Below are 226,292 nucleotides of genomic sequence, written 5' to 3'. Positions count from 1 at the left end.
GGGGCACGTCGAGAGCGTGCTCAACAAACTCAACTTCACGACGCGGACGCAGATCGCGGGCTGGGTGCTGCAGCAGTCGGGGACGGCCGCGAGCGACTCCCCCGGCCGGGGGTGATCGGTCGCTGCAGCGGACCTTGCCGGCTCGGGCACCCCGACGATGACCGGCATGACGGACACCCCGATTTCCAGCTCGCACGGCCTTCGCGTGCTCGTCACCGGCGGCGCCGGCGAGATGGGCGCCTATGCGTGCCGCGTCCTCGTGGCGGCCGACGACATCGCCCATGTCGTGGTCGCGGACCGCGACGCCGACAAGGCGCAGGAGCTCGTCGCGGAGCTCGGCGACAAAGCCTCGCCGGTGTCGTTCGACATCGCCGACGGCGACGCGCTCGCCGCAGCTCTCGGCGACGTCGACCTCGTGCTCAACTGCGCCGGACCCTTCTACCGGTTCGGGCGCGAGGTACTGAGCGCGGCGATCGCTGCCCGCACCACCTATCTCGACATCTGCGACGACTGGGAACCCACGCTCGAGATGTTGGATCTCGACGACGCCGCACGGGCCGCCGGCGTCACCGCTGTCATCGGGATGGGCGCGAGCCCCGGCGTGAGCAACCTGCTCGCCGCCGTCGCCATGGCCGAGTGCGACACGGTCGACCGCATCCTCACGTCCTGGCGCGCGTCGGCCGCGCACTTCCCGAGGCCGCGTCCCGGCCAGGAGTACCCCGAGCCGACGGCGGCGATCGAGCACTGGTTGCACAACTGCACCGAGGCCATCAAGTTCTGGCGCGACGGGGCACTCGTCGACGGCTACGGCCTGGAGGAGATGGAGCTGACCTACCCGGGCCACGGAGCGGACACCGTCTGGCTGTGCGGCCACCCCGAGCCGCTCACGCTGCCCAGGGTGCGGCCCGAAGTGCGCGAGTCGCTGAACGTGATGAGCGCGCGCCGTGGGCTCATGGACGCGGTGGGCGCGCTCGCGCAGCGGGTGCGCTCGGGAGAGATCGATGTCGACCAGGCGGGGCGCGAGCTGTTGCGGGCACCGGGCCTCAGCGGCAGGCAGGCGGGTGACCCGCCGCGGCTGCCCGCCAACATCTTCGCGATCGCCGAGGGCACGAAGGACGGCCACCGGGTCCGCGTCGGTGCCCAGGCGCTGGTGCAACCGCAGAAGAACATGGGCGAGATGACCGGCATCCCGTTGGCCGTGGCTGCGTTGATGGTCGCGCGCGGCCAGGTCGACGCACCCGGCGTCCACGGGCCCGAGGGCGCGATCGACCCCAAGATCTTCTTCCACGACCTCTCTGGTCACGCCGAGGAGCCACCGACCGACGGCCGGCCCGTGTACGAGGTCGTCGTCGAGCGCATCTGACGACGACCCGCACGATCACGAAGCGGCGGTCGGCCGCCGCTTCGTGACGTTCCTGCCTGGTGACCGTCAGAGCGCGACGAGGTCTCCGAGGCGGGCCCTGTGGGCGCCGGGCGTGCCGAGGGCGATCTGGTCGGCCTTGGCCCGCTTGAGGTAGAGGTGTGCCGGGTGTTCCCACGCCATGCCGATGCCGCCGTGCAGTTGCACGGTCTCCTCGGCGGCCAGGACGGCGAGGTCACCGGTGAACGCCGCGGCGACCGCACCCGCGATCTCACTGTCCGGATCCTGGACCGCGACCGTGGCGGCCGCGTGGGCGGCCGCGGCACCGGCGAGCTCCGCGTCCACCGACAGGTCCGCCAGCCGGTGTTTGAGCGCCTGGAAGCCGCCGACGACACGACCGAACTGACGGCGTTCCTTGAGGTAGGCGACCGTCGCGCCGATGCACCAGTCCGTGACGCCGGTCTGCTCCGATGCCAGCAGCGCGGACCCGATCGCGAGCGCCTCGTGCACAGCTGTGCCGGCGTCCCCGAGCAACAGTTCGGCCGGCGACCCGTCGAAGGTGACGTCGCCGAGCTGGCGTGTCATGTCGAGGGATGTGACCGGCCGGACGCCGCACCTGTCGGCCTCCACCGCGTACACCGCCCCGTCCCCCGCCGGCACGAGCAACACGTCCGCCTCGATCGCTCCGGCCACGCCGGTAATGCGTCCGGTGACCCGGCCGGCCGAGACGTCCACGGTCGGGACGTCGCCCCACGGGGCCGACGCGAAGGGCGTGACCAGGGCTACCGTCCGTCGTCCGGCGGCGACCTCGACGAGCAGGTCCCCCGGGCAGTGACCGAGCAACGTCGTCGCGATGACGGCACTCGTCAGGTACGGCACCGGCGCCATCGCGCGGCCCAGCTCGTGGACCACGACCGCCGCCTCACGCGCAGAGGCACCGACCCCGCCGAACTCCTCGGCGACGAGCAACGCCGCCAGACCCAGATCGTCGACCACGAGCCGCCAGAGCGGATCGACGCTGCCGCGATCGCCGTCGTAGACGCCGGCGACATTCGTCGGACGGCAGCGACGGGCCAACGCGTCACGCAGGGACCCGCGCAGCTCCGCTTCCACGTCGGTGTCGAGCAGACCGGTCTCGGTCACTTGATCAGCTCCTTCCACGGCACGTCCTTGTCGACGCGTGCCTCGGCGGGCAAGCCCAGGACCCGCTCGGCGACGATGTTGCGCAGGATCTCGGAGGTGCCGCCCTCGATGGAATTGCCCTTCGCCCGCAGGTACCTGAATCCGGCCTCGCGGCCGGTGAAGTCGACGTGTTCCGGGCGGGTGAACGTCCAGTCGTCGTACCGCAGGCCCGCTTCGCCGAGGAGTTCGAGCTCGAGGCCCGACAACTGCTGTGCGTTGCGCGCGAACACGATCTTCATGGCCGCGCCCTCGGCGCCGGGCTCCCCGCGGCGCAGTTTCTGTCGCAGGCGCACGCCGGCCAGCCGCATCGCCTCGGCCTCGACCCACAACCGCAGCAGGCGCTCCCGCAGTTCGGGGGTCCGCAGCTCGGGGCGCTCACGCCACGTCCGCGCGACCACGCCGATCATCCCCGCCTCGCGCGGCACGGCGCGGCCGCCGATCGCGACCCTCTCGTTGTCGAGAGTCGCGGTGGCGACCCGCCAACCCTGCCCCACCGCGCCGAGCCGGTGATCGTCCGGAATGGCGACGTCGGACAGGAACACCTCGTTGTACTCGGCCTCGCCGGTGATCTGACGCAGCGGGCGTACCTCGACGCCCGGATCGGTCATGTCGCACACGAAGTACGTGATGCCGCGATGCTTGGGCACTTCGGGATCGGTGCGCGCGACGAGGATGGCGTACCGCGCGAGATGCGCACCGGACGTCCACACCTTCTGGCCGTTGACCACCCAGCGGTCACCGTCGCGCACGGCTCTCGTCGCGAGAGCGGCGAGGTCGGACCCGGCGCCGGGTTCGCTGAACAGCTGACACCACACGTCCTCACCCGTCCACAGCGGCCGCAGGAACCGACGCTTCTGCTCCTCCGTCCCGAACGCCAGGATCGTCGGGGCCGCCATGCCGAGGCCGATGCCGTTGGCCTTGCTGTTGTTGTCCGGTGCGCCTACCGCCGCGAAGGCCGCCTCGACCATCGGTTGCGCCTCGCGAGGCAGGCCGAGTCCGCCGTGCCCCTCGGGGAAGTAGACCCACGCGAGCCCGGCGTCGTAGCGGGCACGCAGGAACTCGAGCGGGTCGCTCGTGACCGGGTCGTGCTCGGCGATGAACCGCTCGACCTCGCCGAGCAGGGGGCGCTTGTCATCCATGGCTCTCCTCCACGCTGTGCCCCTCTGACTACAGCGGCGTGCGCCGCGCCGACGTGTGTCGCCGCGAAGATCCCCCGACCGGGTGTGACGCCGGGCATTCCCGCTCGCGGAGCCGGGCGGCACCTACCGTCGCGGCATGTGGTCGAGCGACTACCAGCTGCGCCTGGTCGACATCGACGGACTGGGGCACCTCACGGCGACGTCGTACCTCGCGCTGTTCGAGGAGACACGCGCCGCCTGGATGCTGGACGCGCTCGACATGAGCTATCCGACGTACGCCCTGCGCACCCAGAAGATCGAATACCTGAACGAGGTCCGACGCATGGACGGCCTCGTCACGGTGTCGCTGCGGATCGCACACATCGGCACGTCGAGCATCGACCTGCGCGAGGAGTTGTCCGCCGGAGGTGTCGTGCGAGCGACCTCGACGGCGTTGCTCGTCATGTGGGACACGGAGCGTCGCTGTTCACGTCCGATCGAACCCACCGAGCGCGCCGTGTTGGAGCGATTCCGTGACGGCGCCGGTGCGAAGGTCTGGCCTCCCCCAGTCGGGTGCCCCCGGTTCGTGACACCCGGCTCGGCCCCCTCACCCGAGCGACGCTTACGGACATGACGATCGAGAAGCTGAAGCCCGACACCATGCCGCCCACCCACGGTTACCCGCAGGCCACGGTGGCGACGGGCAGCCGAATGGTCTTCACCTCCGGCCAGGTGGGCATGGGCCTCGACGAGAAGATGGTCGCCGGCGGGGACGACTACGCCGCGCTCATGAAGCAGGCCGTCCTCAACGGGTACGCCGCCGTGACCGCCGCGGGAGGAACGCCGTCGGACGTCGTCCGACTGATGATCTACGTCGTCGACCCGACGCCTGCGAAGCTCGAACAGGTGTACGCGGGTTACGGCGAGGCGATGCAGACGCTCGGAGCCCGGCCGAGCGCGATGACCCTGATCGGCGTGACGGCGTTGTCCGAACCCGAGTACTTCGTCGAGATCGACATCACCGCCGTCCTCGACTGACGACGGAGCGGTCAGCCGGCGGCGGTGAGGCTCACCCCGCCGTCGACGACCACGGTGTGGCCGGTCATCCAACCGGCCTCGTCCGACAGCAGGAACGCGACGACGTTCGCGACGTCGAGCGGCTCCCCGAGCCGCCGGAGCGGGTAGGCAGCACTGGCTTCGTCCTCCCGCCCCTCGTACAGCGCCGCGGCGAAGGACGTCTTCACGACCGCCGGCGCGACCCCGTTCACGCGGACCCGGGGACCGAGTTCCACCGCCAGCAGTTCGGTCAGTGCGTTGAGCATCGCTTTGCTGGCCCCGTAGAGCCCGATGCCGGGAGCCGCTCTGACGGCAGACAGCGACGACACGTTGACGATCGCCCCGCCGTGCTGCTGCATCCACCCGCGGTGGGCCTGCTGCACCCAGGACAGGGCTGCGATGCAGTTCGCGTCGACGACCTTGCGGGCGACGTCCAGGTCGAGCTCCATCACCGGGCCGAACACGGGGTTGATGGCCGCGTTGACGACCAGGAAGTCCACGCTGCCGAAGGTCTCGAGCGCCCGTGCCACAGCATCCTGCTGATGGGTGAGGTCGTTCGTCCTGCCCGGCACGCCGAGCGCACACGCCGGCCCGCCCAGGCGGGCGACGGCGTCCTCGAGCGGAGCGCGGTTGCGACCGGTCAGCACGACGCGCGCGCCGTCGGCCACCAGCCGTTCGGCCACGGCGTAGCCGATCCCGCGGCTGGCACCGGTGACCAGCGCCGTCCGCCCGGCAAGACCCGCGGTCACGACAGACGTTCCAGAACCATGGCCATCCCCTGCCCGCCACCCACGCACATCGTCTCGACCCCGAACTGCTTGTCGTGCCACTGCAGCGAGTTCAGAAGTGTGGTCGTGATGCGGGCACCGGTCATGCCGAACGGGTGGCCCACCGCGATCGCACCGCCGTTGACGTTGAGGCGGTCCGGGTCGATCCCGAGCTCGCGCTGCGACGCGATCACCTGGGCGGCGAAGGCCTCGTTGATCTCGAACAGGTCGATGTCCGACACCGCGAGGCCGGCGAGGGCGAGGGCGCGTCGCGTCGCCTCCACCGGCCCCAGACCCATGATCTCCGGGGACAGTCCTGACACCCCGGTGCTCACGACGCGCGCGAGCGGCTGCAGACCGAGCTGCGCGGCTTTGCGATCCGACATGACGACCAGCGCGGCGGCGCCGTCGTTGAGGGGGCAGCAGTTTCCTGCCGTGACGGTCCCGTCCGGCCGGAACACCGGTTCGAGCCGAGCTACCGCCTCGTAGTTGACGCCGGCACGAGGCCCGTCGTCCGTCTCGACGACCGACCCGTCCGCGAGCGCCACCGGAGCGATCTCGCGCTTCCAGAATCCCTCCGCGATGCGCTGCTCCGTGAGGTTCTGGCTGCGGACGGCGAAGGCGTCCTGGTCCGTCCGGGACACCCCGTGCAGCTGCGCGACGTTCTCGGCGGTCTGGCCCATCGCGATGTAGACGTCGGGAAGGGCGCCGGCCTCACGTGGGTCGGCCCAGGTCCGACCGCCCTCGGCGAACGTCCGGGTTCGGGCCTGGGCGTCGTCGGCCAACGGGTTGCGGGTGTTGACGGTGTCCGCCCATCCCCCGACGTTCGCTCGACTGATGCTCTCGACACCGGCGGAGACGAACACGTCACCTTCGCCGGCGCGGATCGCGTGGTGCGCCATGCGGGTGGTCTGCAGACTCGAGGAGCAGTACCTGTTGACCGTCACGCCGGGCACTGTGTCGAGGCCGGCGAAGACGGCGACCGCGCGGCCGAGGTTGTTGCCGGACTCCCCGGCAGGTTGGCCGCATCCGAGCAGCAGGTCGTCGATGTCGTTCGGGTCCAGCGCGGGGACGTCGGCGAGAGCCGTACGGACCATCTGGACCGCCAGGTCGTCCGGTCGGAGGTCCTTGAGCGAACCTTTGCCCGCCCGTCCGATGGGCGAGCGGCGGGCGGACACGATCACGGCGTCGGGCATGTCGATCTCCATCACGTCGGGGTGTGTGCGGGTGCCGCACAGCGCGGCACGACGCGGGCCCGCTCGTGGGAGCGGGCCCGCGGGACGGGGGTGGACTAGTTCTCGGCGCCGACCAGCGCGGCGAAGCCCTGCCGATGCCGGAACCGGGACACCAGCGTGGCCACGACGACGAGCACCGGGAAGATCAGCGTCCACAGGTAGCCGTGCGTGTAGACGTCGGCCGTCGGGAAGTGCGTCCCGTCGAGCAGGTAGTCGGACGTACGCAGGTCGATTCCTCGCACCGCGCCGGTGAACGCCTCGACCGCCTGTGGGTTGCCGGACTGCGCCTTCTCACCGAGCGCGGTCAGCTGCGCGACATCGGCCGAGTGGTAGGTGAAACCGGAGCCGTTCTGCAGCGCGGTGATGACGGCGGCTCCGACCGCGAACCCGATCGCCAGCAGCGTGCCGGGCATGCCCGCCGCCATGCCGGCGCGGCTCTCCGGGACGACGAGCTGCGGCACCGCGAAGGCTCCGCTGTAGCCGGCGCGGCTGCCGAGGCCGATGATCCCGGAGCCGACGGCGTACTGCCACGCCTCGTCGTGGGCGAAGGCGAGGAACAGCAGCCCCGCGACGCAGACGATCGCGCCGAAGAACAGGACGACGTCGGGACGCCCGCGAGCGACGAACTTCTCGGACAGCTTTCCGCTCAGGAACATCGTCAGCGCGAACGGGAGCAGGACGAGGCTGGTCCTGAGCGGGTCGTAACCGAGGCCGTAGACCTCGTAGTTCGCCGGCCAGCCGACGATCTGCCCGGCGGCGTTCTGGTACTTGGCGTCGCCCAGCGGGGTCTGCATGCCGGCGAAATTCGGTGTCTGCATGTAGTAGTTCACGAGGACGAGGAACGCCGCGTCGACGCAGCCGAACAGGCCCGCCGACAGGCACGCCGTCGTGACGAACGGCTTGCGCAGCACGGCCATGTCGAAGACCGGAGTGCTGGATCGCCGCTCGGCCCACACCCACCCGGCGGCCAGAACGACGCCGAGGGCGAGGAGCGCGCCCGCGTTCTGCCCGATGGTGCTGTCGGTGGGGGCGCTGAAGGCCAGCAGGACGACCGTCACCCAGCCGATGAGCCACAGCGTGTTCAGGACGCCGATGCGGCCGCGGGACTCGGGTGGTGAGTTCGGGACGATGACCAGCAGACCGATGGTCGTCAGCACGAACAGACCGGCGAGGATGTAGAAGAACGGTGCGATCGACAGGTGCGGGATGCTCGCGTCGGCGTTCAGCGAGTGCGAGATCGGCCAGAGCTTGACCGAGGCACCGCCGCCGACCTGCCCGAGTACGACGCCGGTGCCCGTCGCCATGATCAGCACGAGCACCGCGGTCGACACCGCGTTGTGGGTCAGGTGCTTGCGCAGGAAGCTCAGCGGGACGAGTTGGGCCGCCCCGCCGAAGCCCATCAACGCGGACCCGATCACCAACGCCACGTAGTTGTCGATCACCGCCGCGATGAGGGCGCCGCCGGCCAGGAAGGCACCGGACACCAGTGAGATGCGCCGGTCGCTGAACACGTCCGTCATCCGCGGGATCAGGACGAAGCCGGCTCCGCTGCCGAGCGTGAGCGCGGTGAAGATCCAGGTGGCGGCCGTGACCGAGTTGTCGGCGTAGCTGGTCGTCAGCACCGGCAGCAGCGGGGGCAGCATGAACGCCACCGCGTTCGTGACGGTGGCCAGGACGCCGGCGATACCGATGAGAGCCGCCCGGTTCGGCGCCCGGCCGACGGACGGCGGTGCCGCCGCCGTGCTCGCGGGGCGTTGCGTGTCTGTCATGTCCATCCCGACGTGTGAGAGCGAATGCTGACGGGCGAGAGGATGCGACCTGGGCCACACAGTGCTCACAGGATCGCTCCGAAAGGTAGCCGGGCGGGGGATGTCCGCGAGACAGGAGCGATCCCCCGGTCGGGCGTCGAAGCCGACGCGTGCGCCGCCGCGGACTCGATCCCGACGGACCCTCGTGCGATGACCGACGCAGCAACAGCCCGCGAACACCGGTGCGACGTCGTGGTGATCGGCGCCGGCGTGGCCGGGCTCGTCGCCGGCGTCACGCTGGCCCCGTCCACCGACGTGCTGGTACTCGAGGCATCGGCCCGCCCGGGCGGCCGGGTCGAGTCCGTGCAGCACGGCGAGCACTGGCTCAATCTCGGCGCCCAGTTCACCGAGGGCACGGGAGCGCTCTTCGACGTCATGGACCGCTACGGCATCGAACGCGGCTCGCTCGCCGGCAGCAGGGCAGCGCTCTATTTCCGCGGTCGCATGGTCCCCACGGACCGTCCCGTGCACCTCCTGCTCCGGTCACGCCTCTCACCGCGGGCCCGGGTCGAACTGGCGGCAGTGGGGTTGCGCATCAAATACCAGAACTGGCGGCTCGTCCACGACCGCAACCCGGCACGGGCACGGAAGTACCGCGACACGTTCGACTCCCGATCGGGTGACGTGACGTTGCGGGGCGTGCGGACGACGGAACTGCGCAGCATGATCACGACCTGGTCAGGCCAGTGGATCGGCTGCGACCCGCACGAGACGGCCGCGACCCAGCTCGCCGAGTCGATCGGTACCGCCCTGGAGAAGGCCGCGAACGTGCCCAACTTCGCGCTGCCCGTCGGCGGGAACCAGGCGTTCACCGACGCCCTCGCAGCCGACCTCGGCGAGCGGCTCCACCTCGGCGCGACGGTGCGGGCGATCTCGTGGGGGGACGACGAGGTCCGGGTGTCCTGCGTGGACGCCGGCGGTCCGGTGACCGTGGTCGCCCGCCGCGCCGTGGTGGCGGTACCGGCGGACGTCGCGCGGACGCTCATGCCCGACCTGCCGGACGACGTCGACGACGCGCTGGCCGACATCGACTACGGCCGTTACGTCCTGGCGGGCGTCTTCACCGACGAGCAGGGGGTTCAGCGGTGGGACGACCACTACGGCATCTCCACGCCGGAGCTGTCGTTCCAGATGGTCTTCAACCACTCCGCCTCACAACGCGGCGACGGCCCGCGCCGACCCGGCGGGGCGCTCGTGTGCCTGGCCGGCGGTTCGCGGGCGGACGAGCTGGACCGGTTGTCCGACGCCGAGATCGCGTCTGCGTTCCGGACGGACCTGCTTCAGATGTTCCCGGAGCTGCACGGTCACATCGAGCGGGTGGTCGTCAAACGTCAGCCCCGGGTCGTCGCCTACTGGAAGCCGGGCCGCCGGCACGACAGCCAGCACACGCTGCGCCGACGGCTCGGACCCATCTGGTTCGCGGGCGACTACCTCGGCGACCCCTCCTTGTCAGCCGCGGCGTCATCAGGCCAGCGCGCAGCGCGCAAGGTGCTTGACAGTCTCGATCCCGCTGGACAGCCCGCTGACGCCTGACCTCCCGCGGGTGGTCGATGACCACTCCCTGGCAAGCCCACGACGTGCCCTCGCCGACTAACCGTTGTGGACCGACTGCGGACCAGGCTCTGTGCGCAGCTTCGCGTGCAATGCCCGGGGAGGACGGCGGACGATCTCCTCGCCGGCGGACGACGATGCCTGCCCGTGCGAACCGGACACGACCAGCCCCAAAGCCTCGCCGGGTCGGATCGGCGGCGCCATCGGACGTGTACATGCCAAGCAGTACGGGCCTCATGGCAGCGGGAGCTCCGCGTGAACGGCCACCGGTTCGGTGAGAGTCACTGCACGACCCGGGCCCCCGATATGAACCTGACTGCGCCTCGCCGCGTTACGCTCCATTTCGAGAGCTGCAGGACCGGGTGAGTTACACCCGGAATTCGACGAGTAAGGGTGAGCGCCCTGGCCCGGAACCCCTGGGATCACGGGGATACGCACAAGGGTGAGGCCGTTAGACCTCATAATCCCTGGGTCGCGGGTTCGAGCCCCGCCCGCCCCACAACCCTTGATATGAAGGGCCGTCCTGCTCTGCGCCGACGCGCGCGGTCCGGAGCTGCGAATGCAGCCGTCGCACAAAGGTGTGACAGCCGGGGACTCCGGTCGCGGTGCTCGCCGGTTGAGGCGCTCCCCAGCCATCGCCGACCACTCATGTTTCGAACCTTGTCCGCTAAACCGAGGTCATGCATTGCCCCAGCGGCGTCGCTCGACCCCCAACGACCCTGCCGATGAGCGCCCGCGCGCGACCATCTCGATCACCGCTCGAGGTGCGTACGTGCCGAGATCCGGGCGACGCCGCCGACGATCGATTGCGCGGCAGCCGCGAGACCTCGTCCGTTGCCGCCGATCGGCGCAAATGGTTCTCCCGCGGCCAGGTGAAAGTTGCTCGCTCAGGGTGCACAGGCGTCCGGCGTCGTCGGGCTCAAGCTAGGCCGAGTTGGCATCGGCGGGGATGTTGTCCGGGGCCATGGAGCGCTCTTCGTCGTCGAGGACAGCCACGTCGCTGGTGAGGCAGCGGATCCCACCCGAGTCCTGCGCTATGGGACGGCACGGTGGAGCGACCGGGTCAATCGCGCGCATCCTGGCGCCATGAACGCGAGGCAACGGCGACGTCCGTCCACCACCCGTACCCCGCTGAGGTGACGCTGCGCGCCGCCGTGCTCGAGGGGTCCCGCCGGATCGTCGCCCGGTCGTTCGCCGAACCCGACCTCGGTCCCGACGAGGGTCTGGTGGACGTCGAGGTCTGCGGGGTCTGCGGTTCGGACTTCGAGACGTACGACCGCCCGCCCTCGTCACCGGTGGTCCTGGGCCACGAGATCGTCGGGCGCATCTCGGCGCTCGGGTCGGCAGCTACGCAACGGCTCGGCGTCGAGGTCGGACAGCGGGTCGTAGTGAACGAGGTCCTGCCGTGCGGCCGGTGCCCGCTGTGCGCCGGCGGACACCAGGAACTCTGCAACGGGTTCTTCGGCACGGCGGGTGCGCGCTACGGCAACATCGACGTCGCGATCGGCAGCGGGCTGTGGGGAGGTTTCGCCGACGCCGTCGTGCTCGATCCACGCACCCAGCTCGTGCCGATCGCCGAGTCCGTTCCCGCCGACCTGGCGAGTCTGTTCATGCCGCTCGCCAACGCGGTCGAGTGGCTGTTCGCCCTGGGACGCCTCGAACCGGGAGACACCGTGGTCGTCGTCGGACCCGGCCCGCAGGGGCTGGCGGTCACCGCCGTGGCCACGCAGGTACCCGGTGTCCGGGTCGTCACCGTGGGCCGGGAGGGCGATGCGGACCGGCTCGCCGTCGCCGCAGAACTGGGCGCCACCTGCGTCGTGTCGCCCGACGACGTGACCGCGGCCTGCCGCACGTCGTTTGGCCGCGACGGCGCCGACCTGGTGGTGGTGGCGACGCACGGAGCGGACGACGTCCTCCGCGCGGCCACGCGCTGGGTGCGGGTCGGGGGTCGGATCGTCGTGGCCGGCACCAACGGATGGGCCAGCGAGAACGCCTTCAAGTCGGACGCGTTCGTCTTCCGCGCCCTCACCCTCGTCGGTGCGCCCGGGCACTCATGGCAATCCGTACGCGCAGCGGTCGGCCTGCTCGAAACACGCGGTGACTCGTTCGTCCCGCTCGTCGGCGAGACCGTCGCCCTCGACGACCTGGACGACGTGCTCAGCCGACGCGGCGGGCCGTCCGTCCGAGGGCTGCACGTCGCCGTCGACCCCCGACGGGCGCCTCGATCGGCGAATGTCCGCTGACACAAGACGGCGCGGGTCTCACCTGGTGACACGTCCTGGTTGTCCCTCGCGGTCGACGCACCCACGCTGCGTCCAACTCCGGACGAAGGACCGTGCTCCATGGTTGGAGAGTCCAACTCACCTGCAGCCCGTGAGCCAGGCGTCGACGTCCGTCTGGTCGCGCACGGGCTCGGCGCGCACGCAGGTGCCACGGTGCGCCTCCGGGCCGGAGTGACGCCGCGGTGGCGCACGTGCAACTTCCTCATCCATCGTGACCATCTCGCGCTCGCGTACCTCCGCCAGACCGGCGAGCTGACCATCACCGCCGGCGACGACCGGGCACGGACGCTGAGCGGCGTTCTCGTCGACCTGCGTCCCGTCGGTCGGTACTTCGAAGCACGCGTGCTGCTCTCGTGCGACTCCTGACGGCAACGGCACCCATCGATCCCGCCATAGGACCCCACCCCGCCCGGACGTCTCACCTGATGGCACCAGCACGTTGTTCGCGCGGATCCCCGCACTGACCATCAGTGCTCCACCGGCCGTGACCCATGTAACAACCCGGCGAGAGGGCTCCCATGAAGTTCGGCGTGCTCACGATGAATACCGACGAGGGTCTGAACCCGCTCGAACTGGCACGCGAGGCCGAGGCCCTCGGCATCGAATCGGTCTTCCTCCCGGATCACTCGCACGTTCCGGTGCGGCGCAGCGCCGACTACGGCGGCCCTCGCGGCATCTTCCCGGACTCTCCTGGTGACATGCCGCGCGAGTACTACCGCAATCTCGATCAGCTGATCACGTTGGCGGCGATGGGTGCCGTGACCTCGACGCTGCGGCTCGGCACCGGCGTGTGCCTCGTCGTGCAGCGCGACCCCATCCAGCTCGCCAAGGAACTCGCATCGATCGATCATCTCAGCGGCGGGCGGCTCGTGTTCGGCGTCGGGGGCGGCGCCCCGTGGAACGAGGAGGAGATGCGGCATCACGGCACCGACCCCCGCACCCGGTTCTCGCTGATGCGCGAGCGGGTCCACGCCATCAAGACGATCTGGTCGGACGAGCAGGCCGAGTTCCACGGCGCGCGGGTCGACTTCGACCCGATCTTCTCCTGGCCTAAGCCGGTACAGAAGCCGGGGCCACCGATCCTGCTGGGCGGCCACGGCGAGAAGGTGTTCGACCGCGTCCTCGACTACGGCGACGGCTGGATGCCCGGTCACCTCGAATCGGGGGGCCATGACGACATCCACAACCTCGGCGACCGCATCGCCGAGCTGCGCGAGCGCGGCCGCGCCGTCGGCCGCGACCACGTGCACGTGACCGTCTACCTCGGACGCCTCGACTGGACCGACCGCTACCGCGAGATGAGCGCCGACCGCGTCGTGTACGTGCTGCCGTCGGGTCCCCCGGACCTCACCCGTCAGGCCCTGCGGGAGGTCGCCGCTGCGGCTGCCGACGACGAGTGATCAACCCCGGTCGCGGAGGACCGCGCCCACGAAGTACACGCACTTCCACACCGACGTAGGAGGAACCCGTAATGCCCATCCGTACCGCGCGACGACGCGCGCTCGGCGCCACGGCCGCCGTCGCCGCCGCCCTGATGTCCCTCGCCGCCTGCAGCAGTTCCGGATCGGGATCGGGCGGCGGATCCGGTGGCGGCTCCGGAGGCGGGAGCGGCAGCAGCAAGGGCGTCGACCTGGCGGCGGCCAAGGCCGTTGTCGCCGACTACGTCGGCAAGGCGAGCGCCTTCCCCGTCACCGAACCGCTGAAGACGCGGCCGAAGGCGGGCGCCAAGATCGTCTACCTGAACACCGGCACCCCCAGCGGCAACCTCTTCTACGCCCTGCTGAAGCCCGCGGCGACAGCGCTCGGCCTCGAGATCAGTCAGGTCACCACGGGCGTCACCGCCCAGAGCGTCAACACCGCCATGGACAGCGTCGTCGCGCAGAAGCCCGCGGGCGTCATCGACATCGGCGTCGACCCTGTCTTCTTCAAGAGCCAGCTGCAGCAGCTGCGCAGCGCCGGCACGACGGTCATCGGCGTCGGACTCGCGAACGGCGACAAGTTCGGCTTCAAGACGGTGCAGTTCGGTCCGGAGCAGCAGATTCTCGTCGGCCGCCTGATGGCCGCCTGGTCACTCGTGCGCACCGACGGCAAGGCGCGCTCCGTCGCGATGTACACCATCCCGGAACTGACCTTCCTCGCCCCGATGGTGAAGGCGGCGAAGGACGAGTTGAGCCGGCTCTGCTCGGCGTGCGAGCTGCGGGTCGTCGACATCAACATCGGGCAACTCGCGAACGCGTCGCAGACGATCGTCGCCGATCTGCAGGCACACCCGGACACCGACTTCGCGCTCTTCGCGTCCGACGAGATCGAGTCGGGCCTGCCCGCCGCCCTCAGAACCGCGGGCATTTCGATCAAGACCATCGGCAGCGGCCCGACCCCGGGTGAGCTGCAGGCGATCAAGGACGGCCAGCAGGACGCCGGCGTCGGCACCGACCTCGCCACCGTCTCCTGGACCGCGATCGACCAGTTCGCCCGCGAGTCGACGGGTCAGGCGCTCTCGGGTCCGCAGGCGAAGGGCCTCGGCCCGACACAGATCCTCACCAAGGACGACATCACGTTCGACCCGAACAAGGGTTGGATCAGCTACCCCGACTACCAGGACCGCTTCAAGAAGCTCTGGGGCCAGACGTGACGAGAGGGTCGACGCTGCTCGAGGTCGAGCACGTGAGCAAGACCTTCGCCCGGACGAAGGCACTCGACGACGTCTCGCTCTCGGTTTCCGCCGGCGAGGTCGTCGCGGTGGCCGGACAGAACGGCTCGGGCAAGTCGACCCTCGTCAAGGTGCTCGCCGGCGTCTACCAACCGGACGACGGCGCGCAGATCCGCCTGGCCACGCAGGCCGGCGGCGGGGCCGAATCAGGCCCCGCCGCCGGGGCGCGGCAGGGCGCGACCGAACTGCACTTCATCCACCAGGATCTCGGCCTCGTCGACATGCTGACGGCCGTCGAGAACCTGGACCTGTCCGGACCCCTCGGTCGCCGCGCGCTGCGCCCGAACCGGGGCCGCCGGGAACGGGACGAGGCCGAGGCGACCCTGCGGCGCTTCGGTGTCGAGTGCGACGTGACGGTGCCGGTGGGGCAACTGCCGGCCACCGAGCGCGCGATTGTGGCGATCGCCCGGGCACTCTCGCAGTGGACCCACGACCAGAACGTGCTCGTCCTGGACGAGCCGACGGCGTCGCTGCACGGCAAGGAGGCCGACCGGTTGTTCGCGGCGGTCCGCCGCGTCGCCGACCGGGGCGCCGGGGTCATCTTCATCTCGCACCGCCTCGACGAGATCTTCGAACTGGCCGAGCGGGTCGTGGTACTGCGCGACGGTCGCGTGGTGGCCGAGCAACCGTGCGCGCAGCTCGACCACGAGGCCCTGGTGCGACTGATCGCCGGCCGGGCGGACGCTGCTCAGAGCCTGGCCGACAGGCCGGCGCCGGCCGCGACGACGACCGCGCCGGCGCTGCGGGTACGCGGACTGCACACGGCCACGCTCGGCGGCTTCGACCTGGACCTGCGCCAGGGCGAGATCGTCGGCATCGGTGGGGTCCACGGCTCCGGACGCGAGGACGTGGCGCCAGCGCTGTTCGGAGCCTCACCGCTCGCGGCCGGGGAGGTCTCGGTCTCCGGGGTCGTCACCACCACACCCACCCCACGGTGGTCGATCGCGCACGGTCTCGCGCTGGTGCCCGCCGAACGGCCGCGCCAGGGCGCGGTGCTCACGATGAACGCCCGGGAGAACCTGACGCTGCCGCGGATGGCGCCATTCACCCGTCGCTTCGGCCGGCTCGACCGAGGTGCCGAAGGTCGCGAGGTCGACACCTTGATGAGCGGGCTCGACGTCCGCCCGCCTCTTCCCGAGCAGCCCCTGTCGCTGTTCAGCGGCGGCAACCAGCAGAAGGTGGTGCTCGCCAAGTGGCTGCGCAACAAGCCGAGCGTGCTGCTGCTCGACGAACCCACGCAGGGCGTCGACGTCGGTGCGAAGGCGGGCATCTACGAGGTCATCGCCCGGGCCGCCGACACCGGGACCGCGGTGCTCGTGTGTTCGTCCGACTCGCGCGAGCTTGCCCGCATCTGTGACCGCGTGATCGTGCTCCGCGACGGCGTCGTCGCCGCCGAGCTCTGCGGCCCGGCGCTCACCGAGGAAGCGCTCATCCACGAAGAACTCGGCAGCGCCTTCAGCGCCGCCGGTGCCTCACCCGCCCTGCACAAGGAGTCATGACGTGTCCGTCACCGCGACCGAGCCCGCCGGTACCACCGCGGCCGAACCCGCCGACCCGTCCGGAGCCCCGGCCTTGAACGTCCGACGCCGCCGGACGGCCGAGATGTTCTCGTTCCGGAACATGAGCGCGATCTACATCTTCGCCGTGCTGTTCCTGATCTACTCGCTGTGGATCCCGGACACCTTCCTGACCGTGTCGGTGTGGCGCACCCTGCTCGACAGCCAGTCGATCAACGCCATCGTCGCCATCGGTCTGCTGCTCCCCCTGGCTGCAGGGGTCTTCGACCTGGCCGTGGGCGCCGAGGTGGGCCTGGGCGCCATCTTCGTCGCCTGGCTGCTCGCCGAGAAAGGCATCCCCGTCCCGGCCGCCATCGTGCTCGCGATCGCCGCCGGCGGCGTGATCGGGCTCGTCAGCGGATTGCTCGTCATCAAGGTCGGCATCGACTCGTTCATCGCCACCCTGGGCATCAGCTCGGTGCTCGCGGCCGGCATCACCTGGATCTCGGGCGGCGAGCAGATCATCAACCTGCCGTCGGGTTTCCAGACCATCGCCACCCAGCAGATCTTCGGTGTGACCCTGCCGGTCTACATCATGATCGTGCTCGGGCTGATCATCTGGTACGTCCTCGAACGCACCCCGCTCGGCCGGCGCATCTACGCCACAGGCGGGAACCCGGATGCCGCCCGCCTCGCCGGTGTGCGCACGCCCGCCATCGTCCTGTGCTCGCTCGCGGCCTGTGGCGCCATCGCCGCCGGCGCCGGCGTGCTGCTGACCGCGCGCATCAACACCGGCGACCCGACCGTCGGTCCGTCCTTCCTGCTGCCCGCCTTCTCCGCCGTCTTCCTCGGCTCCACCCAGTTCCGCGGCGGCCGGTTCAACGTCGCGGGCACGCTCGCCGCGGTGTACGTCCTCGCGGTGGGCATCAAGGGCCTGCAGCTCGGCGGAGCGCCCACCTGGATCCCCGACCTGTTCAACGGCTTGGCCCTGCTGGTGGCCGTCGGCCTGGCCCGCTTCGCGCGCCCGGCCGGGCGCGCCAGTGCCGTCCGGCGCCTGCTGCGGATGCGCTCGCCCCGGAAGTCCACCGATGACGCGACCGATATCGACGGACCGACGACGCCCGCCACGAGCGTGCCGGGAGGAGACGGCCGATGACACGCGGCCTCGACGACCGGGTCGCCGTGATCACCGGCGCCGCCCGCGGCCAGGGACGCGCTCACGCCGTCCGCCTGGCGTCCGAGGGTGTCGACATCATCGCGATCGACAACTGCGCCGACATCGCCACGATGGCCTACGCGGGCGCCACGTCCGAGGATCTGGACGAGACGGTCCGGCTCGTCGAGGACCTCGACCGCCGCGCGCTCACCTACCTCGCCGACGTCCGCGATCTCGCCGCTCTGCAGCAGGCCGTCGACGACGGTGTACGGCAACTCGGGCGGCTCGACATCGTCGTGGCCAACGCCGGGGTGAGCAACGCCGTCCCGCTGGAGCAGATGTCCGAGCAGCAGTGGGACGAGACCGTCGACATCGACCTGGGCGGCGTCTGGAAGACCTGCAAGGTCTGCGTGCCGCACATCGAGGCCGGCGGACGGGGCGGGTCGGTGGTGCTGACCAGTTCGGGCGCAGGCGCCAAGGGCTTCCCCGGCATCGGGCACTACTCGGCGGCCAAGTCGGGCGTGCTCGGTCTGATGCGCTCGCTCGCGCACGAGCTGGGCTCGCGCAGCATCCGCGTCAACGCCGTCCTGCCCACCACCGTGAGCACACCGATGGTGCACAACGACGCCCTCTACAAGAAGTTCGCTCCTCACGTCGAGAACCCCACCGTGGACGACTTCGCCGCCGTCCTGACCTCGATGCACCTGCTCCCCGTGCCGTGGGTCGAGGTTGAGGACATCGCGAACGCGGTGGCCTTCCTCGCCTCGGACGAGGCGCGCTACATCACGGGCGTGGCGTTGCCCGTGGACGCAGGCATGTTGGTCGGCTGACAGCACCACCGCCGAGCACGACCTCCGCATCGGCGCCGTGCCGGTCGGAGCCGACCCGAAGGAGAGACGAGGACAGACATGGCACTGCTCGACGACAAGGTCGCACTGGTCACCGGAGCCGCCCGCGGTCAGGGCCGCAGCCACGCGCTGCGCATGGCCGCGGAGGGCGCCGACATCATCGCGATCGACATCTGCGCCGACATCGAGTCCATCCCCTACCCGCTGGGGACCTCGGCGGAGCTCGACGATCTCGCTCGTGAGATCAAGGGCCTGGGCCGACGCGTGGTCGCGCGCCAGGCCGACATCCGCGACGAGGACCGGCTGCGCGCCGCGATCGGCGACGGCATCGCCGAGTTGGGTGGTCCCGACATCGTCGTCGCGAACGCCGGCGTCGCGCCGATGGCGCGCACCGAGGCACCGAACGCCTGGCGTGACGTCGTCGACGTCAACCTCAGCGGGACGTTCCACACGGTGGAGGCGGCCCTGCCCGCGATGCTCGAGCACGGCCGCGGCGGCTCCATCGTGCTCACCAGCTCGACGGCGGGGCTGTCCGGCAGTTGCGGGCTCAGCCGCGGCGGGCTCGGCTACGTCGCGTCCAAGCACGGCGTCGTCGGACTGATGCGCTCGTACGCGAACTACCTCGCGCCGCACTCGATCCGCGTGAACACCGTCCACCCGACCGGTGTGCTGACCGGCATGGTCGACAATCCCGCGGTGCGGGACTTCGTGGCGTCGAACCCGTCACTCAGCGGCGACGGCAACGGCGGTGGACCCAACGCGATGCCGGTGCCGATCCTGCAGGCGTCCGACATCACCGACGCCGTCCTGTGGCTGGTCAGCGACCAAGCCCGCTACGTCACCGGCGTCGCCCTGCCCGTCGACGGGGGATTCCTCGCCAAGCGCTGAGCACCCCCAACCCTCCACGACGAAGGACGACCCCGGACATCGGCGATGTCCGGGGTCGTCCTCGTTGCGCGCGACGGTTCAGCCCAGCGCGGGGTCACCGTCCCAGAGCCGGCGGTAGCGGCTGCCGTGGAACACGAGCGGGTCGACCTGCGGGTCGAAGGCGAGGCGGTGGACCCGCATGACGGCGATGACGTGATCGCCCGCAGGCATTTCCTCCTCGAGGCTGCAGTCGAGCCACAAGGCCGCCGAGTCGATGAAGACGGCACCGTCGTCGGCCGACCAGGTGAGCTCGCCGAACCGGTCCCCCTCCCGCCGCGAGAGCGCACGGGACGCCGCTTCGTGACTGTCCGCAAGGACGCTGAGGCCGAGCCGCGGCAACGTCCGCAGCGTCGTCCAGGTCCGCGACGTGAGCGCCGCACAGAACGAGACGAGCGGCGGCTCCAGCGACACGGGGACGAACGAGCTGGCGGCCATGCCGACCGGCGTCGTGCCGTCGAGCGCACACACGGCCAGCACCCCGGAGGGGAAGCGCGCGAAGGCCGAGCGCAGGTGGGCCTGGTCGCCCACAGCCGCGAGCCGGTCTGCGGTGCGCGTCGTCGTGTCGGTCATTCCGACCGTCCCCTTCTCGCCGACCGGCTCAGCGACCGGCTGCCTTAGCGTCACGTTCGGCCGCGTAGTCGGCGGTCGCCTTCTCGATGGCCGGCGCGATCGCGTCCTTCACCCAGCTGTTGCCCGAGTCGGACCCGCTGGGCGAGGTGACCCAGTCGTAGGACTGCTGCAGCGGCGCGATGGAGTCCTGGAACGTCGGGAACACCCGCTCGGCAAAGGTCTCGTACATGCGGCGCATGTCCTCGGCGCCGGCCCAGTCGCCACCGAGGATCAGGAACGTGCCGAAGCCGCCGCTGTCCTCGTACAGCGCGCCGAGACGGTCGATCGCGCGCTCCGGCGTGCCGATCATGGCGATGCCGCCCTCATTCAGCTCGTCGATGATGTCGTCGGGGTCGGTGGCCTGCACCGGCGGGAACGGCGAGGACTTCGACAGGTAGTCGAAGACGCCGCCCAGGTTCTGGCGGCACTGCTCGCGCGCCTCGCGGTCGGTGCGCGCGACGAAGGCGATACCGACGATGCGCCACGTCCTGCGGTTGATCTCCGCGCCCGACTCCTCCGCCTCGGTGGTGCGGATCTGCCACGCGTTGCGCACGGCGTCGGCACCGGCCGGGCTCCACAAGCCCAGCGACAGCAGGCTGGTGTTGTAGCGGCCCGACAGCTTGGCGCCGGTAGGCGAGACCGTGGAGGCCACGGCGACCTCGAGGTGCGGACGGGTGTACGCAGGCAAATGCAGCTGGGCGTCGTTGAGCTCGAACCAGTCGGCCTTGCGCGACAACGGCGCGCGCTCCCGCAGCAGCGACACGATCGCCTCGAGGCCGGCCTCCAGGTTGCCGCGGCTGTTCATCGGGTCGAGCCCGATCATGTGCGCGTCCGAGGCGAGCGCACCGGCGCCGACACCCAGCATCACGCGTCCGCGGGTCAGGTGGTCGAGCAGTTGCATCCGCTCGGCCACGTGGAACGGGTGGTGGTAGGGGACGGTGACCACGCCCGCCCCGAGGCGGATGTTCTTCGTCCGCTGGGCGGCGGCGGCCATGAACACCTCCGGCGAGGAGATCGTCTCCCAGCCGCCCGAGTGGTGCTCGCCGACCCACGCCTCGGCGTAGCCGCACTCGTCCAGGTGCTCGATGAGCTTGAGGTCCCGGTGCAGGTCGAGGGTCGGGTTCTGCCCCAGCGGGTGGTAGGGCGGGTGGAAGATCCCGAAGTCCAGGGTTGCGCTCACCAAAGGCTCCAATCGTCGGCCGGTGGAGTCATGTACTCACGTGGTGACGACCGGCACAACGGCGCCGCCTCACCAGGCGAGACGTCCGGTGGGGACGGACGCGCCGCGGGCTGGCACCGTGCGTCCGAGGACGCGACGTGCGGACCATCGAGGAGGTCGGCCATGACGAATCAGGACGCGACGGCACGCATCGGCAGCGTGATGTACCCCGTCGCCGACGTGGACCGTGCCGTGACGCTCTACCGCGCCGCGCTCGGCCTCGACGTCGCCTTCGTCGACGGCGACCGGTACGCCTCGCTGCGGGGGGACGGCGGGTCGCCGCTCGCGCTCGCCGGTCCGCCGGAGCAGGTAGCCGGAGACGTCGCCGCCGCGTGTTTCAAGGTCGACTCGGTGGCCGCCGCCGTCGCGCGCGCGACGGACGCGGGCGCCACCGTGGCCCGCGCGGCCGAGACCGGGCCCCACGAGACGCGGGCGGTACTGCGCGACCTCGACGGCAACGCCTTCGTCGTCTACGGACCGGCCTGAGCGCGACTCGGCGCGTGCACGGCGAGGGCCAGGGCCTCACGCACCAGCTTCGCGTCGTGGCCCGGGTCCGCGGCCGCGATGGTGGTGAGGCCGGCGCGGGCGATGTGCCGGGCCAGCGCGCTGGCCAGACGGTCGGGAGCCCGCTGCACGACGCAGTCGAGGATCTCCTCGTGCGGTCGCAGCGCCGCCTGCCAGGCCACCGGGGCGAGCGTCGCGTACATCCGCCGGTACCGGTCGGCATGGTCGGTGAGGTCGGCCAGCACCTGGCTCAGACGTCCTTGCGATCCCGAGGTGAGCAGCGTGTGGAACTGCCGGTGCGACACCTGCCATTCGACGTAGTCGTCGGCGGCGGCATGCATCCGCATCTCGTCCATGTGCGCCGCGAGTCGGTCGGTCATCTGCGTGGTCCACGTGGCCACCCCGACCCGCGCGGCGAGCGGCTCGAGCGCGATGCGCGCCGCGTAGACCTCCTCGAGGTCGGTCACGGACAGGCCACTGATCCGCACCCGCCGGTTGTGCTCGGACTGGACCAGGCGCTCCTTCTCGAGCAGCCGGAGCACCTCCCGCAGCGGGGTTCGACTCACCCCGAACTGCTTGGCGAGCCTCACCTGGGAGACCACCGAGCCGGGCGCGAGTTCGCACTCGAGGATCGCCGTCCGCAGCGTGTGGTACAGCGCGTCGGTGATGGAGTCGGGGTTCGCGCCCTCGGACGGCGCATGGCTCCGGGGCACGACGGTGAGCAGTGCGTCCTGCGTGGAGCTGCTCACCCGGGTCCCTCCCTCGGATCGTCCGTTCTGCAAACCACCCTAACCGGGCATCGCGGATAGCGGCCCGAGTCGCGCCCACTTCCTTGCACCGTCATCGCGCGACCCATTCGCCGCGTCGCGACGACCAGCGCTGCTCGCTCTGCTCCCAGTAGATCTCGAGGCCGTCGCGCCCGAGCTCGCGACCCTCGGCACTGGCGATAAGCTCCGGGCGCACCATCGGCCGCGTCAGTTCCAGCGCCCAGTGGGCGTCGAAGGCGTCACGGTCGGCCCACAGTTCGAGCATGGCGAGGTTGTCGGGGTGGCGGGCGCTGCGGAACAGCTCGTACTGCAGGCAGCCCGGCTCCTCCTCCACCTCGTCGGCGTGCGCCTGCCACGCCTGCGCGTACTCCTCGGCCTTGCCCGGGTGGGTGTGCAGGTTGACGACCAGCCTGACCGCGGCCACGGGTTCTCCTCGCGTTCGGGGTGCCGGGCGACGGATCGCCGACACGATGGCCAGAGGGTGTCAAAACTCGGCGTCCGACCCAACACCCCGGGCTCACCCTGCGAGACCGTCACCCCGGTGTCGAAGGGTCATGACCGCCGCGGACCGGGTGTCGAGCCGGACGTCGCGCAGCATGTGCACCAGCTCGAGGTCGAACCCGACGACATCGAGGGCGTCGACGTAAGCGTACTGGACCGCGTCCTCCCAGCCGCGCGCGTCCGTCGCCAGGCCGTAGCCGTGGTCCGCGAGCCGCGTCACCAGCTCGTCCCAGTCGGACGCAGGGTCGAGGGGAGCAAAGAACAGGTGGTGAATGCCCTGGCCCCGCGTGTGCAGGAACTCCTCGCGATATCGGCTCGGCCCGCCGGTCGGCTCGATGACCTCGACCGCGAAGCGGCCGACCCCGGCGATGGACGACAGGTAGCTCTCGGTGCCGGGCCGCTCGTGGAAGCGTGCGTCGGTGAGCGACCCGTCCGCCGTGCTGAAGTTCAGGACCGGCCAGCGCTCGCGGCCGAAGGCGGCCGCCTGCGCCGCCGTGCCGTCCACCACGTCCTCGACGACGACGCCCACGTGGTTGAGCGGGCCGGCGGGAAGCAGCGCCGTGGCGGCGGGCCGCCAGGTCTCGTCCGCGCCCAGCGCGGTGTCGAACGCGGCGAGGTCCGGGCCGACGACCTCCACCCGGTAGCCGAGCGCACCGGCGGTGTCGTAGCTGTGCAGCACGGCGTCGCCACCCACACTCCAGGTGACGTCGCCGGGGGCGGACGGGTGGCGTGGTGGTTCCGCACCCTCGGCGACGACCGCACCCAGCACCGCCGGGCCGCGGGTCAGCAGCGAGAGCAGCGCTGGAGTGCGTCCCCGGCGGGGCTCGAGCAGTTCGATCCGCAGCCCGTCCGCGGTGCGGCCGACCGCGCGCACCAGGACGTAGTCCTGTGGGCGACCGTCGACGGTCAGCTCGGCCCTGGTCTCGTCGAGCAGGGCGACGTCCCATTGCTCGATGCCGAGCAGGGTCGAGAGCGCGTCCGCCGCCCGGGCGGCGTCGCGCACCGCGACGCTCACCTGGTGCAGGACGGCCGGGCGGCCGAGCCAGCCGTGGTCACCGCTCCGCCCGGAGTCGCGCGCCTCGTCGCCGGCCGGCGCGGCACGGCGCTGCGCCAGGTGCGCGCTGAGCACCTGGCTCGCGTCGTTCAGCGCCGGGTACCCGGCGTACGGGCCGAGGTGGACGAACAGCTCGCGCAGCTCGGCGTCGCCGATGCCCGAGGCGCTCGCCAGCTGGAGGTGTTCGGCCAGCGCCCGTCGGGTGCCGCGGGCGACGTCGACCGCCAGCATCGCGATGACGCGGTCGCGCTCGCTGAGCCCGGGCCGACCCATCAGCCAACCCCAGGTCGTCGCGAGCGGCACCTCGATCCGGGCGGCGTCGCCCTTGGTCCGGGCGCGCTCGGCCTCTCGACGGGCCGCATCGGCCACGTCGGGACCGAGTGCCCGGCTCATGCGTTCGAGACCGGCGGCGAAGGCCGCCTCCAGGTCGAAGGAACGGCCGTCGGGCTCGCTCTCGGACATTGTCATTCCTGCGTCGTCAGGCGGACGGGGAGCCGCCGGATCGCCCGCACCGCGCCCTGGTGGATCTCGATCCCGGCCTCGTCGGCGAGCCCGAAGTGCGGGTAGGCGGCCAGCAGCTCGTCGATGGCCGTGCGCAGTTCGAGTCGCGCAAGGTGTTGCCCGAGGCAGGCGTGGATGCCGCGGCCGAACACCATGTGCCGGTTGGGCGAGCGGTCCAGCTGCGCGAGGCCGCCGCCGTCGAACACGCCGTCGTCGCGGTTGGCCGCACCCCACAGCACGAGCACCTTCTCCCCCGCCGGGATCGGCACGCCGCCGAGGACGGTGTCGCGGGTGGTCGTCCGCCACAGCGCCTGCGCGGGTGTGTCCGTGCGCAGCAGCTCCTCGACCGCGGCCGGGGTCAGTGACGGGTCGGCGGCCAGCGCTGCCCGGTGTTCCGGGTGGGTGGCGAGGAAGTGAACGGCGGTGGCGATCGCCGAGCCCGTCGATTCCCACCCGGCGTGAATGAGGATGAGTCCGTAGCCGGTCTTCTCGGCCGCAGTGAGGGCGCGTCCGTCGATCTCCGCCCGGCCCAGGTCGGCGAAGACACCGGTTCCCGCCCTGTCGATCATGACCCGCAGGTAGGTATCCAGCTCGGCCATGTGGCCGTCGATGTCGGTGGCCCATTCCTGGAACAGCGGCCGGTCCTTCGCCGGCAGGCCGGCGACGCCGGCCAGCACCAGCCCGGCCATCGGGATCGCGAACTCCGTCGCCATGTCGACGACGTCACGCCCGCCGAACCCGTCGAGCAGCTCCCGGGCGGTCCGCCGGATCATGTCGCCCCAGTTGCTACGCACGGCCGGTGCGCTGAATGTCGGTCCGAGGATGCCGCGGTAGCCCGCGTGCACCGGCGGGTCGACCTCGATGGGGACGACCGGGAAGTCGGCGTACGTGTGCGCGATCTCGGTCCCCTCGAGTCGGCGCCGGACGGCGGCCGGGTTGGGCCCCTTGCCCTGGGTCGAGCTGTACGTCTCCCAGTCGCGCAGCACCTCGTCGGCGAGCGCGAAGCTGGTGACGACGTAACCCATCGCACGGCTGTAGACGACGGGCCCGATCGCCCGCAACTGCTCGTAGACCCGGTACGGATCGTGCGCGATCCGCTGGTCGTTGATGTCGAAGTCGAGCGCCACCGGGTGGTGCTCGGCAGGGACGGTCGAGGTCATGCTGTGCTCCGTTCGCGCGACGGGTGGTGCATCAGTGCAGAACCATGCCGCCGTCGATCACCAGCAGCTGTCCGGTGATCATGGCCGCCGCGTCACTCAGCAGGAACGCCACCGCGCCGACGACGTCGTCGGGGTACTCCTGCCGCTTGATCGCCTGGCCGGCGATGGCGGCGGCCCGGACCTGCCCGGGGTCGGGCGGCGTCGCCCCGTCACCTGCGAACAGGTGCTGCGCCGCCTCCGTCCAGGTGCCGCCGGGAGCGATGGCGTTGACGGTGATGCCGTCCGAGCCCCACTCCCTCGCCAGCGACCGGGTGAGTGCGGCGACGGCCCCCTTCGAGGCCACGTAGTCGGCCATCATGGGGACGCCGAGCAGGGCAGTCGTCGAGCCCACGTTGACGATGCGCCCGGACCCCTGCGCGGCCATCACCGGCGCCACGGCGCGGGCGCAGAGGAACGAACCCCACACGTTCACCCGCAACACCCGCTCCCACCGCCCGACGTCCAGGTCGGTCGAAGCCACGGGCACGAGACCGTCGTAGATCGCCGCGTTGTTGACCAGGCCGTCGACGCGCCCGAACTCGGCCACGGTGCGCTCGACCAGGGCAGCGACCGATTCGGCGTCGGTCACGTCGGTGTGGACCGCTAGGGCACGCGCCCCGGCGGCCGTGATGTCGGCGGCGGTCCGTTCGCCGCGCTCGGCGACCACCTCGGCCACCACGACGGCGGCGCCGCAGGCCGCGACGTGCTCGGCGTACGCGCGACCGAGGCCCTGACCCGCCCCGGTCACCACGACGACCTTGTCCTGAAGCTGCTGCACCGTCTGCGTCACCGTGTGTGTCATCCCGTCCTCGCTCCGACCCGACAGCCTGGCGTGACCCGCCCGCGTCGGCAATGCCGTGGTGCCATCTCGTGGACCTCCGGTCAACGGCCCACGAGCGCGCTGCCCGACCGGTTCAGGTCGCCGTGCACCACGACGTGCCCGCTCGAGTACGCCTCGAGACCCGCCCCGGCCAGCAGTCGTCCGATGCCGCTCTGGTTGCTGCCGCCGAACGGCGTGCGCAGGTCCTTGGTGTCGAACGCGGTGCCGTTGACGATGGCGATGCCGACGTCCAACCGGGCGGCGACATCGGCGGCGCGTTCCTCATCGATGCTCCAGACGCCGGCGCCGAGCCCGTAGTCGTCGTCGTTGACCATCGCGATTGCCGTGTCGTCGTCGTCGAAGGCGATGATCGGCAGCACCGGCGCGAACTGCTCCTCCTGCACGAGGGCGCAGTCCTGAACGGCGTCGGCGACGAGCGTCGGCCGCACGAAGTAGCCGTCCGCGAGGTCGGCGGCGTCGGGCATTCGGCCACCGGCGATCGCGCGCCCGCCTCTCTCGACGGCGTCGGCCACGAGATCGTGCGACCGTTCGACCGACGCGCGCGAGATCACCGGTCCGAGCGTGACCTGGGGGTCGAGACCGTCACCCACGACCACCTTGTCGAACGCGTCGGCGAGAGCGTCGGTGAGCTCGGCCAGGCGCGAGCGGTGCACGTAGACGCGCTTGACCGCCGAGCAGTACTGCCCGTTCAACGACAGCGCACCCGCCGTCAGACGCTCGGCGATCTCGGCGGTCACCGGGGCGTCCTCGAGCAGCACGGCGGCGTCGTTACCCCCGAGTTCGAAGGACAACTCCTTGACGTCACGCAGGGAGTTCAGGACGGCGACCGCGGTGCGGGCCCCGCCGGTGAGTCCGATCTTGCGGATTCGCCGGTCGCCCACCAGCGCCGCGCCGGCCAGGTCGTCGGTACAGGTGACGACTTCGACCACCCCGTCGGGCAGGGCCCGGGCGAGGCGCCCGAGCACCTCGGTGACGGCCAGCGGCGCCAGCAACGGCACCTTGACGACGACGGGATTGCCCGCGATCAGGGCAGGCATCACGTGCGCTGCCGCGAGCGCAACGGGGGCGTTGAACGGCACGAGGACGAGCACGACTCCGAGCGGTCGGCGCCGGTGGACCAGGCGGCGCGGAACGGCGTCGTCCGAACGTGGTTCCAGCACGTCGGCGAACATCGCGGTCGCCGTGAGCAGACCCCGAAGGCCCCCGAGGTCGATCGCCGCCTCGGCCCTGACCTTGCCGTTTTCGCGGACCAGCAGGTCGACGAGATCCTCCGACGCCGGGCCCACCGCGTCCATCGCCGCCGTCAGCGACGCGATGCGATCGGCGGGGTCGAGCCGTCTCCACCCTGCGCGCGCGGCGTGCGCCCGGCCGACGGCGGCTTCCACCCGGTCGCGGCTCAGCAACTCCACCGACCCCACCGTCTCGTGCGGGCGGGCTGGGTTGTGGATCGCGTGCGACACCGGGTTCCTCTCCTGCACCGACTCGGACGCCGGGGCGGTTCCATCCTGGAGGCCTCGGCGACCGTTGTCGTCACCGTCGTCCCATCCGCTGAGAGACGCCGATGGACCGGCAGGCGCCGCGGCCTGCTGAATGGGCACATGTCATCTGCCGACCGCGGGAAACCTCGTCACGTCGTCGTCCTCGGCGCCGGCCTCGCCGGACTGCGGGTCTGCGAACAGTTGCGACGACGCGGTTTCGACGGCCGCATAGCCCTCGTCGGCGACGAGCAGCACGAGCCATACGACCGACCGCCGCTGTCGAAGAAGCAGCTCTGGTCCGCGGACCCGCCCACGACGTTGGTCCGGCAGTCGCTCACCGGCGACCTGGGCGTCGACGTGCACCTCGGTTCACCGGTGGCGGGCGTGGACACGGCGCGGCGGCAGGTGCGTCTCGCCGACGGCACGGTCCTGCCCTATGACGATGTCGTCGTCACCACGGGCATGACGGCGCGGGTGCTGCCCGACGCCGATCCCGCGCGACATACGAACGTCCACGTGCTGCGCACGTACGACGACGCGGCCCGGCTGCGGACGGCCCTCGGCGCCACCGACCGGCTCGCCGTGGTGGGCGCCGGGTTCATCGGCAGCGAAGTGGCGTCGGGAGCCGTGGCCGCGGGCCTCTCGGTCACCGTGATCGACCCCATGCCCGTGCCCCTGCACCGCAGCCTCGGGCCGGTGCCCGGCACCGACCTCGCCGCTCGGCAGCGGGCGTCCGGGGTCGTCCTCCGCACGGGCGTGGGGGTGTCCGGGGTGCGCGCGAACGCGGACGGCGGACGGGTCGAGGCACTCGAGCTGTCCGACGGCAGCCGCCTCGAGGTCGATGAGGTGCTGCTCGGTCTCGGCGGCGTCCCGGCGACCGACGTGCTGACGAACACGCCGGTCACGGTCGCGCGCGGTGTCGTCACCGACGAGTACGGCCGCACGGACGTCGAGGGTGTGTGGGCCGCCGGCGACGTCGCCGAGTCGTTCCACCGGGGCTACGGACGCCATCTGCAGGTCGAGCACTGGTTCAATGCGCACGAGCAGGCCACCGTCGTGGCCGACAACCTGCTCGCCACGGACGACGACGCGCTGACCGCGCACGCACCGGTTCCGTACTTCTGGAGCCACCAGCACGGCGTCCACCTGCAGGTGCTCGGCACCACCGAGGCCGACGGCGAGCCGCGGCGGCTGGAGACCCCGAACGGCAAGGGCAGCGTCCTGCTCTACACGACCGGCTCGACGCTCGTCGGCGTCGTCACGCTGAACGCGGCGCCGGTGCTGATGAAACTGCGCCCGCTGGTGGCACGGCAGGCGCCGGTCGGCGAGGCCGTCGACCTGATCGGGTGAGATCGGTCGGGTGAAGCCGGTGGTCCCGGCCTCACCCGTCCCCCGTCAGTGGACCTCGCGCAGCGCCTGCGCGGGGCAGACGTGGACGCCCTCGCGAGCGGACTCGGCCAAGCTGTCCGGCACGTCGCCGTCGATCAGCGACACCACGTAACCGTCCTCGTCGACGTCGAACACCTCGGGGGCGCTGATGGCGCACAGCCCGTAGGCCTGGCAGGCGTCACGGTCGATGTCGATCTTCACGGGCGAACCTTTCACAGCGGGTCGTTGAGGGCGACGACGGCGTCGAGCATGCGGACGCCGTCCGGCAGCACGAGCAGCGGATTGATGTCGAGTTCGGCGACGTCGCCCGAGCGCGCGATCGTCTCGAGCGCCATGAGGGCGTCGACGACCGCGTCGCGATCCAGGGCGGGCCGGCCGCGCCAGGGTGCCAGCAACCGGGACACCCGCAGCGAGTCGACCATGTGCTCGGCCCGGGCCCGATCGAACGGCACGACCGACAGCGCGGTGTCGCGAAGCGCCTCGGCGTCGACGCCGCCGGCACCGACCACGACGGCCGGGCCCAGCAGCGGATCGGTCGAGATGCCGAGCAGCAGCTCGACGCCGCCCTGCAGGAACTCCTCGACGAGAACGCCGTCGAGACCGGGCGAACCGAAACGTCGGCCGAAGTCGTCGATGACGGCGCGCAGCGCGGCCTCGTCGCGGATGTCGACCACGACGCCGCCGGCGTCGCTCTTGTGGGCGAGACCCGGCACCACGGCCTTCGCGACCACGGGGTAGCCGATAGCGGCGGCGGCCTCGGCGGCCTCGTCCGCGTCCGCCGCGACGCGGTGCTCGACCGGGCGCAGCCCACGCTCGGCCAGCCACTGCAGGCTCGCGGCCTCGTCGAGCAGGCGTCCTTCGCCGCGGTCCCGGACCACGACATCGGTGAGGCCCGGCATCGGCCCGTCGGGGAACCGTCGGCCCGGATGATTCAGGATGGCCTTCGCTGCGCTGATGGCATTGCGCATGTTGCGCACCACCGGGACGCCGGCCGCGGCCAGGTCGCGGAACACCGGGTCGTCCGTCGAGGGCATCAGCGACAGCGCGATCACGGGCTTGTCACCCCGGCGGAACGCGTGCAGAGCGGTGTCCCGGATCGGCTGTGCCATCGCCGGCAACGGCGTGGACACCGGCAGCAGGACCACTCCGACCGCGGGATCGTCCATGATCGCGTCGATCATCTCCGGGCCCTTGCCGAGCAGCAGGCTGCGTCCGCCGTTGTCGACCGGGTTGACGACCGACAGGTTGGGTCCGAGCAGTTCGCGCAACCGGTCCTGCGTCTTCTCGCTCAGTTCTGGAGCGGTGAGGCCGGAGTCGGTGATCAGGTCGACGAGGTGCGCGTTGCACCCGCCGGACGCGCTGCACACCGCCACGCCGTCGGCCTCGGGCAGGACACCGACCCGCGCGACCGCGCTCGCGACCTCCTGCAGTTCGTCGAGGTCGACGACGCGGTGCACCGCGTTCTGTTCGAAGAAGGCGGTGAGGGTCTCGTCCGCCCCGGCCAGCTGCCCGGTGTGCGACAGCGCGGCCGCGGCGCCCTGCGCCGACCGGCCCACCTTCACCACGATCAGCGGGGTCTGCTCGGTGATGCACGCGGCCGCGGCCCGGCGCAGGCCCTCGCCGGAGCGGAAGCCCTCGATGTAGGCGGCGACCGCACCGGTCTCGGGCGTGCCCGCCATGAACTCGATGAAGTCGGCCGCCCGCAGGTCGGCCTCGTTTCCGGTGGTGATCCAGTACGAGACGCCCATGCCCAGCGCCTGCGCCGAGACGATGGGACGGCCCTGGTGCCCGCTCTGTGCGACGACACCGATGCGCGGCGCGTCGGACGGCGCCAGCACCTCGAACAGATTCATGTTGGTGTTCGGCCCCACCATCCGCGCGCCGAGGCCGTGCGCCAGCTGGACGATCTCGCGCTCGGCCGCCCGTCCCTCGTCGGTGCCGAGCTCGGACCACCCCGAGGCGTGCACGACGACGAAGGCCACCCGTTTGCCGGCGAGCGCCAGCAGGACGTCCTTGACCTGGGCGATGAGAACGACGACCACGTCGAGTTCGTCGGGCAGGGCGCTCGCGTCCGCGACTGTCGCGTAACCCATGACGGTCTCGCGCGTCGGGTTGACAGGGATGAACTCGCCGCCGACCGCGCGGGCGCGGGCCTCCAGCTGGGCGGTCATGAAGTCGAACGGGGGTTTCGCGTCGTGCGCCCCCACCACGGCCATCCGCCGCGGCGAATACAGGCGGGACAGGTCGACACCGTCAGACATGCGCACCCCCGCCGATGCGCACCGTTGCACGCGTGTCGGTCTCCGAGCCGTGCGAAGCGCTGTCGCGGCCGAAGAAGTCGAGAACCGCGGCATCGAACTCGCGCCGGTGCTCGACCTGAGCCCAGTGCCCGCAACGACCGAACACGTGCAGCTCGCAATGCGGCATGTAGCGCAGCGGGTAGAGCGCGCCGTCGACCGGGTTGAAGTGGTCGTCGCGGCCCCAGATCAGCAGTGTCGGAGCGGCGACGTCCTGGCAGGAGAGCCAGCTCTCGAAGTCGGCCGGGTTGAATTTCACGACCCGATCCTTGCTCTCCAGCCACATGGCGAAGATCGGCGAGCCGGGGTCGTCGCGTGCGGTGAGCTCACCGAGCGCCGCGAGCCGTTCGGTGATCACCTCGTCGGTGATGGCCGAGCGGTCGAAGACCATCTCCTCGAGGAAGGCGCGCATCGTCGTCGGGTTCGGGGACCGGAGCAGGTCACCGCTGCGCTCGCCCAGCGTCGCGTGGACCCGTCCTGACGGCGAGAAGATCGGGTAACACACGCCGGCCGGACCGAGCAGCGCCAGCCGGCGGACACGGTCCGGGTGGCGGCGTGCGACGTGGAAGGCGACGCCGCCACCGAGCGAGTTGCCGACGAGATGCGCCCGCTCGACGCCGAGCTCGTCGAGCACGGCGACGACCACGCCCGCGTAGTACGCGAAGGCGGAGTCGCGCGATGCCTCGCTCGCCGGCCCCGACCGCCCGTACCCCGGCAGGTCGACAAGAATCAGCCGGTAGCGCTCGCCGAGGGCCTCGAGGTTGTACTGGAAGTTGCTGCGGGTCGAGGCTCCTGGACCACCGCCGTGCAGTAGCACGACGTGCTCGTCACCCCGCCCCTCCACCTCGTAGAAGACGAGGGTGCCGTCGTGGTCGAGGTACGCGGTCCGCGCGTCCGAGGGCGTCGATGTCACGACGACATCGTCGGTAGGCCCGCCGCTCGGGGCAACGGACGGAGACCGCGTGATGAGACGGGCACGGTCACTTCTTCTTGATCAGCTCGTTGACCGACTTACCGTCGACGAACCGGTGGCCCCACACGTCGCCCTTGACCATCGTCGTCGCGGCGTCCGACGGCGTCATCTGCCGTCCCTGCCAGCCGTACTCGATCTGGAAGCCCGCCGGGGACTTGCAGTAGAAGGACACCATCGAGTCGTTCGTGTGCCGCCCCAGCGTCAGCGTCAGCGGTACCTCGTGGTCGAACACGCGGTCGTAGGCCATGCCCACGTCGTCCAGCTCACCAACCTCGAGCATGAAGTGGTGCAGCTTCGGCGCCCGCGCCGGATCGGTGTCGAAGAGGGCCAGTGTGTGCTCCCGGGCGCCGCACCGCAGGAAGATCGTGCGCGACTTGCCCTGAACCGCGAGATCGCTGATCGCGAAACCGAAGACGTCGAGGTAGAAGTCGACGGTCGCGTCGAGATCGCCCACTCCCAGGACCGCGTGGCCGAGGCCCTGGGGTCCGGTGACGAAACGCGAGACCCCGAGCGGCGACCGGAAACTGTAGTCGTTGTACTGGCCGTAGAAGATCTCGACGAGGTTGCTGGCGGGGTCGCGCAGCCGGACGAGCTCGGCCACCTTGCGCTCGGCGGCGCGATCGCCGTCGACCCATTCGCTGTCGACCCCGTGCGCCTTCAGGACCGCCTGGGCCCGACGCAGCTCCCGCGGGCCCTGCACCTCGAAGCCGAGGTACGCGACGTTGCCTCGCTCACCCTGGTGGAACGCGACACGCCAGACGCGTTCGTCGGTCTTCATGTAGCCGGTGGTGCCGTCCTCGGACGTCGACATCTCGGCACCGAGGACGTCGCGCCCGAATGTCATCCAGGCGTCGATGTCGGGCACCTGGACACCCAGGTAACCCAGGTTGAGAACCTGCACGGTGGGAAGCGTGTCGTGCTCGTCGGTCATGGCTCGTCCTTCGGCTGTGGTCGGGTGAGTGGGTCAGTGCGTCGTGCGCGCGGTGGCGCGTGCGTCCACGACGTCGAGGAAGTCGCCGACGTGCCGCACGAAGTCGGCCGTGCGCTCGATCTGGGTCCAGTGGCCGCAGTGCCCGAACACGACGAGGTCGCTCGCCGGCAGCAGGCGCACGAGGTCCAGGCTGGTGGACAACGGCACGACGAGGTCCTCGGCACCGTGGATCAGCAGCGTCGGGACGGTGATGCGCGCGAGCGCCTCGGGCGCCAGCGCCATCGCCTCGACGTGCTGCTGCAGTGGCTCGGTGAACGCCGCCTCGTACCGGGAACGGTTGTGCGGCTCCGCGCTCGTCTCGTGGCGCAGCCGCACCAGATCGTCGGAGACCAGGTTCGGGTCGTAGGCGAACAGCGTCATCAACTCGCGCATCGCCTCGAAGCTCGGCCGGTACCCCCACACCTTCGACAGGCCGTCGGTGATCGGGAACGTCACCCCCACCGACCCCATGAGCACGAGCGAGCGGACGAGGTCGGGGCGACGGTCGGCCACCGCGAGCGCGAGGCCGCCGCCCATCGAGTTGCCGATGACGTCCACGGGTCCGGCGCCCAGCGCGTCCAGGAAGCCGATCAGGTGCTCGACGCGGGTCTCGTGGCTGAGCGGACGTCCCTCAGGGACGTCCGTGGCGCCGAACCCGGCGATGTCGGGTGCCACCACCCGCCGGGTGGCGGCCAGTGCGGAGCCGTACACCGGACGCCAGTTCGCCGCTGCGGACACTCCGGGTCCCGAGCCGTGCACCGCGACCACAGGGACGCCGTCGTGCGGGCCGGTGTCGAGGTAGGCGGTGCGGTACCCGTCGTGCTCCAGCGGCTCCGACCGGTACTGCACGCTCGCTGTCACCGTCGCGCTCATCGTGATCTCCTCCGCGTTCGTCGGTGCGGCCTCAGACCGGGATCCCGCCGCGGTCCATGAGTTGTCGGACGATGACGTTGCGCTGGATCTCGTTCGTGCCCTCGCCGACGAGGAACAGCGGCGCCTCGCGGTAGAGCCGCTCGATCGGGTACTCGAGCGAGTAGCCCGCGCCGCCGTGCACGCGCATCGCGGACAGGGTCACCTCGGTGGCGATCTCGGTGGCGTAGAGCTTGGCCATTCCCGCTTCCATGTCGCTGCGTTTGCCGGCGTCGAAGGCGCGGGCGGCATCGAGCGTCAGCAGTCGCGCCGCCTGCAGCTTCGTGGCCATGTCGGCGAGGTGGTTGCCGACGGACTGGTGCTGCCAGATCGGCTTGCCGAACGCGCGACGGTCGGCGGCGTAGGTGATCGAGGCGTCCAGCGCGGCGCGGGCGATGCCCGTGGCGCGGGCGGCGACCTGGATGCGGCCGATCTCCAGCCCGGCCATCATCTGGTTGAAGCCGCGCCCCTCCTCGCCGCCCAGCACGGCGTCCGCGGGTTGACGGAAGTCCTGGAAGCTGAGCTCGCACGTCTCGATGCCCTTGTAGCCCAGCTTCTGCAGGTCGCGGGACACCTCGAAGCCGGGGCCGTGCTCGATGAGCAGCAGGCTCATGCCCCGGTGGGCGGGTGTGGCCGTGGGGTCGGTCTTGCACAGCAGGCCGATGACACCGGCGCGGCGCGCGTTCGTGATCCACATCTTCGAGCCGTTGATCACGTATTCGTCACCCTCGCGACGCGCGACGGTCTTCATGGCCTGCAGATCCGAGCCGCCGTCGGGCTCGGTCAGCGCCATCGCGGCTCGGATCTCGCCGTCGGCCATGCGCGGCAGGTAGCGCTGCTTCTGCTCGTCGGTGCCGAACTTCGCGATCAGCGACGCGATCACCGAGTGCCCGCCCATGGCACCGGCGAGGCTGACCCAGCCACGGGCGAGCTCCTCGGTGACCAGGGCGAAGCATTCCGTCGACACCCGCCCGGTGCCCCACGGTTCGGGGACGACGAGCCCGAAGATCCCGATCTCCTTCATGGTCTCGATCAGCTTCTCGGGGTACGTGTTCTCGTGCTCGAGTTCGGCCACTGCCGGTCGTACCTCGGTGTCGACGAATTCGCGCACCGTGCGGACGAGCTGGGTCTCTTCGGGTGACAGCTGGGTCATGAGTGCTTCTTCCGTGTGGGACGGGTCGGTCCGGTCACGCGTCGTCCTCGGCGTCCTCGGCGTCCTCGGCGTCATTGCCGTCGGACTCGGCGAGCCGGGCCTCCTTGTGCGCAGGTTTGAGCAAATCGTTGAGGGTGCTGTGACGGCTCCAGGCCAGCGCCTGCAGCTCCAGCGGGTCCAGCAGGATCTCCTGGCCGGCCGAGGGGTCGGCGACGGCCAGCCGGGGACCGTTTCCGGTGTGGTCGATCCGGACGTAGACGGTGGCGAACTCGTTACTGAGCACCAGCGTCGTGCCGTCGGCGGCCAGCGTCAGAGCAGGAACGTCAGCGGAGCGAGGTCCATGTCCGCCTGCAGGATGGTGAGCGTTCGGTGGCTGATCAGCCATGAGCCTGACTCCTGTCGCACCCGGTAGTCGCACCGCATCGGATAGACCCGCAGCGGGTCGGGACTGCGCTGGCCGCCGGGACGGACCTCGTAGAGAGTGGTGACGAAGCGAACAGCCGGACCACCCTCCTCGTCGGGGAAGACCTCGACGTTGCTGACCGCGCGGACGGTGCGCGACGGCGGGTCCTGGCTGTGGTTGACGCCCGACTCGAGGATGCGCCATACGCGGGCCTCGAGCGCGAAGCGGTCGTCGCGGCAGATCGACAGGTCGCGGCGGGGGTCGCTGCCCGGGACGAGCGGCACCCAGTACACGACGTCGTCGGTGAGGAGGTCCAGCCACTCGTGCAGGCGGTTCTCGTCCAGCAGCCTGGCCTCCAGGTGGACGAGCGCGGCGGCGGTGGCGTGGTCCAGCATCGCGGTCTGCACGATCAGCCCTCCGCCGACATCAGCTCGTGCCAGCCGCGGTAGACCGCCCGCTGGGTGATCTCGCTCGTCGAGTGCCCGACGAGCTCGCCGTTCTCGGAGCGGGTCTCGCTCGTCAGCATGCGACTGAACAACACCCACGGGTCGAGCACGTCGCAGTCGGCCGAGCCGACACCCTCATGGATCCGCTCGAACATCTCCGCGTCGTCGGCGCCGCCGTAACCCGCCGGCCCGTAGAAGCCCTGCTCCTGCGCCAGGCGGAACTGCCGGACCTGGTCCGGGGCGTCCGGGAGGTCGACGAAGTACTGGCGCACCGCGGTGCGGTCGGGTCCGAGTGGCTGGATCACGCGGACGTTCGAGCCGGCGAGCGAGAGGTTCGGGAAGATCATCAAGCGCCACGGGGGCCCGATGAGCCGGTCGACCCGGTCGCTGCCGTGCGCCGCGGCGAGCGAGTCGAGAAACTCCGCCGGGAACCGCCGGCGCATCAGGGTGGAGACCTGAGGGGTCTCCACCAGGTTGTGGCCGTGGCCGAGATCCTTCCCCTTGCCCTCCAACGCGGCGATCTTGACTCCGCGCACCTTGTTCTCCGGGCCGCGCACGCGGGCGCGGTTGTGTGCCTGTACGCGGACGGCGGCCTGGTGCAGGAAGTCGGGGTGGTACCCCTCGGTGCTGTTCTCGACCTGCAACTTCCAGTTGCCGTTGTAGGTGAACTTCCAGTCGCCGCCACGCAGCACGACCCGCCCGCTGGCGGTCTGGTCGGCCCAGTCGTCGATGTAGGGCAGGGCGAGGCCGAGGTGTTCCTGCAGCGGCACCACTGCGTGGTTGACCGAGCCGAAGATCAGGCCCCGGTAGGACTCGACCCGCGGCAACCGCTGGAGTCCCAGTCCCGAGGGCAACTCACCGTCGGCGAACCCGGAGCGCAGGCTGACGCCGGTGAGGGTGCCGGTGTTGCTGTACACCCAGCCGTGGTACTCGCACTTGAAGTAGTTGGCGTTGCCGGTGTCCCGCTGGCACACCGTCGCGCCGCGGTGCGCGCAGCGGTTGACCAGGGCGTTCACCTCGCCGTCCTCGCCCCTGGTGAGGATGATCGGCACCCGCCCGAGTTGCGTGGTCTTGTAGTCGCCCGGCTCCGCGATCTCGCTCTCGTGGCCGAGGTACACCCAGGTGGCGTAGAAGATGCGGCGCATCTCCAGGTCGTAGACATCGCGGTCGGAGTAGATCGCCATGTGCACACGGCCGCGATCCAGATCGACCAGATCGGTCGCCGACTTGTTGGAACCCACCGTGTCTCCGTTCGTGCGCTGGCCTGCTCTGCCGTCCTTGTCAGCCTTGCCGCCCGGTGATCGCACCACAAGCGCGACGAACCGCATCGTGGACCACCGGTTCGAACCGGGACGGGGTCAGCCCGTCCCGATCGGGGCGAGCTGCTCGGCCTCGTGCGAGACGCCGAGGAACGTCCGGACGACGCGCGCGAGGACGTCCGGGTCGTCGACCGCGACCAGGTGGGCCGAGGTGGCGATCATGCGCAACTGGACGTTGCGCAGGCGGCGTAGCAGGAAGAACGCGGAGTCGGGACCGGCCACCGCGTCGTCCCGTCCGACGACGAGCTGCACCGGCTGTCGCACGCCGCGCAGTTCCCGCTGTCGGTTCGGATCTCCAACGCAGTCGAAGGCACCGGACGACCACCACCGCGACACGAGGTCGAGAGCCGTGAGGTCGACACGGGCTTCGGGAAGAGTCGTGACCGCCAGCCGGGCGAGGGCGGCGTCGGCCGCCGGACTCCCCGACGTCAGCGCGTCGAACACGCCCGGCATGCCCGGGGTCCCGGGGCGGACGTCGATCCCGCCGGAGACCGGACGGGCGTACCCGCTCGGGCCGATGAGCACGAGACTGCGCACCACGTCCGGCAGCGCGACGGCGACGCGTACCGCGATCGGGGCCGTGTACCCCTCGGCCACGAGGTCGATCCGTTCCACCCCTGCGCCCAGGCCGGACGCGACGACCTCGGCCGCGCCCTCGATGCCGGCGTCCACGGAGATGCCGCCGAGCACGTCCCGGGGGCTCCAGTGCGTCACCGCGCTGCCGAGGCCCTCACTGTCGACGACACGCTCGAGCGTCCCGGGCGCCACGACGCCGGACAGTCCGGCCAACACGTGGACGGGCAGCGGCGGGACCCGGTCCGGCCCGCTCACGCCGCACCGTCCGCGGCGGTCGTCATGAAGGTCAGGTCGCGCGAGACCTGCTCGGCCGCACGCCGCAACCGGTTGTGCAACGCCGGCGTCGATTTGGTCCGCGGATCGCCGGACAGCGAGATCGCAGCGACCACACGACCCCGGGCATCGCGCACCGGGGCGGCGATGCAGCCGAGGCCCGGCCGGAACTCCTCCATCTCGATCGCGACGTCGGACTCCCGGGCCCGCTCGACGCTGCGCAGCAGCATGGCCGGCATGACGAGGGTGTTGCGGGTGCGCGGTCGCAGCCGGCTGCGCAGCACCTCGTCCGCCGTCCGCGCGGGGGCGTGCGCGAGCAGCAGCTTGCCGAGCGCGGTGCAGTAGAGGGGCTGCCGCTGGCCCACCGCCGTGGGCGCCCGGATCGCGAAGGTACCGGGCACCTTGTCGAGGTACTGGACCTCGTGACCGCGCCGGATCGCCAGGTGCGCGCTGTCCTTGGTCGCGAGCGCGAGATCCTCGAGGTACGGCGCCGCGGCCTCCCTCAGGTGGCGGTAGGCGGGCACGCGCGACCCGAGATCGAACAGTCGGCCGCCCAGCGCGTACCCGCCGGGCGCGTGGTCGACGAAGCCCGGCTCGACGAGATCGCCCAGCAGGCGGTAGAGCGTCGCCTTGGGTATGCCGGTCTCCCTCGTGAGCGTCGCCAGGCTCACCGCGTCGTCGTCGCCCTTGGCGATGCAGTCGACGATCTGGAAGAGCTTCTCCACTACTGCTGTCATGTCGGTCCGCCTCGATCGTGTCGGTGGAGTGGTGGGACGTCGGCCGGGTCAGGCCGGCAGCGGGGACGGCCAGGCGGCGCGAGGGCCGTGTCCGGTCTTATAGATCATCACGGCGCGGACGAAGCGCATGACGCGCTCGCCGGTGCCCTTGTAACCCACGGTGTCGACGCGGATGATCCCGACGTCGGGCCGGGAGTTCGACTCGCGTACGTCGAGGACCGTCGTCTGCGCATAGAGGGTGTCGCCCGCGAAGACCGGGTTCAGGATCTCGACCGACTCCCAGCCGAGGTTCGCCATCGCGTTCTCGCTGATGTCGCGGACCGTCAGCCCGCTGATCAGCGCGAGCGTGAACGTGCTGTTCATGAGCGGTTTGCCGAAGGCTGTGTGGCCGGCGAACTCGTCGTTCGTGTGCGTCATGTTGCTGTTGCACGTCATGAGCGTGAACGTGTGGTTGTCCTGCTCCGTGACCGTGCGCGCCCAGCCGTGGGTGATCACCTCCCCGGTACGGAAGTCCTCGAGGTACCGACCGATGAACCCGCCCAAGGGACTCGCCTTTCGCGCTGGAGGTGGTGGTCCGGGCCGCACGGCGACCTCGTGACCGCGACATGTGGTCGGAGCCACACGACGAAACTGTGCACAGGTTACACACCTGTATACAGAAAACAAGGCAGAACTTTGCCAGTTGTCATCCGCCGGAAACACCGGCAACGTAGGGCACAAGCACGAGCGTTCAGCATCTTTGCCGCACGACGCTTGGCCGACGCAGTGTCGTTCACCACGCGCATTCCTGAACAGATCAAACTTTCTGTATGCAGTTCGTACATCTTCGTGGAGGACGCCATGGCGACCGCAGTCCCGGCCGCGCCTCGCACGTCGCTCTTCCTGCCCGCCCTCGCCACGGAGCGCGCGCGGCGAGCGGCGCAGGCAGGGGCGGACGAGATCGTTCTCGACCTGGAGGACAGCATCGCGACGGCACGCAAGGCCGAGGCTCGTGAACGGCTGGCGGACACCGCGCGGGAACTACGGGCCCACGGTTTCGCCGGCACGGTCACCGTCCGCGTGAACCACCGGGCGGACAGCGGTCCCGACGCGGACGCGCTACCCGCCGACGTGCGGGCCTGCGTCGAGGCGGGACTGCGCTCCCTGCTGGTCCCGAAGGTCGAACGGGCCGACGACGTGCACGCGGTGCGCGAGGCACTTGTCGCCGCGGGCGGCGACGCGGAGCTAGGAGTGCTCATCGAGAGCAGCCGGGCCGTGCTGGACGTGGGCGACGTCCTACGCGACAGCGGGACCCTGCGCTCGGTGGCGCTGGGCAACGAGGACCTGCGCGCGGAACTGGAACTCGGCGCTCCCGGCCGACACTCCGAGCCGCCGGGCCTGGTGTGGGCGCACGGCGCGCTCGTGCTCGCCGCCCACGCCCATGGCATTCCCGCGCTCGGCATCGCCGGCTCCCTCGCCGAGCTCGACGACCTCGACCTGCTCGGTACGTGGGGCGTGGCGGCGCGGCGCATGGGCTACGCCGGCACGTACTGCGTGCACCCGCGGCAGGTGCCTGTCCTGAACCGTGCCTACTCCCCCGATGCGGTCGACCTCGACTGGGCGCGACGGGTCGTCGCGACCGCCGACGACCCGGACACCGACCCGCGCGGAGCGTTCCGTCTCGACGGGCGAATGGTCGACGCACCGCTCGTCGAACGGGCGCGGCGCATCATCGCCACTGCGTGCGTGGACCCGATCGACCCGATTTGACCGACGGCCTACTCCTCGGGCTTGCGCCACGACTCGAGCACGACCTGGGTCTTCGTCCCGGTCACGCCTCCTCCGGTCCTCAGCCGGTTGACGACGTGCTGCAGCTGCTCGATGCTGCGGACCCGGATGCGCACGAACGCGTCCGGATCCCCCGCCATCGTCAGCACCTCCTCGACCTCGGGGATGGCGGCCGCGAACGCCACGATGTGGGCCAGATCGAGATCTCCGGCGAAGCGGAGTTCCGTCACGGCCTCGAGACTGCCGCCGATGCGCGAGTAGTCGACGCGGGCGCCGTAGCCCGAGATCACACCCTGAGCCTCGAGCCGCGCGATCCGTCTCGACACCGGCGCCACGGTCAGGTTCACCCGTTCGGCGACATCGCGGACGGTGCGGCGACCGTCCTGCTGCAGCAGCTGCAGGATGCGCCGGTCGATCTCGTCGACCCGGACCGGCTCGTCGTGCCCGCTGCCACCGTCCGCCACGGTCGCGACCGTAGGTCCGGACGCAACAAACGATCACCCGATCGCTCTCACCTGTTGGACCTTCGTGCGTACGCGCGCACGTCAGGTGCGCGAGTGTTGCTCCGGCGGCCGAGCGCGCAGAGGCTGCTCGCACAGAGCGGGCGGCGCGCCCGACCCGCCGGACGACGCGAGGGCGAGATGACCGAACACACCATCACCGTTTCCGGGCAGGGCGGGCTGCGACTGCTGTCGGCGGTCTGCGGCGTGCTCCGGCACCGCGGCGCGGACCTGTCGAGCATGACCTGTTCGCACGGCGCCACGGGCGAGCTCCACCTCAGTCTGGTTGTCACGGCCGACGCCGAACGGGACATCGAGTTGTTGCTCAAGCAGCTCAATCGCGTCGTGGGGGTGGCCCGCACGGTGCACGTCACCGAGCGCCTCGCCCACCGCCGCCGACTGGTGCTCGTCAGGGTGAGGGCCGACGACGCGCACCGGGGGCAGGTGCTCGACGTGGCCCGGGCGTTCGGCGCCGAGATCCTCGAGGTCTGCCCCACGAGCATGAGCGTCGCGCTCACTGCCGACCCGCGCCGCGTCGCCGACTTCCTCGACGTCCTCGCGCCCTTCGGCGTCACGGAATGCATCGACGGCGGAACGACCGCCCTGCGCACCGGGTCGACGCGCGGTGTCGCGCGGCGCCCGCACCTGAGCCGGGTGGTCGCATGAGCGCGTCCGTGGCCATGCAGCCGACGCTCGCGGCCGTCCCCGACCCCGTTCCCGGGCCCGAGCCGGTGCAGTTGCTCCGCCCGGACGGGTCGCTCGACGCGAGCTCCCCGGTCGATCTCGACGTCACGCCCGAACTGTGCCGGCGGCTGTTCCGCGACATGGTCGTCGCCCGCGCCCTCGACCGGGAGGCGTTCCACCTCCAGCGCCAAGGCCAACTGGGCCTGTGGCTCTCGCTCGAGGGACAGGAGGCCTCGCAGATCGGCTCGGCACACGCCGTACGCACGTCCGACTGGATCTTCCCGTCGTACCGCGAACACGCGGTGGGCCTCGTGCGCGGTCTCACCCCCGCCCAGCTGCTGACCCAGTGGCGCGGCACCGCCCACGGCGGATGGGACCCCGCCGACACCAGGATGCACATCTACAGCCTGGTGCTCGGCACCCAGACGCTGCACGCCACTGGCTACGCGATGGGCGTCAAGGCCGACGGCGGCGACGAGGTGGTGTTGACCTACGTCGGTGACGGAGCCATGAGCCAGGGTGACGCGAGCGAGGCGCTCAACTGGTCAGCGGTGACCGGCGCGCCCGTCGTCTTCTTCTGTCAGAACAACCAGTGGGCCATCTCGACGCCGGTCTCGGCGCAGACGGCCACGCCGATCCACCGGCGTGCCGCCGGCTTCGGGCTCGACACGTCCTACGTCGACGGCAACGACGTGCTGGCGGTCTACGCCGTCACGCGCGCCGCCGTCGAGGCCGTCCGCGCCGGCGGCCGCCCCGCGTTCATCGAGGCGCTCACCTACCGCATGGCCGGACACAGCACGTCCGACGATCCGCGGCGCTACCGCGACGCGGACGAGCTGCGGACGTGGCAGGACCGCGACCCGATCGCCCGCCTGCGCACCCTGCTGCTCACCGAGCAGTGGGGGGACGACAGCTGGCTGTCGGAGGTCGACACCGAGGCCGCCGACCTCGGCAGTCAGACCCGCGCCGCGTGCCTCGCCCTCCCCGAACCCGAGTTGGAAGCCACGTTCGCGCACACCCTCGCCGAGGAGACCGCAGCCCTCCGCGTGGAACGCCAGGAATTCACCGCGTACCGGAGGTCACTGCTGTGAGCGTCGCGAGCCTGACCGAACCCGCCGGTGCGACCGCGGTCCAGCGCCTTCCCCTCGGCAAGGCGCTCAACGCCGGCCTGCGGCGGGCCATGACGGACGACCCCAAGGTCGTCCTGATCGGGGAGGACATCGGGGCGCTCGGCGGCGTCTTCAGGGTCACCGAGGGCCTGCTCGACGAGTTCGGCCCGGACCGGGTGTTCGACAGCCCGCTGGCCGAGTCGGCCATCGTCGGCACAGCGCTCGGACTGGCGCTGCGCGGGTACCGGCCCGTGTGCGAGATCCAGTTCGACGGCTTCGTCTATCCCGGGTTCGACCAGATCGTCAGCCAGTTGGCGAAGATGCGGGCGCGGTCCGGTGGCCGGCTCGCAGTCCCCGTCACGATCCGCATCCCCGTCGGCGGCGGCATCGGAGCCGTCGAGCACCACAGCGAGTCGAACGAGGCGTACTTCTGCCACACACCGGGGCTGCGGGTCGTCGCCTGCGCGAGCCCCGCCGACGCCCACGTCATGATCCAGCAGGCCGTCGCGTGCGACGACCCGGTGATCTTCTACGAACCCAAGCGGCGCTATTGGGACAGCGCCGACGTCGTCGTCGGGGCTCCGACCGCAGAGCATCTGTCGCTGGAGCAGGCCCGCGTCGTGCGTGAGGGCACCGACGTCACCGTCATCGCCTGGGGACCGGCCGTCGGTACGGCGCTCGACGCGGCCCGGGTCGCAGGCGAGGAGGGACGGTCGCTGGAAGTCATCGACGCGAGATCGCTCTCGCCCCTGGACAGCGACGCCTTCGCCCGCTCCGCCCGCCGCACCGGTCGGGTGGTGGTCGTGCACGAGGCACCGACGTTCGCCGGGCTCGGCGCCGAGGTGTGCGCCCAGGTCACCACCCGCTGCTTCGAGTTCCTGCACGCGCCGGTCGTAAGGGTCGGCGGCTACAACGTGCCCTACCCGCCGAGCCGGGTCGAGGACCTCTACCTACCCAGCATCGACCGCGTCCTCGACGCGGTCGAGCAGGTGCTCACCTACTGACGCCGTCACGCACCGGGAGCGAGCCGCAGTGACCCAGATCTTCAACATGCCGGACGTCGGAGAAGGCCTCACCGAGGCCGAGGTGGTGACCTGGCACGTGCAGGTCGGCGACGAGGTCTCGGTGAACCAGACTCTCATCGAGGTCGAGACCGCCAAGGCCGTCGTGGACCTGCCGAGCCCCTACGCCGGCGTGGTCACCACCCTGCACTGCGCAGCCGGCGACGTCGTCCCGGTCGGTTCGCCGATCATCACCATCGGCGGCGGGACGGACGGCGAGACCCCGTCCGACAGCCCGGCCGAAAGTCCGTCCGAAAGTCCAACCGAAGCACTATCGGAGACCCGGGACGCGACGGTGGCGACACCGGAGCCGATGGCCGTCGAGACCGAGGTGTCGGCGCCGCGTCGCGAGCCCGTCCTCGTTGGCTACGGCACCCGGCACGGGGAGGTCGCGCGACGGCGCCGCAGCCCCGGTTGGTCGCCACCCCGCATCGGGTCGGGGACCGACGAGCGCACTGGCCGTGCCGCGCCCATCACTCCCCCGGTCCGCAAGCTGGCCCGCAGCCTCGGTGTCGACCCGGCGCAGGTGGCCCCCACCGGACCGCGCGGCCAGGTCACGCGCGGCGACGTCCAGCAGGCGGCCGCGCACCTCACGCCGACGGCCCGCACGGGCTCGGCGGAGCCGACCGAGACGCGCATCCCGGTCAAGGGCGTCCGCAAGCACATCGCCGAGGCCATGGTGACGAGCGCGTTCACCGCTCCGCACGTGACCGAGTGGATCACCGTCGACATCACCCGGACTCTGCGGCTGCTCGCCGACCTGCGGGCCGACCGGGCGTTCGCGAACGTGCGGCTCACCCCGCTGGTGATGGTGGCGCGCGCCGTGGTGCTGTCACTCGGCCGGCACCCGGAGATCAACGCCCGTTGGGACGACGCCGCCCAGGAGATCGTGCAGCTGCACGACGTCGGCCTGGGCATCGCCGTCGCCAGCCCACGGGGACTCATCGTGCCCAACGTCGCGGCTGCGCAGCGCCTGTCGTTCCGCGAGCTCGCCGACGCGATCGCCGGCCTGGTCGAGGACGGTCGTGCGAACCGCACGACGCCCGAGCGGATGCGCGGAGGCACCTTCACGATCACCAACGTCGGCGTCTTCGGGGTCGAGGGTGCCACGCCGATCCTCAACCCCGGCGAGTCGGCGATCCTGTCGCTCGGGAGCACCGTCGAACGCCCGTGGGTGCACAAGGGCAGGATCCGCAAGCGTTCCGTGACCACGTTGTGCCTGTCGTTCGACCACCGGCTCGTCGACGGCGAACTCGGCTCGCAGTTCCTCGCCGACGTGGGCCGCGTCCTCGAGTCGCCAGCCCGCGCGCTGTCCTGGTGACCGCGCGGCGCGCTGCGAGGGCAGCCACACCGTTTCGCTGGACGGGACCGCCGGCTGGCGTCCCCGATGGCGCAGGCCGACCCTGACCATCGTGACTTCAGCTCCCGATACCGCCGCCGTCGACGAGGCCGTGGCCCGGCTGTCGCAGGCGAGCCTCACCGGCGTGCCGTGCGCCCCCGTGCGCGACCTCGTCGGACGCGACGACGTCGCCACCGCCTACGCCGTGCAGCGCGAGCTCGCCGACCGGCGTCGCGCGGGCGGGGCGCGCGTCGTCGGACGCAAGATCGGGTTGACCGCCCCGGCGGTGCAGGCCCAGCTCGGTGTCGACCAGCCCGACTTCGGTCTGCTGTTCGACGACATGCAGGTCACCGGGACGGCGCCGATGGCCCGGTTGCTGCAGCCGAAGGTCGAGGCCGAGATCGCCTTCGTGCTGGCGGCCGGCCTCGACGACCCCGACGCGACGCCCTCGTCGGTGCGGCCCGCGGTCGCCTACGCGCTCGCCGCGATCGAGATCGTCGACAGCCGCATCGCCGGCTGGGACATCAGCTTCGGCGACACGGTCGCCGACAACGCCTCGAGCGGACTGTTCGTCCTCGGGGAACGGCAGCTGCGCCTCGACGAGTTCGAGCCGCGCGAGGTGACGATGACGCTGCTGCTGGACGGCCGGCCGGTGTCCGAAGGGCGGGGGGACGCCTGCCTCGGCGACCCGCTCGCGGCGCTCGCCTGGCTCGCCGCGACCGCGGCCCGGGTGGGCGACCCGCTGCGCGCGGGCGACGTCGTGCTGTCCGGGGCGCTCGGGCCGATGGTGGCCGTCGGCGCCGGGTCCGACGTCCGCGCCGAGCTCGACCCGCTGGGCGGCGTCGGCGTCCGCTTCGTCGAAGGAGAACGGGAATGACGCGCGTCAAGGTGGCGATCATCGGGTCGGGCAACATCGGCACCGATCTCATGATCAAGGTGCTGCGACTGTCCGACACCCTCGAGATGGGTGCGATGGTCGGCATCGATCCGGAGTCGGACGGTCTGGCCCGCGCCCGGCGCATGGGTGTGCCGACGACCTCGGACGGCGTCGACGGGCTCATCGCGCTCGAGGGCTTCGACGCGATCGGCATCGTCTTCGACGCCACCTCGGCGAAGGCGCACGTCGCGAACGCGGCGAAACTCGCCCCTTTCGGCAAGCGCCTGGTCGACCTCACCCCGGCGGCGATCGGCCCGTACACGGTGCCGGTCGTGAACCTGGAGGCGAACCTCGACGCCGACGACGTCAACATGGTCACCTGCGGCGGGCAGGCCACCATCCCGATGGTCGCCGCGGTCGCGTCGGTGACGCCGGTGCACTACGGGGAGATCGTCGCCTCGATCGCGTCGCGGTCGGCGGGGCCGGGCACGAGAGCGAACATCGACGAGTTCACCGAGACCACGAAGGCGGCGATCGAGCAGGTGGGCGGCGCCGCCCGGGGCAAGGCGATCATCGTGCTGAACCCGGCCGAGCCGCCGCTCATCATGCGCGACACAGTCCTGACCCTGACCGACCGGCTGGACGAGGCCACCCGCGCACGCGTCGCCGACGCCGTGGACGCGATGGCCGCGCAGGTCGCCGCATACGTGCCCGGATACCGACTCAAGCAGCGCGTGCAGTTCCGCGACGTCGACGCCGCGGAGGGCACCCACCTGCTGGCTCCCGGCCTGCCGGCGGGCCTGCGCACACAGGTCAGCGTGTTCCTCGAGGTGGAGGGCGCCGCCCACTACCTGCCCGCCTACGCCGGCAATCTCGACATCATGACCTCGGCCGCGCTGCGGGTCGGCGAACGCATCGCCGAACGACTCGGAATGGAGGCCCTGGCATGAGCGGCCCCACCGTCTACGTCCAGGACGTGACCCTGCGCGACGGCATGCACGCCGTGCGGCACAAATACACGATCGACGACGTCACCGCCATCGCCGCCGCGCTCGACGCGGCCGGGGTCGACGCGATCGAGATCGCGCACGGCGACGGCCTCGCCGGCTCGTCGCTGACCTACGGGGTCGGCGCGCACACCGACGACGAGTGGATCGGCGCCGTCGCGGCCGTCGTGAAGAACGCGCGGCTGACCACGTTGCTGCTGCCCGGCATCGGCACCATCGAGAACCTCGAGCGGGCCCACGAGCTCGGCATCAACTCGGTGCGCGTGGCCACGCATGCCACCGAGGCCGACATCGCCGCGCAGCACATCGCGAAGGCCCGCGAGCTCGGCATGGACGTCTCCGGTTTCCTCATGATGAGCCACATGGCCGCGCCCAGCGCGCTCGCCGAGCAGGCGAAGCTGATGGAGTCCTACGGCGCGCACTGCATCTACGTCACCGACTCCGGTGGCCGCCTCACGATGAGCGGCGTCCGCGACCGTGTCCGCGCGTACCGCGACATCCTGCAGCCGGAAACCCAGTTGGGCATCCACGCCCACCAGAACCTCTCGCTGGCCGTGGCCAACACCGTCGTCGCCGTCGAGGAGGGCGTCACGCGCGTCGACGCCTCACTGGCCGGCATGGGCGCCGGGGCGGGCAACTGCCCCATCGAGCCGCTCGTCGCGGTCGCGAACATCTCCGGCTGGGACCACCGCTGCGACCTCTTCGCCCTGCAGGACGCCGCCGACGATCTCGTCCGGCCCCTGCAGGACCGTCCGGTGCAGGTCGACCGCGAGACCCTCACCCTCGGCTACGCCGGCGTCTACTCCAGCTTCCTGCGCCACGCCGAGCGCGCAGCGACCACCTACGGCCTCGATACCCGCGACATCCTCGTCGAGGTCGGCCGCCGCGGGCTGGTCGGCGGCCAGGAGGACATGATCGTCGACATCGCCCTGGACCTCGCGGGCTCGTCCCGGTAGCTCCACGAGAACGGCGCCGGCCCCCACCCGGGGTCCGGCGCCGTCGGCGGGTTGCCTGCGCGGGTCAGGTCTGCGGCAGCGGGTCGCCCTCGAGCGAGAACTCCGACACCCGCGAGGCCTGCGTGCCGATCTTCTGGTAGAGCTCGCCGCGGGCGGCGTTCTTGGCCCGCATCGTGTCCCGGCCCTCGCGGCCGAACATGCTGGTGTAGAGCGGGAGCAGCTCGGCCGGAGCGAACTCCACGTACTGCCGGTTCTCGATCCAGACGCCCTGGAACTTGAACGGGCCGTCGAAGAAGCGCGTGTGCCAGCCCTCGGCCTCGCAGATCTCGCGGATCCGTTCCACGGACACTGCGGACTTCCAGAGCGTGTGGTTGTACGTGTAGGTGGAGACGTCCTCGTCCATCACCTTCTCCACCGCGGTCGCGACGTCGTCGGGAACCCACGCCACGTTGCTCGGCGCGAGCTCGACGAGCGTGCCGATCTCGTCGAAGAGGCACACCCACACCGACTCCGGCCCGTACGGCGGCACCGGCGGTCGGACCACCTCACCGCCCAGGATCTCGGCCAGGATCGGCGCGACATGCGCAGGATCGTTCGCGTTGAAGGACCAGTGGACGAGCATCCGTCTCTCCCGTTACGTCGTCGATGTGGCGGTGGCGCGGCGCTGGGCCAGCACCGCGAGCAGGGGCTCGGGATCGAACCAGTACACCCGGATCGTCGCGATCTTCCCGTCGCGCACGGTGATCTCCTCGGCGATCCGGACGGGGGCGCCGGAGTCGAGCAGGCGCAGGGACATGATGCGCACCGCGCGCTCGCCGTCGGCGACGACGCTCTCGACCCGCACGGACGGCAGGTCGAGCAGAGCCGACGCCCCCTTCATCACCGCGAGGAAGCCGTCGCGGCCGTGATGGATCCCGCCGTAGGGCAGGAAGGGCGGCTCGTCGAGCACGAGATCGTCGTGCAGCGTCACGAGGACGGCCTCGAGGCCGCCGGCGGACGTGCGTGAGACGAGCTCTCTGGTCGCCTCGGTGTCCGGGCTGGTCACGGGGTGTGACGCTAGCGCGCAGCGCATCGCCGACGGCCGCTTCCGGTCCACATCGTGATTCGGCGCCCCGTCCCGCCCAGTGGGTCGCGACGTTTGGCACGGCAGCCGTCGCGTGGGTCCATGGCCCTCCCGGCCACGGCGGTGCGCCACCGCCCCGGCCGCCCGGCGACGAAGGGATGACAGCAGATGCCGATCAGCGACTGGGATCCGACCTCGATCGAGGTCCGTGACCATTCCGACGCCGTGCTCGCACGGATGCGGGCCGAGTGTCCCGTGGCCTGGAGCGACGCGTTCGGCGGGTTCTGGGCGCTCTCGAAGTACGAGGACATCAACTACGCCGGTCGGCACCCCGAGATCTTCAGCATCGAGGAACAGTTCGTCATCCCGCAGCAGGACTTCGGCGGCATCCGCTGGAAGCCGCAGCAGAGCGACCCGCCGGAGCACAAGAAGTACCGGGACGTGTTGCAGCCCGCCTTCACGCCGGCGCGGGTGCGCTCGTTCGAGAAGCGGTTCCGCGAATTCGCGATCGAGCTGATCGAGTCGGCCGGCCGGCCGTCCGAGATCGAGTTCTGCCGCGACTACGGACGGCCGTACACCGGCGGTCTGCTCTGCCTGTTCCTCGGCTTCCCCGACAGCGACAAGCATCAGCTGACCGAGTGGACGATGCGGACGCTCGCGGCCGCCCACGCCCAGGACCTGCCCGCGCTGTCGGCGGTGTTCCAGGAGATCTCGGCCTACATCACCGCGCTGCGCGAGGACCGCCGGGCGAACCCCCGGCCGCCGGGCGAGGACCTCATGAGCCAGGTGCTGGCAGGTCGTGTCGACGGTGAGCCGCTCAGCGATCCCGACATCGAGGGCATGTTCAAGCAGTTGATGAGCGCCGGTCACGAGACGAGCGGGACGACGCTGGCGTCGCTGGTGCATTACCTGGCCGAGAACCCGGACCTGCAGGACCGCTTGCGTCAGGACCCCGGGCTCGTCCCGGCGGCGGTCGAGGAGGCGATCCGGATGTGGGGCGCCGTGTTCGGTCTGGCGCGGACGACCAGGTGCCCCGTCACCCTGCGGGACACGACGATCCCGGAGGGCGAGCTCGTCGCTCTGCTCTGGTCGTCAGCCGGCAACGACGAGGAGATCCACCCGGACGCGGACGTGTTCCGGCTCGATCGCGAACGCAACGCCAAGCATCTCTCCTTCGGCACCGGCGTCCACCGGTGCATCGGCGCCGACCTCGCCCGGATGTCGCTGCGCGTCGCGGTCGAGGAACTGCTCGCACGCACGATCAGCATCACGCCCGCCGGCCCGACGAGCGGCGCGGCCTGGCCGGCCCGCGGCATCGGCCATCTCCCCCTCACCGTCGAATGGGCCGGCTGAGGGCGGCGTCCGCACACAGTCGTCCGCCCCTGGGACCGTGGTGGTCCCAGGGGCGGAGCTGTCGCCGGGTGCCGGAGGTAGTCGCTGTCAGTACGTGACCGGGAGTTCGGCGATCCCGTACACCATCTTGGTGTCGCGGAACGCCAGCTCCGACATCGGGACGGCGAGCCGCAGGCCGGGCAACCGATGGAACAGGGTCCAGAACGCGATCTGCATCTCCACCCGTGCCAGCGTGAGACCGAGGCAGAGGTGGACGCCGTGACCGAAGCCGAGGTGCTTGCGGACCGCGCTGCGCAGGTCGAGGCGGTCCGGGTCCTCGAACGCGCGGGGGTCGCGGTTGGCCGCCGGGACGTTGATGATGACGCCGTCGCCGGCACGGATGAGCGCACCGCCGACCTCTACGTCCTCGGTGGCCACACGGACCAACCCGTTCTCGATGACCGACAGGTAGCGCATGAGTTCCTCGACAGGCGCGGCGAGCGAGGCGGGGGTTTCAGCGTCCGTGATCGCCGCGCGCTGGTCGGGGTTCTCGAGGATCGCCAGCGTGCCCATCGCGATCATGTTGGCCGTCGTCTCGTGCCCCGCGACGATCAGCAACATGCACATGCCGACGAGATCCTCGACGCCGAGCGCTCCGGATGCCACCTGGTCGGCCAGCAGCCGGCTGATGATGTCGTCGCCTGGCTCGTGCTGCTTGCGGGCGACGAGCTCGCCGAGGTACCCGGCCAACCGGCCGGTCGCCGCGATCATCTCGTCCGCGCTCGACTTCATGTCCATCATGACGGCGGTCGACTGCTGGAACACGTCGTGGTCGTCGAAAGGCACCCCGAGCATGATCGACATGGCCAGTGACGGCATCGGCAGCGCGAACTGTTCGACCAGATCGGCCCTGGGTCCGGACGCGAGGATGTCGTCGACGAAACGATCTGCGATGTCCTGCAGCGGCGCCCGCATCGCCTCGATGCGGCGCGCGGTGAACTCCCGGGTGAGCATGCCGCGCATGCGGGCGTGCTCGGGGTCGTCCATGCGCAGGAACGTCCGGCGCATCGGCATCTTCGCGTCGCGTTCGGACGCGGCCGGCAGGCCACGACTGCCGTCGGCGCTGAAGCGCGGATCGGCCAGCACAGCACGCACGTCGGCGTGGCGGGTGACCAGCCATGGCTCGGTGCCGTTCCACAGCCGCACGCGCTCCGTGCCCGTGGACTCCCGGATGTCGACATAGTCCTCCGGCGGGTCGAAGGGACACGCGCCGCGCAGCACCGGGTAGATGTGGCCGGTTGTCTCGTGACTCAGCATGGGTCTCCTTGAGGTCGTCGCCGGGGTCACCGACGGTGCCGCGAACGGGTGGCGGGCCGAGCGAAGTACCGCGGCGCGGACCCGTCAACGGACCGGTTCCGCCCTGCGAGAACCCGGCAGCAACCACCCGGCCTCATCAGGTGAGACGTGTGACTCGTCCGGCGGCACGCGCGTGGTCAGACTGCGGACGCCGGCCACCACCGTCGCCCCGTCCCCGCAGACCCGTACCGAACGGAGAAGACGCCCATGGCATCCCCTCGCAGCGACCTCTACATCGGAGGCGCGTTCCGTCCGGCCCACTCCGGCGCGACGGTCACGTTGACGAACCCGGCGACCGAGCAGGTGATCACGACCGTCCCGGAGGCGGGCGCCGAGGACGTCGACGCCGCCGTGCGCGCGGCGCGCGGCGCGTTGGGTGAGTGGAGCGCATTGCAGCCGAAGGAGCGCGCCGATGTCCTCGACGCCGTCGCCGACGCCTACGACGCCCGCAGCGATGAGATCAAGTCGCTGATCACCGAGCAGAACGGCTCGCCGCAGTGGTGGACCGGATTCACCGACGGCGCCGGTACCTACCGTTTCGCGGCGATGCTCGCGCGCCAGTTCGAGGTCGAGGAGCTGAGCGAGATGCTCGGCTCGCGCGGCATCATCCGTCGTGAGGCCGTCGGCGTGGTCGCGGCGATCGTCCCCTGGAACGCGCCGCAGGCGCTGCTGGGCGGCAAGGTCGGGATGGCGCTGGCGGCGGGGTGCACCGTGGTCGCCAAGCCGTCGCCCGAGACGTCCCTCGACGCTCTCGTTCTGGGCGAGGTGTTCATGGCCGCGGGCATCCCGGCCGGTGTCATGAACATCGTCACCGGCGGGGCCCCCACCGGCGACGCACTCGTCCGTCACGACGGAGTCGACAAGGTCGCGTTCACCGGCTCGACGGCCACCGGACGCGCGATCGGCGCGATCTGCGGCGAGCGGTTGACACCGTTGACGGCCGAACTGGGCGGCAAGTCCGCCGCGCTGCTGCTCGACGACGCCGACCTGGACGTGTTCGCCGCGGCCATCAACCCGCAGTGCATCCCGTACAGCGGCCAGGTGTGCTTCGCCGCATCCCGGGTGCTCGCCCCACGCAGCCGCCTCGGCGAGGTGCTGGACGCGATCACCACCACTCTGGAGGCCACGCAGGTCGGTGACCCCAGCGATCCGGCGACCACCATCGGCCCGATCGTCACCGCCCGTCAGCGGGACCGCGTCGAGTCCTACATCCGCTACGGCCTCGACGAGGGCGCAAAGGCCGTGCTCGGCGGCGGACGACCGGCCGGACTGGACCGCGGCTACTACGTGAGCCCGACGGTGTTCAGCGACGTGACGCCGCGCATGCGGATCTTCCAGGAGGAGATCTTCGGCCCGGTTCTGACCGTGACGGCGTACGACGACGAGCAGGACGCGATCGCGCTGCACAACGATTCGCAGTACGGCCTGAACGGGCTCGTGTACAGCGGCGACGTCGGCCGCGCGACCGACGTCGCACGGCGGTTGGAGACCGGCCGGGTGTGCGTCAACGGCGACTGGGGTCCGCCGAACCCGTTCTCCGGCTACAAGAACAGCGGCGTGAACGGCGGTGGGTTCGAACGCATCGAGGAGTACGTGCAGGTGAAGACGATCTCGCAGCCGACCGCCTGACCCGCACGTTCACGACACTCACGAGGAGAACGCAATGGCACGAGTCGAGGGCAAGGTCGCCTTCATCACCGGGGCGGCGCGCGGTCAGGGACGCAGCCACGCGGTGCGGTTGGCCGAGGAGGGCGCCGACATCATCGCGATCGACATCTGCGCGCCGGTCAAGACCAACATCGCCAAGCCCGCGACGGAGGAGGACCTGGCCGAAACCGTCCGCCAGGTCGAGGCGCTCGACCGGCGCATCGTCGCGAGGACGGTCGACGTCCGCGACTTTGACGCCCTGTCCGCTGCAGTCACGGACGGGGTGGCGCAGCTCGGACGGCTCGACGTCGTCGTCGCCAACGCGGTCAGCTGGTCCCACGGCCTCACCCAGGACCTCAGCGAGGCCGAGTGGAGCGAGACGCTCGACGTGGCCGTCACCGGGGTGTGGAACACCTGCCGCGCGACCCTGCCGACGCTGCTGTCCCAGGGCCAGGGCGGGTCGATCGTCATCACGAGCTCCTCGGTGGCGATCAAGGCCGCCCCGAACATGGCGCACTACGTGTCGGCGAAGCACGCGCTGGTGGGCCTCATGAAGTCGCTGGCACTGGAGAACGCGGCGCACTCGATCCGGGTGAACACGATCCACCCGGGTCCGGTCAACACCGACCTGATCCACAACCAGACGAGTTACGACCTGTTCGCCCCCGACCTGCCGAGCGGCAACCGCGACGTGTTCACCGAACGGCTCGCCCCGTTGCTGGCGCTGCCCATCCCGTGGCTCGAGTCGATCGACATCTCCAACGCGGTCCTGTTCCTCGCCTCCGACGAGGCCCGCTACGTCACGGGCACCACCATGGTCGTCGACGGTGGCGCCACGATCATCTGAACGCGCCCCGGCCACGCTCGACGCTTGTCCGCCGTCGGGTTCCGGCGCACGTCACGCGGGCGGGACGCCGTCGCCACGGCCCCGTCCCCTTTCCCTGGAGGGATGCCATGCTCCAGACGGCTCTCCTGCCGGACGTCACACCGCTCTACGTGGGATACGACGACGTGGAACTGCGACACATCTCGCTGGTGCCGTACATGCCGGGCCTCGAGGCGGTGTGCGGAGAGCCCCTGCGCAGAACGGCGCACCCCGGCCCATGGCGCGCCGTCATCGGCGCCGTCACCTGTCCGGCGTGCCGGGGTATCGGGGTCGGCTTCGTGAGCACCGGCGCGCTCGCTCCGGCCGTCGGCCCCGGGCGAGTTCGTTGACGTGACGGGCACCTGCGGGACTGCTGTGGAAGCGCTCGCCCGTCCCAGGCGGGGCAATTACACCCTGCCCGCGTCCCGTCGCGTTACGCTGCAGTTCGACCAATAGAGGACCGGGACCGCTACACCCGGGTATTCGGCGAGTAACGGTGCGCGCACAGGCCCCGAATGCCTGCGTTGACGGGGAATCACACAAGGGTGAGGCCGTGAGACCTCATAATCCCTGGGTCGCGGGTTCGAGCCCCGCCCGCCCCACAACCCCCGAATGTCGGGGGCCGGTCGCGCGGTGAGTCGTGGCGTCGTTCCGCACAGCGGCGGGACGGTGTGATCGTCCTTCACCCCCAGCGCTGTCACCGCCAACCGAAGACTCAGTGCTCGTCCGGTGGCATCGAAGACGGAACGTCTCGTCATTGCACCGGGCGCTCGGGCCCCAGGTCGATGGGTCCGCCCTGCCAACCTGTTCTGGCGCCACGATGATCGCCGGTCGGAGGGCGCGTACCGACACGAAGGCGCGAGGGTGCCTGGTCATGCGCTGCAGGACGAACTCCTTTCGGTGGATCCCTGCGCTCAAGCCGGACGCCGCCCCGCCGATGAGTCATACGTGACCAGATGGCAGGTTCAGCAGCGACGACGTCCAGAAACCCGCGTGGTTCGCCGGCTGCTGACCAGGCTCGGGCTGGGTCATGCGGACACCTCGGTTGCGATGGGGTGCACGCTGCTGCTGCTGACGGGCACGTTGACAGCCGCAGCCGCCCCGATCTCGCATCTCGACAAGCGGGCGTGGATAGCCCTGGGCGCGGTGTCAGCCGTCATGGTCTGCCTGACCGCGCTCAGCGTAGTGATCGACTGGCGCCCGTTACCGACGCCGGCTTTGCTTCTCTTCCCCGTCATGGTGTTCGCAGCCTTTTTCGCGCTGGGGATGCACAGCCACGGGTCGTTCGCGCCCCTGTCCGGGTTCTTCACGTTGTGCTTCGGCTACGCCGGACTGACCCAACGGCCGCGACGCAGCCTCCTGCTCGTCCTGCCGTCGTCGCTGGCGTTGGTTTCCATCTACGGAAAGCTCGATTCCGAAGTCGGGATCCGCCTCGCCGTGGCGACCAGCGTATGGATCATTCTGGCCGAAGTGCTTAGCGGCTTCGTGGCCCGCCAGCACGTGATGGAGGCGTCGTTACGAGCCGCCGCTTTCAGCGACCCGCTGACCGGCTTGCCCAACCGCCGCGACCTCAACGTGCGCCTGGCCACGTGCCAGCCCGGCACGACGCTCATCGTCTGCGACCTCGACCACTTCAAACGTATCAACGACGAGCAGGGTCACAGCGTCGGCGACCAGGTCCTTGCCGACTTCGGCAGTGCCATGCGTGCGACCCTGCGCGAGGACGACTACTGCGCCCGCTTCGGCGGAGAGGAGTTCGTACTCGTCCTTCCGTCGACCACGCCCGAACAGGGCTTGACAGTGCTCGATCGGCTCCGCCAGCGGTGGCACCTGCTGCAGCCGACCGTCACGTTCTCCGCCGGTATCGCGTGCTGCCGCGACGGCCGCAACGCCACGCTGACCCTCGCCGCCGCCGACACCGCCCTGTACGACGCCAAGGACGCAGGACGCAACACCGACCGGCTCGACAACGGCACTTCGCGCCGCAGCGTCGGCAGCAGTCACGCCGACAACCGAATCGATCCCGCGCCCGAGCCGAACGCAACCCGACAGCGTCAAGTCAGCTGACTCCGGGCACACGTGCACCCAAGTCGGCAGGACCCCTCACGGTGGACGGATGGTCGAACGTGACGGCCCTCGCAATGGCGCCCGGGTGTAGCCGGCGATCTTCGCGTTCTGCGGAATCGTCGGATCGAGGACCGTCCCCGGATCGCCGGCCGAAGACCGGTCGTCGCGTCGGCCGCGCGCGTCGCCGATCTGTTGGGTGCCCGCCGCGAAACGCGACCTGGGCCGACACCGACTCCTGGGTCAGGTCGTGTCGGACGCCGCGGGCAGCCGCAGCGTGACCCGGTTCTGACCGTCGTCGGAGATGACGGTGACCGTGCCCCGTTGCTGGTAGTGGAACGCCCCGAGTTTGATGCGTCCGCCGGCCTCGACGGTCGAGGAACGTGGCAAGCCCGAGTTCCAATCGGCCGGGTTGAACATCACCCGTCTGACGGTGAAGCCGTCGTCGCCGTCGCCGTCGTCGCGCATCGCGCGGACGAGCTCGGGCAACTCGGCGACGAGGTCGCCGCTGCGAGGAGTCCACTCCTGGTGAGCGTGGACGGACTGCGAGAGGGAGGCCATGAGCCGGGCCTGTCCGGCCGCGCGCCGGCGGCCAGGTAGCTGGTTCGCCAGGAGCGCGTCCGACATCGAGTGGTCGGTCGCGGAGAACCGCTGACGTGGCGAGCCTACGCGCTGTCGGTGCCGGGCACGGCTGCTGCGCGCAGCAGGGCGAACTCCAGCGTCTGGTGCGCGGACAAGGCATTGCCCGGAGTGCTCGCCATCGCCATCGCGGCGGTGGCGGCGCGGCGGCTCGTGTCGGGCGGGACGAGAAGGAGCACGAGGCGGCGGCGGCCGGTGCACTGCAGGACCGCGAGGTGCGGTTCCGGCAGGCCGTACCAGCTCAACGTCGGACTGTGGGTGGCGAAGGCCCGGAACATCAGGGGCGCGCCGGGCCACTCGCTTCGGTTCAGGGACACGCCGATGACGGCGGGTACGGACGGCGCCGCGGTGACCAGCATGAGCGGAAGCTCGCTGACGAGATCGTCACTCGTCGGCCACCAGGCGCCGTGCAGGCGATCCAGCAGTGCCGGACGGGTCGACAACGCCAGGCGGGCAGGCGCAGGGCAGGTCATCGGCCACCGCGCCGCGGGTGGTCCTGCAGATGAGAGCGGCTGACTGCAGCCATGGTGAGCAGGGGCAACGACGTTTCCGTCCCGGACGGGCTGTCCTGCCGATGATCGCGGTCCGAGGGTTCGGGTCGATCGCGCGCGTCGCCGACGCCCGGACAACCCGCGGCAGGAGCCGGACGAGGTGACGACCTCACCCTACGTTCCGGGCACGCAGTGGCGGCCCGGCACGAGGGTCCGCACCGGTCCGCTCGCGCGACGGCGGGCGATCCTGCCGGCGAGGACCCGGCTCCGGCGCCGTAACGAGTTCGTCGCGGAAGGCGCGTCTGGGCAACAGCGACGACACCGTTTGCATCCCTTGTCGCTTTTGGGCGTGGACCGCGTGCCAATCGACCCGGAGGTGACCACATGCCCCAACAAAAGGGCAGACCCTGGCGGAGCGCACGTGGCGGACTCGATCCGGGGGGACGGGTCGTCGGCGGCGTTTCAGTACCCCGCTCCACGTCGCCGATCCGGGGGGAACCAGTGGCGTGGGGCGCGGGCACACGAGAGCTGACGCAATCGATGGAGCTCGGCTTCTCCTCGAGGAGCATGCTCGCGGGGCGGTTCGGTCAGCCCCGTCGGACTTCGGGCGGGCCGAGCAGTTCCGCCGCGAGCGTGTCGACGCGCGCCTTGATGTCCTCCCGCACCTGGCGAACGACCTCGATGGGTTGGCCGGCGGGGTCGACGAGGTCCCAGTCCTCGTAGCGCTTCCCGGGGAAGTAGGGGCAGGTGTCGCCGCAGCCCATCGTGATGACGACGTCGGCGCGGGACACCGCGTCGGTGGTGAGCAGCTTGGGCTGTTCGGCGGCGATGTCGATGCCGACCTCGCGCATGGCTTCGACGGCGGTGGGGTTGATCTGGTCGGCGGGTTCGGAGCCTGCGGAGCGGATGTCGACGCGGTCGCCAGCGAGTCGGGCCAGCCATCCGGCGGCCATCTGGGAGCGGCCGGCGTTGTGAACGCAGACGAACAGGACGGTGGGACGGTGGCTCATGACGTGGTCACTTCCGGATCGGTCTTCGCCGGGTAGTAGCGCCGGCGCAGCCAGAGGGCGACGTAGACGAGGGCGACGAGGACGGGCACTTCGACAAGGGGTCCGACGACGCCCGCGAGGGCTTGGCCGGAGGTGACGCCGAAGACGCCGATCGCGACCGCGATGGCGAGTTCGAAGTTGTTGCCTGCGGCGGTGAACGCGACGGTGGCGGTCTTGGCGTAGCCGAGCCGCAGCCGGTGGCCGAGGGCGAACCCACCGCCGAACATGAGCGCGAAGTACACGAGCAGTGGCAGGGCGATGCGCACGACGTCCCACGGCTTCGAGGTGATGGTGTGGCCCTGCAGAGCGAACAGCACCACGATCGTGAACAGCAGCCCGTAGAGGGCCACCGGCCCGATCTTGGGCAGAAAGCGGTCTTCGTACCAGCGCACGCCCCGCGCTCTCTCGCCGACGGTGCGGGTGAGGTAGCCGGCCACGAGCGGGATGCCGAGGAACACGAGCACGGAGACGACGATGGTGCCGATGGAGAAGCCGGCGCGGACCTGGTCGAGGCCGAGCCAGCCGGGCAGGACCTGCAGGTAGAACCAGCCCAGCAGTCCGAACGCCGCGATCTGGAAGACGGAGTTGATCGCGACGAGCACGGCGGCGCTCTCGCGGTCGCCGCAGGCGAGGTCGTTCCAGATGAGCACCATGGCGATGCAGCGGGCAAGTCCGACGATGATCAAACCGGTGCGGTACTCGGGCAGGTCGGGCAGCAGCAGCCAGGCGAGCGCGAACATCAACGCCGGCCCGAGCAGCCAGTTCAGGACGAGCGAGGCGACGAGCAGCCGACGGTCGCCGGTCACGCGGTCCAGGTGTCGGTAGCGGACCTTGGCCAGCACCGGATACATCATCAGCAGCAGCCCGATCGCGATCGGGAGACTGACCGAGCCGACCTTCATGCTGTTGAGCGCGTCGTCGAGCCCGTCGACGGTGCGGCCGAGGACCAGCCCGAGCGCCATCGCGGCGATGATCCACACCGCGAGGAACCGGTCGAGGGTGGAGAGCCGGCGCAGCACGGGGACGTCCAGGTCGGACGCCGACCCGGCGGTCGTCGTGTCCGTCGATCCGGCTGCGGACGGGCCCTGCCGGTCGAGGTGCGTCATGCCGGCTTGACGGCCCGGATCAGCGCGGAGTGCATGCCCTCGGCCGCCTCGTGGGTGAACGTGACGTCGACGTCGCTGAACCCGACCGAAGCCAGCCCGTCGAGGTATTCCGCACGGGACAGGGCGCCGGCGATGCAGCCGACGTAGGAGCCCCGCTCGGCCCGCTCGGCCGGGGTCAGGTGGTCCTCGGCGACGACGTCGGAGATGCCGATGCGGCCGCCGGGAGACAGGACGCGGAACATCTCGGCGAGCACGGCCGGCTTGTCGGTCGAGAGGTTGATGACACAGTTCGAGATGACCACGTCGACCGCGCCGTCGGGCAGCGGGACGTCCTCGATCGTGCCCTTGAGGAACGTGACGTTGTCAGCACCGGCCTTCGCCTTGTTCGCCTCGGCGAGAGCGAGCATCTCGTCGGTCATGTCGACGCCGTAGGCGTGGCCGGTCGGCCCGACCCTGCGCGCGGACAGCAGCACGTCGATGCCGCCGCCCGAACCGAGGTCGAGCACCTTCTCCCCCGGGTGGAGTTCGGCGACCATCATCGGGTTGCCGCACCCCAGGGAGGCGGCGACCGCCTCGGCGGGGAGTTCGCCCTGTTCGTCGGCGGAGTACAGCGCCGAGCCGAACGCGTCGTCGACCTCGCCGGTGCCGCTGCAGCAGTCCGTTTCGAGAACGTCGAGCGCGTCGCGGCCGTCGCCGACGGCGGTCGCTGCCGCGGCGTATCGGGCGCGGACCTCGTCACGCAGTTCGGTGTCCGACCGGGTCATGGTGCGCTCCTCTGATTGACATGCGTCGATGGATCGAGCGTCCTCGATGTATCGACGGATGTCAATGCAAGTGGCAGGCTGGTGGCATGCCCGCACGCACCGACCTACCGATCCGCCCGGCGGACGCCGTCGCATGCTGTTCGCCGTTGACCGCGGGCGCACTCGACGTCGACGCCGCCGAGCGACTCGCGCGCGTGTTCAAAGCACTGAGCGACCCCACCCGCATCAGGTTGCTCTCCCTCATCGCCGCCGCGGACTCGGGCGAGGCCTGCATCTGCGACCTCACCGAACCCGTCGGACTCTCGCAGCCCACCGTCTCCCACCACATGAAGTCACTCGTCGACGCAGGCCTCGTCACCCGCGAGCAGCGCGGCCGGTGGGCGTTCTACGCCGTCGTGCCCGAGGCGCTCCAAGGAGCGAGCGCGGCACTCACCTCGTGACCCCACGGGGTCCGCACATCGGCGTGGACCGCTCGAACAGGTTTGCGGGTACCCCCCGGGGTATGTAAAGTAGACGCCGTGAAGATCGAAGCCGAGGCGACGGACGCAGTCGTGAAGCGCCTGCGCAGGATCGAGGGCCAGGTCGGCGGCATCATCAAGATGCTGGAGGACGGTCGCGACTGCGAGGAGGTCGTGACCCAACTCGCCGCTGCCAGCCGCGCCCTGGACCGAGCCGGCTTCAGCCTGCTGTCGACCGGCATGCGTCAGTGCATGACCGCGGTCGCCAACGGCGAGTCGGAGCCGATGAGCCCGGAACGCATGGAGAAGCTCTTCCTCTCCCTCGCCTGACCCGCACGACAACGGAACCCGGCGTCGAGTTCCGCGGTCTCGATACCCTGCCCCGTACCGCATACTCGGAGTGACGACATGACCACGACCCGTCCCCGTCCGGTGCCGGTCGCGCCCCTGCCGTCCGACCCGGCTGCCACGCCGGGACTGCTCGGACGGCTCGGACGCTGGACCGCAACGCACCTGCGCGCCGTCCTGCTGATCTGGCTCCTGGTCGGGGCGGCCTTCGGAGCGTTCGCGCCGCAGGTGCAGTCGGCGCTGTCCGGTGCGGGGTGGGTCGACTCGGGCAGTCAGTCCGTCGCCGCCCGTGAGGTCATCCAGCGCGACTTCGGCGGCCAGGGCGCGACGTCCCTGCAGGTCGTGGTCCACATCGCCGATCGACCCCTCGCCGAGGACCCGGCCGCGCGACGCATCGTGCAGCGGGTCGAGCGCCTGCTGGACGCCGAGCCGCGGATCTCCACGGTGACGTCGCCGATGCCCGGCTCGACGCTCTCGAGAGACGGCCGGACCGCCGTCGTCCAGGGCGGCGCCGCGGCGGACGCGAACGGGATGGTCCGCGCGGCCGACCATCTGAAGGAACCGCTGGCCGCCCTGGCGACCAGCACGGTGTCGGTCAACCTCACCGGCGACAGCGCGCTCTGGTCCGACTTCAACGCCGTCAACCACGAGGCGATGATCCGCTCCGAGGTGCTGTCGTGGCCGGTCACGATGTTCGTGCTCGTCCTCGCGTTCGGAAGCCTCGTCGCCGCGGGACTGCCGCTGATGCTGACGCTGGTGGGGCTGCTCACCGCAGCGGGCGGGCTCGTGCTCGCCACCCACGTCGCGCCGGTCAGCATCTGGGCGCTGAACTTCGCGATGATGTTCGCGCTCGCGCTCGGCATCGACTACGCGCTGTTCCTCGTCGTCCGCTTCCGGGCCGCCCTGCAGCGCCGCGGCGCGCGGCCCGGAGACCGGCAGGCCGCCGTCGACGCGGTGGCCGAGACCATGGCCACGGCCGGCAAGGCGATCGCGTTCTCCGGCGTCACCGTGCTGATCTCGTTGTCGACCGTCCTGCTCGTCCCGTCACCGGCGTTCCGGTCCATGGCGCTGGGCATCATGCTGGCCGTCATCGCCGTCCTCGCGGCGACCCTCACCCTGCTGCCCGCCGTCCTGGGACGACTCGGCACCAAGGTCGACAAGGGCCGGCTGACGCGCATCCGGTCGAGGCGCGACCGCACCACCCGTCACCGTGGCGCGCACGCACGTCAGCCGATCGGGCAGCGACGCGGTCTGGAGAAGCTGCTGCACCGCTGGGGGGCGGTGCTGCACCGCCGCCCGTGGCTGACCGGCGGCCTGACGCTGGTCGTCCTCGCCGTCCTGGCGGCGCCGGCCCTGTCCTTGCGCACCGGGATGCCGTCGATCGCGATCGTCCCGGCCGACCAGCAGTCGCGCGCCGGGTACGAGCAGATCGTCGCCGCCTTCGGCCCCGGGGCCCCCGGCACCCTTCAGGTCGTCACCGGCACGGGCGACGCCGACACCACCCGACGCGTGCTGAGCGCCGATCGCGGCGTCGCGGCGGTGCTGCCCGCCGGTCGCAGCTCCGACCGCACGATGCTGATGGTCGTCCCCACGACGGACGCCTCCGCGCCGGCCACCGGGGCGACCATCGACCGGCTCCGCACCGAGGTCCCGTCCGGGACCCTCATCGGTGGCGCCGCCGCCGAGAACCACGACCTCGAGACCGCGCTGTCGCACCGCACGCCACTGGTGTTCGGCCTGCTCGTCGGCCTGGGATTCCTGCTGCTGCTCGTCGCTCTCGGCAGCCCGCTGGTCGCCTTCGTCGGCACCGTGACCAACCTGGCCTCCATCGCCGGCGCGTTCGGGGTGGCGAAGTTGATCTTCCAGGACGGCCACCTGTCCGGGGTGCTGAACTTCGAACCACAAGGCTTCGTCGACGCGTGGGGGCCGCTGTTCTTCGGTGCCATGCTCACCGGCGTCGCGATGGACTACACCCTGTTCCTGCTGTCGGCCGTCCGCGAGCACTACGACACGGAGGACGACCCCCACGAGGCCGTGCGCGAGGCGCTGCGCACGTCGGGCAGGGTCGTCGTCGCTGCAGCGGGCGTCATGGTTGCCGTGTTCCTGACCTTCGCCCTGTCCGGACCGCTGGCCCCCAAGGAGATGGGCGTCATCCTCGCCGTCGCCGTGTTCCTCGACGCCCTGCTCGTGCGCCTGGTACTGCTGCCCGTGATCCTGCGCGTCACCGGACGGGCGGCCTGGTACTCACCGCGCTGGCTCGGCCGGGCCCTGCCCACCGTCCGCTTCGGCCACTGACATCACCCGACCAGGAAGCAGGAAATCATGAGCAGTTACGGAATCCGTGTCGATCTCGCCACCGACCTCGCCACCGCCCGCCCCCTCGTCGAAGCAGCACTCGCCGACCAGGGCTTCGGCGTACTCACCGAGATCGACGTCGCCGCGACCATGAAGAAGAAGCTCGACCTCGACGTCCCGGGCCAGCTCATCCTCGGCGCCTGCAACCCCTCGCTCGCCCACCGCGCCCTCGGCAGCGAGGAGTCGATCGGCCTCCTGCTGCCCTGCAACGTCGTCCTGCGCGACATCGGCACCCCCGGCCACCCCCGCACCGCGGTCGAGGCCATCGACCCCGCCGTCATGGTCCGTTTCACCGGCAACACCGAGCTGCAACCCGTCGCCGACGAGGCCGGGGCGAAGCTGACCGCGGCGCTCCGAACACTGGACCACACCCCCTAACGCAGGTCTCCCCTCGCGCCGGCGCCGACCGTGGCGAGGACGGCGCTGGCGCGGGCGACCAGTTCGGCGCCGGAGCTGATCCGGCACGTCGCGAAGGCCGTCCGCCGGCCGATGCGGTCCACCGTCGTGACCGCCTGCACCCAGCGCCCTGGCGGAGCGGGCACGAGGAAGTCCATCGTCAACGACACCGTGCGGAAGGTTCGTCCGTCCGCAGCGACCAGATGCGCGCCTCGGGCGGCGGCGACATCGGCGAGCGTGGCGAGAAAACCGCCGTGCGCACTACCCATCGTGTTCGCGTGCTGCTCGGTCACCTCGAGCCAGAACGTGGGCTTCGCGGCGCCGTCGTCGACGTACAGCGGGCCGACGAGGTTCAGGAACGGGGTTGTCCGGAGTTCGCGCAACTGGTTCCGGTCCGAGTGCACGCTGTCACCTCTGGGTGGTCGGGTCCGGGCGCCAGGCTACGACCGTCTCCGGGACCATGGATCGGAGACACCACACTCCTGATGTTGTCATCAGCCCTGATCGAGCGTGGTCCTATGCTCGACCCGTGCCTCCCTCCGAACCCACCTCCCGGTTCGACCGCCGCAAGGCCCGCACCCGGGCTGCGCTGGTGACCGCCGCGCGGACGCTGATGTCGGGTCGCGACCCGTCGTCCGTCAGCATCCAGGAGATCACCGAGACCGCCGACGTCGGATTCGGCTCCTTCTACAACCACTTCGAGTCGAAGGACGAGGTGTTCGGCGAGGCCATCGCCGAGGTGCTCGACGAGCACGGCGCGATGCTCGACCGGATCACCGCCGGCCTGAGCGATCCGGCCGAGGTGTTCGCCGCCTCGGTGCGCATCACCGCACGCTTCCCCAAGACGCATCCCGACCTGGCCGCGGTGATCGCCCGCGCCGGCCTCGACCACCTCGCCGGACCGCGTGGCCTCGCCCCCCGGGCGCTGCGCGACATGGAACGGGCGAAGGAGTCCGGTCGCTTCACCTATGCCGATCCGCACATCGCCCTGGCGTGCGTGGGCGGGTCACTGCTGGCCGTCGTCCAGCTGCATCGCACGAACCGTCGCGGCATCGACCGCGCGTCCGACGAACTGGCCGCGAACCTGCTGCAGATGCTCGGCCTGCCCCGCACCGAGGCCATGGCGATCGCGCGGCGCGAACTCCCCCGGCCGCCGCGCCGCCGCACCGGGTGAGCCGAAGCATGTTGTAACGGATCACAGCACTGACGAAACCTTTGGCAGACCGCTACCGCAGAACTGATGCTGTCATCACTTCAGTCGAGGACAGCGAGGGTCATGTGATGACGGGCACGACGACACGTCGCGCCGGGGCGGTCACCGGGGTCCCCGACTCCGAGCCGTCGCGGCACGGTGAGTTGCACAGCGAACACGGCGCCGAACTCGGCGACCCCGCCGACCGCGCCGGCAACCCCGTGATCAAGGTCGTCGACCTCGCCTGGCTCGAGTTCACGAAGCCCGACCTCGACGCCGCGGAGCGGTTCGCCCACGACTTCGGCTTCGCCACCGCTGCTCGCACCGCGGACGCGTTGTACCTGCGAGGCACGCTCGCGGGCGGTGTCTGCGCCGTCGTCCGCAGGGGACCACGCTCGGCCTTTCTCGGACCGACCCTGCTGGCGGCCGACCGCGACGACGTGGCTCGTCTCGCCGCCGCGCACGCCGTGCCGACCACCCGCCTCGACGACCCGTGCGGCGGCGTCGCCGTCGAGTTGCACGACCCGTCCGGGATGCCGGTGCGCGTCGTCGCCGGCGTGACCTCGTACCCCGAACTCGAGCGACAGCGGCCGCTCGCGACGAACACGCCCGACGCGCTGGTGCGCATCAACGCGACCCAGCGGCCGCCGCGCGAACCGGCGCGCATCGAACGCCTCGGCCACGTCGTCGTCGAGTCGGCGTCCTTCGACCGCGACCTCGACTTCTACCTGCACAACTTCGGCCTCATCGTGTCCGACTTCCTGTTCTACGCCGGCCAACGCGACCGCGGCCCCACGATGGCCTTCATCCGGTGCGACCGCGGTGACACGCCGTCCGATCACCACACGCTCGCCATGAACCTCGGCCCCGGTCGCCGCTACATCCACTCCGCGTACCAGGTCGCGGGGCTGGACGCGATGGCCGCCGGACAGGCGTACCTCGCCGAACAGCGCTACACCCACGCCTGGGGCATCGGACGCCACATCGAGGGCAGCCAGCTCTTCGACTACTGGCGCGACCCCGACGGCTTCATGGTCGAGCACTTCGCCGACGGGGACATGTTCGACAGCAGCATCGAGGCCGGCTGGTCGCCCATGACCGCGTCCGGGCTGTCGCAGTGGGGGCCGAAGGTCACGGCGGAGTTCCTCGGCACCAAGCCGTCCCTCACGTCCGTCCGGCAAGTCGTCTCCGCGCTCAAGGACCGCAGCAACGAGTTCGACGCCCGCCGGCTCCTCGGCCTGCTGAAGGTGGCTGCCTCATGACGACGACGTTCGTGCGCTACCGCAGCGCCGCCGCAGACGAAGACCCGCGATGGGGTCTGCTGCAGGACGGCTCGGTCCTCCCGTTGCCGGCGGACGTCCGTGCGACGGCCGACGTCCTGGCCGACCCGTCGGCTGCCGCCGACGCCGCCCGCTCCGCGTCCGACCCGCCCGTCACGACCGACCGGGTGAGTCTGCTCAGCCCGACGCCGGGCGCGCGGGTCGTGTGCCAGGGGGCCAACTACCGCTCGCACATGGTCGAGTCGGGGATGGATCCCGACCGGGCCTTCAACATGTTGTTCACCAAGTCGACCGCCTCGCTGTCCGGGCCGTACGACGACATCGTCCGTCCCGCCCACGTCCGGTTGCTCGACTACGAGGTCGAGCTGGGCATCGTGCTGCGCGCTCCGATCACCGGCCCGACCCGGGTCACCGACGCGACGCTGCCCGACCACGTCGGCGCGTTCGTCGTCGCGAACGACGTCTCCGCGCGCGACGTCCAGCTGCCGCAGGGCCAGTGGTACAAGGGCAAGTCCTACCGCACCTTCTGCCCGGTGGGCCCCTACCTCGTCGTCCCGGACCGGGACGAGGTCGCCCGGTGGTCGCAGCTGCGGCTGCGCCTGACGGTCAACGGCGAGGAGCGGCAGAACGGCCTGGCCGGGGACATGGTCTTCGGCCCCGCGGCGACGCTGACGGAACTCAGCCACCTGGAGGACCTCGCCGCCGGCGACCTCCTGCTGACGGGGACGCCGGGGGGCGTCGCCCTCCAGCCGCCGCCCGCCGCGGTGCAGCGGATCGCCGGGCTGCTCCCCGAAGCACGCCGGTGGCAGTTGTTCGTCAAGGGTCAGTCGCGCAGCAACGCCTACCTGCGACCGGGCGACGTCGTCGAGGCGAGCATCCGCACCGACGACGGCGACATCGACCTGGGCACGCAGCGCACGACCGTCCGATGAGCACCCCGGTCGAGCCGGCGCGGCACGTGCCGGTCGTCGTCGTCGGCTGCGGGCCCACCGGGGCCACCGCCGCCATCGCCCTCGCGCAACGCGGTGTCGAGGTGCTGGTGCTGGACCGCTGGCCGCAGCCCTACCCGCTGCCCCGCGCGGTGCACTTCGACGACGAGGTCTACCGCGTCTTCGCCGACCTCGGCCTCGGCGACGAACTCGCCGGCATCTCCCGGCCCGCGCCCGGCATGCAACTTGTCGACCCCGCCCTGCGGACGCTGGCGACCTTCCGTCGCGACCCGGAGGGCGGACGGTACGGCTACCCGCAGTCGAACATGTTCGACCAGCCCGACCTCGAACACCTGCTGCGCCGGCGGATGGCCGACTTCGACACCATCACGGTTCGCGGCGACGTCGAGGTCGTCGGTCTCGACCATCCCCGGGACGCGACCGGACGCACGACCGTGCGCGCGAGAAGGCCGTCCGACGGTCGGCCGCTGGAGTTCCGCTGCGACGTTCTCCTCGGCTGCGACGGGGCCAACAGCACCGTCCGGACGCTGATCGGCGCCGGGCTCGACGACCTCGGTTTCGAGCAGCGCTGGGTCGTCGTCGACGTCACGAGCCCGGTCGCCCTCGACGTGTACGACGGGGTGCAGCAGGTCTGCGACGCCGATCGCGCCGCCACGTTCATGATGGTGACCCCCGGCCGATACCGGTGGGAGTTCCGGTTGCGCGACGGAGAGGTCGCCGACGACCTCACCGACGACACGGTCCTCGGGCTGATCGGTCCGTGGCTCGGCGCCGTCGACCCGGGCGAGCTCACGGTCGTCCGCCGCGCCTGGTACACCTTCCGCGGCGCCGTCGCCGACCACTGGCGTCACCAGAACGTGTTCCTGCTCGGCGACGCCGCGCACCTGACGCCGCCGTTCATCGGCCAGGGCATGTGCGCCGGCATCCGCGACGCCGCCAATCTGGCGTGGAAGATCGCCGCCGTCCTCGACGGGGCCGCGGACCACCGGCTGCTCGACACCTACGAGAGCGAACGCCGCCCGTTCGCCGTCCGCGTCGTCAGGCTCGCCATCGCCGTCGGCTGGGTGATGACCGGCGGGTCCCGACGCACCGGCGCGCTGCGACGCGCCGCGCTCGCCGCCGCGAGCCGGCTGCCCGGCGCCGAGGACAAGGTGATCAACACCGCGATGCCGACCCTGCCGGCGGGCCCGCTGACCACCGGGCACCGGGCCGCCGGGCGACTCGTGCCCCACCCCGTCCGCGACACGCCCGCGGGCAGGCAGACGCTCGACGAGGTCCTGGGCCGCGACTGGTCGGTGATCACGCGCGCACCTGCGCGTCCGGACGCCTTCGAGAGCGAGGTGCGGGACTTCTTCTCCCGACTGCGCACCCGGTTCGTCACCGTCGAGCACACGGACACCCACCTGTCCGCCTTCCTGGACGAGACCGGCGCCCGGGCACTGCTCGTGCGGCCCGACCGCACCGTGGCCGCCGCCGGTGATCGCGCCGACCTGCGCGCCTGGCGCGAGCAGCTGATCGCCGCCGGCTACTGCGAGGCGGTGGCGGCATGACGTCCGCATCCCGACCCTCGCTGCCGCTCGACCTGTACGGCACGGCCGAACTCGGCGACCCGGACGGCACCTACCGCCTCGTCCGCGACACCGGCCCGGCGGTCTGGCTCCCCCGCAACCGACTCTGGGCCATCGGCCGGTACCGCGACGTGAAGACGGCGCTGCGCGCGGCGGACGTCTTCACCAGCGGGTCCGGCGTGGCCGCCAACCCGTTCGCCAACCGGCTCGGCTCCCACACCGTGCTGGCCAGCGACGGGGACGTCCACGGCCGGCGACGCGGCGTGATGCTCGACTACCTCGCCGCCCGCAAGGTCGCGGCGCTCGAGGAGACCCTCGTCGAGCGCGCCGACCGCGTCGTCGACGACCTGCAGCGTCGGGGACGCTTCGACGCGGTCGCCGACTTCGGTGCCGCGCTGCCGGTGGGAGTCGTGGCGGACCTGGTCGGTCTGCGGCAGAGCGGCGAACGGATGTTGTCCTGGGCCGCGGGCACCTTCGACGCACTCGGTGGCGTCAACTCCCGCTCGCTGCGCGCGGGCGGACGGGGTCTGTCGCTCAAGGCGTTCGGGCTGCGGCTGCGCCCTCAGCACGTCGCACCGGACAGCTGGGCGGCGGGCATCTTCGCCGCCGCCGACCGCGGGGACATCAGCCGGGCCGAGGCGCGCGCCATGGTCATCGACTTCACCGCGCCGAGCCTCGACACCACGATCCTCGCCAGCGCCCACATGCTGAAGCTGCTCGCGGACCGTCCGGAGTTGTGGGAGGCCGTCCGCTCCGACGCCGGCCTCGTCGCGCCACTGGTCGCCGAGGCGGTCCGCATCTCCTCGCCCATCCGCGGTTTCACCCGCCGGGTCGCCGTCGACACCGAGGTCGACGGGCAACCGCTTCGCGCCGGCCGGCGCGTCGCGTTGCTGTTCGCCGCCGCCAACAGCGACGAGCGCCAATTCGTCGAGCCCGACGCGGTCGACCTGACCCGGCCGGTCAACCAGCAGCTCGGCTGGGGCCACGGGCCGCACGCCTGCGTGGGGATGCACCTGGCGAAGCTCGAGATGGCCGCTCTGGTCGAGGCCATGCGCAACCGCGTGCGCACCGTCCGCATCGACGGGCGCGGCACGCGCCTGGTCAACAACACGCTGCAGGGTTACGCCTCCCTGCCGGCCTCCTTCGGCTGAGGGCGCCGACCCGTGGACGCACGAGCCCGGTGGGACGCCGTCGCACAGCGCACCGCACGCGTGGCGCGCAGGATCGGCGTCGAGACCGTCCGCCGGTACAACCGCCTCGAGATCGACACGTCACGGACCGTGATCCCCGACGACCCCGTGCTGTTCGTCGCCAACCACGGCTTCGGCGGCGTCGTCGACCTCAACGTCTCCGCGACGCTCGCAGCACTCGACCGGCTGCAACTCGACCGGCCGGTCACGATCCTCGTGCACCAGATCGCCTGGACCCTGGGCGTCGGTCCCGTGCTCGAGGCGTTGGACGCGCGACCGGCGAGCGCCACCGCGGCGCACGACGCCTTCGCGGCGGGCCATCACGTCCTCGTGTTCCCCGGCGGCGACATCGAGGCCGGCAGATCCTTCGCCGACCGCAACAAGATCACCTTCGGCGACCGCACCGGCTTCGCCCGCCTCGCGAGGGACGAGGGCGTCCCGATCGTCCCCGTCGTCACGGCGGGTGCGGGCGAGTCCCTGCTCGTGCTCAACGACGGGCGCAGGCTGGCCCGGCTGCTGAGACTCGACAGGACGCTGCGGCTCAAGGCCATGCCGGTCACGCTGTCGGTGCCGTGGGGGCTGAACGTCGGGGTCGTGGGGCTCGTGCCCTACCTACCCCTTCCCACCAAGCTGCGCACCCGGGTCCTCGCCCCGATCGCCGCGCCGGCCGACGACTCCGAGGCGCAGATCGCCGGTCGTGTCACCGCCGCCATGCAACGAGCGCTGACCGAACTGACCAGCAACCGTCGCCCGGTGATCGGTTGACGTGCCCGTCCGATCGTCGGACGAGCCGAGCGTCGACAGACGCCGTGCCGCGTAACCTGCGAGCACGTGATGCACTTGCGGGCCGACCGGGTCGACATCGGCGAACTCGAGGGCGTGGACGCCTTCGTCCTCGCGCTGGCGCAGAACGCGGACGCGTCGGGCTGGAACCTGATCTTCATGCTCCCGCTCGATCCCGACGACGAGGACGGCTACAGCATCTCGACGCACGAGGGAGCGACCGCGCTCGGTGGTGTGACCGCGTGGCAGCGCGACGGTGTGGTCTTCCGCCTGTCGATCGAGCAGACCATCGCCGACGGACTCGGCATCGAGCCCGACGTCGCGGTCGAGATGGGCGACGGCCAGGGCGAACTCGCGGCGGACGCCGTCGAGGACGCCCTGCGCCACATCATCGGCTGAGGTCGCGCGTCCGGTCGAGACGTTCGGGCAGCCGTTCGAAGCCGGCCGACCGGTAGGTCGCCACCGCGCCGGTCAGGGCACTCGGAGTGCAGACGAGAACGGACGACGCGCCCGTCTCCTGCAGCACGGCCGCGCCCGCCCGGCACATCGCCGAGCCGAGCCCCCGGCCGCGATGGTCGACGTGCACGGCGAGCGGCTCGATCAGACCCGGACGGCCCGGGCCGGCCGACCACACCGTGATGGCGGCCGCCGCCGCGCCGTGCTCGTCGCGGGCCAGCAGGCTCCGCGCGGACCCGGCAAGCGGACCGTCGTGCAGCGCGCGGGCACTGTCGGGGAAGGGCGGAGTCCCGAACGCGGAGGCCAGCACCGCGGCGTAGTCGTCGACGGTCGCGTCGTCGACCACTTCGGTGCGGACGCCGGGGCCGCCGACCGGCCGGGAGAGATCGCGGCGCAGCGGCGTCCACGGTTCCCCGGTCGTCCAGCCGCTCTCGTCCAACGCCTCGCGCACCCGGCAGCCGTCCGGCGCCTCGATCGACACCGGCCCGGCCGTGAACACTCCCGCACCGGGATCGGACACGTCGCTGACGACGCGGGCCGCGAGCTCGTCGTCGTCCCAGGACGCCGGCGCGACGGTCAGGCGGAGGATGTCGGCGCCGTCGAGCAGTCCGATCGCCATCGGCTCGCCGTCGCGGACCCAGATGCGCACCGCGCGCGCGGTCGCGGCAGCGCCGAAGCGCGTGAACCACCCGACGTCGCCGGGGTGCAGCTGCAGCGGTGCGTCGTCGCGCTGCCAGCTGCCGAGCACGTCGACGATGCGGACGAGGTCGGTCCCGTCCGGCGTTCTCAGCTCCAACGGCATGGTCCGATCGAACCTCTCGAGCCCGGACGGCGCACGCGCGTTTCCGATCGGCCGGCGATCACCCACTCTGGACTTATTCGAACGCAAGTCGTACAATTGCGTGATGGACGGCGTTCTCGACACCGCGGCTCTGTCGGGTGCGCGGGGTTGCGCTGGGGTCGATGGCGCCGGTGGTCGACGCGGCAGACCGTGTCGAGCGGATCCGACGGTTGGAGGAGTTGCGGTCGGCGATCGATGCCGAGTTGATGACGCTGGGCGTGCAGCATCAGGACCATCGCCGGCTGGAGGATGCGGTGCGCGGAGTTCCGCCGCAGCGGCAGGGGGCCGGGGCTGCCGGTGAGGTGGCGTTGGCGCGGCGGGTCTCGCCGCACAAGGCAACCCGGTGGTTGCAGCTGGCGCGGGTGCTGATGACCGAGATGCCGGGCACGTTCGCTGCCTTGGCGGCGGGCCGCACCAGTGAGTGGCGGGCGCAGCTGATGGTGCGCGAGACGGCGTTCCTGTCACGGGCGGACCGTGAACTGGTCGACGCCGAACTCGCCTACCGCTTGGAGGGTCTGGGTGATCGGGCGGTCGAACGCGAGGCGCGGGCGTTGGCGCAGGCTCTCGACCCGGCCGGGGCGACCGAGCGGGCGCGCCGGGCGGCAAGGGAACGGCGGGTCAGCGTCCGCCCGGCGCCGGACGTCATGAGCTGGGTGACGATGCTTCTGCCCGTCACCCAGGGCGTCGCCGTGCTCGCTGCCCTGCGCAAAGCCGCCGACGACCTGATCGGGCGAGGTGCCCAGGGCAGCCTGATGGCCGACCTCGCTGTCGCCCGCCTCACCGGACAAGCGACCGCCGCCGCGGTACCGGTCGAGATCGAACTCGTCATGCCCGCCGACACGCTGCTGAACAACGGCGACCAACCCGGGCACGTACCCGGCTTCGGACCGATACCTGCGCCCATCGCCCGCGCCATAGCCTTCGCGGGCGGCAGCAAGGTCGCCCGCTGGCTCAGGCGCCTCTACACCAGCCCCGACGGCCGACGCCTCGTCGCCATGGATTCCACACGCCGGCTCTTCGACGGAGAACTCGCCCACTTCATCGAACTCCGCGACCGCGGCACGTGCCGCACCCCCTGGTGCGACGCCCCCATCAGACACCTCGACCACGTCGAACGCGCCGCCGACGGCGGACCCACCAGCGCCGCCAACGGCCAAGGGCTCTGCGAACGCTGCAACCACATCAAAGAGACGTTCGGGTGGGCCGCCCTCACCGCACCCCACGGCACCGTCACCACAGTCACCCCCACCGGCCACCACTACGACAGCCCCGAACCAGTAGCGGTCGTCGGCGACGCCACCCTCAGATGGATGCCCGTCGTCCACTACGACCTCGGCCGCCACCGGGCCGCCTGAACCCTCCGACCACGATGCAGCCCTACCCTCGACCCGTGGCACGCGACGAGGCGGACGACGAGGACGACACCGAGAGCGAGGTCGTCGCTGCCGCCGCCGACCGGCTCTACGCCGCGCCGCCCGACGACTTCACAGCGCTGCGCAACGAGCTGTCGAAAGCCGCGAAGTCCGACGGCGACGCCGACGCCGCGCGGAAAATCGCGAAACTGCGCAAACCCACGGCGGGAGCGGCCGTCGTGAACCGCTACTCACTGGACGAGCCCGGCGCCGTCGCACCCCTGACCGAGGTCGGTGATGCGTTGCGGCGCGCTCAGCAGGACCTCGCGGCCGACACGCTGCGCGAGTTGACGACGCGCCGCCGCGAGGTCGTCGCCGAGCTGACGAAGGCGGCGCTCGCGCACTCCGACAAGGCTGACGCGACCACCGCACTGCGCGACGAGGTCAGCCAGACCTTCGACGCAGCGCTCGCCGACCCTGACGTCGCCGCCCGGCTCGGCCGGCTCGTCCGCGGCGAGCAGTTCTCCGGCTTCGGGTTCGCGGCTGAAGGCCCGTCCCTCACCCTGGTCCAGGGCGGCCGAGGAAAGAAACCGACACCGGCCAAGAAGGCATCGAAGACCGCCGCCGCGAAGACACCCGCTCGGAAGACGGCTCCCGAGCCCGCTCCGCCACCCGCTCGCCTCACCCGCCGCGTCGAGCGTGCCCGGGCCGATTTCGAGGCCGCCGACCAGGCACACGCCGGTGCCGAGGCGGACGAGGAGCGCCTGGGCACCCGCGTCCGCGAACTCGCCGACGAGCTGGCCGAACTGCAGCGCGACCTCGACACCGCGAAACGCGAACTCGAGGCCGCGCGCAAGCGCACCCGCTCGGCCCGCACGTCACGGCGTGAGGCGCGCTCGGCCCTCGACCGCGCCGAACGGGCGCTCGACCGGGGCCAGTGACGGTCAGCCCGGCAGGTGCACCTGGCGGGCACCCGACTCGCGGTGCGCCGAGCGGTACGCGCGCGGGCTGAGCCCGAACTCCCGACGGAAGGCGCGCGAGAAGTACTCGGCCGACACGAACCCGCACTCGAGCGCGACCCGCTCCACCTGCCCCGGACCCGTCCTGGCGGCAAGGATCTCGGCTGCCCGCTCGAGTCGGCGACGGCGGATGCGCGAGGCCGGGCTCTCGGCGCCGGTGAACGCGCGGTACAGCTGGCGCAGCGAGATGTTCAGCTGCGCGGCGATGCCGGCGGGGGTGAGCTCGGGGTCGGCCGCCTGCTCGAAGATGATCGCGTCCGTCCGCATGCGGATGCTCTCGACCTGTCCGAGATCGGTGCCGGGCTTCGCGACGGCGGTGCGCAGCAGCAGCCCCGCGAACGCGGCGAGGTAGCGGTCGACGCCCACCAGGCTCGCGGCCGACTCGAACTCCTCGCCGTCGGCGACGAGCAACGCCGCCGCCGTCGCGAGCAGCCGCCGCTGGAACGGGGTCAGCGCGTACGTGCGGTCGCGCATCGCCCGCACCGCCTTGACGTCCAGACCGATGATCGCGTTCGGGACGTCGAGCGTGAACAGGTGCGTGGTGTCGGAGAACTGCTCGCTGATCTCGTCACCGGTCTCGAAGACGCGCAGCGTGGCCGGTCCCACGGACGTCGCGTCGAAGACGCTGCCCGCGCCCTCGGCCCGCACGAGCAGGTGCACGTTGCCCTCGAACGGCGCGGGCACGGCGTTGCGGGCCGGCCGGTACAGCTCGGCGCCGCTCACCGTCGCCGCCGACCACACGCAGCGGGTGCCGCGCAGCCGCGCGCCCTTGAAGAAGAACGGCGCCCGTCCGTTGCGCATCGGGGCGATCTGCAGCCCGAGCGGACCGGTGCGCGGCCGTCGGCCGGTCCAGGTGTCGGGGTTCTCGGCCGACAGGTCCAGCCACGCGATGGCGGCCGGCGGGGCGCCGGTCGGCGCCGCAGCGGCGGACAGCGTGGGCGCCCCGTCCGGGCGCACGGCTGTGGGCGGAATGAGCGCGCCCGTCAGTCCCGGGTGCGCGGTGGACAGCTCGACCATGGTCTCCTCGCGGCAAAGTGCCGGACCGCCACCCCGGTCGTGCCAGCACCGGGTCGGTCCCCCGACCCGATCATCTCGTGACGTGACGTTAGGGAGTTGCGGGCGCGAGCGCAACCGCTTCGCCCCCGAGCGACGTGGCCGTCCACGGTCCGACGCGCGCTCGGGCCCCTCTTGCGCCGACCCGTCCCGCGGTATACAACCAGTTCGTTGCTCAACGGATTGGTTGAACATGGCTGACGCCGACGACCTGCTCGATCGTGGATTCGCCGCCCTCGGCGACCCGGTGCGGCGCGGTCTCGTCGCCCGCCTGGCCCGCGGCCCGGCCACGGTGACCGAGCTCGCAGCTCCGTTTCCGATCTCGGTGCAGGCGGTCTCGCGGCACCTCGCCGTGCTCGAGGCGGCGGGTCTCATCACGCGCAGCCGCCGCGCCCAGGCACGCCCGTGCCATCTCGACGCCGGCGCGCTCGAGCGCCTTACGAGCTGGATCGACCGCTACCGCCTCGACGCCGAGCGGCACTACCGCCGTCTCGACGCCCTGCTCGCCGACACCACCCACCCCACCGACCAGGAGGACACGCCGTGACCGCCACCACGCCGAAGGCGCTGGGCATCACCGCCCCGGAGAACACGCCCTTCCTCGACATCACCCGGGAGTTCGACGCGCCCGTGAGCGCCGTCTTCCGGGCTCACACCGACCGTGACCTCGTCCGGCAGTGGCTCCGTCCGCCCGGGCGCTTCATGGACATCGAGCGGTTCGACGCCGTGAGCGGCGGCAGCTACCGCTACCTGCACCACGGCCACGAGGACGACCCGGACGACGATCTGCGGGCGTGGTTCCGCGGCACGTTCCACACCGTCCGGGCCGACGAGATCATCATCCAGACCTTCGAGTACGAAGGCGTTCCCGACGCCGTGGCCATCGAGACCCTGCGGTTCACCCCGCTCGACGGCGGCCGCTGCCGGCTCGACGTCCACTCGGTGTTCCCGTCCGTCGAGGCGCGCGACAGCATGCTCGAGTCGGGCATGGAGTACGGCCTGAGCCACGCGATGGCACGACTCGACGACCTGCTCGCCGGCCGGGGCTGACACGATCGGGGTGTGACCCCTGCCGACCGTCTCGCCGACGCCCGCCTCTACCTCTGCGTCGACTCGCGCCGACGACAGGGTGATCTGGAGGACTTCCTCGACGCCGTGCTCGCCAACGGGGTCGACATCGTGCAGCTGCGCGAGAAGGGACTCGAGGCGCGCGAGGAGATGCGGTTGCTCGAGACGTTCGCGGCCGCCGCCGAACGTCACGGCGCCCTCTGGGCCGTCAACGACCGCGCCGACGTCGCGCGCGCGGTCGCCGCCCCGGTGCTGCACCTCGGGCAGGACGACCTGCCCGTCCCCGTCGCCCGCGACGTCGTCGGTCCCGACGTGCTCATCGGTCGCTCGACCCACGACCCGGCCCAGGCCGACGCCGCGCTGACCGAGACCGACATCGCCTACTACTGCTGCGGCCCCACCTGGACCACCCCGACCAAGCCCGGCCGACCCGCGGCGGGACTCGAGCTGATCGACCACGCCGCGGTCACCGCCGACGTCCGACCGTGGTTCGCCATCGGCGGCATCGAGACCCTCGAACGGCTCGACGAGGTCGTCGCGCACGGCGCCCGCCGCGCCGTCGTCGTCCGTGCGATCACCGAGGCCGACGACCCCGGCGCGGCGGCGCGGGCCTTCGCCGAGCGACTGCGCGCCGCGGCGGGATGATCACCGGCGGCCGTTTCGACGGCGCCATCGCGGGCATCGGCACCACGTCGGGCACGCGGGTGGTCGTCGGCATGTGGGACGACACCCCGTTCGGGCCCGTCGCCGACGTCATGATCGAGCACGCCGACGGACGCCGCCTGCTCGTCGCCCCGACGGACGAGGTGGGTCGCTTCATCGCCGACACGTACGGCTTCGACGAGGTGGTGGTCGAGCCCACGCACCTCACCACCACACCCGGCGGCCGGCGGTTCGACAGCGAGTCGCTGCGCGTCGAGTTCACCACCGGACGGCGCACCGCCGTCGGCCTCGCCCTCGCGCTCGTCCCCCGCCGCATCGCACGCGCCCGGTGGTGGTGCCGGCTCGTCGACCCGCTCGCCCGCCGGCTCCGGCCGGGAGTGCGTGTCATCGGCACCGCCGGCCACGGCCGGGAGGAGCGCTACTGCGGTCTCGACGAGCACGCCATCACGTCCGCGCGCGTGGTGTGGCACGGCGCCGACCTGGGGACGCTCGCGCCCGTCGACCCACCGGTGCGTTTCGGGTTCGGCTCCACCCCGACGCGGCCGTCCGTCGTCCGCGTCACCACGTTCGTGGCGGATGCGCCGGGTCGGGCGAGCGGGTAGGACGGGCTCTGTGCCTCTGCAGCTGCTGCACCCGCGCCGTTGGTCCCCGCCGCCCGCGCCGGCCCGCGCCTGGGCCGCGACCGGCCTGGCACCGCTGCGCAACTTCCGGCTGCTGCCGCTGCCGGGGCCCGGTCCCGAGGACGTCGTCGTCGACCCCGACGGCATGCTGGTGACCGGTCTCGCCGACGGACGGGTTCTGCGGGTCGACCCGGGTTCCGGGCAGTGGGAGCAGCTGGCCGACACCGGCGGACGTCCGCTGGGCCTCGAACCCGGCCCGGACGGCACCGTGTTCGCCTGCGACCACGACCGCGGCCTGTTGCGCATCGACCCCGGCGGCGCCGTCGTGCCCCTCGTCGAGGCGGTCGACGGGCACCGGCTGAACTTCGCCAGCAACGTGGTCCGTTCCCCCGACGGCACGCTCTACTTCAGCGCGTCGACCCGCCGCTTCGACCTGGCGCACTACGAGGGCGACCTGCTCGAGCACTCCGGCACCGGGCGGCTGTTCCGGCTGCGACCCGGCGCCACCGAACCGGAGACCCTGCTCGACGGGCTGCACTTCGCCAACGGGGTGGTCCTCTCCCCCGACGGATCCCACCTGCTCGTGGCCGAGACGGCCGCCTATCGCATCACCCGCTACCGGCTGACCGGTGCCGCCGCGGGCAGCAGCGACCGACTGGTCGAGAACCTGCCGGGGTTCCCCGACAACATGGCGCTCGGCGGCGACGGGCTGGTGTGGGTGTCGATCCCCGCGCCGCGCGACCCGACCCTCGACCGACTGCTGCCGTTGCCGGGACCGCTGCGGCAGGCGGCCTGGGTGCTGCCCGACCGGTTGCGGCCGAAGCCGGCCGCCACCGTGTGGGCCCTGGCCTTCGACCTCGACGGCCGGCTCGTACACGACTTCCAGGGGCGCGCGACCGAGCTCGGGTACTCGATGGTCACCAGTGCCGTCGAGCACCGCGGGACGGTGTACCTCGGCAGCCTGCACGAGTCGGCGCTGGCCGCTTTCGAGATCTGAGGTTCAGTCCCGCTTGTGCGCGAGGGCCTCGGCCACGCGCCGATCGGTCTCGGCCTGGCGCCGCAGATCCTCTTCGCGTTCCTCGCGCTCGCGTTGCTGCGAGGCCGACAACGCCGCATCGATCCTGGCGGTCTCGTCGTCCGGTTCGACCATGCCCCGGACGATAGACGAGCAAGGTTAACGGGTGCGCTACGCGGCCGCCGCGAGCAAGCCGCCGAGAAGGAACGCCGTCAGGGTGACCGCGAGCCCCACGGTGTCGGGTACGGGAACGCGCCGGGGGCGCAGGCCCGACGTGTCGACCCCGTGCGAGATCGCGTGTCCACGACCGCGCCGCAGCAGCCACGCGTTGACGGGATACGCGACCGCGAAGGCGACGAGCAGCGCCAGCGTGAGCGAGGACCAGAACAGCGCGTCCCCGAGCCCGGCGTGCACGGCGCCCGGCACGAGGACCACGACGCCGTTGTCGACCAGTTCCATCACCGCGATCGACAGCGTGTCGGCGGCGAGCACCACCGTCAGGGCGCGCCGCAACGGCAACCCGGCGCGCAACAGCGGCAGCGACGAGAGGGCGTAGCCGAACGCGAAGGCCAGACCGACGGCCAGTGCCATGGTCGCGACGTTGCCGAGACCGAGTGCCGTGCCGAGCACGAGACCGCCGATCTCGCCGATCGCGCACCCGGTCAGGCAGTGCAGGGTGGCCGCCGCGGCCATACCTCGGGCGTTGTAGTCCATGACGTCTCCTTCCGATACCCTGGGGGGGTACCGTACAACGCATACCCCGAGGGGGTACAGTGGAAGACATGACCGAGCAGACGGCACCCGGCTACCACGACCGCAAGGACGACTACCGCAAGCGCCTGCGCCGCATCGAGGGCCAGGTCAAGGGCATCGGCCGGATGATCGACGAGGACAAGTACTGCATCGACGTCCTCACCCAGGTGTCCGCCGTCACCAAGGCGCTGCAGGCCGTCGCGCTCGGGCTGCTCGACGAACACATGGCGCACTGCGTCGCCGACGCCGCCCGATCCGGGGGGCCCGAAGCCGAGATCAAGCTGCGCGAGGCATCCGACGCCATCGCCCGGCTCGTCCGTTCCTGACCAGGAGGTTCACCAGATGTCCGACACCACCACCGTCACCGTCACCGGCATGACCTGCGAGCACTGCGTCGCGTCCGTCACCGAAGAGGTCTCGGAGATCGACGGCGTCACCGGCGTCGACGTCGATCTCGCGTCCGGCCTCGTCACCGTGACCAGCGACCGGCCCGTCTCCCGTGACGCCCTCGCCGCCGCGGTCGACGAGGCGGGGTACGCGCTCGCATGACCGCCGTGCACGACGTCGAGCTCACGATCACGGGGATGACCTGTGCCTCGTGCGCCAACCGGGTCGAGCGCAAGCTGAACAAGCTCGACGGCGTCACCGCGTCCGTGAACTACGCGACCGAGAAGGCGAGGGTCAGCTTCGCCGACGGCGTGACCACGGACGACCTCGTCGACACCGTCGCCGCTGCCGGCTACGGCGCCCTGCTGCCCGACGCCGAACCCGAGGCGGACGAGGCGTTCGACCTCTACGAGCGGCTCGTGGTCTCGCTGCTGATGGCCGTGCCCGTCGTGGCGCTCGCGATGGTGCCCGCGTTCCAGTTCGACTACTGGCAGTGGCTGTCGCTCGGCCTCGCGACACCGGTCGTGCTCTGGGGCGGCTGGCCCTTCCACCGCGCCGCCTGGGCGAACCTGCGCCACGGCGCCGCGACGATGGACACCCTCGTGTCGGTCGGCACGCTGGCCGCGTTCGGCTGGTCGCTGTACGCGCTGTTCCTGGGCACCGCGGGCATGGTCGGCATGACCCACCCGTTCGAGTTCACCGTCGGACGGACGGACGGCGCCGGCGCCATCTATCTCGAGGCCGCGGCGGGCGTGACCACGTTCATCCTCGCCGGACGGTACTTCGAGGCCCGCTCGAAGCGGCGCGCCGGCGCCGCGCTGCGTGCGCTCATGGACCTCGGCGCGAAGGACGTCGCCGTCCTGCGGGACGGCGTCGAGACGCGGGTGCCGGTGGCTCAGCTCGCGGTCGGTGACGAGTTCGTCGTCCGTCCCGGCGAGAAGATCGCCACCGACGGCGAGGTCGTCTCCGGGTCGTCCGCCGTCGACGCGTCCATGCTCACCGGCGAGTCGGTGCCGGTCGAGGTCGCCCCCGGCGACAGGGTCACCGGCGCCACCGTCAACGCGGGCGGACGCCTCGTCGTGCGCGCCACCCGAGTCGGTTCGGACACCCAACTCGCTCAGATGGCACGGCTCGTCGAGGAGGCGCAGAGCGGCAAGGCCGAGGTGCAGCGGCTGGCCGACCGCATCTCGGGCGTCTTCGTGCCGGTCGTGATCGCGCTTGCCGTCGCCACGCTCGGCGTGTGGCTCGTAATCGGCGAAGGACCCGCCGCCGCGTTCACCGCGGCCGTCGCCGTGCTGATCATCGCGTGCCCGTGCGCGCTCGGACTGGCCACGCCCACCGCACTGCTGGTGGGCACCGGCCGGGGCGCCCAGCTCGGCATCCTGATCAAAGGTCCCGAGGTGCTCGAACGCACCCGCACCGTCGACACCGTCGTGCTCGACAAGACCGGCACCGTCACCACCGGAGTCATGACGCTGCGCACCGTCGTGCCGACGGCCGGCGAGGACGTCGACACCGTGCTGCGTCTCGCCGCGTCGCTCGAGGACGGGTCCGAGCACCCGGTCGCCCGCGCCGTCGTGACCGGTGCCCGCGAGCGCGGCGCGACCCTCGCCCCCGTCGAGGGCTTCGCCAACGTCGAGGGCCTCGGCGTCCGAGGCACGGTCGGCGGCCGCGCCGTCGTGGTCGGGCGCCCGGCCCTGCTCGACGGCGACCTGCCGTCCGACCTCGCGTCCGCGCTCGACACCGCACGTGCGGACGGCGCCACCGCCGTCGTCGTCGGCTGGGACGGTCGCGCCCGCGGCGTGCTGTCGGTCGCCGACGCCGTGAAACCGACGTCCGCCGAGGCGGTGACGGCGCTGCGCGGTCTCGGCCTGCACCCGGTGCTGCTCACCGGCGACCACGAGACCGTGGCGAGGTCGGTGGCGCGCGAGGTCGGCATCGACGAGGTGGTGGCCGACGTGCTGCCGGCCGACAAGCTCGACGTCGTCAAGCGGCTGCAGCACGACGGCCGGGTCGTCGCGATGGTGGGCGACGGCGTGAACGACGCCGCCGCCCTCGCGCAGGCCGACCTGGGCATCGCGATGGGCACCGGCACGGACGCCGCCATCGAGGCCGGCGACCTCACCCTCGTGCGCGGCGACCTACGGGTCGCCGTCGACGCCATCCGCCTCGCGCGCACGACGCTCGGCACCATCAAGCAGAACCTGTTCTGGGCGTTCGGTTACAACGTCGCCGCCATCCCGCTCGCGGCGCTGGGGCTGCTGAACCCGATGATCGCGGGCGCGGCGATGGCGCTGTCGTCCGTCTTCGTGGTCGGCAACAGCTTGCGGCTGCGACGGTTCCGGGCGGTCGCGTCCTGACTCAGAAGGTCGACGCGTAGCCGAGCGCTGCCGCCCCGAGCGTCAGCGCGACGGTGCCGAGGACGTTGCCGAGCGCCGCGACGACCTCACCCCGCTGCGCCAGGCGGACGGTCTCCACGGTCGCCGTGCTGAAGGTCGTGAACCCGCCGCAGAACCCGGTGCCGAGCACGACCCGCAGGTCGCCGGAGGCGCCGCGGTGCACGACGAGGCCGGTCAGCACGCCCAGCGCGAGCGAACCGAGCGCATTGACGAGCAGCGTGCCCCACGGGAAGCGGTCGCCGAGGCGCGCCTTGACCTCGCCGTCGAGCATCAGCCGAGCAACCGCGCCGACGCCGCCGAGCAGGGTCGCGAGCAGCACGATCACGCCGACCGCCTCCGGTGCACGGCGGCGGCCGCGGCGATGCCGAGCACGGCCACGACGATGCCGGTGACCACGGTGGCGACGAGGTACGCGGCGGCGAGACCGCCGTGACCGTCGCGCACCAGCAGGTCGGACTCGACCGCGAACGTGCTGTAGGTCGTCAGGCCGCCGCAGAAACCGGTGCCCACGAGCAACCGTGCCCGCCTCCGCCGCCCGCTGTCGTCCCCGGACCGGGTGAGCGCCTCGAGCAGCGCGCCGAGCACCAACGCCCCGACGACGTTGGCGACGAAGGTGCCCACGGGCCACCGTCCGGACGTGGCGGGAGCCAGCGCCTCGAACCCCTGGCGGACGGCCGTGCCGACGGCACCGCCGGCGAACACCAGCCCGATCGCCGCCGGACGACGGTGCACGGGGCGGGTCACACGTCCACCCGGGCCGGGGCGCTGAGCCGCGCGGTGTAGATGGAGTACCCGTCGATCCACCGGGCGACCGCGGTCGCGAGCACGGTGGCGACGACGATCGGCACCATCAGCGCGAAACCGCTGTGGGTCAGCTCCAGCACCAGCGCGACCGCCGCCAGCGGCGCCTGCATGCCCGCCCCGATCATGGCGGCCGCGCCGAGCAACGCGTACGCGCCCACGGGCGAACCGGGCCAGAGGTCGCTCCACAGCACTCCGAACGCGCCCCCGAGCACGGCCCCGGTACTCATCACCGGCGTGAACAGCCCGCCGGACGCACCGGCACCCAGGCAGAGGGCGGTGACGAGCGGTTTGAGCACGGCCAGGGAGGCGAGGGTGCCGAGCGACCCGACGCCCACGAAGGCGTCGCGGGCCATGCCGCGCCCGTTGCCGTACAGCTGCGGGTAGGCGAGCGCGATCACCGCCAGCAGCGCGAAGGCCAGCAGCGGCGCCACGAGCAGCACGCGGCCGCGGGCCTGGTGGTGCGAGACCCATCCGACGAGGCGGACGTACGCGGCGGCGAGCACCCCGATCACGGGACCCGCGAGCAGCGCCCACACCAGCAGCCGGACGTCGAACGCGTACTCGGGCACCCGCACGTAGGTCGGCTCGCGCGGAAGGTAGACGTACGCGGTCACCGTCGCGACGCCGGAGCAGGCGAGCGCGGGGAGGATCACCGGCAGGTTCATCGAGCCGAGCAGCACCTCGGCCGTGAACAGCGCGCCGCCGAGCGGCACGTTGTAGACCGCGGCCAGGCCGGAGCCGCCGCCGCACGCGACGAGCAACCGCCGCTGCGCCGGGGACAGCCGGCACCATTCGGCGAGCAGGCTGCCCGACACCGCGCCGAGCAGCTTGGGTGCCGCCTCACGGCCCAGCGAGGCGCCCAGCCCGACGACGACCTCCGAGAGCACCGCGGAGCCCGCGCTGCGGCGGAACGACAGCCGACCCCTCCCCGTCCACAGGATCTCGTCCGGTTCGCTGGAGCCACCGGCGGTGAAGCGGCGCAGCAGGTACCACCCCACGCCCGCGATCACGCCACCGACGAGCAGGGGGAGCGCCCGGTGCCAACCGTTCGCAGCGGCCACGGCGGCGGAGAAGCCGGCGTTCTCGACCCCCACGCCGAACGCGGCCTGCTGCACGGTGAACAGCAGCAGCATCATGAGCACGCCCGCAAGGCCGGAGGCGACGCCGGTGACGACCACCAGTGCCCAGAGACGAGGCGTGAGCCGGGCCTCGCCGTCGCCGGTGGCGTTGGGTTGCAGCATCGCGCCCCGGCCGGACGGCAAACGCTTCTTCAGCAGCGGAGCGGGTATCCGTTCACGCGCGCCGCTCATTCGCGCAGTATCGCGCAGAGCAGTGAACGGTCAGCGACGGACGCGGCGGATCACCAGGACCGCCACCAGCACCGCGGCGACGCCCGCCGCGATCTGCGCGCGGTGCGGCCGGGTGGCCGTGTCGACCCGGTGCACGGTGTCGACCACGCTCTGCTTCGCCGACTCGGCCTTCTTGCCGGCCTGGGCCTTGACGTTCAGCTTCTCGCCGAGCTGGTCGACGGTGTGCGCGAGCTCGGCGCGGGTGCGCTCGACCTCGGCCTTGATCTCCTCGGGCTCGGTCACGAGCTGCTCCCACCACGTAGGGTCTGCACGTCCTGCTTCAGTCCGTCGACGGCCTGCTCGGGCACCGGCGGGGTCGCCTCCTGCACTTCGCGCTTGCCGATCAGCGCCGCCACTCCCGCGACGAGGAAGAGCGCCGCGCCGACGACGAGCGCCGCGAGCCAGCCGCTCAGCGGACCGGCGAGCGCCATGATCGCCGCGGCGACGAGCGCGCCGAGGCCGTAGGCGGCGAACAGTCCGGCGCCGCCGAACAGGCCCGCGCCGATGCCGGCACGCTTGCCCTTCTGCGCCATCTCGGCCTGGGCGAGCCGCAATTCGTCGCGGACCAGACGGCTCGTCTGCTCCGACAGGCGGCCGACCAGTTCGCCCAGGGACGGTTCTTCCGTCCGGGCGATGGGGTTCTCGGTCATGCCTGAGCATTTATCCCGTCGGCGGGTCTTGCTAACGGGTGGGGTCGCCCGACTGTTCGTCGTGCTTCATGCGCGCCTCGAAGACGTGATCGTCGAGGCCGGCGGCGTGACGTGCCGCCGCCGCGCTGTCGCGCAGCGCCGACCAGTACTGCGCGTCGTACTTCTCGACCATCTGGAAGGTCCACATGTCGTCGATCAGGTCACGTCCGACGACGACCTCCTCGACGGCGTCGGCGATGTCGCCGCGTCCGGCGTCACGCAGCTCGCGCACCGCCTCCTGCACCTCGCGGTCGACCGTGCCGGACATGCGGTGGAACGCGTACAGGTGACCGCGCGCGACCTCGGCCGTCTCGAGCGCGGCCGACAGTGCGCCGACCGCGGCGACGAGATCGTCGGAAACGTCCTCGGGCGCGGTGCGGACGGGAGGACGCTGCGGACGCTTCGCCGATCCGTGCCGCTCGCGCAGCGCAGCGAGAACGTCGGTGTCGTCGCTCATCGGCTGCCTCCCAGCACGCTGTCGTCCCAATGCGCCACCAGATCGGCGGCGTCGCGGTAGACCTCCACGGCACCCGCCTCGCGCAGTTCGGACGCGCTGGTGCCGCCGCACTCGACACCCACGCAGCGGACACCGGCGTCATGGGCCGCGTGCACGTCCCAGACCGAGTCGCCGACGAACACGCACGCCCCGGCGTCGAGGTCCGCCTTGCCCAGCGCGGTGACGACGAGGTCCGGTGCGGGCTTGCTCTGCTCGGCGTCGCCCGCTCCCGTGACGGCGTCGAGCAGGTCGTCGACGTCGAGCACGCGGCGCAGCACCGCGACCTCCTCGGGGCCGGCCGAGCTGGCCAGCACGGTGGTGAGACCCGCGCCGTGGGCCCTGCTCACGAGTTCACGTGCCCCCGGCAACAGGCGCAGGGCGGGCCAGAACGTCGAGTAGATCGCCGAGTGCGCGGCCGTGGCGTCGTCCTCGTCGACGTCGTCGAGCGAGTAGCCGGCGTCCTGCACGACGTGGGGAACGAGCTTGTCGCTGCCCATGCCCACAGCCCGGTGGATCGTCGACACGGGCACGTCGAGTCCCTGTTTGCGCAAGGCCTGCCACCAGGAGAGCGCGTGGTGGTAGCCACTGTCGACGAGCGTGCCGTCGACGTCGAGCAGGAGTCCGCGGACGTCGGTCATGTGGCGAGCCCTACCCGGGCTCCCCGTCCCCCAAGCCGGGCGGCCCGTCCGGGCGTTCCGGACGGGGTCCCGCGGGGATCGTCGGCGGCCGATCACAGGGTTCGGCCGCCGGGAAACGGTATCGGCAGGCTGTGGTGACGGTGGGTCTCCCCCGAAACCTCGCGTCACTGCTACAGACACGGCGCGGTCGAAACCGCCCGAGGCCGATGGTGTCCCCCGGAAACTGTCACCATCGAACTGCCTGACACGAGCCTAACACCGATGATTGCGTGCGCAACTCCATTTCCTGCGAAATCGCGTGTCGGCGGCCACACGCACGACGGAAAACCGACCTCTAACCGCCTCGCACGTGCGAAATCGTGACTCAGCGTGACGATGCGGTAGCGCTGCGTGCGGGGGGCAGCGCGTCCGTCCGCCGGGTCGGTTGCGCGGACGGGGAGGCGCCGCTGTGCGCCCAGGGCCACTGGTCGGGCTCGCCGGGCAGCTCGATCGGGTGCGTCGGCGCGGACGTGCGCACGGTCTCGCCCGCCGGCATCGGCAGGGTGGGGAAGTCGGTCTTCTGCGACGGGGTGCTCAGCTGCTGCCACATCCAGGACAGCGCGCTCGGTGCCGCTCGGCGCACGGTGCCGAACGTGTGCCGGGCTCCCTTCATGACCAGGAACGGGACCGCCTCGAGCCGCTGCACGGCGTGGACGAACTGCTTCGCGACGGTGTAGTCGCCGTTGTCGCCGGTGCCCGCCGCGATCCAGAACGGCGGCAACGGTCCCGTACCGGGCACGGTCGACAGCGCGGCGGCCACCGGGTTGTTCGCCTTCAGCAGGGCGGGGTCGCTGCCGATGACCTGCTTGGCGTTCTCCTCGAGCGGCGCGTAGTACCCGTCGATCGAGGCCGCCGCACCGAACGCGGTGCGGTGGCGCATCGCGAGGTTCGCCGCGCACCAGCCGCCCGACGACGCCCCGGCGATGCCCCACTGGGCCGGGTCGGTGCTCGCGCGGAACTGCGCCCTGATGTCGTCCGGCACGTCCTTGCTGATGTAGGTGTCGTCCTTGAACTTCGGGGTGTCGAGACATTCCTCGGTTCTGCGCAAACCACCGTTGGCGTCGGGCATGACCGCGATCATCGGACCCGTCCGGTGGGTGCCGATCAGCGCGGTCATGATCTCGGGCAGGCGGGTCTCGTCCGCGATCTGCGACGGGTCGCCGGGCGTGCCGTGCAGGAACTCGACGACCGGGAACCGCATCGTGCGGTACTTCGCCTGGAAGTACTGGGGCGGCAGGTAGACCAGACCGTTGCGGTCGATGCCGCTCTTCGCGCCGGCGAGACGGACGATCTCGACCCGGCCGTTGCCGGTGGCGACGCTGCCGTGCGCCGCGGTGGTCACCGAGTAGGTGTCGGCGTTGCCGGACAGGTCGGCGTACGCCGCGCCCCACGTCTCGTAGTAGCCGTAGTAGTCGTTGACGAGCAGCACGCCGGTACCGACGCTGAGCAGGAACGCGAGCGTCGCCGCCGTCGCCTTCCACCACCACCGCGAGACCCGGGCCACGACGACCAGCAACCCCGCCACCACGAGGACGACCAGCACCAACAGCGTCTTCGACGTCGGCGACATGTGTCGCCACCTCCCCTGAGCGCACAACGATCCGGCTCGATGTCTACGCCCGCGTAGCCGTGCGAACGCCGTCAACGACTTGGGTGCGCCTCAGCGAAAGAAGCCGCTGAGACGACGGCCCGCGGGCGGCCGACCGGGTGCACGATCTGCTCGTCACAGTCCGGGAGGTCGTCTTGTCGATCGATGTCCACACCACGAGGCCCGAGTTGCGTCTCACCCAGTTGCACCGGCGCATCGACATCCCCCGACGGGTCGGCGATGCCGCGGTGCTCGTCGGTCTGTTCACCCTTGTCGGCGTCGTGCTCCCGGCCCACGACGAATCGATGATCGTGCCGCTGCCGGTCGCCACGACGGCGACGGCGTTCGCCGCGGTGTCCGGCGCCGTGCTGCTGCGCATCGCGCGTGGACTGCGCAAGCGCAAGCGCGGCGAGTGGCGCGTCGCCGTCGTGGCGTGCGCCGTCGTCGCGGCCGCCGCCACCCTGCGGGCCGACCGCCGGCCCGTCGAGGCGGTGGTGGCCGTCGCCCTGCTGATCGCGTTGATCCACGCGCGGCACGAGTTCACGGTGCCGAGCGACCGGCGCGGCAGGTGGTTCGGGCTCCGGGCCGCACTGCAGTCGATCGGCGTCGGCACCGGCGTCGGACTGCTCATGCTCTACCTGCCCGGTCACGTTGCCGCCGGCACCGGCTTCTGGGCGCGCGTCGGCGAGATCGCGCTGTCGTTCTTCGGTCTCGGCGGCGAGGTGCCGGTCAGTGGTGACGCCTACGGCGACCTCTTCCACGCCGTGATCTTCGCCTTCGGCTTGGCCGCGGTGGCCGCCCTCGTGCTCGTCGGACTGCGACCGGCCGACCGCGGACCCGCCCGTGAGCTCGAGGACGACGCGCGATTGCGCCGACTGCTCGACAGCCACGGCGGACGGGACTCGCTCGGCTACTTCGCGCTGCGCGAGGACAAGCAGGTGTGCTGGTCGCCGACCGGCAAGGCGGCTGTCTGCTACCGCGTCGTCGCCGGCGTCGCGCTGGCCAGTGGTGACCCGGTCGGCGACAACGAGGCGTGGCCGGGCGCCATCCGGCAGTGGCGGCTGCTCGTCGAGGCCAACGGCTGGACGCCCGCCGTCCTCGGCTGCAGCGAACTGGGCGCGACCGCCTTCCACCGCGAGTACGGGCTGTCGACCTTCGAACTGGGCGACGAGGCGATCATCGAGACCTCGACGTTCACCCTCGAGGGCCGCGCGATGCGGGCCGTCCGCCAGCCGTGCGCACGCACCGAACGGCTCGGCTACGTCGTCGACGTCCGGCGCACCGGCGAGCTGACCCGGGCCGAGCTCGACGAGCTGCGCGAGGCCGCCGCGCGGTGGCGTGTCGATCCCGTGGAACGAGGGTTCTCCATGGCCCTGTCGCGGCTCGGCGACCCGGACGATCCCGACTGCGTCGTCGTGACCGCGCGGCTCGACGGACGGCTCTGCGGGCTGCTGCACTTCGTGCCGTGGGGCCGCGACGGCCTGTCGCTGGACCTCATGCGCCGCGACCACGACGCCGACAACGGCCTGAACGAACTGATGATCGTCAAGTTCCTGCTCGCGTGCCCGAGCCGGGGCGTCGCGCAGGTGTCGCTGAACTTCGCGGTGTTCCGCGATGCGCTCGAGCGCGGACGCCGCATCGGCGCCGGCCCCGTCCTGCGCCTGTGGTGCCGCGTGCTGCTCATTGCGTCGAAGTGGTGGCAGATCGACTCGCTGTTCCGGTTCAACGACAAGTTCCGTCCGAGCTGGCAGCCGCGCTTCCTCTGCTTCGCGTACGCACGCGACCTGCCGCGTGTCGCGGTCGCCGCGATGACGGCCGAGGCCTTCCTCAACCCGCCGCGCGGCATGGAGCGTGTGCTCGGACGCGGCCGAGCCGCGTGACCCAGGTGGTGTGCCGCGGTGTGCTGCGGTCGGCAGCACTCGTCGGCGTGCTGGCGCTCGCCGCCTGCTCCGGCGCGGACCACCCGGGGCACCGCCCCGCGCGCGCGTCGGCGTCGCCGGTCGCGACGTCGTCCGCCGCGGCTCGGGTCGCGACGTCCCCGGGGTCGCCGGGGTCGTCGTCCGCCCCGCCCATCGGTTCGGGGACACCGACGGCGACGTCCGCGGCGCCGACGGGTACGTCGGAATTTCCTACTGTCGGTCTGGTCTACAACTCCTCCGGGCGTCGCTGCACCGGCAGCGTCGTCGACAGCAGCAGCGGGGACACCGTGCTCACCGCGGCCCACTGCGCGACCGGCGACCCGACGACGCTGCGTTTCGCGCCGGGTCACGTCGACGGTCGCAACCCCGACGGGGTCTGGGCGGTCACGGCCGCCTACGTGCCGCAGCAGTGGCAGAGCGGCAACCAGGACGACGCCGACGTCGCCGTCCTCACCATCGCGTCCCGGTCGGACGACGGCCGCACCGAGACGCTCGCGGAAGCGGTCGGGTCCGAACAGGTCGGCGACGCGCCGACGTCCGGAGAGGTCGTGACGGCGGTCGCGTACGTGCACGGCAGCGACGCGCCGCGCTCGTGCCGCACGTCGGTGTATCTCGACCGCGGGGTGCCGACGTTCGACTGCCACGGCTTCACCGGTGGCAGCAGCGGGTCCCCGTGGCTGACCGGCACCGCCGGTGCGCTCACCGTCCGCGGAGTCATCGGAGGTCTCGACCTCGGCGGGTGCGAGGAGTACACGTCGCACACCACGCTGTTCACCGAGGACGTGCGCGAACTCGTCCGGCGCGCCGACGACGGCAGCGACCCCGACGACGTGCGTCATTCGGAGCCGGCGTGCTGACCCGGCGGCGGTTCCTCGCCCTCGGCGGCGCCGGCGTCGCCGCCGCGGGCGCGACGGCCGCGCTGTGGCACTCCGACGGACGTTCGGTGGTCGAGCAGGCGCACGCCTTCGACCCCGGCTCGTGGGGTTCGCTCGGCGACGTCGACCACATCGTCGTGCTGTTGCAGGAGAACCGGTCCTTCGATCACTACTTCGGCGCACGGCCGGGCGTCACCGGCTGGCGCGACTATGTGCGTCTCGTCGACGAGGGTCGGTTGCCACCGAGCCGGCCGTGGCGGCTGCGTCCGGGTGTGGACGACGAGATCGTCTTCACCGATCCGGACCACACGTGGCGCGCCGCGCACGACATGTTCAACGGCGGGCGGATCGACGCCGACAAGGTGCGGGGCAACGGGCGCGTGCAGCGCGAGGCGGTGATGGGTTACTACACCCGCCGGGACCTGCCGGTGCACTACGACCTCGCGGACGCCTTCACGCTGTGCGACAGCTACCACTGCTCGGTGCTGGGCCCGACCGCACCGAACCGGCTGTTCTGGATGTCCGGCACGCTCGGCGGTGCCGACGGCGGCGGCCCGGTCACCGCCGGCGTCGAACGGCGCGGGTGGGGGACGCTGCAATGGACGACGATGCCGCAGCGCCTCAGCGACGCGGGTGTCAGCTGGAAGGTCTACAACGCGCACGGACCGTCGGCCCGCAGCGACCTCGACGGGATGATGAAGTACTTCCGGGCGGTGATCACGTCCGACGAGCTCGCGTCGCGGGGCGTCGCCCCGCGCTGGCCGCACGACTTCATGGACGACGTCGCCCATGACAACCTGCCGTCCGTGTCGTGGATCGTGCCGCCGATGGCGACGAGCGAGCACCCGTCCCGTCCGCCGGCGGTCGGTGCCGAGGGCATCATGCTCGTGCTGCGGACGCTGCTGTCGAATCCGGCCGTCTGGGAGCGGACGGCCCTGGTGGTCGCCTACGACGAGAACGGCGGGTTCTTCGACCACGTCGCGCCGCCGACCCCGCCGGCCGGGACGCCGGGCGAGTTCGTGCTCGACTCGGCCGGACGCCCGCAGCCGATCGGGCTGGGCTACCGCGTGCCGTGCTTCGTCGTCTCGCCGTTCACCCGTGGCGGCGCCGTCAGCAGCAGCACCTTCGACCACACCTCGCAGCTGCGGCTCATCGGCGCGCGCTTCGGCGTGCCCGTGCCCAACGTGACCCCCTGGCGCAGGTCGGTCACGGGCGACATGACGGAGCTGTTCGGCGGACGGCCGCGCCGGGGCGCGCCCGCCCTTCCCCCGCCCCGTGCCGTCGACCGGCTCGCCGACCGGTCATTGGACGCCTGGCGGGCCGAACAGCGCGAGCACGGCGAGGAGGGCCGCCTGCGTTAGCCGTGTGGCGGACGCTCGAAGGGGGCCGCCCCGGGCGGCCTGGGTGGGGGCGTACCCGGGGCGGCGCAGGACATTCTGCAGCGTGGTTTCGAGAACGCAAACCGGAGGGGTGGCGCCGGTACCCGGGCAGAAGAAAAGGGCCCCGGTTGCCCGAGGCCCTCTGCCTGCTCTCCCGACTGGACTCGAACCAGTAACCCTTCGATTAACAGTCGAATGCTCTGCCAATTGAGCTACGGGAGATCACGCGCGCCGCCCGCGAGGGCGACCCGTCAACGATAACGCACGGCCGCGACGGGCTTCGGGTGGGCAGGGTGCGCGGCTCCCGGTTAAGGTGGCGAAGACCCGTGGGCAGTACGGGCCCACCCGAGAGGACCGTTCGAAGTGAAGTCGTCGCACCTCGCCGCCGGCGCCGCCGCCGCCGGATTCCTGCTCGGCACGCGGGCCGGACGCGAGCGCTGGGAGGCCGTGGTGCGCGCCGCGCGCCGGGTCACCGGCAGCCAGACCGTGCAGGCCACCGCGGGGGTCGTGCAGGCCCAGGTCGAGGGCCGGGTGCAGCGCGCCCGCGAGGCGGCGCGCGCCCGCTTCGGTGACGCGACCGTGCCGCAGGCGAACCGCACGGCCGCGAAGCCCGGCCCGACCCCGGACCGCGCCGACCGCCGCTGACTACCTCGGGTCGCCCGCTGCGCGCAGCTTCTCGAGCCTTGCCCGCACGGCCGCGCGGGTCGAGGTCGTCTCGGGCGTTCCCGGCTCGAACCGCGCCAACCAGGTCACGCCGTCGGCGCCGGGCACCTTGCGCGCGACGAAGCGCACCGCCCCACCGGGCACCGAGACCAGCTCGGTGCGCACGATGTTGCCGTCGACCCGCTTGCGGACCGTCGGCGGCAGGTCGCGGGGCACGGTGAGCCGGGCGTGCACGGCGGGACGGTCGACGAGCAGCTCGCCGTCGACGACGTCGGCCTCGGTGACGGACATGACGTGGTCCTGCCACACGACCTTGTCGACCTGCTGCCACGGGATGCGTCGCGGGCCCTCGGGGAACGGCCACCACAACCCGAGCGAGGTGGCCGCCACGACGCCGTCGGCCGAGGTGTCTGCCCACGACACGACCCGCTCGCGGTCGTCGAGGCGGGCGACGAGGTCGGCGGGCGGTTGATCGCGCCGCGCGAACAGCTTCACAGGTTGCCGATCGCGCGTTCGCGAAGGTTGCGCGCGTACGTCTCGAGCGCGATCAGCTCACCGAACGCACGGGCGTGGCCGTCGGGATCGTCCTGCGGGTTCATGCGCTGCACCTTCGACTTCATCGCCTTGATGCGGCGAGCGGTCACCTGCGACACCATGCTCGCCACGATGGCGCCGGCGAACCGCTCGCGCGCCTCGACACCGGCGCGCAGCGGCTCGACCGCGAGCGCCCCGATGCCCTTGTGGATGCGCTCGTCGGAGGCGTGCGCCTGCACCGCCTCGACCCACGCGGCTCCGGTGAGCCCGGCGCCCACTCCCCCCGCCGCGATGATCGCCTCGGCCACCTTGCGGTAGCGCTCGACCAGGAACGCGTCCGGGGTGAGGTTGTCGAACTCGGGGCCGGCGACCGCGGGCAGCTGCAGCGCCACCTGCAGCACCTGCCGCTCGACGCGGACGACCGCCTCGTCGACCTCGACCGGCTCGGCGGGTTCAGGAGCGGAGTCGGGCTCGGCCGCCCGCCGTCCGTCCGACCGGACGAGACCGCGCACCCGGGTGACGACGCGCATCGGGTCGTCGAACCCGACCAGGCCGGCGAGGCGGCGGGCGTACTCGTCGCGCAGCGCCTGGTCCTTGATGCGCGCGACGAGCGGGATGCCGCGGTCGAGGGCGGCCGTCTGCCCCTCGGCGGTGTCGAGGTCGTGCCGGTCGACGGTGGCCCGCAGCACGAACTCGACCAGCGGGATGCGCCGGGCGACGAGGTCGAGCACGGCGGTGTCGCCGGACTTCAGCCGCAGGTCGCAGGGGTCCATGCCGGTCGGCTCGATCGCGACGAAGGTCTGCGCCATGAACTTCTGGTCGTCGCCGAACGCCCGCTCGGCGGCCTTCATGCCCGCGCTGTCGCCGTCGAAGGTGAAGATCACCTCGCCGGTGAAGGTGTCGGAGTCCATGAGCATGCGGCGCACCACCGCGACGTGGTCGGAACCGAACGCGGTGCCGCAGGTGGCCACCGCGGTCGTCACTCCCGACAGGTGGCAGGCCATCACGTCGGTGTAGCCCTCGACGATCACCGCCTGGTGCTTGCGGGCGATCTCCTTCTTGGCGAGATCGACGCCGTACAGCAGCTGGCTCTTCTTGTAGATCGGCGTCTCGGGCGTGTTGAGGTACTTCGCCTCGATGCGGTCGTCGTCGAACAGCCGCCGCGCGCCGAAACCGACGACGTCGCCGTTGACCTCGCGGATCGGCCAGAGCAGCCGGCGGTGGAAGCGGTCGATGAGGCCGCCGCGCCCGCCCTCGCGCGACAGACCACCCAGGACGAGCTCCTGCGGGGTGAACTTGCGCGCGAGCAGGTGTCGCGTCAGGGCATCCCACCCGGACGGGGCGTACCCGCACCCGAAGCGGACGGCGTCGAGGGCCGAGAAGCCGCGGCCGGTGAGGAACTCGCGGGCGGTGACGCCCTCGTCGCCGCGCAGCTGCTCGGCGTAGAAGTCGGCGGCCGCGGCGTGGGCGGCGATGAGCCGGGCGCGCTGGCCGTGCTGGCGCGGCGGGCCGGACGAGCCCTCCTCGTAGCGCAGCTGGATGCCGGCGCGGGCGGCGAGCCGCTCGACGGCCTCGGCGAAGCTGACGACCTCGATCTCCTGCACGAAGCGGACGACGTCGCCGCCGGCCTGGCACCCGAAGCAGTGGTAGAGCCCCCGCGACGGGGTGACGTTGAACGACGGCGACTTCTCGTCGTGGAACGGGCAGAGCCCCTTCAGGTTGCCGCCGCCGGCGTTGCGCAGCGGCACGTGCTCGCCGATGACCTCGTCGATGGGCGACTTCTCGCGGACGAGGGCGATGTCCTCGTCCTTGATGCGCCCGGCCACGACGCCCAGTCTAGGTAGCGGTCCCGACAGGACGGCGGCGCCGTCGCACCCTCAGCCGCAGGTCGAGCCCCTACCGCGGGCCGACCAGTCTCGCGTGCCAGCCGATGGCGGACGTGTCCGTCAGCTGCGCGACCTGGTCGACGACCACCCGCAGCCGCGCCCGGTCGTCGGCCGCGGCCGTCCAGGTCGGAGCCAGGCCGCGGTCGAGAGTGGCGGGGGCGCCGTCTGCGATCGCGGCCGCGAGCTCGGCGAGCAGCCGGCGCTGCCCCGTCTGCCGCTCGGCGGCGCCGTCGCGGGCCATCACGTACCGGGCGGCGACGGCCTTGAGCAGGGCGCACTCGGCGGCGGCCCGCTCGGGGACGACGAGGTCCGCGTCGTAGCGCAGCAGCGGTCCGTCGCCCCACCGTTCGCGGGTCGCGGTGACCGCGGCGGACGAGAACCGGCCGGTGAGCTCGCTGGTCGCCCGCTTCGCCGCAACCTGCGCGTCGTAGGTGCCGTCGTAGCGGGCGAGGTCGCGCAGCGTCGGCAACGCCAGCAGCTCCTCGAGAACGGGCGCGAGTTCGGCGGCGCTGCGCGGCGAGTACGTGCCCGCCGCGGTCTCGCACAGCGCCTCGCGCTCGGCGTCGTCGACACGGGCGAGCACGATCTGGCCGGCGTGGATGCCGTCCTCCACGTCGTGAACGGAGTAGGCGACGTCGTCGGCCCAGTCCATGACCTGAGCCTCGAGACAGCGGCGCTCGTCCGCCCGCCCGTCGCGCACCCACCGGAACGCGTCCAGGTCGTCGGCGTAGACGCCGAACTTACCGCCGCCCTCCCGCCGCGGCCAGGGGTACTTGATGCAGGCGTCCAGCACCGCACGGGTGAGGTTCAGTCCGGCGGGACGTCCGTCCGCGGCAAGGGTCTTGGCCTCCAGCCGGACGAGCACGCGCAGCGTCTGCGCGTTGCCCTCGAAGCCGCCGCAGGCCTCGGCGACGGCGTCCAGCGCGGTCTCACCGTTGTGGCCGAACGGCGGATGGCCGATGTCGTGCGCCAGGCCGGCCGCGTCGACGACGTCGGGGTCGCACCCCAGCGACGCCCCGATCTCGCGGCCGATCTGGGCGACCTCGAGCGAATGCGTCAGCCGGGTGCGGGGGAAGTCGTCCTCCCCCGGCACGACGACCTGGGTCTTGTCGGCCAACCGGCGGAACGCGTACGAGTGGAGCACTCTTGCGCGATCGCGCGCAAAGTCGTCGCGTTCGAGAGCCGCGGATTGCGCACCTGCGCGCTTCGGCGGCTCGTCGACGCGGCGGGCCCGCGCGGCGGCGTCGTACACGCTGCGGACGCTACCGTCCGAGGTCAGACCGTGACCGTCCAGCGCCGGGGCGGACAGGGCGTCGGCCTTCTCGTAGCTGGACCCGCCCGCCGCGGTGACCTTCACGCCGTCGGCCGTGGCTACGAGACGGGCGATGCCGAACTTCTCGTAGCGCGCCGTGCCCCGCGGGGTGCGGAGGGTCGCACCGACCGGTTCGGTCGGACGGACGGCGACCACGAGGTGGCGCCGCACGACGCCGGTGCCGGTCACACCGCCGGGCGTGGGCGCGTCGCCATCCGGACGTTGCCGCGTGGGTCATTCCGGACGTCATTGGCGAAGCGGACGCGATGCCCGCCGCGACGGCGGGAGACGTACCCCTGCCTACAGCTGCTCGTCGACCCAGACGGCGAAGCGGAGCAGGGTGTCGATCCAGGTGGCGACGGCGTGCTTGATCTGGCTGCGGGTGGCGCCCTCGAAGTCGTGGCACTCCTCGGCGCAGATCGCGACCATGCCGTCGTCGGGCAGGATCGTGTACGCCTTGCCGAACAGCCGGGTGCGGTTCCACTCGTCGAGCAGCACCGTGATCGCGCCGCGGTCGTCGACGTCGAAGCGGCGGTTGAGGTACAGGCGCGCCTGCAGCACCTCGTCGTTCTCGCCGTAGAAGAAGAAATAAATGCTGCAGCGCTCCCAGCGCACCAGCAGATCGCCGTCGGGGTCGATGGTGTGACGTAGCCCGAACTCGTCGAGCAGTTGTTCGACCAGCCCGATCGTGGGAAGGACCTCCGTGGCGCCGCGTGCCTCGCGCGCCGCGCGGTTCGGCGTCACCGCGGCCTCGCTCACGGGGCCGGAACGCGGACGACGTCGGAACACGACAACGAACGTACCCGCGGCCGGCGAGTCCGGTCGCGGCGCGGAAGGGAAGCTCTCATGCGGCTGGCAGTACTGGGCACCGGGACGATGGGCGCGGGCATGGCCCGCTCGGCGAAGCGTGCCGGGCTCGACGTGGTCGTCTGGAACCGCAGCGCCGACAAGGCCCGTCCGTTGGCCGACGACGGCATCGAGGTCGCCGACTCCGTCGCCGCCGCGGTCTCCGGAGCCGACGTCGTCATGACCATCCTGTTCGACGTCGACTCGGTGCTCGGGATCGCCGACGAGCTGCTCGGCGCGCTCGGGGACGATGCCGTCTGGCTGCAGTCGGCGACCGTCGGCCCGGACGGCATCCGCCGCATCGCCGCCGCCGCCGGGTCGGCCGCGCTCGTCGACGCGCCGGTGCTGGGGACCAGGACCCCCGCCGAGCAGGGCAAGCTCACGCCGCTGGTGTCCGGCGACCGAGAGGCGATCGCCCGGGCGAAGCCCGTGCTCGACGCGATCGGCGCCAAGACGATCGTGGCCGGGGACCGCATCGGCGACGCCAGCGCGCTGAAACTCGTGGCCAACGCGTGGATCGGGTCGATCACCGCCGCGGCGGGCCAGTCGATCGCCCTCGCCGACAAGCTGGGAGTCGACCCGAACCTCTTCCTGCAGGCCCTCGACGGCAGCGCGGTCGACAGCCCCTACGCCCAGCTCAAGGGCAAGGCCATGATCGGCGAGGACTGGACGACGTCCTTCGCCGTCGACGGCGTGCGCAAAGACCTCGGCCTCATCATCGAGGCGGCCGCCGGCGCGGGAGTCGCCACCGACGTGCTCACTGCCGTCAAGCGACGGTTCGATGCCGCGTCCGAGCAGGGACACGGCGACGACGACATGGCGTCCGTCCGCACGGCGTTCAGTCGATAGCGATGGTGCGCTGCGCCGTGAGGACGGGACGGCGCGGCGCGCCCGCCGGGAGCACCTTCGCGGGCTGGGCGGTGAATCGCGTCGTCAACCGGTACGGCGCGCGCCGGCCGCTGTCCCAGATCGCGATGTCGAACACGTACAGCTGCGGCGCATCGAGTTCGCCGCTCTCGACGGCGAGCGCGTTCGCGTCTCCCTGGGCGACGGGACGCAGGCCGTCGTACATCAGGGTCGAGGTCATGGTCGCCGTGAGGTCGGCCTCGTAGGCGTAGCCGGCGCGGGTGAGGTCTCCCCCGGGCGCACCCGCCACCACGGCTGCCAGGAGCCAGCTCCGGCCGGGCGCGGACCAGCCGAGTCCGGCGATCCACGGCAGCGCACGCAACTGCGCCATGCGGCACTCGTCCTCCGCCGGCTCCAGGCGGTAGCCGCGCACGGACGCCGGCCCGCACGGCGCGTCGACGTCCGTCGCCGCAGACGCGTACAGCGGAGTGGCACGGCCGTGCACGTAGCGTCCGGAGTCGAGGAACACGTCCTGCGTGACCCCGTCGAAGGTGACGCGCACCTGCACGTCACCGGGCAGCGGTCCACTCACCGCGACGTACCCCGTGAAATCTCCTCCGGCCAGCCCGCCGACGCGGCGCTGCACCGAGGTGAGCTCCCCCAGCTCGAGCTCCACGACGCCGCTGCCCGTCACGACGGCAACGGTCGTCTGCGGCATCTCGGCGTCGGTGCGCGCGCGGTACAGGCGCGACGACTCCAGCACGCTCTGGATGCGCAGTGGAAGCCAGACGCCGTTCTCGGGCGGGTCGATGCGGTGCCAGCTTGCGCTGTGACGGTTCGAGTACAGCCCGTTGTCCGGCAGTGTCTCGACCGCAGCGCCCGCCGAGATCCGCAGATCACCCCAGGGCAGCCGGACCGGCACGGTGCGACCGGCCGTCGGCACGTCGCCGCCGGACGACTCGAGCAGCTCCCCGACCGCCGCGCGCGGCCGAGCCGGTGGCTTCTCGCCCGACCTCGTCGTGACGAGCACCAGGGCGATCCCGGCCGCGACGACCACCGCCAGCCCGGCGGCGGCCAGGGCCGCCCCGCGGCGGCTCATGGGCGCGGCCCGATCGAGTCGGTCTGCTGCGGCATGGCCACGACGCTAGGGGCCGGACCCCACGATCGCGCGGCGTGACGACGGGGAGCGGTGCCCCACCGCCTCAGCCGGCGGGACGCGGTGCCGTCGCGGGCGGCAGGAGCAGGCGCAGTCGGGCGCCGAGGAAGGCGCGGGGAAACGCGTCGCGCAACCGCCACAGACCGGCGTCGACGACGAAGTGGGCCGCGGTGAGGCCGAGGAAGACGCCGAACAGGGCCCGGTCGAGCGGGCCACCGCCGTGCAGGTGCGAGAACCGGTTCAGCACCAGGCCGAGCAGGACGGCGACGTCGGCCAGGACGACCAGGCCGACAGCGGTCCGTTTCGGGCCGGCCCCGCCCGCGACGAGCGCCATCAGCAGCAGGTACTGCAGGCCGTGCGCGAGTGTCAGGCCGGCGACGGCGGCGTAGGGCGAGGCGAACAGCCAGACCGGCACGAAGAACAGCAGCCCGGCGACATAGGCGATCGCATACGCGGGCGGACGGTGGGTCGGCGCGCGCCGCGCCAGGGCCAGCGCACCGGCGACCGCGGCGCCGGCGGTGACCAGGGCGCCGGCGAGGAACACCGGCTCGGACCGGGGCGCGTCCGCGACCTGCAGCAGGTGCGGGTGGCCGAGCAGCCCGAGGGTGCCGCCGACGCCCGCGCCGAGCAGCGCTCGCCGCTCGGTGCGGCCCGGCGAGGGGACACCGCCGGCGCGGGCGGCCAGCGCGGCGACGCCGAGGTTCTGTTTCTGGAAGTGCCAGAACTGCCAGGCGAAGAACGCGAGGAGCACGGCCACCATCGCGTGCTCGGGCATGACGGCCGCCAGCACCGCGCCCGACGCGACGAGGCCCGCGGGCACCAGGTAGTAGCGCACCGGGTGCTCGGCCATGTGCTCGCGCACCTCGCCGACGGTGTAGAACCACGCGCTGGACGCGACGTGCACCGACGACCCGACGAAGAGCGCGAACCCGAGCGCCGCCGCCGGCGGAGCCGAACCCGCGGGCGCGACGGCCGGCAGCACGGCCAGCGGCGCCAGGGTCACCAGCAGCAGCGCCGCCGTCCACACGCGGCGGGCCCGAAGCGATGCGGCGACGGCCTCAGCCGCCACCGCAGCCGCCGGGCGCCGACGCGAACGCGTCCTTGCCCCACACGATCAGCAGCGCGAACACCGCCACGGTGGCGGCGACCAGCAGCCAGGTGCGCACGGCCTTTCGGCGCTGGGCTCTGCGGCGGGCAAGGGCGAGGTCCTCGTCCGTCGGCCACCGCTGCTCGCCCGCGTCGGACAGCATCGGGGTCATCGAGCCCGGTTCGACCGCGGGCTCGTGCGTGGTGTCCACCGACATGGTTCGTCCCTCCCGAAGACTTCCCCGAATCCTAGGCGGCGCCGGACCCGCCGTCTCGGTGGTCGGGAGGTCACTTTCACGGCGCACCGGGACGAACTACATCGACCGGCCGGCCTCCAGCCGGGCGACGGGGACGCGGAACGGTGAGCACGACACGTAGTCGAGCCCGACCTGTTCGAAGAAGTGCACGGAGTCGGGGTCGCCGCCGTGCTCGCCGCAGATGCCGAGCTTGAGGCCGGGTCGGCGGGAGCGTCCCTTGTCGGTGGCGATGCGGACGAGTTCGCCGACGCCCTCGACGTCGAGGGACTCGAACGGGCTGACGCCGAAGATGCCCTTCTCGAGGTAGGCGGAGAAGAACGCGGCCTCGACGTCGTCGCGGCTGAAGCCCCAGGTGGTCTGGGTGAGGTCGTTGGTGCCGAAGGAGAAGAACTCGGCCGCCTCGGCGATCTGGTCGGCCGTCAGCGCCGCGCGCGGGAGCTCGATCATCGTGCCGACGAGGAACTCGAGGTGGACGCCGGTCTCGGTGCGCACCTCGCGGGCCACCTGGATGATGTTGTGCTTGACGGTCTCGAACTCCTGCACGTTCGCGACCAGCGGCACCATGATCTCGACCCGCGGCACGCCGCCGGCCTTGATGCGCTGCGCGGCGGCCTCGAGGATCGCGCGCGACTGCATCTCGAACAGGCCGGGGATGACGACGCCGAGGCGCACGCCGCGCAGGCCGAGCATGGGGTTCTGCTCGTGCAGCTTGTGCACGGCCTGCAGCATGCGCAGGTCGCCCTCCTGCTTCTCCCCGCGTGCCTCGGCGACGGCGACGCGCACCGACAGCTCGGTGATGTCGGGCAGGAACTCGTGCAGCGGCGGGTCGAGCAGCCGGATGGTGACCGGCAGCCCGTCCATCGCCTCGAGGATGCCGACGAAGTCGTCGCGCTGCATGGGCAGCAGCTCGCCGAGGTGCTTCTCGCGCTCGTCGTCGGTGTCGGCCAGGATCAGCCGCTCGACCAGGGCGCGGCGCTCGCCGAGGAACATGTGCTCGGTGCGGCACAGCCCGATGCCCTGCGCTCCGAAGCGGCGGGCCCGCGCGGCGTCCTCGGCGTTGTCGGCGTTGGCGCGCACCGACATGCGGCGCAGCCCGTCCGAGTGCTTCATGATGCGGTCGACGGCGACGACCAGATCGTCCGCCTCGTCGACGTCGCCGTCCTCGAAGTAGCGCACGACCGGCGAGTCGACGACCGGCACCTCGCCGAGGAACACCTCGCCCGACGTGCCGTCGATCGAGATCACGTCACCCTCGTGGATCTCCTCACCCTTGCGGGTGCGGATGACGCGCTGCTTGGTGTTGACGTCGAGCGACTCGGCGCCGCAGACGCAGGTCTTGCCCATGCCGCGGGCGACCACCGCCGCGTGGGAGGTCTTGCCGCCGCGGGAGGTGAGGATGCCGCGGGCGGCGATCATGCCGTTGAGGTCGTCGGGGTTGGTCTCGCGGCGCACGAGGATGACGTCCTCTCCCGAACGCGACCACTTGACCGCGGTGTAGGAGTCGAAGACGACCTTGCCGACGGCGGCGCCGGGCGAGGCGTTCATGCCCTTGGCGATCGGCTTCACCGAGGTGTCGCTGTCGAAGCGGGGGAACATCAACTGGGCCAGCTGGGCGCCGGTGACGCGCTGCACGGCCTCGTCCATGTCGATGAGGCCCTGGTCGACCAGCTGGGTGGCGATGCGGAACGCCGCGGCGGCGGTGCGCTTGCCGACGCGGGTCTGCAGCATCCACAACTTGCCGCGCTCGATCGTGAACTCGATGTCGCACAGGTCGAGGTAGTGCTCCTCGAGCTTCTGCATGATGTCGAGCAGCTCGTCGTAGGAGCGCTTGTCGATCTGCTCGAGGTCGGCCAGCGGCACCGTGTTGCGGATGCCGGCCACGACGTCCTCGCCCTGGGCGTTCTGCAGGTAGTCGCCGTATATGCCCTGCGCGCCGCTGGCCGGGTCACGGGTGAACGCCACCCCGGTGCCGCTCTGCATGTCCAGGTTGCCGAACACCATGGAACACACGTTCACCGCGGTGCCGAGGTCGGACGGGATGCGTTCCTGGCGCCGGTAGAGCACCGCACGTTCGGTGTTCCACGACTCGAACACCGCCCGCACGGCGAGGTCCATCTGATCGCGCGGTTCCTGCGGGAACGGCCGCCCCGCCCGCTCGATCACGACCTCCTTGAACTGCTCGACCAGCTTGCGCAGGTCGTCGGCGTCCAGATCCAGGTCGTTGTCGGTGTTCTTGGCCTGCTTGGCCGCCTCGAGCGCGTCCTCGAAGTGCTCGCCCTCGATGCCCAGCACCGTCTTGCCGAACATCTGGATCAACCGGCGGTAGGAGTCGAACGCGAAGCGCTCGTCGCCGGCCTGCTTCGCCAGGCCCCGCACCGACTGGTCGTTCAGCCCGATGTTGAGGACGGTCTCCATCATGCCGGGCATCGAGAACTTCGCGCCCGAGCGGACCGACACCAGCAACGGGTCGTCCGACTGGCCGAGCTTCTTGCCCATCGTCCGCTCGAGGTCGGCCAGGTGTTCGCTGACCTCGTCGGCGAGACCGTCCGGCTCGTGACCGCTGCGCAGGAACGCCTGGCAGGCCTCGGTGGTGATGGTGAAGCCCGGCGGCACCGGAAGCTTCAGATTCGTCATCTCGGCGAGGTTCGCACCCTTGCCGCCGAGAAGGTCCTTCATGTCCTTGTTGCCCTCGGCGAAGTCGTAGACGTACTTCTCCGCGCGGGCCTGCGGGTTGCTCTGGGACGGAACGTCGGTCGGCGGCATGGGTGATGACCCTTTCGTCCCGCGGATGGCGACTGTCTGACGCTCACCCGCATATCGACATTCGCTAGAGGGTATGCCGTGGGCACCTCGGAGCCCTCCGGGGTGTCGCGACATTCAGGACACGACGCTTTCGGTTGACACTTGTTCACCGAAATGGTTGCGTCGGACCCAGCCGATGATGAGGAGCGAGATGGTCGAGAGCGGCGCTGTCCCGCGGGTGTCGTTCCTGCGCAAGACCGTCTCCAAGGTCGGTCAGGTGCTGACGAGCCCCTTGCTGCCCGACGACTACTTCGCGCTGGTCCATCCCGACCTGTCGACGCGCGAGCTCACCGGCACGGTCGTGCGCACCCGGCGCGAGGCCGGCGGGGCGACCACGGTCGTCGTGAAGCCCAATTTCGCCATGCAGCCGCACTTCCCCGGCCAGTACCTGCGCATCGGCATCGAGATCGACGGTATCCGCCACTGGCGGGCCTACTCGATCACCTCCGACCCGAAACACCCGGACGGCTACGTGAGCGTCACGGTCAAGAAGGTCGACGAGGGCAAGGTCTCACCGTTCTTCAACGACCGGTTGCGGTCCGGCCAACGCGTGTGGCTCGGCGACGTCGAGGGTGAGTTCGTGCTCCCCACCCCGTTGCCCGACCGCATGCTGTTCGTGTCGGCGGGCAGCGGCATCACGCCGATCATGAGCATGCTGCGCGAGCTCGACCGCCGGGGCGAGCTCGAGGGCCGCGAGAACGAGATCGTCCACGTGCACAGCGCCCGCACCAAGGACGAGATGATCTTCGGTGAGATGCTGCGCGACCTCGCCGAGAAGCGCGACGGTTACCGCCTCGTCGAGGTGCACACCGCCCACGAGGACCGCCTCTCTCCCGACGACCTCGACCGGCACTACCCGAAGTGGCGCGAGGCGCACACGTTCCTGTCCGGGCCGCCCGAGCTGATCGACGCCATGGAGGAGCGGTTCGACGAGGAGGGCCTCGGCGACCGGCTCCACCTCGAACGCTTCCAGCCGGTGATCGGCAACGGCGGCGGTGACGGTTCCGGCGGCACCGTCCACTACCGCATCTCCGACGCCGAGGCCGAGTGCGGCCCCGGCGTCTCGATCCTCGTGGGCGGCGAGGAAGCCGGCCTCGACCTGCAGTACGGCTGCCGCATGGGCATCTGCCACACCTGCGTCGGCCGCCTGCAGGACGGCGCTGTCCGCGACATCCGCACCGGCGGCATCGAGAAGGCCAACGGCCAGATGATCCGCGTCTGCATCAGCGCCCCCGAGGGGCACGTCGAGATCGACCTCTGACGCACCACCCACCCCGCACCGCACCGCACGTCCATCACGCAGGGAGCCCCATGCCGTACGACGAGAGAAACCCGCTCTACAAGCTGACCGACCAGCAGGTCGAGGATCTCGGCAAGGAGCTCGACGAGCTGCACGACGAGATCTTCAACGACCTCGGCGACGCGGACGCCCGCTACATCCGCAACATGATCACGTTCCACCGGCGGCTCGTGCTGGCCTCGCGCGGCGTTCTGCTGTTCTCGAAGTACAAGCCGGCCTGGGTGCTCGGCACCGCCGGTCTCGGCCTGGCCAAGATCCTCGAGAACATGGAGATCGGCCACAACGTCATGCACGGCCAGTGGGACTGGATGAACGACCCGAACATCCACTCGTCCACCTGGGACTGGGACACCGCCTCGCCCGCCGCCGCGTGGAAGCACAGCCACAACTACGTGCACCACACGTACACGAACGTGATCGGCAAGGACAAGGACGTCGGCTACGAGATCCTGCGCATCGACCCGCGCCAGCCGTGGAAGCCGTCCTACCTGCTGCAGCCGGTCTACAACATCCTGCTGACCGCGTTCTTCGAGTGGGGCGTGGCCATCCACGACCTCGACTTCCCGCGCATCCACAACGGCGAGAAGTCGAAGAAGCAGCTGGTCGACGAGCTCAAGGACATCGGCAGGAAGGTCCGCCGCCAGGTCGCCAAGGACTACGTCGGCTGGCCCGCCGTCTCGGCCGCCGCCGCCGGTCTGCTGGCCGGACGCAGCGCGTCGAAGAAGGCCCGCGAGGCGGTCATGCGCGAGACGTTCCGCCAGACGTTCCGCGCCGACTTCACCGCCAACATCATCCGCAACGTGTGGTCGAACGTGATCATCTTCTGCGGCCACTTCCCGGACCAGACGTTCATGTTCACCGAGGACGAGGTCGAGAACGAGACCCGCGGCGAGTGGTACGTCCGCCAGATGATCGGCGCGGCCAACATCAGCGGCGGCAAGGCGTTCCACATCCTGTCGGGCAACCTGTCCTTCCAGGTCGAGCACCACCTGTTCCCCGACATGCCGAGCTCCCGCTACCAGCAGATCGCCCCGCGCGTGAAGGAGATCTGCGAGCGCTACGGCCTGCCGTACAACACCGGACCCCTGCGCAAGCAGTGGGGCACGGTGCAGCGGACGATCCTGCGCCTCGCCTTCCCCGGTGGTGCCCCGGCTCCCAAGCCCGGCCCGTACCACCTGTCCGACGAGGAGAAGGCCGCCAAGCGCGAGGCGGCCGAGCGCGTCCCGGCGTTCCCGTGATCGGCGGGCTGGTGGCGCGGCTGCGCCCCGACCCCTGGTCGGATCTCAGCACCTTCGGCAAGGTCAAGCGGGTCGCCAACGGCCTGTTCCTGCTGTCGTCGCTGTCGATGGCCGTCAGCGCGGCCACGGCGTCGTCCGACTGGGACGTGCACGGCGAACCCACGCCCGACCGGCGTCCGAAGAAGGACTCCGACGAGGGCAGCGGCAACAGCAGCGACGGCGGTAGCGGCAAGGCCAAGACGGCCACCGACGCGGAGGGCTCCAAGGACGCCTCCGACGACGGCGAGGCCGGGTCCGACGGCAACCGCGTCAAGCAGACCGTCACCGACACCGGCGAGGGCGGCGCCAAGGGCGGTCCCGCGTAGCGGTTCGTGTGTCAGTGGTGTCACACGCGGGAAGGGTGGAGGCAATGCCTCCACCCTTCCCGCCATTAACGGACGGAGACCCGATGACCCACCAGACCGAGGACCCCGCGAAGGACCTCGACCGGCCGATGCCGTTCCCGCGGGACGAGAACGGCGAGCGGATCGACGACGAGGCGGAGACCTCGGACGGGTCGGGCACGGGCGGGTCGGGCTCGGACGGATCGGGCACGGACGGATCGGGCACGGACGGATCGGGCACGGGGGCCCAGGCCTCGTCGAACGACGGTTCCTCCGACCACGACAGCTCGTCCGACAGCTCGTCCGACGACAGCCCGTCCGACAACAGCCCGTCCGACAACGACGGCTCGTCCGACACCGACAGCTCGTCCGACACCGACTCCACGTCCGACGACGGCGACTCCGCGTCCGACGACTCCGTTCCCGACATCGAGGACATCGAGAAGCCGGACGTGCCCGACTACGGCGAGGACGACTCGCAGTCCTACGTCGAGCGCGACGGCCTCGACTTCGACCCGGACGACGGCCTGTACACCGGCACCGTGGTCGACGGCGGCGAGAGCGAGCTGCCCGACCCGCCCACGGAGGAGGAGGTCCAGGCGGCGATGGAGGACCTCAAGGCCGGCGGCAGCGGCGTGGTGAAGAAGGACGACGACAAGAAGGACGACGACGAGAACGACGACGACAGCAAGAACGACGACGAGTAGGACTAGCCGCCGCTGCCCTCGACCTCGGCCCCGGCCGGCACCGCTCGCGACGAACGGGACTCGAGCCAACCCTCCGGCAACGACACCGCCTTGCCCGCCGTGGTGCGGCCGCGGGGCTGGCCGAGCACCGCGTCGGGGAACGGCTGGTCGAGGTCGAGCTGTGCCAGCAATGCGTCGAGTTCGGTGAGCGACGACGTCATCGCCAGCTCGCGACGCGCGTCGCCGCCGACGGCGAACCCCTTGAGGTACCAGGCGACGTGCTTGCGGAACTCGGTCACTCCGCGCCGCTCGCCGAGCCAGTCGGCCAGCAGTTCGGCGTGCCGGCGCATGGTCGCGGCGACCACGGCGAGGCCCGGACGCGTCCGCTCGGACGAGCCGTTGAACGCGGCCGCGAGGTCGGCGAACAGCCACGGCCGGCCCAGGCAACCGCGTCCGACGACCACGCCGGCGCAACCGGTCTCGCGCACCATGCGCAGCGCGTCGTCGGCCTCCCAGATGTCGCCGTTGCCGAGCACCGGCACGTCGAGCAGCTCGACGAGTTCGGCGATGCGGTCCCAGTCGGCGTGGCCGCCGTAGTACTCGAGCGCGGTGCGGCCGTGCAGCGCGACGTGCTGCACACCGGCGTCCTGCGCGCGCAGTCCGGCCTCGCGGAAGGTGTGGTGATCGGCGTCGATGCCGACGCGCATCTTCACCGTCACCGGCAGGCCGCGCGCCTCGCGCACGGCTGCCCGCACGATGGCGTCGAACAGCTCGATGCGCCACGGCAACGCCGCTCCCCCGCCCTTCCGGGTGACCTTGGGGACGGGACAGCCGAAGTTCAGGTCGATGTGGTCGGCGAGATCCTCGTCGGCGATCATGCGTGCCGCGGCGCCGACGACGTCCGGGTCGACGCCGTAGAGCTGGATCGAGCGGGGCGACTCGTCGGGCTGGAACTCGATCAGCTGCAACGTCTTCGGGTTGCGCTCGACGAGCGCGCGGGTGGTGATCATCTCGGAGACGAACAACCCACCCGCCTGGCCCGGGGCGAGCTGCGTGGCCATCGCCTCACGACACAACCGGCGGAACGCGGTGTTCGTGATGCCCGCCATCGGCGCGAGGACGACGGGCGGGTCGGCGACGACCTTCTCGGTGTAGCGCAGCGGCGCCGACAGCACGCCGGTCATGTCAGCTCCCGACGAGCTGCGCCGCGAGATACTGCTCGACGCGGTCGAGGGCGATGCGCTCCTGCTTCATCGTGTCGCGCTCGCGCACGGTGACGGCGTTGTCGTCGAGGGTGTCGAAGTCGACGGTGACGCAGAACGGCGTGCCGATCTCGTCCTGCCGGCGGTACCGCTTGCCGATGGCCTGGGTCTCGTCGTACTCGACGTTCCAGTTGCGGCGCAACGCCGCCGCGAGGTCGCGGGCCTTCGGCGACAGGTCGGCGTTGCGCGACAGCGGCAGCACGGCGGCCTTCACCGGCGCGAGCCGGCGGTCGAGGCGCAGCACCGTCCGCTTCTCCATGACGCCCTTGGCGTTGGGCGCCTCGTCCTCGGTGTAGGCGTCGAGCAGGAACGCGAGGACCGCACGGGTCAGGCCCGCGGCGGGCTCGATGACGTAGGGGACGTAGCGCTCGTTGGTCGCCGGGTCGAAGTAGCTGAGGTCGACCCCGGAGTGCTGCGCGTGCGTCTTGAGGTCGAAGTCGGTGCGGTTGGCGATGCCCTCGAGCTCGGCGAAGTCGGTGCCGCCGAAGCCGAAGCGGTACTCGATGTCGACGGTGCGCGTCGAGTAGTGCGAGAGCTTCTCCTGCGGGTGCTCGAAGCGGCGCAGGTTGTCGGGGTCGATACCGAGGCCGACGTACCACTCCCACCGCTGCTGCAGCCAGTACTCGTGCCACTCGGCGTCGGTGCCCGGCGGCACGAAGAACTCCATCTCCATCTGCTCGAACTCGCGGGTGCGGAAGATGAAGTTGCCCGGCGTGATCTCGTTGCGGAAGCTCTTGCCGGTCTGCGCGATGCCGAACGGCGGCTTGCGCCGCGACGTGTTCAGCACGTTGAGGAAGTTGACGAAGATGCCCTGCGCCGTCTCGGGGCGCAGGTAGTGCAGCGCCGACTCGTCCTCGACCGGGCCGAGGTAGGTGCGCAGCATGCCGCTGAACTGGCGCGGCTCGGTCCACTCGCCGCGGGTGCCGCAGTTGGGGCACGCGATCTCGGCGAGGCCGCCCTCGGGTTCGCGGCCCTTGCGGGCCTCGAACTCCTCGATGAGCTGGTCGGCGCGGTAGCGACGGTGGCAGTGCTGGCACTCGGTGAGCGGGTCGCTGAAGGTGTCGACGTGCCCGGAGGCCTGCCACACCTGCGGGGCGAGGATGACGGCGGAGTCGAGGCCGACGATGTCGTCGCGGCCCTGCACGACGGCCTTCCACCACTGCCGGCGGACGTTCTCCTTGAGCTCTACGCCGAGGGGGCCGTAGTCCCAGGCCGAGCGGGTTCCGCCGTAGATCTCGCTGGACGGGAAGACGAATCCCCGTCGCTTGCTGAGGTTGACGACGGCGTCGTTGCGCTTGGCGGGACTGAGACTCGACACGCATCCAGCGTATCCGGGGCCCGACGCCGCTTTCGCCGTGCCTCGACCTCGTTGGCGGTGAAGTGGACGAGCGCGGCGACGAGCGCGCCGGCGAGGCAGTCGGCGACGAAATGCTCGGCGGAGTAGACGAGCGAGAACACCATGAGCAGCGGGTAGGCGACCAGCACCGGACGCCACCAGCGCCGCGCCCGCTTCCACATGAAGAGCACGAACAGCAACGTCCCGCCGAGGTGCAGCGAGGGGACGGCGGCCACCGCGTTGGCCGACGTCTGCCCGGCCTTGATCACCACGCTGGCGAAGTGCAGGTGCAACTCGCTGAACCCGCGGGTGGAGATGCGCTCGACCCACGGGTTCGCACCGTCGAGGTGGGAGTCGTAGCTGCCCAGCAGGTTGCCGGGCAGCGAACCCTCGGGTCCGTACATGCAGGGCGGGCCGTGGGGGTGGCCCGCCACCTCGGCCGGCAGGCACTTCGCGGCCGCCCACGGCGGTGCCGCCGGCATCAAGGCGAAGATCGCGAAACCCAGGAACGACAGCGAGACGAAGCGCAGCGACCAGCCGTAGAACCCGGACCGGCTGCGCAGCCACAGCACGCCGGCGGTGACGTAGGGCAGGAAGAAGAACGAGAAGTAGCAGAGGGCGACGACGACGTCGTACCACTGCGGTTCGGGGTGTTTGAGGTGTTCCTGCAGCCACACGGTCGGGTTGGTGCCGCCGAACAGGAAGTCGTCGACGTCGACCTGCGGGTGCCACCACGTGGGCATCCCCATGGTGTCGGCGAGGCCCCGCAGGTAGTCGTAGGCGATCAGCACCAGCGCGAACGGGAAGAAGTCGACGAGCACGGTGAGCACCGAGCGCCGTCCGATGCTCGCGGCGAGCAGCAGCGCGACGATCCAGAGCAGCAGGTCCGAACGCAGCCACGGGATGCCGTCCAGGACGAACACCTGCCAGCAGAACGCGAAGACCCAGAGGGTGACGAAGCCCCAGCGCAGCCCGCGCAGGATGTCGTCGGTCAGCCAGGCCGGGCGCAGCCGGTGCATCGCCGAGGCCCACTGGTCGCCGATGCGGGCGCCGAGGGTCACACGTCGCGGTTCGCCCGTCGCGGGCCCGTCCGTCATACGCCGGGCTCCCTGTCGCTGGCGCGCAGCGACTCCTCGCCGCCCGGGGCGACCTCGGACAGCGGCTCGAACCCGCCGGGGATGTCGAGCGCCTCGCCGAGCAGCGGGGTGGCGTACAGCTTGACCTCGTAGTTGCCGAGAGCGCGACGGTACGAACCCACGTTCTCCCACTCGGTGACGAGCACCCAGGCCGCGGGATCGTCGATGCAGCGGCCCAGCGACCCGCGCACGTACCCCGGACGGGCGGCGAGCGTGCGCAGCGCGAGACGTGCCCGCTCGTCGAAGTCGGCGGCGTCGGAGGCGAAGTGGGTGACGGCGATCATGCGTCGGGCGCCTCGACCGGACCGGCCCCGCCGAAGCGACGGTCCCGGCGGGCGTACTCGAGACACGCCTGCCAGAGGTGACGGCGGTCGAACTCGGGCCACGGCGTGTCGACGAACGCCAGCTCGGCGTACACCGACTGCCAGACCAGGAAGTTGGACGTGCGCTGCTCCCCCGACGTGCGGATGAAGAGGTCGACGTCGGGCAGGCCCGGCTCGTCGAGGTACTGCCCGATCGTCCGCTCGTCGATCTTCGCCGGCTTGACGCGCCCGGCTTCGACGTCCTTGGCGAGGGCGCGGACGGCGTCGACGATCTCGGCCCGCCCGCCGTAGTTGACGCAGAACTGCAGGGTCAGGCGGTCGTTCTCGCGGGTGTACTGCTCGGCGTCCTCGAGCTGGCTGATGACCGAACGCCACAGTCGCGGACGCCGTCCGGCCCAGCGGATGCGCACGCCCAGGGCGGCGAGCTCGTCGCGGCGGCGGCGGATGACGTCCTTGTTGAAGCCCATGAGGAAGCGGACCTCCTCGGGCGAACGCCGCCAGTTCTCGGTCGAGAACGCGTAGGCGCTGACCGTGCCGACGCCCAGCTCGATGGCGCCGTGCAGGACGTCCATGAGACTGGCCTCCCCGGCGCGGTGCCCTTCGATCCGCGGGAGGCCCCGGGCGTGGGCCCAGCGGCCGTTGCCGTCCATGACGATCGCGACGTGCTTCGGGACGAGGGCGGCGGGGATCTCGGGCGGACGGGCGCCGGACGGGTGCGGCGGCGGGTCCGGCCACGCGGCGCCGCGCGGCGGACGGGCTGTCGCGGTCATCGGGACAGGCTAACCGGGAGGTGATGAGGACGCGGACAGCGCGCGAACCGCGGGCATCGATCCCGCCGCCGACCTTCCCAATACGGACAAATCGGTAATAGCGTACTGGGTCATGACGATCCTCGCCGCCTCCCTCCGCACCCGTCTCGGCCTCGTCGCCGCCGGGGCCGCCGTCGCCACCGCCGGCGCGCTCGCGCTCGCCCCCGACGCCCTCGCGGTCACCAAGCTGTCGCAGTCGGCCGCCGCCTCGCAGCTGTCGTCCGCCGGAGTCACGTGGTCGTCCTCGGGCGGCTGCACCACCCGGTCGAACTCGACGTGCACCTCGTTCGACCAGATCAACCAGACCACGGTGTCGGGGGTGATCACGCTCAAGCGGGCGAGCGGCTGCGCGGTCAACATCACCGGCGGCACCGAGGTGGGCCACGCGAGCGGCACCTACAGCCACTACAACGGCTACAAGGTCGACATCACCAAGTACTCGTGCGTCGGCAGCTACATCACCGGCACCTTCACCCGCATCGCGAACCGCGGCGACGGCTACCCGCAGTGGCGCGCCGCCTCGGGCAACGTCTACTGCGACGAGGGCAGCCACTGGGACATCACGTACTACACCGACGGCAGCTGACGGACCCGTCCGCGGGCGCGATCGTCATGACCCGGCGTCCCGATGGGGCCACTGGGCCCTCACCACTCCGGTGACGCGCGCAGGAAACGGCGTAGCTGATCGGCCACGACGCGTTCGTCCTCGCGCACGACGACAGCGGAGTAGCGCAACGTGGGCGTGCCGCCGATGACCACCTCGTTCTGCCGCAGCAGGTCCGAGGTCCACTGACCGACCTGCATGTGATGCGCGCCGTCGACCTCGACCGCGTAGCGGCGGCCGTCCGCCCGTCGCCACTCGACGTCCAGGTAGCGCCGACGCCCGCCCGGCAACGGCCGCACGGCCTGCAATGACGGACGCGGTAGTGCGAACCGACGGCACAGTCGAAGGAAATCGATCTCGCTGAGCGCCTCGGCGCCCTGCCCGATGTCGGCGAGAGCGAGCAGCAGGGCATGGCGGTGCCGCTGCGTCGGGCGAGGAGCATCGCGGCGCGCAGCTCGGTCGCCGTGGCGAGACGCTGCTGCACCGCCGAGGCGAGGAGACCGCAGCCGGGGCGCGCCCGGGCGAAGCTCGACACGGCGACGACGAGGGCGTGCGGCAGACGGTGCAGCCGCCGGGTGCTCACCACCGCCTCGGGACGCCACTCACCGATGCGGTGGAGCACCAACCCCGGCAGACCGGGATGTGTCGTGCCCGCCGGGGCGAGCACGTGGGCCTCGTCGCGCTCCCAGCCGGTGAGTCCCCAGTCGGACGCTGCCGTGAACGAGGTCAGGACGGCTCGCGGCCCGCAGTTGATCGTGCAGATCGAGGCCCACTCGTCGCGCGACGGCTCGGCGTTGTGGAGCAGGACGGCCGGTCCGAAGCGTTGCCACCGGCGTGCCGCCACCTGCCGGTCGATGTCGTGGGCGTCGATGCGCAGGCGGGCCAGCGCCCTACGGTCGAGCACCGTCTCCCCTGCACGGGCGAGGTCGCCCCGCCTCGCTGCAGCCGTGACCATGTCTTGATCGTGGCGGGACGGCGGGGACTCGCGCCCGGCCGACGAGCCGGCTGTGGATGGAGCGGTGACTCTGGGCCGACAAACCACACCCCGCCGGTTGTCGCCGTCGCCGTTGTCGTCGCCGTCGCCGTCGCCGTCGCCGGACGGATCTTGATGGCTCGGCGACGACATGCAGACGTCCAGGCATCAAGATCGCTGGAAGTGTGTGGATCTTGATTGCTCGGTGACGTCATGGGGACGCCGGACCATGAAGATCGCGGACAGGCGGACGAGCGGACAGGCGTGCGGCAGCCGATCCGTCGCGCTCAGGCGCGGTCGACGAGCGGGAGCGAGCGCAGGCCGCGCTCGAGGTGCCACTGCAGGTGGGCGGCGACGAGGCCGCCGGCCTCGCGGCGGACGGACGCGGTGCTGGCGTCGGCCACCGGCCAGTCGCCCTCGAGCAGGGCGGCCATGAGTTCGACGCTGGCGCGGGCCGGACGGGCCGAGCCCGCGGGGCGGCAGGCGTCGCAGACGGCGCCCCCGGCCGGGACGTTGAACGCCACGTGCGGTCCGGGCGCCGAGCACTGCGCGCACTCGCGCAGTGCGGGCTCCCATCCGGCGTTGGCCATCGCCCGGATGAGGAAGGCGTCGAGCACGAGCGACGGGTCGTGCTCGCCGGCGACGAGCGCCCGCAGGGCGCCCACGACGAGCAGGTAGAGCCGCAGCGCGGGCTCGCCCTCGTCGGTGAGCCGCTCGGCGGTCTCGCAGATGGCGGACGCGGTGGTCCAGCGGGCGTAGTCGGTGGCCAGCCGCGCGCCGAACGCGTCGAGCTGCTCGGTCTGCTGGACGACCTCGAGCCCGCGCCGGCCGCCGGGAGCGCCCTGGCCCTCGGGCAAGCGGGAGTAGATCTGCACGTCGATGTGGCTTCCCGGTTCGAGACGCGCCCCGAACCGGGAGGACGTGCGCCGCACACCCTTGCCGACCGCGCGGACGCGACCGTGGCGCCGGGTCAGCAGCGTGACGATGCGGTCGGCCTCGCCCAGCTTGTGGACCCGCAGCACGACCGCCTCGTCACGGTAGAGCGGCATCCGTCCATCGTCCCACCGGCCACCGACGACGCGGCGTCAGCGCGCCGGGACCTCGGCGGCGACGTCCCCTGCCGGGACGGCGAGGTCGGGACGCCCGCGTCGGCTGCGGTGCAGCACGACCGCGAGCGCCGCCATCGTCAGGCCCGCCCCGACGGTCACGAGGAACGCGGCGCGGGCACCGTGGGCGTCCGAGATGCCACCGACCAGCGCGGCGCCGACGCCGTAGCCGACCGACAGCCCGGTGACGAGCCACGCGAGCCCCTCGGTCAGGGCCCCAGCGGGCACGAAGTGCTCGACGAGCCCGAACCCGGTCGTGAGGGTCGGCGCGATGCCGAACCCGACCACGAACGCACACGCGGCCAGCACGCCGATGTTCGTCGCCAGCAGGAACAGCGGCGGCAACAGCCCGAAGACGACCGCCTGCAGCCGGAACCGGTCCAGCAGCGGCATGCGCCAGTGCCGGGCGCCGTACAGGAACCCAGACATCGCGCTGCCGGCGGCGAAGGCGGCCAGGACCGCGCCGCTGAGGCCGCGCGAGCCCTGCTCGTCGCAGAACGCCACGATGGTGACCTCGGCGCTGGCGAAGATGCCGCCCATGGCCACGGTGACCAGCACCAGCAGCGGCATGCCCGACGCGAGCACCGCCGGCCGGCCGCGTCCGGCGGAGTCGTTCACCGGCGGCTCGGACGACGTCAGCGCCGACAGCCACACCGCGCCACCCAGCACGAGCGCGGCGGCGAGGTAGAGCACGACGACACCCGAGATCTGCGTGGCGACGACCGTGGCCACGAGCGGTCCGAGCACGAAGATCGTCTCGTCGAGGGTCGACTCGACCGAGTAGGCGGTGTTGAGCTCGGGACGGCCGGCGAGCACGTACGACCATCGCGCCCGCACCAGCGACGACACCGACAGGAAGAAGAACCCGAAGACGGCCGTGGCCACGACGAGCACCCAGTCGGGCCAGTGCACCGTGACCGCCACGGCGGCGACCACGGCGGCCGCCGCGTGCACGAGCGACATCGGGATCAGCAGCCGTCCCTGACCGAGCCGGTCGGCGAGCCGGGCGAGCGCCGGGTTGCCGATGCCGTTGGCGATCACGTACACGCCGCTCAGGACGCCGGCGAAGCCGTACCGCCCGTCGCGTCCGCTGATGATGAGGACGAGGCCGATCGGGTACATGGCGATGGGCACCCGCATCACCCACGCGGCGGCGGAGAACATGGCGGTGCCGGGCGTGCGGAAGACCGCGCGGTAGACGTCGAGCATCAGAACCCGAGTCGGTCGAGTTTCTTCGGGTCCCGCTGCCACTCCTTCTCGACGGCCACGTGCAGCGCGAGGTGCACCTTCTCGCCGAGCAGGGTCTCGATGCCGGTGCGCGCGGTGACGCCGATCTGCTTGAGGCGCGAGCCCTGGGGGCCGATGACGATGCCCTTCTGGCTGTCGCGCTCGAGGTGGATCGTGGCGAAGACCTCCTGCAGACCCGAGTCGCGGCGCACCATCTCGTCGACGGTGACGGCGATCGAGTGCGGCAGCTCGTCGCGGACGCCCTCGAGCGCTGCCTCGCGCACGAGTTCGGCGATGCGGGTCTCGACGTCGTTGTCGGTCTGCACGTCGTCCGGGTAGAGCATCGGGCCCTCGGGCAGCCGCGCGACGAGCAACGACGCCAGCAGGTCGACCTGGTCGCCCTTCACGGCAGACACCGGCACCACCTCGGCGAACTCGCCGAGGTGCGAGACGGCGATCAACTGCTCGGCGACGCGCGCCCTGGACGTCGCGTCGGTCTTCGTGACGATGGCGACGACCGGGGCCTTCAGCTCGGCGAGCTCGGCGGCGATGAACCGGTCGCCGGGACCGATGCGCTCGTTCGCCGGGAGGCAGAAGCCGACCACGTCGACGTCCGCGAGCGTGCCCCGGACGACGTCGTTGAGGCGCTGCCCGAGCAGGGTGCGCGGTCGGTGCAGGCCGGGGGTGTCGACGAGCACGAGCTGGCCGTCCTCGCGGGTGACGATGCCGCGCACCGCGTGGCGGGTCGTCTGCGGCTTGTCGCTGGTGATGACGATCTTGCTGCCGACGAGGGCGTTGGTGAGCGTGGACTTGCCGGCGTTCGGCCGTCCGACGAAGGCGCAGAAGCCGGAACGGTAGGTCACCCGGCCAGTCTCCCACCCCCGGATGCCACGATTCACCACGTGCTGTCGCGCCGCCGCTTCCTCGGGACGGCGGCGATCGTCCCGCTCGCTGTCGGTGCCTGTGGCAGCGACCGGCAGGATGGGCGGATGCCCGGCGCGCGCGAGATCGGCTACGGCGACGACCCGTCCCAGTTCGGGGAGCTGACCCGTCCGGACAGCAAGCCCCGTCCGGGCACGGTCGTCGTCGTCCACGGCGGCTTCTGGCGGGCGCAGTACGGGCTCTCGCTCGGACGGCCACTGGCGGCCGACCTCGCGCGGCGCGGGTGGACGGTCTGGAACCTCGAGTACCGCCGCGTCGGCGACGGCGGTGGCTGGCCCGCCACCCTCGCCGACGTCGCCGCCGGCATCGACAAGCTCGCCGACCTCGGTGTCGACACGTCCGCTGTCGTCGCGATCGGGCACTCGGCCGGCGGCCACCTCGCCACCTGGGCGACGGGACGCGCCCGACTGCCCGCGGACGCTCCCGGGGCGTCCCCCGCCGTGCGCCTCACCGGGGTCGTCTCGCAGGCCGGCGTGCTCGATCTCGCCACCGCGGCGCGGACGGGCGTCGGTGACGGCGCGCCGCAGGACCTGCTGGGCGGTTCCCCCGACGACGTGCCCGAGCGGTACCGGCTCGCCGACCCGATCCAGCAGGTGCCGCTCGACGTGCCGGTGTACTGCCTGCACGCCAAAGACGACGCCAACGTGCCCTACGCGCAGAGCGAGGCGTACGTCGCCGCGGCGACGAAGGCGGGCGGACGGGCGGCGCTGCGCACGACCGAAGGCGACCACTTCACCCTCATCGACCCGTCGTCCACCGCATGGGCGGCCGCCCGCGACGCGCTGCCCGACCTGATGGCCGGACGGCTGCCCGGCTGAGACGGCACCGCCCGCCGAGCAGTGGCTAGTGCCGCACCGCGCCGTCGGGGCCCGCGAGCAGCACCGGCGCGCCGGCGGTCACGTCGCGGACGGCGGCGGTTCCGGCGTCGTCCGCCGGGTCCTCACCCAGCACCACGGCGGCCTCGATGCCGTCGGCCCCCGACGACACCGCGGCCGCGACCGCGGCCTGCAGCGCGCTCAGCCGCAACGACGGCAGCGCGACGGTGGCGGCGACGTACGTGCGGCCGGTCGTGTCGCGGACGGCCGCCCCCTGCGCGGCACCGGTGCGGGCGCGCGCCGAGCGGGCGAGGGTGACGAGCTTGGCGTCCTCGGGATCGAGCGTGTCGGTCATGACCGTCCTTGGTGTGCGGGTGTGACCGCATCCTCCCGCTCGTCCGCGTCGTCGTCCTCGTCGGGCACGGCCCGGGTGACGAGGATCGTGTCGACGCGGTTGCGCCGTCCGCCCACCTGTTCTGCCCGTAGCTCCAGCCCGTGGACGACGGCGTGCGAGCCGGCGATGGGGACGCGTCCGATGGCCTCGGCGAGCAGGCCGCGGACGGTCTCGACGTCGTCGCGGTCGGGCAGCTCGAGGTCGAACAGCTCGGCGAGGTCCTCGACGGCGAGACGGGCGGACACGCGGGCGGCGTCGACGCGGTCGTCGTGCGTCTGCAGCCGCTCGACGGGCGGGCGCTCGTTGTCGTACTCGTCGGTGATCTCGCCGACGATCTCCTCGAGGATGTCCTCGATGGTGATGAGGCCGGCGGTGCCGCCGTACTCGTCGATGACGATCGCGATGTGCGAGCGCGCCGCCTGCATCTCGCGCAGCAGTGCGTCGACCCGCTTCGACTCGGGGACGTACGTGACCGTGCGCATGACCTCCTCGACGGAGGTGCTGCGGGCGCGGTCGTCGTCCTGCGCGCGGCGGGCGAGGTCCTTGAGGTAGACGACGCCGACGACGTCGTCGGCGTTCTCGCCGACCACCGGGATGCGCGAGAAGCCGCTGCGCAGCGCGAGCGCCAGACCCTGCCGCACCGACTTCGCGCGTTCGATCCACACGACCTCGGTGCGCGGCACCATGACCTCGCGGGCGATGGTGTTGCCCAGCTCGAAGACCGACTGGATCATCTGCCGCTCGTCGTGCTCGACGACGCCGTGCTCCTCGGCCATGTCGACCAGCTCGCGCAGCTCGACCTCGGACGCGAACGGCCCGTCACGCAGACCCCGCCCGGGGGTGATGGCGTTGCCGAGCAGGATCAGCATCGAGGCCAGCGGGTTGAACAACCGCCCGAGCAGCCGCACGGCCGGCGCGCCGGCGAGCGCGACCCGGTTGACGTGCTGGCGGCCGAGCGTGCGTGGCCCGACGCCGACGACCGTGTACATCACCACGATCATCAGCACGACGGTCACGAGCGTCACCGGCCAGCGCGTGCCGACGGCGGAGCGGGCGACGATCACCGCCAGCACGGTCGAGGTCAGTTCGCACGACATGCGCAGCAGCAGGAGCAGGTTCGTGTAGCGCGGACGGTCGTCGACGACGATCGCCAGCGTCTTCGCCCCGGCGACCTCGTCGCGGACGAACTCGTCGACCCGCGCCTTCGACACCCGTGCCAGTGCGGAGTCGACGCACGCGACGAGCCCGCCGATGGGGATGAGCAGGATCGCCACAATCAGCGCGATCGCTGCGGACGAGCTCACGGCGTCTCCTCGCTTCGCTGCGGGGACGCCGCGAGGCACATCAGCACTGTGCGCCCCGGTTCGCTCCGCAAGCGTCGCTCACGCCCGTCCCTCTCCCGCGGTGCCGGGGCGCGGCGCCCGGATCGGACCGACGCCGCTCGCTGCGGACCACCCGCGCACGAGCTGCGCCTGCAGGTCGAACATCTCGCGTTCGTCCTCGGGCTCGCCGTGGTCGTAGCCGAGCAGGTGCAGGATGCCGTGGGTGCACAACAGGTGCAGCTCGGCCTCGAGCGAGTGACCCGCGGACGCCGCCTGGTCGGCGGCCACCGCCGGGCACAGCACGACGTCGCCGAGCATGGTCTCGCCCGGGTTCTCGTCGGTGCCGGGCGGGGCGGACGGGTCGAGCCGCTCGCCGCGCATGCCGGCACCGTCGGCCATGTCCATGGGGAACGCCATGACGTCGGTAGGCCCGGGCAGGTCCATCCACTGCTCGTGCAGCGCCGCCATCGCCTCGGTGTCGACGAGCACCACCGACAGGTCGGCGAGCGGGTCGATGCGCAGTTCGTCGAGCACGAAGCGACCGAGCGCGGCCAGCTTCTGCTCGTCCAGTTCGGCGCCGGACTCGTTGTTGACCTCGACCGACATCGTTACCGGCGGGTGGTCGGCGCGCTGCGTTGCTGCGCGGCGGCGTCGAAGCGCTCGTAGGCGTCGACGATCTCGCCCACGAGCCGGTGGCGGACGACGTCGGTGGACGTCAGGTTGGCGAAGTGGACGTCTTCGATGTCGCCGAGGATGTCGCGCACGACGCGCAACCCGCTGCGGGTGTTGCCCGGCAGGTCGACCTGCGTGACGTCACCCGTGACGACGACCTTCGAGCCGAACCCGAGGCGGGTCAGGAACATCTTCATCTGCTCGGGCGTCGTGTTCTGCGCCTCGTCCAGGATGATGAACGCGTCGTTCAACGTGTTGTGCGTGACGATGAAGTCATCGGTCACGTACAACGAGTCCTGGGCACCGACCTGGATGCACACGCACTCGGCCTCGCCCGCCGGCTCGATGCTGTCGATGAAGCGCATCGGACGACCACCGCCGGTGGCGTCGTACTTGGCCTTCTTGCGAGCCAGGCGGAAGGGCTCGAGGCCGGACGGCAGCCGAATGTCGATGACGTACGCGTCGTTGCGGTACTCGACCGGACGTCCGTTCGCGAGGCCCGGCGTCCGTCCTTCGGCCGGGCGCGTGCGGACGTAGGCAACCCCGCCCAGCGAGCGGACGAGATGCACGACATCGTCGCGCAGCAGAGGTGCGCACGTCGTGTACTGGATCCGGCAGGTGCGTCCCGCCTGGGCGACCGGACCGCCGTCGCTGTCCAGAAGCCCCTGCAGTACAGCCAGGCGGACGTCGCTGCTGTTGAGCAGGTACGTCAGCGGAACGTGCTTGGTGTGGGAGCGAGTGCCCAGCAGTCCCAGGTCGCGCAGAACTTCCGTGACCGGGTTCTTCGCGATCACGCCGCCACGGGACCCTGTGGTGAGGACGTGGTCGACCCCACCCTTGTGCCGCACGGTGACGCCCTCCGACGCCGCGTCGAGGGCCAGCGTCAGCTCAGGATCCGCAGTTGCGAAGGAGGGTGTGCTCGACCCGGTGAGGCACCCGTCGCCGAGCAGCAGACCGAGTGCGTACGGATCCAACGGGACCGGCGTCGGCACGTACTCGATGGGCGCCACGACAGGCAGCTCGTACCGATGGACGGAGCCACGGCGCTCGTTGCCGACCATGTCCTGCGTCTGCAGGGTGCGCCAACCCCGGCCGTGACTCCGATCGTCGACGGTGCGCACTGTCCAGAGGTGCTCGCCGCACGCCAGCGTGGACGCGCCGTCCTGCGCGGTCACCCTGTGGACCTGCTTGCGTCCCTGCGGAAACACCCCGAGCACGGGCGTCGGCAGGCCGTCAGATCCGACCACGAGGTCGCCGACCTCGAGGTCGCCGATCCGACGCGCGCCCTCGGGTGTCATGACGGTGGCATCCACCGGTTGCGCGCGACCGCGCATATATGCCAGAGGCGCGATCTCGATGGTGCCGGCCTGCATGAGACGCGGCAGCGACTCGGGGTCGAGCATGTCGTGCATCGCGTCGAACAGCGGCCGCAGGTACGGGTCGATCTTGTCGAACAGGGTGCCGGGCAGGAACCCGAGCCGCTCACCGGCCTCGACGGCGGGGCGGGTCAGGATGATGCGCGTGACCTCCTTGGCCAGCAGCGCCTGCACGGCCTTCGCCACGGCGAGATAGGTCTTGCCGGTACCTGCCGGGCCGATGCCGAAGACGACCGTGTGCTTGTCGATGGCGTCGACGTAGCGCTTCTGGTTCAACGTCTTCGGACGGATGTTCTTGCCCCGCCGCGACAGGATGTTCAGGCTGAGCACGTCGGCCGGACGCTCGGTGGAGTCGGCGGTCAGCATGCCCAGCACGCGCGCGACCGAGTCGCCGGTGAGGTTCTGGCCGGCCTTGATCAGCGCGAGGAGCTCCTCGAACAGCCGGACGGCGATCGCGTTGTCGGCGGCCCGACCGGTGATGGTGATCTCGTTGCCGCGGACGTGGACGTCACTGTCGAGCGACTGCTCGACCACACGCAGCAGTTCGTCACGCGAGCCCAGCAACGCGACCATGGCCTGCTCGCCCGGCACGACGACGGTGGTGGTGACGATGTCCGCGGGCTCGGTTCTGTCGGTCAAAGAAGGGCTTCCGGTTCGGCGATCTGGGCATCTCCACTGTACCGGCGATGCGCACCCCCTAACCGGTGAAACGTTCCCTCAGCCCGGGGGCCACCCGAAGGACCGGCCGGCGAGCAGGTGGGCGTGCACGTGGAACACCGATTGTCCGACCCCGGCGCCGGTGTTGAACACCGTCCGGAACTCGGTGAGGCCCTCCTGGGCCGCCGTCGCGCGAATGCCGGCCAGCAGCGCGGCGGACGCCTCGGCGTCGGCGCCGACCTCGGCGATGTCCGTCAGGTGCGTGCGCGTCACCACGAGCAGGTGCACCGGCGCCTGCGGGTTGGTGTCGGCGAAGGCGACGGCACCGTCGTCCTCGTAGACCTTCGTCGCCGGGATCTCCCCCGCGACGATCTTGCAGAAGATGCAGTCGTCCGGTCCGTCGGCCATGCCCGGACCCTACTGACGCTCAGCCCTGCCGCCGCAACCACCAGGCCACGATCTCGGTGCGCTTCGTCGCTCCGGTCTTGGCGAGGACGTTGCGCACGTGCGTCTCGACCGTGCGCTCCGAGAGGACGAGCCGGGCCGCGATGGCACGGTTGGTGAGGGCGTCGGCGACGAGAGCGGCCACCTCGGACTCGCGCGGCGTCAGCTGCGGTCCGTGCGCCCCGGATCCCGCCTGCGCGAGCGCGGTCGCGAGCGGACCCGGCATGTCGAGGCGCCGGAACTCCACGGTCGCGTCGCGCACCAGGTCGTCGACCGTGGCGGCGCCGTCGCGAGTGCGGCCGAGGCGGCGCAGGCTCGTCGCCCAGCCGAGGCGGGCGAGGGCCGTCCACGGTCGCGCGCCGATCCGCTCGTTCATCGCGACCGCCGTCCGGTAGAGCGGCAGGGCGTCCTCGTCGCGGCCGGCCACCCGGGCGAGATCGGCGGCGAACCCGGCGTTGGCCCCGTGGCTGACGACCGCGCCGGACCCGTCCCCGGCGTACTCGGAGGCGAGCGCGGCGAACACCGGGAACACCGCGGCGCACGTCCGGGCGTCCCCGAGCCGCAGGGCCGTGCGCCCGAGGATGGACATCGTCCCGGCCCAGCGGACACCCCGCGGCATGGTCGCGGGCAGGTCACGGAAGCGCGCGAACTCCGCCCGCGCGTCGTCCGGACGGCCCGCAAGGCATCGGGCCAGCGCGATCCCCGCCCGCACGATCGGCAGCGGCGGGGCGAAGCGCATCGCCTGCTCCCATCCCGGCAGCAAGTCGGCGGGGTCGCCCCGCAGATCGCCGAGGAACAGGCCGAACGAGTAGCACATACCGGTCAGCGTCGGGTCGTCGACGCGCTCGCCGATGGCGAACGCGGCGCGGTTGTGGTCACGGGCCGCGGCGAAGTCGCCGGCGAGGGCGTCGGCCAGAGCGCGGAACCGGTGGAAGTGCCAGCGCGCGAGCGGCGAGCGGCGGGTCCGCGCGATGCGGTCGAGCTCGGCGATCTCGAGCTCGGCGTTCACCAGGTTGCCGAGCTGGAACGACGCGGACGCCCGCCACAGATGGCCCCAGAGTGCGGCGATCGGCGAGCCGTCCCCCTCGCCCAGCGCGACGGCGCGGCGGCCGAGCTCCAACCGCTCCCGGACGGTGCCGGGGTCGACGATCGCGAGGTGACGGGCGGCGAGGGCCTCGAGCGTCGCGACGGGATCGCGCGCGCGATCGGCTTCGTCGAGCGCGCGACCGGCGAGCACGCGGGCGTCCTCGACGGCGTCGGTCTCGGCGCGGCCGACCGACAGCTGGGCGAGCAGCCGGGCACGCACTCCGTGCTCGGACGGCGGGCACGCGGCGAGGGCGCGCTCGACCACCGGCGCGAGGTCGTCGAACACGGTGACGCCCACGCCGTGCACGGCCAGCGCGGCGTCGGCGAGCAGATCCGGGCGTGCCGCCCGGTCGGCGCGGTCGGCGGCTCGCACGCAGGCGCTGACGGCCTCCTCGAAACGGGCGGCCCGCACAGCGGCGGCCGCGAGCCGCACCAGCAGGCGGGCGAGCTCGGCGTCGTCCGCCCGGTCGTCCTCGGCGGCGGTCACGGCCAGGGCCGCGAACCGCACCGCCTCGTCGTGGGCCAGCGCACCGAGCGCCTCGTCGGTGGCCCGTTCCGCCCACCGCCGCACCACGCCGGGGGTGGCCTGCGGCCCGGCGCGCTGCCAATGGCCGACGACCGTCGCCGCCGCCGCGCCGGACGCCGACAGCGCCTCCGCCGCCCGGGCGTGCAGCCGCGCGAGTCCGGTCGCGCCGACCCGCTCGGGCAGGTCGGTCAGCACCGCGTCGCGCACGAGCGCGTGGACGAAGCCGACGCCGTCGAGGACGTCGCCGGTCCGCTCGAACACGCCGGCCGCGATGCACTCCGCAACGGTTGCGTCGAGGCGGTCGGCTGCCAGGCCGGCGGTCGCCGCCAGGACCACCGGGTCGACCCGCTCGCCGAGGATCGCGGCCGCGTCGACGGTGTCGCGCGCCGCGCGGTCCATCCCGGACAGGCGCGCCGTGACCAGCCTGCGCAGGTCGGGACGGTCGCGCACGGCCGTGTCGACGTGCCCGCCCGTCGCCAGGTGATCGGCGAGCAGCCGGACGAGCAGGGGGTTGCCCCCGGCGCGGGCGTGCAGCGAGGCGGCGGACGCGGGATCCGCGCCCCGGCCGGCCAGGTACGCGGCCACCTGTCCTTCGGTGAGCGGCGCCGGCGCGACGACGGACGTCCGGTCGCCGCGCAGCAGGTCCGGCAGCGCACCCGCGAGCGGACCGTCGGCGCGGTCGCGACGGGTCGCCACCACGACCACGCGACCGACCGCCAACTCGGCGGTCAGGTGGGTCAGCAGGTGGACCGTCCCGCCGTCGGCCCAGTGGAGGTCCTCGAGAACCAGCAGCAGCCCGCCGTCCGCCGCCTGCTCCATGAGGCACTCGCTCACCCCGGCGGCCATCCGGAAGCGGTCCTCCACCCCACCGTCACCGTCGTCCCCGGTGTCGAGCAGGCGCAGCGCCGCCGGGATTCCGCGCAGGGCGCGCCGCCACGGCCACAACGCCGGCGCGCCGGGGTCGTCCACCGCATGGCCGCGGAGCACCCGCATCCCGCGCCCCGCGGCGAGCACGGCCGCGCGGTCGGCCAGGGCGCTCTTGCCGATGCCCGCCGGTCCGGAGATCAGCACGAGCCGGCCCCGCCCGTCCGATCCCTCCGCGGACGCGTCCGCGAGGGCACCGTCGAGCAGGGCGATGGCCGCCTCGCGCCCGACGAGCAGCGTCGTCATGGCGGTCAGTATCGGCGCCGGGGTCAGGGGGTCGGATCAGTACCAGCACGGAGGCGCACGACCGCCGGAAGGCGGGAGGGTTCCCGCACACCGCACGACACCGACCCTCGAGAGGAACCGCCATGCACGCGCAGATCGCCTGGTTCGACGGCCCACGCAGCCCGGAGCTCGTCGCCGCCGCCGAGTACGCCGGTACCCGGCGTGTCGTCCCCGCCCTGATGGCCGACCCGCAGTGCGCCGCGGGTCACGTCGGCACGTTCGTCCTGCGCTCCCCGGACGGCGGTGAGATGGTCGTCGTGCTCACCGAGTCCGAGGCCGTGCTCGACCGCGCCGGGCAGATCATCATGTCGACGCCACTGCACCCCGGGGAGGACCTCGCCCTGCTGCCCGGTCCGGATCGGGTCTCGCGTCACGCCGTCGCGTACGCGGTCGAGCGCGCCCGCGTCACCCATGACGCGACCGGCGCGCCGTCACTCCCAGCGCCCCAGGCGTAGCGACAGCGCCGCGAGGGCAGCGGGCCCGGCGGTGGACGTCCGCAGCACCGTCGTCCCCAGCCGCACGACGTGGGCGCCGGCGGCGGTGAACCGCTCGAGCTCGTCCGGGGCGATGCCGCCCTCGGGACCGACGACCACCCCGACGTCGCCGACGAGCGGCATCGGCACCGCGCCCAGCGGCTCGTCGGCGGCCTCGTGCAGGACGATCGCCGTCGCCGCCCGCTCGAGCATGGCGGCGACGTCGGCACTCGACACGAGGTCGCCGACCATCGGCACCCGCGCCCGGCGGCTCTGCTTGGCCGCCTCGGCGGCGGTGCGGCGCCACCGGGCGAGCGCCTTGGCGCCCCGGGCCCCGTGCCACTGCGTCACCGAGCGCGCGGCCGCCCACGGGACGATCGCGTCGACCCCGAGTTCGGTCATGGTCTCGACCGCCAGCTCGGCGCGATCGCCCTTGGGCAGCGCCTGCACGACGACGAGACGCGGCTGCCCCTCGGGCACGAGCTCACGGGACACGACGGCGAGTGTCACGTCGTCACCCGACACGTAGCGGACGGTGCACCGCGCCAGCGTCCCTTGTCCGTTGGAGATCAGGACCGACTCGCCGGGACGCACCCGCTTCACCCGCGCGGCGTGATGTCCCTCGTCGCCGCTGAGCAGGATCTCGTCGGTGTCCGGGATCGTCTCGAGCAGGAACAGCGGCGGCGTCACGGGCAGCGACGCTACTGGTGTTACTGGCGGAACGCGTCCCGGACCTTGCCGAACAGCCCGGACCCCCGCTGCGACACCGAGACGTCCTCGTCGCGCAGCTCGGCGAGCTGGCGCAGCAGGCGCGTCTGCTCCTCGTCGAGCCGGGTCGGGGTGCGGACCTCGACGTGCACGTAGAGATCGCCGCGCACCGAGCTGCGCAGCTTGGGCACGCCCTTGCCTCGCAGCTGCAGCACCGCACCGCTCTGCGTGCCGGCGCGGATCTCGATCTTCTCCTCGCTGTCGAGCGTGGTGAGCACGAGATCGCTGCCGAGCGCGGCGGACGTCATCGGCACGCCGATGGTGCAGTGCAGGTCGGCGCCGTCGCGGGTGAACGTCTCGTGGGGCTGCTCGGAGATCTCGATGTAGAGGTCGCCGGCGGGACCGCCGCCGGGGCCGACCTCGCCCTGGCCGGCGAGGCGGATGCGCATGCCGTCCTCGATGCCGGCGGGCACGTCGACGGTCTTCGTGCGACGGGCCCGGACGCGGCCCTCGGTGCCGCAGGTGGGGCACGGGGACGGGATCTGCTCGCCGGTGCCGCCGCACGCCGAGCAGGCGCGGGTGGTCATGACCTGGCCGAGGAACGAGCGCTGCACCGACTGGATCTCGCCGGCACCGCCGCACGTGGCGCAGGTACGCGGACGGGTTCCGGGCGCGCACCCCTGACCGGAGCACGTCTCGCACAGCACCGCGGTCTCGACGACGATCTCCTTGCGGACGCCGAACGCGGTCTCCTCGAGACTCAGCGACAGCTGCAACAGCGCGTCGGCGCCGGGGCGCACGCGGCTGCGCCGGCCCCGTCCGGCGCCGGGGCCGCCGCCGCCGAAGAAGGCCTCGAAGACGTCGCCGAACCCGCCGAAGCCGCCGAACGGGCTGCCGCCACCGGCTCCTCCGCCGCCCTGCTGCAGCGGGTCGCCGCCGAGGTCGACGATGCGGCGCTTCTCGGGGTCGGACAGCACCTCGTAGGCGGCCGACACCTCCTTGAAGCGTTCGGCGGCCTCCGGGTCGGGGTTGACGTCCGGGTGCAGCTCGCGGGCGAGCTTGCGGTAGGCGCGTTTGAGCTCCTCGGGGGTGGCGTCCTTGTTGACGCCGAGCAGCCCGTAGTAGTCGCGGGGTTCAGACACTCGTTCCCGTCCTCGTGCAGGTCGACCGCTGGCACTCGAAAGCGGCGAGTGCCAGTGTACGGCGGGGTGGGGTCAGCGCTCCTCGAGCAGCGTGCCGACGTAGCGCGCGACGGCGGCGACCCGCGCCATGGTGTGCGCGTAGTCCATGCGGCGGGGGCCCAGGACGCCGACGGCGCCCACGGCGGCGCCGTGCACGCCGTAGCCGCTCGACACGACGGCGGCGGACGCCAGCCCCTCGTGCAGCGTCTCGTTGCCGATGCGGACGATCACGTCGGGCGAGCTGATGGAGGAGTCGAGCAGCCGCAGCAGCACGACCTGTTCCTCGAGCGCCTCGAGCACCGGACGGATGGCCGGGAAGTCGAGCGTCTGCTGGCTGAGGTTCGAGGTGCCGCCGAGCACGAGCCGCTCGTTGCTGGGCTCGACCAGCACCTCGAGCAACACCGAGGCGAGCGTGGTGAGCATGCCGCGCAGCGGCTCGGCCACCTGCTGCGGCAGCTCACCGATGATCTCCGCGGTCTCGGACAGCGGACGGTCGCGCAGCCGCTGGTTCAGCGTGCCGCGCAACTCGTAGACGTCGTTCTCGGCCACGGGCACCGGCAGCTCGACCATGCGCTGCTCGACGCGGCCGGTGTCGGTGATGAGCACCAGCATGAGCCGGGTGGACGAGATGGTCACCAGCTCGAGGTGCCGCACCCGGCTGCGCGACAGTGTGGGGTACTGCACCACGGCCACGTTGCGGGTCAACTGCGCGAGCGCGCGCACGGCCCGGTGCAGCACGTCGTCGAGGTCGACGGCGCCGTCGAGGAAGGTGCGGATCGCGCGCTTCTCGGCGCCCGAGAGCGGCTTGATCTCGGCGATGCGGTCGACGAACATCCGGTAGCCCGCGTCGGTGGGCACCCGCCCGGCGCTGGTGTGGGGCTGCGCGATCAGCCCCTCCTCCTCGAGCGCGGCCATGTCGTTGCGGATCGTCGCCGACGACACGCCGAGGTTGTGCCGATCGACGAGCGCCTTGCTGCCGACGGGCTCGTTGGTGGCGATGAAGTCGGACACGATCGCGCGCAGTACCTGCAGCTTGCGGTCCTCTACTCCCACGACACCGATTTTAGGCGAGTTCCCGGTGTGCGCGCCGGGATAGTGTCGGCGGGTGATTTTCAAGGCCGTGCGCGAGGGACGTCCCTACCCCGATCACGGCCTGTCCCAGCGCGACTGGGCCAACGTGGCCCCCCGCACGATCCGGCTCGACGAGCTGACGACCACCAAGCGGCAGCTCGACCTCGAGAACCTGCTCGCCGAGGACAGCACGTTCTACGGCGACCTGTTCCCGCACGCGGTGCTGTGGCACGGCGACATCTACCTCGAGGACGGTCTGCATCGCGCGCTGCGGGCGGCGCTGCAGGGCCGCAACACGATGCACGTGCGCATCCTCGACCTCGACGCGTTCCGCGCCGGCAGCCCGCTGGGCCCGCCCGCGCAATGACGTCCCGGTGAGCCTGCTCGTCGTCACCGGGCCTCCCGGCGCCGGGAAGTCGACCGTCGCCCGGCTGCTGGCGTCCGACACCTCGCCGAGCGCGCTCGTGACCGGCGACACGTTCTTCACGTTCCTGCACCGCGGAGGCATCGACCCGTGGCGGCCCGAGGCCGAGCAGCAGAACATCGCCGTCACCCGGTCGTCCGCGGCGGCCGTCGCGCCGCTGGCCGATGCGATGGACGTCGTCCTCGACGGCATCGTCGGGCCCTGGTACCTGCTGCAGTTCACGGCGGCCGTCGGCCGTCCGTTCGACTACGTCGTGCTGCTGCCCGACGAGGCCACCTGCCTGCACCGGATCGCGAACCGCACCGGCCACGGGTTCTCGGACGCCGACGCCGCCCGCCACATGCACCGGCAGTTCACCGGCGCGCGCGTCGACGCCCGCCACGTGATCACCGACCCGCCCGGACGCCCGTCCGAGGTCGCCGCGCTGGTCCGTCACCGGCGGGCGGACGGACGGCTGCGCGTCACGCCGTGAGGATCTCCTTCACCACCGCGTCGGCCATGAGCCGGCCGCGTTGGGTGAGCACGAGCCGTCCGCCGACGCCGTCGACGCGGCCGTCGACGATGCCCCACCGCTCGACGAGCCCCCACTGCGCGAGCTGCGGCACGATCGCGCGCGCCCGCTCGGGCAGCGACATCACCGGCAGCCCCTCGCGGCGCCGCACCCCGAGCATGACCCGCTCGGTGAACTGCGCGTCGGCGTCGAGGGTCTCCCGTCCGGCAGCGGGCGAGCGGTTCTGATCGATCAGCGCGGCGTAGCGCACGGGATGCTTGACGTTCCACCACCGCACGCCGCCGACGTGGCTGTGCGCGCCGGGCCCGAGGCCCCACCAGTTCGAGTCGGTCCAGTAGAGGTCGTTGTGGCGGCAGCGGGCCTCGGGGGTGCGGGCCCAGTTCGAGATCTCGTACCAGTCGTAGCCGGCGGCGCGCAGCGCCTCGTCGGCGATCACGTACCGGTCGGCGAGCGCGTCGTCGTCGGGCGCGGGCACGACCCCGGACGCCACCTGCCGGGCCAGCGCCGTGCCCTCCTCGACGACCAGCGCGTAGGCGCTTACGTGGTCCGGCCCGGCAGCGATCGCCGACGCCAGCGACGCGCGCCAGTCCTCGTCCGTCTCGTGGGGCGCGCCGTAGATCAGGTCGAGGTTCACGTGCTCGAAGCCCGCCGCGCGCGCCTCGGCGACGGCCTCGGCGGCGCGGCCGGGAGTGTGGCGGCGGTCGAGCACGGACAGCACCCGTGGCACCGCCGACTGCATGCCCAGCGAGATGCGGGTGAACCCGGCCGCGCGAAGCCGCTCGAGGTAGGCGGGCGTCACCGTCTCGGGGTTGGCCTCGGTCGTCACCTCGACGTCGTCGGCGAAGCCGAACCGCTCGCCGATCTCGTCCAGGACCGCGCCCAGGTGCTCGGCGGGCAGCAGCGTCGGCGTGCCCCCGCCGAAGAACACCGTCGACACCGGCGGCACCCTGTCGCCCAGCGCGTCGCCGTCGGCGAGCACGTCGGCGGCGAGCCGCAGCTCGCGCATCACGGTGTCGGCGTAGGCGAGCCGGCTCACCCCCGGACCGAGCTCGGTGGCGGTGTAGGTGTTGAAGTCGCAGTAGCCGCAGCGGCTCTGGCAGAACGGCACGTGCACGTAGACGCCGAACGGCACACCGCGCATCCGCTCGAGCACGTCGCGCGGCAGGCGGCCGTTGGGCGGCGGCGGGTCACCGGCGGGCAGGGCGGGAGGCACCCGTCCAGTGTGCCGTCAGCGGCTGGAGACCGAGGGCGACGGGGCGGGCGCGCCGTCGTCCGACCGCGCGGCCTTGACCGCGTAGCCGACGCCGAGGGCCAGCACGAGCGCCACGAGGGCGACGAGCGGACGGCGGACACCACGGCGCATGAGCACCGACCCTAGGCGCTGTGGTTGGGTCGGTTTCATGGGCGATGCGCTGTCGGCAGGCACGATCACACTCACCGGGCACGGCGGCGACGAGATCCCCGCCTACCTGGCCCGCCCGGACGGTGACGACCGCCGCGGTGGCGTGGTCGTCATCCACCACATGCCGGGGTGGGACCGCGGCACCAAGGAGATCGTCCGCCGTTTCGCCGAGCTCGGCTACGACGCGATCTGCCCGAACCTGCACCACCGCGAGGCGCCCGGCGCCGACGCCGACGACGCGGCCGCCGCGAACCGCAAGGCCGGCGGTGTGCCGGACGAGCGGTTGAGCGGCGACGTCGCCGCCGCGACCGCGTACCTGCGCGGGCTGTCGACGTCCGACGGCAAGGTCGGCGCGATCGGCTACTGCTCGGGCGGACGGCAGGCCGTCCTCGCCGGGTGCTCGGTCGACCTCGACGCGGCGGTCGACTGCTACGGCGCGTTCGTCGTCGAGCCGACGCCCGACGAGTTCCCGCTCGAGGTGAGCAACCTGCGCGATCGGCTGCCCGACCTCGCGTGCCCGCTGCTCGGTCTGTTCGGCAACGAGGACGCCCACCCCGCGCCCGAACACGTCGACGAACTCGAGCGGCTGCTGACCGAGCACGGCAAGACCTACGAGTTCCACCGCTACGACGACACCGGCCACGGCTTCCTCTCCCCCGACCGGCCCGCGTACCGCGTCGCGGCGGCGAACGACGGCTGGGAGCGCATCGCCGACTTCTTCGGGCGGTACCTCTGATGTGCACCTACGCGACGGTCCGCACGCCGGTCGAGGGCAGCGCGAAGAGCGCCGGCGGGTCGTGGTTCCACGTCACCGACGCGACGGTCTACTTCGACCACCCCGTGCACGCGATGGCCGAACACACCCTCAACATCGACCTGACCAGCGCCGCGAAGGGCCCGTCCGCTCGCGTCGCGGTCGAGCTCACCGCCGCCTCGGCGCGCGAGCTGGTCGCCGCCATCCAGGCCGCCCTCGACAGCGCCCCGGCGGACGTTCAGTAGGTTCGGCCCATGCGCGCCGTCTACGCCGAGTCCATCAACCCCGACGACCCGCTGAAGGGTCTGGTGATCGGCGAGCGTCCCGACCCGGAGCCGCCGGCCGGCTGGACCCGCGTGGCCGTGAAGGCGACCAGCCTCAACCACCACGACCTCTGGACGCTGCGCGGCGTCGGCATCAAGGCCGACCAGCTGCCGATGATCCTGGGCTGCGACGCCGCCGGCATCGACGAGTCGACCGGCGACGAGGTCGTCGTCCACGCGGTCGTCAACACCGAGGGCTGGACCGGCGACGACACCGTCGACCCCGGCCGCTCGCTGCTGTCGGAGAAGCACCAGGGCTCCCTGGCCGAGTACGTGATCGTGCCGAAGCGCAACGTCGTGCCCAAGCCCGCGGACCTGTCCTGGGGCGAGGCCGCGTGCCTGTCGACGGCGTGGCTGACCGCCTACCGGATGCTGTTCACCAAGTCGGGGCTGCGGCCGGGACAGACGGTGCTCGTGCAGGGCGCCACCGGCGGCGTCGCCACCGCGTGCATCCAGATGGCGCGCGCGGCCGGGCTGCGCGTGTTCGCCACCGCCCGCTCCGAGGCCAAGCAGCAGAAGGCCCTCGACCTCGGCGCGCACGCCGCGTTCGCGTCCGGCGCGCGCTTGCCGCAGAAGGTCGACGCCGTCATGGAGACCGTCGGCGAGGCCACGTACTCCCACTCGGCGAAGTCGCTCAAGCCCGGCGGCCGCATCGTCATCTCCGGCGCCACGTCGGGTCCGAACCCGCCGGCCGACCTCAACCGGTTCTTCTTCCTCCAGCTGGAGCTCGTGGGCTCGACGATGGGGACGAAGGCCGAGCTCGCCGACCTGATCTCCTTCCTCGACGCCACGGGACTGCGTCCGACCATCGACCGCACCCTGCCGCTGGAACAGGCGGCGGACGGCCTCGCCGCGATGGCGTCCGGCGACCTCGTCGGCAAGATCGTCCTCGAGCCGTAGTCCGCGGGGAACTCCTCCCCATCCGTTCGCCTCGCGCCGACATCGATCTTCGGTGAGGATCGGTCCATGGGCAGCGGAGAGACGATCACCCCGGAGCGGTTGATCCAACTGGCGAACGAGCTCGACGACGCGATCCGGCCCGAGCTCGACACGGCGAAGGCCAAGTTCGAAGAGGCCGACATCCCCGGCGACAAGTTCAGCCAGGTGGGCGTGGCGATGTTGATCGCCTACCCCGGCGCGCGCCAGTGGGCGATCGCCGACGCGCAGTCGAAGCAGGAGGAACTGCGCTCCCTGACGGACAAGCTCGCGGCGACGGCCAAGCTCTGGGCCGACGCCGAGACCGACAACACCGTCATCTGCACCTGAGGGAGGGGACGCAGGATGGGATCACTGGGAAGCGGTCTGGACGACGCCGTCGACACGATGGTGACGTCGGCGGGCTACATGCTCTGGCCGGCGGAGGTCTTCCCCGGCGTGGCGGCGATGAGCTTCATGATGCCGACCGCCAAGGGCGGGCCGGGCACGATGATCGAGGGCGCGCAGGCGTGGCTCGACGGTTCGTCCGCTCTCGACCGGGCGCGCTCGCAGCTGCAGTCGATCGCGGGCGCCATCGGCGCGGACGAATGGACGGGTGACGACCGGGACCTGTTCGACAAGACCTGGCAGGAGCTGGACGAGCAGCTCGGCAACGCCCGCACCTACTCCCTCGCCGTCGGCGCGGGACTCGCCGGGCTGAGCGCGCCGCTGCTCGCCTACGGCCCGGTGTGCCTGGGCATCGGCGGCGTGATGCTGGCGAACGCGATCGCCTTCGAGACGGCGGTCGCCAGCATCGTCGGCAACCTGGGTCCGTCCGAGGCCGCCTACGCCGCGGGGTGCGCCGCGGCCGCGAGCTGCCTGGCCGTGCTCACCGGCACCATCGCGGGCATCGCCGCGTGCATGACGGCTGCGGCGGGAGCGCTGCAGCTCGGCACGCTGGCCGAGGCGAACGAGCAGGCGGACGACGGCGACGCGAACGCGGCCGGCAACTACGTCAAGGCGCAGGTCAAGGGACTCGGCGAGGTCGGCGAGGACCTCGTCGATCTGGGCGCGGGCCTGGTGTTCGACGCGGTCGCCGGAAGGTTCGTGAAGCGGCTGCCCGAGGGCACCCTGTTCGAGCACGTGGTCAAGGAGGAACTCAAGAGCGAGATCGCCGACGGGATCGACGACACCTACGACGGGCTCAAGGACCTGCTGTTCGGCGAGGACGAGAAGTCGCCACCGGCGGACGACCCGTACTACAGCCTGCCGTCGTCACCCCAGCAGCCTCACGTCGTGCCGGCGCCCTACACGCCCGCACCGGCCGATCCGACGCCCTACGACCCGAACAACCCGCCGGGCACGCCGGGACCGGGTGGACCCGGTGGTCCTGGTCCGGGTGGTCCTGGTCCGGGTGGTCCTGGCCCGGGTGGTCCTGGCCCGGGTGGTCCTGGCCCGGGTGCTCCTGGCCCGGGTGGTCCCGGCCCGGGTGGTCCCGGCCCGGGTGGTCCCGGCCCGGGTGGTCCCGGTCCGGGTGGCCCCGGCCCCGGCGACCCCACGCTCCAGCCGGCGAATCCGGACGGCCAGCACGGCAACCCGTCGTTCCAGCCGGCGCCGGGTCTCGACGGCGGTGGCGAGCGCCAGGGACAGGGTCAGCACGGACAGGGTGAGCACGGCCAGGGTCAGCACGGCCAGGGTGAGCACGGCCAGGGTCAGCACGGCCAGGGTCAGCACGGTGGTGGTCACGGCCACGGTCAGCACGGCGGTGGTCACGGCCACGGTCAGCACGGCGGTGGTCACGGCCAGGGTCAGCACGGCGGCGGTCACGACGGCGGTCACGGCGGCCAGCACGGTTCCGGCCACCACGGCGACGGGCACGGTCAGCACGGCGACCACGACCACCAGGTCATTCCCGGCGGCGGCGACATCAACGGTGACGACGACGAGACGTCGATCGACATCCACGTCGACTCCGACCAGGACATCGACATCACGATCGTCGGCAACGACGACCTGGACGTCGACATCGACGCGACCGGCGGCGGCGACGTCGATCTGACCATCACCGACGGCGCCACCGATTCCGGTTCGCGCCCGAACGACGACGGAGGACGGCGATGACCACGGCGGACGGACCCGGAGTCGGCGTCGACGTCACCGAGCAGCTGTACCGCCGGCTCGACGAGCTCGACGCGTCGATGCGCGAGTCGACGAAGAACATCGAGCGGGCGCAGCAGATGTCCGACGTGCTCGCGGGCATCGTCGGCTCGGCCGAGACCGACGACGGCTTCGTCCGCGTCGAGTGCAACGCGGCCGGGGTCAGCGATCTCACGCTGAACCCGCGGGCGATGCGCATGGTGTCCGAGGACCTCGCGGCGTCGATCCGGGAGACGATCGACGCCGCGTCGGCCGACTACCGGAAGAAGACGCTCGAGGCGCTGCAGGAGGCCGGCATCATGCCGTCCCCCGAGCAGCAGCGCGCCGACATCAAGGCGGCGACGGCGCAGCTCGGCCAGGCGCAGCAGGAGCTGGACCGGTCGTTGCGGGAGGCGGCCGCCGCGATCGGTACCGCGAACCGGATACGCCAGCAGCAGGCGGGACGCTGACGGGGCTCAGCCCGCCAGCAGCGCGACCAGCAGCACGGCGATCACGATCACGCCGACCCCGGCGGCGCCCAGCCCGACGAGCAGTGCCGTCCGCGACCGGGCGGCGGCATGCGGCGCCGCCGGCCCGGCGGGGAGCGCCCCGCCCGCGGCGACCGACCGCGAGCGGTCGACGGCCGCGCGTTCGCCGCGCGCGCTGACGACGACACACTGCTGCGGATCGGCGCGCAGCACGGTCCCGTCCGCCTCACGCACGACAGGCCCGGCGGCAAAGACGGGCGCGTCCGGTTCGATGATCCACTCCCGGCGCAGACGATAATCGCCGACGCGGTACTCGCCCTGCGCGTCGTCCACCGAGACGACGACGGCGTCGACGTCGGCGCGCACCGGGTCGACGAGCACGGCACCGTTCGGGCCGTGGACGGCGATCGGGGCGGACGACTCGTCGTCGGTGCGCCGGTCGCCCTGCAGGAACCCGCAGTCGGACCCGATGACCGGTGGCAGCCGTGGCGTGCCCGCCACGCTCTGCCACTGCAGTGGCGAGAAGGGCGCGAAGTCGACCACCAGTGCCCGGTACCAGACGCACGGACGGCCCGACAGCGGGGCGGTGAGCACCCCGCCCGGCCCCGGCGCGGCGGTGCCCGACACGGTCACGACCGTTCCGGGTGGGACGCCGGCGGGATCGGCGGCGACGGCCCGTCCGAGCATGGCGAGGATCGCGGGATGGTCGGGGACGACCTGGGCGGGGTTGCGCACGCCGTCATCGTTCCCGCGGGATCACGACCTGCACCAGCAGGGCGCGGTGATCCGACGCCGGCAGCTCGAGGGTGCGGGCCGACGTACCCGTCGCCCCACGCACGAGCACGTGGTCGATGCCGATGACCGGGCCGTACCAGCGGTCGTTCGGGTAGCTCGGCAGGTAGCCCGCGCCCGCGTCGTCGATCGCATCCCGGTAGCCGTCCGCCAGCAGTGAGCGGAACTGGGCGTGGCCGGTCGTCGCGTTGTAGTCGCCCGGTGCGATCACCGGCCCGGACGGTTGTTCGCGCAGAAGTGCGCGAAGTCGTGGAACCTCGTCCAGCCAGCGGCGTACCGGGAACGGCCACGGCGGGGTGAGGTGCACGGCGACGACCGACAGCGGGCCGTCCGGCGTCGCCGCCGTCGCACGCACCGTGCCGAGGTAGAACCCGTCCAGATCCCGCTCGTCCGACAGCGGCCACCGGCTCCAGATGCCCGTGCCCGAGCCGCCGTCCGGCAACGGACGCAGGTAGCGGTACGGCAGCGTGCGCGCCAGGCCTGCGGCGGTCAGGCGGCGTGCCGCGGCGGTCGTCAGCTCCTCCGTCGCGAGCACGTCGACTCGGTGCTCGCGGACCGTGCGCACCAGGGCCTGCGGGTCGGCGGACCCGACCTTCAGGTTGGCCTGCAGCACGGTGACCGTCCGCCCGTCCGGGGCCGTGCGGGCGACCGTCGCGGGCACTGTACGAGCGCGACCACGCCGGTGACGACCGCGGCCACGCCCGCGAGAGTCCAGCGGCGCACGAGCAGCGCGAGCACCATCGCGACGGGTGCCGCCCACATCAACTGGTGCGACACCGCCGCCGCGGCCAGCAGGTACTGCGCCCGCCAGGTGACGGCGTACAGCACCAGCGCGCCGAGACAGGCGACGAGCGCCAGCAGCGCGAGGACGGTGAACGCGACCCGCCCACGCCCGTCCCCCGGCCGGCGCAGCCGCGGCCGGGTCAGCCGCACCGGCGGTTACTTCGAGTCGGGCGCGTCACTCGTCGAGAGTGCCGCGATGAAGGCCTCCTGCGGCACCTCGACACGGCCGACCATCTTCATGCGCTTCTTGCCTTCCTTCTGCTTCTCGAGCAGCTTGCGCTTGCGGGTGATGTCACCGCCGTAGCACTTGGCCAGCACGTCCTTGCGGATCGCGCGGATGTTCTCGCGGGCGATCACCCGCGCGCCGACCGCGGCCTGGATGGGCACCTCGAACTGCTGGCGCGGGATCAGTTTGCGCAGCTTCGTCGCCATCATCGTGCCGTAGCCGTAGGCCTTGTCCCTGTGCACGATCGCGCTGAACGCGTCGACCGGCTCGCCCTGCAGCAGGATGTCGACCTTCACCAGGTCGGACGTCTGCTCCCCCGCGAGCTCGTAGTCGAGGCTGGCGTACCCGCGCGTGCGGGACTTCAGCTGGTCGAAGAAGTCGAAGATGATCTCGCCGAGCGGCAGCGTGTAGCGCAGCTCGACGCGCGTCTCGCTCAGGTAGTCCATGCCGCCGAGGTTGCCGCGCCGTTCCTGGCACAACTCCATGATCGCGCCGATGTACTCGCTCGGCGCGATGATCATCGCCTTGACGACCGGCTCGTGGGTGTCGGCGATCTTCTTGCCGGTGGGCCAGTCGGACGGGTTGGTGACGACGTGTTCGGTGCCGTCCTCGAGGTCGACGCGGTAGACCACGTTCGGCGCGGTGCTGATGAGGTCCAGGTCGAACTCGCGCTCGAGTCGGTCGCGCGTGATCTCGAGGTGCAGCAGGCCGAGGAAGCCGCAGCGAAAGCCGAAGCCGAGCGCCGCGCTCGACTCGGGCTCGTAGACGAGGGCGGCGTCGTTGAGGCGCAGCTTGTCCAGCGCGTCGCGCAGGATCGGGTAGTCGGAACCGTCGAGCGGATACAGCCCGGAGTAGACCATCGGACGCGGGTCGCGGTACCCGCCGAGGCTCTTCTCCGCGGGCTTCTGCGCGTCGGTGACGGTGTCGCCCACGCGGCTCTGGCGGACGTCCTTCACGCCGGTGATCAGGTAGCCGACCTCGCCGACCGACAGGCCGTCCGTCGGCTTCGGCTCCGGCGAGATGACGCCGATCTCGAGCAGCTCGTGCGTCGCCGCCGTCGACATCATCTTGATGCGCTCGCGCGGCACGAATTGCCCGTCGACGACGCGGATGTAGGTGATGACGCCGCGGTAGATGTCGTAGACGGAGTCGAAGATCATCGCGCGGCCGGGGGCGTCGGGCTCGCCGACCGGGGCGGGTACCTCGCGGCAGATGAGGTCGAGCAGGTCCTCGACGCCCTGCCCGGTCTTCGCGCTGACCCGCAGCACGTCGTCGGGGTCGCAGCCGATGATGTGCGCGATCTCCGCGGCGTACAGGTCGGGCTGCGCGGCCGGCAGGTCGATCTTGTTCAGCACCGGGATGATCTGCAGGTCGTTCTCGAGCGCGAGGTACAGGTTCGCGAGCGTCTGCGCCTCGATGCCCTGGGCGGCGTCGACGAGCAGCACCGCCCCCTCGCACGCGGCCAGGCTGCGGCTCACCTCGTAGGTGAAGTCGACGTGCCCAGGGGTGTCGATCATGTGCAGGACGTGATGGACGCCGGTCTCACGGGACGTCCAGGGCATGCGGACGTTCTGCGCCTTGATCGTGATGCCGCGTTCGCGCTCGATGTCCATGCGGTCGAGGTACTGGGCCTTGGCCAGCCGCGGGTCGAGCACGCCGGTGAGGCGCAGCATCTGGTCGGCCAGCGTCGATTTGCCGTGGTCGATGTGAGCGATGATCGAGAAGTTTCGGATGATCGCCGGGTCGGTGCGTCCGGCCTCAGTCATCCGTCCAGTGTTTCACGGGCCCGCGAACCGCAGCACGGTCGGCGTAGGCTCACCCGCGGCGCCGCAGGAACGCCCCCGGGTCCGCGGGAAGGGCTGAGCCCACCTGCTCGCACGGCAACGGAAGCTCGGCACGTCCCCGACCTCCTTTCGCCCCGTCCTGCGGACCACGGGGAGACGAGAGGAGCCGTCATGCCCCGTTCCCTGCCGGAACGCCCGAACCCCGAGCAGCTGCGCAAGCAGGCCCGCGAGCTGCAGCGTGGTGTCCGCGCCGGTGACCCGCAGGCGTTGCGCCTGGCCGGCCTCGACCAGCCGGACCCCGACCACCCGCTGCACCGCGCGCAGCTCGCCCTCGCCCGCTCGTACGGTTTCGGCTCCTGGCCGCGGCTCGCCGCCCACGTCGCCACCCTTGCGGCGAGGACGTGGACGTGTCCGCCCGCCGGTGCGGACGAGCCCGTCGCGCACCGGTTCCTGCGCCTGACGTCCTGTACCTGGTCCGACGATGCGGGGCCCGACGTCGATGCCGCGCGGGCGTTGCTGGCGACGCACGGCGACGCGCTGTCCCTCGAGCTGTCGTCGGCCGCCGTCGCCGGGGACGTCGCGTCGGTGCGCCGGCTGCTCGCCGGGAACGCCCGCGCCGACGACGCGGGCGGGCCGTTCGGCTGGACCGCGCTGATGTACGTGTCGTACTCGCGACTCGACGTGGGCGAAGCGGCGACGCTCGAGGTCGTCCGGACGCTGCTGGCCGCGGGCGCCGACCCGGACGAGGGCCGGTACTTCGACGGCTGGCCGACCCCGTTCACGGTGCTGACCGGCGCGTTCGGCGACGGTGAGGGTCAGCAGCCGCCCCATCCGCACTCGCCCGCGCTCGCGCGGGTGCTGCTCGAGGCCGGCGCCGAGCCGAACGACGCGCAGACCCTCTACAACCGGCAGTTCGGCGAGGGCGACGACTGGCTCGAGCTGCTGTTCGGGTTCGGTCTCGGCACGGGGGACGGCGGGCCGTGGCGGCGCCGGCTGCCCGACCTCGCCGATTCCCCCGAGGTGATGGTCCGCAAGTTGCTCGAGTGGGCGGCCGCGCACGACCAGCGGGCGCGGGTCGAGCGATTGGGACGCCACGGCGTCGACCTCGTCGCGCCGCTGCCGTCCTCGGGCCGGGCGCCGTACGCGCTCGCGCTGGCCAACGGCCACCGCGCGCTGGCCGACCTGCTGCCCGCCGTGGACGTCGACCCCGTCGAGGCGCTGATCGGCGCCGCACTGGCCGGGGACGGCGCGGCGGTCGACGCGGCCGCGCCGGACGTTCTCGCCGCCGCTCGGGTGGCCCGTCCCGGCCTCGTGGCGTGGGCGGCGTCGCTGGGACGCCCGTCGGCGGTGGAGCTGCTCGTGCGGGCGGGGTGGGACGTCGACGCGCTCGGGCGCGGCGACGCGCCGATCGAGCAGCCGTGGCAGACGGGCCTGCACACGGCCGTCGAGCAGGACGACGCCGCGACGGTCGCGACGCTGCTCGCCCTCGGGGCGCGGACGGACGTCCGCGACGCCCGCTTCGATGCGACCGCACGCGACTGGGCCGTTCACCTCGGACGTCCGGATCTGCTCCCGCTGCTGGAGGAGGACGGGCCGCCCGCGGGATAGCCTGCACGCCATGCGCGAGATCGTGGTGTTCTCCGGCAGCGCGCACGTGCCGCTGGCCCGCAGCATCTGCGACTCGCTGGGGGTGCCCCTCTCGCCCGTCGACATCCGCCGGTTCAGCAACGACTGCCTCTACGTGCAGCTTCAGGAGAACTGCCGCCAGCGGGACGTGTTCGTCGTCCAGCCGCTCGTGCCGCCGACGCAGGAGCACCTGATGGAGCTGCTGCTGATGCTCGACGCGGCGCGGGGGGCGTCCGCCTCGCAGGTGACCGCGGTCATTCCGCACTACGCGTACGCGCGCTCGGACAAGAAGGACGCGTCGCGCATCTCGATCGCCGGACGGCTCGTCGCCGACATGCTGACGACCGCGGGCGCCGACCGCGTGCTGACGATGACGCTGCACGCCCCGCAGGTGCACGGGTTCTTCTCGGTGCCCGTCGACCACCTCACCGCGATCGGCGAGCTGGCCGACCACTTCCGCAGCCGCGACCTCACCGACACCGTGGTCGTCTCCCCCGACCTCGGCAACGCCAAGACCGCCACACAGTTCGCCCGGCTGCTCGGCCTGCCGGTCGCTGCGGGATCGAAACAGCGACTGGCGGACGACCGGGTCGTCATCGACGCCATCGTCGGCGACGTGCGCGGCAAGCGGGCCATCGTGCTCGACGACGAGATCGCCACCGGCGGCTCGATCGTCACCCTGCTGGAGAAGCTCGCCGAGGAGGAGTGCCCCGACGTCGCCGTCGCCTGCACCCACGGCCTGTTCTCGGGCAAGGCGGTGCCGCGGCTGCGCGACCACCCCCTCGTCAGCGAGGTCGTCACCACCGACACCGTCCCCCCGCCGTCGGACGACTGGCCGTCGCTCACCGTCCGGTCGGTCGCGCCGCTGTTCGCCGAGGCCATCACCCGCATCCACGTCGGCGAGTCGGTCAGCAGCCTCTTCGACGGCGTCGATCCCACCCACGGCCCGCCCCAGCCGCAGCTGCCGTTCGGCGTCCCGGGCTGAGCCTGGTTCCGGCGGACCCAGCCTCGTCCGGCAGGATGTGCCGCATGACAGACCCTCGCGCCTACACCGAGATCCGCGTACCCGCCGCCGAGTTGCGCAAGGGCGACCTCGTGAACACCCAGCCCGGCGAGGACGACTGGCAGGAGGTGCTCGGCGTCTACGTCAAGGCCGACGACGCCAGGAGCGCCGAGGTCAAGGGCCTCGTGACCACCCTCGGGGGCCGGTACGTCGTGGTCCAGATGACCGACATCGCGGCCGTCGACGGCGGCGTCTACTTCGACGACGCCGGCCAGGCGATGGTCTACGGCGAGGACGAAGACGACGACCAGCCCGTGTCGGCGGTGGCCAGCGAGAGCAACGGGGTCCGCACCTACCTGTTCACCAGGTTCGAACTGGTCAGCGTGCGCGGCAAGGCCGTCTGACACCGGATTTGGGGCGGTCCGCGCCGCGCTGATACCCTGGCGAGGTTGCCCAGCGACCGGTGCGCTGTGTTGCGGGCAGGCAGAACGAGACATCCGACAGTCGATCGAATTTCGAGGCGTGCACGCAGTGGCCAACATCAAGTCCCAGATCAAGCGGATCCGCACCAACGAGATCGCCCGGCAGCGCAACAAGGCCGTCCGGTCGGAGCTGAAGACCGCCATCCGCCGCTTCCGCGAGGCTGCCGACACCGGCAACAAGGACGCCGCGCTCAGCGCGCTCGCCACGGCGTCGCGTGACCTCGACAAGGCCGCGACCAAGGGCGTCATCCACCGCAACGCCGCCGCCAACAAGAAGTCGGCGATGGCGCGGCGCGCCGCCGCTCTCTAGAACGCTTCGCTCCACCCGAGCCGTGTGACCCCGACGGGGTCGCACGGCTCGTTCGCGTCCCGGGCCGGTTCTCGTCAGCTGCGCCGGGCGGCGCCGATGCGGCGGACGGCCACCTCGAGGGCATAGCCGGGATCGACGGCGGCGCCCTTGACGTCGGCGTTGAGCGTCGCGACCACGCCCAGCGCCGCGCGCAGCCCGGGCTCGGACCACTCGCGGCCCTGGGTGCGCGCGCGCTTCACCTTCCACGGCGGCATGCCCAGCCGCTTGGCGAGGTCGTACTCGCTGCCCCGTCCGGCCGACCACACCCGCGCGACCGACCGCACGCCGTCGGCGAGCGCGTCGGCGACCACCACGTGCGGCACCCCGAGCGACAGCGCGTGCCGCAGCGCCTCGAGCGCCGGGCCGCTGCGCCCGACGACCGCGAGGTCGGCGACCGCGAACCCGCTGACCTCGGCGCGGCCCTTGTGGAACGCCCGCACCAGCTCGAGGTCGACCTCGCCGGACGCGGAGTCGCTGACCAGCTGCGAGGCGACGCTGGCGAGTTCGCGCAGGTCGCTGCCGACCGCGTCCATGAGCACGGCGAGAGCATCAGGAGCGATGCGGCCGCCGGCACGCTTGATCTCGTAGCGGACGAACTCGGCCCGCTCCTCGGCGCGCGTCACCTTGGCGCAGCCGATCTCGAGCCCCGTCTTCTTGGCGACCTTGCGGGCGGCCTCGAGCAGCGCCTTGCCCTTCGCGCCGCCGGCGTGCTGCAGCACCAGCACGGTGCCGTCGGCGAGATCGCCGAGGTAGGGCGCGAGGATCGCAAACGGGGCGGTGCGGACGTCCTGCGCCTGCCGGATCACGACGAGTCGCGAGTCGCCGAACAGGGACGGGCCGAGCAACTCGTGCAGCTCGTTGCCCTCGATGCCGCTGCCGACGTGCTCGGTCTCGACCAGGCCGGAATCGGCCTTGCGCGCCACGGCGGCGACCGAGCCGACGGCCCGGTCGACGAGCAGGTCCTCGTCGCCGACGAGCAGGACCAGCTGCGGCAGCGGGTCGGGGAGGTCGCCGGGCGCGACGGGACGGGCGGGCATGCGGCCATCCTCGCACCGTGCCCCGACAGCCCCGACAGCCCCGACGGTCCCGGCAGTGCCGACAGCCCCGCCGCGGCTCCGGACGCGCCCGTCCCCCCGGTGCGGTGGACCACGGTGCCGAGACCGCCGTCGCCGGTGGTCACCACCGCGACGTCGCCGCTGCGGTCGGTGCGCAGCAGCGGGACGCCGAGCACGGACAGCTCGCGCAGCAGCACCGGGCTGGGGTGCCCGTAGTCGTTGTGGGCGCCCACGCTGACCACGGCGACCCGGGCGTGCACGCCGGCGAGGAAGGCCGGGTCGCTGTAGGCCGAACCGTGGTGCGGGACCTTTAGCACGTCGGCGTGCAGGTCGGGCGCGCCCGCTGGGTCGTCGAGAACGTCGTCCTGCTCCTCGATCTCGGCGTCGCCGGGCAGCAGGATGCGGACGCCCCGCACGGTCGCGCGCAGGATGAGGGACGAGTTGTTGGGGTCGCTGCGGGTGCCGTGTTCGGCCCGGGCGGGCCCGAGCACCTCGAGGCGGACGGCCCCCACCGTGAGCACGCTGCCGGGCCGCGGGCTGACCACCTGGTGGCCGGCGCCGATCGACCTCGACACGATGTCGAGACCGGATACCGGCTCGGCGAGCGGTCCCGCGATCACGCGACCCACCGGACGGTCGCGGACCGCCCCGGCGAGGCCGCCCACGTGGTCGAGGTGCAGGTGGCTGATCGCGACCAGCGGCAGCGACGTGATGCCCAGTTGTCGCAGACACCGGTCGACGGGCACCGGATCGGGACCGGCATCGACGAGCACACCCGCGCCCCCGCCCGCGTTCAGCACGAGCCCGTCCCCTTGCCCGACGTCGCAGGCGACGAACACCCATCCGTCCGGCGGCCAGCCCGACGTCGCGGCCCGGACGGGGAACAGCACCACCACCGCGGTCACGAGGGCGGCGGCGAACGCGTGCCGCAGCCCGGTGCGCAGCGCGAGCAGGCACAGCAGCGCCAGCACCCCCGCCAGCGCCAGCGCACCCAGGCTGCCGCCGGGCCAGGGCAGCGTGGCGTTGTCGAGGCCGCCGAACAGGTCGGCGACACCGGTGAGCCAGCGGCACGGCCAGCCCGCCAGCCACGCGAAGACCGTGGCGACCGGCAGGCACACCGGACCGGCGACGGCGGCGAGGAAACCGAGCACGGTCGTCACCGCCACGACCGGCTCCGCCAGGACGTTCGCCGGCACGGCGACCACGCTGACCGTGCCCGACAGCGCCGCGATCACCGGCATCGTCACCAGGTGCGCGGCGGCGGCCACGGCGACCGACTCGGCGAGCCCGACCGGCACCCTCCTGCCCCGCAACGCGCGCGCCCAGCCGGGCGCGAGGACGAGGATGCCGGCGGTGGCCAGCACCGACATCGCGAACGACGGGCTGCCGGACAGGGTCGGGTCCCAGGCCAGCAGCGCCAGCACGACTGCCGACAGCGCCGGTAACGCAGCCCGCGGCCGTCCGGACGCCAACGCCACGAGCGCCACGGCCGCCATCGCCGCCGCCCGCAGCACGCTCGGCGACGGGCGGGCCACGATCACGAACGTCACCAGCACCAGGGCTCCACCGACCGCACACGCCCACGGCCGCGCCCGCATCCGACGCAGCACCAGCAGCACCGCGCCGATCACGATGCTGCAGTTCGTGCCCGACACGGCGACGAGGTGCGTCAGGCCGGCGGCGCGGAAGTGCTCGGCCAGCACCGGGTCGAGGTTCGCGGTGTCGCCGTCGACCAGGCCGGGCAGCAGCCCGCGCTCCTGGTCGGGCAGCACGCGGGCGGCCGAGCGCAGCGACGCGCGCACCTCGCCCGCTGCGCGCTGCCACCAGGGCGGTGCGTCGAGCAGCTGGGGCGGGCCACGCTGGAACACCGTCACCGACAGCACCCCGCCGTCGAGGTCGGGCTGCAGCGACCCGGTGACGCTCACCCGCTGGCCCGGCAGCACGTCGCGCCAGTCGCCGGCATCGCCGAGCACCAGCACCGACCCGTTGACGGGGACGACCGGCGCGCGGGCGTCCTCGCGCACCGACTCCGCCGACGCGTCGACGGCCACCCGCGCCGCGCCCGCCGGTCCCTTCGCCGCCAGCAGGCGGGGGTCACCGTCGACGGTGAGCTCCAGCGTCACCGCCGCGTGTCGCACGGCGAGCGCGTGCAGCGGCGACTCTGCGGCATGGGTCAGCCGCGCCGCCAGCGGCAGCCCGACCAGCGCCACGCAGCACCCGGCGAGCGCGCACGAGCGGGCGAGCACCCGACACCGCGGCGACGCCGCGCGGTACGACACCGCGAACGCCATTGCCGCGACCACGACCGCCACCACGACGACCAGCAGGGCCGGCCGGCCCGAGTCGGCGTCGACGAGACCGAGCACGGCGAGCCATCCCGCGCCCGCCCCGACCGCGAGCCGGACGTCGAGTGGTTCCCGCTCGGGCGTCACACGGTGACCAGGGGTTTCAGGCGTCCGAACGTCACGTCGCCGATGCCGGACACGTCGTTCAGGTCGTCGACGGTCGCGAACGAGCCGTGCTCGGTGCGGTAGTCGAGAATGCGCTGCCCCAGAGCCGGGCCGATGCCCGGCAGCGCCTCGAGCTGCTCCAGCGTCGCCGAGTTCAGGTTCACCAGCGCCCCCAACCCACCGGACGGTCCCGCCGAACCGGCGGTCGGCGCTCCTGCCGTCATCGCCGGCCCCGGCGCGGCCGCCGGACGGCCCACCGCCACCTGCTGGCCGTCGACCAGCACGGCGGCCAGGTTCAGCACGCCGAGGTCGACACCGCGCAGCGCTCCCCCGGCCGCCCTGATCGCGTCGTCGACACGCGAGCCCGCGGGCAACCGGTAGACGCCCGGCCGCCGCACCTTGCCAGCGACGTCGACCACCACCAGCCCGGCCGACGCCGACGACGCCGCCGGAGCCGACGTCGGCGCACTCGCTGACGAACCGATCGCCCGTACGGACCCGCTGGGCGCGAGCGCGCTGCCCGGTACCGACGGCACCTGCGCCGACACCGGCACGGCGTCGGGACGGTTGCCGAGCAGCCACACCGCCACGCCGAGCGCCACCACCACGACGACCGCAGCGAGCGCGAGCACCGTCCGCCGGCCCGGGTCGGCCCGCACCGGGAACCGCGCGGCGACCCGGTCGAGCAGCCCGCCGTCGCGGTCGGCTCCGTCGTCGTCCGGCGGCCCGCCGGTCGCCTCGTCGAGCAGCGCCCGCACCCGCTCCGACACGCGCGCGGACTCTCCCCGCAGCTCGCCCCGCCGTCCCGACCCGTCCCGCACGCCGACCGACGCTAGGGATCACCGGGCCCCGACGGCGGCGGGAGACGACCGCCTGTGGACGAACGTCCGCCTGTGGACGCGGAGGGCGGGATCCGTCCGACCGGTGTGCTACCCGGCGTCGGTCAGCAGGGTGTCGATGAACGCCCGCGCCCGCGGCCGCGGGTCGTGCAGGTACTCCACGGGCGAGCGGTGCCGGTAGGTCATGCACAGCACGTCCAAGCTGCCGTCGATCTCGACGCGCTCGAAGCGGTGGCCGGGGTCGGTCGCGGTCTCGAACTCGAGCGTCGCCTCGATCAGCTCCGCCTCGCGCGTCCATCCGCAGTAGTCGAAGGCCCACTCGCCGTCCGTCGCGTAGACGTGCTCGAGGTACGGCGCGCCGGGACGGTGCAGGCCCACCACGCCGAAGCCCTCGGCCTCGGGTCGTTCGAGAAACGTGTACGCCAGGATGTGGCACGCTCCGGCCGCGAAGAACGCGCGGTCGGAGCGCTGCCACGACACCTCCTGGTCGGTGCGCTCGGCCTCGGTGCGCCGGTACGTGCCGTGCGGGACGTAGGCCACGCCCGTCAGCGTCGCACGAGCACCGTGCCGACGACACCGGGGCCGAGGTGCGCACCGATCACCGGGCCGAGCTCGGCCACCCGGCAGTCGCGCACCTCCGGCACCGCATCGCGAACCTGGTCGGCGACGGCCGCGGCCCGCTCGCCCGCGGCGAGGTGGTGCACGGCGAGGTCGACCGGTCCCTCCCCGGCCGCCTGCACCGTCAGCTCGACCAGCCGGGCGAGGGCGCGGGTCGACGTCCGCACCTTCTCCAACGGCACGATCTGTCCCTCGACCATCTGCAGCAGCGGCTTGACCGCGAGCGAGGTGGCGAACAGGGCGGCGGCGGTGCCGACCCGTCCGCCGCGGCGCAGGTGTTCGAGCGTGTCGACGTAGAACAGCGTGCGGGTCGCGTCGACGGTCTCGGTGGCGGCCTGCTGCACCTCGGCGGCGCTCGCGCCGGCGGTCGCCGCCGCCGCGGCCGCGAGCACCGCGTACCCGAGGCCCATGGCGGTCGAGCGGGAGTCGACGACGCGGACGACACCGTGGCCGAAGTCCTGCGACGCGAGCACCGCCGATTCCCAGGTGCCCGACAGGGCGGCCGACAGGTGCACGGACACGACCCGTTCGGCACCCGCGTCGAGCACCGCGCGGTACACGGCCGCGAACTCCGCCGGCGACGGGCGGGACGTGCGGACGGTCAGCTTCGCGCGCAGCGCCCGCGTCACGTCACCGGACGTGACGTCGACCCCGTCGACCCCCGTGCGCTGCCCGAGGGTGACGCGCAGCGGCACGACCGTGATGCCGTGCCCGGCCAGGGCGTCCTCGCCGAGGCACGACGTCGAGTCGGTGACGACCGCGACGCGTGGCACCCGGACCTCAGACCACGAAGTTGATCAGGCGTCCGGGGACGGCGATCACCCGCTTGACCTCCTGGCCCTCCAGGGCGGTGGCGATCTTCTCGTCCGCGCGGGCTGCGGCCTCCATCGCGTCGGCGTCCGCGTCGGCGGGCACGCTCACGACCGAGCGCACCTTGCCGCGGATCTGCACCGGGATGTCGACGGTGTCGTCGACCAGCAGAGCCGCGTCGGCCTCGGGGAACGGGTGCCACGCCAGCGAGGTGTCGTGGCCCAGCTTCTGCCACAACTCCTCGGCCACGTGCGGGGCCAGCGGCGCCAGCATCAGCACCAGCGCCTCGGCGACCACGCGGGGCACCCCGCCGTTCGGGTACGCCTGCGTCACCGCGTTGTTCAGCTCGGTGATGCGAGCGATCGAGGTGTTGAACCGCAGCGACTCGTAGCCCTCGCGCACCGCCGCGATCGTGCGGTGCAGCAGGCGGTTCAGCTCGTCGGACGGTGCGTCGTCGGAGACGTGCACCTCGCCGGTCTGCTCGTCGACCACCACGCGCCAGATGCGCTGCAGCTGGCGGAACGGGCCCACGACGGCGTTGGTGTCCCACGGCCGGTCCTGCACCAGCGGCCCGGTGAACATCTCGAACATGCGCAGCGTGTCGGCGCCGTACGCGGCGTACATGTCGTCGGGCGTCGTCACGTTCTTCAGCGACTTGCCCATCTTGCCGAACTCGCGGTTGACCTTCTCGCCGCGGAAGAAGAAGCCGTCGGGCGTCTCCTCGACCTCGGACGCGTCGACGTACGCGCCGCGGGCGTCGGTGAACGCGTACGCCTGCACGTAGCCCTGGTTGACCAGCCGGTGGAACGGCTCGGCCGAGCTCAGGTGTCCCAGGTCGTACAGCACCTTGTGCCAGAACCGCGCGTACAGCAGGTGCAGCACGGCGTGCTCGACGCCGCCGACGTACAGGTCGACACCGCCCAGCGGACGGTCGGCGTTCGGGCCCATCCAGTACCGCTCGACGGCCGGGTCGACCATCACCTCGTCGTTGGTCGGGTCCAGGTAGCGCAGCTCGTACCAGCACGAACCCGCCCACTGCGGCATCGTGTTGGTCTCTCGGCGGTACTTCTTCGGGCCGTCGCCCAGGTCCAGCTCGACCTCGACCCAGTCGGTCAGCCGGCCCAGCGGCGGTTCGGGCATCGAGTCGACGTCGTCCGGGTCGAAGGACCGCGGCGAGAACTGGTCGGTGTCGGGCAGCTCCAGGGGCAGCATCGACTCCGGCAGCGAGACGGGCAGGCCGGTCTCGTCGTACAGGATCGGGATCGGCTCGCCCCAGTAGCGCTGCCGCGCGAACAGCCAGTCGCGCAACCGGTAGGTGACGGCGCCGCGGCCGCGGCCCTGCTCCTCCAGCCAGGCGATGATCGTGCTCTTGGCCTCGGCGACCTCCATGCCGTCCAGCGAGATCGACTCGTTGGACGAGTTGATCGCCTGGCCGTCACCGGTGAACGCGTCACCTTCCCAGCCCTCGGGCGGGGCGACGGTGCGGACGATCGGCAGGTCGTAGGCCTGCGCGAAGTCCCAGTCGCGGACGTCCTGGCCGGGGACGGCCATGATCGCGCCCGTGCCGTACCCCATCAGCACGTAGTCGGCGACGAAGACCGGCACCTGGCCGCCGGTCACCGGGTTGGTGGCGAAGCTGCCGGTGAACACGCCGGTCTTGGTCTTGTCGTCGACCTGGCGTTCCAGGTCGGAGCGCCGCGCGGTCGCCTCGCGGTACGCGCGGACGGCCTCGCCGGGCGTCGCGGCACCGCCCGTCCACGCGTCCTTCGTGCCGTCCGGCCACGCGTCCGTGGTCAGCGCGTCGACCATCGGGTGCTCGGGCGCGACGACCATGTAGGTCGTGCCGAACAGCGTGTCGGGACGCGTCGTGAAGATCTCCAGGTCACCGGCGGGCGTCGCGAACGACACGTGCGCGCCGCTGCTGCGCCCGATCCAGTTGCGCTGCATCGCGCGGACCTTGTCGGGCCAGTCGATCTGGTCCAGGTCGCGCACCAGCCGGTCGGCGTAGGCGGTGATGCGCATCATCCACTGGGTCAGCGGCTTGCGGAACACCGGGAAGTTGCCCCGCTCGGTGCGGCCGTCGATGACCTCCTCGTTGGCCACGACGGTGCCCAGCCCGGGCGACCAGTTGACCATCGCCTCGGTGCGGTAGGCCAGCCGGTGGTTGTCGACGACCTCGCGCTTCTCGACTTCGCTCAGCTCGGACCACTCGCGTCCGAACGGGTTCGTGCCCTCGTTCGGACGGCGCTCGCCGGCGTCCAGCTCGGCGATCAGGTCGGCCACCGGACGGGCCTTGTCCTGCAGCTGGTCGTACCAGGAGTTGAAGATCTGCAGGAAGATCCACTGCGTCCACCGGTAGTACTGCGGGTCGGTGGTGGCCAGCCGCCGGCGCTCGTCGTGGCCCAGGCCCAGGCGGCGCAGCTGCCGCAGGAACACCTCGATGTTGGCGTACGTCGACTCGCGCGGGTGCTGCCCGGTCTCGACGGCGCGCTGCTCGGCGGGCAGGCCGAAGGCGTCGAAGCCCATGGTGTGCAGCACGTTGTCGCCGCACATGCGCCGGTAGCGCGCCAGCACGTCGGTGCCGATGTAGCCCAGCGGGTGTCCGACGTGCAGGCCCGCCCCGGACGGGTACGGGAACATGTCCATGACGTACTTCTGCGGACGGATGGCGACGCGGTCGAAGCCGTCGTCCAGCGGGCCGGACGGGTTGGGGGCGTTGAACGTGCCCTCCTCCGCCCAGCGGGCCTGCCAGCGCAGCTCGATCTCGTCGGCGCGCGCGGCGGTGTAGCGGAACGGCGGGGTGTCGGCCGAGGTCTCGGCCGGGGTCGTGCTGGTCATCGTGTCCTCCTGGGGCGTACGTCGGCTGCCGCGAACAGACGAAGAGCCCCTGCCGGAGGGCAGAGGCTCGGCCGCGCTGCGGATCGTCGGGCGTTCCGTCAGCGCGGCCCCGTAAGCAGAAGTCGGCGCGTACGCATGTCGGGATCGTACCGCCGGTACGGGCGCGCTCTCATTCGGTCCGTACGCCTCGAGGAGAGTCGCCGGCGCCGGCGGGGATCCGGTCGCGGGCTCGCAAGGCGGAGGAGGGAGAGCCGTAGCTTGCTACTGCCGACCGACGACAACGCTGCGAGCGTGCGACCGGGCCCCGCCGGCGGCGGGGAATCAGGCGTGCGTGGCCAAGGCGGAGGAGGGAAGGTCGTAGCTCGCTACTGCCGACCGACGACAACGCCGGCCACGTGCGGCTGAGCCCCGCCGGTGCTCGCCCCACGCCCGCCGTCCGTCGCCGCCGGGCGCGGGGGCACCGAAGTCAGATTAGGCACCGTGGGGTCACCTGACGGCTGCCGCGCCGTATGGCATCCGTCACCTGGACCGAGGCCGGGTGGGCACCTGGTCGGACGGCCAGTGTCCGGATGGGCGACAGATCCGTCCAACTCGGGCCAACCGCTTGCCCTATGGGGCTTTCGGCCCACCCGTGGGGACGCTCGGCTGCCAGAATCCTGAGGATGGCCCCGGGAGGAACGTTGCGGCCGCCGCCGCTGCGACGCACCCGGGTGACGCGCGTGCTGGACGTGTTGAGCGACCGCCGGTTGGTCGCGGTGGTGGCCGACGGCGGGTCGGGCAAGACGGCGGCGGTGCACGACTGGTTGGCCGACGCGGCGGTGCCGACGGCGTGGCTGACGATCGGTGCGGAGCATGGCGATCCGCCGCGGCTGCTGGCCGATCTGGTCGCGGTGACGTCGGCGCACTGCCCGGGTCTGGCGGCGTATCTCGATCGCGAGCTGGCATTGCCGCCGGCGGCCGACGAGCCGGCGGCGGCGGAGACGTCCGCGGTGGCGTTGGCGGAGGCGCTGGCGGCGGCGTGGAGCGAGACGGCCGGCGGGGCGCCGGCGTTCCGGCTGGTGCTCGACGACCTGCACCTGCTGGACGGCACGCCGTCGGCGTTGTTCCTCGCCGACCTGGTGCGGTTGTACCCGCGCTCGGTGCAGCTGGTGGTGGCGAGCCGCACGACGCCGCCGTTCGCGGTCGAGCGGCTGCGGGGTGTCGGCGAGTACGGCGAGCTGGGCGGTCGCACGCTGCTGTTCGACGCGGACGAGACCGCGGCCCTGTTCGCGTGTTTCGGGGCGCCGGTCGACCTCGCCACGGCCGAGGCGGTCACCCGCGCGGGCGCGGGGTGGGCGACGGCCGTGCGCCTGGCGGTCGAGTGGGCGCTCACGCACGGCGTCGAGCGGTTGCCCGGCCAGTTGGCGTCGCCGGCGGCGGCGTCCGAACGGCTGACGACGGCGGTCCTCGATCCGCTGCCGCCGGGCGTGCGCCGGGTGCTGCGCGGGCTGAGCGTCCTGGGCACCGCACCGAGGGCGGCGGTCGACGACCGGGCCGGCGAGGTCGCCGACCTGGACGCGCTGGCCGAGCGCGGGCTGCTCGTCACGTCCGACGGCACGAACTACTCGTTGACGGCGCTGGCGAAGTTCGCCGTCGACCAGGCCGACCCGGTCGACGCCGGGGGGCGTCGCGACGTGCTGCGCCGGGCGGTCGAGGGCGCGACCGAGGCCGGGCTGGCCGAGGCGGCGGTGCAGTGGGCGGTGCAGCTCGGCGAACCGGGCGCGGTGGCCGACACGGTGGCCCGCTTCGGCACGGAGTTGCTGGACCGGCGGCTGGTCGCGCCGCTGCTCGCGGCGGCGGAGCTGCTGCGCGAGCCGGCCGGCGACCCGCGCATCGACGCCTTGTTCGCGCAGCTGTTCGCGCAGCGCGGCGGCATCCAGCGTGCGCTCGAGCACCTCGGGCGGCTCGACCCGTCCGCGCCGTTGAGCGCGGCGGTCGCGTGGCGGGTGGCGAGCGCGCTGTGGCTGCAGGGCGAGAGCGCGCACAGCGAGGCCGTCCTCGCCCGCGCCGCCGGCGGTCCGGTCGAGGGCCCGGCCGAGGGTCCGTCGGTCGACCGCGACGCCGACCGCGCGCTCGTGGAGGCGTGCCGCGCCACGGTTGCCTGGGGCCACGGCGACGGCGCCGCCGGTCGCACCCGTGCGGACGCCGCGCTCGCTCTCGCGCGCCGCGCGGGCGACGACACCGCGCTGGCGTCCGCGTGGGTGGCGCAGGCGCTGGTGGCCGTGCTCGACGGCGACCTCGAACGCAACCGGCAGGCGTACACGCACGCGCTGCGCCACGCGCGGGCCGCGGGGGACCTGCGCACGGAGGTGCGCATCCTGTGCAACGTCGGCTCGCAGCACAACGAGACCGGCCGCTACCGCGAGGCGCTCGGCGGGCTCGACGAGGCGGTGCGCCTGGGCGAGATCACCGGCCAGACCGCGCTCGTCGCGCTCGCCCGCGCCAATCAGGCGGACGCGCGCCTCGGGTCGGGGCAGATCGAGCAGGCCCTGCAGGCGGTCGAGGACGCGCTCGCCACGTGGACGGCGATGGCCTCGCCGATGGCCGCCCACGCCTACCAGGGGCGCGGCGATGCGCTCGCCCGCCGCGGCGACCCGACCCGGGCGGCGGCCGCGTACCGGCAGGCGGTCGCGCTGGGCGAACGGTTCGACGACGCGCAGGTGCTGGTGCCGGCCCTCGCGGGATTGGCGCGCGTCGAGCTCGCCGAGGACCCGGAGGAGGCCCGCGCCCTCGCCGAGCGGGCCGTCGCCATGCCGGCGGCGGTGGGTTCGCTGCCCGCCTACCTCGCCGCGGGATGGGTGGCGCTGGCGACGGGCGACCGTGACACCGCCGCCGAGTGGGCCCGGCGCACGTCCGCGGAGGCGGCCCGGCGCGACGCACCGGCCCAGCTGGCCGAGGCGCGGCTGCTCGCGGTGCTCGCCGACCCGTCCGCGGGGCCGGGTGACGGCCGCCTGGCCGAGGCCGCGCAGATCTGGGCCGAGCTCGGCAACCCGCTCGGCGCCGGCGAGGTGCAGCTCGCGACCGCCGTGCTGGCCGGCGATGCCCGCGCGGCAGCGGCCGTCCGCGCGACACTGCGGGGGCTGGGGGTGCGCGACAGCGCCGTCCGCATCGCCGGGCCGCTGGCCGTTCTCGGCGAGGAGCGGGCCGCGACCGTCGCGGTGCAGACGCTCGGCACGTTCCAGGTCTTCCGGGGCGGTACGGCGGTACCGCCGTCGGCGTGGCAGTCGCGCAAGGCACGCGACCTCGTGAAGATCCTCGCCTCCCGCCGCGGCAGGGCGATCAGCCGCGAGTCGGTCGCCGCGCTGCTGTGGCCCGACAGCCCGGCGACCGGCAACAAGCTCTCGGTCGCGCTGTCGACGGCGCGCTCGGTGTTCGACCCCGACCGGGAGTTCCCGCCGGACCGGTTCGTCAACGCCGACCGCGGCTCGGTGCGGCTGGACCTGCGGTCGGTCGAGCTCGACATCGAAGCCTTCACCGACCGCGCCGACGTCGCCCTCACCGCCGCCGAGAACGGCCACGACACCGCCACCACCCTGCTCGAAGCCGCCATCGCCGCCTACCCCGGCGACTTCTGCGAAGAAGACCCCTACGAACCCTGGGCCGAACAGACCCGCGACGAACTACGCGCCCGCCACCACCACGTCCTACGCACCCTCGCCCAACACCTCGCCGCCGGACCCCGACCCGACACCGCCGTCCCCTGGCTCATCACCCTGCTCGGCGTCGACCCCTACGACGAACCCACCCACCTGCGCCTCGTCCGCACCCTCGTCCGCTCCGGACGCCACGGCGAAGCCCGCCGCGCCTACCGCACCTACACCGAACGCATGGCCGACATCGACGTCGAACCCGCCGCCTTCCCGCAACCGCCGCGGCACCGCCACGCCCGGGTCGGCTAGGTCATGACCGCGCTGCGTCCGCCGTTGCTGCTCCACCGGCCGAGGGTCGTGCGCGTGCTCGACGCGCTCTCCGACCGCCGGCTCGTCGCCGTCGTCGCCGACGGCGGGTCCGGCAAGACCGAGGCGCTGCGCGACTGGCTCGCCACCTCGACCCACCCGACCGCCCGGCTGGCGTTGACCCCGGCGCACGCCGACACCGCCCGGCTGGTGGCCGACCTCGTGGCGGTGACGGCACCGCACGCCCCCGGGCTCGCCGAGCGCATTGCGCCCGCGCTGGCCGCCCGCGACGCGTCCGCCGAACCGACCGGCGCCGCTCCGGTCGCGCTCGCCGAGTCGCTGGCGTCGGCGTGGGGAGACACCCTGGCCGGGTCGCTGCGTCTGGTGCTCGACGACCTGCACCTGCTCGACGGCACGCCCGCGCAGCAGTTCGTCGCCGATCTCGTCCGTCTGTACCCGCGGCTGCTGCAGGTCGTCGTGGCCGGGCGGACGCCGCCGCCGTTCCCCGTCGAGCGGTTGCGTGCCGCCGGTGGCTACAGCGAGCTGGGCGGACGGACGCTGCTGTTCACCCCGGACGAGACGGCGGCCCTGTTCGCCCACTTCGGTGTCGAGATCGACTCCACGGTCGCCGACCGGGTCACCCGCGCCAGCGCCGGCTGGGCCACCGCGGTGCGCCTCGCGGTCGAGTCGGCGCTGGCCAACGGCGTCGAGCGCATGCTCGAGCAGGTCGCCACCCCGGCCGCCGCGGCCGAGCGGCTGACTGCGGCCGTGCTGCGCCCGCTGCCACCGGGCGTGCGGCGGGTCGCGCGCCGCCTCGCCGTGCTGGGCACCGTGCCGCGCGCGGCGATCGACGACCGCGCGGGCGAGGTCGCGCAGCTCGACGACCTCGCCGAGCGCGGCCTGCTCGTCAGCAGCGACGGCACCTCGTACTCGCTCACCGCCCTGGCGGCCTACGCGCTCGAGCACGCCGACCCGGTCGCGGCCGAGGACCACGACGAGATCCTGCGCGTCGGCGTCACGGCCGCCACCGAGATCGGGCTCGCCGAGCCTGCCGTCCGCTGGGCGGTGCGCCTCGGCGATTCCGGGACCCTGACGGCCGCGCTCGTCCGGTTCGGCACCGAGCTGCTCGACCGCCGGGAGGCGGCACCGCTGCTCGCGGCGGCCGACCTGCTCGACGACCACCCGGACGCGGTCCGCGACGGCACCGGCCTGCCCGCGCTGTTCACGCAGCTGTTCGCCGAGCGCGGCGACATGCCCCGCGCGCTGCGCCACCTCGCCCGCATCGACCCGGACGCGCCGTTGCGCGCCGGCATCGCCTGGCGCGTCGCGGGATCGCTGTGGCTGCAGGGCGAGGCGCGCCTGGCCGAGCAGGTGCTCGCGCGCGCGCCCGACGGGGACGACCCCGTGGACGCCCTCGCCGACCGCGCCATGGTCGCCGCCGGACGGGCGTCGGTCGCCTGGGGCCGCGGCGACGGCGCGGCCGGTCGCCGGCACGCCGACGAGGCGCTGCGGCTCGCCCGCGACGCGGGCGACGACGCCGCGCTCGCGTCCGCCTGGCTGGTGCAGGCGCTGGTGGCGGTGCTGCACGGCGACCTGGACCTGAACACCCAGGCGTACGCGAACGCGCTGCGGCACGCGCAGGCCGCCGGCGACGTGCCGACCGAGGTACGCATCCGGTGCAACCTCGGGTCCAAGCACGCGCGCACCGGCCGGTACCGCGAGGCGCTCGAGGGCCTCGACGAGGCGGTGCGGCTCGGCGAGATCGCGGGCCTGACCGCCCTGGTGGCGCTGGCCCGCAACAACCAGGGCGACGCGCACCTCGGCCTCGGCCACATCGAGGAGGCGTTGCAGGCCTACGACGACGCGCTCGCGATCTGGACGGGTGTCGACTCCCCCATGGCCACCTACGCCCACGCCGGGCGCGGCGACTGCCTGCGCCGCCGCGGTGACGTCAGCCGGGCCGCGGCCGCCTACCGGCAGGCGGTCGAGCTCGCCGAGCGGCACACCGACCAGCAGGCGCTCGTGCCCGCCATCGCCGGGCTCGCCCGTCTCGACGCGGTCGGCGACCCGGACGGGGCCCGGGCCCTCGTCGCCCGAGGCCTGGCCACCCCGGCCCCGGTCGGGTCGTTGCCGGCCTGGCTGGCGGCGGGATGGGTCGCCCTCACCATCGGCGAGCGCGAGGAAGCGGCCGAGTGGGGACGCCGCACCGCCGCCGAGGCCGCGCGCCGCGACGCGCCGGCCGAGCTGGCCCAGGCACTGCTGCTCTCGACGCTGGCCGACCCGTCCGCCCGTCCGGGTGACGGGCGGCTGGCCGAGGCGCGCGCGCTCTACGCCGAACTGGGCAACGATCTGGGGGCGTGCGAGGCCGACCTGGTCGCGGCGCTGCTCGCCGGGGACAGCCGCGCGGTCTCGAACTGCCGGGCCCGGCTGCGCGGCTTCGGTGTGCGCGACAGCGCGACGCGGATCGCCGGTCCGTTGGCCGTCGTCGGCGACGAGCACGTCGCGACGGTGTCGGTGCGGACGCTGGGCACGTTCCTGGTGCTGCGCGCCGGAGCTGCGGTGCCGCCGTCGGCGTGGCAGTCACGCAAGGCACGCGACCTGGTGAAGATCCTCGCCTCCCGCCGCGGCAAGGCGATCAGCCGCGACGCCGTCGCCGCCATGCTGTGGCCCGACGGCGACCCGGGCGGCAACAAGCTGGCGGTGGCGCTGTCGACCGCCCGCTCGACCCTCGACCCGGACCGCGCGTTCGCGGGCGACCGCTACCTCGTGTCCGAAGGCGGGGCGCTGCGGCTGGACCTGCGGTCGGTCGAGCTCGACATCGAAGCCTTCACCGACCGCGCCGACGTCGCCCTCACCGCCGCCGAGAACGGCCACGACACCGCCACCACCCTGCTCGAAGCCGCCATCGCCGCCTACCCCGGCGACTTCTGCGAAGAAGACCCCTACGAACCCTGGGCCGAACAGACCCGCGACGAACTACGCGCCCGCCACCACCACGTCCTACGCACCCTCGCCCAACACCTCGCCGCCGGACCCCGACCCGACACCGCCGTCCCCTGGCTCATCACCCTGCTCGGCGTCGACCCCTACGACGAACCCACCCACCTGCGCCTCGTCCGCACCCTCGTCCGCTCCGGACGCCACGGCGAAGCCCGCCGCGCCTACCGCACCTACACCGAACGCATGGCCGACATCGACGTCGAACCCGCCGCCTTCCCGCAACCGCGGGCGCGTCGCAGCTGAGCAGGCGCGGACCCGAAGGTTTCCCGAAGGCCTGTGGGGCACGCTGGCCGCATGACCGATCCGCAGCACCCGGACCCGTTGCCGGAACCGGACGACGACCTGTTCATCGGCACCCGGTAGGGGCCGGTTCAGGCGTCGGCGTCGGTGGGGGCGTCCGCCCCGCTGCCCTGCGCCGCCCAGTGCGCGGGCAACGGCACGACCGCGCCCGGCGCCCCGAGGTTGTGCCCGCGCACCCGCCACACCGGGCCGGCCGCGGCGTCGTCCGTCGACCCGTCGACGTAGAGCTCGCTCCAGTGGCAGTTCGCCAGCGCACCGAGCGGATGGGTGCGCTGCGGGATGCCCAGCAGCGCGTTGCAGGCGGCCATCGCCGTGGCGCTGTGCGTGACGATCACGGTCAGGCCGACCTCGGGCAGCGCCACGATCGCCTCGAGCGAGCGTGCGGCGACCTGCTCGCGGGTCTCGCCGCCGCGCCGTTCGACGTCCTGGCCGCGGCGCCACTGCTCGAACTCGTCCGGGAACCGGGCCTGCACCTCGGCGAGGGTGAGCCCCTCCCAGGTACCCAGGCTGCGTTCGCGGAAGCGGTCGTCGACGGTGAACGGCAGGCCGGCCACCTCAGAGACGATCTGAGCCGTCTGCGCGGCCCGCTGAAGACTCGAGCTCACCATGAGGTCGGGTTGCATGGAGGCGACGATGGCCGCCACCTCCCACGCCTGCGCCTTGCCGACCTCGTCCAGCGGCGGGTCGGCGTGACCCTGGAAGCGGCGTTCGGCGTTCCAGGCGGTGCGGCCGTGACGCAGCAGCACGAGCCGCCGGTCGGTCACTACTCGCCCTGGTCGAGCCGCGGCCCGGGAGCCCCGGACGCGGCCGTCTCGCCCTCGAACTCGATGAAGGGGCAGTCGCGCCACAGCCGTTCGAGCGCGTAGAAGGTGCGCTCCTCGGAGTGCTGCACGTGCACGACGATGTCGTTGTAGTCGAGCAGCACCCACCGGCCGTCGCGCTGGCCCTCGCGCCGGATCGGCTTGTGGCCCGCGCCGCGCAGCTTCTCCTCGACCGAGTCGACGATGGCCTCGACCTGCCGCTCGTTGCTGCCGGTGGCGAGGACGAAGACGTCGGTGATGGCGAGCCGCTCACTGACGTCGATGAGCACGATGTCGGTGGCGAGCTTGTCGGCGGCCGCGTGGCCCGCGAGCTGGGCGAGCGCGATGGCCTCGTCGGTGGCAGTCATTGTGACGACCAGTCTACGGACCGGGTTCGTCCCGGTAGAGCCCGTGTTTGTTGATGTACTGCACGACCCCGTCCGGCACGAGGTACCAGACCGGGCGGCCGTCGGCGACGCGTTCGCGGCACGCGCTGGACGAGATCGCCAGCGCGGGCACGTCGAGCAGGCGGACGCTGTCGCCGGGCAGGTGCGCCGCCGACAGTTCGTAGCCCGGACGGGTGACCCCCACGAAGTGCGCCAGCCGCAGGGCGTCCTCGGCGTCCTTCCAGGACAGGATCTGGGCGAGGGCGTCGGCGCCGGTGATGAAGAACAGCTCGGCGTCCGGGCGCTGCAGCGCGATGTCGCGGATGGTGTCGACGGTGTAGGTCGGACCGGCGCGGTCGATGTCGACCCGGCTGACCCAGAACCGGGGGTTGGACGCGGTGGCGATGACCGCCATCAGGTAGCGGTGCTCGGCCTCGCTGACCCGGCGTTGCGCCTTCTGCCACGGCTCGCCGGTGGGGACGAACACCACCTCGTCGAGCGAGTACAGCGAGGCGACCTCGCTGGCCGCGACCAGGTGGCCGTGGTGGATGGGGTCGAACGTGCCGCCCATGATGCCGACCCGCCTCCCCATGGCGGGCAAGACTAGACCGCGGCCTCCGCCGCCTCGACGGCCTGGTTCCATTCGCGCTTGACCGCGCGCCAGGCCTCGTCGTCCGCCCCGGCGCGCCAGTAGCCGCTGATCGACAGCTGCGCCATCGGCAGGCCGAGCCCGACGCGCAGGTGGCGGCGGATGTCGCGCACCGCGGCGGCCTCGCCGTGGACGAACCAGTGACCGGTGCCGGCGGGCGGCGCCCACGAGGTGACCGCCTCGACGAGCCGCGACCCGACCGCTCCGGACCCGCGGTGCAGCCAGGCCACCTCGACGCCCGGGACCTCGGGCAGCGCGATCTCGTCCGCCGGGCCGTGCACCTCGATCCAGACACGTCCGGGTGCGCCGGCGGGCAGGTGCTCGAGCGCGGCGGCGATGGCCGGCAGCGCGCTCTCGTCGCCGGCCAGCGCGTGCCAGTCGGCCCCGGCGGACGGTCGGTAGCCGCCGCCCGGTCCGAGCAGCCGCAGTTCGTCCCCGGGTTGCGCGGCGGCGGCCCACGGCCCCGCCAGGCCCTTGTCGCCGTGCACGACGAAGTCGAGGGTGAGCTCGCGCGCGTCCGCGTCGAAGTGGCGGACGGTGTAGGTGCGGGTGCGGACCTGCCCGTCCCCGTCGGACGGGAAGACGATCTTGACGTAGGCGTCGGCGAACTCCGGCGCGAAACCGGCCAGCGCCTCCCCCGCCGTGACCACCCGGACGAGGCTCGCGCTGAGGCGTTCGGTGCGGACGACGTGCGTCACGAACGGCTCGCGGCGGCGGACGGGCGCGGGGTCGGTCGGCTCGGTCGGGGTCATCGGCGCTCCTCCGGACAGGGATCAGGCCCGGGGCGGGACAGACGGTCCAAGCCGTCCCGCCATCCGGGCCTGATCACAGTTTAGGTTAGGCAACCCTAAATGAGCAAGCCGTCAGATGCGCAGTGCCACCGCGGTCGGCTCGATGGGCGCCGGCAGCGCCGTCGACCCGGTGAGGAACGCGTCCACGTGGGCCGCGGCGGCCCGTCCCTCGGCGATGGCCCACACGATCAGCGACTGGCCCCGTCCCATGTCACCCGCGACGAACACGCCCGGCACCGACGTCTCGTACGAGGCGTTGCGCTGCACGTTGCCGCGCTGGTCGAACTCGACGCCGAGGTCGGTGAGCAGGCCCTCGCGCTGCGCGCCGGTGAAGCCCATGGCCAGGAACACGAGGTCGGCCTCGAGCTCGAACTCGGTGCCCTCGACCTTCTCGAACCGGCCGTCCTTCATCTCGACCTCGTACGCGGCCAGCTTCTCCACGACGCCGTCGGCACCGAGGAACCGGTCGGTGTTGACGGCGTAGACGCGCTCTCCGCCCTCCTCGTGGGCCGAGCTCACCCGGAACATCAGCGGGTAGGTGGGCCACGGCGTCGAGGTGGCCCGCTCCTGCGGCGGACGCGCCATGATCTCGAACTGGTGCACGCTCGCCGCACCCTGGCGGTGGGCGGTGCCCAGGCAGTCGGCACCGGTGTCGCCGCCGCCGATGATGACGACCTTCTTGCCCGCGGCGTCGATCGGCGGCTGCTCGAGGTCGCCCTGCTGCACCCGGTTGGCCCACGGCAGGTACTCCATGGCCTGGTGGATGCCGCTGAGCTCGCGGCCCTCGATGGGCAGGTCGCGGGCGACGGTGGCGCCGCCGGCCAGCACGACGGCGTCGAACTCCTCGCGCAGCTGCTCGACGGTGACGTCGACCCCGACGTTCACGCCCGCCCGGAACGTGGTGCCCTCGGCGCGCATCTGCTCGAGGCGGCGGTCGATGTGCCGCTTCTCCATCTTGAACTCGGGGATGCCGTAGCGCAGCAGGCCGCCGATGCGGTCGTCGCGCTCGAAGACGGTGACCGCGTGCCCGGCGCGCGTGAGCTGCTGCGCGGCGGCCAGACCGGCCGGGCCGGACCCGACGACGGCGACCTTCTGGCCGGTCTGCGCCTCGGGGCGGACGGGCGTCACCCAGCCCTGCTCGAAGGCGTGGTCGATGATCTCGACCTCGACCTGCTTGATGGTCACCGGGTCCTGGCTGATGCCGAGCACGCACGCGGCCTCGCACGGCGCCGGGCAGAGCCGTCCGGTGAACTCCGGGAAGTTGTTCGTGGCGTGCAGCCGGTCGATGGCCTTGCGCCAGTCGTCCTTGTAGACGAGGTGGTTCCACTCGGGGATGAGGTTGCCGAGCGGGCAGCCACCGTGGCAGAACGCGATGCCGCAGTCCATGCAGCGGCTCGCCTGGTTCTGCAACGTGCGCTCGTCGAAGTCCTCGTAGACCTCGTGCCAGTCCTGGATGCGGACGCTGACCGGCCGCCGCTTGGGCAGCTCACGCACCCGGTGCTTCAGAAAACCCTGCGGGTCACCCACGGGAGAACACCTTTCGAGACCGACGATCACCGTCGACATGAGGTCCGACATGAGGTGCGACAACGCCGTCGACCCGAAACGGCGCCAGTGTAGTTGCCGTCCCGCGCGTCCCGGACGGTCCGTGGGCCCTACCCTGTTTCCCGTCATATGGGCGTGAGCGTGGGGGGTGCTCCAACCGATGGTCACGAAGCAGCAGTCGCCACCGGGTGCGGGTGGCGTGCGGCTCGCCGGTGCCCGGGCGGCCAGCCGGGCGCGGCGGTGGGTGCTCGGCCTGGCCCTGAAGCTTCCCGGCGGCGCGGCCGCCGCCGACCCGGCCGCGCTGATCAGCCGGTTCCCGGACGCGTCACTGCTGCCGCTGCGGCGCGTCGGCATCGACCCCGTGCCCGAGCTCGCCGCCCGCGCCGCCCAGGGCGCGATCACCCGGCTGCGGCTCCCGCTCGGGCTGCGCGGGTGGCTGCTCACCGGTCACGAGGCCTCCCGCACGGTGATGTCGGCGCCGCTGACCGAGTTCAGCAACGACTTCGGACACATGGTCGGCAAGGTCGGCATCGCCGCCGAGGACGACCCGGGAGGTCTCGGGTTCGCCGACCCGCCGCACCACACCCGCCTGCGCAGGCTGCTGCAGCCCCACTTCACCGCACACGCCCTCACGAGCCAGGTCCCGCGCGTGGAGCGGGTCGTCGGCGAGGCGCTGGAGGAGGTCGCGGCCGCGGGTGCCGGAGGCGCGGTGGTCGACCTGCAGCACCACTTCGCGCTGCAGGTGCCGTCCCGCGTGATCATGGAGATCCTGGGCGTCGACGAGAGCGACCGGGCCGAGTTCCACGAGCTCAGTACGGCCCGCTTCGACCTCGCCGACGGTGCGGCCAGCTCGTTCGACACCGTGCAGCGCTCGATCGCGCTGCTGCGCGGCATCGTCGCGCGGCAGCGGACGTCCCCGGGCGACGGGCTGATCGGCGCGATCATCCGCGAGCACGGCGACGAGATCGACGACGTCGAACTGGCCGGACTCGTCGACGGCGTGCTGGTGGGTGGGCTCGAGACCACCGTCAGCATGCTGTCGCTGGGCGCGCTCGTGCTGCTGCAGCATCCCGAGGCGTGGCAGGCGCTGCGCGACGGTGACGACCACGTCGCCTCGACGGTCGAGGAGCTGCTGCGGCTGCTGTCGGTCGTCCAGGTCGGATTCCCGCGCTTCGCGGTGTCGGACGTCGTCGTCGACGGACAGCAGCTGCTCGCCGGCGACGTCGTGATCCCGTCGTTGAGCGCGGCGAATCGCGAGGCCGCGCTGGGCGGCGACACCTTCGACCACACCCGGCCGCCGACACCGCACCTCGCGTTCGGCCACGGCGCCCACCGCTGCGTCGGCGCCGAACTCGCCCGGCTCGAGCTGCGCACCGCCTACCCGGCGCTGGTGCGCGCGTTCCCGCGCATGCGGCTCGCGGTCGGCCCGGACGAGCTGCGTTTCCGTGAGCTGTCGATCGTGCACGGGCTGGCCGCCCTGCCGGTCACCCTCGGGTAGCGCTCCTGTCCGACTTGCTTGCCAGGATGGTCGCGTGACCCCGGCGGACGAACTCGGCGCGCTCCACGCGCTGCGTGACGCCGGGCTCGCGCTGCTCGAGGCCGACGCCGACACCGGCCGCACCGACGCGCAGTGCGCGCCGCTGCGTGCGGCCGCCCTCGCGCTCTACCGGCAGTACGTCGAGCGCTTCGGGCCGCTCAACCGCGGCGAGCTGCGCGAGGCGGCGGACGGCGACGCGGCGGGCGTCCGCTGGCGGCGTCCCGACCTCGGCGGGTTCCGTCGCGACCCCGCGTTCCACGCCGTCATGGCCCTCGAGGTCCACGACCCCGAGACCGGGCGCGCGGTGCCCGCCCCCATCCTGGAGCGGCGGGTGCACCGGCCGGTCGCCCGGACGGGCTCGCTCACGCCGTTCGAGGCGCTGCTGGCCGTGGGGGTCGACGGTCGGGTCGACCTCGCGGCGGTCGCCGAGGCGGCCGGGCTGCCCGACGCCGCGGCCACCCGCGAGGCACTCGGCGACCAGGTGCTGCGCGATCCCGCCGACGGCGCCTGGGTCGCGGCGCACCGCTACCTCACCGGCGACCTGCGTGCCAAGCGCGAGCAGGCGGCGCGCGCCGCGCAGCTCGAACCCTCCTACCGGGTCACGGTGGCCGCCCTCGACGCCGCCGTGCCGCCCGACGTGGGCCCGCTCGACATCGCCGTCTCGCTCGGCGCGCCGTGGGTCTCGGCGAAGGACATCGAGGCGTTCGTCCACGAGGAGCTGCGAGGCCGGGTCACCGTGTGGCACCTGCCCTCGGCCGCGCACTGGAAGATCGTCCCCAAGGGCAAGGTGCCGCCGTCGCAGTTCTCGACCGGCCGCCTCAACGCCTACGAGATCCTGTCCGCCGGGCTCAACGGCCGGCAACCGGTCGTGTTCGACACCGTGCCGGTCCCCGGCAAACGGTTGCGCATCCGCAACGCCGAGGCGAGCCTCGCCGCGCACGACGCGCTCGTCCGCCTCCAGGAGCGCTTCCGCGACTGGCTGTGGTCCGACGAGCAGCGCACCGTCCGCCTCGTGCGCGAGTACAACCGCCGCTTCAACACCCACGTCGTGACGCGGTACGACGGCAGCAGGCTGACCTTCCCCGACCTCGCCGAGGGCCTCGAGCTGTGGCCGTGGCAGCGCGACATCGTCGCCCGCATCGTGGCGAGCCCGGCGACGCTGTGTGCGCACGCGGTGGGCGCCGGCAAGACCCGGGCGATGATCGGCGCCGCGATCACCGCGCGCCGTCTCGGGGTGGCGGCCCGGCCGTTGGTGGCCGTGCCGGCGCACCTGCTCGACCAGACTGCGCGCGAGGCGCGGCAGGCGTTCCCGCGCGGCCGCTTCCTCGTCGGCGACCTGCCGCGCGACCGGCTCGCGGCACAGTGCGCCACGGGCGACTGGGACGCCGTGATCGTCACGCACGGCACCCTCTCGGGCCTGCCCGTCGACCCCGACGTCGAGCTGGCACGGCACGAGGGGCACCACGCCGAGCTCGAACGGCAGACAGCGGCGGGGTTCGGCGGTGCCTACGGCCGCTCCGTGCTGCGGCGGCGTCTGGCGGCGCTCGAGCGGACGATCGAGCGGGTGCGCGCGCGGCCACGCCCGGCGGTGACCTTCGAGACGCTGGGTGTCGACCTGCTGCTCGTCGACGAGGCGCACTACTTCAAGCGCCTGCCCGTCGTGTCGCGCATGGGCGGCATCCCGCTCGGCTCGTCGCGCCGGGCGGCCGACCTGCTGCTCAAGGCGCAGCTGCTGCGCGAGCGCCGGGGGCATCTGCCGAGCCTCGCGTTGTTCACGGGCACCCCGTGGTCGAACACCATCGCCGAGACGTTCGTGTGGCAGACGTACCTGCAGCCGGACGTGCTCGCCGCCGCGGGCGTCGAGCAGTTCGACGCGTGGGCGGCGGTGTTCGTCGAACACGAGACCTCGGTCGAGGTCGGCCCCGACTCCTCGGGCATCCGGCTGGTGCAACGGCCCTCGCGCATCCGCAACGTCCCCGAGCTGCGCCGCATGCTGGCGCAGTCGGCCGACGTGCTGCGTCAGGACGATCTCGGTCTCGAGCGCCCGGCCCACACCGAGCGCACCGTCGTCTGCGAGCCGACACCGCGCCAACGCGCGTACGTCGGCTCGCTCGGCGCCCGCGTCGACAAGATCCGGCGCGAACGGCACCGGGGCGGCCCGTTGCGTCCGGGCGACGACAACATGCTGGCGGTGTGCGGCGACGGCCGCCGTGCCGCGCTCGACCCGATGCTGGTCGGCATCGCCGAGCCGTCGTCCAAGCTCGCCGCCGTCGCCGACGAGGTGGCCGGCGTGCACCACCGCCTGGCCGAGGTGCGCTTCCCCGGCAGCGACGTGCCGGGGGTGCTGCAACTCGTCCTCTGCGACCAGGGCACGCCCGGCCACGACGGCCCGCAGAGCTACGGCCGGCTGCGCATCCTGCTCGACGAGCGCGGCGTTCCGGCCGAGCGCGTCCGCTGGGTGCACTCGGCCCGCACGCCCGCCGAGCGCGCGGCGCTGTTCGCCGCATGCCGCGACGGCGCGGTGTCGGTGCTCATCGGCTCGACCGACACGCTCGGCGTCGGCAGCAACGTCCAGGCGCGGCTGGCCGCACTGCACCACGTCGACGCGCCCTGGCGGCCGTCGGACATCGAACAGCGCGAGGGGCGCATCCTGCGCCCGGGCAACGGCAACGCCGAGGTCGAGATCGTCCGGTACGTCACCCGCGGCACCTTCGACGCGTACATGTGGCAGGCGTTGCAGCGCAAGGCCGCCTTCGTCGAGCAGCTCTACCGCGGCGGCGCCGAGCGCGCCGTCGACGACATCGCCGAGGTCGTCCTCACCTACGCCGAGGTGAAGGCGCTGGCCGCGGGCAACGAGCTGCTGCTCGAACACGCCACCGCCACCGCCGAACTCGCGCGGCTGCGGGTGCTGCGCTCGCTGGCGACGCAGACCGTCACCGCCGCCCGCCGGCGATTGTCCGAGGCCGAGCAGGACCGCCACCGGCTCGTCGCCCAGGAACGGATGCTGCGCTCGGCGCAGCTCGCGCTCGCGCCCGGCGGCGACGACGCGGTCGCGCGGGCGGTCGCCTCCCTGCGCGAGCGGTGGGGCACGGTGCCGGACGATCCCGCACCGGTGCGGGCCCCGTGGCGGGGGCTGGGCATCGAGCTGCTGCCCACGGGCGGCTGGCGAGCCGCGGCCGCCGACGACCCCGCCACCGTCGACCTCCGGATGACCCTGGCCCATCGCCGGGTCGACGTCGTGCCGGTACCGGCGGGTCTCGTCCGCCGGTCGTCGCGCTCGGCGCTCACCGCCGTCACCACCCGCCTGCGCCGCTGGGCCGACCGGCTCGACGAGCGCATCGCCGAGGTGGCCGCCGCGGCGGCGGACGCCGACGACCGCGCTGCCGCCGCGCGCGACGAGATCGACACCCACCGTTTCGAGCGCGCCGACGAGCTGGCCGCCGCGGAGGCGACGGTCGCCCGGCTCGCCATCGCGCTGGAGGCCGGCGCGGCGTGATGCCCGCCTCCGGGTGATCAGGCCGTCGCGGTCCTGCGGCTGCGACGCACCTCGACGATCGCGAGGGTGAGCGCGGCCAGCGCGAGGCCGGCGACCACGTACATCGCCACGGCGTACGCGTGTCCGTAGTGGCCGCCGCGCTCGAGCGCCGACGCCCCGCCGGTCTCGCCGGCCAGCCGTCCGTAGAACACCGCGCTGAGCACGGCACCGCCGACGGCCCCGCCCATGCGCTGCGCGGTCTGCAACATGCCACCGGCGGTCGAACCGCCCGACACGTCGACCTCTGCCAGCGACAGCGACTGGTTCGGCGTGACGACGCAGCCGCCGCCGAGGCCGGCGAGGAAGAGCCACGGCAGCATCGCCGGAAGCAGGTGCGACGGAGGCAGGTGCCCGGCGGCGAGTTGGGCGGTCGTGGCGGCACCGGTGATACCGGTGACGAACAGCGCCAGCCCGACCACGAGCACCATGCGCCCGTGCGCGGCCACCATGCGTCCCGCGATCGGCGCCGCGATCGCGAGCCCGGCGGCGAATCCGGTGGCCGTGAGACCCGACTGCAGCGCCGAGAAGCCCAGCCCGTTCTGCAGGAACAGCGACAGCAGCAGCGTGGTGCCCACGGCGCCGGCGAAGTACAGCAGGGCGAGCCCCAGGCCGTCGCTGAACGAGCGCACCGAGAACAGCGACGTGTCGATCAGCGGGTGACCACGGCGGCGCGCGGGCCCCCGTTCCCACCGGAGGAAGCCGACGAGCACCGCCAGGGCCGGCAGCACGAACAGCAGCCGGGTGGCGTCGCGGTCGGCGTCGTACTGCACCACCGGGTACAGCACGCCGGCGAGACCGACGGTCAGCAGCGCCACGCCCGGCAGGTCGAGCGCGCGCGGCGTGGCCGACACCCGGTCGCGCGGCAGCATCCGCCACACGAGCAGGAACGCGACCGTGCCCACCGGGACGTTGACGAGGAAGGTCAGTCGCCAGCCGAATTCGACACCGCCGACGGCGATGATCAGGCCGCCGAGCACCGGCCCGAGCGCCTGCGCGAGGCCGACGTTGAGGCCGAGGACGCCGAACGCCCGGCCCCGTTCGGACAGAGGGAACAGCTGCTGCACCAGGCCGGACACCTGCGGGTTGACCAGGCCGCCGGCCAGCCCCTGCAGCAGTCGCGCCGCCAGCAGCACCCCCGGGGTCGGGGCGAGCCCGGCGAGCAGGCTGGTGAGCACGAACCCGGCGATGCCGACGAGCAGCATCCGGCGCCGGCCGCGGTCGTCACCGAGCCGGCCGGCCACGATGGGGACGAGGCTGAACGCGAGGATGTAGCCCGACACCACCCACTGCAGCTCGGCAGGGTTCGCCTCGAGCGAGCGCCCGATGGTCGGCAACGCGACCGTGACGACGGTGGCGTCGAGCAGCGTCATGAACAGGGCCGAGACGCAGACGCCGAGCAGGAACCAGCGGCGGGGGTTGAGTTCGGCCGCCTCGGGGTCCTCCGTGGACGGGGACGACGCGACCTGACTCATCGCCCCCAGTCTGCCCAGGGGAGCGGGTCGCCGAGCAGGCGCGTCCGCGGGGTGACCGTCAGGTCACGTCCGTCAGAGCGCGCTGCCCTTCTGCCACTCGGACCACGGCATCGACCACTGGCCGCCCTGGTTGAACGTGATCAGCGGGCCGCCGGTCTCGACCATGCGGACGACGTCCCCGACGCGGGTGTTCTGGAAGAACCACTTGGCGTGCTTGGTGACGAGGTTCAGGCACCCGTGGGAGACGTTCTCGCTGCCCTGCGCCCACTCGGTGTCGTTCTTCTCGTGCAGGTAGATGCCGTCGGTGCTGACCTTCGTCGACCAGGGCACCGAGATCTTGTCGTAGTAGTTCGGCGAGCCCTTCTCGACGCCGAAGCTGGCCGAGGACATGATCGCCGGGTTCTCGTGCCCGATGACGGTGTAGTCGCCGCGCATCGTCCAGTAGTTGATCGAGTCGTTGCCCGGCTCGTAGCCGCCCTTGCCCATCGATGTCGGCATGGTGCGCACCAGTTTGTCGTCGAAGAACACCTTCACCTGGTGGGTGCGGCCGTTGGCGATCGACACCCGCTTCTGACCGATGGTGAAGGCGACGGCGCGGTCGTCCTGACCGTAGAGCCCCTCGCCGACCTTCTTGCCGTACACGTCGGCCCTCACCGAGACCTTGGTGCCTTCGGTGTAGTAGCTCTTCGGGCGCCACCACACGTTCTGGTCGTCGCTCCAGTACCAGCCGCCCGACACCGCCGAGCCGGAGGGCGTGCTGGCCTTGACGGTGAGCGTCTTCTGCGCGGCGGCCCGGTTGACCGGCTCGTCGAAGTGGACGCGGAAGATCATGCCGACGCCGTAGACGGCCTTGTTGCCGACGGCGTTGCCGTAGACGTCGGTGATGCTCGGCATCGTGTAGTTGTCGGGCGTCACCGTGGTGACGGTGGTGCGCTTGGTGACGGCCACGCCGTCACCGTTGCGGCCGGTGGCGACGAGCTTGTAGGTGCGGTCGTAGCCGAGCGGCTCGGCCAGGCGCCAGCTGGTGCGGTCGTCCGACATCTCGCCGCGGACGGACTTGCCGAACGGGTTGACCAGCGAGACCGAGGTGAGGGTGCCGTTCGCGATCGCGACGGAGACCTTGTCGGTCGGGCTGATCGCGGTGGCGGCACTCGCCGGTGTGGCGGTGATGACGGCGGCCGGAGCCGATGCCTCGGACGACGGCTCCGTGCTGGTCGGTGCCGCCGACTGCGAGCCCGCGACCTCGCTGCGGTCGGCCTTCGTGTCGGACGGACCGCCCGAGGAGGTGCATGCGGCGAGCGCGACCGCGACGACGCCGAGCACGGCGGTCACCGCGAGGTGGCGTCGTGCCCGCTCGCGCTTCACCGTGCCGCCGATCTGCTGCTTGCGCACCCTTCGCCTCCGCCCGTCGTCGTCGTGCCCGACCACCGTCGCATGCCTCACTGACATCCGACGTTCCAGTCCCCGGCGACGTTGCCCGGGTCGGGCCAACCGTGACCATCGCGTTATCGGATACCTGGCGGGCTCCGAGGTTCTCTCAGGCTGGTCTCAGTTTCTGCTGGGGCGGACGGGCGAGTTCCGCCGCCCGCTGCTCGAGCGCGCGTTCGAACGCCAGGACGGCGTGGGAGCGGTGGCGGGACGGCCGGCTCTGGACGACGAGCGCGATCTCGGGGCCCGGGTCCCCCTCCGGCCCGCCGCCGGGCCGGCCGTCGGCGGTGGTCACGAGGGGGCGCCAGGTCAGGACCCCCTCGTGCCCGGGCGGGTCGCCGAGCACGCTGTACTCGGGCAGCAGGGTGGCGCCGAGACCGGCCGCGACCATGGCTCTGCCCGTCTCGGCACCGTCGGCCGAGTACGACACCTCCGGACCGCGGTCGCCGAACAGGCGCCGGGCCACCCGGTGCAGCGCGGTGCCCGGGCGCATCGCGACGAAGGGCTGCGCGGCGAGGTCGGCGATCGTGACGCCGCTGCGGGCGGCGAGTGGGCTGTCGGCGCGGCAGCACACCACCACCCCACCGCGCAGCAGCTCGCGGTGGTGCACGTCGCTGCCCTCGGCCGCGCACTCGCCGGCGAGCAGCCCGACGAGCCCCAGGTCGGCCGACCCGTCCAACACCGACTCCCGGATCGTGTCCTGACCCGCGGCACTGACCTCGACCCGGACGTCGGGGTGCTGCTCGCGCACGTCGCGGACGGCCGGGGCCACGATCGGGACGGCGGCGGCCTGCTCCGTGGCGATGCGCACCGTCCGCCGGTCGAGATCGCAGTCGCCCGCCGCGGCGCGCAACCGCTCGACGGCGGCGAGCACCTCGTCGAGGTGGGGCAGCAGCTCCTGTCCGGCCGGGCTGATCCTCGCCCCGGAGCGGCGACGTTCGAGCAGGGTCACGCCGAGCTCGCGTTCGAGGTTGCCGATGGCCTCGCTCAGCGCCGGCTGCGACAGGTGCAGTCGCTCGCCGGCGCGGCGCATCGAGCCGCAGGACACGATCGCGTCCAGGTAGCGCAGCTGCTCGATCCGCATGACACCTCTCCGTCGCGACGACCGACCCCGCCCGCGCCGCCGGAGCCGCCGCCCGAGTCCGAAGTCAAGTCCATCGACATAGTAGACAAAGCTGGGGCGCTCGGTCATCGCCCACCGACCGCGTCGACGAACGACGACCCCAGGACGACGAGTGCCACCGTCGCGACGGCGGCCAGCGCCCCCGCGACGAGCCACGCCCACGGACGTCGCGTGCTCGTGCCGGCGACCAGCACCCCGATGCCGGTGGCGATCACCGCGGCGACGGCCGCGCCGGCGGAGGTCCAGGCGTCCGAGGCGTCGGCGCACGCGCTGCCGGCCAGATCGCAGCCGGTGACCCGCAGCAACGAGAGCAGCCACACGACGAGGGCGACGACGCCGAGCAGCAGCTGCACGATGCCGGCGAGGACGACGCAGACGCGGAGTGCGGTACGCGTACGGGAGGGGTGGGTCGTCAACGTGTCGGACATGCTGTGAATCTCCCCCGGCACGGTCCCGGCACGCCTGAGCACGGGTACTCATCCGCCCTCCCGTCCGGTGACGACGACGGGCGCGGGCCGCGACGTTCGCGGCCCGCGCCCGGGTCGGGTGGGAGTGGATCGATGGCGAGCGGGTGATCGGACGGGTTCAGCTGCGGACGCGGCGCGGCCCGACGGCGGCGGCGACGCCGAGCACGAGGAAGCCGCCGACGGCCGCCCACGCGCCGAAGCTCGAGTGCTTCACCCAGTCGAGGTATCCGGTGGGGGTGTCCTTGCTGAGCTTCGCCAGTTCGTCGCTGACCGTGAACAGCTGCAGGTTGAGCGCGGTGAGGACGACGCCGGCCAGGCCGACGAGGGCGCCGACGCCGCGCGCGATGTCGGTGCCGAGGGGCGAGACGGCGATCGCGGTGGCGACCACGGCGGCGGTGAGCAGCGCCCAGCCGAGCCAGCTGAAGTAGGCCGGAGCCATGCCGGTGTCGATGAGGTTCGCGAACGGCGAGCCGTCCGCCTGCGACGAGATCTTGTCCAGCGCGTCGTGCACGTCGCCGAACGTGGCGTCGGAGGCACCGCCGCCCAGGCTCTTGTAGTCGTTGCGGAACCACTGCAGCACGGTGAACGCGGCGGCGACGCCGGCGGCGCCGATCACGGCGACTCCCGCGCTGATGCCGAACCCGCGGTGCGCCCGCGGCTGCGGCTGCGGGTAACCCGGGGCGGCGGCGTACTGCTGTTCGTAGCGGTCGTACTGCTGGTCGTACTGGCCGTACTGCTGGGTCGGGCCGTACTGGTCGGCGATCGGGGCGGACGGGGACTGGACGGTCGGCTGAGTCATGCCGACGACTCTGTCGCCGGCGCGACCCCGCGACGATGGCACGACCACCACCGTCGCGGGGTGCTAGCACCACTCTCGACCGGCCGTCACCGGCCGGGCGCACCCGCTACGACGCGGTGCGCCCGGCGTGACGCCGGCGGCCTAGTACCAGTGCGCGCGACCACCGACCTTGCGTCCGGTGGTCCCGAGGATCCAGAGGATCGCGCCGACCACGACCAGGACGATGCCGATCGTCCAGAGGATCGCGATCTTCGCGACGAACCCGATGATCAACAGGATGATGCCGAGAACGATCACGCACGTCTCCTTCGGCGCAGGCCCGGCCGCCGCGGTTGGCGGCCGGGATCGCTCCGGGTGTCCCGGTGCCGCCGCACCGCATAACGGCCGGGCGCGGGCCCGGCACGCCCTGGACGGGTCACCGCCCGCCGCGGCCCGCCGGACGGCGGTTCGGCACGCACCCGTTTGCGCATGCTGGCGCCGGGACGGGTTGGTGGCAGCACCCCTGCCCGCGGCGGTTCGGATTCCTAGCGTTCTGGGCAACCGAAGCCGAGCTCTCCCGAAGGAACCGTCATGACCGCCACCGCGATCGAGAAGTCCGCCCCGAAGTCCACCCGCTCCTACGCCGCCCGCGTCACCGTGGCGCTCGCCGCGGCCGGCGCGCTCGCGCTGACCGCGTGCGGATCCGACAGCGGCTCCGGTTTCGGCGTGCCCACGGCCCGCCAGTCGATGAGCCCGGTCGTGCAGTCGTCCACCGCGCCGACCGACACGGGGACGCCGCAGAGCACGCAGGACACCCCGCCGCCCGGCACCGAGGCACCGAGCACCGAGGCACCGGCGGACCCGTCGAGCACCGAGCCGTCCGACCTCCCGTCGTCGGACTCGTCGTCCGACAGCGGATCGGGTGGGGCGGCGGCGCAGTCGCTGCTCACCACCGACGACATCGGCTTCGGCTACACGCAGACCGACAGCGACACGAACGACGACCCGCTGCCGTGCACCCTCGACCAGCCGGGCGTGCTGACGGCCGTGCCGCCGCAGGACCACGGCCAGATCGACTTCCGGTCGCCGAAGGGTGACGCGGCGATCACCGAGCGGGTCGTGCGGTTCGCCAGTCCCGGCGACGCGCAGCGCGCGGTCGACCACATCCACTCCGGCTACGGCTGCGACACGGCCGTGGTCAAGGGCCAGAAGCTGTACCTGGTCGGCCCCACCGACATCCGTGACGTGCTCACCGCGAACCTCGACACCGCCGACAACTGGGACCTGCGCACCGGTGAGGTCCGGGCCGAGCTCATCGTCGTGAGCACCGGTTCCCTGGTCGTGCAGATGGCGTTCGTCCGGCTCAGCGGCGCGCAGACCGGCGACCTCGACCCGTCCAAGATCCTCGAGGCCGGCATCGCCAAGGCGATCAACGGCAGCTGAGAACCCACCGTCGTCCCACGACCCCCGGCGGCGGCCTTCTGGCCGCTGTCGGGGGTCGTCGCCATAATCGGACGGATGAGACCGAGGGGACACGAGAACGTGGCCACCGTTCTCGTCGACCCCGACGTGCTGCCCGACTTCGAGCTCGATCTCATGCGGCAGGACTTCCGCGTGTGGCTGGTCCACACGGTGCCCACCTTCCCCGACCCGCAGCGACTGGCCTTCCAGCTGCGGCGCTCCCTGCTCGACAGCAAGAACGGCCGCTGGGCCGACGCCGAGCAGTGGACGATCGTGTGGGTCACGTTCGGCGACACCTGGCGCAACGGCGACGAACCGCTGCCCTGGGCCGCCCACGAGGCGCTGTGGCAGAAGCTGGCCGAGTACGCCCCCTTCGTGCACTACAACCTGGGCCTCGGCGGGGTCCCGCGGCTGTCCGTCCCGCGCGAGGCGACCTGACGCACCGCCGTCCCGGATCCGAGACAACGTCCGGGCTCGGGTGCGTCCGGAGGCCGGACCGGACGACACTGCCCGCGTGACGCCCACCCTGCACCTCGACGGGCAGCACTTCTCGACCGCCGAGCTGGCCGTGCTCGTCGGCGCGCCGGTGCGCGTCCAGCTCGACGAAGCCGCCCTGGAGCGGGTGGCGCGCTCGCACGAGTGGGCCGTGCGGTTGCGCGGCGAGCGGCCGATCTACGGGCGCAGCACGGGCGTCGGCGCGAACCGCGAGGTCGTCCTCGAGCCCAGCGTCGAGGCGGCCCAGGCGCTGCTCGCCAGCCACGCGACCGCCGCCGGGCCACCGCGCAGCGCCGACCGGGTGCGCGCCATGCTGCTGACCCGGCTCAACCAGCTGTGCGCCGCCGGGTCCGGTGTCTCGCCGGCCGTCGTCGAGGGCCTTGCCCGGCTGATCAGCGACGACGTGCTGCCGGTGATCCGCGAGCACACCGGCGTGGGCACCGCCGACCTGTCGGCGCTGGCCGCCACCGCACTGGCCGTGCAGGAACACGCCCGCACGTGGCGCGACGAACCGCTGCTGTTCGGGCCGGACGACGCCCTGCCGTTCCTGTCGAGCAACGCGGCGGCGCTGGGCGACGCCGGCCTGGCGATGTCGCGCCTGACCCTCGCCGCCCGGGCCGGTCTGGTCGTGGCCGCGCTGAGCTTCCGGGCCCTCGACGGCAACCTCGAGGCGTTCTCCCGCGCCGTCGAGCGGGCGACCCCGATGCTCGGGGCCCGGGCCACGTGCCGCGCCGTCCGCGCGCTCGTCGGATCGCACGCCAGCCGGGCGCTGCGCATCCAGGACCCGTACGGGTTGCGGGCGCTGCCGCAGAGCCACGGCGTGCTGCTCGACTCGCTCGCGGCGCTGCGCGACACCGTGGACGCGTACGCCAACGCCGCCGCCGAGAACCCGGTGATCCTGCCCGAGGGCGACATCGCGCACCACGGCGGCTTCCACGCCTCGTACCTCGCGCTCGCCGGCGACACCGTCCGCAACGCCGCCGTGCAGTCGGCGCAGCTCGCACTGCACCGGCTCACCTATTTGAGCGAACCTGCGCATACCGGGCTCACTCCGTTCCTGGGTGACGGCACGCCGGGGGCGTCGGGCGTGATGCTCGTCGAGTACGTCGCGGCAGCGGCGCTCGGAGACCTGCGCGCGAGCGCCACCCCGGCCGGGCTGCAGACGACGAGCGTGTCGCGCGGCGCCGAGGACACCGCCAGCTTCGCGTCGCTGTCGGCCCGGCAACTGCTCGCCAGCGCCGAGAGCTACGAGACGCTGGTCGCGTCGGAGCTGCTGGCCGCGGTGCGCGCCAACCGGCTACGCGCCCCCTCCCCCGGTGGCGTGCTGGACGAGGTCCTGGACGGGTGCGCGGCGTTGCCCGACGACACGTCCGACCGCGACCTCACCGACGACCTCGACATCGCGCGCACCCTGCTGCCCGGTCTCGCACCGTTCGCGCCGATCGACCTGCCGGACTCCAGCTGGGAGAACGACCTCGAGTAGGTCAGACCCGGTAGCCGGGCAGGGCGGCGCCGAGCTCGGCGAACACGGCCCGGTTGAGGCGGAACGCGGTGCGCACCTCCTCGACGAGCCGCTCGGCGTCCTCGTCCGCCGGCGCGAGCGCGTCGAGACGAGCGCGGTAGGCGTCCTTCCAGAGCTTGGGCTTCGCGATGGCGAAGTCGAAGAACGAGACACCCGCGCTCGCGTCCGGACCGTAGGTGCGGACGAGCGCCCGTGCGATGGCCTGGCCGCCGGACAGGTCACCGAGGTAGCGGGTGTAGTGGTGCGCGACGAGCAGCCCGCCCCAGGACCTCGCCGCGTCGAGGCGGGCGCAGTACGCGTCGGTCGCCGGTGAGACGACCACGGCGGGGTCGCTGCCCGGTGCCCAGTGGGCGAGGTCGGCGTCGATCGCGGCGACGCGATCGAGCACCGGGTCGTGGACGGCGGCGACGAAGGGGTCGGCCGCGGTTGCGCTCACCGCCGCCTCGAGGGCGGCGTACACCCGACGCAGCCGCAGCAGCAGGTCGGCGTAGGCGGCCGGGCGCAGCCGTCCGGCGAGCAGTTCGGTGACGAACGGCGAGTCCTCCGCCGCCCGGTGCTCGGCCGCCGAGCCGGCGCGCATGGCCGCGGACAGCGACACCGGCACGCCGCTGTCGATCTCGGCCGTCGCGGTCACCGGCGCAGTCTAGGTGAGACCGGCTCAGGCGCCGTCCCAGATGGGGTCGTCGGACGCGGCGATGACGAACCACGCGCCGGCCGCCACGCAGGGCCGCGACGTCATGCCGGTGCCGTCGTCCGAGCGGGCCGCGCAGGGGACGCCACCGTCGGACTGCTGGGCCCGGGTCAGGTCGGCGAGCACGTCGGCGGCGGCCGTGCCGGTGCCGTCGTCCAGCCGCGCCGCGGCGACGGCGACGCCCGCCCCGCCCTCGGCCCACACGTTCTCCGGGGCCGACGGGAAGGCCGACTGCGGGTAGTAGGACCGGTATCCGCGACGCTCGCCCACGGCGGACGCGAAGCGCTCGGTCCGGGCGAGCGCGCGGCGGGCGAGGTCGTCGCGTCCGACCGCGTGCAGGAACAGGGCGCCCCACGAGTTGACGTCCAGCGGGTCGGCGACGTCGGGTGACCCGTCCGGCGCGATGCCCTGCAGGAAACGGCCGTCCGCCGCGTCCCACAACCGCGCCAGGATCGCGGTCGACAGCGCGTCGGCCGCGCGGGCGTAGGCGGGGTCGTCGAGCACCCTCGCCGCCAACCGCAGCGCCTGCCACGCGTCGAGGTTGTGCTCGGTCGACGCCCAGCCCGGCTCGGCGTCCGCGTCGACGCTGCCGTCCGGGCGGCGGGCTCCGGTGCCGGCGTCGACGAGCCCGTCGGCGCGACGCCGATCGAGCAGCCATGCGAGGCCGGTCGTGGCGGCGCGGCGGGTGCCGGGGTCGCCGCGACCGTCCTGCAGCGCGCGCAGCAGCGCGTAGACCGCGACGGCGGAGATGCCCGAGCGCTTCACGGGTGCGGCGGCGTCGGGGTTGCGCACGTCCGCCGATTCGACGAACCCGCCGTCGGCCGACTGCAGCCGCTGCAGACCGGACACCAGCGGCCGCACGTCACGATCGAGCGCGAGTCCCGCGATCACGGCGAGCGCCTGGTCGTAGGCGTAGACCCCGGCCGAGCCGGCGTGGCTGCGGACGAGCCCCAGATCCGGTGCGGCCTCGGCGAGGACGGCGTCCGTCCGGGTGTCGACGAGCTGGAAGACCTTCACGCCCGGACGGCTGGTGGCGAACGTGAACGTGCCGTCGGTGCGGGCGGGCTGCTCACCGACGACGTAGGCGGTGTCGGTGACGACCGTCGCGCGCACCACCCAGTCGCGGTAGACGCCGGACGGCCACGGGGTGCCGTACGGCGCGTACGCGTCCGTCGCGTCGAGCAGGCCGAGCGACCAGCGTCCCTCGGGCACGGTGCCCGCCTCGGCGAGGTCGAGCGTGAAGCTGCCGTCCGGCGCGGCGAGCGCCTGCAACGGCACCTGCTGCGGGCCGTCCGCCGTGATCCGGTAGACCTGCACGATCCAGCGCCCGTCGGCGGCCGGTGCGAGGACACGTCCCTCGACGACGCCCCGGTACCCGGGCGTGACCGTCGCGGGCGACGTCACCGTCAGCGACGCCGTGTCGGTCGTGGGCGGGGCGGGGTCGCGGACGTCGAAGCTGCCCGAGACCGGGCCCGTCCACGAGGTGGGATAGGCCCGCGCGGCGGCGATGGTCGAGCGGCCGGTGACGTCGGTCGGCGATCCGGTCCGCGAGGCGATCCACGCCCAGGCGCGGTCGAGCGGGGTGCCGGTGTCCCGGGCGGTACGGACGGCGGTGGGCACGGCGGCGGCGTCGGCCCGGGCGATGCCGCGGCCGCCGTCGTCACCCTCGGGCACGACCAGGCCCGTGGCGCCGATCGCAGCGACCAACGCCGCGGTGATCAGCACCGCGCGCGCGGACCTGCCTGCCACTCGCAACCGCATCGGGGGACTCCGTTCCCATTCGAGACCCCCGCCTCGTGTCGCGGACGCTCCCGTCCGCCGTCGTTCGTGTTCGTCACCCGCCGTCCCGTCCCACCGGGCCGGCGACGGCTCACGCCGTCATGCGTTCCAGTTCGGTCGCGGCCCCGGCGGCGTGCCGTTCGAGTACGTCGATGTCGTCCGCCGTCCAGGCGCGGGCGACGGTGTCGTGCACGCAGAGCACCGCGACGACCTGCCCGCCGAGGCGCACGGGTGAGCCCAGGTAGGACACGACCATGCCCTGCTGCACCCCCGGGAGGCTCGAGACCCGCGGGTCGCGGCGGGCGTCCTCGATCGCGACGGTGGCTTCCTGGCGGACCACGTTGGTGCAGACGGCGTCCTCGAGATCGTGTTCGTCCCCGGCGCGGGTGTACTGCGCGGCGGCGCCCGCGGCGCTCAGGGTCAGCTGGCAGTCGGCGATGCCCGAGAGCAGCGCGCCGGCGGTGCCGAGTTCGCGACGGGCGGCGGCGACCACCTCGTCCAGCCCGGCGGCGGACGGTTGCCGCAGCACGGCGCGCGCGATGTCCCGGGCGCGTTCGGCGCGGGCGGACAGCATGAGGTCCAAAGTCCCTCCTTTCGCGTCACAACGAGTGCAGCTTTACACGAAACTTACAGAGGCCTACGGTCGGTCACAAGGCCGGGTCGCGAAACGACCCGGACGTTCCGCTCTCGGGGAGTTGGGAATGACGCAGCAGGTTCCGGCGACGGTGGTGCCATTGACCGCCGTCCGCTCGGCACGCGAGGCCGCGATGCCAGTCGGCGCGGGGAGCGGGGACCGGTTCGGACGCGAGCTCACGGTCATGCGCGACTGGCCGGCCCGCATCGCGGTGGTGGTCGGCGAGGCGGTGCACCCCGCGACCCTGGACACCCTGGCCCACCTGGGCTTCGTGCCGGTGGCGACCTCGGTCGAGGGCGTCGAGCGGACGATCGCCCACGTCGGCCCCTTCACCTTCCTCGTGCTCGGCGCCGACGTGTTCGCCGGCGACGACAGCGTGTCCCAGGTGCGGCGCTGGCACGCCGCCTCACCCGGCGCCCGACTCAAATTGGTGCACGCCGACGGGGTGCCCGCACCGGAGGTCCTCGTCCGCGCGATCCGCGCCGGCGTCACCGACGTGGTCGACGTGGAGCAGCCCGGTGCCCTGGCCATGGCGATGCGCGCGGCCATGACCCTCGCCGGCCTGTCCCGCGAGCGGGTGCTGGCCATAGGTGCACACCCGGACGACGTCGAGATCGGCTGCGGCGCGACCCTGCTGGACCACCGCCGGCGCGGCGACCGCATCTCCATCCTCACACTCAGCCGCGGCGCCGTCGGCGGCGACCAGGAGCAGCGCCTGGCCGAGGCCGCGAGCACCGCCGACGCGATCGGTGCGCAGCTCATCTTCGGGGACCTGCCGGACACCCGCATCGACGGCGGCGTCGAGACGATCCGGCTCATCGAGCGCGTGGTCGCCGAGATCGACCCGTCCGTGGTCTACGTGCACTCGTCCCATGACAACCACCAGGACCACCGCGCAGTGCACACGGCCACGCGCAGCGCCACGCGCGGTGTCCGCCGCGTCTTCGCCTACCAGTCGCCGTCCGCGACGGACGAGTTCCTGCCCACCCAGTTCGTCAACGTCGACGACACCGTCCGCCGCAAGGTCGAGGTGCTGCAGATGTTCACGTCGCAGAGCGCGCGCAGCTACCTCGAACCCGAGCTCGTCGCCGCCGGGGCCCGCTACTGGGCGCGGCACCTCGCCGCGAACGCCCGCTACGCCGAGCCGTTCGAGGTCGTGCGCTCCGTCGGCGAGCTGCGGCACTCGGTGACGACCCCCGACTCCGTCCTGCTGGACACCGACCCGAAGGTGGTCACGATGGACGACCGGCGCACCGCACCCGCGGTCGACGTCCTCGCGGGAGACCCGTCGTGACCGAGCAGCTGGGCACGGTCCTCGTCACCGGCGCCGGCGGCGCCGCCGCCGTCACCGTGCTGCGCAGCCTCGCCGGACACGCGACCGCCGTTGCCGCCGACATCGACCCGGTCGCGGTCGGCCTGTACCTCGCTGCGCCGGAGCACCGCGTGCTGCTGCCCCGCGGCGACGCCCCCGACTTCGTCGACGCGCTGCTGGCGGCGGCCCGCGACCACGGCGCCGATCTCGTCGTGCCCACCGTCGACTCCGAGCTGCTGCGCGTCTCGGAGGCCGCCGACCGGTTCGCCGCGCACGGCATCCGGTTGCTCGTCGAGTCGCCCTCGACCCTGCGCACGTGCCTCGACAAGCTGACGCTCGTCGAGCGCTGCGCCGCGCGCGTCCGGGTGCCGCGCACCGTGGCTCTCGAACCCTCGACCGCCACGGCGGACGTCGCCGCCGCCGTCGGCGAACCGTTCATCGTCAAGCCCCGCGCGGGCGCGGGCGGGCGCGGCTTCCGCGTAGTCGAACGCGCCGCCGACCTCACCTCCGACGACCTGGCCGGCGGCATCATGGCGCAGGAGCTGCTGCCCGGCGACGAGTACTCGATCGACGTGCTCGCCCGTCCCGGGGGCGGCGTCGTCGCGGCGGTGCCGCGTCGCCGCGACAAGGTCGACTCCGGCATCGCCGTCGCCGGACGCACGGTCGCCGACCCGGCGCTCGAACAGTTCGGCCGCGACGTCGCCGAGATCATCGGCGCGCAGACGGTCGTCAACGTGCAGGCCAAGCTCGACGCGGACGGGAGGCCCGCGCTGCTCGAGGTCAACGCGCGTTTCCCCGGCACGATGGCGCTGACGCAGGCCGCCGGCGTCGACATGCCGCTGCTGGCGGTTCGCGCCGCCTTCGGCCACGAACTGCCCGACCGGCTCGGCTTCCGCGAGGTGGCCGTCGTCCGCCACTGGGACGACGTCGTCGTGCCCGTCGAGGAGTACGGGACGATCCGGTCCGCGGTGCCGGTATGACGTTCGGCGCGGCGACGCCCGACGAGGGTGTCGACCTGCACACGCACTCGCACCTCACCGACGGCGCGGACTCGCCCGAGCAGATGGCGGACGCCGCCGTCGCGGCCGGGCTGCACACCTGGGGCCTGTCCGACCACGTGCGCACGTCCAGCGATTGGCTCGACGACTATTTTGCGCGAATGCGCGCGATGTCGCGTCCGGGGTTGACCATCCTGTGCGGGGTCGAGGCGAAGATCCTCGACACGTCCGGCGCTCTCGACGTTCCCGGGCGGTTGCCCGACCTCGACTACGTGCTGGTCGCCGACCACCAGTTCCCGGCCGCGGACGGTCCGGTGACGCCGAGCGGCGTTCGCGAGCGGCTCGCGTCCGGCGCCTGGACCGCCGCCGGCGTGCTCGACGACCTCGTCACGGCCACGTGCCGCGCCGTCGCCCGCTCGCCGTTCCCGGCGATCGTGGTGCACCCGTTCAGCCTCCTGCCGAAGATGGGCCTGTCCGAGGACCAGGTGACGTCCGAGCACGTGGACGCGCTCGCCCTCGCCTGCCGCGACGCGGACGCCGCCGTCGAGATCAACGAGAAGTGGTGCACGCCCGGACGCCGCGTCGTCGACGCGCTGCGGAGCGCCGGCGTGGCGCTGGTCGCGGGCAGCGACGCGCACCGCCGCGAGGACGTCGGCCGGTGGGCGCACGTCCGTGAGGTGTGCGCGGTGCCGGCATGAGCGTGCCCCTGATCGTCCTCGTCGCGGTCGTCCTGCTCGGCGCGGTGCCGAACGCCCTCGCCGTGATCCAGGTGCTGTTCGCGGCGCTGCACGGTTCGCGCTCCCATCTCGGCGACGGCGAGGTCGACGTGCAGGAGCTGCCGCGCGTCGCGGTGCTCGTCCCGGCGTGGAACGAGGCCGCGGTGCTGCGCTTCAGCGTCGACCGCATGATGGCGCTCGACTACCCGTCCGACCGGCTGCGCGTCGTCGTGGTCGACGACGCCTCGACCGACGAGACCGTCGAGGTCATGGCGGACAAGATCGCGCACTGGGGCTCGCGCGTCGTGCACCTGCGCCGTGAGAACGGCGGTCAGGGCAAGGCGCACACGCTGAACCACGGGCTGCGCGAGATCCTCGCCGACGACTGGGCGCAGGCCGTGCTGATCACCGACGCGGACGTCGTGTTCGAGGCGACGGCGGTGCGCCGCATGACCCGTCACCTCGGGGACGACCGCGTCGGCGCCGTCACCGCCTTCATCACCGAGGCGAGTCCCGACCCGAACGGCCTCAACCGCTACATCGGGTACGAGTACGTCGCCGCGCAGGCCGTCGCGCGCCGCGCGCAGAACGTCGTCGGCGCCCAGGCCTGTCTCGCGGGCGGGGCGCAGTTGCACACCCGCGCGAACCTCGAGCGGCTCGGTGGCGCCATCGACACCACCACGCTCGCCGAGGACACCGTCACCACGTTCCTGACGCAGCTGTCGGGCCATCGCGTCGTGTTCGAGGGCAACGCCCGATGCCTCGCCGAGGAACCCGCCGACGTCGTGGGGCTCTGGAAGCAACGGCTGCGGTGGGCGCGCGGCAACGTGCAGGTCGCGAAACGCTTCCGGTCGGTCTTCTTCCGTCCGTCCACGGTGCACCGGCTCGGACGGCCGTGGTTCGGTCTCATGTGGTGGGCGACCCTGCTGCTGCCGGTGCTCATGATCGTGTCGTCGGCCGCGCTCGTCACGCTGTGGTTCACGGACCCCGACGTCGGCCGCGACGCGTTCCGCGCACTGTGGATCGTGAACGCACTCGGGTTCGTGTTCACGACGGCGTTCACGCTGCTCACCGACCCGCCGACGGCCCGCCGCGCCTGGCGACAGGCCATCACGTTCCCGGGGCTGGTCAACCTGCTCATCGTGCTGTCGGTGATCGCACCGCGTCCGATGGGTGCACTCGGCGAGCGGGTGTTCACCGCCGTGGGCATCGGGTGGACCGATCACGTCCGCTCGGTGCTGCAGCTGATCGTCTACGTGTGGTGCGCGGCCTGCATGCTCGCGGCCTACGCCGTCTACCGGCTGGCGAAGGCCGGCGTGTCCATCCGCGTGCTCGACGTCGCCGTGCTCGTGGTCGGGTACGGGCCGCTGCTGTGCGCGGTCACCTTCGCCGCGTACGTCGCCGAGGCGCGCGGCGCCGCCAGCACCTGGGACAAGACCGTCAAGACCGGCAAGGTCGGAGCCGCCGTATGACCCAGCACCACCCGCGTCACGCCGCGCGTCCCGACGCACTGGACGAGCTGGTCGCCGACCGGCGCAACGAACGCCTCATGCTGTGGCGGGGCGTGATCGCGCTGCTCGTCGTGCTCGCGGTCGTCGCCGTGCGCGAGTACTTCCTCGTCTGATCGGGCTCGGCCCGTCAGCCGGCGAAGGCCGTCCGCAACTGTCCCCCGAGGAACCGCCGGGCCTCGGCGGCGTCGGCGATGACGCCGCCCATGTAGACGAACGGGTGCACCTGCCCGAGGAAGCGGCGCAGCGTGACGGTCACACCGGCGGCCGCCAGCGCGGCGGCGTAGGCCTCACCCTCGTCGCGCAACGGGTCGCACTCCGCGGTGACGACCGTCGCGGACGGCAGGCCGGTGAGGTCGGGCGCCGTCGCCGGCGCGAGCCGCGCATCGTCCGGGTCGACGCCGTGGGCGTACTGGTCGATGAAGTACGCCATGTCGCGTGCGGTGAGGAAGTGCCCGTCCGCGTACTCGCGGTAACTCGGCGTCGCGTCGACCCGCGCCTGCGTCACCGGGTAGATCAGCGCCTGATGCACGAGACGGCCACGCAGCGCCTGCGCGACCACCGCCGCGAGGTTGCCCCCGGCGCTGTCGCCCGCGACGGCGACCCGCGTCGTGTCGACGTCCTCGAGCAGGCCGCCGAGCACGGCGCGGGTCGCGTCCTCGGCGTCGTCGGCGGCCGCCGGGAACGGGTGCTCCGGCGCCAGTCGGTAGTCGACGCTCACGACCACCGCGCCGGAGTGCACGGCGAGGTCACGCGTCGTCGTGTCGGCCAGGTCGGGACTGCCGAGCACCCATCCGCCACCGTGGAAGTACACGACGGCGGGCAGCGGACCCGCCGCGTGCGGCCGGTAGACGCGGGCGGCGATCTCGTGACCGTCGCGTCCGGGCAGGACCGTGTCGGTGACATCGCCGACAGGGGTCGGCTCCCCCGTCAACGGCATCGCGTTCGCCAGGTCGGCGCGGTTCTGCGCCGCCGTCTGCGTGTCGAGCGGGGGCGCCTCCGCCGTCATGTCGAGGAAGGAGCGGGCGTCGGGATGGAGCGGCATACCTGATCGTTCCCGCCCCGCGCCCGTCGCGATCCGGGCGCGAAGGCCGGGGCGATCGCTCCCCCGGCTCAACTCTCTGTGACACCGCGTCGCGTACCGGGAACCATGCGCCAGTGACGGGTGAACGCGGCAGGGTGACCTTCGACGTGGACGACGAGCGGGTCGTCGTCACCATGGCCGGCGACATCGACTACGCGGTGGTCGACACCGTCTCGGACGAGGACCTCGCCGAGTACGGCGCGTCGCGACCCGTCGTCGTGCACATGGGCGACGTGCGCTTCATGGACTCGCTCGGCCTCAGCCTGCTGCTGCGTGTCCGCAACCACGCCGACCGCGGGGTCACCCTCGTCGACGTGGGCGCGGACGTGCGCAAACTGCTCGACCTGACCGGTCTGCTCGACGCGTTCGTGCTCGCCGAGCAGACCCCCGACAGCTCGGCTCAGTAGCGGCGCAGCTCCGGGTCGACGACCCGCTGCTCGTGCACGACCCGCGTCCGGCGCCGCGAGGCCGAGTACGCGAGTTCGGCGATCAGCCCCACGACGCCGACGATCATCAGGATGATCCCGACGACGCCGAGGTCGACGCCGCTCACCTTGTCGGTGACGGCGAACTTCAGGATCGCGCCGACGGCGATCAGGAACAGCGCAGCTCCGAGCCTCATGACCGGTGTCCTCTCGTGGTGGTGTCGTCCGGCGCGGACGGGACGTCCTCGCGCAGGTGCAGGGTGGTGACGGCGAAGGGTTCGCCGGGCACCAGGTTGGGTTCGACCGAGACCGTGAGGGCGACGTCGCCCTCGAGACCGGCGACGCGCAACGCGTCGATGACGTCGTGACCGCCGTGCACGGTGAGCTCCCACCCGTCGGCGGTCTCGCGCAGGGTCACATGGGCCGACGCGCCGATCACGCGGCAGCCGTCCGCTCGGCGGCCCGGCGGGCCGCACCGAGGCCGGCGAACGCGACCGCCCACCGTACGACCGACCGGCGCCGCGGGGCGGTGGGAACACCGCCGGCGAGGCGGGCCGCGACGTCCACCGCGTCCGGACGGTCGGTGGGCTCGTCGGCCGTCATGGCGTGGAGCAGGCCCGCCCACCCGGGCGACGGCGGGTCGCCACCGAGCAGGTCGCGCAGCAGGACACCCAGCGCGTGGACGTCGTCCGCGGGGGTGGCATTGCCGCCGGCGGGCCCGAGGACGCAGACCCGGTCACCGTGCTCGGGCAGCACGACGTTGGCGGCCGCGACGTCGCCGTGCGTGGTGCCGCGGGCGTGCAGGGCGGCCAGTGCCGCCGCCAGCGGGCATCCGATGCGGGCGACGGCGGCGCCGGGGAGCGGCCCCTGCGCGAGGACGTCGGCCGCGGTCGGGCCCTCGACGAACTCCGTGACGAGGAAGCGGGTGCCGTCGGCCTCGACGCCGCCGTCGTACACGGCGAGCAGCGCGGGATGGGCGTCGGACGACGGCAGCGGACGGCGCGCTGCGTGCCGTCCGACCAGGCGGACGGCCACCGTGCGACCGAGTCGTTCGTCGCACGCGCGCCAGGTGCCGACGTGCGTGCCCTCCAGAGGGTCCTGCAGGCGGTACCGGCCGTCGAGGACGACGGGTTCTCGCGGCCCGGCTTCGGGCATGGCGGTCATGCGTTTCTCCCCACCCGGCGCCCTGCGTGGATGCCGTGTTCGGTGGGGGTTGTGTCCCGGCTCCACGTCTCACATGCACCCGCGGCCGGTTGTTGCCGACCTGCGGGTGTAACGCACGGAAGGGCCCTGGCGCTGACGAGATGCGGGCCCAGGACGGCGGCCCGCGGACGCGCGGCAGGCACGCGGAACACCCGCTGCGACCGCTACAGTCCGACGCGCCGCCGGATGCCCGAGGAGAAACCCCCCGCGTGAGTACGGACCCAGTCGCGGTGACCTCCGCCGACGACGCGGACGGTCCGCACGACGTCGCGGACGCCGCCGACGGTCCCGGCCTGCTCGACCGGGTGCGCGCCGGCGACCAGGCGGCCTTCGCCGAGCTCTACCGCGACGTGCAACCCCGGCTGCGCCGCTACGCGACCGTCCTCATCGGCGCCGACGCCGAGGACGTGACCTCCGAGGCCTGGCTGCAGATCGCGCGCGACGTGCGCGGCTTCGCCGGCGACCTGGACGCGTTCCGGGGGTGGGCCGCGAAGATCGTCCGCAACCGCGCGCTCGACCTCGCGCGCTACCGCTCCCGCCGTCCGGCCGACGCCACTCCCCTGGAGGACCTGCTGCGCATGGAACAGCCCGGACCGGTGGCAGGGGCGGATGCCGCCGAGCTCGCGCTCGAGCGCATCTCGACCGAGCGGGCCCTCGAGCTCATCGCGCAACTGCCCCGTGACCAGGCCGAGGCCGTGCTGCTGCGCGCGGTCGTCGGACTCGACTCCGCGACCGCGGGCGAGGTGCTGGGCAAGAGCGCGACCGCCGTCCGCGTGTCGGCGCACCGTGGCCTGAAACGGCTCGGCCGCACCCTGCGGGCGCAGACGTGAAACGCGATCGGCGCGTGCGGCGCTCCTCTGACGTCATGAGTCACTCATCCGGACCTCGCGGACGCCACGGCCCGCGCGAGAGCCCGCTGGACGCGGGGGCGGGCACCCCCGTCGGCGCCGTCCTCGACGCCGCCGGCGGCCCGGGGTCGCCCGATGAGTTGACCGGGCTCGACGCCGCCCTCGCCGCGTTCGCGGGCGCGTCCACGATCACGTCCGCGACGGCTGACCCCCCGGCAGCCGTGCGGACGTCAGGGTGGCGGCGTCGCTGGTCGACCGCCGCCGCCCTGGCGACGTCCGGCGTCGGTCTCGTGACCGGCGCCGGCGTCGCCGCCGCGGCCGCGGTCGGCATCGCCGTCACCGTCGTCCCGCAGGACGACACGCCGGCCCGTCCCTCCACGGTCGTGCCCGCCACCGCGAGCGGGTCGACGGCGCCGACGGACGCCTCGTCCGGCCCCGGCCGCACGAGCCGGTCGTCGGACGGGCGTTCGGACCGCCGGCGCGCACCGGGCGGTCCCGGGGCGACCTCCGGCCGGGGCGCATCGACGGGCCCGGGGCACCCCTCGCACCCGACGCACCCGACGCACCCGACGCACCCCTCGCACCCCACGCAGGCGGACGACCCGACCGGGTCGGTGTCGCCGTCCGGACCCGACGCCGGCGGGCCGGGCTCGTCCGCGACCGATGCGCCGCCGGAGGCGGCCAAGCCCCCGAAGCCCGTCAAGCCGTCGCCGCCCGCGGCGCGACCGAAGCAGTCGAAGTCCCCCAAGCAGTCGAAGTCCCCCAAGCAGTCGAAGTCCCCCAAGCAGTCGAAGTCCCCCAAGCAGTCGAAGTCCCCCAAGCACGCGAAATCCCCGAAGGCCTCGAAATCCCCCAGGCCTTCGACGTCCCCCAGGTCACCAGAGTCGTCGACGACGGCGTCCGGAGCCGGCAGGCCCGCGCCGTCGGTGACGCAGCCACGCGCCATGCGGTAACGATCAGCGGCGGCGACGCCTCGAGGCCCGGCGCTCGCGACGGTCCCACCGGTCGAGCCGCGCCCGGAACTCGTCCGCCTCGGCCCGCTCGATCCGCGTCCGCTCACCGGTGCCCCAGGGATAACCGGCGCGCACCAGCCGGTACTCGGTGGCCTCGTTGACGTAGAGCGTCACGAACATGACCGCGCAGGCGCCGGCGACGAAGGCGGTCAGCGCGCGCACACCGCCGTCGGCCGGCAGGAAGAGCGCGATGGCGGCGACCGGCACGGCGGCCATCAGCAGCGTGCGCGCGACCTGGCGCAGCACCCAGGTCGAACAGGTGGCGTCGAACAGCACCCACTCGCGGTACCGGTCGGGCAACGGGACGTAGAAGGCGTAGCCGAGCAGGTGCAGCAGGCCCGGCCGCGGGTGCGGCGGTGTGTTCACCGCAGCCGCACCGCCGGCATGCGCAGCGGGCCGCCGCCGGGCAGGCCGAGGGTGTGGGCGAGACCGGCCAGGTCGCCCCAGGGCGAGACGAGCGCGGACGTCACGGCACGCGGGTCGTCGCTCGAGCGCGGACGCCCGAGCCGCGCGAGCGGTGGCACGTGCAGGGCGGGGCGCAGCGGTGCGTCGGCCGCGAGCCCGGCGCGTTCGCGCGCGATGCGCACGGCGTCGCGCAGCCCGCCCAGTTCGTCGACGAGGCCGTGCGCGACGGCATCCGTGCCCGACCAGACGCGTCCCTTCGCGACGGCGTGCACCGCGTCGTAGGTCATCGAGCGGCCGTCGGCGACCTTCTGGACGAAGTCGGCGTAGACGCGGTCGAGCATGGCGCCGAGCCGGACGCGCTCGTCGTCGGTGAATCCCCGCCGGGGGGAGAACATGCGGGCGGCCGCGCCCCGCTCGACGGACCCGGTGCCGAGGCCGACCCGCTCGAGCAGCTCGCTGATGACGACCTTGCCGGCGACCACGCCGATCGAGCCCGTGATGGTCGACGGCTGCGCCACCACGACGTCGGCGGGGCAGGCGATGTAGTAGCCGCCCGACCCGGCGAGCGTCCCCATGGACACGACGACCGGCTTGCCCGCCTCGCGGGTCAGGCCGACCTCGCGCCAGATGACGTCGGACGCCACCGCGGAGCCACCGGGCGAGTCGACACGGAACACGACGGCCTTCACGTGGTCGGCCTCGCGGGCCGCACGCAGGGCGGCCGACACCGAGTCGCTGCCGATGACGGGACCGCGGGGGGTCTGCCGGCTGCGACCGCTGACGATGTCGCCGTGACCCTCGACGAGGGCGACGACGTGCTTCTGCCGCTTCACGAACGCGGCAGCCCCGCGCTTCGGCGTCCACTGGTCGGCGAACAGCAGCTGCGCCCCGTCGCCCGCGCGGGTGCGCATGTCCGCGTAGACCTCGTCGCGGTACCCGAGACGGTCGACGAGCCCGGCCTCGCGGGCGTCGACGGCGGCCAGCGGCGCCCGGTCGGCGGCGGCCTCGACCGCGGCGGTGTCGAGCCCGCGGGCGGCGGCGATCGTCGCGAGCGCGTACTCCCAGGCCGACCCGGCGAGCCGGTCCATGGCCTCCCGGTGCTCGGGCGTGAACTCGGTGCGCATCACGCGGTCGGCCGCGTTCTTGTACTCGTGGCGCCGGTCGAGCTGCGGCTCGATGCCCAGCTTGTCGAGCGCACCCCGCACGAACGTCGTCTCGGACGCGACGCCGGTCAGCCCGAGCTCGCCGGTCGGGCCGAGCCAGATCTCGGGCAGACCGGTGGCGAGCACGTAGTCGGCCGTGCCGCCACCGCCCTCGCCGAGCGTCTCGGCCCACGCGACCGCCGGCTTGCCGGAGCGCGCGAAGGCCGCGAGGCCGTCGCGCAGCTCCTGCGCGATCGCCCACGGCAGCACCCCGCCGCCGATCTTGACGACGAGACCGCGCACCGCGGCGTCGTCCCCGGCCTCGTGCAGGGTGCGCAGCACCGCCCGCAGCCGCGGCCGGTTGCGGCTGCGCAGCTTGCCCACGAGATCGTCCGGTTCGACCTCGACCGGCGCGCTCGTGAGGTCCAGTTCGAGCAGGACGGACGGGCGGCGGCCGGGCAGCGAAGGCATCACCCCACGCTACTGCGGCACCGCCACCCGACGATCAGCCGCGACGGCGCTGGTGCTCGCGGTCGTCGATGTCGCCGAGCGCGTCGGCGACCGTCGCGCCCGCTTCGATCCAGGCGTTCCGGGTGGCCGGCTGCAGCTGCGTCCATCCGATCGGGCCGCCGTGCGCGAGCTCGGGGTCGTAGGGGATCTCGACGACCGCCCGCGTGCGCGCCGAGAAGTGCTGGCGCAGCTCGTCGCGCACCTGCTTGTCCGAGGTCGGGTCGGCGGCGGTGAGCACGGTGACCGCGTTGCGTGCCATGTCCTCGCGTCCGGTCTGCGCCAGGTGGTCGAGCACCCAGGACGCGCTGAACCCGACGTCGCGCTGGTAGGTCGACACCACGACCACCAGGTCGGCGGCGGACACGGCCGCCTGCCAGTTGGGCGAGCGCACGTTGTTGCCGGTGTCGACGACGATCAACCGGTAGAACCGCTGCAGCACCGTGTGCAGCCGCTGGAACTCCCGGTCGCCGATCTGCGCCATGTTGCCGGGGTCGTCGTCGCTGACGAGGGCGTCGAAGTGGGCGTCGGGCTGCGACCGCACGAAGTAGGCGAGGTCGCCCACCCGGGCCTCGGCGCGCTCGAAGTCGTCGAGCTTGCCGAGCAGGTCCCACACGGTCGCGCGGTGGTTGTCGGGGTTGCGCACGCGCACCGACAGGGTGCCGCGCGTCTCGTTGTCGTCCCAGCCCACCACGTAGCCGCCGCGGTTGGCGCCGAACGCGGCCGCGAGGCACACCGTCGTCGGCGTCTTGCCGGCGCCGCCCTTCGGCTGCACCACGACGACGGTCATCGGACGGGAGAACGCCCGCTGGATGCGCATGATCGCGTTGCGCGCCGCGAGTTCCTCGGGCGCCGCCTTGGGCTTGATGACGCCGCCGGACATGCGGTGCATGCGGCCCCGCCACCCCCACGACGCCGGCTCGGTGCTGACGTCGGCCTTGGTGGGGACGAGGAGGTCCTCGGGGCGCGGGGCGACCGGTGCCGCGGGCGGTGCTGCCGGTTGGTGCGCCCCGTACGCCGACACCGGCGGCGGGCCGGCCTGTGCCGGCACCTCGGCACGGCGGACGGTGTCGTCCGCCGGTGCGTCCGGGGCCTCCGGACGGTCCCGGTGCTGGTGGCTGCCGCTGTACTCCGCCGGCGCAGGCGCCGCCTCGGCGTACCCCGGGCCGGTGTCGGTGGGTTCGGTGAACGTCGGCGCCTGCGGGTAGCCGGTCGAGGTCGTGGGCACCGACGACGGCGTGCCGGTGGCCGGTTGCTCGCCCACCGGCGGCGACCACGGCGCGGACTCGCCGCCGTGCGCGGACGGCTGCCCCCACTGCTGGTGGTCGTGGGCCCGGTCGGGCGTGCCGGTGCCGCCGTACCCGGCCTGCGGGTACGGCGGGTTCGGGTACGACGGTGTGGTCGCGGTCGAGTACTGCTCGGTCGAGTACTGCTCGTTCGGGTACTGCCCGGTCGAGTACTGCTCGTTCGGATACTGCTCGGTCGAGTACTGCTCGGTCGGGTACTGGTCGTTCGACCGCTGCGCGGGGTCGTGTTGCTGCGAGCCGAAGTGCGAGCCCCCGTACTGCGAGCCCCCGTAACCCACGTCCTGCGAGGCGCCGTACTGCTGCGAGGCGACGTGCTGGGGGCCGGAGTACTGCTGCTCGGTGTACTGCGGCTGCTCGGTGTACTGCGGCTGCTCGATGTACTGCGGCTGCTGGGTGTACGGCGGAGTCGACTGCTGCGGCGTGCCGTAGTCGACGGTGCCGCCGGGCGTGCCGTACTCGGTCGTGCCGTGGGCCTGTCCGCCGTAGTCGTGCGCCACCGGTCCGGGCGTGCCGTACCCGGTGGACGCCCAGCCCTCGTCGGAGCTCACGTGACCCGTCTCGTACCCGCCCTCGGGGCGGTGCGGCTCGGCGTACCCCGGGGGGGCGGACGGCGGCTGCTCGTCGCGGACGGGCGAGGCCGGGTCGCGGGCATCCGCGTACCCGGGCGGGGCCACGGCACTGTCGTCGACACCGCCCTCGTCGGCAGCGTCCTCGCGCCCCTCCCCCGCCAGTGCGTCGGGCGGCAGGGTGTCGTAGACCGGCGGTTGCGAGCGATCGTCGTCGCCGGTGTCGTCGGACGCCCGCTGCGGGTCCGGCGTGCGGCCACCCGGCGCGGACCCGTCCGGGCCGGCGTCGCCGTCGTCGCGGCCGAAGATCAGGTGATCGTCCGGGTTCGGGTCGGTGCTCAAGAACAGGTCTCCTGACGGTCTGCGGCAGGGGCAGCGGGATCGTGGGCCTCCGGCACGGCGGCCACAGCCGATCTTGCCCTACCAGTGCACCCCACGCAGGATGTGCGCGAACGCGACGCTCTCGGTCGACGGCTGCTCGTCCTTCTTCCTGTCGCCGCGGGCGGCGTGGGAGTCGGGGAACAGCTTGTAGCCGGCGTTGAGCACGACGTCGACGCCCCGGGGCGCGACCTGGTAGGCGAGCTCACCGGCGTTGCCGAGCGTGGTGCCGACCTTCTTCGGCTTGCGGATCATCGCCTTGCAGATCATGTCCGCGGCCTCGGGCGGCGTCATCGTCGGGAACCGGTCGTACATCTTGGTGGGCGCGATCATCGGGGTGCGCACCAGCGGCATGTGGATGGTCGTGAGGTGCACGCCGTCGTCGATCACCTCGGACGCGATGCAGCGGCTGAACGCGTCCAGCGCCGCCTTCGAGGCCACGTAGGCCGAGAAGCGCGGGATGTTGGCCTGCACGCCGATCGAGCTGATGTTGATGATGTGGCCGCCCTTGCGCCCGTCCGGCGAGGTCTGCCGCATGATCGGCAGCAGCGACAGGATGAGCCGCACCGGTCCGAAGTAGTTCAGCTGCATCGTCCGCTCGAAGTCGTGCATGCGGTCGTAGCTCAGCGCGATCGAGCGACGGATCGAGCGTCCGGCGTTGTTGACGAGGATGTCGACGCGGCCGTGCTCCTGCAGCACCTCCTTGGCCATGCGCTCGATGTCGCTGAGGTCGGCCAGGTCACAGCGATGCACGAACGCCTCGCCGCCCATGTCCTCGATCTCGAGCTTGGTCTGCTCGAGCTTCTCGGCGCCGCGGGCGACGAGCAGCACCTTGCCGCCGGCCGCGCCCACACGCAGCGCGGTGGCCCGGCCGATGCCGGACGAGGCGCCGGTGATCATGACCGTCTTGCCCTTGATGGCGCGGGCGAGCTGCTTGTCCTTGCGGCGGTCGGGGCTGTAGGTGCGCTCCCAGTACTCCCAGAGGTTGGCCGCGTAGAGCGAGAAGGGCGGGCACGCGATGTCGGAGCCTGCGAGCAGGTCACGGGTGTACGTCGAGTCGAAGTGCGTCGGGTACGTGAGGTACTGGAACGACTCGCGCGGGATGCCGAGCTCGGCCAGCAGCAGGTCGGTGAGCTGCCGGGCACCCGGCAACCGCGTGAGCCCGGACGTCAGCCGCGCGGGCAGCATGTCGAGCGCGCGGGCGTCGAGGTTGACCCCCGGCTGCGGGGCCTTGGCCGCCTTGGTCAACGCCTTGAGCAGACCACCGACGGTCAGCGGTTCCGGGTCGGTGAGGTGGAAAGTCCTACCGTCGAGGTCGGGCAGGTGCGCCAGGTGGTCCATGGCCTTGACCACGTAGTCGACGGGCACGATGTTGATCTCGCCGCCCTCGATGCCGATGCCCCGCATCCACGACGGGTACACGCCCCGCAACCGCTGGATCGTCCTGAAGAAGAAGTACGGACCGTCGACCTTGTCGATCTCGCCGGTCTCGGAGTGGCCGACGACGACACCCGGACGGTAGATGCGCCACGGCACCGTCTTCTCCCGGCGCACGAGCCGCTCGGCCTCGTGCTTGCTCGCGTAGTACGGGTTGTGGTCGACGTCCTGGGCCTCGTCGAACATGTCCTCGGTGAACACACCGCGGTAGAGGCCCGCGACGGCGATCGAGCTGGTCATGTGGAAGTGCTGCGCGCCCACGGCCTCGGCGAACTGCAGGGCGTGCCGCGTGCCCTCGACGTTGCTCTGGCGCTGGCTGTCGGCGTCCGCGGTGATGTCGTAGACGGCGGCCAGGTGGAAGACGTGCTCGACCTGCCCGGCCAGCCGCTCGAGCTCGTCGGCCGGTACCCCGAGCCGCTCGTGCGTGACGTCGCCGACGACCGGCACGATGCGGTCCTCGTCGTCGCCGAGCCGCTCCTTGAGATCGTCCAACTTCTGCAGCGACCCGGCCCGCACGAGGCAGTGGATCGGCCCCTCGCGGTGATCCAGGAGCTCGGCGACCAGGAAGCGTCCGATGAAGCCGGTGGCACCGGTGACGAAGTAGGCCATGGCGGCATCCTCGTCCACCGGCCGCCGTTCGTCCAAGCAGGCCGGACAGGCCGGTCAGCCGATGCGGACGTCCGGCAGGAACGCACCGACCGCGAGGCCGGCGATGAACAGCCAGCCGAAGGCGCGGTTGTGCACGAGGCAGACGCGGTGGTACCAGAGCGGCCAGCCGACGTACCCGGCCGGCGGCTCGGCCGGCGCCGGGTGCGACATCACGCGCAGCGCCCGGGCGGCGCGGGGCGCCGCGAGCAGCACGAGCAGCGTGAACGGGGTCAGCGACCCGGTGAGGATCGCGATCACGGTGACGGCGTACATCGCCGCGACGGACACCTGGTTGAACGCCCGGGCGACGGTGTCGCCGAGGATGAGCGGCAGCGTCCGCTGGTGCTGGGTGTCGTCGAACTCGCGCTGGTCGATGTGCTTGCCCACGAGGATGGACATGACCCCGAGGCCGGGGGGCACCGACGCGGCGAACGCGGCGCCCGACCACTGACCGGTGATCACGTAGTAGCCCCCGCCGATCATGAGCGGACCCCACACGACGAACGCCGCGACCTCGCCGAGCCCGAGTTCCTTCAGCGCGCGCGGGGCGGCGTCGTAGGCGTAGAGCAGCACGGCACCGGCGACGGTCAGCCAGACCGCCGGCCAGCCCCGCAGGGCCACGAAGTAGACCGCGACGGCGGCCGACACCACGGCCAGCACGACCAGTCCGGTGCCCAGCAGCCGCGGCGTGACGGCGCCGCTCGCGATCGGGTGCAGCGTGTAGCGGCGCCGCGGCGAGTCCTCGGTGTCGTGGCCGCGGCGGTAGCCGAAGAAGTCGTTCGACAGGTTGCTGACCGCGTGCAACACCACGTAGGCGACGAACAACAGCACGAACGGCAGCACCGTGTCGGTGCCGAAGCGGCGGTCGCCGGCGGCGAGCAGGCCGGCCATGACCGCCGACTGCGCCGAGATGACGAGGATGACGCTGCGGGCGGCGTAGAGGAACCGGGTGACCGGGTCGAGGTGGGCGAACTCCTGCGCCTGCGCCGGGTAGAAGCCGGTGAACGCACCCACCCAGGCGAACGGCCCTCGCCTGTCGGCCGGTGCGGATCCCTTCGGGGGCGCGGAAGTGCTCATGTTTCGAGGGTACGACCGCTCAGACGTCCCGCACGGTGGGATCGAGCACGATCTCGCTGCGCAGCGAGTTGGCGATGAAGCACTCGTCGTGCCCCTGGTGCAGCGCGCGCACCACGGCCTCGTGGTCGGTACCGCGGGCGACCGTGACCACGGGCCGCAGCACGATGCGGGTGATCGACATCGGTTCGCGGGTCACGGGCATGACCGCCTCGGCGGTGTCGGTGTAGTCGCGCACGTCGATGTCGTGGCGGGCGGCCACGGCGAGGAACGCGAGCAGCTGGCACGAACTCGCCGCGGCCAGCAGCAACTGCTCGGGGTTGACGAGGGACGGGTCGCCCCGGAACGCCGCGTCGGCGGTCGCGCGCAGCTCGAGCCCGGCCTCGGGCACCCGCACGGTGTGGTCGCGTCCGTACTCGCGATAGCCGGCCGCGGTGCTGCCCGCCCAGGTCAGCTCGGTGACGAAGCGGTGCTCGCGACGGCTGCTGCGGTCGTCGGCCATGGACCCACCCTAAGGTCGGCTCCGTGAACCCCACCGCTCTGCTGGACGTGATCGCCGACGCCGACGCCACCGTCGTGATCGACCCGCCCGGCGAGGGCGTGGGTTTCTGGGCCGGTGGGCCGTCCGCGGTCTGGCAGGACGGCAGCTTCCACCTCGCCTACCGGTTGCGCCGGCCGGTCACCGAGGGCCGCGGCTACGCCAACGTGATCGCCCGCAGCGACGACGGCGAGCGCTTCGAGACCGTTGCGACCGTCACCGCCGAGCAGTTCGCGTGCGCCTCGCTCGAGCGGCCCGCGCTCGTACCCCTGGACACCGGCTGGCGGCTCTACGTCTCGTGCTCGACCGAGAGTTCCAAGCACTGGTGGGTCGAGGCCATCGAGGCCGACACCCTCGAGGGCCTGCCCGACGGCCGCCGCACCGTGGTGCTGCCCGGCGACGACGCCACCGCGTGGAAGGACGTCGTCGTCCGCCGCGCCGGAGCCGGCTGGCAGATGTGGGCGTGCCGTCACCCGCTCGACGGCGGCGACGACGAGGCCGACCGCATGACGTCCGTCCACCTCACGAGCGACGACGGTCTGGCCTGGACCGAACGCGCGACCGCGCTGCGGCCGACGGAGGGCTCGTGGGACGCCCGCGGCACCCGCATCACGTCGGTCGTGCGCAGCGGCGCCGAGTGGGTCGCGTTCTACGACGGGCGTGCCTCGGCAGCCGAGAACTGGTTCGAGCGCACGGGCGTCGCGGTGGGCGACGGCCCGGACGCGTTCACCGCCGTCGCGGGCCCGACCCCGTCCGGACGGACGGTGCGTTACGTGTCGTTGGCCGAGACGCCGTTGGGCACGCGGTTCTACTGGGAGGCGTCCCGGTCGGACGGCGCCAACGACCTGCGCACCGCGTACGTGCCGCGGCCGGAGTCGCCCAGCCAGTCCTGAAAGTCGGCATCGAGCAGCCGTTCGAGCAGCCGGACGTCGTCGGCGAAACGTCCGACGAGCTCGCGGCGCACGGTGACGTCCAACGTCGGGCGGGACGGGCTGCCGCGGTGCAGCGCCGCGATCAGCGGCCGCGAGGCCTGGCGCCAGAGCCGCGGGTGCACGTACGACCCCAGCGCGGCGCCGCCGCGGACGGCCAGGCGCAGGCCACTGTTGACCACGCCGTCGGCCGCCCACCGCGAGACGTTCGAGCCGGGGACGGAGGCCACCACCCCCGGCTCGACGCGGAGAAACGTGCACAGCCTGTCGAGCGTCGCCACGGGCGCGTCGACGAGCTCCTTGTAGCGCACGACCGCCACCTGCTCGCGCGGGAAGTGTGCGAACAGGTGCTGCAGCTGTTCCCCGTACCTCCCCAACCCCTGATAGCGCCAGAACGGCGCCCACCCCTGCGCGGCCCGCTGCTCCTCCAGGTCGCACGCGCGCAGGAAGTCGGCCTCCGGTTCGAGCCCGTCGGCCCGTAAGTGCGTCCAGTTGCTGTACGCGCGGTCGACCGGGTCACGGATGACGGCGATCAGCCTGGCGTCCGGGACGGTCTGCCTCAGGCGAAGGTGGGCGGCCGGATCCCAGAGGTAGAACGGCGTGCTCTCCCCCGTGAGCGTCCCCGCCGGCGCCCCCTCGAACAGCCTCTCGTAGCGGTCGCGGCGCCAGACCCACTCCCGGGCGCTGTGCGCGTCGCCGGGACCGCGCTGGTGCTCGCGGCGGGGCCGACGTCCGCCCGTCAGGAAGAACTTCGGCTCCTTCGGGTCGGACAGGTGCAGCTGCGGGTGCTGCACCAGCGCCGCGTGCAGCGCGGTCGACCCCGCCTTGGGGGCACCGATCAGCAGGAAGTCCGGCAGTGCCATGATGCCTACTTTACCCACCGGCCGAGTAGGCAATGCACGGTCAGGACGGCACGCGGTCCAGGAAGCCCAGCACCTGCTCGATGCGGCCGTCCGCGGCGGTGACGACGACGTCGAACCCGAGCACGAGCGGCTCGGCGCCGGCGGGACCGAGGCCCCATCCGAAGCGCACCTGGTCGTGGTGGGCGTCGGCGTCGCCGTGCGGGGTGAACACCATGCCGGCGAACTGCCGCTGCACCGCCCCGATCGTGGCGTCGAGCTGGTCGAGGCCTTCGGCGACGGCCAGCGGGTCGACGTAGGTGGCGTCGGGGGTGAAGAGAGCCGCCATGCGTTCCCGGCGGGCGGACGGGTCCGTCTCGTTCCAGCAGGCGAGGTAGTCGTCGACGAGGGTGGTGGTGGAGGTGGTCATCGGTTTTCTCCTTCGAGTCGGTCGGACGATCCGACCCTCTCCCGGCGACGTGCGGCGGGTCGATTCCCTCCGAGGTCATCGCCGCGGTGCCGGGTGCGTCGCTAGCGTCGCGGCCATGACGACGTCCACGCGGCCGGTCGGCGAGCTGCTGCGGCACTGGCGCGAGCGGCGGCGGTTGAGCCAGCTGGAGCTCTCGTCGCGCGCGGAGGTCTCGACGCGGCACCTCAGCTTCGTCGAGACCGGCCGCTCGCGTCCGACGCCGCAGATGATCCTGCGGCTCAGCGACCATCTCGAGGTACCGCTGCGCGAGCGCAACGAGCTACTGCTGGCGGGCGGGTACGCGCCCGCGTATCCGCAGCACCGGCTGGACGCCCCCGAGCTGGCGCGCGTTCGCGACGCACTGCGACTCGTGCTGACGGGACACGAGCCGTACCCCGCCCTGGTGATCAACCGGTGGTGGGAGCTGCAGGACGCGAACACGACCGTGCCGCTGCTGACGGCCGGCTGCGCGCCGCACCTGCTCGAGCCGCCGGTCAACGTGCTGCGCCTGAGCCTGCACCCGGACGGCATGGCGCCACGCATCGTGAACCTCGCGCAGTGGCGGGCGCGGTTGCTGACGCAGGTGCGGCACCGTGCGGCCGCGACGGGGGACGACCGTCTCGTCGCGCTGCACCGCGAGCTGGTCGCCTACCCGGGCGGGTCCGACCCGTCGCCCGTCGACGACGTCGTGGTGCCGCTGCGCCTGCGCGGCGACGACGGCGAGCTGGCGTTCTTCTCCGTCGCCGCCGCGGTCGAAACGGCCGCGGACGTCACCGTCGAGGAGCTCGTGATCGAGTCCTTCTACCCGGCGGACGCCGCCACCGCGGACCGGTTGCGGGCGCCTGCCGGCGGGTAGCGTGGCAGGCGTGACCCGGTCAACGGTGCGTCCGGCCTGACCACCGCCGGCACCCGCGAGCGCATCGCCGCGGGCTCCCCCGAACTGCGCCGGCTCAACGTCGCCATGCTCGCGGCGGGCATGTCGGCGCTCGCCATGCTCTACGCCACCCAGGCCCTGCTGCCCGACGTGGGTGCGGCGTTCGGGGTCGGCGCCACCGCCGCCAGCCTGACCGTCGCGGTGAGCACGGGCGCGCTCGCGCTGACGGTGCTGCCGATGTCGGCGCTGGCCGAGCGGTGGGGCCGCACACGGGTCATGGTCGCGGGGCTCGCGGTGGCGTCGGCCAGCGTGCTGGGCGCCGCGGCGGCACCCTCCTTCGGCCTGCTGCTCGCGTTCCGCGCAGTCGACGGCGTCGCGCTCGCGACCGTGGTCGCCGTCGCGATGGGCCACATCAGCACCGAGGTCGCGCCCGGCGCGGCGACGGCGGCGATCGGCGTGTACGTCTCCGGCACGACTGTCGGAGGCCTGGTCGGCCGGCTCGTGCCCGCCGGAGTGAGCGAGTTCGCATCGTGGCGCTGGTCGATGGCGGCGCTGGCCGGCGTGGGCGCGGCGGGCACCGTGCTGTTCGCCAGGGTCGTGCCACCACCGCGCTTCCCGGCGCCGCGGGCCGAGCGCGGTGTCGTTCGCGCACATCTGCGCGATCGCGGCATCGTCCGGTTGTGCGTGGTCGCGTTGCTGCTCATGGGCGGCTTCGTGGCCACGTACAACTACCTGACGTACCGGCTCTCCGCGGCGCCGTTCCGGCTCTCGCCGTCGGTCGTCGGGCTGGTGTTCCTCGCCTATCTCGCGGGGACCGTGACCTCGACGCTCGCGGCACGACTGGCGCAACGCGTCGGCCGGCGCCGCGTGGTCGTGGGATCGATCCTGCTGGCGCTGTGCGGTCTCGCGGTCACCTTGGTCGACGTGCTGCCGTTGATCCTGGCCGGCGTCGTGGTGTTCACGGCGGGCTACTTCGCAGCCCACTCGGTGGCCAGCGGCTGGACGTCGTCCCGCGCCGCCGGGCACAAGTCGCAGGCGGCGGCGCTCTACCTGCTGAGCTACTACCTGGGGTCCGGCATCGGCGGCACCGTCATCGGTCTGGCGTGGGCGGACGGCGGCTGGCCGGCCACCGTCGCCGCGGTGGCCGGCTGCTACGTGCTCGCCGCTGTCGTCGCCCTGGGCGTGCGGCCTACTTCTTGTGCTGACGCCGGAAGCGCATGAGCGAGGCGACGAGCGCGCCGACCACGGCGGCGATGAGGATCGCCAGGTAGACGGGCACCTTGACCTCGGGTCCGGCGATGAACCGGATCGGCACCGTGCGGGTGTTCTCGACGACGAACACGACGATGAGCACGAGCAGGATGCCTGCGAGCACCTGCCCGACCGAGACGTTGCGCTTCGTGGTCGCCGGCGTGCTGGACGGGGCGGCGGTGGGCTGCTGCGGAGCTGTCATGCCCATTGTTTACCCAGTAAACGCAGCTACAGCACCACGAGGTCGTCGCGGTGCACCAGCTCACGTCGGTACTCCGCCGGCAGGTCGTGGGTGCGATGGCCGAGCAGCGGCGGCAGGTCCGCCGCGTCGTAGCCGACCAGGCCGCGGGCGACCGCCACGCCGTCCGGGCCGACGAGGTCGACGGGCTCGCCGGAGTAGAACTCGCCGGACACCGCAGTGACACCGGCGGGCAGCAACGACATGCGGCGCCGGACGATCGCGTTCACCGCGCCGGCGTCGAGTTCGAGCCGGCCGCGTGCCGTCGTGGCGTGGCGCAGCCAGAACAACCGCGACGCGCTGCGCTCTCCCGCGGCGTGGAAGACGGTGCCCGCCCGTCCGGCGAGCACCTCGGTGATCTGCGCGGCCGAACCGAGCAGCACGGGGATGCCCTCGCTGGTCGCGATGGCAGCGGCGTCGAGCTTCGTGACCATGCCGCCGGACCCGACGTGACTGCCCGAGCGGCTGACGTCGATGCCGTCGAGGTCGGACATTGCCCGCACCTCGGGGATGAACTCCGAACCGTCCCGGCCGGGCTTGCCGGTGTAGAGGCCGTCGACGTCGCTGAGGAGCACGAGCGCGTCCGCATGCACCACGTGCGCGACGAGCGCGGCGAGCCGGTCGTTGTCGCCGAAGCGGATCTCGTGGGTGGCGACGGTGTCGTTCTCGTTGACGATCGGCAGCACGTCGAGGCCGAGCAGCTTCTCGAGCGTCTGCTCGGCGTTGCGGTAGTGCCCGCGGCGGTGCAGATCGTCGGCGGTCAACAGCACCTGTCCGACGGTGCGGCCGTGCTGCGCGAACGCCGCCGCGTACCGCTCGGCGAGCAGCAGCTGGCCGACGCTGGCGGCCGCCTGCTGCGTCGCGAGATCGCGCGGCCGGGCGGCGAGCCCCAACGGGGCGATGCCGGCGGCGATGGCGCCGGAGGACACCAGCACGACCTGGCGGTCGTCGGACAGTCGGGCGGCGACCGCGTCGACGACCGTCTGCAGCCGGTGCGGGTCGAGCCGGCCCTGCGCGGTCAGGGACGACGACCCGACCTTGACCACCGTTCGGCGGGCACCGGCGACGGCCTCGCGGGTCACGGCGATTCCTGCCAGCTGACGCCGTCGCGGCGGGCCTTCTTCGCGGCGAGCCGCTCGTTGGCACGCACCCGCTTGTTCGACGACAACCGCTCGTCCTCGCCGCGGCGTCCGGGTACGAAGTCGTCCGACGCCTCGGTCTCGACCCAGTCCTCCTCGTCGACGCCGGCGGTCGGTTCGAAGTCGAAACTGACGTCGCCGATCGTGACGGACGCGCCGCGCTGGGCTCCCAGTTCGGTGAGCTTCTTCTCCACCCCGAGCCGGGCCAGCCGGTCGGCGAGGTAGCCGACGGCCTCGTCGTTGTCGAACATCGTCTGCTTGACCCAGCGCTCGGGCTTGGCGCCGCGCACGACGAAGCCGCCCGGCTCGTCGGGGTCGGGCGTGACGGTGAAGTCCTGCTCGTTCACCGCGCGCGGGGTGAGCACGATGCGCGCCGGAGTGGTGACGATGCGCTCGGCGCGGTCGGCGGCGACGGCCTCGGCGAGGGCGAACGTGAGTTGACGCAGACCCGCGTGCGAGACGGCGGAGATCTCGAACACCCGCAGGCCGCGCGCCTCGAGATCGGGACGGACGAGCTCGGCGAGCTCCTGCGCCTCGGGCACGTCGACCTTGTTCAACGCGACGAGACGCGGCTTGGCGAGCAGCTCGCCGAACGTGCCCTCGTACTGCGCGAGCTCGGCCTCGAGCGCGTCGAGGTCGCTGAGCGGGTCGCGGCCGGGTTCGAGGGTGGCGCAGTCGAGCACGTGCAACAGCACCGCGCACCGCTCGACGTGGCGCAGGAAGTCGAGGCCGAGACCCTTGCCCGCCGCCGCGCCCGGGATGAGTCCGGGCACGTCGGCGACGGTGAACGTGTGCTCGCCGGCGGCGACCACACCGAGGTTGGGCACCAGCGTCGTGAACGGGTAGTCGGCGATCTTGGGCCGCGCCGCCGACAGCGCCGCCACCAGCGACGACTTGCCCGCGCTGGGGAAACCGACCAGACCGACGTCGGCGACGCTCTTCAGTTCGAGGACGATGTCGCGCGCCTCGCCCGGCTCGCCGAGCAGCGCGAACCCGGGCGCCTTGCGCCGGGTCGAGGCGAGCGCGGCGTTGCCGAGACCACCGCGACCGCCGTGCGCCACGACGAAGCGGTCACCCGGCTGCGCGAGGTCGGCGAGCACCTCGCCGGGACCGTCCTCGACGTCGTAGGCGAGCACGACGGTGCCCTCGGGGACGCGCAGCTCGAGGTGTTTGCCCTGGCCGCCGTTGCGGTGGTCACCGGCGGCCTGGCCGCCGTTGCCGGCGCGGCGGTGCGGGTGGTGGTGGAAGTCGAGCAGCGTGTGAACGTTCTGGTCGACGACGAGGACGACGTCGCCGCCGTTGCCGCCGTTGCCGCCGTCGGGGCCGCCCAGCGGCTTGAACTTCTCGCGGTGGATCGACGCGACGCCGTGGGCGCCGTCGCCGGCGGCGACGTGGAGGATCACGCGGTCGAGGAACTTGGCCATCGGTGGCCCTTCATGATTAAGCGCGTCGGGGCGGCACCGGTTGCCCGGTACCGCCCCGACGTGGAGCTGTGGTCGGCCGGGTCCTAGACCGCGGCCGGGACGATGTTGACCGTCTTGCGGCCACGCGACGTACCGAACTGCACCGCGCCCGGCTGGAGCGCGAACAGGGTGTCGTCCTTGCCGCGGCCCACGTTGGCGCCGGGGTGGAACTTGGTGCCGCGCTGCCGGACGATGATCTCGCCGGTCTTCACGACCTGGCCACCGAAACGCTTGACCCCGAGGTACTGCGGGTTCGAGTCGCGGCCGTTGCGCGAGCTGGACGCGCCCTTCTTGTGTGCCATGGCGGTGTCTCCCCTACTCGCGGACTACTTGGCGCTGACGCCGGTGATGCGCAGCGAGGTCAGCTGCTGACGGTGACCCTGCCGCTTGTGGTAGCCGGTCTTGTTCTTGAACTTGTGGATCTTGATCTTCGGGCCCTTGTGCTGGTCGACCACCTCGGCGGTGATGGTGGCCTTCGCCAGCTTCTCGGCCTCGTGGGTGATGCTGCCGCCGTCGACGAGCAGGATCGCGGCGAGCGCGACCTCGGCGCCCGGCGCCGCGTCGAGCTTCTCGACCTCGATCACATCGCCCTCGGCGACCTTGTACTGCTTGCCGCCGGTCTTGACGATGGCGTACATCGGGAAAGCACCTCACTTGGTCGACCGCGTCATCCGAGCGGTCTCGACAGTCAAGAGGCCCACCACGTGATGGGCCGTTGTTCAGATTACGGCACGGGCCTGTCCGGGGGCAAAACGCCCCCGGGCAGCGCCGCTCACTACGACTCCGTGGCCACCGGCGCGGGCGGTCCGGCGGGGCGGCTCGCCGCCCGGCGCCGGCGCCGGACGGGGGTGGTGCCGTTCGCCGGGGCGCCCGCCCCGGAGGGCTGCGGCTGTCCCAGCTCGGACGCCGCGGTGCTCTGCACCGCGGCCCGGGTGGGGTCGTCGGGTTCCGTGCGGACGTCGGCCCCGCCCTGCGGCGGCGCCGCCTGCGCGGGCTGCGCGGGCTGCTCGGACTGCTCGGACTGCTCGGACTGCTCGGACTGCTCGGGCTGCTCGGACTGCTCCGCGGGCGCGGGCGGCTCGGTGGACGCGGGCGGCTGCTCGGTGCGTTCGACGACGCCCTGCGAGTCGACCCGCATCACGGCCTGCACCAGCCCGGACGCGAGCTCGGCCACCTCGGCCCCCGCGGCGTCGTCGCGGCCCTGGTCGCCGTCCTCGTCGGTGCCGCCCTCGGCGGCGCGGTGGATGGCCGCGATCGCGGCGGCCGCCGCCTTGCGCTGCTCGTCGTTCGCGGGCGGCGCCTCCTCCTCGGCCTCGGAGGCCGCAGCGGACCCGGAGCCGTTGTTGTTGCGCCCGCGCCGACGCTTGCCCCGTCCGCCGCGCTCGTCGTCGCCGGCGTTGCTCCCCCCACCGTTGGCACCGTTGCCGTTGCCACCGTTGCTGCCCGACCCGTTCGACCCGTGGTCGACCGGGTCGGTGTGGACGATGACACCCCGGCCGTGGCAGTGCTCGCACGGCTCGCTGAAGGCCTCGAGCAGGCCCTCGCCGACGCGCTTGCGGGTCATCTGCACCAGGCCGAGCGAGGTGACCTCGGCGACCTGGTGCTTGGTGCGGTCGCGGCCGAGGCACTCGGTGAGTCGCCGCAGCACGAGGTCACGGTTGGATTCCAGGACCATGTCGATGAAGTCGATGACCACGATGCCGCCGACGTCACGCAGCCGCAGCTGCCGGACGATCTCCTCGGCCGCCTCGAGGTTGTTGCGGGTGACGGTCTGCTCGAGGTTGCCGCCGGAGCCGACGAACTTGCCGGTGTTGACGTCGACGACCGTCATCGCCTCGGTGCGGTCGATGACGAGCGAGCCGCCGGAGGGCAACCACACCTTGCGGTCGAGGGCCTTCATCAGCTGCTCGTCCACCCGCAGGTCGCGGAACAGGTCGGTCTCGGCGGTGTGCCGGGACACCCGCTCCGCGAGATCGGGGGCGACGCCCTGCACGTACTCCGAGACGGTCGCCCACGCGTCGTCGCCCTCGACGACGAGCTTCTTGAAGTCCTCGTTGAAGACGTCGCGGACGACGCGGATGGCGAGGTCGGGTTCGCCGTGCATGAGCACGGGCGCGTTCTTCTTCTGCTCGGCCTTGCTCTGGATCGTCTCCCACTGCGCCTGCAACCGTTCGACGTCGCGAGTGAGGTCCTCCTCGCTCGCGCCTTCGGCGGCGGTACGGACGATGACGCCGGCGTCGTCGGGGACGATCTTCTTCAGGATGGCCTTGAGGCGGTGCCGCTCCGTGTCGGGCAGGCGCCGGCTGATGCCGGTCATGCCGCCACCGGGCACGTAGACCAGGAACCGTCCGGGCAGCGAGATCTGGCTGGTGAGCCGCGCGCCCTTGTGACCGATCGGGTCCTTGGTGACCTGGACGAGGACGCTGTCGCCGGACTTCAGCGCCTGCTCGATCGCTCGCGACTTGCCCTCGAGACCGGCGGCGTCCCAGTTGACCTCGCCGGCGTAGAGCACGCCGTTGCGGCCCTTGCCGATGTCGACGAACGCGGCCTCCATCGACGGGAGCACGTTCTGCACCCGGCCGAGGTAGACGTTGCCGACGTAGGACGTGGCGCTGGCCCGCGTGACGTAGTGCTCGACGAGCACGTCGTCCTCGAGGACGGCGATCTGGGTGCGGTCGCCCCGCTGCCGGACGGCCATCACGCGGTCGACGGCCTCGCGGCGGGCGAGGAACTCGGCCTCGGACAGGATGGGCGCCCGCTTGCGGTTGGTGTCGCGGCCGTCGCGGCGCCGCTGCCGCTTGGCCTCGAGCCGGGTCGAACCCTTGACGCCCTTGACGCCGTCGTCGTCGGCGTCGCGCCCGTCCTTCTTCTTGGTGTCGCGGACGTGGGTGACGGTGTTCGGCGGGTCGTCGTTGCCGGACGCGTCCCCGGCGTCGTCGTTCGAGCCCGACCGGCGCCGGCGACGGCGCCGGCGGCTGCCGCTGCCGCCCTCGGAGTTGTCGGCACCCTCGGCACCCTCGGCGGCGTCGGAACCCTCGGGCGCGTCGGAGCCCTCGGAACCGTCCGTCCCCTCGGCCTGCTCGGCCGTGGCCGAGGACGGATCGTCCCCATCGGTGCCGGAGCCGTCGTCGGTGGCGTCGGCGTTGTCGCGGGACTCGGCGTTCTGGTTGCCGCCCCGCCCCCGGCGGCCGCGGCGACGCCGGCGGCGGGCCCCGCTGGCCTGCTCGGCCGCGGTCTCACGGACGTCGTCGGGATCGCTCGCGTCGGAGTCACCGTCGGAGGCGGCGGCCGCCGGGTCGGAAGAAGTCGAGTCGGAGGTGTCGGTGGGTGCGCCCGCCACGACGGACGCGGTGGCGTCGGTCAGGGTGTCGGACCCGGCTGCGGCCGGGTCGGTCGCCTTCACGGTCTTGCGGGCCCGCTTGCGGGCGGGCTTGGCCGGCGCGGCGTCGTCCGCCTCGACCGTCGGCGGCATGAACAGCACGCCGGGGGCGGCCATGGCGGGTGCCTCGGCGGCAGTCGCGCCGGCCTCGTCGGTGGCGGACGCGCCGGTGGACGCGCCGGTGGCGGACGCGTCGGTGGCGGTCTCGTCGGCGGACGGGGCCGCGGCGAGGGCGGCCTTGCGGCTGCGCTTGCGGGCGGCCTTCTTGGCGGGCGCGGGCGCCTCGGCGGACACGTCCGCCGGGGGTTCCGCGGCGGACTCGGCGGCGGCGGCCGGCTCGGGCGTCGCGCTCTCGGTGACGGCGGACGGTTCCGGTGACGGCTCGGGGGACGGGGTACCGGCCCCGCCGGTGTGCTCGCGGAGCCGGTCGGCGTCCTGCGGCTCGACGGACGATGACGCCGTCTTGACGGTGACGCCGAGTTCGGCGAGGGCCGAGATGGCCTGCTTGCTGGTGAGTCCGAGCTCCTTGGCGAGCGCGGAGAGTCTCATCTTGCCGGGCAACTGAATGCTCCTATCGGCCTCCGGGCGCGCCCGTCAGGACGCGGCCGCGCAGAGGCGGTTGTGGCGCGGGAACCGTGAGGTGCCGCGCGAAGTCTGCGGTGGTGCGGATGACCGGATCACGAGCCGCTGATCGGCGGGTGCGCCGCGGACCGGGTTCGGTCGGCGGCGAGCGGATCGCCGATCGTGCCGTCGTCGTCGAGCGGGCCCTGCGCCTCCCGGACCGCGATCGCGGGACCGGAGAGGGCGAGTCCGGCGACGTCGCGCAGCGCGAGCACGAGATCGTCGGGCCGCACGGTGGGGGTGACCTGCCGGACGACCATCGTCAGTATCGCATGCGGTGTGCCGGTCGCCACGTCGGCACGCGCGGACGGGTCGTCAGCGCCGTCGGCGGGCGTCTCCTCGGACACGTCCGCACGCAGCACCGGCCCGCGCACGTCGACCGTCCGCCGGCCGCTCTTCGTCATCCGCTCGATGCCCACCTCGTCGCGGCCGAGGAAGGTCGCGAGGGCGGTGCGTGCGGTGTCGGTGTCGACGCCGGGCAGGGCGATGCGCCAGCGCGAGACCTCCATCCGGTCGGCGAGCGATCCCGCGCCCTGCGCGGGGACCTCGACCACCTCGACGATGTCGAGGCCGGGCGGCAACGCGGCGTCGAGGGACGCCCGCAGCGTCTCGGGCTCGACCTCGCGGGCTAGGCCGATCTCGACGTACTCGGCCTCGCTCGCCACCCCGGTCGGCGACGCGCCGACCCAGCTGATGCGCGGGTGGGGCGAGAACCCGGCCGAGTAGGCCATCGGCACCTGCGCCCGGCGCAGCGCCCGCTCGAATGCGCGCGCGAAGTCGCGGTGCGAGGTGAACCGCAGCCGTCCGCGCTTGGCGTAACGCAGCCGCAGCCGCTGGACCACCGGGGGTGGTGGCGGTCCTTCGGGGGTTCGGCGGGCCATGGCCCGAGTCTGCCGCACGGCCGCACGGCCTCCTGCGAACCGCCCCGAACTCCCCCTTGACCACGACGGATTTCGCAGCCGACACTGCCGATGACGACGCGAATCGTGGCGTCCCGTCCGTACGACAGACGATCAGGAGAGGGCAGCACCAGGAACCAGGCTCGCGCCGTCACCCGGGATCAGCGCCGATCCCTTCCCACCCGGCCGGTTGTCACCGGCCCGGTCCGAAGGAGTGTGTCGATCATGGATCTCGCTCTGGCCTCGCCGACCTGGGGGCTCACCGGCCCCGCGTTCCTCGGCCTCTACTCGATCACGACGATCGTCGTCATCGGCGGCAGCGCCCTGCTGCTGAACCGCGGCCGCACGTCCCGGCCGCGCGCGAAGCGCCGCTACGACGACATCGGCCCGGTGCAGCTCGGGCTGCTCGGCGGGGGGCCGTCCCTCGCGGTCACCGTCGCGCTCGCCGACCTGCGCCGGCTCGAGCTCGTGGCCGTCGACGGCACCCGCCGCGAGCCGGTGGGCCTGAGCAAGCCCACCTCGCTGCTCGATCCCGTGACGCTCGCCGTCTGGCGGGCGCTGCCGACGTCGCCGGGCGGACGGGTCCGGCCCCGAACCCTCGCAGCGCAGCCGTCCGTCGTCGCCGCGCTGGCGGCGTGCCGCGCCGAACTGGCGGACGACGGCCTGGTCACCCGGCCGCCGTCCCGGCGCCGGGTCGTCGCCGCCTGCCTGCTCGGAGCCGCGCTGGTGGCGTTCGGCGGCGTCCGCATCGCGGCCGGGTCCGAGCACCACCGGCCGGTCGGGTTCCTGGTGGGCTTCGTCCTTCTCGCGGCGGCGGCGCAGATCGCCGTCGTCGTGGGGTTGTCCCGCCCGACCTGGACGGCCCGCGGGCGCATCGCCGTGCAGACGTTGCGCTCGCAGCACGACCACCTGTCCCCCCGGTTGCGGCCGGCGTGGGACGCCTACGGCGGACCGTCCGTCGTGCTGGCGACCGCGTTGTTCGGCGGCATCGTCGTCATGACGGCCGACCCGGCGTTCGCCGACGCCGTCGACGCCCGCGAGGTCGAGCACGCCGCCGCGGCGCAGTCGTCCGCGTGGTCCGGCGGCGGGAACAGCTCCGGTGGCGGCAGCAGCTGCGGGAGCGGCAGCAACTGTGGCGGGGGCAGTTGCGGTGGGGGCGGCGGCTGTGGCGGCGGGGGGTGCGGCGGATGAGCACCGCACCGCGCCGCCTGCCCGCGGGGGTCGGCATCGGCTGGCGTCCGCAGATCGCGGGGATGATCGCCCGGCTGCCCGACCTCGCGTTCGGCGAGGTGGTCGCCGAGTCGCTGTGCGGGCACGAGCTGCCCGGCCCGCTCGCGGCGCTGCGCGCCCGGGGACTGCCCGTCGTTCCGCACGGAGTGGCGCTCTCGCTCGGCGGCGTCGACCCCGTCGACGAACACCGGGTCGCGCACCTGGCCGACTGCGCTCATCGGCTCGGGGCACCGCTGGTCAGCGAGCACATCGCGTTCGTGCGGGCGGGCGGGCTCGAGGCCGGTCACCTGGTGCCGCTGCCACGCACGCGCGAGGCGGTCGAGGCGGTGGTGCGCAACGTGCGCCGTACCCAGGACGGGCTCCCGGTGCCGCTCGCGCTCGAACCGATCGCGGCCCTCGTCGAGTGGGACGGCGCCGAGTACACCGAGGCGCAGTTCGTCACCGAGATCCTCGAGCGGACGGACGCGCTGCTGCTGCTCGACGTCGCCAACGTGTACGCCAATGCGGTCAACGCCGGGCGCGACCCGTACGCCGACCTCGACGCGTACCCCCACGAGCGCATCGCCTACTGCCACGTGGCCGGCGGTCGGGTGGAAGCCGGGCTGTACCACGACTCGCACACGGCACCCGTCGCCGAACCGGTGCTGGAGCTGGTGGCGCACCTCGCGTCCCGGGTGGGTGACCTGGCCTGGCTGCTCGAACGCGACGGCGCCTACCCGCCCGAGCCGGTGCTGCGCGCGGAGCTCGACGCGATCGCCGCGGCCGCACGGGGGCGGGTGGTCGCATGAACCTGCGCGAGCAGCAGGAGCAACTCGTCCGCGCGCTCGTCGCCGGTGGGCCACCCCCGGCCGGCACCGACGCCGACCGGGTCGAGGTCGCCCTTCGCGCATTGCTGCGCAAAAGAGCGTCCGAGGTGGCGTGGCACTGGCCGGTGCTGCTGGGCGACCCCGCCGTCCGCGACCGATTCGTCGCGTGGGCCGACGGCCGCCCCAAGGAGTCGTCGTTCGCCGACGGCCTCGCGTTCGCGCGCGGCGAGCAGGACGCCGGACGCCTCGGCCCCGCCGCGCGGGACGAGCTGCGCCGCCTCGAACCCCGCCGGCGGCTCGGCCTGCGCCGTCGCTGAGCGGCCTGGCCCCATGGCAGCGCCGCTGTCGCCGCGCCAGGCCCCATGACAGCGCCGCTGTCGGAGCCGATCCGCGGCGCCCGGATGGGGCCGAGCGCACCGGCACGAGTCCGAGCGGGCGGCAGGGCGGCCTGGCCCCACGGCAGCGCCGCTGTCGGAGCCGATCCGCGGCGCCCGGATGGGGCCGAGCGCACCGGCACGAGTCCGAGCGGGCGGCAGGGCGGCCTGGCCCCATGGCAGCGCCGCTGTCGCCGAACTGGGCCCCATGACAGCGCCGCTGTGGGAGGCGATCCGCGGCGCCGGGATGGGGCCGAGCGCACCGGACGGGAGCGGACGGGACGGGGGCGGACGGGACGGACGGGGGCGGACGGACGGGGGCGGACGGACGGGGGCGGACGGACGGGGGCGGACGGACGGGGGCGGACGGACGGGGGCGGACGGACGGGGGCGGCCCGGCCCGTCGTTGAAAGCCGGGCCGGGACGCCGGTCCCGGGGTCAGGCCTTGGTGGCCAGCGGCAGCAGGGACCGGCCGGTCGGCCCGACCTGGATGTCGGTGCCCAGGTTGGGACAGACACCGCAGTCGAAGCACGGCGTCCACCGGCAGTCGTCCTGCTCGAACTCCTCGAGCGCGTCCTGCCAGTCGTCCCAGAGCCACTGCTTGTCGAGCCCGGAATCGAGGTGGTCCCAGGGCAGCACCTCGTCGGCGTCCCGCTCGCGGGTCGTGTACCAGTCGAGGTCGATGCCGACCTCGGCGCACGCGTCGACCCAGCGCTGGTAGGAGAAGTGCTCGGACCAGCCGTCGAACCGTCCGCCGGCCCGCCACACGGCCTCGATCACGGCACCGACGCGACGGTCGCCGCGTGACAGCAACCCTTCGACCATCGACGGTTCGCCGTCGTGGTAGCGCATGCCCACGTTGCGGCCCAGCGACTTGTTGGAGTTGATGGCCTCGCGCAGCTTCTTCAGCCGGGCGTCGACCACCTCGGGCGAGGCCTGCGCGGCCCACTGGAACGGCGTGTGCGGCTTGGGTACGAATCCGCCGATCGAGACGGTGCAGCGGATGTCCTTGTGGCCCGCCGCCTCGCGGCCCGCGCGGATGACGTCGTGCGCCATCTCGGCGATCTCGAGCACGTCGTCGTCGGTCTCGGTGGGCAGGCCGCACATGAAGTACAACTTCACCTGTCGCCACCCCTGCCCGTAGGCCGTCGAGACGGTGCGGATCAGGTCGTCCTTGCTGACCATCTTGTTGATGACGCGGCGCAACCGCTCCGACCCGCCCTCGGGCGCGAAGGTGAGCCCCGAACGGCGGCCGTTGCGGCTGAACTCGTTCGCGAGATCGATGTTGAACGCGTCGACGCGGGTCGACGGCAACGACAGCCCGACCTTCTCGTCGGCGTAGCGGTCGGCGAGCTGCTTGGCCAGCGGCGCGATCTCGCTGTGGTCGGCGGAGCTGAGCGACAGCAGTCCGACCTCCTCGAAGCCGGTGGCGGCGAGGCCGTTGCGCACCATCTCGCCGATGCCGTCGATGCTGCGCTCGCGCACCGGACGGGTGATCATGCCGGCCTGGCAGAACCGGCAACCGCGGGTGCAGCCCCGGAAGATCTCGACGCTCATGCGCTCGTGCACCGACTCGGCCAGCGGCACCAGCGGCGTCTTCGGGTACGGCCACTCGTCGAGGTCCATGACGGTGTGCTTCGAGACGCGCTCGGGCACGCCCTCGCGGTTCGGCGTCACCGCCTCGATGCGGCCGTCCGGCAGGTAGGTGACGTCGTAGAAGCGCGGCACGTACACGCCGCCGGTGGCGGCGAGGCGCAGCAGCAGCTCGTCCCGTCCGCCCGGCCGGCCCTGCTGCTTCCAGGTCTTCACGACCTCGGTGATCGTGCCGACGGCCTGCTCGCCGTCACCGAGCACCGCGACGTCGACGAAATCGGCGACCGGCTCGGGGTTGAACGCCGCGTGGCCGCCGGCGACGACGACCGGGTGGGTCTCGTCGCGGTCGCGGGCGTACAGCGGCACGCCGGCGAGGTCGAGCGCGGTGAGCAGGTTGGTGTAGCCGAGCTCGGTCGAGAACGAGACGCCCAGCAGGTCGAACGCGGCGACCGGACGGTGCGCGTCGACGGTGAACTGACCGATGCCGTGCTCGCGCATGAGCGCCTCGAGGTCGGGCCACACCGCGTACGTGCGCTCGGCGAGCGCGTCGTCGCGCTCGTTGAGGACCTCGTACAGGATCTGGACGCCCTGGTTGGGCAGTCCGACCTCGTACGCGTCGGGGTACATGAGCGCCCAGTGGACGTCGACGGCGTCCCACTCCTTGGTGCGCGCGTTGAGCTCGCCGCCGACGTACTGGATCGGCTTGGTCACGCGGGGCAGCAGGGGTTCGAGCAGCGGGAAAAGGGACTCGACGGACACGCCCGACGACTCTACGGCCCCGTCGCCGCCGACTCGACCCGTCGAGCGGCCCTCACCCCGCGCCGACCTCACCACCGGGCGGCAGACTGACGTCCGTGGGCCGGGCCGAGCAGTTCGAGTACCGCGTGCGCGGCGACGACGTCGTGATCAGCCACCACGGACGTCCCGCGACCGTCCTGCGGGGCGACCGCGCCCGCGCCTTCCTCGCCGAGGTCGACCGCACCGATCCGCAACAGCTCATGGCCCGGGTGACGGGCAACTACAAGCGCGGCAACGAACGGCAGGCGCGGCACCACCCGCGCAACCGGTGACGAGCCCACCGCGGTCCGTCAGGCCCGGTACCCCGGGCGGGGCTTGGCGTCGCGGTAGAGCCACTCGTGGAAGAACGTCGTGAGGTCCCTGCGGGCGACCTTCTCGGCGTAGGCCGTGAACTGCTCGACGGTGGCGTTGCCGTAGGCGTGCTGTTTCAGCCAGCCGCGCATGATCGCGAAGAAGACCTTGTCGCCGAGCTTGTTGCGCAGGGCGGCGAGGGCGCCCGCACCCCGGGTGTAGACCGAGCCCGCGAAGATGTTCTTCGCCGCTCCGGGGTTGCCCGGCGCGGGCGACCAGACCTTGTCGGACGCGGGCCGCGCGAGCAGCGACTTCAGGTGCTTCAGCGTCGTCGGCCCACCCGTGTGCTGCTGCCACAGCCAGGTCGAGAACTCCGCGAAGCCCTCGTTGAGCCAGATGTCGCGCCAGCGCGACAGCGTGACGTCGTCGCCGTACCACTGGTGGGCCAGTTCGTGGGCGAGGGTGTCGACGTCCGGGGCGCTGTCGAACACCGGACGTGTGACCGTCTCGAGGGCGTATCCGATCGCCTTGTCGTCGACGATCACGCCGGTGGTCCCCCACGGGTAGGCGCCGTACACGCGGCTGAAGTAGCTGATGACGGCCGGCAGCTTCGCGACGACCGGCGCGGCGGCCTTCGCCTGGGACGGGTCGACGGCCACGAAGTACGGCACCCCGGCGGCGCGGCCCTGCGACACCCGGAAGACGCCGATGCAGGCGGTGATGAGGTACGGCGACGCCGGCCGCGACAGCTTCCAGGCCCACGTAGTGCGGTTGCCCTTGGTCGTGTGCGACTTCAGCGCGCCGTTCGACACGGCGGTGAGGCCCTTGGGCACCGTGATCGACACCTGATAGGTCGCCTTGTCGCGCGGGGTGTCGTTCACGGGGAACCAGGTCGGCGCCCCCTGCGGCTCGCTCGCGACGAGCGCGCCGTCGTCGGACGGGATGAACCCGTCGATCGCGCCGTCCGGGTCGTACACCGGCTTCGCGGTCCCCGCGTAGGTGACGTGCACGCGGAAGGTGCTGCCCTTCGCGATGGTGCGTCGCGGGGTGACCACGAGTTCCTGCACCTGGGCCGCGGGCTGGGCGAACCGGGCCTTGGCGCCGTTCACCGTCACCGCCGAGACGCGCAGGTTGCGGCGCAGGTCCAGGTCGAAGCGCGACAGCGCCTGGGTGGCGCGGGCGGTGACCAACGCCCGTCCCCCCAGATGCTTGGTCGCCGGCAGGTAGCCGATGTGCACCACGTAGTGCGACACGTCGTAGCCGCCGTTGCCGGCGCGGGGGAAGTACGGGTCGCCGCCGCCCGCCGATCCGGGTGAACCCGTGGGGGCGGCTGCACTGGTGGCGGCCGTCCCCGCGACGCCCAGCGTCGTCAATGCGGCGAGCGCGATCGTCCCGGCGGTCCTTCGCAGCGAACTCATGGGGACGATCGTGCCAAATCCCACCTAACCGCGGTAGGCGTAGCGCGGTTTGCCCGAACGGTAGAGCCACTCGTGGAAGAAGACGTTCAGCGTGCGGCCGGAGATCTTCTCGGCGTGCGCCACGAGTTGCCCGACGCGGGCATTGCCGTGGCGGTGCGCGGCGGTCCAGGTGCGCAGGATGCGGACGAAGACCGTGTTGCCCACCTTCTGCCGCAGCGCCTGCAGGCACGCGGCGCCGCGGTCGTAGACCGAACCCGCGAACAGCGTCCGCGGGCCCCCGGGGGCGGCGGGCGGCGGGTTCCAGAACCCGGTGTTCGAGGCCGGGACGGACAGCACCCGGTACAGGTGCTGCCGCGCGGTCATGGCGCCGCGGTGCTCGTCCCACAGCCACGAGGCCCACTGCGCGAAGCCCTCGTTGAGCCAGATGTCACGCCACCGCTCGAGGGTCACCGAGTCGCCGAACCACTGGTGCGCGAGTTCGTGCGACAGCGTCCCGATGCTCGGTGCGCGGTCGTACACCGGACGGGACGCGGTCTCGAGCGAGTAGCCGAGGAAGTTCGCGTTCTCGACGATGCCGCCGGTCGCCCCGAAGGGGTACTTGCCGAACACGCGCGAGAAGTAGTCGACGACGCGCGGCGTCTGCGCGAGCACGCTCAGGCCGCCGCGCTGGGTGGGGTCGGCGGCGTTGAAGTAGGGGATGCCGCCGGCGGACTTGCCGGTGCGGACGGCGAACCTGCCGATCGCGACGGTCGCAAGGTAGCTCGAGATCGGCTGCGACTGCCGCCACTTCCAGGTGCGGAAGTACGTGCCGGTGCGGACGCCGTCGAACACGCCGTTCGACACGGCGACCAGGCCTCGGGGCGCGGTGACCGACACGCGGTAGGTCGCCTTGTCGCGCGGGGTGTCGTTGACGGGGAACCAGGTGGGCGCGCCCTGGGGCTCGGCGACGACCACGACGCCGTCCGCGGTGCTGACCATGCCGTCGAGCGAACCGTTCGGGTCGCGCAGCGCCGTGGCACGGCCGCCGTAGCGCACGATGACGGTGAAGTTGCGATTCGCCGGCAGCGCCCGGGCGGGGCGGACGAACAGGTCCTGCGGGTTGCCCGACGGCCGGCTCCACCGCGCCTTCGCGCCGTTCACACTGATCGCGGACACGACCATGTTCCGGCGCAGGTCGAGGGTGAAGCGCGACAGCGACTGCTTCGCCCGGGCGTAGATGACCGCGCGTCCCTTGATGCGCTTCGGGTTCTGCCGGTAGGTGAACGCCAGGTCGTAGGTGTAGACCCCGTAGCCGGTGTTGCCCTGCCGCGGGAAGTACGGGTCGCCCGCGCTCGAGCCGCCGGGCGCCGGGGCGGCCGCGCGGGCGCCTGCCGATCCCTGCGCCAGTGACACGGTCAGCAGGGCGCAGGCGGCGAGAACGGCGAGCCGGGAAGTCCGCATGGCGCATGCTCCCACGGCGCCCCGACCCGGATCACCGCTCGAGCGGGATCCGGATGATCTTGTCGTCGCCGTCGCGAGGGCTGCCGCGGCCGTCCCGGTTGGACGTCGTCACCCACAGCGCCCCGTCGGGCGCGACGACCACGGTGCGCAGCCGTCCGTAGTCGCCGTCGAGCAGCGTCTGCGGCTGGCCGACCTTGCCGCGCGCGGTCACGGGGATGCGGAACAGCTTCTCGCCGCCGAGGCCGGCCATCCACAGCGCCCGTCCGGCGTAGGCGAGGCCGGACGGGGACGCGTCCGAGGTGCTGAACGTGGCGAGCGGAGCGGTCTTGCCCGAGCCCGATCCGACATCGCCCTCGATCGCCGGCCAGCCGTAGTCGGCGCCGGCGCGCAGCAGGTTCACCTCGTCCTCGGTGTTCTGGCCGAACTCGGCCTCGTAGAGCGCGCCGTCCGGGGCGAACGCGATGCCCTGCGGGTTGCGGTGGCCCTTCGTGAACACGACGGACGACGGGTCGGGGTTGCCCGGGGCGGGCTTGCCGTCCGCCGTCATGCGCAGCACCTTGCCGCCGAGGTAGCCGTCGTCGGGCGCACGCTCGGGCTGCGAGGCGTCGCCGGCGGTGACGTAGAGGTGGCCGTCGGGACCGAACTGGATGCGCCCGCCGTTGTGGATGCCACTGGCCGGGATGCCGGTGATGATCGGCGTGAACCCGCTCGACCGGCCGTCCACGTACCGGAAGCGCACGACGCGGTTGTCGCGATCGGTCGTGTAGTAGGCGAAGACGGTGCGGTCGCTCGCGAAGCGGGGCGACACCGCCAGCCCCAGCAGACCGCCCTCGCCCCCGCCCCCGACACCAGGCACGGAGCCGATGCCGTCGGTGTCGCCGTCCGCCGTCACGCGGACGATCTCGTGGGTGTCGCGCTCGCTGACGAGCGCGCTGCCGTCCGGCAGGAAGGCCACGCCCCACGGCACCTCGAGGCCGTCGGCGAGCACCTCCGGCGTTCCGGCGCGCAGCGCGGCGTCGGCTGTCGCGGACGGGCGGACGGAACTGCTCGCGGACGGGGCGCTGCTCGTGGCCGGTGCCGCGCTCGTCGCCGGGACCTGGCTCCCCGCCGGGCCGGAGGTAGGGGGATCACCGCCGCCGTCGGACGAGCACGACGCGGTGAGCACCGCGACCGTGCCCGCGGCGATCACTGCGCAGACGCGGAACCTCATGCCCCCGACGGTAGGCACCGCCCATGTGCTGGACTTCTGAACCGTGAGCGACGACCCGATCCTGCTCGAGCGCACGTCCGGCGGCGCGGTGGCCGTGGTGCGGCTGAACCGTCCCGGCAAGCGCAACGCCCTCGACTCGGCGTCGCTGGCGACGCTGAACGACACGCTCGCGGCCCTCGCCGCGGACGACGACCTGCGCGCGGTCGTGCTGTCGACGACGTCGACCCGCGCCCTGTGCGCCGGCGCCGACGTCGGCGAGCAGCTCGACGACGCCGGCGGAGTGGCACGCATGGCCGCGTTCACCCGCCTGTACGCCGCGCTGGACGAGTTGCCGGTGCCCTCGATCGCCGTCTGCGTCGGCAACTGCGTCGGCGCCGGCGCGGAGCTGGTCGCCGGTGCCGACCTGCGGGTCGTCGGCGACAACCTTCACCTCGCCTGGGCGGGAGCGCGACTCGGCGTGCCGGTGGGTCCCGCGCGGCTCACCCCGCTGCTGGGCGTCTCGCGCGCGAAGGACCTCGTCCTGACCGGACGGGTGGTGACCGCGGGCGAGGCGGTGGCCCTCGGGCTGGCCCGCGAGGTCGTGCCCGCCGCCGGCGCCGAGGCGGCCGCGCTCGCGCTGGCGGACGCGATCGTCGCCCAGCACCCCGGCGGGGTGCGCGTGCTCAAGCAGATGTTCCGCGAGCTCGACGGGTCGGCCGCCCGCATCGCCTACGAGAACGAGCAGCTGCTGCGCTTCCAGCAGCACGGCGCCGGACTGCCGCGCGGGTCCGTCAGCCTGTGAGGGCGGCGAACGCCGCGTCGACGGTGGCCGCGCGGTGCAGCGTGTCCAGCGCGGCCTGGCGGACGAACCCCTTGCCCCGCAGGTCGTCCAGCCACGCCCACAGCGGGTCGTAGAACCCGTCCGGGTCGAGCACGACGACCGGCTTGCGGTGCATGTCGAGCGAGCGCGACGTCCACGCCTCGAACAGCTCCTCGAAGGTGCCGAGCCCGCCGGGCAGGGCGAGGAACGCGTCGCTGCGCTCGTCCATGACGCGCTTGCGCTCGCGCATCGTGTCGACGACGACGAGCTCGTCCGCCTCGGTGTCGGCGACCTCGAGGTCGACGAGGCGGGTGGGGATCACGCCGGTCGTGTGGGCGCCGCCGGCCCGGGCGGCGCGCGCGACGTCGCCCATCATCGAGACCCGTCCGCCGCCCGAGACGAGCGCGTGCCCGTCGGCGGCGATGCGCGCGCCGACCTCGACGGCCAGCTCTCGGTAGGACTTTCCGATCGACTCGGAGGACGCGCAGTAGACGCAGATGTTCACTGGCCGTCGTGGCCCCGGTCCGCCTGCTGCGCGACGGCGTCCTCGGCCACCGCGGTCTCGGACCGCGCCTGCTCGGCCTCGACGATCCAGCGCACCGCCTCGTCGACGTCGTCGGTGAGATGCACCAGGTCGAGGTCGGCCCCGCCCACCTTGCCCGCTGCCATCACCGACCCGCGCAGCCAGTCGATCAGGCCCTGCCAGTACTCGGTGCCGAACAGGACCACCGGGAAGCGGGTGACCTTGCGGGTCTGCACGAGCGTCAGCGCCTCGAACGTCTCGTCCAGGGTGCCGAAGCCGCCGGGCATGATCACGAACGCCTGGGCGTACTTGACGAACATCGTCTTGCGCGCGAAGAAGTAGCGGAAGTTGATGCCGAGGTCGACCCAGTCGTTGAGGCCCTGTTCGAAGGGCAACTCGATGCCGAGCCCGACCGACACTCCCCCGGCCTCGGACGCACCCCGGTTCGCGGCCTCCATCGCCCCGGGACCGCCGCCGGTGATGACGGCGAACCCGGCCTCGGCCAGCGCGGCCCCGAGACGGCGGGTGGTCTCGTACTCGGGATGGTCGACCGGCGTGCGGGCGGACCCGAAGACCGACACGGCCGCCCCGAGCTCGGCGAGCAGGCCGAAGCCCTCGACGAACTCGGCCGTGATGCGCTGCACCCGCCACGGGTCGGTGTGCACCCAGTCGGACGGGCCGCGCGAGTCGAGCAGCCGCTGGTCGGTGGTACCGGCCCCGCCCGCGGCGATCTGGGCGCGGCGCAGGATGACGGGGCCGCGCTGGTGCAGTTTCCGGCTCTCGGGGTTCACACCCGCCGACGCTAGCGATCAGGCGGAGAGAAAGCGCACCAGGGCGTCCTCGGCGGCGAGGATGCGGGTCACCGAGGCGTGCTCGTCGCGGGTGTGCGCGAGGTTCGGGTCGCCCGGGCCGAAGTTCAGCGCGGGCACCCCGAGGGCGCCGAAGCGGGCGACGTCCGTCCAGCCGTACTTCGCGCGGGCCTCCGCGCCGACGGCGGTCACGAACTCGGCGGCGATCGCGGTGTCGAGTCCCGGACGGGCGGCGGGGGCGGTGTCGGTGAGCTCGAGCTCGAAGCCGCTGAAGACGTCGCGCACGTGGGCGAGGGCGTCCGCCTCGCTGCGGTCGGGGGCGAAGCGGTGGTTGACGGTGACGGCGCACTCGTCGGGGATGACGTTGCCCGCGACGCCGCCGGTGACGGCGACGGCGTTGAGCCCCTCGCGGTAGGTGAGGCCGTCGACGTCGACGATGCGTCCCTCGTAGGCGGCGAGGCGGGCGAGCACTGGGGCGGCGGCATGGATCGCGTTGTCGCCCAGCCACGATCGGGCGCTGTGGGCGCGGGTGCCCTGCAGCCGGACGACGACCCGCAGCGTGCCCTGGCAGCCGCCCTCGACGGTGCCCTCGGTGGGTTCGAGCAGGATCGCGAGATCACCGGCGAGCGCCTCGGGACGCTCGCGCGCCAGGCGGCCGAGGCCGTTGCGCGCCGCCTCGACCTCCTCGCAGTCGTAGAGGATCCAGGTCAGGTCGCACGTCGGATCGAGCGCGCCGGTGCCGACGAGGTGCGCGACCCGCAGCATCACCGCCACGCCCGACTTCATGTCGCTCGTGCCGCAGCCGTACAGCGTGTCGCCCTCGCGCCGCGACGGCACGTTGTCCGCGATCGGCACGGTGTCGAGGTGACCGGCGAGCACGACGCGGCGGTCGCGTCCGAGGTCGGTTCGGGCGATCACCAGGTTGCCGTCGCGCTCGACGGCGAGGTGGTCGAGCCCGCGCAGCGCCGTCTCGACCAGGTCGGCGAGGTGCGCCTCGTCCCCCGAGACCGACTCGACGTCGACGAGCTGCGCGGTGAGCAGGGCTGCGTCCGTGGCGAGGTCCAGCACGTCAGCGGACGCTACCCACCACCCTCCCCGCCTTCCCGGCCGGATCGGCTGCGCGCGCACGGCGTGTCGGCAGCCGATCGGGCCGGGAAGGCGGAGGTGGGTCGGCTCAGGCAGGCTCGTTAGGGTTGCGCCGTGCCTGACGAGACCTCCTCCCGCTCGGCCTGGGGCTACGGCCTGGCCACCCGCGTCGCCTCCGGGCCGGACGCGGGCGCCGTGCTCGACTGCTGGTTCCCTGAGCCCGCGCTGGGCGAGCAGCCCGCCGCGGCCGCGGCGCCCCACGAGCTGTTGTCCCTGACCGGCAGCCAGGAGTCGGCGAACGACCGCAACGTCCGCCTGGACGTCGCCGTGGCCGCCGCCGATCTGGACGCTCCGCCCGTCGACGCCATCGACGTCTACCTGAGGCTTCACCTGCTGTCCCACCGGCTCGTCCAGCCGCACGGCGTGAACCTCGACGGCATCTTCGGCCTGCTCGCCAACGTCGTCTGGACCAGCCTCGGCCCGTGCGCCGTCGACGGGTTCGACCGCATCCGCATGGCGCTGCGCCGCAAGGGCCCGGTGCACGTGCTCGGCATCGACAAGTTCCCGCGCATGGTCGACTACGTCGCGCCGACGGGCGTCCGCATCGCCGACGCCGACCGGGTTCGCCTGGGCGCCCACCTCGCCGTCGGCACGACGGTCATGCACGAGGGCTTCGTCAACTACAACGCCGGCACGCTCGGTGCCTCGATGGTCGAGGGCCGCATCTCCGCCGGCGTGGTGGTCGGCGCCGGCTCCGACGTCGGGGGCGGCGCCTCGATCATGGGGACGCTCTCGGGCGGCGGCAAGGAGGTCGTCCGCGTGGGCGAGCGTTGCCTCATCGGCGCCAACGCCGGCATCGGCATCTCCCTGGGCGACGACTGCGTCGTCGAGGCCGGCACGTACATCACCGCGGGCTCGAAGATCACCATGCACGACGGCACCACCGTCAAGGCGGGTGCGCTCAGCGGCTCGTCCGGCCTGCAGTACTGGCGCAACAGCGTGACGGGCGCCCTCGAGGCGCGCCCGCGCAGCGGCGTCACCGTCGCGTTGAACGACGCCCTGCACGCGAACTGACGCGATGGCGCTGACCCGACGGGCGACGGCCCTGGTGACGGCGTTCGCCGTCGCCGTCGTGGTCGTCGCCGCGGTCGCCGTCTACCGCGTGCTGGTCGGTGACGGGTCGTCGCCCTTCGCGTCCGACACCTGCACGTTCGGCGCCTACGAGGTCGACCCCGGGCAGGCGAGCGTCGCGGCGACCATGATCGCCGCCGTCACGAGGTACCCGCGGTCGCTGCCCGCCCGCGCCCAGGTGCTGGTGCTCGCGGCGGCGATGCAGGAGTCGAAGCTGCGCAACATCCCGCCCGGGCAGGGCGATCGCGACTCGGTCGGTGTGCTGCAGCAGCGACCGTCGCAGGGCTGGGGCGGCGGCAGCGCCGAGGCGCTCACCGACGTCGGCCGCGCCACCACCGAGTTCCTCGACGCGCTCGTCAAGATCCGCGGCTGGCAGCGCATGCCTGCCGCCGAGGCGATCCAGGCGGTGCAGATCTCGGCCGACGGCAGCCTCTACGCCCAGCACGAACCGCAGGCCCGTGCGATGGCCGCCGCGCTGTCGGGGCGACTGGGCGCCGGCACCCCGAAGGGCATCACGTGCGACTTCGAGGCGCCGAGCGAGGTGGCGTCCGCGTCGACCGTGGCACGGCAGGCGTCGTCCGAACTCGGCATCGACACCCCTGTCGCGAGCGGCGAGCGCGAGGTCCGGGCGCCGGGCGCCGGATGGCAGACGACCGCATGGTTCATCGCGAACGCCGATCGGCTCGGCATCGACACGGTCGCCTACGCCGGGCAGCGGTGGAGCCGGGCGGACGGCTGGCAGAAGTCGGCGTCCGCGGCACGCGGCGCGGTGGTCGCCACGATGGCGACCACCTGACGCCGGGCGTGCGACCTACTCGTCGTGCTCGACGGGCGGAAGGTCCTTGATCCACTGCGGGTCGTGGCTGGTCTTGCCGGTCTTCGCGGCACCGCCCGGCGAGCCCAGGTCGTCGAAGAAGTCGACGTTGGCCTTGGTGTAGTCACGCCACTTGTCGGGCAGGTCGTCCTCGTAGAAGATCGCCTCGACCGGGCACACCGGCTCGCACGCGCCGCAGTCGACGCACTCGTCGGGGTGGATGTAGAGCATCCGGTCGCCCTCGTAGATGCAGTCGACCGGACATTCCTCGATGCAGGCCTTGTCGAGCAGATCGACACACGGCTCCGCGATCACGTAGGTCACTGCGCGTCCTTCCGGGGTGGGGCGGGTCATCGAGCGATCCTTAGTATGCCGGTCGTGCTGCAGAGCGGGTGGATGGGTCGGCGCGTCACCGTGCGCCGTGTGGTCGAACGCACCCCGGAGGGTCGGTTGCTGTTCGGCGACGTGGTCGGCGACCTCGTCGGACTCGACGCGCAGACCGCCGTGGTCGAGACGCGGGACGGACTCGTCGAGGTCCCGGTCGCCCTGGTGGCCGTGGCGAAACTCGCCCCGCCCTCGACGGCGGACGAGCTCGCCCTCGACCGCGTCGCCGCCCGCGGCCTGCGCAGTGCCGACACCCGCGAGCTCGACGGCTGGACGTTGCGCGCCGACCACGGCTTCCTGCGCCGAGCGAACTCGGTGCTCACCGCCGGGCAGCTACGGCGACCGCTCGGCGACGCGCTCGACGAGGCGCGAGCCTGGTACGCCGAGCGCGGCCTGCCGCTGCGCCTGGCGGTGCCGGCCGAGGCGCGGCGGTTGCTCGACGCCGAGCTCGGCGAACGGGGGTGGGAGATCGAGGTCGAGGCGCAGGTGCTCACCGCCCGGCTCGACATGGTCGCCGCACCCCCGGCCGACGTCGTCGTGCAGCGCGCGTCCGACCCGGACGACGCGTGGCTGGCGCGCTACGACCGGAACTTCCCGCCGACCGGGCGGGACCTGCTCGCCCGCCACGACCGGGTCGTGTTCGTCTCGGTGCGCAACGCGGACCGGGCCGTCGCGATCGGCCGCGGCGTCGTCGACGACGGCTGGCTCGGGGTCGCGGCCGTCGAGGTCGAACCGGAGCAGCGCCGGCGCGGTCTCGCCGCCGCGATCATGCGCGAGCTGTGGCAGTGGGGACGTGAGCACGGCGCGACACGCAGCTACCTGCAGGTCGACGCGACCAACGACGCCGCCGCCGCGCTCTACGCGAAGCTGGGCTACGCGCACCATCACGACTACCGCTACCGGCGCGAACCCGGGTCCTGAGGCCGCCGCGGTGCCGGCAACGGCGTCGAGAACACGATCGACAGCACGCCCACCAGGGCCCCGCCGAACATGACCCCGTAGCCGACCAACTCGACGTTGCCGCCTCCGGGCAGGATGACGTCGCCCTCGGGACGCGAGCCCGCCGCCAGCACGAAGATCACCGCGAGCCAGGCCACGAACGGCAGCACCGCCGCGATCGTGCTCGGCACGAGCGAGCGCGCGAGCCGCGGCAGGAACCACGACGTCGCGAGCGTGAACGCGATCGTCACCGGCACCAGCGTGTCGTCGAGGTAGAGCGGCACGAGCAGGGCCTCGAGCCACGCCGCGGCGGCACCGCACACCGTCACCAGCGCGACGCCGAACCAGCCGAGCGCTCCCGGACGCTCCGGCGCGGTCACGCCGGGATCCCGGCGAAGAGGTCGTCCTCGACGCCGTCACGCCCGGGCTTGCCGACCGCGAGCCGGTAGTGCTCCGTCGCGGAGATGGCGCGGCCCAGCATGTTGGTCAACGCGAAGAACCGGCCGTGCACGGCCAGCTGGGTGCGGTGCGCCAGCAGCGCGGCACGCTTGGCGTCCCACTGGTCGGCGGCGTCGATCACGCACGTGACGACGTCGTCGTCGACCCCGAAGGTCGGTTCGTCGGCGACCTCGAAGGGCACGT

Annotated in this window: 224 protein-coding genes, 1 tRNA gene and 2 pseudogenes (2 of these 227 cut by a window edge); 98 read left to right on the top strand and 129 right to left on the bottom strand. The window is 72.5% G+C overall.

Annotated elements, in window-relative coordinates; translation table 11 throughout:
• Positions 1-115: the 3' end of an ATP-binding protein gene (locus ACYVP9_RS02765; RefSeq protein ID WP_460603160.1), read on the top strand. 2,246 nt of this gene lie to the left of the window's left edge; 115 of the gene's 2,361 nt are visible here — the last part of the coding sequence; its start codon lies beyond the left edge, outside the window; it ends in the stop codon at positions 113-115.
• 51 nt (positions 116-166) lie between these two features.
• Positions 167-1,363 carry a saccharopine dehydrogenase family protein gene (locus ACYVP9_RS02760; protein WP_460603159.1) on the top strand — a complete coding sequence of 399 codons (1,197 nt, stop codon included), beginning with the start codon at positions 167-169 and terminating at the stop codon, positions 1,361-1,363.
• Between the two features lie 66 nt (positions 1,364-1,429).
• On the opposite strand, the gene ACYVP9_RS02755 is transcribed toward ACYVP9_RS02760, so the two are convergent.
• Positions 1,430-2,503, bottom strand: coding sequence for an acyl-CoA dehydrogenase family protein (locus ACYVP9_RS02755; RefSeq protein WP_460603158.1), 1,074 nt, complete (start codon positions 2,501-2,503; stop codon positions 1,430-1,432).
• Positions 2,500-3,681: an acyl-CoA dehydrogenase family protein gene (locus ACYVP9_RS02750; protein WP_460603157.1), complete on the bottom strand. Its 1,182-nt coding sequence runs from the start codon at positions 3,679-3,681 to the stop codon at positions 2,500-2,502. The genes ACYVP9_RS02755 and ACYVP9_RS02750 overlap by 4 nt, the downstream gene beginning before the upstream one ends.
• 136 nt (positions 3,682-3,817) lie before the next feature.
• Between ACYVP9_RS02750 and ACYVP9_RS02745 the strand changes: the two genes are divergently transcribed.
• Positions 3,818-4,294, top strand: coding sequence for an acyl-CoA thioesterase (locus ACYVP9_RS02745; RefSeq protein WP_460603156.1), 477 nt, complete (start codon positions 3,818-3,820; stop codon positions 4,292-4,294).
• Positions 4,291-4,698: a RidA family protein gene (locus tag ACYVP9_RS02740; RefSeq protein WP_460603155.1), complete on the top strand. Its 408-nt coding sequence runs from the start codon at positions 4,291-4,293 to the stop codon at positions 4,696-4,698. The genes ACYVP9_RS02745 and ACYVP9_RS02740 overlap by 4 nt, the downstream gene beginning before the upstream one ends.
• A gap of 11 nt (positions 4,699-4,709) precedes the next feature.
• On the opposite strand, the gene ACYVP9_RS02735 is transcribed toward ACYVP9_RS02740, so the two are convergent.
• The 3 genes from ACYVP9_RS02735 to ACYVP9_RS02725 all read right to left on the bottom strand — a co-directional run bounded on the left by ACYVP9_RS02735 (position 4,710) and on the right by ACYVP9_RS02725 (position 8,487).
• On the bottom strand, positions 4,710-5,465 hold the full coding sequence (locus ACYVP9_RS02735; protein ID WP_460603154.1) for an SDR family oxidoreductase: 756 nt from the start codon (positions 5,463-5,465) through the stop codon (positions 4,710-4,712).
• Entirely contained in the window at positions 5,462-6,679 is a 1,218-nt protein-coding gene (locus ACYVP9_RS02730; protein ID WP_460603153.1) for an acetyl-CoA C-acetyltransferase, read from the bottom strand. Before ACYVP9_RS02730 ends, ACYVP9_RS02735 begins: the two co-directional genes overlap by 4 nt.
• Positions 6,680-6,774: 95 nt before the next feature.
• Positions 6,775-8,487 carry an MFS transporter gene (locus tag ACYVP9_RS02725; RefSeq protein ID WP_460603152.1) on the bottom strand — a complete coding sequence of 571 codons (1,713 nt, stop codon included), beginning with the start codon at positions 8,485-8,487 and terminating at the stop codon, positions 6,775-6,777.
• A gap of 189 nt (positions 8,488-8,676) precedes the next feature.
• On the opposite strand from ACYVP9_RS02725, the gene ACYVP9_RS02720 reads away from it, so the two are divergent.
• The 9 genes from ACYVP9_RS02720 (at position 8,677) to ACYVP9_RS02680 (ending at position 19,457) form a co-directional block, all read left to right on the top strand.
• Entirely contained in the window at positions 8,677-10,059 is a 1,383-nt protein-coding gene (locus ACYVP9_RS02720; protein WP_460603151.1) for a flavin monoamine oxidase family protein, read from the top strand.
• A 1,154-nt stretch (positions 10,060-11,213) separates the two neighbouring features.
• Positions 11,214-12,320: a zinc-dependent alcohol dehydrogenase gene (locus ACYVP9_RS02715; protein ID WP_460603150.1), complete on the top strand. Its 1,107-nt coding sequence runs from the start codon at positions 11,214-11,216 to the stop codon at positions 12,318-12,320.
• A gap of 192 nt (positions 12,321-12,512) precedes the next feature.
• Entirely contained in the window at positions 12,513-12,725 is a 213-nt protein-coding gene (locus ACYVP9_RS02710; RefSeq protein WP_460603149.1) for a hypothetical protein, read from the top strand.
• A gap of 173 nt (positions 12,726-12,898) precedes the next feature.
• Positions 12,899-13,759 (top strand): LLM class F420-dependent oxidoreductase, encoded by an 861-nt coding sequence (locus ACYVP9_RS02705; RefSeq protein WP_460604274.1) that lies wholly within the window; start codon positions 12,899-12,901, stop codon positions 13,757-13,759.
• A 71-nt stretch (positions 13,760-13,830) separates the two neighbouring features.
• Complete coding sequence (locus ACYVP9_RS02700; RefSeq protein WP_460603148.1) at positions 13,831-14,991, top strand: sugar ABC transporter substrate-binding protein; 1,161 nt, start codon at positions 13,831-13,833, stop codon at positions 14,989-14,991.
• A complete protein-coding gene (locus ACYVP9_RS02695; protein WP_460603147.1) occupies positions 14,988-16,568 on the top strand; it encodes a sugar ABC transporter ATP-binding protein in 1,581 nt (526 codons plus the stop codon). Before ACYVP9_RS02700 ends, ACYVP9_RS02695 begins: the two co-directional genes overlap by 4 nt.
• A 1-nt stretch (position 16,569) precedes the next feature.
• Positions 16,570-17,721 (top strand): ABC transporter permease, encoded by a 1,152-nt coding sequence (locus tag ACYVP9_RS02690; protein WP_460603146.1) that lies wholly within the window; start codon positions 16,570-16,572, stop codon positions 17,719-17,721.
• Positions 17,718-18,551: a mycofactocin-coupled SDR family oxidoreductase gene (locus tag ACYVP9_RS02685; RefSeq protein WP_460603145.1), complete on the top strand. Its 834-nt coding sequence runs from the start codon at positions 17,718-17,720 to the stop codon at positions 18,549-18,551. Before ACYVP9_RS02690 ends, ACYVP9_RS02685 begins: the two co-directional genes overlap by 4 nt.
• Positions 18,552-18,629: 78 nt before the next feature.
• Positions 18,630-19,457: a mycofactocin-coupled SDR family oxidoreductase gene (locus tag ACYVP9_RS02680; protein ID WP_460603144.1), complete on the top strand. Its 828-nt coding sequence runs from the start codon at positions 18,630-18,632 to the stop codon at positions 19,455-19,457.
• Positions 19,458-19,535: 78 nt separating this feature from the next.
• Here the strand turns inward: ACYVP9_RS02680 and ACYVP9_RS02675 are convergent, their stop codons facing one another.
• Together ACYVP9_RS02675 and ACYVP9_RS02670 are read right to left on the bottom strand one after the other, a co-directional pair.
• On the bottom strand, positions 19,536-20,066 hold the full coding sequence (locus tag ACYVP9_RS02675; protein WP_460603143.1) for a flavin reductase family protein: 531 nt from the start codon (positions 20,064-20,066) through the stop codon (positions 19,536-19,538).
• Between the two features lie 28 nt (positions 20,067-20,094).
• Positions 20,095-21,285: an LLM class flavin-dependent oxidoreductase gene (locus ACYVP9_RS02670; protein ID WP_460603142.1), complete on the bottom strand. Its 1,191-nt coding sequence runs from the start codon at positions 21,283-21,285 to the stop codon at positions 20,095-20,097.
• A gap of 162 nt (positions 21,286-21,447) precedes the next feature.
• On the opposite strand from ACYVP9_RS02670, the gene ACYVP9_RS02665 reads away from it, so the two are divergent.
• On the top strand, positions 21,448-21,810 hold the full coding sequence (locus ACYVP9_RS02665) for a VOC family protein (RefSeq protein ID WP_460603141.1): 363 nt from the start codon (positions 21,448-21,450) through the stop codon (positions 21,808-21,810).
• Here ACYVP9_RS02665 and ACYVP9_RS02660 read toward each other — a convergent pair.
• From ACYVP9_RS02660 to ACYVP9_RS02635, 6 genes are all read right to left on the bottom strand, one after another.
• Positions 21,795-22,577, bottom strand: coding sequence for a GntR family transcriptional regulator (locus ACYVP9_RS02660; protein ID WP_460603140.1), 783 nt, complete (start codon positions 22,575-22,577; stop codon positions 21,795-21,797). The genes ACYVP9_RS02665 and ACYVP9_RS02660 overlap by 16 nt on opposite strands.
• Positions 22,578-22,668: 91 nt before the next feature.
• Positions 22,669-23,019: a putative quinol monooxygenase gene (locus tag ACYVP9_RS02655; RefSeq protein ID WP_460603139.1), complete on the bottom strand. Its 351-nt coding sequence runs from the start codon at positions 23,017-23,019 to the stop codon at positions 22,669-22,671.
• A gap of 93 nt (positions 23,020-23,112) precedes the next feature.
• Positions 23,113-24,618, bottom strand: a complete 1,506-nt coding sequence (locus ACYVP9_RS02650; protein ID WP_460603138.1) for a carboxymuconolactone decarboxylase family protein — start codon at positions 24,616-24,618, stop codon at positions 23,113-23,115.
• Complete coding sequence (locus ACYVP9_RS02645; RefSeq protein ID WP_460603137.1) at positions 24,615-25,811, bottom strand: cytochrome P450; 1,197 nt, start codon at positions 25,809-25,811, stop codon at positions 24,615-24,617. The genes ACYVP9_RS02650 and ACYVP9_RS02645 overlap by 4 nt, the downstream gene beginning before the upstream one ends.
• Positions 25,812-25,842: 31 nt before the next feature.
• Complete coding sequence (locus ACYVP9_RS02640) at positions 25,843-26,652, bottom strand: SDR family NAD(P)-dependent oxidoreductase (protein ID WP_460603136.1); 810 nt, start codon at positions 26,650-26,652, stop codon at positions 25,843-25,845.
• A gap of 80 nt (positions 26,653-26,732) precedes the next feature.
• A complete protein-coding gene (locus ACYVP9_RS02635) occupies positions 26,733-28,151 on the bottom strand; it encodes an aldehyde dehydrogenase family protein (protein ID WP_460603135.1) in 1,419 nt (472 codons plus the stop codon).
• A 138-nt stretch (positions 28,152-28,289) separates the two neighbouring features.
• Between ACYVP9_RS02635 and ACYVP9_RS02630 the strand changes: the two genes are divergently transcribed.
• Positions 28,290-29,519: an NAD(P)/FAD-dependent oxidoreductase gene (locus ACYVP9_RS02630; RefSeq protein WP_460603134.1), complete on the top strand. Its 1,230-nt coding sequence runs from the start codon at positions 28,290-28,292 to the stop codon at positions 29,517-29,519.
• A gap of 45 nt (positions 29,520-29,564) precedes the next feature.
• Here the strand turns inward: ACYVP9_RS02630 and ACYVP9_RS02625 are convergent, their stop codons facing one another.
• The 12 genes from ACYVP9_RS02625 to ACYVP9_RS02570 all read right to left on the bottom strand — a co-directional run bounded on the left by ACYVP9_RS02625 (position 29,565) and on the right by ACYVP9_RS02570 (position 40,157).
• Entirely contained in the window at positions 29,565-29,759 is a 195-nt protein-coding gene (locus tag ACYVP9_RS02625; protein WP_460603133.1) for a ferredoxin, read from the bottom strand.
• Positions 29,760-29,770: 11 nt separating this feature from the next.
• Positions 29,771-31,819: an acetate--CoA ligase family protein gene (locus ACYVP9_RS02620; protein WP_460603132.1), complete on the bottom strand. Its 2,049-nt coding sequence runs from the start codon at positions 31,817-31,819 to the stop codon at positions 29,771-29,773.
• Positions 31,812-32,768, bottom strand: coding sequence for an alpha/beta fold hydrolase (locus tag ACYVP9_RS02615; protein ID WP_460603131.1), 957 nt, complete (start codon positions 32,766-32,768; stop codon positions 31,812-31,814). The genes ACYVP9_RS02620 and ACYVP9_RS02615 overlap by 8 nt, the downstream gene beginning before the upstream one ends.
• A gap of 67 nt (positions 32,769-32,835) precedes the next feature.
• Positions 32,836-33,759: a VOC family protein gene (locus tag ACYVP9_RS02610; protein WP_460603130.1), complete on the bottom strand. Its 924-nt coding sequence runs from the start codon at positions 33,757-33,759 to the stop codon at positions 32,836-32,838.
• A gap of 33 nt (positions 33,760-33,792) precedes the next feature.
• Positions 33,793-34,671: an alpha/beta fold hydrolase gene (locus tag ACYVP9_RS02605; protein WP_460603129.1), complete on the bottom strand. Its 879-nt coding sequence runs from the start codon at positions 34,669-34,671 to the stop codon at positions 33,793-33,795.
• A gap of 31 nt (positions 34,672-34,702) precedes the next feature.
• Complete coding sequence (locus ACYVP9_RS02600; RefSeq protein ID WP_460603128.1) at positions 34,703-35,860, bottom strand: acyl-CoA dehydrogenase family protein; 1,158 nt, start codon at positions 35,858-35,860, stop codon at positions 34,703-34,705.
• Positions 35,861-35,894: 34 nt separating this feature from the next.
• Positions 35,895-36,143, bottom strand: coding sequence for a dihydrodiol dehydrogenase (locus ACYVP9_RS02595; protein WP_460603127.1), 249 nt, complete (start codon positions 36,141-36,143; stop codon positions 35,895-35,897).
• A 26-nt stretch (positions 36,144-36,169) separates the two neighbouring features.
• Positions 36,170-36,670, bottom strand: a complete 501-nt coding sequence (locus tag ACYVP9_RS02590; RefSeq protein WP_460603126.1) for an aromatic-ring-hydroxylating dioxygenase subunit beta — start codon at positions 36,668-36,670, stop codon at positions 36,170-36,172.
• A gap of 2 nt (positions 36,671-36,672) precedes the next feature.
• On the bottom strand, positions 36,673-37,950 hold the full coding sequence (locus ACYVP9_RS02585) for an aromatic ring-hydroxylating oxygenase subunit alpha (protein WP_460603125.1): 1,278 nt from the start codon (positions 37,948-37,950) through the stop codon (positions 36,673-36,675).
• Between the two features lie 117 nt (positions 37,951-38,067).
• Positions 38,068-38,859: an alpha/beta fold hydrolase gene (locus tag ACYVP9_RS02580; RefSeq protein WP_460603124.1), complete on the bottom strand. Its 792-nt coding sequence runs from the start codon at positions 38,857-38,859 to the stop codon at positions 38,068-38,070.
• Positions 38,856-39,614, bottom strand: coding sequence for an IclR family transcriptional regulator (locus ACYVP9_RS02575; protein ID WP_460603123.1), 759 nt, complete (start codon positions 39,612-39,614; stop codon positions 38,856-38,858). The genes ACYVP9_RS02580 and ACYVP9_RS02575 overlap by 4 nt, the downstream gene beginning before the upstream one ends.
• Positions 39,615-39,662: 48 nt before the next feature.
• The gene (locus ACYVP9_RS02570; protein ID WP_460603122.1) at positions 39,663-40,157 is read right to left on the bottom strand and encodes a MaoC family dehydratase; all 495 of its coding nucleotides are present in this window, start codon (positions 40,155-40,157) and stop codon (positions 39,663-39,665) included.
• 297 nt (positions 40,158-40,454) lie between these two features.
• On the opposite strand from ACYVP9_RS02570, the gene ACYVP9_RS02565 reads away from it, so the two are divergent.
• On the top strand, positions 40,455-41,363 hold the full coding sequence (locus tag ACYVP9_RS02565) for an HpcH/HpaI aldolase/citrate lyase family protein (RefSeq protein ID WP_460603121.1): 909 nt from the start codon (positions 40,455-40,457) through the stop codon (positions 41,361-41,363).
• An 8-nt stretch (positions 41,364-41,371) separates the two neighbouring features.
• Here the strand turns inward: ACYVP9_RS02565 and ACYVP9_RS02560 are convergent, their stop codons facing one another.
• A complete protein-coding gene (locus tag ACYVP9_RS02560) occupies positions 41,372-41,845 on the bottom strand; it encodes an Lrp/AsnC family transcriptional regulator (RefSeq protein WP_460603120.1) in 474 nt (157 codons plus the stop codon).
• Positions 41,846-42,022: 177 nt separating this feature from the next.
• On the opposite strand from ACYVP9_RS02560, the gene ilvN reads away from it, so the two are divergent.
• The 7 genes from ilvN (at position 42,023) to dmpG (ending at position 48,914) form a co-directional block, all read left to right on the top strand.
• Positions 42,023-42,547: an acetolactate synthase small subunit gene (gene ilvN / locus ACYVP9_RS02555; RefSeq protein WP_460603119.1), complete on the top strand. Its 525-nt coding sequence runs from the start codon at positions 42,023-42,025 to the stop codon at positions 42,545-42,547.
• Positions 42,544-43,656, top strand: coding sequence for a thiamine pyrophosphate-dependent dehydrogenase E1 component subunit alpha (locus ACYVP9_RS02550; RefSeq protein ID WP_460603118.1), 1,113 nt, complete (start codon positions 42,544-42,546; stop codon positions 43,654-43,656). The genes ilvN and ACYVP9_RS02550 overlap by 4 nt, the downstream gene beginning before the upstream one ends.
• Positions 43,653-44,678 (top strand): alpha-ketoacid dehydrogenase subunit beta, encoded by a 1,026-nt coding sequence (locus tag ACYVP9_RS02545; RefSeq protein ID WP_460603117.1) that lies wholly within the window; start codon positions 43,653-43,655, stop codon positions 44,676-44,678. Before ACYVP9_RS02550 ends, ACYVP9_RS02545 begins: the two co-directional genes overlap by 4 nt.
• 28 nt (positions 44,679-44,706) lie before the next feature.
• Complete coding sequence (locus ACYVP9_RS02540; RefSeq protein WP_460603116.1) at positions 44,707-46,056, top strand: dihydrolipoamide acetyltransferase family protein; 1,350 nt, start codon at positions 44,707-44,709, stop codon at positions 46,054-46,056.
• Between the two features lie 88 nt (positions 46,057-46,144).
• Positions 46,145-46,951 carry a 2-keto-4-pentenoate hydratase gene (locus ACYVP9_RS02535; RefSeq protein WP_460604273.1) on the top strand — a complete coding sequence of 269 codons (807 nt, stop codon included), beginning with the start codon at positions 46,145-46,147 and terminating at the stop codon, positions 46,949-46,951.
• Positions 46,948-47,901 (top strand): acetylating acetaldehyde dehydrogenase, encoded by a 954-nt coding sequence (locus ACYVP9_RS02530; protein WP_460603115.1) that lies wholly within the window; start codon positions 46,948-46,950, stop codon positions 47,899-47,901. Before ACYVP9_RS02535 ends, ACYVP9_RS02530 begins: the two co-directional genes overlap by 4 nt.
• Complete coding sequence (gene dmpG / locus ACYVP9_RS02525; protein WP_460603114.1) at positions 47,898-48,914, top strand: 4-hydroxy-2-oxovalerate aldolase; 1,017 nt, start codon at positions 47,898-47,900, stop codon at positions 48,912-48,914. Before ACYVP9_RS02530 ends, dmpG begins: the two co-directional genes overlap by 4 nt.
• 64 nt (positions 48,915-48,978) lie before the next feature.
• Here the strand turns inward: dmpG and ACYVP9_RS02520 are convergent, their stop codons facing one another.
• Positions 48,979-49,536, bottom strand: coding sequence for a hypothetical protein (locus ACYVP9_RS02520; protein WP_460603113.1), 558 nt, complete (start codon positions 49,534-49,536; stop codon positions 48,979-48,981).
• A gap of 12 nt (positions 49,537-49,548) precedes the next feature.
• Positions 49,549-49,959, bottom strand: coding sequence for a nuclear transport factor 2 family protein (locus ACYVP9_RS02515; protein ID WP_460603112.1), 411 nt, complete (start codon positions 49,957-49,959; stop codon positions 49,549-49,551).
• Positions 49,960-50,145: 186 nt separating this feature from the next.
• Between ACYVP9_RS02515 and ACYVP9_RS02510 the strand changes: the two genes are divergently transcribed.
• Positions 50,146-51,330: a cytochrome P450 family protein gene (locus ACYVP9_RS02510; RefSeq protein WP_460603111.1), complete on the top strand. Its 1,185-nt coding sequence runs from the start codon at positions 50,146-50,148 to the stop codon at positions 51,328-51,330.
• Between the two features lie 87 nt (positions 51,331-51,417).
• Here the strand turns inward: ACYVP9_RS02510 and ACYVP9_RS02505 are convergent, their stop codons facing one another.
• Positions 51,418-52,626 (bottom strand): cytochrome P450, encoded by a 1,209-nt coding sequence (locus tag ACYVP9_RS02505; RefSeq protein WP_460603110.1) that lies wholly within the window; start codon positions 52,624-52,626, stop codon positions 51,418-51,420.
• A gap of 246 nt (positions 52,627-52,872) precedes the next feature.
• Between ACYVP9_RS02505 and ACYVP9_RS02500 the strand changes: the two genes are divergently transcribed.
• The 3 genes from ACYVP9_RS02500 to ACYVP9_RS02490 all read left to right on the top strand — a co-directional run bounded on the left by ACYVP9_RS02500 (position 52,873) and on the right by ACYVP9_RS02490 (position 57,244).
• Positions 52,873-54,294, top strand: a complete 1,422-nt coding sequence (locus tag ACYVP9_RS02500; RefSeq protein ID WP_460603109.1) for an aldehyde dehydrogenase family protein — start codon at positions 52,873-52,875, stop codon at positions 54,292-54,294.
• A 34-nt stretch (positions 54,295-54,328) separates the two neighbouring features.
• Positions 54,329-55,159: a mycofactocin-coupled SDR family oxidoreductase gene (locus ACYVP9_RS02495; RefSeq protein WP_460603108.1), complete on the top strand. Its 831-nt coding sequence runs from the start codon at positions 54,329-54,331 to the stop codon at positions 55,157-55,159.
• Between the two features lie 966 nt (positions 55,160-56,125).
• Positions 56,126-57,244, top strand: a complete 1,119-nt coding sequence (locus tag ACYVP9_RS02490) for a GGDEF domain-containing protein (RefSeq protein ID WP_460603107.1) — start codon at positions 56,126-56,128, stop codon at positions 57,242-57,244.
• A gap of 240 nt (positions 57,245-57,484) precedes the next feature.
• Here the strand turns inward: ACYVP9_RS02490 and ACYVP9_RS02485 are convergent, their stop codons facing one another.
• The 5 genes from ACYVP9_RS02485 to arsM all read right to left on the bottom strand — a co-directional run bounded on the left by ACYVP9_RS02485 (position 57,485) and on the right by arsM (position 61,290).
• On the bottom strand, positions 57,485-57,868 hold the full coding sequence (locus tag ACYVP9_RS02485) for a DUF5994 family protein (protein WP_460603106.1): 384 nt from the start codon (positions 57,866-57,868) through the stop codon (positions 57,485-57,487).
• 38 nt (positions 57,869-57,906) lie between these two features.
• A complete protein-coding gene (locus tag ACYVP9_RS02480; protein ID WP_460603105.1) occupies positions 57,907-58,353 on the bottom strand; it encodes a DUF5994 family protein in 447 nt (148 codons plus the stop codon).
• A gap of 605 nt (positions 58,354-58,958) precedes the next feature.
• A complete protein-coding gene (locus tag ACYVP9_RS02475) occupies positions 58,959-59,381 on the bottom strand; it encodes an arsenate reductase ArsC (protein WP_460603104.1) in 423 nt (140 codons plus the stop codon).
• Positions 59,378-60,526 carry an arsenic resistance protein gene (gene arsB, locus ACYVP9_RS02470; RefSeq protein ID WP_460603103.1) on the bottom strand — a complete coding sequence of 383 codons (1,149 nt, stop codon included), beginning with the start codon at positions 60,524-60,526 and terminating at the stop codon, positions 59,378-59,380. The genes ACYVP9_RS02475 and arsB overlap by 4 nt, the downstream gene beginning before the upstream one ends.
• The gene (gene arsM, locus ACYVP9_RS02465; RefSeq protein WP_460603102.1) at positions 60,523-61,290 is read right to left on the bottom strand and encodes a class I SAM-dependent methyltransferase; all 768 of its coding nucleotides are present in this window, start codon (positions 61,288-61,290) and stop codon (positions 60,523-60,525) included. The genes arsB and arsM overlap by 4 nt, the downstream gene beginning before the upstream one ends.
• An 86-nt stretch (positions 61,291-61,376) precedes the next feature.
• On the opposite strand from arsM, the gene ACYVP9_RS02460 reads away from it, so the two are divergent.
• The 4 genes from ACYVP9_RS02460 (at position 61,377) to ACYVP9_RS02445 (ending at position 64,829) form a co-directional block, all read left to right on the top strand.
• A complete protein-coding gene (locus tag ACYVP9_RS02460) occupies positions 61,377-61,730 on the top strand; it encodes an ArsR/SmtB family transcription factor (RefSeq protein WP_460603101.1) in 354 nt (117 codons plus the stop codon).
• Positions 61,731-61,808: 78 nt separating this feature from the next.
• Positions 61,809-62,078 carry a metal-sensitive transcriptional regulator gene (locus ACYVP9_RS02455; RefSeq protein ID WP_460603100.1) on the top strand — a complete coding sequence of 90 codons (270 nt, stop codon included), beginning with the start codon at positions 61,809-61,811 and terminating at the stop codon, positions 62,076-62,078.
• Positions 62,079-62,156: 78 nt separating this feature from the next.
• The gene (locus ACYVP9_RS02450) at positions 62,157-64,391 is read left to right on the top strand and encodes an MMPL family transporter (protein ID WP_460603099.1); all 2,235 of its coding nucleotides are present in this window, start codon (positions 62,157-62,159) and stop codon (positions 64,389-64,391) included.
• A 27-nt stretch (positions 64,392-64,418) separates the two neighbouring features.
• A complete protein-coding gene (locus ACYVP9_RS02445) occupies positions 64,419-64,829 on the top strand; it encodes a DUF302 domain-containing protein (protein WP_460603098.1) in 411 nt (136 codons plus the stop codon).
• Here ACYVP9_RS02445 and ACYVP9_RS02440 read toward each other — a convergent pair.
• Positions 64,826-65,251 (bottom strand): PaaI family thioesterase, encoded by a 426-nt coding sequence (locus ACYVP9_RS02440; protein WP_460603097.1) that lies wholly within the window; start codon positions 65,249-65,251, stop codon positions 64,826-64,828. The two genes, ACYVP9_RS02445 and ACYVP9_RS02440, sit on opposite strands and share 4 nt — an antisense overlap.
• A 125-nt stretch (positions 65,252-65,376) precedes the next feature.
• Here ACYVP9_RS02440 and ACYVP9_RS02435 point away from each other — a divergent pair, with 125 nt between their 5' ends.
• The 7 genes from ACYVP9_RS02435 (at position 65,377) to ACYVP9_RS02405 (ending at position 72,209) form a co-directional block, all read left to right on the top strand.
• On the top strand, positions 65,377-66,021 hold the full coding sequence (locus tag ACYVP9_RS02435; protein ID WP_460603096.1) for a TetR/AcrR family transcriptional regulator: 645 nt from the start codon (positions 65,377-65,379) through the stop codon (positions 66,019-66,021).
• 107 nt (positions 66,022-66,128) lie between these two features.
• The gene (locus ACYVP9_RS02430; RefSeq protein ID WP_460603095.1) at positions 66,129-67,301 is read left to right on the top strand and encodes a VOC family protein; all 1,173 of its coding nucleotides are present in this window, start codon (positions 66,129-66,131) and stop codon (positions 67,299-67,301) included.
• Positions 67,298-68,251 (top strand): fumarylacetoacetate hydrolase family protein, encoded by a 954-nt coding sequence (locus ACYVP9_RS02425; RefSeq protein WP_460603094.1) that lies wholly within the window; start codon positions 67,298-67,300, stop codon positions 68,249-68,251. The genes ACYVP9_RS02430 and ACYVP9_RS02425 overlap by 4 nt, the downstream gene beginning before the upstream one ends.
• Entirely contained in the window at positions 68,248-69,819 is a 1,572-nt protein-coding gene (gene mhpA / locus ACYVP9_RS02420; RefSeq protein WP_460603092.1) for a bifunctional 3-(3-hydroxy-phenyl)propionate/3-hydroxycinnamic acid hydroxylase MhpA, read from the top strand. The genes ACYVP9_RS02425 and mhpA overlap by 4 nt, the downstream gene beginning before the upstream one ends.
• Complete coding sequence (locus ACYVP9_RS02415; RefSeq protein ID WP_460603091.1) at positions 69,816-70,988, top strand: cytochrome P450 family protein; 1,173 nt, start codon at positions 69,816-69,818, stop codon at positions 70,986-70,988. The genes mhpA and ACYVP9_RS02415 overlap by 4 nt, the downstream gene beginning before the upstream one ends.
• Positions 70,989-71,000: 12 nt before the next feature.
• Positions 71,001-71,792: a lysophospholipid acyltransferase family protein gene (locus ACYVP9_RS02410; protein ID WP_460603090.1), complete on the top strand. Its 792-nt coding sequence runs from the start codon at positions 71,001-71,003 to the stop codon at positions 71,790-71,792.
• Positions 71,793-71,858: 66 nt separating this feature from the next.
• Positions 71,859-72,209 (top strand): hypothetical protein, encoded by a 351-nt coding sequence (locus ACYVP9_RS02405; protein WP_460603089.1) that lies wholly within the window; start codon positions 71,859-71,861, stop codon positions 72,207-72,209.
• Here ACYVP9_RS02405 and ACYVP9_RS02400 read toward each other — a convergent pair.
• Positions 72,199-73,068 (bottom strand): GNAT family N-acetyltransferase, encoded by an 870-nt coding sequence (locus ACYVP9_RS02400; protein ID WP_460603088.1) that lies wholly within the window; start codon positions 73,066-73,068, stop codon positions 72,199-72,201. The genes ACYVP9_RS02405 and ACYVP9_RS02400 overlap by 11 nt on opposite strands.
• A 161-nt stretch (positions 73,069-73,229) precedes the next feature.
• Between ACYVP9_RS02400 and ACYVP9_RS02395 the strand changes: the two genes are divergently transcribed.
• Complete coding sequence (locus ACYVP9_RS02395) at positions 73,230-74,462, top strand: HNH endonuclease (RefSeq protein ID WP_460603087.1); 1,233 nt, start codon at positions 73,230-73,232, stop codon at positions 74,460-74,462.
• A 35-nt stretch (positions 74,463-74,497) separates the two neighbouring features.
• A complete protein-coding gene (locus ACYVP9_RS02390; protein WP_460603086.1) occupies positions 74,498-75,400 on the top strand; it encodes a hypothetical protein in 903 nt (300 codons plus the stop codon).
• A gap of 3 nt (positions 75,401-75,403) precedes the next feature.
• Here ACYVP9_RS02390 and ACYVP9_RS02385 read toward each other — a convergent pair whose 3' ends face one another.
• Positions 75,404-76,495, bottom strand: coding sequence for a helix-turn-helix domain-containing protein (locus ACYVP9_RS02385; protein WP_460603085.1), 1,092 nt, complete (start codon positions 76,493-76,495; stop codon positions 75,404-75,406).
• A 229-nt stretch (positions 76,496-76,724) separates the two neighbouring features.
• Between ACYVP9_RS02385 and ACYVP9_RS02380 the strand changes: the two genes are divergently transcribed.
• From ACYVP9_RS02380 to ACYVP9_RS02360, 5 genes are read left to right on the top strand one after another with little or no spacing between them, the layout of a single operon-like run.
• Positions 76,725-77,078, top strand: a complete 354-nt coding sequence (locus tag ACYVP9_RS02380) for an ArsR/SmtB family transcription factor (protein WP_460603084.1) — start codon at positions 76,725-76,727, stop codon at positions 77,076-77,078.
• Entirely contained in the window at positions 77,075-77,581 is a 507-nt protein-coding gene (locus ACYVP9_RS02375) for an SRPBCC family protein (RefSeq protein WP_460603083.1), read from the top strand. The genes ACYVP9_RS02380 and ACYVP9_RS02375 overlap by 4 nt, the downstream gene beginning before the upstream one ends.
• A 12-nt stretch (positions 77,582-77,593) precedes the next feature.
• Complete coding sequence (thiE, locus tag ACYVP9_RS02370; RefSeq protein WP_460603082.1) at positions 77,594-78,244, top strand: thiamine phosphate synthase; 651 nt, start codon at positions 77,594-77,596, stop codon at positions 78,242-78,244.
• On the top strand, positions 78,241-78,864 hold the full coding sequence (locus tag ACYVP9_RS02365; protein WP_460603081.1) for a hypothetical protein: 624 nt from the start codon (positions 78,241-78,243) through the stop codon (positions 78,862-78,864). Before thiE ends, ACYVP9_RS02365 begins: the two co-directional genes overlap by 4 nt.
• Positions 78,865-78,874: 10 nt before the next feature.
• Positions 78,875-79,879, top strand: a complete 1,005-nt coding sequence (locus ACYVP9_RS02360; RefSeq protein ID WP_460603080.1) for an SMP-30/gluconolactonase/LRE family protein — start codon at positions 78,875-78,877, stop codon at positions 79,877-79,879.
• Between the two features lie 3 nt (positions 79,880-79,882).
• Here ACYVP9_RS02360 and ACYVP9_RS02355 read toward each other — a convergent pair whose 3' ends face one another.
• Both ACYVP9_RS02355 and ACYVP9_RS02350 read right to left on the bottom strand, forming a co-directional pair.
• Positions 79,883-80,032 (bottom strand): hypothetical protein, encoded by a 150-nt coding sequence (locus ACYVP9_RS02355; protein ID WP_460603079.1) that lies wholly within the window; start codon positions 80,030-80,032, stop codon positions 79,883-79,885.
• 36 nt (positions 80,033-80,068) lie between these two features.
• Complete coding sequence (locus ACYVP9_RS02350) at positions 80,069-80,611, bottom strand: DUF4396 domain-containing protein (RefSeq protein WP_460603078.1); 543 nt, start codon at positions 80,609-80,611, stop codon at positions 80,069-80,071.
• Positions 80,612-80,679: 68 nt separating this feature from the next.
• Here ACYVP9_RS02350 and ACYVP9_RS02345 point away from each other — a divergent pair, with 68 nt between their 5' ends.
• Genes ACYVP9_RS02345 through ACYVP9_RS02335 form a run of 3 tightly spaced genes read left to right on the top strand, consistent with a single transcriptional unit; the run spans position 80,680 to position 83,397 of the window.
• Positions 80,680-80,976, top strand: a complete 297-nt coding sequence (locus tag ACYVP9_RS02345; RefSeq protein ID WP_460603077.1) for a metal-sensitive transcriptional regulator — start codon at positions 80,680-80,682, stop codon at positions 80,974-80,976.
• A gap of 16 nt (positions 80,977-80,992) precedes the next feature.
• Positions 80,993-81,199, top strand: a complete 207-nt coding sequence (locus tag ACYVP9_RS02340) for a heavy-metal-associated domain-containing protein (protein WP_460603076.1) — start codon at positions 80,993-80,995, stop codon at positions 81,197-81,199.
• Positions 81,196-83,397, top strand: a complete 2,202-nt coding sequence (locus tag ACYVP9_RS02335) for a heavy metal translocating P-type ATPase (protein ID WP_460603075.1) — start codon at positions 81,196-81,198, stop codon at positions 83,395-83,397. Before ACYVP9_RS02340 ends, ACYVP9_RS02335 begins: the two co-directional genes overlap by 4 nt.
• A 1-nt stretch (position 83,398) precedes the next feature.
• Here the strand turns inward: ACYVP9_RS02335 and crcB are convergent, their stop codons facing one another.
• From crcB to ACYVP9_RS02295, 8 genes are all read right to left on the bottom strand, one after another.
• On the bottom strand, positions 83,399-83,761 hold the full coding sequence (crcB, locus tag ACYVP9_RS02330) for a fluoride efflux transporter FluC (protein WP_460603074.1): 363 nt from the start codon (positions 83,759-83,761) through the stop codon (positions 83,399-83,401).
• The gene (locus tag ACYVP9_RS02325) at positions 83,758-84,180 is read right to left on the bottom strand and encodes a FluC/FEX family fluoride channel (RefSeq protein ID WP_460603073.1); all 423 of its coding nucleotides are present in this window, start codon (positions 84,178-84,180) and stop codon (positions 83,758-83,760) included. Before ACYVP9_RS02325 ends, crcB begins: the two co-directional genes overlap by 4 nt.
• Complete coding sequence (locus ACYVP9_RS02320) at positions 84,177-85,550, bottom strand: voltage-gated chloride channel family protein (RefSeq protein ID WP_460603072.1); 1,374 nt, start codon at positions 85,548-85,550, stop codon at positions 84,177-84,179. Before ACYVP9_RS02320 ends, ACYVP9_RS02325 begins: the two co-directional genes overlap by 4 nt.
• Before the next feature lie 30 nt (positions 85,551-85,580).
• On the bottom strand, positions 85,581-85,832 hold the full coding sequence (locus tag ACYVP9_RS02315; RefSeq protein ID WP_460603071.1) for a DUF3618 domain-containing protein: 252 nt from the start codon (positions 85,830-85,832) through the stop codon (positions 85,581-85,583).
• Positions 85,829-86,239 (bottom strand): phage holin family protein, encoded by a 411-nt coding sequence (locus tag ACYVP9_RS02310; protein ID WP_460603070.1) that lies wholly within the window; start codon positions 86,237-86,239, stop codon positions 85,829-85,831. The genes ACYVP9_RS02315 and ACYVP9_RS02310 overlap by 4 nt, the downstream gene beginning before the upstream one ends.
• Positions 86,240-86,270: 31 nt before the next feature.
• Complete coding sequence (locus ACYVP9_RS02305) at positions 86,271-86,735, bottom strand: hypothetical protein (protein ID WP_460603069.1); 465 nt, start codon at positions 86,733-86,735, stop codon at positions 86,271-86,273.
• Positions 86,732-87,412 (bottom strand): HAD family hydrolase, encoded by a 681-nt coding sequence (locus tag ACYVP9_RS02300; RefSeq protein WP_460603068.1) that lies wholly within the window; start codon positions 87,410-87,412, stop codon positions 86,732-86,734. Before ACYVP9_RS02300 ends, ACYVP9_RS02305 begins: the two co-directional genes overlap by 4 nt.
• A 364-nt stretch (positions 87,413-87,776) precedes the next feature.
• Positions 87,777-89,021, bottom strand: coding sequence for an alpha/beta hydrolase (locus ACYVP9_RS02295; RefSeq protein WP_460603066.1), 1,245 nt, complete (start codon positions 89,019-89,021; stop codon positions 87,777-87,779).
• A 173-nt stretch (positions 89,022-89,194) separates the two neighbouring features.
• Between ACYVP9_RS02295 and ACYVP9_RS02290 the strand changes: the two genes are divergently transcribed.
• Genes ACYVP9_RS02290 through ACYVP9_RS02280 form a run of 3 tightly spaced genes read left to right on the top strand, consistent with a single transcriptional unit; the run spans position 89,195 to position 93,194 of the window.
• On the top strand, positions 89,195-90,919 hold the full coding sequence (locus tag ACYVP9_RS02290) for a phosphatidylglycerol lysyltransferase domain-containing protein (protein ID WP_460603065.1): 1,725 nt from the start codon (positions 89,195-89,197) through the stop codon (positions 90,917-90,919).
• The gene (locus ACYVP9_RS02285; protein WP_460603064.1) at positions 90,916-91,815 is read left to right on the top strand and encodes a trypsin-like serine peptidase; all 900 of its coding nucleotides are present in this window, start codon (positions 90,916-90,918) and stop codon (positions 91,813-91,815) included. Before ACYVP9_RS02290 ends, ACYVP9_RS02285 begins: the two co-directional genes overlap by 4 nt.
• Positions 91,809-93,194: a phospholipase C gene (locus tag ACYVP9_RS02280; RefSeq protein ID WP_460603063.1), complete on the top strand. Its 1,386-nt coding sequence runs from the start codon at positions 91,809-91,811 to the stop codon at positions 93,192-93,194. The genes ACYVP9_RS02285 and ACYVP9_RS02280 overlap by 7 nt, the downstream gene beginning before the upstream one ends.
• Positions 93,195-93,361: 167 nt before the next feature.
• Here the strand turns inward: ACYVP9_RS02280 and ACYVP9_RS02275 are convergent.
• Positions 93,362-93,434: transfer RNA gene (locus ACYVP9_RS02275), tRNA-Asn, on the bottom strand.
• A 141-nt stretch (positions 93,435-93,575) separates the two neighbouring features.
• On the opposite strand from ACYVP9_RS02275, the gene ACYVP9_RS02270 reads away from it, so the two are divergent.
• On the top strand, positions 93,576-93,857 hold the full coding sequence (locus ACYVP9_RS02270; protein ID WP_460603062.1) for a hypothetical protein: 282 nt from the start codon (positions 93,576-93,578) through the stop codon (positions 93,855-93,857).
• Here the strand turns inward: ACYVP9_RS02270 and ACYVP9_RS02265 are convergent, their stop codons facing one another.
• The 4 genes from ACYVP9_RS02265 to ACYVP9_RS02250 all read right to left on the bottom strand — a co-directional run bounded on the left by ACYVP9_RS02265 (position 93,858) and on the right by ACYVP9_RS02250 (position 98,351).
• Entirely contained in the window at positions 93,858-94,370 is a 513-nt protein-coding gene (locus ACYVP9_RS02265; protein ID WP_460603061.1) for a hypothetical protein, read from the bottom strand.
• A complete protein-coding gene (gene dnaG / locus ACYVP9_RS02260; protein WP_460603060.1) occupies positions 94,367-96,235 on the bottom strand; it encodes a DNA primase in 1,869 nt (622 codons plus the stop codon). The genes ACYVP9_RS02265 and dnaG overlap by 4 nt, the downstream gene beginning before the upstream one ends.
• A 70-nt stretch (positions 96,236-96,305) precedes the next feature.
• Positions 96,306-97,547 (bottom strand): deoxyguanosinetriphosphate triphosphohydrolase, encoded by a 1,242-nt coding sequence (locus ACYVP9_RS02255; protein WP_460604272.1) that lies wholly within the window; start codon positions 97,545-97,547, stop codon positions 96,306-96,308.
• Between the two features lie 360 nt (positions 97,548-97,907).
• Positions 97,908-98,351: a YbjN domain-containing protein gene (locus ACYVP9_RS02250; RefSeq protein WP_460603059.1), complete on the bottom strand. Its 444-nt coding sequence runs from the start codon at positions 98,349-98,351 to the stop codon at positions 97,908-97,910.
• Here ACYVP9_RS02250 and ACYVP9_RS02245 point away from each other — a divergent pair.
• On the top strand, positions 98,277-99,302 hold the full coding sequence (locus ACYVP9_RS02245; protein ID WP_460603058.1) for an NAD(P)-dependent oxidoreductase: 1,026 nt from the start codon (positions 98,277-98,279) through the stop codon (positions 99,300-99,302). The two genes, ACYVP9_RS02250 and ACYVP9_RS02245, sit on opposite strands and share 75 nt — an antisense overlap.
• Here ACYVP9_RS02245 and ACYVP9_RS02240 read toward each other — a convergent pair.
• The 4 genes from ACYVP9_RS02240 to ppdK all read right to left on the bottom strand — a co-directional run bounded on the left by ACYVP9_RS02240 (position 99,292) and on the right by ppdK (position 104,561).
• The gene (locus ACYVP9_RS02240; protein WP_460603057.1) at positions 99,292-100,398 is read right to left on the bottom strand and encodes a hypothetical protein; all 1,107 of its coding nucleotides are present in this window, start codon (positions 100,396-100,398) and stop codon (positions 99,292-99,294) included. The genes ACYVP9_RS02245 and ACYVP9_RS02240 overlap by 11 nt on opposite strands.
• Positions 100,399-100,501: 103 nt before the next feature.
• A complete protein-coding gene (locus ACYVP9_RS02235; protein ID WP_460603055.1) occupies positions 100,502-101,524 on the bottom strand; it encodes a hypothetical protein in 1,023 nt (340 codons plus the stop codon).
• Positions 101,514-101,759 (bottom strand): hypothetical protein, encoded by a 246-nt coding sequence (locus tag ACYVP9_RS02230; protein ID WP_460603054.1) that lies wholly within the window; start codon positions 101,757-101,759, stop codon positions 101,514-101,516. The genes ACYVP9_RS02235 and ACYVP9_RS02230 overlap by 11 nt, the downstream gene beginning before the upstream one ends.
• Positions 101,760-101,855: 96 nt before the next feature.
• Positions 101,856-104,561, bottom strand: coding sequence for a pyruvate, phosphate dikinase (gene ppdK, locus ACYVP9_RS02225; protein ID WP_460603052.1), 2,706 nt, complete (start codon positions 104,559-104,561; stop codon positions 101,856-101,858).
• 178 nt (positions 104,562-104,739) lie between these two features.
• Between ppdK and ACYVP9_RS02220 the strand changes: the two genes are divergently transcribed.
• The 4 genes from ACYVP9_RS02220 to ACYVP9_RS02205 all read left to right on the top strand — a co-directional run bounded on the left by ACYVP9_RS02220 (position 104,740) and on the right by ACYVP9_RS02205 (position 108,228).
• Positions 104,740-105,861, top strand: a complete 1,122-nt coding sequence (locus tag ACYVP9_RS02220) for a ferredoxin reductase (RefSeq protein ID WP_460603050.1) — start codon at positions 104,740-104,742, stop codon at positions 105,859-105,861.
• 50 nt (positions 105,862-105,911) lie between these two features.
• The gene (locus tag ACYVP9_RS02215) at positions 105,912-107,138 is read left to right on the top strand and encodes a fatty acid desaturase family protein (protein ID WP_460603049.1); all 1,227 of its coding nucleotides are present in this window, start codon (positions 105,912-105,914) and stop codon (positions 107,136-107,138) included.
• Positions 107,135-107,503, top strand: coding sequence for a hypothetical protein (locus ACYVP9_RS02210; RefSeq protein ID WP_460603048.1), 369 nt, complete (start codon positions 107,135-107,137; stop codon positions 107,501-107,503). Before ACYVP9_RS02215 ends, ACYVP9_RS02210 begins: the two co-directional genes overlap by 4 nt.
• Before the next feature lie 83 nt (positions 107,504-107,586).
• Entirely contained in the window at positions 107,587-108,228 is a 642-nt protein-coding gene (locus tag ACYVP9_RS02205; protein WP_460603047.1) for a hypothetical protein, read from the top strand.
• Positions 108,229-108,230: 2 nt separating this feature from the next.
• Here ACYVP9_RS02205 and dusB read toward each other — a convergent pair whose 3' ends face one another.
• From dusB to ACYVP9_RS02180, 5 genes and pseudogenes are all read right to left on the bottom strand, one after another.
• Positions 108,231-109,391 carry a tRNA dihydrouridine synthase gene (gene dusB, locus ACYVP9_RS02200; RefSeq protein WP_460603045.1) on the bottom strand — a complete coding sequence of 387 codons (1,161 nt, stop codon included), beginning with the start codon at positions 109,389-109,391 and terminating at the stop codon, positions 108,231-108,233.
• A gap of 1 nt (position 109,392) precedes the next feature.
• Entirely contained in the window at positions 109,393-110,787 is a 1,395-nt protein-coding gene (locus tag ACYVP9_RS02195; RefSeq protein WP_460603044.1) for a glycine--tRNA ligase, read from the bottom strand.
• 74 nt (positions 110,788-110,861) lie between these two features.
• Positions 110,862-111,548: pseudogene (locus ACYVP9_RS02190) on the bottom strand (phosphatase PAP2 family protein); the annotation flags it as partial.
• A gap of 350 nt (positions 111,549-111,898) precedes the next feature.
• Positions 111,899-112,225 (bottom strand): antibiotic biosynthesis monooxygenase family protein, encoded by a 327-nt coding sequence (locus ACYVP9_RS02185; protein ID WP_460603043.1) that lies wholly within the window; start codon positions 112,223-112,225, stop codon positions 111,899-111,901.
• The gene (locus ACYVP9_RS02180) at positions 112,222-113,034 is read right to left on the bottom strand and encodes an undecaprenyl diphosphate synthase family protein (RefSeq protein WP_460603042.1); all 813 of its coding nucleotides are present in this window, start codon (positions 113,032-113,034) and stop codon (positions 112,222-112,224) included. The genes ACYVP9_RS02185 and ACYVP9_RS02180 overlap by 4 nt, the downstream gene beginning before the upstream one ends.
• Positions 113,035-113,146: 112 nt before the next feature.
• Here ACYVP9_RS02180 and ACYVP9_RS02175 point away from each other — a divergent pair, with 112 nt between their 5' ends.
• Positions 113,147-113,659: a hypothetical protein gene (locus tag ACYVP9_RS02175; RefSeq protein WP_460603041.1), complete on the top strand. Its 513-nt coding sequence runs from the start codon at positions 113,147-113,149 to the stop codon at positions 113,657-113,659.
• A gap of 59 nt (positions 113,660-113,718) precedes the next feature.
• Here the strand turns inward: ACYVP9_RS02175 and ACYVP9_RS02170 are convergent, their stop codons facing one another.
• From ACYVP9_RS02170 to era, 4 genes are all read right to left on the bottom strand, one after another.
• Positions 113,719-113,976, bottom strand: coding sequence for a hypothetical protein (locus tag ACYVP9_RS02170; protein ID WP_460603040.1), 258 nt, complete (start codon positions 113,974-113,976; stop codon positions 113,719-113,721).
• 961 nt (positions 113,977-114,937) lie between these two features.
• Positions 114,938-115,699: a DNA repair protein RecO gene (recO, locus tag ACYVP9_RS02165; protein WP_460603039.1), complete on the bottom strand. Its 762-nt coding sequence runs from the start codon at positions 115,697-115,699 to the stop codon at positions 114,938-114,940.
• 36 nt (positions 115,700-115,735) lie between these two features.
• On the bottom strand, positions 115,736-116,965 hold the full coding sequence (locus ACYVP9_RS02160; protein ID WP_460603038.1) for an MFS transporter: 1,230 nt from the start codon (positions 116,963-116,965) through the stop codon (positions 115,736-115,738).
• The gene (gene era, locus ACYVP9_RS02155) at positions 116,965-117,846 is read right to left on the bottom strand and encodes a GTPase Era (RefSeq protein ID WP_460603037.1); all 882 of its coding nucleotides are present in this window, start codon (positions 117,844-117,846) and stop codon (positions 116,965-116,967) included. Before era ends, ACYVP9_RS02160 begins: the two co-directional genes overlap by 1 nt.
• A gap of 126 nt (positions 117,847-117,972) precedes the next feature.
• On the opposite strand from era, the gene ACYVP9_RS02150 reads away from it, so the two are divergent.
• Positions 117,973-118,743, top strand: coding sequence for an alpha/beta hydrolase family protein (locus ACYVP9_RS02150; protein ID WP_460603036.1), 771 nt, complete (start codon positions 117,973-117,975; stop codon positions 118,741-118,743).
• Positions 118,744-118,768: 25 nt separating this feature from the next.
• Here the strand turns inward: ACYVP9_RS02150 and ACYVP9_RS02145 are convergent, their stop codons facing one another.
• The 6 genes from ACYVP9_RS02145 to ACYVP9_RS02120 form a co-directional block, all read right to left on the bottom strand.
• Positions 118,769-119,095, bottom strand: a complete 327-nt coding sequence (locus ACYVP9_RS02145) for a cytidine deaminase (RefSeq protein WP_460603035.1) — start codon at positions 119,093-119,095, stop codon at positions 118,769-118,771.
• On the bottom strand, positions 119,092-120,438 hold the full coding sequence (locus ACYVP9_RS02140) for a hemolysin family protein (RefSeq protein ID WP_460603034.1): 1,347 nt from the start codon (positions 120,436-120,438) through the stop codon (positions 119,092-119,094). Before ACYVP9_RS02140 ends, ACYVP9_RS02145 begins: the two co-directional genes overlap by 4 nt.
• A 78-nt stretch (positions 120,439-120,516) precedes the next feature.
• Positions 120,517-121,062: an rRNA maturation RNAse YbeY gene (gene ybeY / locus ACYVP9_RS02135; RefSeq protein WP_460603033.1), complete on the bottom strand. Its 546-nt coding sequence runs from the start codon at positions 121,060-121,062 to the stop codon at positions 120,517-120,519.
• Positions 121,063-121,064: 2 nt separating this feature from the next.
• On the bottom strand, positions 121,065-123,077 hold the full coding sequence (locus ACYVP9_RS02130) for a PhoH family protein (protein WP_460604271.1): 2,013 nt from the start codon (positions 123,075-123,077) through the stop codon (positions 121,065-121,067).
• 144 nt (positions 123,078-123,221) lie between these two features.
• Positions 123,222-123,569: a histidine triad nucleotide-binding protein gene (locus ACYVP9_RS02125; RefSeq protein ID WP_460603032.1), complete on the bottom strand. Its 348-nt coding sequence runs from the start codon at positions 123,567-123,569 to the stop codon at positions 123,222-123,224.
• Positions 123,570-123,588: 19 nt separating this feature from the next.
• Positions 123,589-126,387 (bottom strand): ATP-binding protein, encoded by a 2,799-nt coding sequence (locus ACYVP9_RS02120; RefSeq protein WP_460603031.1) that lies wholly within the window; start codon positions 126,385-126,387, stop codon positions 123,589-123,591.
• A 122-nt stretch (positions 126,388-126,509) separates the two neighbouring features.
• On the opposite strand from ACYVP9_RS02120, the gene ACYVP9_RS02115 reads away from it, so the two are divergent.
• Positions 126,510-126,881 carry a hypothetical protein gene (locus ACYVP9_RS02115; protein ID WP_460603030.1) on the top strand — a complete coding sequence of 124 codons (372 nt, stop codon included), beginning with the start codon at positions 126,510-126,512 and terminating at the stop codon, positions 126,879-126,881.
• On the opposite strand, the gene ACYVP9_RS02110 is transcribed toward ACYVP9_RS02115, so the two are convergent.
• The 3 genes from ACYVP9_RS02110 to hrcA form a co-directional block, all read right to left on the bottom strand.
• Entirely contained in the window at positions 126,858-127,589 is a 732-nt protein-coding gene (locus tag ACYVP9_RS02110) for an RsmE family RNA methyltransferase (RefSeq protein ID WP_460603029.1), read from the bottom strand. The two genes, ACYVP9_RS02115 and ACYVP9_RS02110, sit on opposite strands and share 24 nt — an antisense overlap.
• A gap of 20 nt (positions 127,590-127,609) precedes the next feature.
• On the bottom strand, positions 127,610-128,749 hold the full coding sequence (dnaJ, locus tag ACYVP9_RS02105) for a molecular chaperone DnaJ (protein WP_460603028.1): 1,140 nt from the start codon (positions 128,747-128,749) through the stop codon (positions 127,610-127,612).
• Positions 128,750-128,821: 72 nt separating this feature from the next.
• Positions 128,822-129,841 (bottom strand): HrcA family transcriptional regulator, encoded by a 1,020-nt coding sequence (gene hrcA / locus ACYVP9_RS02100; protein ID WP_460603027.1) that lies wholly within the window; start codon positions 129,839-129,841, stop codon positions 128,822-128,824.
• A 52-nt stretch (positions 129,842-129,893) separates the two neighbouring features.
• On the opposite strand from hrcA, the gene ACYVP9_RS02095 reads away from it, so the two are divergent.
• Both ACYVP9_RS02095 and ACYVP9_RS02090 read left to right on the top strand, forming a co-directional pair.
• Positions 129,894-130,226, top strand: coding sequence for a type II toxin-antitoxin system VapB family antitoxin (locus ACYVP9_RS02095; RefSeq protein WP_460603026.1), 333 nt, complete (start codon positions 129,894-129,896; stop codon positions 130,224-130,226).
• Positions 130,227-130,233: 7 nt separating this feature from the next.
• A complete protein-coding gene (locus tag ACYVP9_RS02090) occupies positions 130,234-130,755 on the top strand; it encodes an ATP-binding protein (protein ID WP_460603025.1) in 522 nt (173 codons plus the stop codon).
• Here ACYVP9_RS02090 and hemW read toward each other — a convergent pair.
• Together hemW and ACYVP9_RS02080 are read right to left on the bottom strand one after the other, a co-directional pair.
• A complete protein-coding gene (hemW, locus tag ACYVP9_RS02085) occupies positions 130,745-132,007 on the bottom strand; it encodes a coproporphyrinogen-III oxidase family protein (RefSeq protein WP_460603024.1) in 1,263 nt (420 codons plus the stop codon). The two genes, ACYVP9_RS02090 and hemW, sit on opposite strands and share 11 nt — an antisense overlap.
• A 15-nt stretch (positions 132,008-132,022) precedes the next feature.
• Positions 132,023-132,157 (bottom strand): hypothetical protein, encoded by a 135-nt coding sequence (locus ACYVP9_RS02080; RefSeq protein WP_460603023.1) that lies wholly within the window; start codon positions 132,155-132,157, stop codon positions 132,023-132,025.
• Positions 132,158-132,194: 37 nt separating this feature from the next.
• On the opposite strand from ACYVP9_RS02080, the gene ACYVP9_RS02075 reads away from it, so the two are divergent.
• The 6 genes from ACYVP9_RS02075 (at position 132,195) to ACYVP9_RS02050 (ending at position 136,794) form a co-directional block, all read left to right on the top strand.
• Positions 132,195-132,932, top strand: coding sequence for a dienelactone hydrolase family protein (locus tag ACYVP9_RS02075; RefSeq protein WP_460603022.1), 738 nt, complete (start codon positions 132,195-132,197; stop codon positions 132,930-132,932).
• Positions 132,932-133,195, top strand: a complete 264-nt coding sequence (locus ACYVP9_RS02070; RefSeq protein WP_460603021.1) for a DUF6295 family protein — start codon at positions 132,932-132,934, stop codon at positions 133,193-133,195. The genes ACYVP9_RS02075 and ACYVP9_RS02070 overlap by 1 nt, the downstream gene beginning before the upstream one ends.
• A 9-nt stretch (positions 133,196-133,204) precedes the next feature.
• A complete protein-coding gene (locus tag ACYVP9_RS02065; RefSeq protein WP_460603020.1) occupies positions 133,205-134,173 on the top strand; it encodes an MDR/zinc-dependent alcohol dehydrogenase-like family protein in 969 nt (322 codons plus the stop codon).
• Between the two features lie 66 nt (positions 134,174-134,239).
• Entirely contained in the window at positions 134,240-134,539 is a 300-nt protein-coding gene (locus tag ACYVP9_RS02060; protein WP_460603019.1) for a hypothetical protein, read from the top strand.
• A 15-nt stretch (positions 134,540-134,554) separates the two neighbouring features.
• Positions 134,555-136,309, top strand: a complete 1,755-nt coding sequence (locus ACYVP9_RS02055) for a hypothetical protein (protein WP_460603018.1) — start codon at positions 134,555-134,557, stop codon at positions 136,307-136,309.
• A complete protein-coding gene (locus ACYVP9_RS02050; protein ID WP_460603017.1) occupies positions 136,306-136,794 on the top strand; it encodes a hypothetical protein in 489 nt (162 codons plus the stop codon). Before ACYVP9_RS02055 ends, ACYVP9_RS02050 begins: the two co-directional genes overlap by 4 nt.
• Before the next feature lie 6 nt (positions 136,795-136,800).
• On the opposite strand, the gene ACYVP9_RS02045 is transcribed toward ACYVP9_RS02050, so the two are convergent.
• Genes ACYVP9_RS02045 through lepA form a run of 4 tightly spaced genes read right to left on the bottom strand, consistent with a single transcriptional unit; the run spans position 136,801 to position 140,379 of the window.
• Positions 136,801-137,547 (bottom strand): hypothetical protein, encoded by a 747-nt coding sequence (locus ACYVP9_RS02045; protein ID WP_460603016.1) that lies wholly within the window; start codon positions 137,545-137,547, stop codon positions 136,801-136,803.
• A 4-nt stretch (positions 137,548-137,551) separates the two neighbouring features.
• Positions 137,552-138,265, bottom strand: a complete 714-nt coding sequence (locus ACYVP9_RS02040; protein ID WP_460603015.1) for an endonuclease/exonuclease/phosphatase family protein — start codon at positions 138,263-138,265, stop codon at positions 137,552-137,554.
• Entirely contained in the window at positions 138,199-138,537 is a 339-nt protein-coding gene (locus ACYVP9_RS02035) for a hypothetical protein (RefSeq protein ID WP_460603014.1), read from the bottom strand. The genes ACYVP9_RS02040 and ACYVP9_RS02035 overlap by 67 nt, the downstream gene beginning before the upstream one ends.
• A gap of 6 nt (positions 138,538-138,543) precedes the next feature.
• Positions 138,544-140,379, bottom strand: coding sequence for an elongation factor 4 (lepA, locus tag ACYVP9_RS02030; protein WP_460603013.1), 1,836 nt, complete (start codon positions 140,377-140,379; stop codon positions 138,544-138,546).
• 189 nt (positions 140,380-140,568) lie between these two features.
• Here lepA and ACYVP9_RS02025 point away from each other — a divergent pair, with 189 nt between their 5' ends.
• The 4 genes from ACYVP9_RS02025 (at position 140,569) to rpsT (ending at position 143,818) form a co-directional block, all read left to right on the top strand.
• Positions 140,569-142,005 (top strand): ankyrin repeat domain-containing protein, encoded by a 1,437-nt coding sequence (locus tag ACYVP9_RS02025; protein WP_460603012.1) that lies wholly within the window; start codon positions 140,569-140,571, stop codon positions 142,003-142,005.
• Between the two features lie 10 nt (positions 142,006-142,015).
• Positions 142,016-143,008, top strand: a complete 993-nt coding sequence (locus ACYVP9_RS02020; protein ID WP_460603011.1) for a ribose-phosphate diphosphokinase — start codon at positions 142,016-142,018, stop codon at positions 143,006-143,008.
• Between the two features lie 44 nt (positions 143,009-143,052).
• Entirely contained in the window at positions 143,053-143,430 is a 378-nt protein-coding gene (locus ACYVP9_RS02015) for a hypothetical protein (protein ID WP_460603010.1), read from the top strand.
• A gap of 127 nt (positions 143,431-143,557) precedes the next feature.
• Positions 143,558-143,818, top strand: coding sequence for a 30S ribosomal protein S20 (rpsT, locus tag ACYVP9_RS02010; protein WP_460604270.1), 261 nt, complete (start codon positions 143,558-143,560; stop codon positions 143,816-143,818).
• Positions 143,819-143,892: 74 nt separating this feature from the next.
• Here rpsT and holA read toward each other — a convergent pair whose 3' ends face one another.
• From holA to leuS, 6 genes and pseudogenes are all read right to left on the bottom strand, one after another.
• Positions 143,893-144,894: a DNA polymerase III subunit delta gene (gene holA / locus ACYVP9_RS02005; protein ID WP_460603009.1), complete on the bottom strand. Its 1,002-nt coding sequence runs from the start codon at positions 144,892-144,894 to the stop codon at positions 143,893-143,895.
• A 317-nt stretch (positions 144,895-145,211) separates the two neighbouring features.
• A pseudogene (locus ACYVP9_RS02000) lies at positions 145,212-147,203 on the bottom strand (ComEC/Rec2 family competence protein); the annotation flags it as partial.
• 137 nt (positions 147,204-147,340) lie between these two features.
• On the bottom strand, positions 147,341-148,183 hold the full coding sequence (locus ACYVP9_RS01995; protein ID WP_460603008.1) for a helix-hairpin-helix domain-containing protein: 843 nt from the start codon (positions 148,181-148,183) through the stop codon (positions 147,341-147,343).
• 108 nt (positions 148,184-148,291) lie between these two features.
• The gene (locus tag ACYVP9_RS01990; protein ID WP_460603007.1) at positions 148,292-148,741 is read right to left on the bottom strand and encodes a hypothetical protein; all 450 of its coding nucleotides are present in this window, start codon (positions 148,739-148,741) and stop codon (positions 148,292-148,294) included.
• A 5-nt stretch (positions 148,742-148,746) separates the two neighbouring features.
• The gene (locus tag ACYVP9_RS01985) at positions 148,747-149,592 is read right to left on the bottom strand and encodes a DegV family protein (protein ID WP_460603006.1); all 846 of its coding nucleotides are present in this window, start codon (positions 149,590-149,592) and stop codon (positions 148,747-148,749) included.
• Positions 149,593-149,599: 7 nt separating this feature from the next.
• Positions 149,600-152,467 (bottom strand): leucine--tRNA ligase, encoded by a 2,868-nt coding sequence (leuS, locus tag ACYVP9_RS01980; protein WP_460603005.1) that lies wholly within the window; start codon positions 152,465-152,467, stop codon positions 149,600-149,602.
• Positions 152,468-153,129: 662 nt separating this feature from the next.
• On the opposite strand from leuS, the gene ACYVP9_RS01975 reads away from it, so the two are divergent.
• Positions 153,130-156,405, top strand: coding sequence for a BTAD domain-containing putative transcriptional regulator (locus ACYVP9_RS01975; RefSeq protein ID WP_460603004.1), 3,276 nt, complete (start codon positions 153,130-153,132; stop codon positions 156,403-156,405).
• Positions 156,406-156,408: 3 nt separating this feature from the next.
• Positions 156,409-159,645, top strand: a complete 3,237-nt coding sequence (locus tag ACYVP9_RS01970) for a BTAD domain-containing putative transcriptional regulator (protein ID WP_460603003.1) — start codon at positions 156,409-156,411, stop codon at positions 159,643-159,645.
• 128 nt (positions 159,646-159,773) lie between these two features.
• Here ACYVP9_RS01970 and ACYVP9_RS01965 read toward each other — a convergent pair whose 3' ends face one another.
• The 5 genes from ACYVP9_RS01965 to ACYVP9_RS01945 all read right to left on the bottom strand — a co-directional run bounded on the left by ACYVP9_RS01965 (position 159,774) and on the right by ACYVP9_RS01945 (position 163,855).
• Entirely contained in the window at positions 159,774-160,466 is a 693-nt protein-coding gene (locus ACYVP9_RS01965; protein WP_460603002.1) for a histidine phosphatase family protein, read from the bottom strand.
• Positions 160,466-160,870, bottom strand: coding sequence for an RsfS/YbeB/iojap family protein (gene rsfS / locus ACYVP9_RS01960; RefSeq protein ID WP_460603001.1), 405 nt, complete (start codon positions 160,868-160,870; stop codon positions 160,466-160,468). The genes ACYVP9_RS01965 and rsfS overlap by 1 nt, the downstream gene beginning before the upstream one ends.
• 13 nt (positions 160,871-160,883) lie before the next feature.
• Complete coding sequence (gene nadD / locus ACYVP9_RS01955) at positions 160,884-161,480, bottom strand: nicotinate-nucleotide adenylyltransferase (protein ID WP_460603000.1); 597 nt, start codon at positions 161,478-161,480, stop codon at positions 160,884-160,886.
• 11 nt (positions 161,481-161,491) lie between these two features.
• Positions 161,492-162,289: a siderophore-interacting protein gene (locus ACYVP9_RS01950; RefSeq protein ID WP_460602999.1), complete on the bottom strand. Its 798-nt coding sequence runs from the start codon at positions 162,287-162,289 to the stop codon at positions 161,492-161,494.
• A 111-nt stretch (positions 162,290-162,400) separates the two neighbouring features.
• Entirely contained in the window at positions 162,401-163,855 is a 1,455-nt protein-coding gene (locus ACYVP9_RS01945; protein ID WP_460602998.1) for a glutamate synthase subunit beta, read from the bottom strand.
• Positions 163,856-164,033: 178 nt separating this feature from the next.
• Between ACYVP9_RS01945 and ACYVP9_RS01940 the strand changes: the two genes are divergently transcribed.
• Together ACYVP9_RS01940 and ACYVP9_RS01935 are read left to right on the top strand one after the other, a co-directional pair.
• Positions 164,034-165,371: a cytochrome P450 family protein gene (locus ACYVP9_RS01940; protein ID WP_460602997.1), complete on the top strand. Its 1,338-nt coding sequence runs from the start codon at positions 164,034-164,036 to the stop codon at positions 165,369-165,371.
• A 34-nt stretch (positions 165,372-165,405) separates the two neighbouring features.
• Complete coding sequence (locus ACYVP9_RS01935) at positions 165,406-168,906, top strand: helicase-related protein (RefSeq protein WP_460602996.1); 3,501 nt, start codon at positions 165,406-165,408, stop codon at positions 168,904-168,906.
• 17 nt (positions 168,907-168,923) lie between these two features.
• Here the strand turns inward: ACYVP9_RS01935 and ACYVP9_RS01930 are convergent, their stop codons facing one another.
• The 6 genes from ACYVP9_RS01930 to ACYVP9_RS01905 all read right to left on the bottom strand — a co-directional run bounded on the left by ACYVP9_RS01930 (position 168,924) and on the right by ACYVP9_RS01905 (position 174,531).
• Positions 168,924-170,417, bottom strand: a complete 1,494-nt coding sequence (locus ACYVP9_RS01930) for an efflux MFS transporter permease (RefSeq protein ID WP_460602995.1) — start codon at positions 170,415-170,417, stop codon at positions 168,924-168,926.
• Positions 170,418-170,489: 72 nt separating this feature from the next.
• Positions 170,490-171,809 carry a L,D-transpeptidase gene (locus tag ACYVP9_RS01925; RefSeq protein ID WP_460602994.1) on the bottom strand — a complete coding sequence of 440 codons (1,320 nt, stop codon included), beginning with the start codon at positions 171,807-171,809 and terminating at the stop codon, positions 170,490-170,492.
• A 145-nt stretch (positions 171,810-171,954) separates the two neighbouring features.
• Positions 171,955-172,929: a LysR family transcriptional regulator gene (locus tag ACYVP9_RS01920; RefSeq protein WP_460602993.1), complete on the bottom strand. Its 975-nt coding sequence runs from the start codon at positions 172,927-172,929 to the stop codon at positions 171,955-171,957.
• A 104-nt stretch (positions 172,930-173,033) separates the two neighbouring features.
• Positions 173,034-173,396 (bottom strand): hypothetical protein, encoded by a 363-nt coding sequence (locus tag ACYVP9_RS01915; protein WP_460602992.1) that lies wholly within the window; start codon positions 173,394-173,396, stop codon positions 173,034-173,036.
• A 157-nt stretch (positions 173,397-173,553) separates the two neighbouring features.
• The gene (locus tag ACYVP9_RS01910; protein ID WP_460602991.1) at positions 173,554-174,234 is read right to left on the bottom strand and encodes a hypothetical protein; all 681 of its coding nucleotides are present in this window, start codon (positions 174,232-174,234) and stop codon (positions 173,554-173,556) included.
• 141 nt (positions 174,235-174,375) lie between these two features.
• Positions 174,376-174,531 carry a hypothetical protein gene (locus ACYVP9_RS01905; protein WP_460602990.1) on the bottom strand — a complete coding sequence of 52 codons (156 nt, stop codon included), beginning with the start codon at positions 174,529-174,531 and terminating at the stop codon, positions 174,376-174,378.
• Positions 174,532-174,804: 273 nt separating this feature from the next.
• On the opposite strand from ACYVP9_RS01905, the gene ACYVP9_RS01900 reads away from it, so the two are divergent.
• The 3 genes from ACYVP9_RS01900 to ACYVP9_RS01890 all read left to right on the top strand — a co-directional run bounded on the left by ACYVP9_RS01900 (position 174,805) and on the right by ACYVP9_RS01890 (position 177,652).
• Positions 174,805-175,656, top strand: a complete 852-nt coding sequence (locus ACYVP9_RS01900; RefSeq protein ID WP_460602989.1) for a hypothetical protein — start codon at positions 174,805-174,807, stop codon at positions 175,654-175,656.
• Positions 175,657-175,731: 75 nt separating this feature from the next.
• Entirely contained in the window at positions 175,732-176,112 is a 381-nt protein-coding gene (locus ACYVP9_RS01895; protein WP_460602988.1) for a hypothetical protein, read from the top strand.
• Positions 176,113-176,188: 76 nt separating this feature from the next.
• Positions 176,189-177,652, top strand: coding sequence for an aromatic amino acid ammonia-lyase (locus ACYVP9_RS01890; RefSeq protein WP_460602987.1), 1,464 nt, complete (start codon positions 176,189-176,191; stop codon positions 177,650-177,652).
• A 1-nt stretch (position 177,653) separates the two neighbouring features.
• Here the strand turns inward: ACYVP9_RS01890 and ACYVP9_RS01885 are convergent, their stop codons facing one another.
• The 3 genes from ACYVP9_RS01885 to ACYVP9_RS01875 form a co-directional block, all read right to left on the bottom strand.
• Positions 177,654-178,325, bottom strand: coding sequence for a biliverdin-producing heme oxygenase (locus tag ACYVP9_RS01885; RefSeq protein WP_460602986.1), 672 nt, complete (start codon positions 178,323-178,325; stop codon positions 177,654-177,656).
• A gap of 24 nt (positions 178,326-178,349) precedes the next feature.
• Positions 178,350-180,131, bottom strand: a complete 1,782-nt coding sequence (locus ACYVP9_RS01880) for a hypothetical protein (protein WP_460602985.1) — start codon at positions 180,129-180,131, stop codon at positions 178,350-178,352.
• A 121-nt stretch (positions 180,132-180,252) separates the two neighbouring features.
• Positions 180,253-180,735 carry a GAF domain-containing protein gene (locus tag ACYVP9_RS01875; protein ID WP_460604269.1) on the bottom strand — a complete coding sequence of 161 codons (483 nt, stop codon included), beginning with the start codon at positions 180,733-180,735 and terminating at the stop codon, positions 180,253-180,255.
• A gap of 127 nt (positions 180,736-180,862) precedes the next feature.
• On the opposite strand from ACYVP9_RS01875, the gene ACYVP9_RS01870 reads away from it, so the two are divergent.
• Genes ACYVP9_RS01870 through ACYVP9_RS01850 form a run of 5 tightly spaced genes read left to right on the top strand, consistent with a single transcriptional unit; the run spans position 180,863 to position 185,445 of the window.
• Positions 180,863-182,089 carry a PIG-L deacetylase family protein gene (locus ACYVP9_RS01870; protein ID WP_460602984.1) on the top strand — a complete coding sequence of 409 codons (1,227 nt, stop codon included), beginning with the start codon at positions 180,863-180,865 and terminating at the stop codon, positions 182,087-182,089.
• Positions 182,086-183,087 carry an ATP-grasp domain-containing protein gene (locus tag ACYVP9_RS01865; RefSeq protein WP_460602983.1) on the top strand — a complete coding sequence of 334 codons (1,002 nt, stop codon included), beginning with the start codon at positions 182,086-182,088 and terminating at the stop codon, positions 183,085-183,087. The genes ACYVP9_RS01870 and ACYVP9_RS01865 overlap by 4 nt, the downstream gene beginning before the upstream one ends.
• On the top strand, positions 183,084-183,803 hold the full coding sequence (locus tag ACYVP9_RS01860; RefSeq protein ID WP_460602982.1) for a PHP domain-containing protein: 720 nt from the start codon (positions 183,084-183,086) through the stop codon (positions 183,801-183,803). The genes ACYVP9_RS01865 and ACYVP9_RS01860 overlap by 4 nt, the downstream gene beginning before the upstream one ends.
• Positions 183,800-185,293, top strand: a complete 1,494-nt coding sequence (locus ACYVP9_RS01855; protein WP_460602981.1) for a glycosyltransferase family 2 protein — start codon at positions 183,800-183,802, stop codon at positions 185,291-185,293. The genes ACYVP9_RS01860 and ACYVP9_RS01855 overlap by 4 nt, the downstream gene beginning before the upstream one ends.
• Positions 185,290-185,445, top strand: a complete 156-nt coding sequence (locus tag ACYVP9_RS01850) for a hypothetical protein (RefSeq protein WP_460602980.1) — start codon at positions 185,290-185,292, stop codon at positions 185,443-185,445. Before ACYVP9_RS01855 ends, ACYVP9_RS01850 begins: the two co-directional genes overlap by 4 nt.
• Positions 185,446-185,459: 14 nt before the next feature.
• Here ACYVP9_RS01850 and ACYVP9_RS01845 read toward each other — a convergent pair whose 3' ends face one another.
• Positions 185,460-186,374, bottom strand: coding sequence for an alpha/beta hydrolase (locus ACYVP9_RS01845; protein WP_460602979.1), 915 nt, complete (start codon positions 186,372-186,374; stop codon positions 185,460-185,462).
• 134 nt (positions 186,375-186,508) lie between these two features.
• Here ACYVP9_RS01845 and ACYVP9_RS01840 point away from each other — a divergent pair, with 134 nt between their 5' ends.
• Complete coding sequence (locus tag ACYVP9_RS01840) at positions 186,509-186,820, top strand: STAS domain-containing protein (RefSeq protein WP_460602978.1); 312 nt, start codon at positions 186,509-186,511, stop codon at positions 186,818-186,820.
• Here the strand turns inward: ACYVP9_RS01840 and ACYVP9_RS01835 are convergent.
• The 3 genes from ACYVP9_RS01835 to ACYVP9_RS01825 are packed head-to-tail and all read right to left on the bottom strand — an operon-like array spanning position 186,814 to position 188,002.
• Positions 186,814-187,035, bottom strand: a complete 222-nt coding sequence (locus ACYVP9_RS01835) for a DUF6458 family protein (protein WP_460602977.1) — start codon at positions 187,033-187,035, stop codon at positions 186,814-186,816. The genes ACYVP9_RS01840 and ACYVP9_RS01835 overlap by 7 nt on opposite strands.
• Complete coding sequence (locus ACYVP9_RS01830; RefSeq protein WP_460602976.1) at positions 187,032-187,277, bottom strand: hypothetical protein; 246 nt, start codon at positions 187,275-187,277, stop codon at positions 187,032-187,034. The genes ACYVP9_RS01835 and ACYVP9_RS01830 overlap by 4 nt, the downstream gene beginning before the upstream one ends.
• The gene (locus tag ACYVP9_RS01825) at positions 187,274-188,002 is read right to left on the bottom strand and encodes a protein kinase family protein (RefSeq protein WP_460602975.1); all 729 of its coding nucleotides are present in this window, start codon (positions 188,000-188,002) and stop codon (positions 187,274-187,276) included. Before ACYVP9_RS01825 ends, ACYVP9_RS01830 begins: the two co-directional genes overlap by 4 nt.
• Before the next feature lie 269 nt (positions 188,003-188,271).
• Between ACYVP9_RS01825 and ACYVP9_RS01820 the strand changes: the two genes are divergently transcribed.
• Both ACYVP9_RS01820 and ACYVP9_RS01815 read left to right on the top strand, forming a co-directional pair.
• The gene (locus ACYVP9_RS01820) at positions 188,272-188,871 is read left to right on the top strand and encodes an RNA polymerase sigma factor (RefSeq protein ID WP_460602974.1); all 600 of its coding nucleotides are present in this window, start codon (positions 188,272-188,274) and stop codon (positions 188,869-188,871) included.
• Between the two features lie 35 nt (positions 188,872-188,906).
• Positions 188,907-189,842, top strand: a complete 936-nt coding sequence (locus tag ACYVP9_RS01815; protein ID WP_460602973.1) for a hypothetical protein — start codon at positions 188,907-188,909, stop codon at positions 189,840-189,842.
• Between the two features lie 3 nt (positions 189,843-189,845).
• Here ACYVP9_RS01815 and ACYVP9_RS01810 read toward each other — a convergent pair whose 3' ends face one another.
• From ACYVP9_RS01810 to ACYVP9_RS01785, 6 genes are all read right to left on the bottom strand, one after another.
• Positions 189,846-190,268: a DUF5313 family protein gene (locus tag ACYVP9_RS01810; protein WP_460602972.1), complete on the bottom strand. Its 423-nt coding sequence runs from the start codon at positions 190,266-190,268 to the stop codon at positions 189,846-189,848.
• On the bottom strand, positions 190,265-191,920 hold the full coding sequence (gene sppA, locus ACYVP9_RS01805) for a SppA family protein (protein ID WP_460602971.1): 1,656 nt from the start codon (positions 191,918-191,920) through the stop codon (positions 190,265-190,267). Before sppA ends, ACYVP9_RS01810 begins: the two co-directional genes overlap by 4 nt.
• A gap of 34 nt (positions 191,921-191,954) precedes the next feature.
• Positions 191,955-194,171, bottom strand: a complete 2,217-nt coding sequence (locus ACYVP9_RS01800) for a MinD/ParA family ATP-binding protein (protein WP_460602970.1) — start codon at positions 194,169-194,171, stop codon at positions 191,955-191,957.
• 78 nt (positions 194,172-194,249) lie between these two features.
• Positions 194,250-196,253, bottom strand: a complete 2,004-nt coding sequence (locus tag ACYVP9_RS01795; protein ID WP_460604268.1) for an SDR family oxidoreductase — start codon at positions 196,251-196,253, stop codon at positions 194,250-194,252.
• A 54-nt stretch (positions 196,254-196,307) separates the two neighbouring features.
• Positions 196,308-197,369 (bottom strand): prenyltransferase, encoded by a 1,062-nt coding sequence (locus tag ACYVP9_RS01790; protein ID WP_460602969.1) that lies wholly within the window; start codon positions 197,367-197,369, stop codon positions 196,308-196,310.
• Positions 197,370-197,388: 19 nt separating this feature from the next.
• Entirely contained in the window at positions 197,389-197,868 is a 480-nt protein-coding gene (locus ACYVP9_RS01785) for an OsmC family protein (RefSeq protein ID WP_460602968.1), read from the bottom strand.
• 23 nt (positions 197,869-197,891) lie between these two features.
• Here ACYVP9_RS01785 and ACYVP9_RS01780 point away from each other — a divergent pair, with 23 nt between their 5' ends.
• Positions 197,892-198,797, top strand: a complete 906-nt coding sequence (locus tag ACYVP9_RS01780; RefSeq protein ID WP_460602967.1) for a glycoside hydrolase family protein — start codon at positions 197,892-197,894, stop codon at positions 198,795-198,797.
• Here ACYVP9_RS01780 and ACYVP9_RS01775 read toward each other — a convergent pair.
• Positions 198,713-199,696, bottom strand: coding sequence for a sulfotransferase family protein (locus tag ACYVP9_RS01775; RefSeq protein ID WP_460602966.1), 984 nt, complete (start codon positions 199,694-199,696; stop codon positions 198,713-198,715). The genes ACYVP9_RS01780 and ACYVP9_RS01775 overlap by 85 nt on opposite strands.
• 40 nt (positions 199,697-199,736) lie before the next feature.
• A complete protein-coding gene (locus ACYVP9_RS01770; RefSeq protein ID WP_460602965.1) occupies positions 199,737-200,102 on the bottom strand; it encodes a nuclear transport factor 2 family protein in 366 nt (121 codons plus the stop codon).
• Between the two features lie 115 nt (positions 200,103-200,217).
• Here ACYVP9_RS01770 and ACYVP9_RS01765 point away from each other — a divergent pair, with 115 nt between their 5' ends.
• The gene (locus ACYVP9_RS01765; protein WP_460602964.1) at positions 200,218-200,997 is read left to right on the top strand and encodes a helix-turn-helix domain-containing protein; all 780 of its coding nucleotides are present in this window, start codon (positions 200,218-200,220) and stop codon (positions 200,995-200,997) included.
• Positions 200,998-201,102: 105 nt separating this feature from the next.
• On the top strand, positions 201,103-202,236 hold the full coding sequence (locus ACYVP9_RS01760) for an MFS transporter (protein WP_460602963.1): 1,134 nt from the start codon (positions 201,103-201,105) through the stop codon (positions 202,234-202,236).
• On the opposite strand, the gene ACYVP9_RS01755 is transcribed toward ACYVP9_RS01760, so the two are convergent.
• From ACYVP9_RS01755 to ACYVP9_RS01725, 7 genes are all read right to left on the bottom strand, one after another.
• Entirely contained in the window at positions 202,205-202,468 is a 264-nt protein-coding gene (locus ACYVP9_RS01755) for a LapA family protein (RefSeq protein WP_460602962.1), read from the bottom strand. The genes ACYVP9_RS01760 and ACYVP9_RS01755 overlap by 32 nt on opposite strands.
• A gap of 26 nt (positions 202,469-202,494) precedes the next feature.
• A complete protein-coding gene (gene proB / locus ACYVP9_RS01750) occupies positions 202,495-203,592 on the bottom strand; it encodes a glutamate 5-kinase (protein WP_460604267.1) in 1,098 nt (365 codons plus the stop codon).
• Positions 203,583-205,067, bottom strand: a complete 1,485-nt coding sequence (gene obgE, locus ACYVP9_RS01745; protein ID WP_460602961.1) for a GTPase Obg — start codon at positions 205,065-205,067, stop codon at positions 203,583-203,585. Before obgE ends, proB begins: the two co-directional genes overlap by 10 nt.
• Positions 205,068-205,150: 83 nt before the next feature.
• A complete protein-coding gene (gene rpmA / locus ACYVP9_RS01740) occupies positions 205,151-205,408 on the bottom strand; it encodes a bL27 family ribosomal protein (RefSeq protein ID WP_460602960.1) in 258 nt (85 codons plus the stop codon).
• Positions 205,409-205,432: 24 nt separating this feature from the next.
• Positions 205,433-205,744 carry a large ribosomal subunit protein bL21 gene (gene rplU, locus ACYVP9_RS01735; RefSeq protein WP_460602959.1) on the bottom strand — a complete coding sequence of 104 codons (312 nt, stop codon included), beginning with the start codon at positions 205,742-205,744 and terminating at the stop codon, positions 205,433-205,435.
• Positions 205,745-205,881: 137 nt separating this feature from the next.
• The gene (locus ACYVP9_RS01730; protein WP_460602958.1) at positions 205,882-209,034 is read right to left on the bottom strand and encodes a translation initiation factor IF-2 N-terminal domain-containing protein; all 3,153 of its coding nucleotides are present in this window, start codon (positions 209,032-209,034) and stop codon (positions 205,882-205,884) included.
• Positions 209,035-209,162: 128 nt separating this feature from the next.
• Positions 209,163-209,987 (bottom strand): TIGR03936 family radical SAM-associated protein, encoded by an 825-nt coding sequence (locus ACYVP9_RS01725; protein WP_460602957.1) that lies wholly within the window; start codon positions 209,985-209,987, stop codon positions 209,163-209,165.
• A gap of 243 nt (positions 209,988-210,230) precedes the next feature.
• On the opposite strand from ACYVP9_RS01725, the gene ACYVP9_RS01720 reads away from it, so the two are divergent.
• Genes ACYVP9_RS01720 through ACYVP9_RS01710 form a run of 3 tightly spaced genes read left to right on the top strand, consistent with a single transcriptional unit; the run spans position 210,231 to position 212,358 of the window.
• Positions 210,231-211,196, top strand: coding sequence for a DUF2207 domain-containing protein (locus ACYVP9_RS01720; protein WP_460602956.1), 966 nt, complete (start codon positions 210,231-210,233; stop codon positions 211,194-211,196).
• Entirely contained in the window at positions 211,193-212,023 is an 831-nt protein-coding gene (locus ACYVP9_RS01715) for an MbnB/TglH/ChrH family RiPP precursor modification enzyme (RefSeq protein WP_460602955.1), read from the top strand. Before ACYVP9_RS01720 ends, ACYVP9_RS01715 begins: the two co-directional genes overlap by 4 nt.
• Positions 212,020-212,358, top strand: coding sequence for a hypothetical protein (locus tag ACYVP9_RS01710; protein WP_460602954.1), 339 nt, complete (start codon positions 212,020-212,022; stop codon positions 212,356-212,358). The genes ACYVP9_RS01715 and ACYVP9_RS01710 overlap by 4 nt, the downstream gene beginning before the upstream one ends.
• A gap of 495 nt (positions 212,359-212,853) precedes the next feature.
• Here the strand turns inward: ACYVP9_RS01710 and ACYVP9_RS01705 are convergent, their stop codons facing one another.
• Positions 212,854-214,767, bottom strand: a complete 1,914-nt coding sequence (locus ACYVP9_RS01705; RefSeq protein ID WP_460602953.1) for a radical SAM family protein — start codon at positions 214,765-214,767, stop codon at positions 212,854-212,856.
• A gap of 95 nt (positions 214,768-214,862) precedes the next feature.
• Between ACYVP9_RS01705 and ACYVP9_RS01700 the strand changes: the two genes are divergently transcribed.
• Complete coding sequence (locus ACYVP9_RS01700) at positions 214,863-215,078, top strand: hypothetical protein (RefSeq protein ID WP_460602952.1); 216 nt, start codon at positions 214,863-214,865, stop codon at positions 215,076-215,078.
• Between the two features lie 18 nt (positions 215,079-215,096).
• Here ACYVP9_RS01700 and ACYVP9_RS01695 read toward each other — a convergent pair whose 3' ends face one another.
• The 3 genes from ACYVP9_RS01695 to ACYVP9_RS01685 are packed head-to-tail and all read right to left on the bottom strand — an operon-like array spanning position 215,097 to position 219,165.
• Positions 215,097-216,515, bottom strand: coding sequence for a M1 family metallopeptidase (locus tag ACYVP9_RS01695; RefSeq protein ID WP_460602951.1), 1,419 nt, complete (start codon positions 216,513-216,515; stop codon positions 215,097-215,099).
• Positions 216,516-216,539: 24 nt separating this feature from the next.
• The gene (locus tag ACYVP9_RS01690; protein ID WP_460602950.1) at positions 216,540-217,955 is read right to left on the bottom strand and encodes a M1 family metallopeptidase; all 1,416 of its coding nucleotides are present in this window, start codon (positions 217,953-217,955) and stop codon (positions 216,540-216,542) included.
• A gap of 31 nt (positions 217,956-217,986) precedes the next feature.
• Entirely contained in the window at positions 217,987-219,165 is a 1,179-nt protein-coding gene (locus ACYVP9_RS01685) for a PQQ-dependent sugar dehydrogenase (RefSeq protein ID WP_460602949.1), read from the bottom strand.
• Between the two features lie 43 nt (positions 219,166-219,208).
• Here ACYVP9_RS01685 and ACYVP9_RS01680 point away from each other — a divergent pair, with 43 nt between their 5' ends.
• Positions 219,209-219,946, top strand: a complete 738-nt coding sequence (locus ACYVP9_RS01680) for an enoyl-CoA hydratase/isomerase family protein (protein WP_460602948.1) — start codon at positions 219,209-219,211, stop codon at positions 219,944-219,946.
• Here ACYVP9_RS01680 and ACYVP9_RS01675 read toward each other — a convergent pair.
• The 3 genes from ACYVP9_RS01675 to dapE are packed head-to-tail and all read right to left on the bottom strand — an operon-like array spanning position 219,936 to position 222,364.
• Positions 219,936-220,469, bottom strand: coding sequence for an LOG family protein (locus ACYVP9_RS01675; protein ID WP_460602947.1), 534 nt, complete (start codon positions 220,467-220,469; stop codon positions 219,936-219,938). The genes ACYVP9_RS01680 and ACYVP9_RS01675 overlap by 11 nt on opposite strands.
• Positions 220,466-221,278, bottom strand: a complete 813-nt coding sequence (locus ACYVP9_RS01670) for an LOG family protein (protein WP_460602946.1) — start codon at positions 221,276-221,278, stop codon at positions 220,466-220,468. Before ACYVP9_RS01670 ends, ACYVP9_RS01675 begins: the two co-directional genes overlap by 4 nt.
• Before the next feature lie 18 nt (positions 221,279-221,296).
• Positions 221,297-222,364 carry a succinyl-diaminopimelate desuccinylase gene (gene dapE, locus ACYVP9_RS01665; protein ID WP_460602945.1) on the bottom strand — a complete coding sequence of 356 codons (1,068 nt, stop codon included), beginning with the start codon at positions 222,362-222,364 and terminating at the stop codon, positions 221,297-221,299.
• A 132-nt stretch (positions 222,365-222,496) separates the two neighbouring features.
• Between dapE and dapD the strand changes: the two genes are divergently transcribed.
• Both dapD and ACYVP9_RS01655 read left to right on the top strand, forming a co-directional pair.
• Entirely contained in the window at positions 222,497-223,456 is a 960-nt protein-coding gene (gene dapD, locus ACYVP9_RS01660; protein WP_460602944.1) for a 2,3,4,5-tetrahydropyridine-2,6-dicarboxylate N-succinyltransferase, read from the top strand.
• Between the two features lie 4 nt (positions 223,457-223,460).
• Positions 223,461-224,309: a hypothetical protein gene (locus ACYVP9_RS01655; RefSeq protein WP_460602943.1), complete on the top strand. Its 849-nt coding sequence runs from the start codon at positions 223,461-223,463 to the stop codon at positions 224,307-224,309.
• Positions 224,310-224,324: 15 nt separating this feature from the next.
• On the opposite strand, the gene fdxA is transcribed toward ACYVP9_RS01655, so the two are convergent.
• A complete protein-coding gene (gene fdxA / locus ACYVP9_RS01650) occupies positions 224,325-224,651 on the bottom strand; it encodes an indolepyruvate ferredoxin oxidoreductase subunit alpha (RefSeq protein WP_460602942.1) in 327 nt (108 codons plus the stop codon).
• A gap of 54 nt (positions 224,652-224,705) precedes the next feature.
• Here fdxA and ACYVP9_RS01645 point away from each other — a divergent pair, with 54 nt between their 5' ends.
• A complete protein-coding gene (locus tag ACYVP9_RS01645) occupies positions 224,706-225,632 on the top strand; it encodes a GNAT family N-acetyltransferase (protein ID WP_460602941.1) in 927 nt (308 codons plus the stop codon).
• Here ACYVP9_RS01645 and ACYVP9_RS01640 read toward each other — a convergent pair.
• Both ACYVP9_RS01640 and mshB read right to left on the bottom strand, forming a co-directional pair.
• Complete coding sequence (locus ACYVP9_RS01640) at positions 225,608-226,030, bottom strand: hypothetical protein (protein WP_460602940.1); 423 nt, start codon at positions 226,028-226,030, stop codon at positions 225,608-225,610. The two genes, ACYVP9_RS01645 and ACYVP9_RS01640, sit on opposite strands and share 25 nt — an antisense overlap.
• Positions 226,027-226,292 carry the 3' end of an N-acetyl-1-D-myo-inositol-2-amino-2-deoxy-alpha-D-glucopyranoside deacetylase gene (mshB, locus tag ACYVP9_RS01635; protein WP_460602939.1) on the bottom strand. The gene runs 607 nt beyond the window's last position, so 266 of the gene's 873 nt are visible here — the last part of the coding sequence; its start codon lies off the right edge, out of view; its stop codon occupies positions 226,027-226,029. The genes ACYVP9_RS01640 and mshB overlap by 4 nt, the downstream gene beginning before the upstream one ends.

This window comes from Jatrophihabitans fulvus, assembly GCF_054781375.1.
This window is presented reverse-complemented; position numbering and strand designations above follow the sequence as displayed.

Bases quoted from the DNA above. Each gene is read 5' to 3' on its own strand.
- ACYVP9_RS02760 (WP_460603159.1), top strand. From the start codon at position 167: ATGACGGACACCCCGATTTCCAGCTCGCACGGCCTTCGCGTGCTCGTC.
- ACYVP9_RS02750 (WP_460603157.1), bottom strand. From the start codon at position 3,681: ATGGATGACAAGCGCCCCCTGCTCGGCGAGGTCGAGCGGTTCATCGCC.
- ACYVP9_RS02745 (WP_460603156.1), top strand. From the start codon at position 3,818: ATGTGGTCGAGCGACTACCAGCTGCGCCTGGTCGACATCGACGGACTG.
- ACYVP9_RS02740 (WP_460603155.1), top strand. From the start codon at position 4,291: ATGACGATCGAGAAGCTGAAGCCCGACACCATGCCGCCCACCCACGGT.
- ACYVP9_RS02730 (WP_460603153.1), bottom strand. From the start codon at position 6,679: ATGCCCGACGCCGTGATCGTGTCCGCCCGCCGCTCGCCCATCGGACGG.
- ACYVP9_RS02725 (WP_460603152.1), bottom strand. From the start codon at position 8,487: ATGACAGACACGCAACGCCCCGCGAGCACGGCGGCGGCACCGCCGTCC.
- ACYVP9_RS02720 (WP_460603151.1), top strand. From the start codon at position 8,677: ATGACCGACGCAGCAACAGCCCGCGAACACCGGTGCGACGTCGTGGTG.
- ACYVP9_RS02705 (WP_460604274.1), top strand. From the start codon at position 12,899: ATGAATACCGACGAGGGTCTGAACCCGCTCGAACTGGCACGCGAGGCC.
- ACYVP9_RS02700 (WP_460603148.1), top strand. From the start codon at position 13,831: ATGCCCATCCGTACCGCGCGACGACGCGCGCTCGGCGCCACGGCCGCC.
- ACYVP9_RS02685 (WP_460603145.1), top strand. From the start codon at position 17,718: ATGACACGCGGCCTCGACGACCGGGTCGCCGTGATCACCGGCGCCGCC.
- ACYVP9_RS02680 (WP_460603144.1), top strand. From the start codon at position 18,630: ATGGCACTGCTCGACGACAAGGTCGCACTGGTCACCGGAGCCGCCCGC.
- ACYVP9_RS02675 (WP_460603143.1), bottom strand. From the start codon at position 20,066: ATGACCGACACGACGACGCGCACCGCAGACCGGCTCGCGGCTGTGGGC.
- ACYVP9_RS02665 (WP_460603141.1), top strand. From the start codon at position 21,448: ATGACGAATCAGGACGCGACGGCACGCATCGGCAGCGTGATGTACCCC.
- ACYVP9_RS02650 (WP_460603138.1), bottom strand. From the start codon at position 24,618: ATGACAATGTCCGAGAGCGAGCCCGACGGCCGTTCCTTCGACCTGGAG.
- ACYVP9_RS02645 (WP_460603137.1), bottom strand. From the start codon at position 25,811: ATGACCTCGACCGTCCCTGCCGAGCACCACCCGGTGGCGCTCGACTTC.
- ACYVP9_RS02640 (WP_460603136.1), bottom strand. From the start codon at position 26,652: ATGACACACACGGTGACGCAGACGGTGCAGCAGCTTCAGGACAAGGTC.
- ACYVP9_RS02630 (WP_460603134.1), top strand. From the start codon at position 28,290: ATGTCATCTGCCGACCGCGGGAAACCTCGTCACGTCGTCGTCCTCGGC.
- ACYVP9_RS02620 (WP_460603132.1), bottom strand. From the start codon at position 31,819: ATGTCTGACGGTGTCGACCTGTCCCGCCTGTATTCGCCGCGGCGGATG.
- ACYVP9_RS02610 (WP_460603130.1), bottom strand. From the start codon at position 33,759: ATGACCGACGAGCACGACACGCTTCCCACCGTGCAGGTTCTCAACCTG.
- ACYVP9_RS02605 (WP_460603129.1), bottom strand. From the start codon at position 34,671: ATGAGCGCGACGGTGACAGCGAGCGTGCAGTACCGGTCGGAGCCGCTG.
- ACYVP9_RS02600 (WP_460603128.1), bottom strand. From the start codon at position 35,860: ATGACCCAGCTGTCACCCGAAGAGACCCAGCTCGTCCGCACGGTGCGC.
- ACYVP9_RS02575 (WP_460603123.1), bottom strand. From the start codon at position 39,614: ATGACAGCAGTAGTGGAGAAGCTCTTCCAGATCGTCGACTGCATCGCC.
- ACYVP9_RS02565 (WP_460603121.1), top strand. From the start codon at position 40,455: ATGGCGACCGCAGTCCCGGCCGCGCCTCGCACGTCGCTCTTCCTGCCC.
- ilvN (WP_460603119.1), top strand. From the start codon at position 42,023: ATGACCGAACACACCATCACCGTTTCCGGGCAGGGCGGGCTGCGACTG.
- ACYVP9_RS02550 (WP_460603118.1), top strand. From the start codon at position 42,544: ATGAGCGCGTCCGTGGCCATGCAGCCGACGCTCGCGGCCGTCCCCGAC.
- ACYVP9_RS02530 (WP_460603115.1), top strand. From the start codon at position 46,948: ATGACGCGCGTCAAGGTGGCGATCATCGGGTCGGGCAACATCGGCACC.
- dmpG (WP_460603114.1), top strand. From the start codon at position 47,898: ATGAGCGGCCCCACCGTCTACGTCCAGGACGTGACCCTGCGCGACGGC.
- ACYVP9_RS02520 (WP_460603113.1), bottom strand. From the start codon at position 49,536: ATGCTCGTCCACTGGTCCTTCAACGCGAACGATCCTGCGCATGTCGCG.
- ACYVP9_RS02510 (WP_460603111.1), top strand. From the start codon at position 50,146: ATGCCGATCAGCGACTGGGATCCGACCTCGATCGAGGTCCGTGACCAT.
- ACYVP9_RS02505 (WP_460603110.1), bottom strand. From the start codon at position 52,626: ATGCTGAGTCACGAGACAACCGGCCACATCTACCCGGTGCTGCGCGGC.
- ACYVP9_RS02500 (WP_460603109.1), top strand. From the start codon at position 52,873: ATGGCATCCCCTCGCAGCGACCTCTACATCGGAGGCGCGTTCCGTCCG.
- ACYVP9_RS02495 (WP_460603108.1), top strand. From the start codon at position 54,329: ATGGCACGAGTCGAGGGCAAGGTCGCCTTCATCACCGGGGCGGCGCGC.
- ACYVP9_RS02485 (WP_460603106.1), bottom strand. From the start codon at position 57,868: ATGTCGGACGCGCTCCTGGCGAACCAGCTACCTGGCCGCCGGCGCGCG.
- ACYVP9_RS02480 (WP_460603105.1), bottom strand. From the start codon at position 58,353: ATGACCTGCCCTGCGCCTGCCCGCCTGGCGTTGTCGACCCGTCCGGCA.
- ACYVP9_RS02475 (WP_460603104.1), bottom strand. From the start codon at position 59,381: ATGAGCCACCGTCCCACCGTCCTGTTCGTCTGCGTTCACAACGCCGGC.
- arsB (WP_460603103.1), bottom strand. From the start codon at position 60,526: ATGACGCACCTCGACCGGCAGGGCCCGTCCGCAGCCGGATCGACGGAC.
- arsM (WP_460603102.1), bottom strand. From the start codon at position 61,290: ATGACCCGGTCGGACACCGAACTGCGTGACGAGGTCCGCGCCCGATAC.
- ACYVP9_RS02460 (WP_460603101.1), top strand. From the start codon at position 61,377: ATGCCCGCACGCACCGACCTACCGATCCGCCCGGCGGACGCCGTCGCA.
- ACYVP9_RS02450 (WP_460603099.1), top strand. From the start codon at position 62,157: ATGACCACGACCCGTCCCCGTCCGGTGCCGGTCGCGCCCCTGCCGTCC.
- ACYVP9_RS02445 (WP_460603098.1), top strand. From the start codon at position 64,419: ATGAGCAGTTACGGAATCCGTGTCGATCTCGCCACCGACCTCGCCACC.
- ACYVP9_RS02430 (WP_460603095.1), top strand. From the start codon at position 66,129: ATGACGGGCACGACGACACGTCGCGCCGGGGCGGTCACCGGGGTCCCC.
- ACYVP9_RS02425 (WP_460603094.1), top strand. From the start codon at position 67,298: ATGACGACGACGTTCGTGCGCTACCGCAGCGCCGCCGCAGACGAAGAC.
- mhpA (WP_460603092.1), top strand. From the start codon at position 68,248: ATGAGCACCCCGGTCGAGCCGGCGCGGCACGTGCCGGTCGTCGTCGTC.
- ACYVP9_RS02415 (WP_460603091.1), top strand. From the start codon at position 69,816: ATGACGTCCGCATCCCGACCCTCGCTGCCGCTCGACCTGTACGGCACG.
- ACYVP9_RS02400 (WP_460603088.1), bottom strand. From the start codon at position 73,068: ATGCCGTTGGAGCTGAGAACGCCGGACGGGACCGACCTCGTCCGCATC.
- ACYVP9_RS02395 (WP_460603087.1), top strand. From the start codon at position 73,230: ATGGCGCCGGTGGTCGACGCGGCAGACCGTGTCGAGCGGATCCGACGG.
- ACYVP9_RS02385 (WP_460603085.1), bottom strand. From the start codon at position 76,495: ATGGTCGAGCTGTCCACCGCGCACCCGGGACTGACGGGCGCGCTCATT.
- ACYVP9_RS02380 (WP_460603084.1), top strand. From the start codon at position 76,725: ATGGCTGACGCCGACGACCTGCTCGATCGTGGATTCGCCGCCCTCGGC.
- ACYVP9_RS02365 (WP_460603081.1), top strand. From the start codon at position 78,241: ATGATCACCGGCGGCCGTTTCGACGGCGCCATCGCGGGCATCGGCACC.
- ACYVP9_RS02355 (WP_460603079.1), bottom strand. From the start codon at position 80,032: ATGGTCGAACCGGACGACGAGACCGCCAGGATCGATGCGGCGTTGTCG.
- ACYVP9_RS02350 (WP_460603078.1), bottom strand. From the start codon at position 80,611: ATGGACTACAACGCCCGAGGTATGGCCGCGGCGGCCACCCTGCACTGC.
- ACYVP9_RS02345 (WP_460603077.1), top strand. From the start codon at position 80,680: ATGACCGAGCAGACGGCACCCGGCTACCACGACCGCAAGGACGACTAC.
- ACYVP9_RS02340 (WP_460603076.1), top strand. From the start codon at position 80,993: ATGTCCGACACCACCACCGTCACCGTCACCGGCATGACCTGCGAGCAC.
- ACYVP9_RS02335 (WP_460603075.1), top strand. From the start codon at position 81,196: ATGACCGCCGTGCACGACGTCGAGCTCACGATCACGGGGATGACCTGT.
- ACYVP9_RS02320 (WP_460603072.1), bottom strand. From the start codon at position 85,550: ATGAGCGGCGCGCGTGAACGGATACCCGCTCCGCTGCTGAAGAAGCGT.
- ACYVP9_RS02310 (WP_460603070.1), bottom strand. From the start codon at position 86,239: ATGACCGAGAACCCCATCGCCCGGACGGAAGAACCGTCCCTGGGCGAA.
- ACYVP9_RS02305 (WP_460603069.1), bottom strand. From the start codon at position 86,735: ATGAGCGACGACACCGACGTTCTCGCTGCGCTGCGCGAGCGGCACGGA.
- ACYVP9_RS02300 (WP_460603068.1), bottom strand. From the start codon at position 87,412: ATGACCGACGTCCGCGGACTCCTGCTCGACGTCGACGGCACGCTCGTC.
- ACYVP9_RS02295 (WP_460603066.1), bottom strand. From the start codon at position 89,021: ATGTCGCCGACGTCGAAGACGCTGTTGGTGCTGGTCGTCCTCGTGGTG.
- ACYVP9_RS02240 (WP_460603057.1), bottom strand. From the start codon at position 100,398: ATGAGCCGCCGCGGGGCGGCCCTGGCCGCCGCCGGGCTGGCGGTGGTC.
- ACYVP9_RS02230 (WP_460603054.1), bottom strand. From the start codon at position 101,759: ATGTCGGTGGACACCACGCACGAGCCCGCGGTCGAACCGGGCTCGATG.
- ppdK (WP_460603052.1), bottom strand. From the start codon at position 104,561: ATGCCGCCGACCGACGTTCCGTCCCAGAGCAACCCGCAGGCCCGCGCG.
- ACYVP9_RS02220 (WP_460603050.1), top strand. From the start codon at position 104,740: ATGAGGAGCGAGATGGTCGAGAGCGGCGCTGTCCCGCGGGTGTCGTTC.
- ACYVP9_RS02215 (WP_460603049.1), top strand. From the start codon at position 105,912: ATGCCGTACGACGAGAGAAACCCGCTCTACAAGCTGACCGACCAGCAG.
- ACYVP9_RS02205 (WP_460603047.1), top strand. From the start codon at position 107,587: ATGACCCACCAGACCGAGGACCCCGCGAAGGACCTCGACCGGCCGATG.
- dusB (WP_460603045.1), bottom strand. From the start codon at position 109,391: ATGACCGGCGTGCTGTCGGCGCCGCTGCGCTACACCGAGAAGGTCGTC.
- ACYVP9_RS02185 (WP_460603043.1), bottom strand. From the start codon at position 112,225: ATGATCGCCGTCACCCACTTCGCCTCCGACGCCGCCGACTTCGACGAG.
- ACYVP9_RS02180 (WP_460603042.1), bottom strand. From the start codon at position 113,034: ATGACCGCGACAGCCCGTCCGCCGCGCGGCGCCGCGTGGCCGGACCCG.
- ACYVP9_RS02175 (WP_460603041.1), top strand. From the start codon at position 113,147: ATGACGATCCTCGCCGCCTCCCTCCGCACCCGTCTCGGCCTCGTCGCC.
- recO (WP_460603039.1), bottom strand. From the start codon at position 115,699: ATGCCGCTCTACCGTGACGAGGCGGTCGTGCTGCGGGTCCACAAGCTG.
- ACYVP9_RS02160 (WP_460603038.1), bottom strand. From the start codon at position 116,965: ATGCTCGACGTCTACCGCGCGGTCTTCCGCACGCCCGGCACCGCCATG.
- ACYVP9_RS02150 (WP_460603036.1), top strand. From the start codon at position 117,973: ATGCCCGGCGCGCGCGAGATCGGCTACGGCGACGACCCGTCCCAGTTC.
- ACYVP9_RS02145 (WP_460603035.1), bottom strand. From the start codon at position 119,095: ATGACCGACACGCTCGATCCCGAGGACGCCAAGCTCGTCACCCTCGCC.
- ybeY (WP_460603033.1), bottom strand. From the start codon at position 121,062: ATGTCGGTCGAGGTCAACAACGAGTCCGGCGCCGAACTGGACGAGCAG.
- ACYVP9_RS02130 (WP_460604271.1), bottom strand. From the start codon at position 123,077: ATGGTCGCGTTGCTGGGCTCGCGTGACGAACTGCTGCGTGTGGTCGAG.
- ACYVP9_RS02125 (WP_460603032.1), bottom strand. From the start codon at position 123,569: ATGGCCGACGGACCGGACGACTGCATCTTCTGCAAGATCGTCGCGGGG.
- ACYVP9_RS02120 (WP_460603031.1), bottom strand. From the start codon at position 126,387: ATGACGACGCTGCTCGTCGGGCGCGAGGCGGCCATCGCCCTGCTCGAC.
- ACYVP9_RS02115 (WP_460603030.1), top strand. From the start codon at position 126,510: ATGCACGCGCAGATCGCCTGGTTCGACGGCCCACGCAGCCCGGAGCTC.
- ACYVP9_RS02080 (WP_460603023.1), bottom strand. From the start codon at position 132,157: ATGCGCCGTGGTGTCCGCCGTCCGCTCGTCGCCCTCGTGGCGCTCGTG.
- ACYVP9_RS02075 (WP_460603022.1), top strand. From the start codon at position 132,195: ATGGGCGATGCGCTGTCGGCAGGCACGATCACACTCACCGGGCACGGC.
- ACYVP9_RS02070 (WP_460603021.1), top strand. From the start codon at position 132,932: ATGTGCACCTACGCGACGGTCCGCACGCCGGTCGAGGGCAGCGCGAAG.
- ACYVP9_RS02065 (WP_460603020.1), top strand. From the start codon at position 133,205: ATGCGCGCCGTCTACGCCGAGTCCATCAACCCCGACGACCCGCTGAAG.
- ACYVP9_RS02060 (WP_460603019.1), top strand. From the start codon at position 134,240: ATGGGCAGCGGAGAGACGATCACCCCGGAGCGGTTGATCCAACTGGCG.
- ACYVP9_RS02055 (WP_460603018.1), top strand. From the start codon at position 134,555: ATGGGATCACTGGGAAGCGGTCTGGACGACGCCGTCGACACGATGGTG.
- ACYVP9_RS02050 (WP_460603017.1), top strand. From the start codon at position 136,306: ATGACCACGGCGGACGGACCCGGAGTCGGCGTCGACGTCACCGAGCAG.
- lepA (WP_460603013.1), bottom strand. From the start codon at position 140,379: ATGACTGAGGCCGGACGCACCGACCCGGCGATCATCCGAAACTTCTCG.
- ACYVP9_RS02025 (WP_460603012.1), top strand. From the start codon at position 140,569: ATGCCCCGTTCCCTGCCGGAACGCCCGAACCCCGAGCAGCTGCGCAAG.
- ACYVP9_RS02020 (WP_460603011.1), top strand. From the start codon at position 142,016: ATGCGCGAGATCGTGGTGTTCTCCGGCAGCGCGCACGTGCCGCTGGCC.
- ACYVP9_RS02015 (WP_460603010.1), top strand. From the start codon at position 143,053: ATGACAGACCCTCGCGCCTACACCGAGATCCGCGTACCCGCCGCCGAG.
- holA (WP_460603009.1), bottom strand. From the start codon at position 144,894: ATGCCCGCCCGTCCCGTCGCGCCCGGCGACCTCCCCGACCCGCTGCCG.
- leuS (WP_460603005.1), bottom strand. From the start codon at position 152,467: ATGACCAGCACGACCCCGGCCGAGACCTCGGCCGACACCCCGCCGTTC.
- ACYVP9_RS01975 (WP_460603004.1), top strand. From the start codon at position 153,130: ATGGCCCCGGGAGGAACGTTGCGGCCGCCGCCGCTGCGACGCACCCGG.
- ACYVP9_RS01970 (WP_460603003.1), top strand. From the start codon at position 156,409: ATGACCGCGCTGCGTCCGCCGTTGCTGCTCCACCGGCCGAGGGTCGTG.
- rsfS (WP_460603001.1), bottom strand. From the start codon at position 160,870: ATGACTGCCACCGACGAGGCCATCGCGCTCGCCCAGCTCGCGGGCCAC.
- nadD (WP_460603000.1), bottom strand. From the start codon at position 161,480: ATGGGGAGGCGGGTCGGCATCATGGGCGGCACGTTCGACCCCATCCAC.
- ACYVP9_RS01950 (WP_460602999.1), bottom strand. From the start codon at position 162,289: ATGACCCCGACCGAGCCGACCGACCCCGCGCCCGTCCGCCGCCGCGAG.
- ACYVP9_RS01940 (WP_460602997.1), top strand. From the start codon at position 164,034: ATGGTCACGAAGCAGCAGTCGCCACCGGGTGCGGGTGGCGTGCGGCTC.
- ACYVP9_RS01930 (WP_460602995.1), bottom strand. From the start codon at position 170,417: ATGAGTCAGGTCGCGTCGTCCCCGTCCACGGAGGACCCCGAGGCGGCC.
- ACYVP9_RS01920 (WP_460602993.1), bottom strand. From the start codon at position 172,929: ATGCGGATCGAGCAGCTGCGCTACCTGGACGCGATCGTGTCCTGCGGC.
- ACYVP9_RS01915 (WP_460602992.1), bottom strand. From the start codon at position 173,396: ATGTCCGACACGTTGACGACCCACCCCTCCCGTACGCGTACCGCACTC.
- ACYVP9_RS01910 (WP_460602991.1), bottom strand. From the start codon at position 174,234: ATGACTCAGCCGACCGTCCAGTCCCCGTCCGCCCCGATCGCCGACCAG.
- ACYVP9_RS01900 (WP_460602989.1), top strand. From the start codon at position 174,805: ATGACCGCCACCGCGATCGAGAAGTCCGCCCCGAAGTCCACCCGCTCC.
- ACYVP9_RS01895 (WP_460602988.1), top strand. From the start codon at position 175,732: ATGAGACCGAGGGGACACGAGAACGTGGCCACCGTTCTCGTCGACCCC.
- ACYVP9_RS01875 (WP_460604269.1), bottom strand. From the start codon at position 180,735: ATGCTGTCCGCCCGCGCCGAACGCGCCCGGGACATCGCGCGCGCCGTG.
- ACYVP9_RS01870 (WP_460602984.1), top strand. From the start codon at position 180,863: ATGACGCAGCAGGTTCCGGCGACGGTGGTGCCATTGACCGCCGTCCGC.
- ACYVP9_RS01860 (WP_460602982.1), top strand. From the start codon at position 183,084: ATGACGTTCGGCGCGGCGACGCCCGACGAGGGTGTCGACCTGCACACG.
- ACYVP9_RS01855 (WP_460602981.1), top strand. From the start codon at position 183,800: ATGAGCGTGCCCCTGATCGTCCTCGTCGCGGTCGTCCTGCTCGGCGCG.
- ACYVP9_RS01850 (WP_460602980.1), top strand. From the start codon at position 185,290: ATGACCCAGCACCACCCGCGTCACGCCGCGCGTCCCGACGCACTGGAC.
- ACYVP9_RS01845 (WP_460602979.1), bottom strand. From the start codon at position 186,374: ATGCCGCTCCATCCCGACGCCCGCTCCTTCCTCGACATGACGGCGGAG.
- ACYVP9_RS01835 (WP_460602977.1), bottom strand. From the start codon at position 187,035: ATGAGGCTCGGAGCTGCGCTGTTCCTGATCGCCGTCGGCGCGATCCTG.
- ACYVP9_RS01825 (WP_460602975.1), bottom strand. From the start codon at position 188,002: ATGACCGCCATGCCCGAAGCCGGGCCGCGAGAACCCGTCGTCCTCGAC.
- ACYVP9_RS01815 (WP_460602973.1), top strand. From the start codon at position 188,907: ATGAGTCACTCATCCGGACCTCGCGGACGCCACGGCCCGCGCGAGAGC.
- sppA (WP_460602971.1), bottom strand. From the start codon at position 191,920: ATGCCTTCGCTGCCCGGCCGCCGCCCGTCCGTCCTGCTCGAACTGGAC.
- ACYVP9_RS01795 (WP_460604268.1), bottom strand. From the start codon at position 196,253: ATGGCCTACTTCGTCACCGGTGCCACCGGCTTCATCGGACGCTTCCTG.
- ACYVP9_RS01790 (WP_460602969.1), bottom strand. From the start codon at position 197,369: ATGAGCACTTCCGCGCCCCCGAAGGGATCCGCACCGGCCGACAGGCGA.
- ACYVP9_RS01785 (WP_460602968.1), bottom strand. From the start codon at position 197,868: ATGGCCGACGACCGCAGCAGCCGTCGCGAGCACCGCTTCGTCACCGAG.
- ACYVP9_RS01775 (WP_460602966.1), bottom strand. From the start codon at position 199,696: ATGGCACTGCCGGACTTCCTGCTGATCGGTGCCCCCAAGGCGGGGTCG.
- ACYVP9_RS01770 (WP_460602965.1), bottom strand. From the start codon at position 200,102: ATGACCACCTCCACCACCACCCTCGTCGACGACTACCTCGCCTGCTGG.
- ACYVP9_RS01765 (WP_460602964.1), top strand. From the start codon at position 200,218: ATGACGACGTCCACGCGGCCGGTCGGCGAGCTGCTGCGGCACTGGCGC.
- ACYVP9_RS01760 (WP_460602963.1), top strand. From the start codon at position 201,103: ATGCTCGCGGCGGGCATGTCGGCGCTCGCCATGCTCTACGCCACCCAG.
- ACYVP9_RS01755 (WP_460602962.1), bottom strand. From the start codon at position 202,468: ATGACAGCTCCGCAGCAGCCCACCGCCGCCCCGTCCAGCACGCCGGCG.
- obgE (WP_460602961.1), bottom strand. From the start codon at position 205,067: ATGGCCAAGTTCCTCGACCGCGTGATCCTCCACGTCGCCGCCGGCGAC.
- rpmA (WP_460602960.1), bottom strand. From the start codon at position 205,408: ATGGCACACAAGAAGGGCGCGTCCAGCTCGCGCAACGGCCGCGACTCG.
- rplU (WP_460602959.1), bottom strand. From the start codon at position 205,744: ATGTACGCCATCGTCAAGACCGGCGGCAAGCAGTACAAGGTCGCCGAG.
- ACYVP9_RS01730 (WP_460602958.1), bottom strand. From the start codon at position 209,034: ATGAGACTCTCCGCGCTCGCCAAGGAGCTCGGACTCACCAGCAAGCAG.
- ACYVP9_RS01725 (WP_460602957.1), bottom strand. From the start codon at position 209,987: ATGGCCCGCCGAACCCCCGAAGGACCGCCACCACCCCCGGTGGTCCAG.
- ACYVP9_RS01720 (WP_460602956.1), top strand. From the start codon at position 210,231: ATGGATCTCGCTCTGGCCTCGCCGACCTGGGGGCTCACCGGCCCCGCG.
- ACYVP9_RS01715 (WP_460602955.1), top strand. From the start codon at position 211,193: ATGAGCACCGCACCGCGCCGCCTGCCCGCGGGGGTCGGCATCGGCTGG.
- ACYVP9_RS01710 (WP_460602954.1), top strand. From the start codon at position 212,020: ATGAACCTGCGCGAGCAGCAGGAGCAACTCGTCCGCGCGCTCGTCGCC.
- ACYVP9_RS01695 (WP_460602951.1), bottom strand. From the start codon at position 216,515: ATGAGTTCGCTGCGAAGGACCGCCGGGACGATCGCGCTCGCCGCATTG.
- ACYVP9_RS01690 (WP_460602950.1), bottom strand. From the start codon at position 217,955: ATGCGGACTTCCCGGCTCGCCGTTCTCGCCGCCTGCGCCCTGCTGACC.
- ACYVP9_RS01685 (WP_460602949.1), bottom strand. From the start codon at position 219,165: ATGAGGTTCCGCGTCTGCGCAGTGATCGCCGCGGGCACGGTCGCGGTG.
- ACYVP9_RS01655 (WP_460602943.1), top strand. From the start codon at position 223,461: ATGGCGCTGACCCGACGGGCGACGGCCCTGGTGACGGCGTTCGCCGTC.